Annotated in this window: 200 protein-coding genes (1 of these 200 running past the window's edge); 97 read left to right on the top strand and 103 right to left on the bottom strand. The window is 37.7% G+C overall.

Going from position 1 to position 230,686, the window contains the following annotated elements; translation table 11 throughout:
• Positions 1 to 199 precede the first annotated feature (199 nt).
• The 4 genes from AC3FI7_RS09765 to mdlD form a co-directional block, all read right to left on the bottom strand.
• On the bottom strand, positions 200 to 1,243 hold the full coding sequence (locus tag AC3FI7_RS09765; RefSeq protein ID WP_491461945.1) for an anhydro-N-acetylmuramic acid kinase: 1,044 nt from the start codon (positions 1,241 to 1,243) through the stop codon (positions 200 to 202).
• 11 nt (positions 1,244 to 1,254) lie between these two features.
• The gene (lptC, locus tag AC3FI7_RS09760; RefSeq protein WP_142723246.1) at positions 1,255 to 1,845 is read right to left on the bottom strand and encodes an LPS export ABC transporter periplasmic protein LptC; all 591 of its coding nucleotides are present in this window, start codon (positions 1,843 to 1,845) and stop codon (positions 1,255 to 1,257) included.
• A gap of 1 nt (position 1,846) precedes the next feature.
• A complete protein-coding gene (gene bamG / locus AC3FI7_RS09755) occupies positions 1,847 to 3,163 on the bottom strand; it encodes a BamG family beta-barrel-assembly machinery protein (RefSeq protein WP_142723247.1) in 1,317 nt (438 codons plus the stop codon).
• A gap of 196 nt (positions 3,164 to 3,359) precedes the next feature.
• On the bottom strand, positions 3,360 to 4,679 hold the full coding sequence (gene mdlD / locus AC3FI7_RS09750; protein ID WP_491461944.1) for an NAD(P)-dependent benzaldehyde dehydrogenase MdlD: 1,320 nt from the start codon (positions 4,677 to 4,679) through the stop codon (positions 3,360 to 3,362).
• Positions 4,680 to 5,097: 418 nt separating this feature from the next.
• Here mdlD and AC3FI7_RS09745 point away from each other — a divergent pair, with 418 nt between their 5' ends.
• From AC3FI7_RS09745 to AC3FI7_RS09720, 6 genes are all read left to right on the top strand, one after another.
• On the top strand, positions 5,098 to 6,216 hold the full coding sequence (locus AC3FI7_RS09745) for a DNA polymerase III subunit (protein ID WP_142723249.1): 1,119 nt from the start codon (positions 5,098 to 5,100) through the stop codon (positions 6,214 to 6,216).
• 501 nt (positions 6,217 to 6,717) lie between these two features.
• Positions 6,718 to 7,356, top strand: coding sequence for a TetR/AcrR family transcriptional regulator (locus AC3FI7_RS09740; RefSeq protein WP_142723251.1), 639 nt, complete (start codon positions 6,718 to 6,720; stop codon positions 7,354 to 7,356).
• Positions 7,340 to 8,656 carry a TolC family protein gene (locus tag AC3FI7_RS09735; protein WP_142723252.1) on the top strand — a complete coding sequence of 439 codons (1,317 nt, stop codon included), beginning with the start codon at positions 7,340 to 7,342 and terminating at the stop codon, positions 8,654 to 8,656. Before AC3FI7_RS09740 ends, AC3FI7_RS09735 begins: the two co-directional genes overlap by 17 nt.
• Before the next feature lie 16 nt (positions 8,657 to 8,672).
• Positions 8,673 to 9,776 carry an HlyD family secretion protein gene (locus AC3FI7_RS09730; RefSeq protein WP_142723253.1) on the top strand — a complete coding sequence of 368 codons (1,104 nt, stop codon included), beginning with the start codon at positions 8,673 to 8,675 and terminating at the stop codon, positions 9,774 to 9,776.
• A 92-nt stretch (positions 9,777 to 9,868) separates the two neighbouring features.
• On the top strand, positions 9,869 to 11,446 hold the full coding sequence (locus AC3FI7_RS09725; RefSeq protein ID WP_142723254.1) for a DHA2 family efflux MFS transporter permease subunit: 1,578 nt from the start codon (positions 9,869 to 9,871) through the stop codon (positions 11,444 to 11,446).
• A gap of 263 nt (positions 11,447 to 11,709) precedes the next feature.
• Positions 11,710 to 12,306, top strand: a complete 597-nt coding sequence (locus AC3FI7_RS09720) for a hypothetical protein (RefSeq protein ID WP_142723255.1) — start codon at positions 11,710 to 11,712, stop codon at positions 12,304 to 12,306.
• Between the two features lie 325 nt (positions 12,307 to 12,631).
• On the opposite strand, the gene AC3FI7_RS09715 is transcribed toward AC3FI7_RS09720, so the two are convergent.
• The 3 genes from AC3FI7_RS09715 to AC3FI7_RS09705 are packed head-to-tail and all read right to left on the bottom strand — an operon-like array spanning position 12,632 to position 14,997.
• Positions 12,632 to 13,645, bottom strand: coding sequence for a TQO small subunit DoxD (locus AC3FI7_RS09715; RefSeq protein ID WP_491461943.1), 1,014 nt, complete (start codon positions 13,643 to 13,645; stop codon positions 12,632 to 12,634).
• Positions 13,646 to 13,693: 48 nt separating this feature from the next.
• Positions 13,694 to 14,065, bottom strand: a complete 372-nt coding sequence (locus AC3FI7_RS09710; RefSeq protein ID WP_491461942.1) for a hypothetical protein — start codon at positions 14,063 to 14,065, stop codon at positions 13,694 to 13,696.
• A 17-nt stretch (positions 14,066 to 14,082) separates the two neighbouring features.
• On the bottom strand, positions 14,083 to 14,997 hold the full coding sequence (locus AC3FI7_RS09705) for an alpha/beta hydrolase (protein ID WP_142723258.1): 915 nt from the start codon (positions 14,995 to 14,997) through the stop codon (positions 14,083 to 14,085).
• Between the two features lie 265 nt (positions 14,998 to 15,262).
• Here AC3FI7_RS09705 and AC3FI7_RS09700 point away from each other — a divergent pair, with 265 nt between their 5' ends.
• Complete coding sequence (locus AC3FI7_RS09700; RefSeq protein ID WP_491461941.1) at positions 15,263 to 15,823, top strand: DNA-3-methyladenine glycosylase I; 561 nt, start codon at positions 15,263 to 15,265, stop codon at positions 15,821 to 15,823.
• An 83-nt stretch (positions 15,824 to 15,906) separates the two neighbouring features.
• Here the strand turns inward: AC3FI7_RS09700 and AC3FI7_RS09695 are convergent, their stop codons facing one another.
• Positions 15,907 to 16,284 carry a winged helix-turn-helix transcriptional regulator gene (locus AC3FI7_RS09695; RefSeq protein WP_491461940.1) on the bottom strand — a complete coding sequence of 126 codons (378 nt, stop codon included), beginning with the start codon at positions 16,282 to 16,284 and terminating at the stop codon, positions 15,907 to 15,909.
• A gap of 91 nt (positions 16,285 to 16,375) precedes the next feature.
• On the opposite strand from AC3FI7_RS09695, the gene AC3FI7_RS09690 reads away from it, so the two are divergent.
• A complete protein-coding gene (locus AC3FI7_RS09690; protein WP_491461939.1) occupies positions 16,376 to 16,906 on the top strand; it encodes an NAD(P)H-dependent oxidoreductase in 531 nt (176 codons plus the stop codon).
• A gap of 62 nt (positions 16,907 to 16,968) precedes the next feature.
• On the opposite strand, the gene AC3FI7_RS09685 is transcribed toward AC3FI7_RS09690, so the two are convergent.
• Both AC3FI7_RS09685 and AC3FI7_RS09680 read right to left on the bottom strand, forming a co-directional pair.
• Positions 16,969 to 18,555 carry a patatin-like phospholipase family protein gene (locus AC3FI7_RS09685; protein WP_491461938.1) on the bottom strand — a complete coding sequence of 529 codons (1,587 nt, stop codon included), beginning with the start codon at positions 18,553 to 18,555 and terminating at the stop codon, positions 16,969 to 16,971.
• A gap of 116 nt (positions 18,556 to 18,671) precedes the next feature.
• A complete protein-coding gene (locus AC3FI7_RS09680; RefSeq protein WP_142723267.1) occupies positions 18,672 to 19,571 on the bottom strand; it encodes a magnesium transporter CorA family protein in 900 nt (299 codons plus the stop codon).
• Between the two features lie 73 nt (positions 19,572 to 19,644).
• Here AC3FI7_RS09680 and AC3FI7_RS09675 point away from each other — a divergent pair, with 73 nt between their 5' ends.
• Positions 19,645 to 20,667, top strand: a complete 1,023-nt coding sequence (locus tag AC3FI7_RS09675) for a 3-oxoacyl-ACP synthase III family protein (protein ID WP_142723268.1) — start codon at positions 19,645 to 19,647, stop codon at positions 20,665 to 20,667.
• Between the two features lie 160 nt (positions 20,668 to 20,827).
• Here the strand turns inward: AC3FI7_RS09675 and AC3FI7_RS09670 are convergent, their stop codons facing one another.
• Entirely contained in the window at positions 20,828 to 21,988 is a 1,161-nt protein-coding gene (locus tag AC3FI7_RS09670) for a thioredoxin family protein (protein ID WP_343659218.1), read from the bottom strand.
• Positions 21,989 to 22,288: 300 nt separating this feature from the next.
• Between AC3FI7_RS09670 and AC3FI7_RS09665 the strand changes: the two genes are divergently transcribed.
• Entirely contained in the window at positions 22,289 to 23,917 is a 1,629-nt protein-coding gene (locus AC3FI7_RS09665) for a tetratricopeptide repeat protein (RefSeq protein WP_491461937.1), read from the top strand.
• Between the two features lie 318 nt (positions 23,918 to 24,235).
• Here the strand turns inward: AC3FI7_RS09665 and AC3FI7_RS09660 are convergent, their stop codons facing one another.
• From AC3FI7_RS09660 to pruA, 3 genes are all read right to left on the bottom strand, one after another.
• Positions 24,236 to 24,445: a hypothetical protein gene (locus tag AC3FI7_RS09660; RefSeq protein WP_142723271.1), complete on the bottom strand. Its 210-nt coding sequence runs from the start codon at positions 24,443 to 24,445 to the stop codon at positions 24,236 to 24,238.
• Between the two features lie 321 nt (positions 24,446 to 24,766).
• The gene (locus AC3FI7_RS09655) at positions 24,767 to 24,988 is read right to left on the bottom strand and encodes a cytochrome C551 (RefSeq protein WP_491461936.1); all 222 of its coding nucleotides are present in this window, start codon (positions 24,986 to 24,988) and stop codon (positions 24,767 to 24,769) included.
• Between the two features lie 270 nt (positions 24,989 to 25,258).
• Positions 25,259 to 26,884, bottom strand: coding sequence for an L-glutamate gamma-semialdehyde dehydrogenase (pruA, locus tag AC3FI7_RS09650; protein WP_491461935.1), 1,626 nt, complete (start codon positions 26,882 to 26,884; stop codon positions 25,259 to 25,261).
• 406 nt (positions 26,885 to 27,290) lie between these two features.
• Between pruA and AC3FI7_RS09645 the strand changes: the two genes are divergently transcribed.
• The 13 genes from AC3FI7_RS09645 to AC3FI7_RS09585 all read left to right on the top strand — a co-directional run bounded on the left by AC3FI7_RS09645 (position 27,291) and on the right by AC3FI7_RS09585 (position 39,153).
• Positions 27,291 to 27,656 carry a hypothetical protein gene (locus tag AC3FI7_RS09645; RefSeq protein WP_491461934.1) on the top strand — a complete coding sequence of 122 codons (366 nt, stop codon included), beginning with the start codon at positions 27,291 to 27,293 and terminating at the stop codon, positions 27,654 to 27,656.
• Between the two features lie 154 nt (positions 27,657 to 27,810).
• Positions 27,811 to 28,113 carry an urease subunit gamma gene (ureA, locus tag AC3FI7_RS09640; protein ID WP_002977652.1) on the top strand — a complete coding sequence of 101 codons (303 nt, stop codon included), beginning with the start codon at positions 27,811 to 27,813 and terminating at the stop codon, positions 28,111 to 28,113.
• A gap of 11 nt (positions 28,114 to 28,124) precedes the next feature.
• Positions 28,125 to 28,493 (top strand): urease subunit beta, encoded by a 369-nt coding sequence (gene ureB, locus AC3FI7_RS09635; protein ID WP_343659214.1) that lies wholly within the window; start codon positions 28,125 to 28,127, stop codon positions 28,491 to 28,493.
• A 1-nt stretch (position 28,494) separates the two neighbouring features.
• Positions 28,495 to 30,216: an urease subunit alpha gene (gene ureC, locus AC3FI7_RS09630; RefSeq protein WP_343659212.1), complete on the top strand. Its 1,722-nt coding sequence runs from the start codon at positions 28,495 to 28,497 to the stop codon at positions 30,214 to 30,216.
• 113 nt (positions 30,217 to 30,329) lie between these two features.
• A complete protein-coding gene (locus tag AC3FI7_RS09625; RefSeq protein WP_142723275.1) occupies positions 30,330 to 30,977 on the top strand; it encodes a hypothetical protein in 648 nt (215 codons plus the stop codon).
• Positions 30,967 to 31,476, top strand: coding sequence for an urease accessory protein UreE (gene ureE, locus AC3FI7_RS09620; protein ID WP_142723276.1), 510 nt, complete (start codon positions 30,967 to 30,969; stop codon positions 31,474 to 31,476). The genes AC3FI7_RS09625 and ureE overlap by 11 nt, the downstream gene beginning before the upstream one ends.
• Positions 31,469 to 32,167, top strand: coding sequence for an urease accessory protein UreF (locus AC3FI7_RS09615; protein ID WP_491461933.1), 699 nt, complete (start codon positions 31,469 to 31,471; stop codon positions 32,165 to 32,167). The genes ureE and AC3FI7_RS09615 overlap by 8 nt, the downstream gene beginning before the upstream one ends.
• Before the next feature lie 128 nt (positions 32,168 to 32,295).
• Positions 32,296 to 32,934 (top strand): urease accessory protein UreG, encoded by a 639-nt coding sequence (gene ureG / locus AC3FI7_RS09610; RefSeq protein WP_002977658.1) that lies wholly within the window; start codon positions 32,296 to 32,298, stop codon positions 32,932 to 32,934.
• Complete coding sequence (locus AC3FI7_RS09605) at positions 32,935 to 33,723, top strand: urease accessory protein UreD (protein ID WP_491461932.1); 789 nt, start codon at positions 32,935 to 32,937, stop codon at positions 33,721 to 33,723.
• A 139-nt stretch (positions 33,724 to 33,862) separates the two neighbouring features.
• Entirely contained in the window at positions 33,863 to 34,564 is a 702-nt protein-coding gene (locus tag AC3FI7_RS09600) for a hypothetical protein (protein ID WP_131435156.1), read from the top strand.
• 151 nt (positions 34,565 to 34,715) lie between these two features.
• A complete protein-coding gene (locus AC3FI7_RS09595) occupies positions 34,716 to 35,609 on the top strand; it encodes an urea transporter (protein WP_343659205.1) in 894 nt (297 codons plus the stop codon).
• Between the two features lie 203 nt (positions 35,610 to 35,812).
• Positions 35,813 to 38,059 carry a TonB-dependent receptor gene (locus AC3FI7_RS09590; RefSeq protein WP_491461931.1) on the top strand — a complete coding sequence of 749 codons (2,247 nt, stop codon included), beginning with the start codon at positions 35,813 to 35,815 and terminating at the stop codon, positions 38,057 to 38,059.
• Positions 38,060 to 38,262: 203 nt separating this feature from the next.
• Positions 38,263 to 39,153, top strand: a complete 891-nt coding sequence (locus AC3FI7_RS09585; RefSeq protein WP_343659201.1) for a helix-turn-helix domain-containing protein — start codon at positions 38,263 to 38,265, stop codon at positions 39,151 to 39,153.
• Positions 39,154 to 39,274: 121 nt separating this feature from the next.
• Here AC3FI7_RS09585 and AC3FI7_RS09580 read toward each other — a convergent pair whose 3' ends face one another.
• Together AC3FI7_RS09580 and AC3FI7_RS09575 are read right to left on the bottom strand one after the other, a co-directional pair.
• Complete coding sequence (locus AC3FI7_RS09580; RefSeq protein WP_142723283.1) at positions 39,275 to 40,381, bottom strand: DNA topoisomerase IB; 1,107 nt, start codon at positions 40,379 to 40,381, stop codon at positions 39,275 to 39,277.
• 196 nt (positions 40,382 to 40,577) lie between these two features.
• Positions 40,578 to 41,015, bottom strand: a complete 438-nt coding sequence (locus AC3FI7_RS09575; RefSeq protein WP_491461930.1) for a DUF6526 family protein — start codon at positions 41,013 to 41,015, stop codon at positions 40,578 to 40,580.
• Positions 41,016 to 41,585: 570 nt separating this feature from the next.
• Between AC3FI7_RS09575 and AC3FI7_RS09570 the strand changes: the two genes are divergently transcribed.
• The 4 genes from AC3FI7_RS09570 (at position 41,586) to AC3FI7_RS09555 (ending at position 46,020) form a co-directional block, all read left to right on the top strand.
• Entirely contained in the window at positions 41,586 to 43,355 is a 1,770-nt protein-coding gene (locus AC3FI7_RS09570; RefSeq protein WP_343659198.1) for an aminopeptidase P family protein, read from the top strand.
• A 447-nt stretch (positions 43,356 to 43,802) separates the two neighbouring features.
• On the top strand, positions 43,803 to 44,369 hold the full coding sequence (locus AC3FI7_RS09565) for a Crp/Fnr family transcriptional regulator (protein WP_142723287.1): 567 nt from the start codon (positions 43,803 to 43,805) through the stop codon (positions 44,367 to 44,369).
• A gap of 53 nt (positions 44,370 to 44,422) precedes the next feature.
• Positions 44,423 to 45,445, top strand: a complete 1,023-nt coding sequence (locus AC3FI7_RS09560) for a saccharopine dehydrogenase family protein (RefSeq protein WP_491461929.1) — start codon at positions 44,423 to 44,425, stop codon at positions 45,443 to 45,445.
• Positions 45,442 to 46,020, top strand: coding sequence for an NAD(P)H-dependent oxidoreductase (locus AC3FI7_RS09555; protein WP_142723289.1), 579 nt, complete (start codon positions 45,442 to 45,444; stop codon positions 46,018 to 46,020). The genes AC3FI7_RS09560 and AC3FI7_RS09555 overlap by 4 nt, the downstream gene beginning before the upstream one ends.
• 88 nt (positions 46,021 to 46,108) lie before the next feature.
• On the opposite strand, the gene AC3FI7_RS09550 is transcribed toward AC3FI7_RS09555, so the two are convergent.
• The 10 genes from AC3FI7_RS09550 to AC3FI7_RS09505 all read right to left on the bottom strand — a co-directional run bounded on the left by AC3FI7_RS09550 (position 46,109) and on the right by AC3FI7_RS09505 (position 55,761).
• A complete protein-coding gene (locus tag AC3FI7_RS09550; RefSeq protein WP_142723290.1) occupies positions 46,109 to 47,125 on the bottom strand; it encodes a TerC/Alx family metal homeostasis membrane protein in 1,017 nt (338 codons plus the stop codon).
• An 8-nt stretch (positions 47,126 to 47,133) separates the two neighbouring features.
• Positions 47,134 to 48,645, bottom strand: coding sequence for a helix-hairpin-helix domain-containing protein (locus AC3FI7_RS09545; protein WP_343659196.1), 1,512 nt, complete (start codon positions 48,643 to 48,645; stop codon positions 47,134 to 47,136).
• Position 48,646: 1 nt separating this feature from the next.
• Complete coding sequence (locus AC3FI7_RS09540) at positions 48,647 to 50,131, bottom strand: protein phosphatase 2C domain-containing protein (protein WP_491461928.1); 1,485 nt, start codon at positions 50,129 to 50,131, stop codon at positions 48,647 to 48,649.
• Positions 50,132 to 50,215: 84 nt separating this feature from the next.
• Positions 50,216 to 50,854, bottom strand: a complete 639-nt coding sequence (locus AC3FI7_RS09535) for a vWA domain-containing protein (RefSeq protein ID WP_343659194.1) — start codon at positions 50,852 to 50,854, stop codon at positions 50,216 to 50,218.
• Positions 50,855 to 50,856: 2 nt separating this feature from the next.
• Complete coding sequence (locus AC3FI7_RS09530) at positions 50,857 to 51,495, bottom strand: vWA domain-containing protein (protein WP_142723293.1); 639 nt, start codon at positions 51,493 to 51,495, stop codon at positions 50,857 to 50,859.
• Positions 51,496 to 51,522: 27 nt separating this feature from the next.
• Positions 51,523 to 52,182 (bottom strand): stress protein, encoded by a 660-nt coding sequence (locus AC3FI7_RS09525; RefSeq protein ID WP_142723294.1) that lies wholly within the window; start codon positions 52,180 to 52,182, stop codon positions 51,523 to 51,525.
• Positions 52,183 to 52,187: 5 nt separating this feature from the next.
• Entirely contained in the window at positions 52,188 to 52,763 is a 576-nt protein-coding gene (locus AC3FI7_RS09520) for a TerD family protein (protein ID WP_142723295.1), read from the bottom strand.
• 511 nt (positions 52,764 to 53,274) lie between these two features.
• On the bottom strand, positions 53,275 to 53,997 hold the full coding sequence (locus AC3FI7_RS09515; protein WP_142723296.1) for a siderophore-interacting protein: 723 nt from the start codon (positions 53,995 to 53,997) through the stop codon (positions 53,275 to 53,277).
• Between the two features lie 87 nt (positions 53,998 to 54,084).
• Complete coding sequence (locus tag AC3FI7_RS09510; protein WP_343659190.1) at positions 54,085 to 54,951, bottom strand: helix-turn-helix domain-containing protein; 867 nt, start codon at positions 54,949 to 54,951, stop codon at positions 54,085 to 54,087.
• A 174-nt stretch (positions 54,952 to 55,125) separates the two neighbouring features.
• Positions 55,126 to 55,761: a LysE family translocator gene (locus tag AC3FI7_RS09505; protein WP_491461927.1), complete on the bottom strand. Its 636-nt coding sequence runs from the start codon at positions 55,759 to 55,761 to the stop codon at positions 55,126 to 55,128.
• A 205-nt stretch (positions 55,762 to 55,966) separates the two neighbouring features.
• On the opposite strand from AC3FI7_RS09505, the gene AC3FI7_RS09500 reads away from it, so the two are divergent.
• From AC3FI7_RS09500 to AC3FI7_RS09485, 4 genes are read left to right on the top strand one after another with little or no spacing between them, the layout of a single operon-like run.
• Entirely contained in the window at positions 55,967 to 56,674 is a 708-nt protein-coding gene (locus AC3FI7_RS09500) for a hypothetical protein (protein ID WP_343659186.1), read from the top strand.
• Positions 56,661 to 57,305 (top strand): hypothetical protein, encoded by a 645-nt coding sequence (locus AC3FI7_RS09495; RefSeq protein ID WP_491461926.1) that lies wholly within the window; start codon positions 56,661 to 56,663, stop codon positions 57,303 to 57,305. The genes AC3FI7_RS09500 and AC3FI7_RS09495 overlap by 14 nt, the downstream gene beginning before the upstream one ends.
• On the top strand, positions 57,275 to 58,024 hold the full coding sequence (locus AC3FI7_RS09490; protein ID WP_491461925.1) for a sensor histidine kinase: 750 nt from the start codon (positions 57,275 to 57,277) through the stop codon (positions 58,022 to 58,024). Before AC3FI7_RS09495 ends, AC3FI7_RS09490 begins: the two co-directional genes overlap by 31 nt.
• 7 nt (positions 58,025 to 58,031) lie before the next feature.
• Entirely contained in the window at positions 58,032 to 58,712 is a 681-nt protein-coding gene (locus AC3FI7_RS09485) for a response regulator (protein WP_343659182.1), read from the top strand.
• A gap of 66 nt (positions 58,713 to 58,778) precedes the next feature.
• On the opposite strand, the gene AC3FI7_RS09480 is transcribed toward AC3FI7_RS09485, so the two are convergent.
• From AC3FI7_RS09480 to AC3FI7_RS09430, 11 genes are all read right to left on the bottom strand, one after another.
• Complete coding sequence (locus AC3FI7_RS09480; protein ID WP_142723303.1) at positions 58,779 to 59,042, bottom strand: RebB family R body protein; 264 nt, start codon at positions 59,040 to 59,042, stop codon at positions 58,779 to 58,781.
• A gap of 84 nt (positions 59,043 to 59,126) precedes the next feature.
• Positions 59,127 to 59,384 carry a RebB family R body protein gene (locus AC3FI7_RS09475; RefSeq protein WP_142723304.1) on the bottom strand — a complete coding sequence of 86 codons (258 nt, stop codon included), beginning with the start codon at positions 59,382 to 59,384 and terminating at the stop codon, positions 59,127 to 59,129.
• An 84-nt stretch (positions 59,385 to 59,468) separates the two neighbouring features.
• Positions 59,469 to 59,726: a RebB family R body protein gene (locus AC3FI7_RS09470; RefSeq protein WP_228451196.1), complete on the bottom strand. Its 258-nt coding sequence runs from the start codon at positions 59,724 to 59,726 to the stop codon at positions 59,469 to 59,471.
• Positions 59,727 to 59,808: 82 nt separating this feature from the next.
• On the bottom strand, positions 59,809 to 60,066 hold the full coding sequence (locus AC3FI7_RS09465; RefSeq protein WP_228451197.1) for a RebB family R body protein: 258 nt from the start codon (positions 60,064 to 60,066) through the stop codon (positions 59,809 to 59,811).
• 77 nt (positions 60,067 to 60,143) lie between these two features.
• Positions 60,144 to 60,401 carry a RebB family R body protein gene (locus tag AC3FI7_RS09460; protein WP_142723307.1) on the bottom strand — a complete coding sequence of 86 codons (258 nt, stop codon included), beginning with the start codon at positions 60,399 to 60,401 and terminating at the stop codon, positions 60,144 to 60,146.
• A 461-nt stretch (positions 60,402 to 60,862) separates the two neighbouring features.
• Positions 60,863 to 61,090, bottom strand: a complete 228-nt coding sequence (locus AC3FI7_RS09455) for a hypothetical protein (RefSeq protein ID WP_491461924.1) — start codon at positions 61,088 to 61,090, stop codon at positions 60,863 to 60,865.
• Between the two features lie 19 nt (positions 61,091 to 61,109).
• Positions 61,110 to 61,490, bottom strand: a complete 381-nt coding sequence (locus tag AC3FI7_RS09450; RefSeq protein WP_491461923.1) for a hypothetical protein — start codon at positions 61,488 to 61,490, stop codon at positions 61,110 to 61,112.
• A gap of 28 nt (positions 61,491 to 61,518) precedes the next feature.
• Complete coding sequence (locus tag AC3FI7_RS09445; protein WP_142723310.1) at positions 61,519 to 62,334, bottom strand: hypothetical protein; 816 nt, start codon at positions 62,332 to 62,334, stop codon at positions 61,519 to 61,521.
• Entirely contained in the window at positions 62,331 to 62,519 is a 189-nt protein-coding gene (locus AC3FI7_RS09440; RefSeq protein WP_142723311.1) for a hypothetical protein, read from the bottom strand. Before AC3FI7_RS09440 ends, AC3FI7_RS09445 begins: the two co-directional genes overlap by 4 nt.
• A 38-nt stretch (positions 62,520 to 62,557) precedes the next feature.
• A complete protein-coding gene (locus tag AC3FI7_RS09435; RefSeq protein WP_142723312.1) occupies positions 62,558 to 63,073 on the bottom strand; it encodes a hypothetical protein in 516 nt (171 codons plus the stop codon).
• A gap of 17 nt (positions 63,074 to 63,090) precedes the next feature.
• On the bottom strand, positions 63,091 to 63,306 hold the full coding sequence (locus tag AC3FI7_RS09430; RefSeq protein WP_047400697.1) for a RebB family R body protein: 216 nt from the start codon (positions 63,304 to 63,306) through the stop codon (positions 63,091 to 63,093).
• A gap of 373 nt (positions 63,307 to 63,679) precedes the next feature.
• Between AC3FI7_RS09430 and AC3FI7_RS09425 the strand changes: the two genes are divergently transcribed.
• From AC3FI7_RS09425 to AC3FI7_RS09405, 5 genes are all read left to right on the top strand, one after another.
• Positions 63,680 to 65,125, top strand: a complete 1,446-nt coding sequence (locus AC3FI7_RS09425; protein WP_491461922.1) for a hypothetical protein — start codon at positions 63,680 to 63,682, stop codon at positions 65,123 to 65,125.
• Positions 65,126 to 65,385: 260 nt separating this feature from the next.
• A complete protein-coding gene (locus AC3FI7_RS09420; protein WP_491461921.1) occupies positions 65,386 to 67,134 on the top strand; it encodes an amidohydrolase in 1,749 nt (582 codons plus the stop codon).
• Between the two features lie 147 nt (positions 67,135 to 67,281).
• The gene (locus AC3FI7_RS09415) at positions 67,282 to 67,860 is read left to right on the top strand and encodes a helix-turn-helix domain-containing protein (protein ID WP_343659167.1); all 579 of its coding nucleotides are present in this window, start codon (positions 67,282 to 67,284) and stop codon (positions 67,858 to 67,860) included.
• 87 nt (positions 67,861 to 67,947) lie between these two features.
• Complete coding sequence (locus tag AC3FI7_RS09410; protein WP_491461920.1) at positions 67,948 to 69,435, top strand: serine hydrolase domain-containing protein; 1,488 nt, start codon at positions 67,948 to 67,950, stop codon at positions 69,433 to 69,435.
• 119 nt (positions 69,436 to 69,554) lie between these two features.
• Positions 69,555 to 69,959 carry a DUF3592 domain-containing protein gene (locus AC3FI7_RS09405; protein WP_228451199.1) on the top strand — a complete coding sequence of 135 codons (405 nt, stop codon included), beginning with the start codon at positions 69,555 to 69,557 and terminating at the stop codon, positions 69,957 to 69,959.
• 9 nt (positions 69,960 to 69,968) lie between these two features.
• Here the strand turns inward: AC3FI7_RS09405 and AC3FI7_RS09400 are convergent, their stop codons facing one another.
• The 7 genes from AC3FI7_RS09400 to AC3FI7_RS09370 form a co-directional block, all read right to left on the bottom strand.
• Complete coding sequence (locus tag AC3FI7_RS09400) at positions 69,969 to 70,514, bottom strand: hypothetical protein (protein ID WP_491461919.1); 546 nt, start codon at positions 70,512 to 70,514, stop codon at positions 69,969 to 69,971.
• Between the two features lie 106 nt (positions 70,515 to 70,620).
• Positions 70,621 to 72,189 (bottom strand): ABC transporter permease/substrate-binding protein, encoded by a 1,569-nt coding sequence (locus AC3FI7_RS09395; RefSeq protein ID WP_491461918.1) that lies wholly within the window; start codon positions 72,187 to 72,189, stop codon positions 70,621 to 70,623.
• Entirely contained in the window at positions 72,186 to 73,106 is a 921-nt protein-coding gene (locus AC3FI7_RS09390) for an ABC transporter ATP-binding protein (protein WP_491461917.1), read from the bottom strand. Before AC3FI7_RS09390 ends, AC3FI7_RS09395 begins: the two co-directional genes overlap by 4 nt.
• A gap of 10 nt (positions 73,107 to 73,116) precedes the next feature.
• Positions 73,117 to 74,286, bottom strand: a complete 1,170-nt coding sequence (gene egtB, locus AC3FI7_RS09385) for an ergothioneine biosynthesis protein EgtB (RefSeq protein WP_343659162.1) — start codon at positions 74,284 to 74,286, stop codon at positions 73,117 to 73,119.
• A gap of 86 nt (positions 74,287 to 74,372) precedes the next feature.
• Positions 74,373 to 75,356, bottom strand: a complete 984-nt coding sequence (egtD, locus tag AC3FI7_RS09380) for an L-histidine N(alpha)-methyltransferase (protein WP_491461916.1) — start codon at positions 75,354 to 75,356, stop codon at positions 74,373 to 74,375.
• Positions 75,357 to 75,558: 202 nt separating this feature from the next.
• Entirely contained in the window at positions 75,559 to 76,764 is a 1,206-nt protein-coding gene (locus tag AC3FI7_RS09375; RefSeq protein WP_142723322.1) for an FAD-dependent oxidoreductase, read from the bottom strand.
• A gap of 82 nt (positions 76,765 to 76,846) precedes the next feature.
• Positions 76,847 to 77,695: a helix-turn-helix domain-containing protein gene (locus tag AC3FI7_RS09370; RefSeq protein WP_172617014.1), complete on the bottom strand. Its 849-nt coding sequence runs from the start codon at positions 77,693 to 77,695 to the stop codon at positions 76,847 to 76,849.
• Positions 77,696 to 77,887: 192 nt separating this feature from the next.
• Between AC3FI7_RS09370 and AC3FI7_RS09365 the strand changes: the two genes are divergently transcribed.
• Positions 77,888 to 78,931, top strand: coding sequence for an alpha/beta fold hydrolase (locus AC3FI7_RS09365; protein ID WP_491461915.1), 1,044 nt, complete (start codon positions 77,888 to 77,890; stop codon positions 78,929 to 78,931).
• A gap of 70 nt (positions 78,932 to 79,001) precedes the next feature.
• Here AC3FI7_RS09365 and AC3FI7_RS09360 read toward each other — a convergent pair whose 3' ends face one another.
• The gene (locus AC3FI7_RS09360) at positions 79,002 to 80,144 is read right to left on the bottom strand and encodes a 1-acyl-sn-glycerol-3-phosphate acyltransferase (RefSeq protein WP_491461914.1); all 1,143 of its coding nucleotides are present in this window, start codon (positions 80,142 to 80,144) and stop codon (positions 79,002 to 79,004) included.
• Between the two features lie 219 nt (positions 80,145 to 80,363).
• Between AC3FI7_RS09360 and AC3FI7_RS09355 the strand changes: the two genes are divergently transcribed.
• Positions 80,364 to 80,936, top strand: coding sequence for a hypothetical protein (locus tag AC3FI7_RS09355; RefSeq protein ID WP_491461913.1), 573 nt, complete (start codon positions 80,364 to 80,366; stop codon positions 80,934 to 80,936).
• 131 nt (positions 80,937 to 81,067) lie between these two features.
• Here the strand turns inward: AC3FI7_RS09355 and AC3FI7_RS09350 are convergent, their stop codons facing one another.
• The 18 genes from AC3FI7_RS09350 to AC3FI7_RS09265 form a co-directional block, all read right to left on the bottom strand.
• Entirely contained in the window at positions 81,068 to 83,491 is a 2,424-nt protein-coding gene (locus AC3FI7_RS09350) for a DUF262 domain-containing protein (RefSeq protein ID WP_491461912.1), read from the bottom strand.
• Positions 83,478 to 85,367: a DUF262 domain-containing protein gene (locus AC3FI7_RS09345; protein WP_491461911.1), complete on the bottom strand. Its 1,890-nt coding sequence runs from the start codon at positions 85,365 to 85,367 to the stop codon at positions 83,478 to 83,480. The genes AC3FI7_RS09350 and AC3FI7_RS09345 overlap by 14 nt, the downstream gene beginning before the upstream one ends.
• Before the next feature lie 2 nt (positions 85,368 to 85,369).
• Positions 85,370 to 86,218, bottom strand: a complete 849-nt coding sequence (locus AC3FI7_RS09340; protein WP_491461910.1) for an HNH endonuclease — start codon at positions 86,216 to 86,218, stop codon at positions 85,370 to 85,372.
• 679 nt (positions 86,219 to 86,897) lie between these two features.
• On the bottom strand, positions 86,898 to 87,233 hold the full coding sequence (locus AC3FI7_RS09335; protein WP_491461909.1) for a hypothetical protein: 336 nt from the start codon (positions 87,231 to 87,233) through the stop codon (positions 86,898 to 86,900).
• Positions 87,234 to 87,534: 301 nt separating this feature from the next.
• A complete protein-coding gene (locus tag AC3FI7_RS09330; RefSeq protein ID WP_491461908.1) occupies positions 87,535 to 90,291 on the bottom strand; it encodes a COG1470 family protein in 2,757 nt (918 codons plus the stop codon).
• Positions 90,292 to 90,332: 41 nt separating this feature from the next.
• Positions 90,333 to 91,361: a hypothetical protein gene (locus AC3FI7_RS09325; protein WP_491461907.1), complete on the bottom strand. Its 1,029-nt coding sequence runs from the start codon at positions 91,359 to 91,361 to the stop codon at positions 90,333 to 90,335.
• The gene (locus AC3FI7_RS09320) at positions 91,354 to 92,157 is read right to left on the bottom strand and encodes a fimbrial biogenesis chaperone (RefSeq protein WP_491461906.1); all 804 of its coding nucleotides are present in this window, start codon (positions 92,155 to 92,157) and stop codon (positions 91,354 to 91,356) included. The genes AC3FI7_RS09325 and AC3FI7_RS09320 overlap by 8 nt, the downstream gene beginning before the upstream one ends.
• 72 nt (positions 92,158 to 92,229) lie before the next feature.
• Entirely contained in the window at positions 92,230 to 92,754 is a 525-nt protein-coding gene (locus AC3FI7_RS09315) for a hypothetical protein (RefSeq protein WP_142723333.1), read from the bottom strand.
• 315 nt (positions 92,755 to 93,069) lie between these two features.
• On the bottom strand, positions 93,070 to 93,486 hold the full coding sequence (locus tag AC3FI7_RS09310) for a hypothetical protein (RefSeq protein WP_142723334.1): 417 nt from the start codon (positions 93,484 to 93,486) through the stop codon (positions 93,070 to 93,072).
• Positions 93,487 to 93,532: 46 nt separating this feature from the next.
• On the bottom strand, positions 93,533 to 94,363 hold the full coding sequence (locus tag AC3FI7_RS09305; protein WP_343659146.1) for a helix-turn-helix domain-containing protein: 831 nt from the start codon (positions 94,361 to 94,363) through the stop codon (positions 93,533 to 93,535).
• 175 nt (positions 94,364 to 94,538) lie between these two features.
• Complete coding sequence (locus AC3FI7_RS09300; protein ID WP_142723336.1) at positions 94,539 to 95,090, bottom strand: hypothetical protein; 552 nt, start codon at positions 95,088 to 95,090, stop codon at positions 94,539 to 94,541.
• Positions 95,087 to 96,340, bottom strand: a complete 1,254-nt coding sequence (locus tag AC3FI7_RS09295) for a condensation domain-containing protein (protein WP_491461905.1) — start codon at positions 96,338 to 96,340, stop codon at positions 95,087 to 95,089. Before AC3FI7_RS09295 ends, AC3FI7_RS09300 begins: the two co-directional genes overlap by 4 nt.
• On the bottom strand, positions 96,337 to 97,608 hold the full coding sequence (locus AC3FI7_RS09290) for a condensation domain-containing protein (RefSeq protein WP_291895800.1): 1,272 nt from the start codon (positions 97,606 to 97,608) through the stop codon (positions 96,337 to 96,339). The genes AC3FI7_RS09295 and AC3FI7_RS09290 overlap by 4 nt, the downstream gene beginning before the upstream one ends.
• Before the next feature lie 87 nt (positions 97,609 to 97,695).
• Entirely contained in the window at positions 97,696 to 100,098 is a 2,403-nt protein-coding gene (locus AC3FI7_RS09285) for a glycosyltransferase (protein WP_491461904.1), read from the bottom strand.
• Complete coding sequence (locus tag AC3FI7_RS09280; RefSeq protein WP_142723340.1) at positions 100,091 to 100,873, bottom strand: alpha/beta fold hydrolase; 783 nt, start codon at positions 100,871 to 100,873, stop codon at positions 100,091 to 100,093. The genes AC3FI7_RS09285 and AC3FI7_RS09280 overlap by 8 nt, the downstream gene beginning before the upstream one ends.
• The gene (locus tag AC3FI7_RS09275) at positions 100,864 to 101,163 is read right to left on the bottom strand and encodes an acyl carrier protein (protein ID WP_002977699.1); all 300 of its coding nucleotides are present in this window, start codon (positions 101,161 to 101,163) and stop codon (positions 100,864 to 100,866) included. Before AC3FI7_RS09275 ends, AC3FI7_RS09280 begins: the two co-directional genes overlap by 10 nt.
• Positions 101,151 to 105,404: a beta-ketoacyl synthase N-terminal-like domain-containing protein gene (locus tag AC3FI7_RS09270; RefSeq protein WP_491461903.1), complete on the bottom strand. Its 4,254-nt coding sequence runs from the start codon at positions 105,402 to 105,404 to the stop codon at positions 101,151 to 101,153. Before AC3FI7_RS09270 ends, AC3FI7_RS09275 begins: the two co-directional genes overlap by 13 nt.
• A 19-nt stretch (positions 105,405 to 105,423) precedes the next feature.
• Complete coding sequence (locus tag AC3FI7_RS09265; protein WP_491461902.1) at positions 105,424 to 112,446, bottom strand: SDR family NAD(P)-dependent oxidoreductase; 7,023 nt, start codon at positions 112,444 to 112,446, stop codon at positions 105,424 to 105,426.
• A gap of 1,223 nt (positions 112,447 to 113,669) precedes the next feature.
• On the opposite strand from AC3FI7_RS09265, the gene AC3FI7_RS09260 reads away from it, so the two are divergent.
• Complete coding sequence (locus AC3FI7_RS09260) at positions 113,670 to 114,545, top strand: alpha/beta fold hydrolase (RefSeq protein ID WP_491461901.1); 876 nt, start codon at positions 113,670 to 113,672, stop codon at positions 114,543 to 114,545.
• A gap of 69 nt (positions 114,546 to 114,614) precedes the next feature.
• Here the strand turns inward: AC3FI7_RS09260 and glsA are convergent, their stop codons facing one another.
• Positions 114,615 to 115,628, bottom strand: a complete 1,014-nt coding sequence (glsA, locus tag AC3FI7_RS09255; RefSeq protein ID WP_142723344.1) for a glutaminase A — start codon at positions 115,626 to 115,628, stop codon at positions 114,615 to 114,617.
• Between the two features lie 513 nt (positions 115,629 to 116,141).
• Here glsA and AC3FI7_RS09250 point away from each other — a divergent pair.
• The 3 genes from AC3FI7_RS09250 to AC3FI7_RS09240 all read left to right on the top strand — a co-directional run bounded on the left by AC3FI7_RS09250 (position 116,142) and on the right by AC3FI7_RS09240 (position 123,565).
• A complete protein-coding gene (locus AC3FI7_RS09250) occupies positions 116,142 to 121,025 on the top strand; it encodes a PKD domain-containing protein (RefSeq protein WP_491461900.1) in 4,884 nt (1,627 codons plus the stop codon).
• 69 nt (positions 121,026 to 121,094) lie between these two features.
• Complete coding sequence (locus AC3FI7_RS09245; protein WP_343659135.1) at positions 121,095 to 122,957, top strand: T9SS type A sorting domain-containing protein; 1,863 nt, start codon at positions 121,095 to 121,097, stop codon at positions 122,955 to 122,957.
• 158 nt (positions 122,958 to 123,115) lie between these two features.
• The gene (locus AC3FI7_RS09240; protein ID WP_343659133.1) at positions 123,116 to 123,565 is read left to right on the top strand and encodes a YybH family protein; all 450 of its coding nucleotides are present in this window, start codon (positions 123,116 to 123,118) and stop codon (positions 123,563 to 123,565) included.
• Here AC3FI7_RS09240 and AC3FI7_RS09235 read toward each other — a convergent pair.
• Entirely contained in the window at positions 123,562 to 124,380 is an 819-nt protein-coding gene (locus AC3FI7_RS09235; RefSeq protein WP_343659132.1) for a helix-turn-helix domain-containing protein, read from the bottom strand. The genes AC3FI7_RS09240 and AC3FI7_RS09235 overlap by 4 nt on opposite strands.
• Positions 124,381 to 124,575: 195 nt before the next feature.
• Here AC3FI7_RS09235 and AC3FI7_RS09230 point away from each other — a divergent pair, with 195 nt between their 5' ends.
• From AC3FI7_RS09230 to AC3FI7_RS09220, 3 genes are all read left to right on the top strand, one after another.
• Positions 124,576 to 125,274, top strand: a complete 699-nt coding sequence (locus AC3FI7_RS09230; protein ID WP_491461899.1) for a DUF1826 domain-containing protein — start codon at positions 124,576 to 124,578, stop codon at positions 125,272 to 125,274.
• A gap of 384 nt (positions 125,275 to 125,658) precedes the next feature.
• Positions 125,659 to 126,702, top strand: coding sequence for an SDR family oxidoreductase (locus AC3FI7_RS09225; RefSeq protein ID WP_343659128.1), 1,044 nt, complete (start codon positions 125,659 to 125,661; stop codon positions 126,700 to 126,702).
• Positions 126,703 to 126,805: 103 nt separating this feature from the next.
• Positions 126,806 to 127,618: a helix-turn-helix domain-containing protein gene (locus tag AC3FI7_RS09220; protein WP_343659127.1), complete on the top strand. Its 813-nt coding sequence runs from the start codon at positions 126,806 to 126,808 to the stop codon at positions 127,616 to 127,618.
• Between the two features lie 297 nt (positions 127,619 to 127,915).
• Here the strand turns inward: AC3FI7_RS09220 and AC3FI7_RS09215 are convergent, their stop codons facing one another.
• Positions 127,916 to 129,112, bottom strand: a complete 1,197-nt coding sequence (locus AC3FI7_RS09215; RefSeq protein ID WP_142723352.1) for a phage tail-like protein — start codon at positions 129,110 to 129,112, stop codon at positions 127,916 to 127,918.
• Positions 129,113 to 129,611: 499 nt separating this feature from the next.
• Complete coding sequence (locus AC3FI7_RS09210; RefSeq protein WP_491461898.1) at positions 129,612 to 131,012, bottom strand: tetratricopeptide repeat protein; 1,401 nt, start codon at positions 131,010 to 131,012, stop codon at positions 129,612 to 129,614.
• Positions 131,013 to 131,674: 662 nt separating this feature from the next.
• Here AC3FI7_RS09210 and AC3FI7_RS09205 point away from each other — a divergent pair.
• The gene (locus tag AC3FI7_RS09205; RefSeq protein WP_142723354.1) at positions 131,675 to 132,307 is read left to right on the top strand and encodes a phage tail-like protein; all 633 of its coding nucleotides are present in this window, start codon (positions 131,675 to 131,677) and stop codon (positions 132,305 to 132,307) included.
• Between the two features lie 919 nt (positions 132,308 to 133,226).
• Here AC3FI7_RS09205 and AC3FI7_RS09200 read toward each other — a convergent pair.
• From AC3FI7_RS09200 to mnmE, 5 genes are all read right to left on the bottom strand, one after another.
• Positions 133,227 to 133,607, bottom strand: a complete 381-nt coding sequence (locus AC3FI7_RS09200; RefSeq protein WP_491461897.1) for a hypothetical protein — start codon at positions 133,605 to 133,607, stop codon at positions 133,227 to 133,229.
• 802 nt (positions 133,608 to 134,409) lie between these two features.
• Positions 134,410 to 134,763 (bottom strand): DUF4280 domain-containing protein, encoded by a 354-nt coding sequence (locus tag AC3FI7_RS09195; RefSeq protein WP_491461896.1) that lies wholly within the window; start codon positions 134,761 to 134,763, stop codon positions 134,410 to 134,412.
• Between the two features lie 5 nt (positions 134,764 to 134,768).
• Positions 134,769 to 135,482, bottom strand: a complete 714-nt coding sequence (locus tag AC3FI7_RS09190; protein ID WP_142723357.1) for a hypothetical protein — start codon at positions 135,480 to 135,482, stop codon at positions 134,769 to 134,771.
• Positions 135,483 to 135,527: 45 nt separating this feature from the next.
• Positions 135,528 to 138,776, bottom strand: a complete 3,249-nt coding sequence (locus tag AC3FI7_RS09185) for a type VI secretion system Vgr family protein (RefSeq protein WP_491461895.1) — start codon at positions 138,774 to 138,776, stop codon at positions 135,528 to 135,530.
• A 459-nt stretch (positions 138,777 to 139,235) separates the two neighbouring features.
• Positions 139,236 to 140,621, bottom strand: coding sequence for a tRNA uridine-5-carboxymethylaminomethyl(34) synthesis GTPase MnmE (gene mnmE, locus AC3FI7_RS09180; protein ID WP_491461894.1), 1,386 nt, complete (start codon positions 140,619 to 140,621; stop codon positions 139,236 to 139,238).
• Between the two features lie 394 nt (positions 140,622 to 141,015).
• Here mnmE and AC3FI7_RS09175 point away from each other — a divergent pair, with 394 nt between their 5' ends.
• Positions 141,016 to 142,068, top strand: coding sequence for a phage tail-like protein (locus AC3FI7_RS09175; protein ID WP_491461893.1), 1,053 nt, complete (start codon positions 141,016 to 141,018; stop codon positions 142,066 to 142,068).
• Between the two features lie 16 nt (positions 142,069 to 142,084).
• Positions 142,085 to 142,600, top strand: a complete 516-nt coding sequence (locus AC3FI7_RS09170; RefSeq protein ID WP_491461892.1) for a phage tail-like protein — start codon at positions 142,085 to 142,087, stop codon at positions 142,598 to 142,600.
• A gap of 67 nt (positions 142,601 to 142,667) precedes the next feature.
• Here AC3FI7_RS09170 and AC3FI7_RS09165 read toward each other — a convergent pair whose 3' ends face one another.
• On the bottom strand, positions 142,668 to 143,138 hold the full coding sequence (locus AC3FI7_RS09165; protein WP_343659101.1) for an Lrp/AsnC family transcriptional regulator: 471 nt from the start codon (positions 143,136 to 143,138) through the stop codon (positions 142,668 to 142,670).
• 143 nt (positions 143,139 to 143,281) lie between these two features.
• On the opposite strand from AC3FI7_RS09165, the gene AC3FI7_RS09160 reads away from it, so the two are divergent.
• From AC3FI7_RS09160 to AC3FI7_RS09145, 4 genes are all read left to right on the top strand, one after another.
• Positions 143,282 to 144,670, top strand: a complete 1,389-nt coding sequence (locus AC3FI7_RS09160; RefSeq protein WP_291895849.1) for an MFS transporter — start codon at positions 143,282 to 143,284, stop codon at positions 144,668 to 144,670.
• A 145-nt stretch (positions 144,671 to 144,815) separates the two neighbouring features.
• Positions 144,816 to 145,562, top strand: a complete 747-nt coding sequence (locus AC3FI7_RS09155) for a metallophosphoesterase (RefSeq protein WP_142723364.1) — start codon at positions 144,816 to 144,818, stop codon at positions 145,560 to 145,562.
• Positions 145,563 to 145,678: 116 nt separating this feature from the next.
• Positions 145,679 to 146,230: a DUF2652 domain-containing protein gene (locus tag AC3FI7_RS09150; protein WP_142723365.1), complete on the top strand. Its 552-nt coding sequence runs from the start codon at positions 145,679 to 145,681 to the stop codon at positions 146,228 to 146,230.
• A gap of 383 nt (positions 146,231 to 146,613) precedes the next feature.
• On the top strand, positions 146,614 to 148,794 hold the full coding sequence (locus tag AC3FI7_RS09145) for a TonB-dependent receptor domain-containing protein (protein ID WP_142723366.1): 2,181 nt from the start codon (positions 146,614 to 146,616) through the stop codon (positions 148,792 to 148,794).
• Between the two features lie 438 nt (positions 148,795 to 149,232).
• Here AC3FI7_RS09145 and AC3FI7_RS09140 read toward each other — a convergent pair whose 3' ends face one another.
• The 5 genes from AC3FI7_RS09140 to AC3FI7_RS09120 form a co-directional block, all read right to left on the bottom strand.
• Entirely contained in the window at positions 149,233 to 151,443 is a 2,211-nt protein-coding gene (locus tag AC3FI7_RS09140; protein WP_491462090.1) for a glycoside hydrolase family 3 C-terminal domain-containing protein, read from the bottom strand.
• A 275-nt stretch (positions 151,444 to 151,718) separates the two neighbouring features.
• The gene (gene metQ / locus AC3FI7_RS09135) at positions 151,719 to 152,528 is read right to left on the bottom strand and encodes a methionine ABC transporter substrate-binding lipoprotein MetQ (RefSeq protein WP_291895858.1); all 810 of its coding nucleotides are present in this window, start codon (positions 152,526 to 152,528) and stop codon (positions 151,719 to 151,721) included.
• Between the two features lie 109 nt (positions 152,529 to 152,637).
• Positions 152,638 to 153,294, bottom strand: coding sequence for a methionine ABC transporter permease MetI (gene metI / locus AC3FI7_RS09130; protein ID WP_002977759.1), 657 nt, complete (start codon positions 153,292 to 153,294; stop codon positions 152,638 to 152,640).
• Complete coding sequence (locus AC3FI7_RS09125; RefSeq protein WP_142723369.1) at positions 153,287 to 154,315, bottom strand: methionine ABC transporter ATP-binding protein; 1,029 nt, start codon at positions 154,313 to 154,315, stop codon at positions 153,287 to 153,289. Before AC3FI7_RS09125 ends, metI begins: the two co-directional genes overlap by 8 nt.
• Before the next feature lie 18 nt (positions 154,316 to 154,333).
• Positions 154,334 to 155,332 carry an EamA family transporter gene (locus tag AC3FI7_RS09120; RefSeq protein WP_142723370.1) on the bottom strand — a complete coding sequence of 333 codons (999 nt, stop codon included), beginning with the start codon at positions 155,330 to 155,332 and terminating at the stop codon, positions 154,334 to 154,336.
• A gap of 554 nt (positions 155,333 to 155,886) precedes the next feature.
• On the opposite strand from AC3FI7_RS09120, the gene AC3FI7_RS09115 reads away from it, so the two are divergent.
• The 11 genes from AC3FI7_RS09115 to AC3FI7_RS09065 all read left to right on the top strand — a co-directional run bounded on the left by AC3FI7_RS09115 (position 155,887) and on the right by AC3FI7_RS09065 (position 166,866).
• Complete coding sequence (locus AC3FI7_RS09115; protein ID WP_172617018.1) at positions 155,887 to 156,819, top strand: ring-cleaving dioxygenase; 933 nt, start codon at positions 155,887 to 155,889, stop codon at positions 156,817 to 156,819.
• A 59-nt stretch (positions 156,820 to 156,878) separates the two neighbouring features.
• Positions 156,879 to 157,175 carry a GNAT family N-acetyltransferase gene (locus AC3FI7_RS09110; protein ID WP_343659094.1) on the top strand — a complete coding sequence of 99 codons (297 nt, stop codon included), beginning with the start codon at positions 156,879 to 156,881 and terminating at the stop codon, positions 157,173 to 157,175.
• Positions 157,176 to 157,308: 133 nt separating this feature from the next.
• Positions 157,309 to 158,262 carry a VOC family protein gene (locus AC3FI7_RS09105; protein ID WP_343659093.1) on the top strand — a complete coding sequence of 318 codons (954 nt, stop codon included), beginning with the start codon at positions 157,309 to 157,311 and terminating at the stop codon, positions 158,260 to 158,262.
• Between the two features lie 5 nt (positions 158,263 to 158,267).
• Positions 158,268 to 158,888, top strand: coding sequence for an alpha/beta hydrolase (locus tag AC3FI7_RS09100; RefSeq protein WP_142723374.1), 621 nt, complete (start codon positions 158,268 to 158,270; stop codon positions 158,886 to 158,888).
• Positions 158,889 to 159,012: 124 nt separating this feature from the next.
• Positions 159,013 to 159,360, top strand: a complete 348-nt coding sequence (locus AC3FI7_RS09095; RefSeq protein ID WP_142723375.1) for a cupin domain-containing protein — start codon at positions 159,013 to 159,015, stop codon at positions 159,358 to 159,360.
• An 87-nt stretch (positions 159,361 to 159,447) separates the two neighbouring features.
• Positions 159,448 to 161,058: a Na+/H+ antiporter gene (locus AC3FI7_RS09090; protein WP_491461891.1), complete on the top strand. Its 1,611-nt coding sequence runs from the start codon at positions 159,448 to 159,450 to the stop codon at positions 161,056 to 161,058.
• A 262-nt stretch (positions 161,059 to 161,320) separates the two neighbouring features.
• Complete coding sequence (locus AC3FI7_RS09085; protein WP_491461890.1) at positions 161,321 to 161,632, top strand: hypothetical protein; 312 nt, start codon at positions 161,321 to 161,323, stop codon at positions 161,630 to 161,632.
• A 10-nt stretch (positions 161,633 to 161,642) separates the two neighbouring features.
• Positions 161,643 to 162,227 (top strand): Crp/Fnr family transcriptional regulator, encoded by a 585-nt coding sequence (locus AC3FI7_RS09080; protein ID WP_491461889.1) that lies wholly within the window; start codon positions 161,643 to 161,645, stop codon positions 162,225 to 162,227.
• A gap of 460 nt (positions 162,228 to 162,687) precedes the next feature.
• Positions 162,688 to 163,563 (top strand): pirin family protein, encoded by an 876-nt coding sequence (locus AC3FI7_RS09075; RefSeq protein ID WP_491461888.1) that lies wholly within the window; start codon positions 162,688 to 162,690, stop codon positions 163,561 to 163,563.
• 48 nt (positions 163,564 to 163,611) lie between these two features.
• Positions 163,612 to 164,322 (top strand): M17 family peptidase N-terminal domain-containing protein, encoded by a 711-nt coding sequence (locus tag AC3FI7_RS09070; RefSeq protein WP_491461887.1) that lies wholly within the window; start codon positions 163,612 to 163,614, stop codon positions 164,320 to 164,322.
• Between the two features lie 420 nt (positions 164,323 to 164,742).
• Positions 164,743 to 166,866, top strand: a complete 2,124-nt coding sequence (locus tag AC3FI7_RS09065; RefSeq protein ID WP_491461886.1) for a type IA DNA topoisomerase — start codon at positions 164,743 to 164,745, stop codon at positions 166,864 to 166,866.
• 387 nt (positions 166,867 to 167,253) lie between these two features.
• Here the strand turns inward: AC3FI7_RS09065 and AC3FI7_RS09060 are convergent, their stop codons facing one another.
• Both AC3FI7_RS09060 and AC3FI7_RS09055 read right to left on the bottom strand, forming a co-directional pair.
• A complete protein-coding gene (locus tag AC3FI7_RS09060) occupies positions 167,254 to 167,748 on the bottom strand; it encodes a hypothetical protein (protein ID WP_491461885.1) in 495 nt (164 codons plus the stop codon).
• A gap of 198 nt (positions 167,749 to 167,946) precedes the next feature.
• Positions 167,947 to 168,798 (bottom strand): helix-turn-helix domain-containing protein, encoded by an 852-nt coding sequence (locus AC3FI7_RS09055; RefSeq protein WP_491461884.1) that lies wholly within the window; start codon positions 168,796 to 168,798, stop codon positions 167,947 to 167,949.
• A 229-nt stretch (positions 168,799 to 169,027) separates the two neighbouring features.
• On the opposite strand from AC3FI7_RS09055, the gene AC3FI7_RS09050 reads away from it, so the two are divergent.
• Both AC3FI7_RS09050 and AC3FI7_RS09045 read left to right on the top strand, forming a co-directional pair.
• On the top strand, positions 169,028 to 169,450 hold the full coding sequence (locus AC3FI7_RS09050) for a PaaI family thioesterase (protein ID WP_142723385.1): 423 nt from the start codon (positions 169,028 to 169,030) through the stop codon (positions 169,448 to 169,450).
• A gap of 118 nt (positions 169,451 to 169,568) precedes the next feature.
• Entirely contained in the window at positions 169,569 to 169,913 is a 345-nt protein-coding gene (locus tag AC3FI7_RS09045) for a phage holin family protein (RefSeq protein ID WP_142723386.1), read from the top strand.
• A 49-nt stretch (positions 169,914 to 169,962) separates the two neighbouring features.
• On the opposite strand, the gene AC3FI7_RS09040 is transcribed toward AC3FI7_RS09045, so the two are convergent.
• On the bottom strand, positions 169,963 to 170,829 hold the full coding sequence (locus AC3FI7_RS09040; RefSeq protein ID WP_142726182.1) for an FN3 associated domain-containing protein: 867 nt from the start codon (positions 170,827 to 170,829) through the stop codon (positions 169,963 to 169,965).
• A gap of 196 nt (positions 170,830 to 171,025) precedes the next feature.
• Here AC3FI7_RS09040 and AC3FI7_RS09035 point away from each other — a divergent pair, with 196 nt between their 5' ends.
• Together AC3FI7_RS09035 and AC3FI7_RS09030 are read left to right on the top strand one after the other, a co-directional pair.
• Positions 171,026 to 173,020, top strand: coding sequence for a S9 family peptidase (locus AC3FI7_RS09035; RefSeq protein ID WP_142726183.1), 1,995 nt, complete (start codon positions 171,026 to 171,028; stop codon positions 173,018 to 173,020).
• 309 nt (positions 173,021 to 173,329) lie between these two features.
• A complete protein-coding gene (locus AC3FI7_RS09030) occupies positions 173,330 to 173,821 on the top strand; it encodes a DNA-deoxyinosine glycosylase (RefSeq protein WP_343659079.1) in 492 nt (163 codons plus the stop codon).
• A gap of 168 nt (positions 173,822 to 173,989) precedes the next feature.
• Here AC3FI7_RS09030 and AC3FI7_RS09025 read toward each other — a convergent pair whose 3' ends face one another.
• The 6 genes from AC3FI7_RS09025 to AC3FI7_RS09000 all read right to left on the bottom strand — a co-directional run bounded on the left by AC3FI7_RS09025 (position 173,990) and on the right by AC3FI7_RS09000 (position 180,241).
• Entirely contained in the window at positions 173,990 to 175,024 is a 1,035-nt protein-coding gene (locus tag AC3FI7_RS09025) for a phosphotransferase enzyme family protein (RefSeq protein ID WP_491461883.1), read from the bottom strand.
• Positions 175,015 to 175,929 carry a sugar phosphate nucleotidyltransferase gene (locus AC3FI7_RS09020; protein ID WP_142726186.1) on the bottom strand — a complete coding sequence of 305 codons (915 nt, stop codon included), beginning with the start codon at positions 175,927 to 175,929 and terminating at the stop codon, positions 175,015 to 175,017. Before AC3FI7_RS09020 ends, AC3FI7_RS09025 begins: the two co-directional genes overlap by 10 nt.
• Entirely contained in the window at positions 175,919 to 177,316 is a 1,398-nt protein-coding gene (locus AC3FI7_RS09015; RefSeq protein WP_142726187.1) for a Gfo/Idh/MocA family protein, read from the bottom strand. Before AC3FI7_RS09015 ends, AC3FI7_RS09020 begins: the two co-directional genes overlap by 11 nt.
• Before the next feature lie 134 nt (positions 177,317 to 177,450).
• On the bottom strand, positions 177,451 to 178,986 hold the full coding sequence (locus AC3FI7_RS09010) for a M61 family metallopeptidase (RefSeq protein ID WP_491461882.1): 1,536 nt from the start codon (positions 178,984 to 178,986) through the stop codon (positions 177,451 to 177,453).
• A gap of 57 nt (positions 178,987 to 179,043) precedes the next feature.
• A complete protein-coding gene (locus AC3FI7_RS09005) occupies positions 179,044 to 179,736 on the bottom strand; it encodes an AIM24 family protein (protein WP_142726189.1) in 693 nt (230 codons plus the stop codon).
• A 382-nt stretch (positions 179,737 to 180,118) separates the two neighbouring features.
• The gene (locus tag AC3FI7_RS09000; RefSeq protein WP_491461881.1) at positions 180,119 to 180,241 is read right to left on the bottom strand and encodes a hypothetical protein; all 123 of its coding nucleotides are present in this window, start codon (positions 180,239 to 180,241) and stop codon (positions 180,119 to 180,121) included.
• 176 nt (positions 180,242 to 180,417) lie between these two features.
• Here AC3FI7_RS09000 and queA point away from each other — a divergent pair, with 176 nt between their 5' ends.
• The 7 genes from queA (at position 180,418) to AC3FI7_RS08965 (ending at position 187,247) form a co-directional block, all read left to right on the top strand.
• A complete protein-coding gene (queA, locus tag AC3FI7_RS08995) occupies positions 180,418 to 181,467 on the top strand; it encodes a tRNA preQ1(34) S-adenosylmethionine ribosyltransferase-isomerase QueA (RefSeq protein WP_123872082.1) in 1,050 nt (349 codons plus the stop codon).
• Positions 181,468 to 181,508: 41 nt separating this feature from the next.
• Positions 181,509 to 181,856, top strand: coding sequence for a four helix bundle protein (locus tag AC3FI7_RS08990; protein ID WP_491461880.1), 348 nt, complete (start codon positions 181,509 to 181,511; stop codon positions 181,854 to 181,856).
• A 32-nt stretch (positions 181,857 to 181,888) separates the two neighbouring features.
• A complete protein-coding gene (rlmN, locus tag AC3FI7_RS08985) occupies positions 181,889 to 182,923 on the top strand; it encodes a dual-specificity RNA methyltransferase RlmN (protein ID WP_291895908.1) in 1,035 nt (344 codons plus the stop codon).
• A gap of 74 nt (positions 182,924 to 182,997) precedes the next feature.
• Entirely contained in the window at positions 182,998 to 183,948 is a 951-nt protein-coding gene (locus AC3FI7_RS08980; protein ID WP_142726192.1) for a sterol desaturase family protein, read from the top strand.
• A gap of 289 nt (positions 183,949 to 184,237) precedes the next feature.
• Positions 184,238 to 185,146 carry a hypothetical protein gene (locus tag AC3FI7_RS08975; RefSeq protein ID WP_491461879.1) on the top strand — a complete coding sequence of 303 codons (909 nt, stop codon included), beginning with the start codon at positions 184,238 to 184,240 and terminating at the stop codon, positions 185,144 to 185,146.
• 72 nt (positions 185,147 to 185,218) lie between these two features.
• Positions 185,219 to 186,196, top strand: coding sequence for a polyprenyl synthetase family protein (locus AC3FI7_RS08970; protein ID WP_142726194.1), 978 nt, complete (start codon positions 185,219 to 185,221; stop codon positions 186,194 to 186,196).
• 256 nt (positions 186,197 to 186,452) lie between these two features.
• Complete coding sequence (locus AC3FI7_RS08965; RefSeq protein ID WP_491461878.1) at positions 186,453 to 187,247, top strand: hypothetical protein; 795 nt, start codon at positions 186,453 to 186,455, stop codon at positions 187,245 to 187,247.
• A 268-nt stretch (positions 187,248 to 187,515) separates the two neighbouring features.
• Here AC3FI7_RS08965 and AC3FI7_RS08960 read toward each other — a convergent pair whose 3' ends face one another.
• The gene (locus tag AC3FI7_RS08960; protein WP_142726196.1) at positions 187,516 to 187,809 is read right to left on the bottom strand and encodes a hypothetical protein; all 294 of its coding nucleotides are present in this window, start codon (positions 187,807 to 187,809) and stop codon (positions 187,516 to 187,518) included.
• 137 nt (positions 187,810 to 187,946) lie between these two features.
• Between AC3FI7_RS08960 and AC3FI7_RS08955 the strand changes: the two genes are divergently transcribed.
• Both AC3FI7_RS08955 and AC3FI7_RS08950 read left to right on the top strand, forming a co-directional pair.
• Positions 187,947 to 190,379, top strand: a complete 2,433-nt coding sequence (locus AC3FI7_RS08955) for an alpha-ketoacid dehydrogenase subunit alpha/beta (protein WP_142726197.1) — start codon at positions 187,947 to 187,949, stop codon at positions 190,377 to 190,379.
• Between the two features lie 114 nt (positions 190,380 to 190,493).
• Positions 190,494 to 191,231, top strand: a complete 738-nt coding sequence (locus tag AC3FI7_RS08950) for a methyltransferase domain-containing protein (RefSeq protein ID WP_142726198.1) — start codon at positions 190,494 to 190,496, stop codon at positions 191,229 to 191,231.
• 44 nt (positions 191,232 to 191,275) lie between these two features.
• Here AC3FI7_RS08950 and AC3FI7_RS08945 read toward each other — a convergent pair whose 3' ends face one another.
• The gene (locus AC3FI7_RS08945) at positions 191,276 to 191,692 is read right to left on the bottom strand and encodes a carboxymuconolactone decarboxylase family protein (RefSeq protein ID WP_142726199.1); all 417 of its coding nucleotides are present in this window, start codon (positions 191,690 to 191,692) and stop codon (positions 191,276 to 191,278) included.
• Positions 191,693 to 191,803: 111 nt separating this feature from the next.
• On the opposite strand from AC3FI7_RS08945, the gene AC3FI7_RS08940 reads away from it, so the two are divergent.
• Positions 191,804 to 192,091 carry a hypothetical protein gene (locus AC3FI7_RS08940; protein WP_142726200.1) on the top strand — a complete coding sequence of 96 codons (288 nt, stop codon included), beginning with the start codon at positions 191,804 to 191,806 and terminating at the stop codon, positions 192,089 to 192,091.
• Between the two features lie 34 nt (positions 192,092 to 192,125).
• Here the strand turns inward: AC3FI7_RS08940 and AC3FI7_RS08935 are convergent, their stop codons facing one another.
• On the bottom strand, positions 192,126 to 192,515 hold the full coding sequence (locus tag AC3FI7_RS08935; protein WP_142726201.1) for a winged helix-turn-helix transcriptional regulator: 390 nt from the start codon (positions 192,513 to 192,515) through the stop codon (positions 192,126 to 192,128).
• Positions 192,516 to 192,679: 164 nt separating this feature from the next.
• Between AC3FI7_RS08935 and AC3FI7_RS08930 the strand changes: the two genes are divergently transcribed.
• On the top strand, positions 192,680 to 193,741 hold the full coding sequence (locus AC3FI7_RS08930) for an NADH:flavin oxidoreductase (RefSeq protein ID WP_142726202.1): 1,062 nt from the start codon (positions 192,680 to 192,682) through the stop codon (positions 193,739 to 193,741).
• Positions 193,742 to 193,935: 194 nt separating this feature from the next.
• On the opposite strand, the gene AC3FI7_RS08925 is transcribed toward AC3FI7_RS08930, so the two are convergent.
• From AC3FI7_RS08925 to AC3FI7_RS08915, 3 genes are all read right to left on the bottom strand, one after another.
• Positions 193,936 to 194,097: a bacteriocin-like protein gene (locus AC3FI7_RS08925; RefSeq protein ID WP_172617138.1), complete on the bottom strand. Its 162-nt coding sequence runs from the start codon at positions 194,095 to 194,097 to the stop codon at positions 193,936 to 193,938.
• Positions 194,098 to 194,165: 68 nt separating this feature from the next.
• Positions 194,166 to 194,324, bottom strand: coding sequence for a bacteriocin-like protein (locus AC3FI7_RS08920; protein ID WP_172617139.1), 159 nt, complete (start codon positions 194,322 to 194,324; stop codon positions 194,166 to 194,168).
• A gap of 187 nt (positions 194,325 to 194,511) precedes the next feature.
• Positions 194,512 to 195,714 carry a C1 family peptidase gene (locus AC3FI7_RS08915; protein ID WP_142726203.1) on the bottom strand — a complete coding sequence of 401 codons (1,203 nt, stop codon included), beginning with the start codon at positions 195,712 to 195,714 and terminating at the stop codon, positions 194,512 to 194,514.
• Between the two features lie 201 nt (positions 195,715 to 195,915).
• On the opposite strand from AC3FI7_RS08915, the gene AC3FI7_RS08910 reads away from it, so the two are divergent.
• The 14 genes from AC3FI7_RS08910 to AC3FI7_RS08845 all read left to right on the top strand — a co-directional run bounded on the left by AC3FI7_RS08910 (position 195,916) and on the right by AC3FI7_RS08845 (position 216,190).
• Entirely contained in the window at positions 195,916 to 196,434 is a 519-nt protein-coding gene (locus AC3FI7_RS08910; protein ID WP_142726204.1) for an RNA polymerase sigma factor, read from the top strand.
• A 12-nt stretch (positions 196,435 to 196,446) separates the two neighbouring features.
• Complete coding sequence (locus AC3FI7_RS08905) at positions 196,447 to 198,759, top strand: T9SS type A sorting domain-containing protein (protein WP_491461877.1); 2,313 nt, start codon at positions 196,447 to 196,449, stop codon at positions 198,757 to 198,759.
• 66 nt (positions 198,760 to 198,825) lie between these two features.
• Positions 198,826 to 201,594, top strand: a complete 2,769-nt coding sequence (locus AC3FI7_RS08900) for a SusC/RagA family TonB-linked outer membrane protein (RefSeq protein WP_491461876.1) — start codon at positions 198,826 to 198,828, stop codon at positions 201,592 to 201,594.
• A 3-nt stretch (positions 201,595 to 201,597) separates the two neighbouring features.
• A complete protein-coding gene (locus tag AC3FI7_RS08895) occupies positions 201,598 to 206,118 on the top strand; it encodes a TonB-dependent receptor plug domain-containing protein (protein WP_491461875.1) in 4,521 nt (1,506 codons plus the stop codon).
• 154 nt (positions 206,119 to 206,272) lie between these two features.
• On the top strand, positions 206,273 to 206,776 hold the full coding sequence (locus AC3FI7_RS08890) for a GbsR/MarR family transcriptional regulator (protein WP_142726208.1): 504 nt from the start codon (positions 206,273 to 206,275) through the stop codon (positions 206,774 to 206,776).
• A gap of 16 nt (positions 206,777 to 206,792) precedes the next feature.
• Positions 206,793 to 207,491: a hypothetical protein gene (locus tag AC3FI7_RS08885; protein WP_142726209.1), complete on the top strand. Its 699-nt coding sequence runs from the start codon at positions 206,793 to 206,795 to the stop codon at positions 207,489 to 207,491.
• A 422-nt stretch (positions 207,492 to 207,913) separates the two neighbouring features.
• A complete protein-coding gene (locus AC3FI7_RS08880; protein WP_142726211.1) occupies positions 207,914 to 208,324 on the top strand; it encodes a hypothetical protein in 411 nt (136 codons plus the stop codon).
• A 132-nt stretch (positions 208,325 to 208,456) separates the two neighbouring features.
• Positions 208,457 to 208,822 (top strand): hypothetical protein, encoded by a 366-nt coding sequence (locus tag AC3FI7_RS08875; RefSeq protein ID WP_142726212.1) that lies wholly within the window; start codon positions 208,457 to 208,459, stop codon positions 208,820 to 208,822.
• 5 nt (positions 208,823 to 208,827) lie between these two features.
• Positions 208,828 to 209,646: a DCC1-like thiol-disulfide oxidoreductase family protein gene (locus AC3FI7_RS08870; RefSeq protein ID WP_142726213.1), complete on the top strand. Its 819-nt coding sequence runs from the start codon at positions 208,828 to 208,830 to the stop codon at positions 209,644 to 209,646.
• 13 nt (positions 209,647 to 209,659) lie between these two features.
• On the top strand, positions 209,660 to 210,136 hold the full coding sequence (locus AC3FI7_RS08865) for an SRPBCC family protein (RefSeq protein ID WP_142726214.1): 477 nt from the start codon (positions 209,660 to 209,662) through the stop codon (positions 210,134 to 210,136).
• A 17-nt stretch (positions 210,137 to 210,153) separates the two neighbouring features.
• Positions 210,154 to 210,858 carry a YqjF family protein gene (locus AC3FI7_RS08860; RefSeq protein ID WP_142726215.1) on the top strand — a complete coding sequence of 235 codons (705 nt, stop codon included), beginning with the start codon at positions 210,154 to 210,156 and terminating at the stop codon, positions 210,856 to 210,858.
• 273 nt (positions 210,859 to 211,131) lie between these two features.
• A complete protein-coding gene (locus tag AC3FI7_RS08855) occupies positions 211,132 to 212,031 on the top strand; it encodes a TIGR01777 family oxidoreductase (protein WP_142726216.1) in 900 nt (299 codons plus the stop codon).
• Positions 212,032 to 212,081: 50 nt separating this feature from the next.
• Complete coding sequence (locus AC3FI7_RS08850; RefSeq protein ID WP_343659051.1) at positions 212,082 to 213,527, top strand: alpha-L-fucosidase; 1,446 nt, start codon at positions 212,082 to 212,084, stop codon at positions 213,525 to 213,527.
• Positions 213,527 to 216,190: a beta-glucosidase gene (locus tag AC3FI7_RS08845; RefSeq protein ID WP_491461874.1), complete on the top strand. Its 2,664-nt coding sequence runs from the start codon at positions 213,527 to 213,529 to the stop codon at positions 216,188 to 216,190. The genes AC3FI7_RS08850 and AC3FI7_RS08845 overlap by 1 nt, the downstream gene beginning before the upstream one ends.
• A gap of 52 nt (positions 216,191 to 216,242) precedes the next feature.
• On the opposite strand, the gene AC3FI7_RS08840 is transcribed toward AC3FI7_RS08845, so the two are convergent.
• Together AC3FI7_RS08840 and AC3FI7_RS08835 are read right to left on the bottom strand one after the other, a co-directional pair.
• Entirely contained in the window at positions 216,243 to 217,130 is an 888-nt protein-coding gene (locus tag AC3FI7_RS08840; RefSeq protein WP_142726219.1) for a hypothetical protein, read from the bottom strand.
• A 126-nt stretch (positions 217,131 to 217,256) separates the two neighbouring features.
• Entirely contained in the window at positions 217,257 to 217,640 is a 384-nt protein-coding gene (locus AC3FI7_RS08835; RefSeq protein ID WP_142726220.1) for a hypothetical protein, read from the bottom strand.
• 192 nt (positions 217,641 to 217,832) lie between these two features.
• Here AC3FI7_RS08835 and AC3FI7_RS08830 point away from each other — a divergent pair, with 192 nt between their 5' ends.
• Positions 217,833 to 218,096 (top strand): hypothetical protein, encoded by a 264-nt coding sequence (locus AC3FI7_RS08830; RefSeq protein ID WP_228451328.1) that lies wholly within the window; start codon positions 217,833 to 217,835, stop codon positions 218,094 to 218,096.
• A 228-nt stretch (positions 218,097 to 218,324) separates the two neighbouring features.
• Entirely contained in the window at positions 218,325 to 219,713 is a 1,389-nt protein-coding gene (gene lpdA / locus AC3FI7_RS08825; RefSeq protein WP_142726222.1) for a dihydrolipoyl dehydrogenase, read from the top strand.
• Positions 219,714 to 219,822: 109 nt separating this feature from the next.
• Here the strand turns inward: lpdA and AC3FI7_RS08820 are convergent, their stop codons facing one another.
• Together AC3FI7_RS08820 and AC3FI7_RS08815 are read right to left on the bottom strand one after the other, a co-directional pair.
• Positions 219,823 to 220,785, bottom strand: coding sequence for a nuclear transport factor 2 family protein (locus AC3FI7_RS08820; RefSeq protein ID WP_491461873.1), 963 nt, complete (start codon positions 220,783 to 220,785; stop codon positions 219,823 to 219,825).
• Between the two features lie 39 nt (positions 220,786 to 220,824).
• On the bottom strand, positions 220,825 to 221,403 hold the full coding sequence (locus tag AC3FI7_RS08815; RefSeq protein ID WP_491461872.1) for a TetR/AcrR family transcriptional regulator: 579 nt from the start codon (positions 221,401 to 221,403) through the stop codon (positions 220,825 to 220,827).
• Between the two features lie 181 nt (positions 221,404 to 221,584).
• Here AC3FI7_RS08815 and AC3FI7_RS08810 point away from each other — a divergent pair, with 181 nt between their 5' ends.
• The gene (locus AC3FI7_RS08810) at positions 221,585 to 222,385 is read left to right on the top strand and encodes a patatin-like phospholipase family protein (RefSeq protein WP_142726225.1); all 801 of its coding nucleotides are present in this window, start codon (positions 221,585 to 221,587) and stop codon (positions 222,383 to 222,385) included.
• A gap of 106 nt (positions 222,386 to 222,491) precedes the next feature.
• On the opposite strand, the gene AC3FI7_RS08805 is transcribed toward AC3FI7_RS08810, so the two are convergent.
• The gene (locus AC3FI7_RS08805; RefSeq protein ID WP_343659045.1) at positions 222,492 to 222,929 is read right to left on the bottom strand and encodes a hypothetical protein; all 438 of its coding nucleotides are present in this window, start codon (positions 222,927 to 222,929) and stop codon (positions 222,492 to 222,494) included.
• 445 nt (positions 222,930 to 223,374) lie between these two features.
• Between AC3FI7_RS08805 and AC3FI7_RS08800 the strand changes: the two genes are divergently transcribed.
• Entirely contained in the window at positions 223,375 to 225,318 is a 1,944-nt protein-coding gene (locus AC3FI7_RS08800) for an SPFH domain-containing protein (protein ID WP_491461871.1), read from the top strand.
• A 199-nt stretch (positions 225,319 to 225,517) separates the two neighbouring features.
• Here the strand turns inward: AC3FI7_RS08800 and AC3FI7_RS08795 are convergent, their stop codons facing one another.
• The 5 genes from AC3FI7_RS08795 to AC3FI7_RS08775 form a co-directional block, all read right to left on the bottom strand.
• A complete protein-coding gene (locus tag AC3FI7_RS08795; RefSeq protein WP_142726228.1) occupies positions 225,518 to 226,009 on the bottom strand; it encodes a hypothetical protein in 492 nt (163 codons plus the stop codon).
• Positions 226,009 to 226,728 carry an ABC transporter ATP-binding protein gene (locus AC3FI7_RS08790; protein ID WP_491461870.1) on the bottom strand — a complete coding sequence of 240 codons (720 nt, stop codon included), beginning with the start codon at positions 226,726 to 226,728 and terminating at the stop codon, positions 226,009 to 226,011. Before AC3FI7_RS08790 ends, AC3FI7_RS08795 begins: the two co-directional genes overlap by 1 nt.
• Before the next feature lie 79 nt (positions 226,729 to 226,807).
• Positions 226,808 to 227,365, bottom strand: a complete 558-nt coding sequence (locus tag AC3FI7_RS08785) for a hypothetical protein (RefSeq protein ID WP_343659041.1) — start codon at positions 227,363 to 227,365, stop codon at positions 226,808 to 226,810.
• A 376-nt stretch (positions 227,366 to 227,741) separates the two neighbouring features.
• Positions 227,742 to 228,437, bottom strand: coding sequence for a LytR/AlgR family response regulator transcription factor (locus AC3FI7_RS08780; protein WP_491461869.1), 696 nt, complete (start codon positions 228,435 to 228,437; stop codon positions 227,742 to 227,744).
• Positions 228,430 to 229,491, bottom strand: coding sequence for a sensor histidine kinase (locus AC3FI7_RS08775; protein ID WP_228451329.1), 1,062 nt, complete (start codon positions 229,489 to 229,491; stop codon positions 228,430 to 228,432). The genes AC3FI7_RS08780 and AC3FI7_RS08775 overlap by 8 nt, the downstream gene beginning before the upstream one ends.
• A 187-nt stretch (positions 229,492 to 229,678) precedes the next feature.
• On the opposite strand from AC3FI7_RS08775, the gene AC3FI7_RS08770 reads away from it, so the two are divergent.
• Positions 229,679 to 230,686, top strand: the 5' portion of a protein-coding gene (locus AC3FI7_RS08770) for an acyltransferase family protein (protein WP_491461868.1). 108 nt of this gene lie beyond the right edge of the window; the window shows 1,008 of its 1,116 coding nt (coding positions 1-1,008); its start codon is at positions 229,679 to 229,681; its stop codon lies off the right edge, out of view.

The raw sequence follows: 230,686 nt of genomic DNA, 5'->3' as shown, positions 1-230,686 counted from the left end.
TTTCTTACTGTTCAAAAGATTTTGATAAAAATACAAATTTTTGTCTGTTGGCAGTATTGATAGTACAGAATAAGCTGTTTACGTGTTGTGAACTATGAACCGGATCAAAAGGAATAATATTTTGTGAGATAGAAGCCGTATCCGGAGGTTGTTATAATTTCCATCAACATGTCTGGTATATTCATGAAAGTAATTGGCCTTACACCATTACTCCGGAGCAGTGATCAGCATAGCTTCCGGTAGCAGAAGAAAGCACATTAACCTCGTTATTCATTTTCAGAACCCCCATAAAGGCGAAGATCAGGGCTTCTTTATAATCGATAATGTCTTTTGCAGGAATGATTACTTTAGCTTTTGTTTTTGTCCTTATTTTTTCAATCAGGAATGTGTTATAGGCACCTCCTCCCGTAATCAGAATATCTTTTATATGATTGGTATTGATCACATTGGTGATTTGCTGGGCAGCGTGTTCTGTAAAGGTAGCAAGTGCATCCGGCGTCTCAGTATTGTGAAAAGCCGGAAATACATGTTCATTGCACCATTCTATTCCCAATGATTTCGGATGGGAAAGGTGATAGAAATCTAAAGCATTAAGCCTGTTCAGCAAAGTCTGATCAATTTTCCCTTTTCTTGCCAGTTCACCGTGTTCGTCAAAGTTTTTGTTGAGTTTCTGAGCCAGATGATTGAGTACAATATTAACCGGAGCAATATCGAAGGCGATTCTCTTTCCGCCTGACTGTAAAGAAATATTAGAAAATCCACCCAGATTGAGACACGCGCTGTATCCGGAAAAAAGCAGCTCATCACCTATAGGAACTAAAGGAGCTCCGTTGCCTTTCATCAGAACATCCTGGCTTCTGAAATCATATACTACCGGTAGGCCGGTCTCCAGTTTGATAGCTCTGCCATCACCGATCTGGAGTGTAAATCTTCTCTGTGGCTGATGGAATATTGTGTGACCATGAGAAGCAATAAGGCTGATATTTTCAAGCTGATATCGATTGATAAAATCCTTTACCCGTTGTCCCAGGTAAAATCCATAATCTGAATGCAGTTCTAGTAAATCTTCAGCAGAAAGGTGAATGGAATTTCGGAGCTTGTTTTCCCACTCTTCAGGGTAGGGAAGGGTCTCAGCTTTCAGGATCTGAAAGGCCCAGGTGTCTTGTTTTTCAAATTCAGCAAAACAGAGATCCAAGCCGTCAAGACTTGTTCCGGACATTAACCCAATTGCCAGAGCTTTCATCGTTTTTGGATTTATTTTTTACTTTCAGAGATTCTTTTTGAGCTGAAATCTCCTGAGTTGTTATAGAATGTATATTCGGAAAAATCATCTTTTGCAGTCATCCCATTGGCGCCTACCAGCGTAGAACCGTCTTCCATAGTGACATAAACGGTATCTTTGGTGTAGATCCTGTTCCTTTTCTGATCCCAGTAAATGCTCTGCATAGCAAATCTTTGCCCTTCATTGGTTTTTATTCTGACATCCCCTTTGGCTTCATAGAATTTTTTATACTCGAAAATACGGGCGTATTTAGCGGTAATTCTTCCCGGCACTTTAGGTTTCTTTTTGTCAAAAAATTCGATATCAATTCCTTTTCTGGCCACTACGTACGGGCTGTCTATCAGTTCGTATTTTTCAATGATAGGGGCTTTGGCTTTTAATGTAACAAAACCTGAATCACGCTGTATAATATCAGCGTTGTTGATGATCTGTGACGGGAAATTTTTACTTTGGCTGCCATTGGCTTTGGTTAAATCTTCCTCACAGGATGTCAATATAAAAAATATAGCACAACTAAAAAGGCATGCTATATTTTTATATGATATTTTTTTTGAAAAATTCATTCTAGTTATAAAGAGTCTTTCTGAACCATTTATCAGCAAAGTTAAAGCCGATTCTAAGGTTGATGAAATTCTGGTTGATCAGGTTATCTTTAAGTGTTCCTCTTTTACCTACTTCTAATCCTATTTCAAGACCACTCATCCTGGTGATACTGCTGTTTTTGAATGGAAGCATAACTCCCGCAGAAATACCGAATTTATTGATGCTGTTTCCATCCAGCTTAAGGTTTCCTCTCTCGTAGAAGGCTCCATATCGGTAGATTACTCTTGAGAAATAACTTCTGAAGTTGTTATAGTTAGGAAGATACCATCCACCGGCAGAAATTCTGTAGGTATCCTGGAAGTCAAAAGTTTTACCAAAATAAGCAATATCTTCTCCTTTTTTATAATCCACCTGTCCGGATACAAACCAATGGTTTTCACTTCCGTAACCAACTCCTAATGATGCCTGCAATGGAAGAAGGTTTTTGGATTTTGTATCCTGTTGGTCTATAATGGTTTCAGAACCTGTAACTTTGGTCGTTTCCTGAGCATCAGCATATCGGTAAGTACTGTTGATGTACTCGGTAGTCATATTACTTGTATTACCAAATGTAGCCGTTGCTCCGATCGTTAATTTCTTATCAGTACGGGGATTTAAAGTCTGGTAGCTTGTACCCAGCGTAAAGTTAAAGTTTCGGACTCTGTTTTTAGTCTGATAGCCATTAACATATTCGCCTACATAGGTCCCCAGATTACTGTTATAGGCACGGAACTCGTTCAGATCACTAAGGTCCCCGAAATAAAGATTTGCTCTTGCTCCCACAGATAGCTCCTGGTTGATCTTATAAGAAACAGCAACCTGTGCAGTATTGATGGTTCCGCTTCCTTTAAAACTATTTTTATAAAGAGGAGTTACTCCGTCTGCTGCCATTTGTTCATTGACAATATCGTAGCTTTTAGAGCTGTATGGCTGATATGAGATCCCCATTTTTACTTTTGAAGATAACGGAAAAGCCAATGAGATATTGGAAAGATACGTAGAATGCTTTGTAGATTTCATATCGTTATAGTTCGATTTGAAATAATTGTTTTCGTTGGTAGCTTCCAGTCTGATACTTGTAAGTTCAAAATTGGCATTATTTGCCGGATTGGCAAAATTGAAACTACTGGTAAAATCACTTATAAAAGCAGTAGATATACCTCCCATAGAAGTAGTTTCGATCGTATTATCATATTTCACATCTCCAATTCCATAAGTTGCATAAGGAGAGTTGCTTAGACTCTGTGCGTTCAGAAAATATCCAACTGATATGAATGATACTACAAAGATTTTTTTCATTCTTTATTTTTAAAACAATGCGCAAATATCTTAAATATTAATGAATTGTAAAAATTATATGTGGTTAAAGTTTGTTAAGGGCCTTCCTTCAAAAGAAAAATGCAAATTTTCTGCAATAAAAATATTAATTCTGTTTTTACAAAAAAGACTGTTCTATGATGAACAGTCGTGGTTTACAGGAAAAACATTCCTGTTATTATTTTACCTGAAGAACAGAGCGGCTGTGGCTGAAACATTCAAAACTGTACTTCCCATGGTATTTGCCCATTCCGGAAGTTCCTATTCCTCCAAAAGGCAAATAATGAGAGCCTACATGAATAATGGCACTGTTGATCTCAGCATCTCCGCTTGTAGTATGGCTTAAAACATAATCAGCAAATTTCTGATCTTCTGTGAAAACATATAATGCCAAAGGCTTAGGGCGGATATTGATTTCTTCCAGTGCTTCCTCAATATCATCATACGTCATAACAGGAAGAATAGGCCCGAAAATCTCTTGCTGCATAACCTGATCATCCCAGGTTATATTATCCATTAAAGTTGCTTCAAAGTGGCGGGTCTCAAGATCATAATGTCCTCCGTAGATTACTTTTTCAGAAGTCGCATCCAGATAGCCTGCGAGATGTTTGATCTGGTTCTGGCTTACAATTTTACCTATTTTTCCCAAAGAATTACCTTCATATATTGTATTTAAATGAACTTTAAATTTCTCAATAAATGCCTCTTTTATAGATTCATGAATATAAATATAGTCAGGAGCAACACAGGTTTGCCCACAGTTGATCCATTTTCCGTAAGAAATTCTTGTCACAGCTTTATCCAGATCTGCATCTTTATGGATAATCGTAGGCGATTTCCCTCCAAGTTCCAGTGTTACTGGAATTAACTGTTCTGCAGCTGCTTTCATCACTATTTTCCCGACATTAGGGCTTCCCGTAAAAAATATATAATCAAAAGGAAGACTTAATAATAATGTATTTTCTTCAATAGCCCCCTGAATAACTGATACATAGGATTCATCAAAAGATTTTTTGACAATATCTTCAAGAACCTGTGCAACATGTGGTGTGTTTTCAGAAGGTTTTATGATGGCGGTATTTCCGGAAATCAAGGCTCCGATGAGCGGACTGAAGGTCAATTGGACAGGATAGTTGAAAGGACCGATAATATAGGTCACTCCATAAGGCTGATAAGTAACCTTGCTTTCAACCTCAGCTCCGGACGGATGCGATTTTGAAGGAACAGGTGTAGGTTTTGCCCATTCATCAATATTTTCCAATAAATAATCCAGTTCGCTGATGACAATTTGAATTTCCACATATTCCGCTTCTTTTCTGCTTTTGCCCAGATCTATGTCTAAAGCTTCACAGAGTGCATCAGTATGCTGCAAAAAAACTTCCCGGAATTTTTTTAATTTTGCTTTTCTGAATTCAATGTCTTTCGTCTGGTTGTTTTTGAAAAAGGTTTTCTGTTGCTGAAATATACCTTTAATTTTTTGTTCCAGGTTTGCATCCATGAGTATAAAATTTTAATATTTGAATAAGGTGTGAAATAGTAATGAATTTACGAATAATTTTACTTTGTAAAGGCAGTATTTGATATTAAAGTTGTTTAAACCTTACCCAACCACAAAAGTCACAAAAGGTTTGATTTTAAAACACTTGATTTTACTTAAGAAGTTAAGATGATCCCGCAGAAAAGTTTACATAAGATGAAAATCAAAGATTTTCACAAAACTTACGTGTACTTATTACGCATAGGGTCTGGTCCTGAAAAACTTAAGTGGTTAAAACTTTTATGCTTAAAATAATGAATATAAAAGTTAAACAACCTCTATATAATTTTAAACAACTTCAAAATACATCACCTATATTTTTATGCATTTTAACCAGACTTAATTTATGAATTGAATTAAGATTTTTTATCTTTGAAACATGAATTGGGAGAACATCGCCGGACAGACGAATCTTAAAAAACTTCTTAGAGAAAGCATTGCTGAAAACAGAGTGAGCCATGCCCAACTTTTTGTAGGAAAAGAAGGGTACGGAACACTGCCGATTGTATTGGCTTACGCCCGTGAGATCTTACGCCTGGAAAATGAACATGCTGCAGCGAAAGTAGAGCACCTCAATCACCTGGATCTGCATTTCAGCTTTCCGGTTTTTACAGATAATAAAAACTCTTTAAGCAAGAATAAATTTGATGAGTTCAGAGAAATGATTCTTGAGTCTCCCTATGCAAGCTATGATGACTGGACCGCTTTTTTGGAGTCAGAAAATAAGCAGTTATTTATTTCTGCAGATGAAATTGATGACCAGAATCAGAAATTTTCTTTGAAAAGTTTTGAAGGAGGCACTAAGATCCTGATTGTCTGGAGAGCAGATAAAATGAACGTTGCCGCTTCAAATAAGTTTTTAAAATTCTTAGAAGAGCCGCCCGCAAAGACCATCATTCTTCTTACGGCTGAAAATACCAATGATATTCTTCCTACCATACTTTCCAGAACTCAGATTGTAGAGATTCCGAGAATTGAGGACGAGGATATTGAAAGCCATCTTAAAACAAACTTTTCTGTTTCTGAAGAGAAATTGAGGGAAATTGTTCACGAGGCCCAGGGAGATCTTAACACTGCCGTAAAACTTCTGAATTCCGGTGATAAGACCAATGAATTTGAAAAACTATTTGTACAATGGGTAAGAGATGCATTTATGGTGAAAAAGAAACCCGAATACCTCAGAAGTATTATTTTCTGGGCTAGAGAGATTGCAGGGTGGAACCGTGAAAAGCAAAAAAACTTTCTGAACTATTGTGCTGAAATTTTCAGGCTGGCATTGCTTCAGAATTACCAGTCCGAAAATCTGGTCTATAAGAAAATCAATGCGGATGGTTTCAATTGGGCAGGATTTTCAAAATTTATCAGTGGAGCTAATATTGAAAGTATTTTAGAAGAAATCAATGCTGCTGATCTGCATCTGACAAGAAACGGAAATCCTAAAATTGTATGGACCGATCTGGGAATAAAGTTATCAAGATATATTCATAAAAGTATATAAGCTGAAACTCCGGCCATGGCCGGAGTTTCAGCTTATATAAATTCAGCCTAGGCTTTTTTCACTTTTACTGTTTTTTTATCCTTGGTTTTAGGAGTGTTTTCTGCTGTTTTTGTTTTCATATCACAATCTTTATGGTGAGTATCAGCACACGCTTTTTTGTCCTTTACGGTGCATTCCTTTTTGTCCTTTCCTGCACAGCATCCCCCTTCTTTAGGCTTTTCCTGACTATAGCCTAATGTAAATAAACCTACTGCCAGAACTGAAATTATTTTTTCATGATTAAAAATTTAAAAGTGGATAAATGTAATACTTTTTCGGATCATTTAGGAATTTTAAATCAATAGGAAGATTTTTGATGTTTTTGTTGGTAATAATAGGATTTGATAAGTGAATATCGCATTATAGAAATCGTCTTTTGTTTATAATACATTAAATCTATATTAAAAAATCAATCAATCGTTTGATTTGAATGAAAACTTATGTAAATTTGCAGCCTGAAAAATGAATACTAACATGATTTCAAAAGAAGAGAATATATTATTCGCTGCCGAAGAGCTCTTTGCGGAAAAAGGTTTCGAAGGAACCTCTACCCGGGAAATTGCAAAGGCCGCTCATGTAAATATCTCTATGATCTCATATTATTTTGGCTCTAAGGAAAAACTTTATGAGAAATTAGTAGAATACAGAATGAATGAAGGTCAGTTTTTTTCAAAAGATCTTTTGGGAAGAACTGATATCAACGAATGGCAGAAAATTGAAAAAGTAATCGATCAGTTTTCTAATAAGATCCGGACTCAAAAATGCTTTTACAGGATTATGCAGAGAGAGCAGCTGCACACCAAGAATCCTCAGATTGTTGAATTTTTGAAACAGACTAAAATGGGATTTCTTTCCATGTATTCACAAATATTGGAAAGTGGTCTTAAAAATGGAATTTTTACCAAAAAACCACCTATTTATCTTCTCCATTCTACGGTAAGCGGAACTTTATTTTATGCATTCAATGCGAAAGAAATGTATAAAGAGTTCCTGAACGAAACAGAAGATGAAGAAACTTTTGATGAAAAATACTATACAGAACTTAATAAACATATTAAATATTTACTAAAAGACCTTTTAGGTTATGAAGAGAATAAATAACTCAGTGATTGCATTATCACTATTCGTAGGAATAGCAAATGCAAATGCCCAGGAGAAAAAAACACTTTCTCTTGATGAAGCCGTACAACTGGGAATCCAGAACAGCAAGAATCTCAAGATCGATGCAGCCAAGATCGAAGAGGCTACAGCTGATCTTTTGGAAGCTAAAAACAGGCAGTTACCGGAGCTGAAAGTATCAGGCAGCTATATGTACCTTCCGATAAAACCGAATATTGATATCAAGCTTCCCGGTGTTTCAGGAGGAGCAGGAGGTCCGGAAGTACATCAGGTACTTTATGGTTCTGCGAATTTGAGCGTTCCGATCTACAGCGGAGGAAGAATAAAATATGGCATTCAGTCGGCAAAATACCTGGTAGAAGCTTCCAAACTAAGCACTGAGAATGACAAAATTGCCATTGCTTATAACGTTGCTCAGGCTTACAATAATTTATTTAAAGCCAACCAGTCAATCAAAGTTTTTGAAGAAAACCTTGCCGCTTCTCAGAAAAGAGATGAAACTTTCCTTAAAATGGAAAATAACGGTTTGATTGCGAGAAATGACAGATTAAAAGCAAACCTTCAGACTTCGAATATTGAACTGCAATTGCTGGAAGCCAGAAATAATTACAATATTGCCAATATCAACATGGACCTGTTATTAGGGCTTCCTGAAACAACAGAACTTGAAGTGGATGAAAATTATATTGAAGAGGGGGCGGATGTAAAGCCTGTTGATTTTTATGTAAATGAAGCCAGGGAAAACCGTAAAGACCTGCAGGCTTTGGTACAGCAGAGAAAAGCTGCAGAATTGGGAACTAAGGCTGCAAAAGCTGAAAATCTTCCTTCCATTGCATTTACAGGTGGATATGTAGCAGCAGATATTCCTAAATTTCTAACCCTGTATAATGCAGTTAACGTAGGAATCGGGGTTTCTTATAATCTGTCTAATCTTTGGAAAGAAAATTCTTCATTGAGACAGTCAAAAGCAAGAGAAAAGCAATTGGCAGCTACCGATGAATTATTAAATGACAACATTAAGCTGGATGTCAACAGGGAATACCAGAATACAGACTACTCTAAAAAGAGAATTGCTGTTTTCGAAAAATCTGCTGAACAGGCCAATGAAAATTACAGAATTACAAAAAATAAATACGACAACGGTCTTGCTACCATGACTGAATTATTGGATGCAGACGCCGCTCAGATTGCTGCCAACGTAGGCGTGATCAATGCTAAGGCAGATGCTGCACTGGCATATAGAAAATTATTACAGACAACAGGAACTTTAACAATTAAATAATCAGATCGAAACCAAAATGGAAAATAATAATACACAGGCCGCTGAACCTAAAAAGAAAAAAAGTTTAGTTTTTCCAATCATTCTAGCAGCAGTAGTAATCGGAGGAGGAATCTACGGTTACAGAGCCTTTACTTACGGACAGTACCACGAAGAGACTGACGATGCTCAGATTGCCTCCAATATGGCACCGGTAATTTCTAAAATTTCAGGCTATGTAGCTGAAGTAAAAGTAAAAGATAACCAGTTTGTAAAGAAAGGAGATACACTGGTGATTTTGGATAACAGAGATCAGAAAATGGCTCTTGAACAGGCTCAGGCAGCATTATCCACAGCTAAAAGCAATATTTCCAATGCAGAAGCTACAACGACGGCGACTTCAAAAAATATCGGTTCTTCAGAAGCAGCAGTAGTCACTGCCAATGCTCAGATAGAAGCCGCAAAAGTAAATGTTTGGAAAACTTCACAGGACCTGAAAAGATATGCCAATCTTGTAAAAGATCATTCTATTACAGAACAGCAGTATGAGCAGGCTTTAGCAGCAAAACAATCTGCAGACAGACAATTGCAGGTTTTAGTTGATCAGAGAAATCAAATTGCTCAGCAAACTCACATTGCCTCTTCTCAGACGGCGGCAAGCTCTCAACAGATCAGTGTTGCCGGATCTGTAGCTAAACAAAGAGAAGTAGATGTAGAAAATGCAAAGTTGAATTTATCTTATACAGTAATCCTGGCACCGGAAGACGGTTATGTAGGAAAAGTACCTACGCAGGCAGGTCAGTATCTGCAGGCAGGAGCACAATTGTTTGCTTTGGTTAAAAACGACCAGAAATGGGTAGTGGCCAACTTTAAGGAAACTCAGGTAGACAAGATGGTAGAAGGTCAGAAAGTGAAAATTGAGATTGATGCTTTCCCTGATCAGGAATTTGAAGGAGTGGTAAGCTCATTCTCTCCGGCTACAGGTGCTACTTTCTCTATTCTTCCTCCAGACAATGCGAGTGGTAACTTCGTAAAAGTAGTTCAGAGACTTCCAGTAAAAATTGATTTTGTAAATCTTGACAAGAATATTGCAAAAAGATTGAGAACCGGAATGAACGTGAAGGCAGAGGTTGCTTTGAAATAGTATTGATGTATTTACGTAAAATGTATTCATGATGAATTGAAAATGATTAATATCTTACATTTTACATTAATACAAATATTCGAATAAAAATTATGCAAGATTCATTAGTAGAATATGGAGCGCGGAGAGTGATCATTACGATTACTGCTATCCTTTGTGCCCTTCTTGAAATTGTAGACTCCACGATTGTCAATGTTGCCTTGAATGAAATGAAGGGGAATCTTGGAGCTACACTTTCAGAAGTGGGTTGGGTGATTACGGCTTATGCTATTGGGAACGTTATTATTGTTCCGATGACGAGCTGGCTTTCACAGCAGTTCGGACGTAGAAATTACTTTGCGGCATCCGTCATTATATTTACCGTATTTTCATTTTTATGTGGAAACGCGACCAATATCTGGGAACTTGTGTTCTTCAGATTGATGCAGGGAATCGGAGGAGGAGCTTTACTGGTTACCTCACAGACGATTATTACGGAATCTTATCCGATTGAAAAAAGAAGTATGGCTCAGGCTATTTATGGTCTGGGAGTAATTATCGGCCCAACGTTAGGTCCGCCACTTGGAGGATATATCGTAGATAATTTCAGCTGGCCCTATATTTTCTATATCAACATTCCGATCGGAATTGCAGCGACGCTGATGACACTGCAGTTTGTAAGAAGTCCGAAATATGCTGAAAAAAGGAAGGCTTCGGATGTTGACTGGATCGGGATCGGTTTATTGGCTGTGACCGTAGGTTCATTACAGTTTATCCTGGAAAGAGGACATGAAGAGGACTGGTTTGCCAGTGGAATGATTGTAGCGTTTACTGTAGCGGCCGTTTTAGGATTTATTTTGTTCCTTTGGCGGGAACTTACCTTTAAATATCCGATTGTGGAGCTCAGGGTGCTTAAAAACAGTAATTTAAGAATCGGGACAATGATGTCATTCGTGCTTGGATTCGGACTTTATGGTTCCACATTCATTGTGCCTCTTTATACCCAGAGTATTTTAGGATGGACGGCTCTTCAGTCGGGAGCCCTGATGATTCCAGCTGCTTTAACGACCGCCTTCATGATGCCGATTATTGGTAGATTACTGGCGAAAGGAGCAAAACAGCAGATCCTGGTATCGCTGGGACTGTTTATTTTCTTTGTTTATAGCTTTTGGGGATATAAAATCCTGACACCGGATACCAGTAAAGATGCTTTCTTCTGGATGCTGATTGTAAGAGGAGCAGGATTGGGATTATTGTTTATTCCGATTACCTCTTTGTCATTAAGTACATTGAAGGGACAGGAAATTGGCCAGGGAGCAGCTTTTACAGGAATGATGAGACAGCTTGGAGGATCTTTCGGAATCGCTGCGATCACTACTTTTATTGCCAATGCCGGTCAGAAATACAGGAACAACTTAATATCCCATCTGGACGAAAACAGCTTTGATGTGCAGCAAAGACTGGCAACACTGAAAGCGAGTTTTGTAGCTAAAGGAATGACACCTGATGCAGCGATGAATGCTGCTTATAAAATGCTGGATCTGTCCGTAACCAAGCAGGCCACTGTTTTATCCTATATGGATGTATTTCTTTATCTGGGAGTAATATTTTTAGTATGTATTCCGTTTATACTATTTATAAAAGAGAGAAAGAGTAAAGAAAAAATAGATTTGAGTGAAGCCATGCACTAAATTTTAATCAAAAACCTTCAGAAATTCCGAAGGTTTTTTTTATGCCCTTTCGTCCGTAAAATGATACTATACAATACCTTATGTTTTCAAATTGTTAATTAAAAAATAATATCACTTATTGGAGAATTTATTTATATTTTTTAGCTTTACAATGTCAAACAAAGAATATGAACTCAACTTCTATCGTTTTTTTGATTTTTTTAAACGGTTGAGAAGTTAGCCACGATTTTTTAAACTAACCATGATCTCAAAATAGAGTAAATATGAATCAAATACAACTGCCGGAAACTTACATGGCATTATCCGATTTCAGAAAACATGATATTTATCTGACTGAAATGAATCAGGCGCAGATTATTGCAGATTTCTTTCCCGGAACCTTTACAGAGCTTACCCAGCGTTTGTCAGATATTACAGGAGCTTTTTATGGAGGAATACTTAAACAGGCTGGAAAATTATATGGAGCAGAAGCGATAGACCAGCTTTCCAGTACTTTTATGTATGACCTCGGATCAAGAATGACCCTGAGAAATCTTGAAACAAAATCTAATCTGCAGCCTGGGATCCCGGCAGTCGCAAAAATACTTATTGGAGCCGTTTTTACATCCAGTCCCGAATATAATTTTGAATTTAAAGAATTAAATGACCACAAAGGTGAACTGCTGATCAAAGGAATAGACCGTTATCACAAGATCACACAGAGTCTGCAGATTGCAGGCCTGTTGAAATGGCCGGTCATAAAGCCTTTTATACAGGGAGTTTGCGATACCATGGGGCTGGATGTTTTACTTGAAATAAAAGTCCTGAAACTTGACCCGGACAGCTCATGCAGTTACCATGTAATGATTTCAGAAAAATAGATTCTTATAAATCATCTCACCAATTTTAAAGATTCTGTAGATTTCACTGTAATGGATCTTTATTTCAAAATGAGGCTGTCTCCTATGCTATATTTTGATATGCAGGAGCCAACCTCTTTTTCTGTAATGGAATTGGATTTTAAGGCAAAACGTATAAATGTCCCGTCGATTTGGCCTACCTCCTGTAGATCTTATTTTAATAAAATCATAGAGGGATAGTTCAATAGAAATGGGCTTAGCTCATTTGTCAAAAAAAGATTATTACCTTCAGCTTTAGCCAAAAATAAAAACCACATATCACTTCCTGAATCCTAATCTCAAACTCCTATTCAATTTTCTCTATCCATTCAATACCACTGATGTCAATCAGCTTTAAGGCATGAATTTTACTTTTCTGAAGAACATCACGGATACTCAATGTCACATCAGCTTTTGCTCCCAAAGGAACTATCAGACTATATTTTCCCGGCTTTACTTTGGTGACATAATGATTTTGTATGCTTTTCTTTGAAATTCCGGAAAGCTGATGATGATCAAGCTCTTTTAAAATATTTCCGTTTTTGTCAAGTATGTGAATACCTATTACAAAAGAGCCGTATACATCGGCACCCTCTGTTCTGTATACTTTAAATTTCAGATCTGAGTTATTATGGGAGATATTGGAAATTTCAAGCTTCGGTTTTACTGATTTATTGTGAAGGATTCCCCACACGCCGCCATGGAAATATTGATTGGTAAAAAGGGTTAATCCAAAAATAGCCAATGAACCTGTCAACACAAAAACTTTCGGTTTTGCGATCGGAAGATTTCCTGAGCCCAACCATTGAAACCATTTTTTCTGAGTAAAGCTTATATTTCTCTTTATAATATAATAGTCGAGGGAATAAGAACCACTTCCGGTAAGGAACAGAACAAAACCACCCGCTACTCCCAAAACACCAATCTGCCATTCATCAAGGCACGTTGTTCCCAGCCATCCGGAACCCAATAAAATTCCCAATGCAAGACTGAATATTCCTATACTCATCAGTCGGGTAAAGAAGCCAAGAATGATGAGTAATCCTACGATGGCTTCAATAATGGTAAAAATCATCATGGAGCGTTGTAAAGCATCGGGATGGGTAACCAGATATTCAATAACAGGTTTTATTCCGAGTGCATTTGGTAAAAAATGATTGAATTTTTCCCCGATATATCCATTTTCATCGGGAATAAGCTTGTTTTCAAGGATAAGTCGGCGCCAGAATGCTGAAAAATAAGTCCATCCGATAACCATTCGGAAGGGTAAAGTATATAGCCCGGCCAGATCCAAAGACTGGCTGTTTATGGTATGTTTCATTGAAATTAATATTGTATTGTAAAAAACTGATGACGGATTAAAAAGTTTTTAAACCAGATTTAATTTCAGTCTTTTAAATAAGATATATTTTGGTGGACTATTTCCTGTAGCATGCCCCGAATACTCATTAAAAAAGATACTTTCTTTTCCTGTAATTTTTGAAATTACAATGGAACTCAAAAATGAGGGTTTGTACTTTACTTCAGCTTTTGAAAGAGATATTTTTGAAGAGGCGATCGAAGTATCACAGTTTAATGAAACTCCAGTTGTTGTTCTTACTTTATTTAAGCCGCTGATGTATTCAATATCAAAGAGATCAAGAACATCTCTTTTTACAGAACATGGTGATAATGAAAACACCAATATGAGCATCATAATGACGGCTTTATAAGTCTTCGTATGGGTCTTGGTGTTTGACATTAATACAAAACTACACTTTATTTTAATTTTAACTGAATAAACTGTAAAAATTCATTCTGCTGATCCACAAATAAATAATGCGAACAGTTATCTATAATCCTGAAATTTTTCTTTCCGACAGTATTTTTAAGATCATTCAGCTGTTTTTCTGAAAATATGCCATCATTTTTACCATATAGGGCAAAAATGGGAATTCCTTTTTTGCGGATGTCCTTTAAAACAGCGGTATTATCAAGATTGTTTAAAGGTTCATTTTGATAGAATTTAAGAGGGGAGCTTGGGTTTCTTATATTGTTTTTATAAAATTCTCCTGCTGCATATTCTTTTCTCAGCATTTCACTTTCGGGAGTAGGGGTCGGCATGTCAAAGAAACCAAGCTTACCAGCCATTTCATAACATCTTTTTCTGTAGGCTGCGGAATTTTTATCCAGATTTTCTATTTCAGAAATCTCTTTAAGCTGAGACGGATCATTTTTAAAATGTTCTTTTGCATTTTGAAGAATATGATCATAAGTTTCCTGCTGGGTAAATAAAGCGCCTGCAAGAGTAAGAGATTGTACTTTTTCTGGAAACTGTGCTGCGAAGAGGGTTCCTATAATTCCACCGAAGCTATGGGCAAGAATGTTGGCTTTTTTAATATGATATGTTGTGTAAATACCTTTTAAATCCTCAAAACTTTCTTTAAAAGTCATAGTCGCATTTTCATCTTTGGATCGGCCTTCACCACGCCTGTCATATACAATTACATAAAACCCTTTGTCAGCGAGTTTCTGAGCTGTGGTTCCTTCAAATAATGTTGCATTTCCACTTGGTCCGCCATGAATAAAAATGACTGGAGGATCTGTCGGATTTCCATAGGCTTTAGAATAGATAGTCTGAGCGTGTACTGAAATTAAGAATAAAGAAAATAGAAGAGAAAACAGTGATTTCATGGCTGATATTTGAGATTGCTAATCTAGTTAATATTTCTGAAGTATTGAGGGAAATTGTTGATTGAGAATGTTGTAAACCATCGTAGTTTTCAGAATAATTAAGATTAGGTATCTATTTATTAAAAGACTTTGAAAGATTTTTCATACTCAAAAAGCTCTCACCTTTCAGCCTCCATCTTCCTTTCTTCAAAAATAAATCCTACTGACTAACAGTTGTCACAACCTTGTCTTATCTTTACCCCGATAAACTAAAACATATACTTCAATGAGTTATTGCTTAGCCATAGACGGAATGCAGCCTGAAAGCAGAAAAGAATTACATAAAAACTACCATGATAATTATTATGGATTTCCTATTCATGATGATAATGAATTGTTTGGAAGACTGATTCTGGAAATCAACCAGGCAGGTTTAAGCTGGGAAACGGTTTTAAAGAAAGAAGAAAGTTTCAGAAAAGCATATGACAATTTTGATATTAAAAAAATAGCATCCTATACGGAGGAAGATCGTGAAAGGCTTTTAAGCGATAGTGGAATTATCCGAAACAGGCTAAAAGTAAATGCTGCCATTGAAAATGCAAAGACAATTATAGAACTGCAAAAGGAGTTTGGCTCATTTGAAAAGTGGCTGGAACGTCATCATCCTAAATCATTACAGGAGTGGATGAAACTCTTCAAAAAAACATTCAAATTTACAGGCGGAGAGATTGTGAACGAATTTCTCATGAGCACCGGATATCTGGAAGGAGCCCATCATGAAAGCTGCCCGATCCACTCAAAAGTATTGGCTCAAAAACCTTTGTGGCGGAAAAATTTGGAAAAATAATAAACTTAGATTCCAGTGGAATGGTATCGTGCGTGATTCATGTTAAACACTTCTATTTCTCATTCCACTGGAATCTTATTTTTTTAATCATTCTTTGATGTTTGCTTCATCAGTTCCTTATGCTCATTACCCCATTTTTCAAACTCCAGAATAATCGGTTTCAGTTTGTAGCCTATTTCTGTAAGCTCATATTCTACCCTTGGTGGCACTTCAGCATAGACTGTTCGGGTAATGATTTTATCCTCTTCCAGTCTGCGAAGTTGTAGGGTAAGCATTCGTTCAGTGATATTCTGAAGCTTTTTTTTAAGCGCTCCAAATCTCATCTTTCCATTGATCAGATAACAACATATTGCCAATGCCCATTGACCTCCGATAATATTGGAAGCGTAGATTTCCGGGCACTCATCAGCGAGTGCTTTTTTATTGGCAAAATTGGTTGAAGTTTCCTTTATTTTAGTCATTACTTACATTTTTTATAGTACCATACAATGGGTTGCTAATGTACGAAATGTAAGTTATGCATCGTAATTTTGTATCAGAAATTTAAACATAATGAAGACCTTAGTCATTGTAACACACCCTGATATTGAAAAATCAGCGATCAATAAAAAATGGATTGACGAGTTAAAAAAATATCCTGAAAAATATACGGTTCATCAATTATACGAAGCTTATCCCGATGGAAAAATCAATGTGGCAGAAGAGCAAAAACTGATGGAATCTTATGATAAGATTGTATTTCAGTTTCCATTTTACTGGTTCAGCAGCCCGCCGCTTTTAAAACAGTGGCTGGATGAGGTGGTTTTGTATGGATGGGCATATGGAAGCAATAGCGGTTTCAAGCTGGCCGGAAAGATAATGTCATTGGCTGTTACCGCAGGAATCGATGAAGAAGGTTACAGCGCATCCGGAGAGTATAAATATACCATGAAGGAACTTTTCAGACCTTATGAACTGACTTTTGATTATATAAAAGCAGATTACAAGGAACCATTCGTCTACTACGGCATTGAAAGAGATTCTTCCGATGAGTGGATTGAAAGAAGTGTTCCTATGTATCTGGAGTTTTTGGATAATCTGTAAAATTTGTTGGGAATGCATTTGGATTTTTTTCAGATGCTTCCTGTTTTTTATTATTGGAATTCTTACCCCACCGTAGGTGTATCCTCTTCTTTCAGTATTTTTTTATCCTTCATCGTAAGCATCATTCTTTCATATTTGTACTTTTCCCAGTCAAATGTATTGAGAAAATCAAGGGCAGCCTGGAAGCCCCTATTGAACAGTTCTTCTTTTTCTTCTCTCTTCATAAAAAAGTTAAGCCAGCTGCTTGTTCCGCAATTAACGCTTTGTATGCTGTATAATTTATAAAAGGTATGTTTGGTAAGAAATGTCTTGTCATTAAATCCTTTCAGGGTGCTGATGATATTTCCGGTATAGCTGAAGGGGGTTTTAAGAATTTCCTCACTGGTTTTCCCTTTTTCTGAAAGAATAGCAGAATCACTGGTCAGCTGTACTCCAAAAAGAGGCATTCTCGGATAGAAAACTTCATCCGCATGAAACAGATCAATGGGAAAATTGGAAATACTGCCCCCATCAATGAAAACGCCTGCAGGATTGATATCTTCAGGTTGGGTGTTCATCCAGTATCTCCAGGCATATTTTACAGAATCATCTTCCTTATTGATTTGTTTCTGGAAAGGCTCAAAGAAAAATGGAACGGCCATAGAAGCTCTTACAAATTCAGCAGGACTGATGTGTTTCAGTTCTTCTTCAGACCAATAGAGATTGGCCATGGTGGGAAGCTCCACTTTAATTTTGGCATTGATATCCGTGGTAATAACTACATATTCTGACTTAAGGAGGTAAAACGGATTGTTTTTATAATAATCGTTATTGGCAGAACTTTCATAGAAAATTTTGTATCGGGTCTGATCAATATGTTCCTGGTTTTTGGTTTTAATCTTTTCGATACTTTGCAGGGCCATCAGATAGTATTCCTGCCCGTTTCCATACCGGTAGTTGAGATTGAGTTCTCTTTCTTTCTGGATGAATTTTTTATTGAGATGGGCAACCGTTTTTATTCCGAATTGATCCAGGGCATTCTGCATCGTATTCTGAAATGCATTTCCGGGATTCAGTCCGCTGTTTTCTTTTCTGAAATTGTTGTAAAGCTTTTGGATGCAGAAAAACAGGATTACCGCCGGAATCAGTGGAATCAGAAACATCAGTTTGGCGTTCAGAATCGTGGTTGAAGTCGCAAGAAAAGGAATGCTGATCAGAATCATAAAAAGAATTGCGGCAATAACAGCATTGATCTTAAAGAAATCTTTGTTGTTCAGCATCGCATGGAGCGTCGTTTTTACATAACTTTTTCCATCTATAAAATCTGAAAAATCCCAGCTGAAAAGAATATCTTTGATCAGCTCGCTTTTAGATTCTTCTTTGGTTTTGCAGGCTGCAATGAGCATGGTATTAATAGCTCCGGCACTTGTTCCTGCCACTTTGAGAAAACGGATACCGAATATTTCCAGTCCGTACAGATAACCTACCAGCGCACTTCCCCAGACACCACCACCTTCCTGTACAAACTCTACATACTGATTGCCGGACTGGTCCAGCAGGTCAGAGAATTCTTTGGCTGCTATATTCCCGTGTAAGGCTAGCAGTTTATCTTTGGATGCCTGCGAAAGGGAACGATCTTCCAGGATTTTGTTGAGGTTTTCAGGAGCCATGGTATTTTGTTTTGATGGGTGTCGTTATTGTGAACTGAGGTGAAGTAATCTCTGGTATCAAATAGTCAACCAGTTTCATATTTATCGAAGATAAAATTTTACGTTCGAAAAATGAGTTACCACTGTCTTCGTCTCACATAAATAAACGTACTGATCACGACCGTGGCCATGACGCCGAGTGTTATAAAATATCCATGTTTATGATGAAGCTCTGGCATGTTTTCAAAATTCATCCCATAAACCCCGGCAATAAAAGTGATCGGTAAAAAGTATACCGAATAAATAGCCAATACCTTCATGACCTGGTTGGCCTTTTGATCTGAAAGTGCCAGGAACATGGAAATAAGGTTGGTAATCTGAATATTCAGATGGTCAAAGTCAGCCACTACATCTTTATGCTTATCCTTTAAATCGACAATTTCGGAGTCCTGTAAATTCAGCAATTTAAATTTATCAATAGCGTCTGTAGAAATAACCAAAACCCGTGAATTGAGCCCCGACTTTCTTTTCAGCTTGTAAAGGCGGCGGATCTGGCTGGTATGATTGGTATTTTTAAGAAAAATCTCATTCTCTATATTGTCCATTGTTTCGAACAGGCTTAAAGATTCATCATCAAAGCTTTTCATGATCAATAAAGTGATCATCAGCGTGATCTGCTGAGGAGTAACATCCTCCTGGATCAGAGAAACTTTTTTCTTGGTCTCGGAAATACTCCTGGTTTTCATCCTGTGGATGGTAATAATGGTGTTTTCTACCAGGAAAATTCCAATTTTGGTGCTGATATCACTGATGGTATTCAGATTCTTTCTTTCCAGCTCTGTACTTTCACGGAGTAAGAAGAATTTTACATTTCCATCTTCTTCATATTTCGGAAGGTGGTTAGGATCCATTGTATCTTCCAGGAGAAGATTATTGATTTCATATCTTTCATGAAGGAATTTCAGGTCTTCTACAGTAGGAGCCTCTACATCTACCCATTCGCACTGGGAGGTTCTGTATATCGTATCAATTGGCATAAAGTAAAAATACTAATATTTTGAAAAACTATGTGTTAAATAAGTTTTATCTTTGCCAAAATTAAAAAACTATATGATTAAAAGTACAATAAAAGGTGTGGGATTTTATGTTCCAGATAACGTTGTTACAAATGATGATTTAGCCAAACTAATGACTACCAATGACGAGTGGATTACGGAAAGAACAGGTATCAAAGAAAGAAGGCACAGAAAAAACAGAAATGACTCTCAGGAAACCAGTGCTTATTTAGGTTTTAAAGCCGCAGAAAAAGCGATTCAGAATGCTGGTCTTACCTCAAAAGATATCGATTATATTGTTTTTGCAACCCTTTCACCGGATTATTACTTTCCCGGGTGTGGGGTATTGCTTCAGGAGATGTTGGGATGCGATACAATCGGGGCGCTGGATGTAAGAAATCAGTGTTCGGGATTTGTATATTCTATGAGTGTGGCCAATGCATTTATCAAATCCGGAACGTATAAAAATATCCTTGTGGTAGGTGCTGAGATTCATTCTTTCGGATTAGATTTCTCTGATGAAGGAAGAGGGGTTTCGGTTATTTTCGGTGACGGAGCAGGAGCGATTGTGCTTTCTGCTACAGAAGATGAAAATGCGGGAGATATCTTAGCCGTGAATATGCATTCTGAAGGGAAATATGCAGATGAGCTTTGTACCCAGTTCCCGGGTTCAAAATTCGGATGGAGTGACAGAATGAGAAAAGAACCCGAAAATGTAACGAACAAAGAAGTATATCCTATCATGAACGGTAACTTCGTGTTCAAGCATGCGGTGACAAGATTCCCGGAAACCATGATGGAAGCATTGAACAAAGCAGGAAAAACCATTGAAGATCTGGATATGTTCATTCCACATCAGGCCAACCTTAGAATTGCTCAGTTTGTACAGGAAAAATTCGGGTTGCCGAACGAGAAAGTCTTCAATAATATTCAGAGATACGGAAATACAACAGCGGCTTCTATTCCAATTGCTTTAAGTGAAGCGATTGAGCAGGGAAAAATCAAAAGAGGAGACCTTGTTCTTCTTTCTGCTTTCGGAAGTGGATTTACATGGGGTAGTGTTCTTTTTGAATACTAAGAGAAGCTTTATTTTCATTTATACCACAACTGAAGAGCTCAATTCCCATCCTTTGGAGGGGTGGCAGAAATTCAAAGAATTTATGACGGGTAGTTTTATACATCATAAAAAAACGCAGAACAGAGTTCTGCGTTTTTTTATTTTAGACCTTAATAATCAATTAAAGGCTTTTCAATAATTTTTCTGTATCGGAAGAATCCTGTCCTGTGCTTTTGGCCAGTTCAATAGATTTCTCTGCCCATATCTTTGCATTTTTCTTATCACCTACTTTATTATAAAGATTGGCTAAAGTATCAGTATTGGCAAAGTTCTGATCTTTCTTTACAGATTCCTGTGCCCATGCGATAGCTTTTTCCAGAGAAGCTTTGTTATTTACATTTTCAAAGAAATTCCATGCCAGAGAATTCAGTTCTTCGGAACCTGCTGCAGAATAATCTTTGTAAAGGTCAAGAATTAATTTTTCATACTCAGGAATATCTTTATTCTTCAAAGCCCTGTTGGCTTTCATTCTTTTTAAGATCTTATCAGCCTCTTCTTTGCTCAGGAATTTCTGAGCTTCAGCCATAAAATAGCTGTCATCCCATGTTTTTGTATCCGGATTATAGGCCTTTTTAGAAACGGTATTCAGCTTGATATTTTTATTGAACTTCTCATATTTGTCTTCAGGGAAAAATTTAATGATATCTGCTTTTTTGTCCTGGAAAATTTTGTACAGAGGACTGTCTGTAGTCTGAACACCTGAAAGAAGCATTTGAATATCTTCCTGATCTAAGCTTGATTTTTGCTGAAAGTAACGGTTCATCACTTTACCGGCAAATTCAGTATCATTATACATAGTAAGCCCGGCCAGGTTCTTTAAAAATTCAGGATCTTTTTCCCCGTTTTCAAACTGCTGTTTCAGAGAAGTCAGCCTTTTGCTTGGATCTTCAGCATCTTTTGCAAACTGGATAAAGTCTTTTTCTTCCACATATCCTAAAGTTCTGTGAACTGCCTCACCATTTCCATCAATAAACAGATAAGTAGGGAATGCTTTTACATTATATTTTTTGGCAAGCTCAATTCCTTCTCCTTTTTCCATATCAATTTTAGCATTGATAAAGTGAGAATTATAATAGTCCCCCACAGACTGAAGCGGAAAAATATTTTTCACCATTAGTTTACAAGGTCCGCACCATGAAGCATATGCGTCTATAAAGACCAGTTTTTTTTCTTTTTTTGCTTTCGCAAGGATAGAGGCAAAATTGCCCTCTTCAAATTTAATTCCCTGTGCCCATGCAAGGACTCCTATGAAAATTGAGGAAAGTATTGCTATTTTTTTCATAAAACTTTTTATTCCGTACAAATGTAATAAATATGAAGACACTGAAGCCGTTCATATTGAAAATAATTATAAGGGAATATTAGTTTTAAAACAGATATCAGTTTATATGTAAGATAATCGTTTATTATTTTGGTCTTATTATTAAAATTAATGTAAATGCATGTTTTAAGTTAAATGATTAAATTTCAATATAATATTTTAATAAAAAATAAAATATCACTAGTTTTGTAAAAAACAAAAAGACACCCAGTGAAAATAATGATGAATTATTATAAAATAAAAATAATAATTTGTTTTTTTATGTCTAAAAATCTTCTGAAATTTTTGTTTTTGCTGGTAACAGCAGTCCCCATATTTGCCCAGAAAAAAAACAGCTTTGATCTTATCTGTGAGAGAACGTCTTCTGTCATGGCCTACAAAGACTTACCCAAAGCGATCAAAACTGCTGATTCACTTTATATGTCAGCACAGACGCCGCTGGAGAAAATAAAATGTCTTATGCTTTCTTCTGAGCTTTATCATCACGCAGGTGAATTTAAAAAAGCAATATGTTACAGTGAAAATGCCCATTCAATAGCCTGCCAGATTAATAATCCGGAATGGATGGCTGCCGTGACCCGATTGCTAGCCAGGCAATATCGTCAGGTAGGACTTTATGAGAGATCAAAAAAATATATCCTAAAAGGGCTGGAAGCTTCAGCTAAGATTACTGATTTTAAGAAAAGCAATGAGACTGCCGGACTTTTAAATCAGGAAATGGCTTTCTACGAAATGGAAATGGGCAATTATTCCAATGCCATACAGTACATTGAATCTTCTCTGAAATATTTTGAAAAAATAAACACTGACAATGAAAACAGAACTACAGCAGCTTCTTATCAGTTATTGGGAGATGTTTATTTCAGGCTTAATGATTTTACTCTTTCTGAAAACTACTACCGAAAAGCTGAAGGTCTGCTTAAAAATGGAAGTTGCACGCTGGGATTAGTTTATAACGGACTTGGAGGTATCCGTCTGAAGCAGAAAAACTGGAAAGATGCTGAAATATACCTTAAAAAAGCAGAAAAAATAGCAGATACTTCCAAAAGTCTTAAATTAAAAAAGGCAGTATATTCCAATATTAATGATTATTATGAAGGAATGGGAGATAATGATAAAGCTTCTTTATATGCCGTGAAATATGTGCATGCTTATGACAGTATCGCTGCCCGTAACCAAAGTTTTGCGATGAAAGACTATGATCATCTGAAAACTAAAGTGAATAAAAAAGGAGGACAGATGAACCTGGTAAAAAATACTGCGATTATTGTCCTGTTTACTTCATTGGTGGGTTTAGTTGCTTTCTTCAGAATAAAACAAAAAAGACAGCGCTCAAAGTTCAGAAATATCATAAGAGCTCAGCTGAATATGATCAGTAATAAAACTCATTATCCCTTTAAAAAATCTGATGATTCTGAATTTTCCAATATTTCTGTAGAAGAAATTGATGAAAAAGATCCGGAGTCAGGCCGAAGGCGAAATGATTCTTTAATGACTTCTGAAACAGAATCAAAACTGCTGGAACTTCTTGAAGATTTTGAAAAAGGGGACCTTTATAATAATAAGGGAATGTCACTTTCTTTTCTTGCTGGTGAATTGAATACCAATACAAAATACCTGTCTTATGTCATCAATCAGCATAAAAGTGCTGATTTCAAAACATATATTAACCGTTTAAGGATCAACTATATCGTGGACAAGCTGATTAATGATGAAAAGTACAGACAGTATAAAATAAGTATCCTTGCTGATGAATGCGGATTCTCTTCACACAGTAAATTTGCAGCTGTTTTCAAAGCCGTTACTGATTATTCTCCCTCGGCATATATTAAATATCTTGATTCAGAGAATCCGTCAGATAAAGATGTCCGTTTTCCGGAAAATGATTAAAAAGACGTGTTTTCTTAAACTCTATCTTACCATTTTCATGAAAATGAACAACCAATTATTTTACAGGTAACGTTTGCAGCCATATCTTTGCGACAGTTTCACGGGTTCTGACACAATCCTGCCATAGCTTATCTCTTTTATTTCGTCTTCTGAACTAAGATCATTGTAAGAGAAACTGCAATTCCCATTTTTTTAATTTTAAGGAAATATTCTCATAGGGAATATAAACCATACCTCATAATCGGGGTTGATTGCCCGGTTTTTTTTCAGTCAAGTTTTTTTAAGTGCAAATCCACAGATGTCTGTGGATTTGTGATTTTATTTGACTCTTGTACTGTCGGTTTTTGTTTTTGAGGTATCAGCTGTTGATGATGAAGGTATAGAATTGGCTACTGCAGAATCACCCATTCTGTTTCTTAAAGAATCTTTATTATGAGCCTCTTTATATTCCTCTCTTTTCTCTTTGTTTTGAGCACAGCTTCCAAGGAAAAGAAATCCAAGAACGGCTCCCATGCATAATTTTCTCATAGTAATATATTTTAATGTTTGGTGTAATCAAATATAATGATTTAATAAAAGATAAAAGATAAAAGATAAAAGATAAAAGATAAAAGATAAAAGATAAAAGATAAAAGATAAAAGATAAAAGATGTTCCTTTAAATATCTGGATTCAATAGGGGGGTAGCCCGCTATTAGAAATTATATGTAATCATCGGCTTTAGCCAAAACCTAGAACAAGAATCTTTTCAAATTTCATGTATGTTCATAATTTCTGTTTATTGAATAAAAAAATCTGCAGCACTTTCATCTGCAGATTTTCCATTTTTAGATTGAACGTTTTATAACTACTATTTGACAGGAGACGTTGCCATAGAATCCCTTTTTATCTTGATCGTGTCAGGATTCGTCATTTTTGTAGTCATTGTATCAGTAGTGGTAGGCGGAATACTTTTTTTGGTATTTCCTACTGTTGCTGAATCACGACTACTTGTTGACATTGTCGATTCTTTGGTTCCACAGCTCACTGCAAATATTCCTATTCCAACGGCTGCTAGCAATAACTTTTTCATATTATTTTATTTTGGGGTGTGTAATAATGAAAAATCAACAATTATTCCTAATAGAGGTTTGGAAATCGTAAAATATAGGTAAAGTTTGTTAAAAGATGTTAGGTAGCAAGTAGCAGATTAGGAGTTTAAGTTTATAATTATAATCCGGAAAATACTTTATTGTCGCGATACATTACTCTCAAACTCTCAAACTCCCAAGTGCAACAAAAAAGCCCCGAAACCGAAATTCCGAGGCTGTTAAATCATTTATCAATGATCATTTATTGTTTACTACCCTAGATATGGATATTTATAGTTTTTCGGAGAAACAAAAGTTTCTTTTACGCTTCTTACAGAAACCCATCTCAGAAGATTCATTTTAGAACCTGCTTTATCATTGGTTCCTGAAGCTCTACCGCCACCAAAAGGCTGTTGTCCTACCACAGCACCGGTTGGTTTATCATTGATGTAGAAGTTACCGGAAGCATTTTCCAAAGCTTTGTAAGCTTCAGCGATTGCGTAACGGTCTTGTGAGAATACAGAACCGGTCAATGAATAAGGAGAAGTAGAATCTACCAACTTAAGCGTTTCTTTCCAGTCTTTATCTTCATATACGTAGATCGATAAGATCGGGCCAAAGATTTCTTCTACCATACTTTCATAGTGAGGATTTGTAGTTTCGATTACCGTTGGGTGTACAAACCATCCTTTAGAATCATCATATTTTCCGCCGATAGCTACAGTAGCTTCACCGGAAGCATTGGCTCTGTCGATATATCCTTTACATTTTTCGAAAGAATTTTTGTCGATTACAGCGTTGACGAAGTTAGAAGTATCTTCAGGGGAACCGATTTTGATTGTGCTCATCTGATCTTCCATTACTTTTTTCACATCAGCCCAAAGAGATTTAGGAATATAAGCTCTTGAAGCTGCAGAACATTTTTGCCCCTGATATTCGAAAGCTCCTCTTACCAATGCAGTAGCTACAGCCTCTACGTTCGCAGACGGGTGAGCAATAACAAAGTCTTTACCTCCAGTTTCTCCAACGATTCTTGGATATGTTCTGTAGTTGTGGATATTGTCACCGATCATTTTCCACATTCCCTGGAACACTTTGGTAGAACCTGTGAAGTGAAGACCTGCAAAATCCGGGTGAGCCAATACTTTTTCAGCAGTTTCTTTACCATCAGTAAAGATCATGTTGATAACCCCTGCAGGAAGACCCGCTTCTGTTAATACATCCATGATTACTTTTGCAGAATATACCTGCTTGTCAGACGGTTTCCAAACCACTACGTTACCTAACATAGCCATACAAGTAGGAAGGTTTCCTGAGATCGCTGTAAAGTTGAACGGAGTGACTGCAAAACAGAATCCTTCTAATGGTCTGTACTCAACACGGTTCCAGATTCCATTATCAGAAACCGGCTGCTCAGCATACATTTCTGTCATGAACTCTACGTTGAATCTTAAGAAGTCGATAAACTCACAAGCAGAATCAATTTCAGCCTGGTGTACGTTTTTAGACTGCCCGATCATTGTTGCCGCATTGATCACATCTCTGTAAGGACCCGCCAAAAGATCAGCTGCCTTTAAGAAAATTGCTGCACGCTGTTCCCAGCCCAGTTCATTCCATTCTTTTTTAGCTGCCAATGCCGCATTGATAGCGTCATCCACATGCTGCATACCACCCTGATAGTAGAATCCGAAGTCATGAGCATGATCCTGTGGAGACTGAAGCTGTACTTTTGTATCAGTTTTTACTTCCTTTCCATTGATGATCATTGGGATTTCTACCTTTTCAGCCCACATTTTTTTATAGGTGTCGATAAGGCTTTTAACTTCCGGAGACCCCGGTTCATATGAATTTACCGGCTCGTTTACCGCTAATGGTACTTGCGAAATTGCTTTTGACATATTACGTTTTATTATTTTATTAAATTAAATAAGATGCGTATACAAATTTACAATAATTATAAGGAAAGAAAAAATACTGCATATTTTTACGAAATAAGCTTTATTTGTTGATAATCATTAATAAATAACATTTTTTCAAATTGTATAATTAAGAATAAAATAGGCGTTGATTCGATTTTTTTAATAGAATGAAAAGAGGATGTTAACGATTATAATTATATGAATAAGGACAAAAAAATATTTGTCATAGTTCGTAGAGAGTGCTTAAGTATTGTAAATAAAGGATTTGTGGTTGAATGTTAAAAATACACAAAATTACATTTGTTGTGATTTTGAACATTTTAAATAAATTTTTTGATAGCCGGGAGATTAAGATTGTTCTAATTTTACAACATTATTAGCAGGTATGAAAAAAAGAGTCTTATTTTTCTCTTTTGTGATATTTTTCTCAGCGTTGTGTGCAGGTCTTTTTGCACATAAAGGGAAGACTCAATCATACTCTGATATCCTTTCAAACATTCATCTTCTTCAGCAGAAATCCGATCAGCAGACCCATCCTGAAATGTACAGTTTTTCAGATGTGCAGGATGTTCAGGATTCCAATGACTGGGAGAAAGTGAAATTTGATTACTCAGTGCTTGCGCAGCAGTGGTTATACTATTTCTTTGCCGGCTACACTTACAGTACAAAGGTTGCGGCCGTTCAAAACCGTATTTATATTACAGCACCAAGGTACATCCTGTATCATTCCCTGCAGATTGCGGGCTGCTAATTCCTTTTTTAAATCGTAATGACTTTTATGGTTTGTATTGATGTGAATACAGATCCGTAAAAATCGTTTTTCCACTTTACATTTTTGAATATTTCTATTTGCCTTACAAAAGGTGAACAGGATTCTCATTGTCCAATTTTAAATAAAAAATACTATGCACTTAACACCGAGAGAAACGGAAAAGCTTATGCTGTTTCTGGCAGGCGAACTCGCTCTGAAAAGAAAGGCAAGAGGCCTTAAATTAAACTACCCTGAATCCATAGCACTCATCAGCCACTTCCTGCTTGAAGGTGCAAGAGACGGGAAAAAAGTAGCCGAACTGATGCAGGAAGGCGCTAATCTTCTTACTAAAGAGGATGTAATGCCCGGAGTGGCAGAAATGATCCACGATGTTCAGATTGAAGCCACGTTCCCGGACGGGACGAAGCTGGTAACCGTACACAATCCCATCCGTTAATACCTATTCATATGATACCAGGAGAAATTTTTGTAAAAGAAGGGACCATTATCTGCAATGAAGGCAGAGAAACGGTAAAAATAAAAGTAACCAATACAGGAGACCGTCCTATTCAGGTAGGTTCACACTTTCATTTTTTTGAAGTTAATAAAGCGATGAGATTTGACCGCGAAAAAGCCTTCGGAAAAAGGCTGAATATTGTAGCAAGTACTGCAGTACGTTTTGAACCGGGAGAAGAAAAAGAAGTGGAATTGGTAGAAATAGGAGGGACCAAAAAAGCAATGGGCTTCAATAATCTTGTGGACGGACAGGTAGATTCCGACGAACAGAAAAGAGCGAGCCTTGCAAAAGTTGAAGAATTAAACTTTAAAAATCATTAAAATGAGCTTACACGTAGACAGAAAACAATACGCTAATATATTAGGTCCTACAGCCGGAGATAAAATCAGGCTGGGTGATACTGAAATTATCATTGAAATCGAAAAAGATTTCACCCACTACGGAGACGAAGCCGTTTTCGGAGGCGGAAAAACCGTTCGTGACGGGATGGGACAGAATGTTACGGCGAAAAGAGATGAAGGTGTTTTGGACCTTTGTATCACAGGTGCAGTAATCATTGACCACTGGGGAATTGTAAAAGGAGATATCGGAATCAAAGATGGAAAAATCGTAGGAATCGGAAAAGCAGGAAATCCTGATACAATGGATGGTGTATCACCCAATATGATTATCGGGGCATCAACGGAAGTTCATGGAGGAAAGGGTTATATCGTAACGGCTGGAGGCATTGATACTCACATTCACTACATCTGCCCTCAGCAGATCGAAACATCTCTTTACAGCGGAATTACCACAATGATTGGTGGTGGTACAGGCCCAAATGACGGAACCAATGCTACCACAGTAACTCCCGGGAGATTCAACATGCAGAAAATGCTTGAAGCAGCAGAAGAATATCCTATGAATCTTGGTTTCTTCGGAAAAGGAAACTGCTCGGCAGAAGAACCTATTGAAGAACAGGTAGAAGCAGGTGCTTTGGGAGTAAAAATTCACGAAGACTGGGGAGCGACTCCTGCCACCATTGATGCCGCACTGAAAGTTGCAGATAAATATGACGTTCAGGTGGCCATCCACACTGATACTCTGAATGAAGGAGGATTTCTTGAAGATACGATGAGAGCAATCAACGGAAGAGTAATCCACACCTTCCACACCGAAGGGGCAGGTGGAGGTCACGCACCGGATATCATTAAAGCAGCCATGTATCCCAATGTATTGCCGGCTTCTACAAATCCTACACGTCCTTACACGGTCAATACAATTGATGAACACCTGGATATGCTGATGGTTTGTCACCACCTAAGTAAGAACATTCCTGAAGATGTGGCGTTTGCAGACTCACGTATCCGTCCGGAAACCATTGCAGCAGAAGATATTCTTCATGACATGGGAGTTTTCAGTATTATGAGTTCAGACTCTCAGGCGATGGGAAGACCGGGAGAAGTGATCACCAGAACATGGCAGACTGCAAGCAAAATGAAAGAGCAGAGAGGTGCCTTGGATGAAGATCAGAATGCAGATAATGATAATTACCGTGTCAAAAGATACGTGGCCAAATATACCATCAACCCGGCCATTGCCCATGGTATTTCAGAATATGTGGGATCTGTTGAAAAAGGAAAACTGGCGGATCTGGTAATCTGGAAGCCTGCATTATTTGGAGCAAAACCGGAAATGATCGTAAAAGGCGGATTTGTAATCGCTGCTAAAATGGGAGATCCAAACGCGTCCATACCAACACCTCAACCGATTATTTACAGAAATATGTTCGGAGCCCACGGAAAAGCTAAGTTCGGGACTTGTGCCAACTTCGTTTCCCAAATCTCTATTGATAACGGAACAATTGCTTCTTACAAGCTGGAAAAAATGATTCTTCCGGTGAAAAACTGTAGAAATATTTCCAAAAAAGACCTTATTCATAATGATAAGACACCTTTAATTGAAGTGAATCCTGAAAACTATAAAGTAACGGTAGATGGAGAATACATCACTTGTGAACCTGCGGAAACACTTCCTTTAACACAGTTGTATTACTTGTTCTAAGATAAATTTTAGGAATAAAACCTAACAGGTTTCAAAAACCTGTTAGGTTTATTTAACAACAAAAAAAGATTTATCAGTCCATATTTTAAAACAATTATAGAACTAAGTATAGAATGAAATATTTAAATAAAACAGTTTTTTCTCTTGCCATAGCCGGTATATCTATGCTGTCAGGAAATCTGAATGCTCAGTTTCTGGGCGGGCACAGGCTTAAAAGTGATGAAGACGGACCAAAAGGTCAATTCATGGTTTACGGCTCGTTGGATTACTCAAAAATCACTACACCATCAAGCAGCAGCAGTACCGTTTCCAGTGCACCGCTTGGATTGGGTTATTTTATAAATAATAATGATCTTGTCGGGGTTAATTATGCCTACTCGCAGAATACGGTTGATCACAATGTAGTTTACAAACAGAATGAAGCGGGAATCTGGTATAGTCCTTCATTAATGCTTGGAAAATACTTTGTATTGATAGGGCAGGTAGATGCTCATTATGTTTGGGGACAGCAATTGTCAACAGCGGCTGATGCGATGCAGAACTTTAACGGATTTCGCCTTCGTGCTTATCCCTTGATCGGAATATTACTTGGAGGAGGCTGGGCACTGAAATTCAAATTTGCAGAACTGTCTATGCTTCAAACTAAAACAAAAGAAGAAGGCTGGACGAAAAGCTATATAGCAGGAATCAGTGGTTCAACATTCGGGGTAGGAATCTCCAAAAACTTAGACTTCAGAAAAAAATCCAACAATGATCATTAATCAAATCATAGGCAATCTTGCTGAAAATCCTACGGACAAAACCATAGATTATCTTGATCTGGAATGGTTTGAAACCACCAAAAGAATCCAGCGCAAAAAAACCAGACAGGGAACTGATGTTGCCATCAAATTTCTCAGAGAAGGACAGCGCTTACGTGAAGGAGATATTCTTTTTGAGGATGCAGAAAAAATAATTGCAATCAATGTTCTGGAAACAGAAGCTATTGTTATGTCGCCCACTTCACTGCTTGAAATGGGTACCGTATGTTATGAGATCGGAAATAAACATATTCCGCTTTTCATTCAGAATGATCAAGTATTGCTTCCTTTTGAAATGCCGATGTTCAGATGGCTGGAGGCAAGCGGTTTCAAACCGGAAAAGCAATCTGTGAAGCTGCTGAATCTTCTTAAATCCAATGTAGAGCCCCACGGACATGGCAGTCTTGGATCCACAATCTTTACCAAAATCTTAAAAATGGCAGCCCCGAAAGATGAATAACAGCAACATAAACTTCCTGTCAGGACTGCTTCATCTTGCAGATCCTACACTTCCCATTGGGGGCTATACCCATTCCAACGGACTTGAAACCTATGTGCAGGAAAGGATTGTACATAATTTAGCGACCGCGAAAGAATTTGTACAGAATATGCTTCAGTACAACCTTAAATTCAATGATGGAGCTTTTGTAAAACTGGCTTATGAAGCAGCTGGAAAAGGAGATCTACAGGAATTGTTACTTCTTGATAATGAGTGCAACGCTATAAAATGTCCGAAAGAAATCCGCCAGGCCAGTCAGAAATTGGGCCTCAGACTGATTAAAATTTTTAAGAGAAGAGAGAATTTTCCCCTTATGGAAGCATTTGAAAAGGCAGTCCGGCATAAAGAAGCGAACTCCCATTACTGTATTGTGTTCGGGGTGTATGCTTATCTGATGAAAATTCCTTTATACGAAGCACTTTTGGGATTCTATTACACTTCAGTAGCGGGAATGATCACCAATGCTGTAAAACTGGTTCCTCTTGGGCAGCTGGACGGACAGGATGTTCTTTTTTCTCTTTACCCTGTGATGGAAAAAACAGCTTTAGAAACGATAGAACTGGACAGAGACATGGTAGGGCTTTGTAATACAGCCTTTGACATCCGATGTATGCAGCATGAGAGATTGTATTCAAGGCTTTATATGTCCTAAAAAGGTAAAAGGTAAAAGAGCAAATTGGCGAATTGCTCTCTGCTGAGTGAAACGCCCTTGCGATCGAAAAATATTCACAATCAAAAAAACTTAGCGCACATAGCGTTAAAAAATAAAATTTAAATAAAATGGAAAACAGAAAATATATAAAAGTAGGAGTAGCAGGACCTGTAGGGTCAGGAAAAACTGCATTACTGGAACGTTTAAGCAGAAAATTATTCGGGACTTATGATCTTGGAGTGATTACCAATGATATTTATACCAAAGAAGACGCTGAATTTATGGCAAAAAACAGTCTTCTTCCTCACGACAGAATTATCGGAGTGGAAACAGGAGGGTGCCCGCACACAGCCATCCGTGAAGATGCAAGTATGAATCTTGAAGCAGTGGATGAACTGGCAGCGCGTTTCCCTGAGATAGAGCTGGTTCTTATTGAGAGTGGAGGGGACAATCTTTCAGCGACATTCAGTCCGGACCTTGCAGACGTTACCATTTTCATTATCGATGTAGCAGAGGGAGAGAAGATTCCAAGAAAAGGAGGTCCTGGTATTACAAGATCTGATCTGTTGATTATCAATAAGATTGATCTTGCCCCTTATGTAGGAGCCAGCCTTGAGGTGATGGAAAATGACGCCAGAAGAATGAGAAAAGGAAACCCTTTTGTCTTTACCAACCTGAAAACAGATGAAGGGCTGGATAAAGTAATAGGTTGGATCAAAAAATATGCTCTTTTAGAAGAAGTTGAAGAACCGAACCTGGTAAGATAAATGGACAGTCATTTAAAAATTGTTGCAGGATTCAAGGGAGGAGAATCCTATGTAAAAGATCTCTATGTCTCGCTTCCTTTCAGGGTAGTTTCTGTAGGGCAGAGAAAAAATGACAAAAAGCTCTATCAGATGGTGATGAGCTCCTCCCCGGGAATTCTGGATGGAGACCACTATCATTTGGATGTTACGCTTGAAAAAGGAGCCGCGCTTCAGCTGCAGTCACAATCTTATCAAAGGCTTTTCAATATGCAGGACAAAGCGCTTCAGGAACTCAATGTCTCTATGGAAGATGAAACTTCTTTTGCTTACGTTCCTCATCCTATCGTTCCTCACGAAGATTCCAATTTTAAGAGTAAAGCGAAGATTCATATCGGGAACAACAGCCAGATCATCATCAGTGAGATCATTACCTGCGGAAGAAAACATTATGGGGAAGTCTTTAAACTGAAGCGTTTTCAGAATGTAATGGAAATCTATCACAACAATAAGCTGGTTGTAAAAGATAATGTCTTGATTCAACCTGATATGATCCCGATCAGCAGCATCGGAAATCTGGAACAGTATACTCATCAGGGAACTCTGATCTTCTGCAGTACGAAGGAAAATGTAGACAAAAACGGATTGGTTGAAAAAATAGTTGAAGCATCCGCGCAGCATCATGAACAAATGGAAGTAGGGGTTTCTGCAATGGATGACAATGGTTTTGTAGTAAGAGCTCTGGGACATGGAGGAGAATTGATGTACAACTTCTTCCTGCATATTCAGGAAATCCTTTGGTCTTTAGAATAAAAATTAAAATGATTCTTTATTTAAGTTACAGAGAAAATATTCAATAGAGGCGGGCTTTAGCCCGCAATACTAAAGATATGCTTCCATTGGCTTTAGCCAAAACTTAATAGAGAACAGAACAGCAATAGATAAATAGAAAATGGACAGTACAGTTTGGGCACTTCTTTTAAGCGCCGTTTCAATAAGTTTTATACACACCGCTTCAGGGCCGGATCATTACCTGCCATTCATAGTGATCTCAAAATCTAAAAAATGGAGTGGAATGAAAACCGCAGTATTAACGGTTGTTTGTGGACTCGGTCATGTATTGAGCTCACTGATTTTAGGTTTTATCGGGGTGTTTCTAGGGTGGCAGCTGAATAAGATTTCATGGTTTCAGGATATCAGGGGAAATTTTTCTGGATGGGCACTGCTGATTTTCGGAGGCGTTTATCTGATATATGGTCTCATTCAGGCAATCAGAAACAAACCTCACAAACATTTTGATGTGATGGGTGATGATGTCTATGTATATGAACATAATCACAGTGAAGTGGTAATGCCTCAGAAAAGAATAAAAGTAACCCCGCTTGTATTGTTCATGATTTTCGTGATGGGGCCCAGTGAACCTTTGATTCCCTTGTTATTTTATTCAGGAGTAAAACACTCAATGTCTGAAATTGCCGTACTGGTAATTTCTTTTACTGCAACTACAGTATTAACTATGCTTGGAATGGTTCTTCTGGGACGTTATGGATATTCAACATTATTCAATACCGAAAGACTGGAAAGATATATGGGAGTGGTAAGCGGAGCTGTAGTTACTGTTTGTGGTGTCGGAATGGTCTTTCTTGGATGGTAAAAGGGTTTCAGGATGCGGGATACGAGGTGCGTGGTAGAGTTTGAGGGTAAAAGAGTTTGAGAGAAAAGTTTTATTTCCTTCTAACCTCTACTACCTAATCCAAATCATCAATACATTTTACATCATACAAAATACATTATACAAAAAAACTATGGACGAATTTTTCAAAAAACTACCTTTTTTAGACAATATATTAAAAGGAATCGGGCAGATTATGCTCCAGGAAAACAGATGGACCGGGCTTCTGTTTCTCATAGGAATCTTCATGGGAAGCTGGCAGTGCGGAGTTGCGGTATTGCTTTCAACAGCAGCCGGAACTTTTACTGCAACGAGGCTTAAATACGATCAATCTGAAATCAATGCGGGACTGTACGGTTTCAGTGCAGCGCTGGTGGGAGTAGCATTGGCATTTCTTTTCCAAACTACGGTATTGATCTGGATTTTGATCCTATTAGGTGGAGCATTGGCTGCCGTTATCCAGCATTTCTTTATCCAGAAGAAAATTCCGGTGTTTACTTTTCCTTTCATCATTATTACATGGGTATTGGTTTTTGCATTGCGTCATTTTACCCACATTCCACCTTCTGCCATGTTAAGCAGTGAAGTAGTTCCTACAGAATATGATGACTTTCTAACATGTACCAATGGGTTTGGTGAAGTAATCTTTCAGGGAGGGGTACTTTCAGGAATGATTTTCTTCCTGGCTGTTTTCATCAGTTCTCCGGTAGCAGCGTTATATGGATTAGTCGCATCCATTCTTGGTGCAGGATTATCACAACTGAATGGAGAACCCATCAAAGAAATCCACATGGGATTATTTGGATTCAACGCGGTGCTTTCCGCTATCGTTTTTTCCGGAGTCAGAAAAACAGACGGCTTATGGGTGCTTATTGCAGTTCTTATTACCATTGCCATTGATGATTTCTTAATAGACAATCATTGTCTGGATATCGTTGGCGGAGTATTTACTTTCCCGTTTGTAGCCGGAACCTGGATTACACTTTTAATTCAGAAGGCATTTCTTAAAGTGAAATCTAATGGTTAGAGAGTGGGAGAGTTTGAGGATATGAGAGTTTTAGAGTGGAAGATTGTTTAAAGTTCAAGATTTAAAGTTCTTTTACGATGATTGACGATTCACTTGCGGAGCAAAATTCACTATTGCTATTCCTCTGACTCCTAACCTCTGGTTTCTAACTTCTAAAATCATTAATACATTATACATTTTACATTGTACAAAAAAAATAAAAAATGAAAATAACAAAAATAGCAGCTGCATTTCTGGTCATGGCATTCAGTGGAAAAATGATGGCTCAGGAAGCAGAAAAACAGTTGCTGATAAAAGATGCAGATGACAAATTTCCCATTGCGGATGCTTTGGTAAAATATGACAACGGAAACAGCCATACCCATACAGGACCGGACGGCACATTTGCCATTCCTGTAAAATCCCTTCCTGATACCCTTGTGATCAGCCGTCAGGGGTATGATGAGGTAAAATGGGTGGTAACCAATGATGAAGATAAAAATAAAGTTATTTTTTTACAGCATAAGCCTTTTCAGATTTCCGAAGTAGCTATCAACCACAGTTCATTTCTATCAGCCATTACCAAGGTTGATCTGAATAAATTTCCGGTAAACTCAGCGCAGGATCTGTTGAGAAAAGTTCCGGGACTTTTTATTGCACAACACGCCGGAGGAGGAAAAGCAGAACAGCTTTTTTTAAGAGGATTTGATGCTGATCATGGTACCGATGTAAGTGTAAATGTAGACGGAATGCCTGTGAATATCGTTTCCCATGCCCATGGACAGGGATATTCTGACCTGCATTTTGTGATTCCTGAAACGGTAAATAATATCGATTTTGGAAAAGGAGCATATTATATGGACCGTGGGGACTTTAATACGGCGGGGTATGTGGATTTTCAGACGTACAACGGTTTGAAAAACAGCATGATTAAACTGGAAGGAGGTTCTTTCAATTCAAAAAGAGTATTGGGAATGTTCAATATTCTCCATGATGATCTTGGGCGTAAAAATGCATATGTGGCGGCAGAATATAACTATACTGACGGACCTTTCGATGTAAAGCAGAATTTTAACAGAGTCAATATTTTTGGAAAGTACAATCAATGGATTACGGATAACGACTATTTTAATGTCCAGTTCTCTACATTTAATTCTTCCTGGAATGCTTCAGGACAGATCCCGGAGCGTGCCGTAGATGAAGGAATTATAGGAAGGTGGGGAAGTATAGATCCTACAGAAGGCGGAAAAACTTCAAGAACAAACCTTCAGATGAATTTTAAGCATCTTATTTCTCCTTCCGAACAGATTGATGCTATGGCATTTTATTCAAAGTATAATTTCAATCTGTATTCCGACTTCACCTTTAATTTAAAAGATAAAGATCATGGAGATGAAATCCAGCAGACCGATGGAAGGAATATCTACGGAGCCGAAGTAAAATATACCAAAACTTTTTCCTTGGCAAACAGTTCTTTAAACTGGACTTCAGGAATAGGCCTGAGAAATGATGATATTAATACTCTGCAGCTTAATCATGTATATCACAGAGATATGCTGCTTGACAGATTATCAGACGTGACGGGAACAGAAACCAATCTTCATGCTTATTCAGGGATAGTATGGAAAACCGGAAAATGGAGGATCAACCCGGCTTTGAGAGTAGATCATTTTATTTTCAATCTGCATAATCTGCTGGATGCAGAACTGCTGCCATCAGGACAGTCAAAAGAAGCAACAAGACTGAGTCCAAAACTGAATTTCTCCTATGCTCAGAATGACAATGTGATGTGGTTCCTGAAAACAGGAATGGGCTTTCATTCCAATGACCTGAGAGTGGTTGTTCCCAATAAGAATGAAAATACCCTTCCATACTCTATCGGAGCAGATTTTGGGGTGAGGTTGCATCCATTCAAATCACTGATTATTACACCAGCATTATGGTATATGGATCTGCAGCAGGAATTCGTGTATGTAGGAGATGATGCTGTGGTAGAGCCTTCAGGGAAATCAAGACGTTTCGGGGCAGATCTTGGAGTTCGTTTCCAGCCTTTGGAAAACTTTTATCTGAATGCAGATATCAATTATTCCCATGCCAGATTTACTGAAGAAGAAAAAGGACAGGATTATGTTCCGCTGGCGCCGGTAGTTACCAGCACAGGATCGGTAAACTGGGATTTCCTGAATGGCTTTTCTTTGGGGCTTCAGTACAGATATCTGGGAGCAAGGCCCGCCGTGGAAGATAACAGCATCAGAACCAAAGCCTATTTTGTGAATGATCTGATGCTTTCCTATAACCGTCAGAAATGGGGTGCCAATCTTCAGGTCAATAACCTTTTCAACGTAAAATGGAACGAAGCACAGTTTGCCACCGAAACTCAGCTGAAAGGAGAAGCAGAACCTGTTACAGATCTTACCTACACGCCCGGAAGTCCTTTTGGAGTGAGAGTAGGAGTGTATTATAAGTTCTAGCGTATAATGTATAATGTATAATGTATAATGTATAATGTATAATGTATAATGTATAATGTATAATGTAGCGACGGTAAATTGTTTTCTGGATTAAAAATAAAAACGATGGTTCAGATAATGTCATTCTCATACATTGTACATTTTACATCCGACATTGTACAATAATATAATTTCAGCATTAAATTTGTAATAATCAATTCATTATGGAAGTATTATCCAATTTTCAATACAAGAAGCTCTTTCTTCCGAATATTACGGAAAAAATATTGGCCAACAATGCTGATATACAGCTGTACCGGATAGAAAATTATCTTAAAGGAATTCTGATGCCGGTAATTCCGTACCGTACAACTTTCAATTTTATTATTTTCGTTACCAACGGTCACATCAGGCAATACCTTGAAAATAAAGAATACCATGCTGAAAAAGGGGGCGTGATCTTTATCAAACAGGGGACAATCACGGCAACTGTTGAATTATCCGATGATATTGAAGGTTTCTTTCTTGCTTATGAAAATAATATTCTGTCTGAACAGGAACTGCCCAAACATAAAAGCAGTATTTTTTTCATGACACCCTTCCTGAATCTTGACAGCCTGACATACGGAACCATTACCCAGCTTCTTCCCATCATGGAACAGGAATTATGGCTGAATAACCTTAATACCAATGATGTAGTGGTAACGATGCTTCATCTCATATTGATCAAAATGCTGATCACGGATTCTGATACTCACCATAAATCGGCAACACGCCCAATGGAGTTGTCCCTGCAGTTCCGGGATTTACTATTTAAATATCATGTAGGAGAAAAGAGAGTGGCATTTTATGCTGATAAACTGTCTGTAACGGAAAGTTATCTGAACAAATGTGTGAAAGGTGTTACCCAAAAATCCCCGAAACAGTGGATCAACGAGATTGATATCAATTACAGTAAAGCATTGCTGCACTCCAGCAAAGATATTGCAGAAATTGCCTACGAACTGAACTTTCATACTGCCTCCCACTTTACCCAGCTTTTCAAAAAGATTGCAGGCATAACCCCTAAGGAATACAGAATACAGTTTTTGAATAATAATAGGATTTCCGTTTGATATGAAAAATAATTAAATATCAATGGTCAATTTTGCTTCGCAAGTGAATAGTCAATTGGTTAATGAAGTACAGAATAAAAAATTCACTGCGAAGCAAATTCACTATTGATTGGAAAACTTCCTACATCCTCTCATTTTCCAGGATTTTCAGAACCAGCCTTTCTTCCTTTGTAAGATCAGCTTTTCCGTCATTTTCTTCAATAACTTCCAGTTCGTCAAGATACTTTTTGATCGTATTGTTTTCGTAAAGGTTGATCACTAAAGGATGAACGTAATACTTTCTGCAGACGGCCGACGTATTCCCCAGATTTTCTGCAACGATGTCCAGAGCTTCTTTTACTTTCTTTTTATACTGAGTGTCATTTTCGGCATACCCGATTTCCCTGAAGGCGATCAAAGCACTTACCGTTCCGGACCATGTCCTGAAGTCCTTAGCTGTAAAATCCTCACCACTGATCTCTTTGATATACTCATTCACCATACCGGAATCTACAGAATGGCGGTTTCCTTCATCATCAAAATATTGAAAAAGCTCTTTACCGGGAATATCCTTACATTTCTGAATGAGCCTTGCCAATCTTTTACTCCGGAGATCAACATGGTGCATGACTCCCTTCTTTCCTTTAAAAGAAAAAGTGATCTTTTGCCCTTTCACCTGTACATGTTTGTCTTTTAATGTAGTGAGCCCGAAAGAACCATACAGTTTTTCATAGACATTATTGCCGATACGGATATTGGTTCTCTGCATGAGACTGACAATTAAGGCAAGGATTTTTCGCTTTTCAAAATTTCTCAGCGCAAGATCCTGCTCTACATGCAGGCGGATATTGGGTAATGAATATCCGAACTGAAGCATGCGGTAAAATTTTGTGTGATTTCTCAGAGCGCTCCAGAGAGGATGGTAACGGTATTGTTTTCTTTTTTTGACATCAAAACCTGTTGCCTGAAGATGTCCGTTTTCCAGCGCACAGATCCATACATTTTCCCAGGCGGGCGGAATGACCAGTTTATTAATCCTGGTGATTTCCTCTTTGTCTTTTATTTTTTCACCATCCCTGTAATAGGAATATTTCTTTCCTGTTTTCTTACGGGTAATTCCGGCGGTCTCTGCATCGGTGGTATATACAAGATGTACCGCCTTTGCAGAAGCTTCCGGATCCTTCATGATCTTAACAATTTTTGAAGGTTTCAGGTGAGAAATGATTTCCAGGTCTGTATTCTTCTCCATAAAGCATGGTTAAGAGTTTTTACCCCTCGAAAAAATCAGTAAAAGAATCCCTACTATTACACAGACTAAGAGAATTCCCCACCACATTCCAGCCTTAAAAATTGTTTCTACGGCCTCACAGCTTGTCAATGTCAACAAGCTTAATATCATTATACTGTATAAGCTTAATTTTTTCATAGTAGTATATTTTGTGATGTTAAACTCTTAAATGATCAGCTCTCCATTTTTTGATAGATCTTTTAATTTCATCTCCTGAGATGTTTTCATGAAGTGCCTTGTATAAAAGCTCTTTGAACTCGTCATCATAAGCAAATCTTAAGGCAGCAATCTGGTCGAATTTCAATTTTTCAACCGTTTCATCCGATCTTATATTGAAGATTTCAAAATACCGTTGCTGAAATTCCAGAATCACTATCCGGTTTTGCAGTCCCAGTGCATAATGCTGCCGGGTCATAAATGCAAGGTAGGAAAGCAGAAAAATTACAATAGAAAACAGGAGCCAGATCAACTGATTTTCCGGGTCATTCCAGATTTTATAAATTCCGAAAATCTCCATTAGGATCAATATCGGAAGATAAATAAAGTGATGTGGCGGATAAAATTTCCTGTGGTTACTGTAGTTTTGCTGTTTCATAAGGTAGCATGCAGCAATAATCTTTCCAAAATTTATTATTTTGATAATAAATCAACATTTGTGGTATGTTTAGTTTGTCTATTTTAGCTTCTTTGTATTGATATTCTTTGTTGTAAATTTATATTGTTTGTATTTCAATATTTGAATATGCTTTAAGTGATTACGAAAGTCAAAGTTTGTATCTGATTTATTTAATATGGCATTGATGTTCAAGTGATCAATCTTCTCAATAAAGTTGTTAAACTTTACAAAACCACAAAAGTCACAAAAGGGTTTCATTTTAAACACTTGAGTTCTATTAAGTAAGTTTAAAATGAAACTGAAGAAAAGTTCACATAAGATGAAAATCAAAGATTTTACAAAACTTAAGTGCACTTATTATACATAAACCTTGACTCTAAAAAGCTTAAGTGTTTAAAACTTTTGTGGTTAAAAATAATGAATATAAAAGTTGAAACAGCTTCAATAAGAAGTCCTTTAAAAATAACAGATTATTAAGCAAAATAGCATGTTAATTTCATCTTCAGCCTTTAAATTTTTCGTAACTTTCGGTGGTTAAAAAAGAAAAGAATGACTTCAAAGGAAAAAGTTGCTGCGCTTCGTGAAGAAATGCAGAAAAATAATGCTGATGCATTTATTGTATATTCTGCAGACCCGCATATGAGCGAATACCTTCCCGAAGAATGGCAGGAAAGAGCTTGGTTGTCAGGTTTCCTTGGTTCTGCCGGTTTTGTGGTGGTTACCAAAGACAAAGCCGGACTCTGGACAGACGGAAGGTACTTTACACAAGCTGCTATCGAGCTGGAAGGTTCCGGAATTGACCTTTTCAAAGACGGTATGGAAGGAACCCCTAATTATATCGACTGGATTATTTCAGAAATTCCTTCAGGCGGTAAAGTGGCTGTAAATGCTTTGGCTGCTTCTAATGCCAACTGGGAACTGCTTTCTCAAAAATTTAATTCAAAAAATATTACCCTGATAGATCTTCCGCTTTTAAAACAAGTCTGGAAAGACAGAGGAACACCATCTGCTAACCCTATTTTTGTACATCCTGTAGAAAGAGCCGGTAAATCTGTATCGGATAAAATTGCTGCTATCCGTCAGAAAATGGAAGAGCAGGAGGCTACCGTACACATCATATCAAGTCTGGATGATGTCGCATGGACATTGAACCTCAGAGGAAGTGATGTAGACAGCAACCCTGTTTTTTTAGGATATATTGTAATCACTAAAAATGATGCTGTTTTATTTACAGGGCTGGAAAAAATGGAAGTAGCGGCTAGAAAACAAATGGATGATGCCTTTGTGAAAATGATGCCTTATGAAGAATTTTACAATTATCTGAAGAATTTCAAAAATGAAAAAGTACTGGTTTCTCCAAACAGCAACCAGCAGATTTTTGAAACATTAAAAACGGAGAACCAGTTTATTAAAGCTCCGGTTCCCGGTAACCTGATGAAAGCCCAGAAAAATGAAGCTGAGTTGGAAGGTTTCAGAAAAGTAATGGTAAGAGACGGAGTGGCTATGGTAAAATTCCTTTACTGGTTAACACACAATGCAGGAAAAGAAGCCATGAACGAATATTCTATCGGTGAGAAACTGAGAGGCTTTCGTGCAGAAGGAGAAAATTTTGTAGGAGAAAGTTTCGGTTCCATTGTAGGATATAAAGATAACGGTGCCATCATGCATTATTCTGCCAAAAAAGAAGGAAGCAAAGAAGTAACCAATGAGGATACTATTCTTGTAGATTCAGGAGGTCAGTACCTTGAAGGAACTACAGATATTACAAGAACTTTCGCTTTAGGAACCCCTTCGGAGGAATTTAAAAGAAACTCAACATTGGTATTACAGGGATTGATCCGTTTATCAATGGTGAAATTCCCGAAAGGAACAAAAGGTGTACATTTAGATGCCATCGCAAGACTTCCGTTATGGATGGAAGGAAAAGACTTTAATCACGGAACCGGACACGGAGTAGGAAGTTTCATGAATGTACACGAAGGTCCGCAGAACATCAGAAAAGATCTGAACCCTCAGGAACTTCTTCCGGGAATGGTGCTGTCCAATGAGCCTGGATACTATCTTGAAGGACATTACGGAATCCGTCATGAGAACCTTATTGCTGTAAAAGAAGCAGAAAAAACGATTCATGGAACATTCTATGAGTTTGAAACTCTGACATTCTGCCCATTCTTTAAAGATACGGTAGTAAAAGAAATCCTTTCAGAAAGCGAAATCGCGTGGTTAAATAGCTACCACAAAAGCTGTGAAGAAAAACTGGCTCCTTATCTGGAGGGAGAAGTTAAAGAATGGTTCCTGCAACTGGTAAGCCCTCTTTAAAATAAATAAAAATTAAAATCTGTTGATAATCAGTGGTTTAAATTTTTATTTTAACTGTTAAACAGAATAATTGTTAGATAAACCAAAGTCCTGTAGGGTATTTCCTGCAGGGCTTTTCTTTTTATGCAACCGTATTTTTACGGATATAATTCTAGGGATTACCCTGATGTAAAAAAAATAGGGCTGCCCTATATTTGTATCAACAAAACATCATTCATATCTTCATAAATAACTCAAGTAAATTCAAAACGGTAGATCATCTCGTCCTGAGATGATTTTTTTTTATATTAATCAAAATTTATAGTGGGTAAGCTCAAAACAATTCATGAAATTGATGCGGTCTTTACCATAATTCTGCAAAAATTAAAACTTTGTGTTGATCCGGTATGGAACCTCCGTCTTTTTATCTATTTTCGTAATTCATTAGAAACATCCTTATTTAAAAAAATGATACGTGATTACTTTCGAAGCTTTAATCTCTTTTCAGAAGATGAAATTGAAGAGTTCCTACAGCTTTTCGAAATCCGAAGGCTGAATAAAAATGACTATTTTGTGCAGGAAGGTGAAAGATGTAGGGAAGTAGCGTTTATCAACTCAGGAATCTTCCGGTCTTTCTATACTTCTGATAACGGAAAAGATATGACCTATTGTTTCAAATTTCCCAATATGATGATTGCTGCTTACTCATCATTTATTTCAGGATGTCTTAGTAAAGAAAGCATTCAGGCGATTACTGATGTAGAATTGCTGATTCTGAAAAAAGAAAAAATGGATCTCCTGGTAAAGGATGCTCTGAACTGGACTCAGTTTTTAAAAATCATTGCTGAGCAGGAATATCTCGAACTTGAAACCCGTTTTTTTCAGCTTCAAAGGGATAATGCAGTGCAACGGTATGAAGCGTTATTAAAGAATCAGCCTGATTATATTCAGAAAATCCCACTGCAATATCTGGCCTCCTATCTTGGCATCACACAGCGTCACCTTAGCCGTATCCGAAAGGAAATTTCTTTTTAGACATTTGTCCTGTCTGTTAAAACAGATGCGCTATACTTTTGTCAAAAAAAGTTATGGAGCAAAATATTTTAATTATCGGAGGAAACGGGTTGGTAGGCAAAACAATTTCCCGAATCCTGAAATCAAGAAATCCTCATCTTACTGTTTTTATCGGAGGCCGAAAAGGAGGAAAAACAGATAAAGATCTGAGAATTGATGTTACAGATCCTTCTTCTTTTAAAGTGATTTCTGACAAAAAAATAAATCTCATCATTCTTTCCGTCAATGATAAAGAGGATCATGTTCTTCGTTTCGCTATTGATCATCAGATAGATTATCTGGATATTACGAAGCCTACCCCGGCCTTGGTGAAAGCCTATAATATTGCCGGAAAAGCGGAAGTGAACAGCAGAATTGTCTTCAGTTCAGGCTGGATGGGCGGTATTGTCCCAGGGTTGGTTAATATCTTGTCTGATTCAGGGGATATTAATGAAGTAAAACTCTTTGTCTACTATTCTGTGAAAGACCTGGCAGGGGAGAGTTCTGCGCATTTTATGGCGGAAAACGTAGCGGTACCTTTTGTGCATTATAAAAATGATAAACCGGTTTCTATCAGGCATTTTTTAGATACTGAAGCTTTTAATTTTTCTTTTGGAATAGGGAGGAGAAGTGCATATAATTTTGATGTGCCTGATTTGTACATTCTCAACAAAGTGGAAAGAATTTCTGATGTTAACGTAAAAATGACCTATAATTCAAAATTCATTACCTGGCTTTTGGGGGCATTTCAATACTTAAGAATTTATAATATACTGTCTTTAAAGGAGAGAAAAATGATTTTCGGGTCGAGTGGAAACGGTGACCAGTCAGTCTTTGAAATTGTAGTTGATGATCAGGCTGGACAAAAGAAGCTGAGTTTGCAGAGCTTAAAAGGACAGGCAGAACTTACTGCTCTATCTGCTGTTCTGCATACCGAAGAACTGTTGAGAAATCCTCATGAAAATAAGGTCTATTTCAGCCATCAGCTGCATGAGCCTTTATCATTACTGGCACAGCTTAATGCCTATGATTCTATCAATATCAATGTGACATCATGAAAAAAATAGCAATTATCAACGGACATCCCCATAAAGATTCCTTCAATTTTGGAGTTGCGGAAGCTTATAAGTCGGGAGCTGTAGCATCAGGAGCCGAAGTCAGGGAAATTGTGATCCGGGATTTAGATTTCAATCCCAATCTGCAGTTTGGATACCGGAAAAGAATGGAACTTGAACCGGATTTGGTGAAAGCCTGGGAAATTATACAATGGGCAGATCATCTGGTTTGGGTACATCCTGTGTGGTGGGGAGGATTTCCAGCCATTATGAAAGGATTTATAGACCGGTTATTTTTACCCGGAATGGCTTATAAATACCGGGAAAATTCCGTGTGGTGGGATAAACTGCTAAAAGGAAAAACAGCTCACATCCTTACAACATTGGACCAGCCGGGATGGTATTACCGTTTGTTTTTCGGAAGACCCAGTGTCAATCAGCTTAAAAAGTCCATCCTGGAATATTGTGGAGTAAAACCCATTAAACTGACTTACATCGGTATCATCCGGAATTCGAAGGATGAGCAGCGAAATCAGTGGCTGAGAAAGGTGAAAGACTTGGGTAGAAATTTAAAGTGAGTTTTGATTTAGTCCATTAAACTATTGAAAAAATGTTATCCTTAATGGATACAACATTTTTTCAATAGTATTTTTATTATCTGTCAGTTTAAGTTGTTGCTTCTTTCTGGGGAAAAAGAAGAGACATAAGAACTGATAGAATGAGTATTCCGGCGACAATTCCCAAAGATATGGGCGATGGAATATGAACCCAGGGAGATATCAGCATTTTAACGCCAATGAAGCTTAAGATAACAGCCAGCCCGTAAGGCAGTTTGCTGAACATATGAATGAAATTTGCAAGTAAGAAATACAACGATCTTAAGCCCAGAATGGCAAAAATATTAGAGGTATAGAGAATAAAAGGATCTTTTGAAATAGCAAAAATAGCAGGAATGGAATCCACTGCGAATAAAACGTCAGTAAACTCAATAACAGCTACTACAATCAGGAGGGGAGTAGCCATTTTAATGCCGTTCTGAATGGTGAAAAATTGATCACCGGCATAGTTGTCAGAAACTTTCCAGCATTTTTTTATAAGTTTTGCACCAGCAGTATTACTGAAATCTTTTTCATCCTCATCATCTCCTTCTCCCCACGATTTGACTCCGGCATATATCAGAAATAGACCAAACAGCGTCATTACAATGTTGATCTGTACTGCTTTACCGAATATATGTGTCTCAGGGAGATAAGTTAACTGTATGATTCCGATACCAGCAAATATAAATAGAGCTCTGAAAATTAAAGCTCCAATAATTCCCCAGAACAATACTTTATGATGCAGATATTTGGGTACTTTAAAAAAGCTGAAAACAAGGATGAAAACAAACAGATTATCTACGGAAAGTGCTTTCTCTATCCAATAGGCAGCCTGGAACTGTGTGAATTTTTCAAAGGCCAGTGCATTGCCTCCTTCATCCTGATTGAATATCCAGTAGATAATACCTGAAAAAACCATTGATAGTGAAATCCATATGACTGACCATACTGTTGCTTCTTTAGTGGAAACTTCATGGGCTTTTCTGTTAAAAACACCCAGATCCAGCAACAGCATTATCATAATAAGTAATGCAAAGCCGATGATAAGTCCTGGATGTAAATCTATAATATTTTGTTGATCCATAATAAGAATTAATTATGAGTTAAAGTAATATACATAAGCCTTCCTCCTTCTTCGTCTGAAAGCATAATCTTCTTTCCGTCCCTGATTTCGACCATCGAATTAACGGGGATAACCTTATTCTCAGACAGATCTTTCATGGAAGGCATTCCCTGATTGACGAGCATCCATTTGTTTTGGTAAAATGTAAAATAACCTACGGGTTTTTTATCTTCCGGGGTGAGACTTTCATTCCGGATTACTTTCCTGGATGCATGCCATTTAAAAAGATATTGATTATGGTATACCATCAGTCTGTGATTCTCAGGTTTCCATACATTATCTTTAAATTTATAATACAGATCAATAACGGGTAAACTTCCTTTGTGAGGGGTGCCGCAAAAAGGGCATTTGGGAGCAGAGGTATTGTCAAAGACATACCATTTTTCATCACAATCCGGATTGCTGCAGGGTTGTATCAGGTCTACTGTTTTCAGAAGAGCTGTTTCCCATTCATTGGCAATGGGTCTTAGAATAGGATTGTGCAAACCATCGATAAACGCTTTTTTAAAGAGTTCTGTCAGATAAGGTCCCGTAATGGTAAAAGGTGATTTCTTAGGGTCTCCCCAGAATATATTCCACTTTTTGAGATGATCTGTTTTTACACGATTAATAGGATTTTCAGGATGTTCTATAAAAACAGCTTTTTCTCCCATAGCCAATATTTCATCCTTTTCAGCATCGAGATCCCAGATTTTTCCTCCCCTGAAAGGATGTCTCCTTAATAAATACATATAGATCAGCACAGGAAGGGCATGAAGATCTGTTTTTTGATTGGGAAGAATCCTGTTTGGATCTCCGATATTCAAATGTTTGGTTTTTAAAACTTCGGGAGCTATAAAATCTGCAGTCCCTATTACTTTGGCAGGAATAAGTCCCGGTACTACCAGACCATCAATATCTATGATGCATGCTGATTTTGTGACAGGATCTACAAGTACATTATTATAGGAAAGATCAGAATGGGCCAGTCCCATTTGATGCATTTTTTTTACCCCTCTGGAAATATTGATGGCAATCTGAAAATAGCTTAACCAATCTCCCAGTTCAGAACGGTCAAGGGATAAAGGATATTGTTTGTTTCTGAAGGAAGGGGTTGTAAACCATTTTCCAACTTTTTCACCATTTTTGATCGTTTCATTGGCTGTATATCCTTTTTTAAAGAAAAATTTACCATTATAGAAAGGAACGATGACTCCCCATTTTCCATTTTTTTCAACTGCATCATAGGGCCATCTGTAGATTTCATCTAAAAAATATTCAGATGAATTTCCGTTTTTGATATTGTTGTGGTATAAAGTGACAATTTTCTTGATACTTTCTTTATGGTTGAAATCTATAAAATCACGAAAGAAAGCGACTGCATATTTTTTGTCTGGTGAAAAATAGACATCTTTTACACCTCCCACTTTAGGATTACCATCATCTACGTATTCGTAAATTTTTGATGGATCAATGACTGATTTTACTTTTATAATATTCATCTCAGTAAATTATAGCAAGTGTTCTGTCGTCGTGATTCCCTTTGCTCCAAAAGTCCATCCAATGAAGGAGTTGGGATTCAATATCAGAGTCTTCTTCAAAGTCAACTTTCACCAGCTCTTCATTCTCCCCATCAAGATCTCTTAGAAATTCTTTCCAATTGTCAATGTTTTCCAATTTGCTTTCTACCAGGAATTTAGGATCATATATTCCATCTGTCATCAGGAATAATTTTGAGAAATCTTCAAAACAGTTGATGCCAAAGCGTGCTCCCATATCCGGGCTTGAAAATATTTCTGTCATGGTAATAAAACGGGTGGCGCCTCCTACGTCACCTACATCAAGAAAGTTTAAAAGTTGTACTTTTTCATGCTGATCAGTCATGATATTGATAGGACAGTCACCCACTCCAAAACTAAGTATCACATAGCCGAAATCAAATTTTTTTATCAGGGCAAAGATGATGGTAGTATTGAGGTCTTTGATAGGTATATTCTCCTGGCCGGCAAAATTTTTAAGCTCATGATGAAGATTTCTTACATTTTTGTAAAGAATATTGATGATGGCTGATTTTTTTTGCAGTCTGTAGTCCTCATCCAAATTTTCGTTTTTATCTTTATTCTCTTGCGGAATATCATCAATGGTATTTTGGGGTTCTGTTTTTTCTGGATCTTTTACTGAGTGCTCACTGAAAAAATCAATGATGTGTTCAGAAAGCTGCTGCAGCACTTCAGTATCATCAAAACTTCTTGTGATATATTCGGTTGCTATTTTTGAACCCATTCGTGCATATTGGGCAGATCCCGCCCCATCAGCTACGGCAATGACAGCCCAGTTGTCAGGTAATTCAAGCAGATGAAAATCATCATCTCTGAATGTCCCTGCATGGGCGTGTGAACGGCCTCTTTTTGAAGCAATCACAATTTTTTTATCCAGAAATTTTGCAGACAGGGTAGAAGTATCTGATTTGGCAAATCTACTGCCTTTATCACTGGGTTTATCTATCCAAAGATCTTTTGGATCTGCATTGACTACAAATGGAATGATTTTAATGTCATCTGTTTCATTTTTGTCATTTCTGTTATAAAATACAATTTGAATATCAATAGTATTAGCCATCATGGGAGTTCCTGTAATACAAGATTTTTCATGATCAAACTGCAGTCCTGCGATATCCAGATTTTTAATTTCACGGATAACTATATTCGGAAATTCACCTGTATTGAATGAATACTGATATTCTTTTTTTGCATTGGCATTGGGAATAGCAATATATTTTTCTTTAAACTCCTCTTTATCTCTGTACATATTGAAGATTTCTAAAACCTGTTTTTTTATTGAATGCATTGACTTTTCAAGGTCGCTTACTTTTGCATTTTGCATGAGCTTGGAGATCGTGGTTTCTACAATCTTATTTTCTTCAATCTCAAAATCTTTTAAAATGTCTTTTAAAAATGTTTCCATATTATTCTCATGTTCTGTTTCCATCAAATCCATCTTTTGAAATTCAATTCCGGATTTTTTCTGTTTTTTTCAATGATGCTGAAATGTCAGTAAGACCATCGCTATATTTTATACAATAATATTGAGCTCTGCTGGTGGTGGAGGCAATACCATCGTTTCTCCGGTTCCCTGAGATTTCCCACCCATTTCAATGGAAGTGCTTACCCACTTAAAGAAAGTAGCCAGTGTACCGGCATCCGTAGATTCAAGCTTAACAACATGACTGGTAAGTTCCTGTAAAAAACTTATTTCTGCTTCAGGGCCGGCAGCACAACCTACAATAACTCCGAAATCAAGTTTTTTAACGCTGGGAATTATTTCTCTGTACTTTTGAATATCAGATGGTTTCCCATCCGTAAAAACAAAGAGTAAAGGCTTCCAGTCCCCTTTACGGATCAGGGAGCCTTTTACAATTTCTTTACTGACAAGATCACACATCATGGCAAGAGCTTCCCCTGTATGTGTGGGTCCGCTGTCCGGACATGTTATTTCTACAGGCTGATAACTTGCAAGATCAACAAGAGGCACCATATTGTTCACTTCACGATTGTAAGTGATAACACTGATATGAAGAGATTCCATTGCTTGCGGATCTGAACGAAGCATACTGATAAGCCCGTTGAAACCATTATTAAGTGCCTGTATCGGTTCTCCTCTCATTGAGCCGGAAGTATCCAACAGGAAGTAAGCCAATAATCTTCTGTTCATATCTAAGCCACAATTACCAGTTCAGATGGGGGTGGAGGAAGCTGATCTATTCCTGCCAGTTCTACTCCTGTTGTTTCCACTTTGGTTGAAGTGGTTGAAATAGACGCTGTTACCCACTGAAAGAATTTTGAAATACTTTCAGAATCTGCATTATCTAATCTTACTGTAGCTTCGGTAATCTGTTTCAACACAGCATCGTCTGCTCCCTGTCCGGCAGCACATCCTACAATCAGCCCTTTATTGACGGATTTCAGTTTCTGATATCCGGTTTGCCAGTTATCAGTAGGTACACCATCTGTCATGATAAAAGTTAAAGGTTTCCAGTCTCCTTTTTGTTCCGTTGTCGTCTTAATGATTTCTGACTGCATTTTATCTGCTAACAGGCTTAGGGCGGCCCCTAATGAAGTTGTACCGGAAGCTTTTAAGTCAAGCATTTGAAAAGAAGCAAGGTCAGTTAAAGGGATAATTTGGTTGGCCTGGCTGTCAAAAGTAATGATACTTACATAAGCGGTTTCTATAGCCTGAGGATTCTGACGGAGCGAATGAAGCATCATCTGAACTCCATTTTTAACGGCTTCAATGGGCTCACCGGTCATTGAGCCCGAGGTATCCAGAAGTAAATATACGGGAAGTCTTCTCATGGTAGTTTTTTTATTGTTTTTTGATTATTATTTAGATCCCGGAGCCCATTTCATTCCCCAGCGGTACGTTTTATCACAGTCTGCGTGAGAATTATGAAAAGTTACCAGTTTTTTTACCTGCATAGAATGAGGAGAAAAAAGGATTTCAGCAATAGCACAAAACTTTCTTGAGTCATTTTGCTTACCCATTTCAACCTCTATATCGGGATTCCCTGAAACTTTTATATTGATGATCCCATTCGTTTCATTCCATCTGGCAACACCGTCATAAATAAAACAGTAGATCACAATTCTTTTAAGACTGTTGATGCCAACGGGGTTTACAAGTATGTTTTCACCTGATCCTGAATTGGCACCACGGTCATCTCCGGTATGCCAGATAAAAGGGGCATCGCTGTATCTTCCCTGCCTGGTAAGTTTGTCTCTTGAACCTCCTTTGCCATTGGCAAACTGTAATCCATCGATACAGTCTTTCTGTCCATTGTTCAGTTCATAAAAACATCCCAGATCCAGATCAATGCTGCTGTTCCCTCCTAATAGACTTGAGAAAAAGCCTTTTTTTTGTTGAGGTTGGGACCAGTTGAGATTAATGATAATTTCCTTTTTAGAAATTTCAGGTTTGGTAAGGTCAATAGAATGGATATCTCCCTTTTTTTCAATGGTGATTTTTTGTAGATTAATAGACATGGTTTTTATTTTATAATGTTTCCTTTATAGTACTTTGATAGAAAAAAGGCAAGATCTTCTCTGTATCCGATGCCGGAAGCTTCAAATTTCCACTGCTCATTCTTTTTGTAAAGACGTCCGAATTCGACAGCCGTCTCAATAGAAAAGTCTTCACCCAGCTCGTATTTGGCTATTTCCTGTCCGGTAGAATTGTCGACAATTCTGATGTATGAGTTGCGTACCTGTCCGTAGTTCTGTTTTCTTATATCAGCTTCATGAATCGTTACAACAAATAATATCTCAGTAATACGAGGATCAATTTTTGATAGATCAACCATGATAGATTCATCATCATCCCCATCACTTGATTTTCCATCAGGATCATCACCTGTATGCACCAATGCTCCGTCCGGGGATTCTGTGTTTCCATAAAAAATGAAAAAAGGGTCAGAAGGGATAAGCCTCTCTTCATTGATCATAAAAGCGGATGCGTCCAGATCAAATTCATAACCGGTTCCTTCATTAGGATCCCAGCCCAGGCCAATGGTCATATTATTTAATCCGATATTAATTTTCTGACCTTTTTGTAAATTAATTGCCATACAATCTGTTTAAGTTTTATATATTCAAAAGTTTGTCTTTATTGAAAATGTTTTAACTTTCTGATGTGGTAAAAGTAAATACATCATATTGACAATCATTACGGAAAACCGTAAAGGCATACTGAATTGGAAATTCAGTTAGTTAATGGGGAATCTTCTGACTGCTTTAAATAAAAAAAACATAACAGTATACACTATTATGTTTTTATTCTTAAAATGTTTAAACTTTACCTAACCACAAAAGTCACAAAAGGTTTCATATTAAAACACTTGAATTCACTTAAGTAAGTTTGAAATGATTCCGCAGAAAAGTTTACATAATATAAAAATCAAAGATTTTCACAAAACTTAGGGGGACTTATTACGCATAAGACCTGGTTCTGAAAAGCTTAAGTGTTTAAAACTTTTATGTCTAAAATCTGAAATAATGATTATAAAAATTTAAACAGACTCTTTGATAAAATAGTAAAGGGTCAGTTCCATCGCATCTGTAAGATTGCTTTAGATATTACTATAATCCCTTTTTTCCCTCAATCCAATACGCCTGTGATTTTATGCATTTCGGAGATACACCTCTGGCTTTAAGGAATTTTCTGATCAGCGACATTCGTCCTCCGTTTCCGGTGAGATAAAAAACAACATCATCATCACTGATGGTTTCCTTTTCTTCTCTCAGAAAATCGTTGAGTGCTTCAATCATTCTCATGGTATTGTTTTTAGGAATGTGATAACCGTATAGATTGAGATTTTCAAGCGCTGAGGCTTCTTCCAGTTCATGCAGGCATATAAACTGTAATCCATTTTCTTCAACAGCTTCTTTAATGGAAAGGGAGCTTCCGAGTGAAGTTTCATCTCCTACAGAAAAATGAATTTTTGCATGGGGTTCAAAAAATCGTTTTCCTCTTGGTATTAAAATTCTTACAGAATCTCCGGTAGATAAGCGGCTGATAAACTGGCTCCCTACAGCTTTGTCATCATGTACATGAAATATCACTTCAAAAGTTCCTGTTTCACTGTTAAAATTAAATGGTGAATAATTACGGAAATCTCTATCACTGACCCTGATCCCTATCGCATAGGCAGGTTCAAACTGAACATCCTGTAAATCACCTTCAAAATATATCCGGCGAAGATCAGAAGTGATGGATTCTATATCGGTTACAGTACAATCTTTAAATTTTGAGGACCAGACATTTTCTACAGTATCATTGATCCATTTCGGTAGGCTTGGCATAAGTCATTTTTTATTGCAAAGGACGTTGCAAAATCAGAAAATACCGATAGCTGTTTCGGGGGATTAATTGGACTATTCGTGGTGATCTTATTGGTGTTGATTCCGGAACTCTGAAGGTGACTGGTTTTCCAATTTGGAAAATAAGCGGCTGAAGTAGGTGTGGTCACTGTATCCCAGCTCATAAGCCACTTCTTTTACACTCAGATTGGTAAAAACCAGTAATCTTTTGGCTTCAATTAAAATCTCCTGATGGATCCAGTGCTGTGCAGGCTTTCCTGTTACTTCACGAACAGTCTCTGTTAAATATCCTCTTGTAATATTTAAAAGTTCCGCATACTCAGATGGACTTTTCAAGGTTTTGAATTGCTGTCGAATCAGAATTCGGAATGCTCGCGACAGCTGTAAAGCACGGCTTTCGTTAGAACCATGAGAAATATTATTTTGAGAATAGAGCATGGTAAACATTCCCAGAAAAGCATTAAGTAAAGACTGTGCAACCAGAAAACCTTCTTTAGAGGAAAGCATTTCGTGAGTATATGAAGAATGAAGAATATCTGCTGTTGTGCTGATTCTTTCGATAAGGTTTTTATCAATGAAAAGAGGCTGTATTTCAACCAGGGATTCATCAAAAAAAGAACGGACGGTATCAGGAACAAGTTCAGCTTTAACAGCAACAAACCATCCGGAAATATTATTCATTAAAAGTCCCTGATGTACCTGGCCGGGCAGTACACAGAAAAGAGCAGGACCTTTTGCTTCAACTGTTTTAAAGTCTACCATCATTTTTACATGTCCGCTTTCCATACAGGTAAAAATATAATGGCTGTCCCGATGTATTCCTTTATCCATAAGAATATTATCCTCCGCGATCTGGGTATGCTGATCCATTCTTTTGACGTGGAATTGGTGATGGGAAATCCCATTTAAATCATAGGTGGGAATTGTCTGTTTCATTACCGGAGCTGTTGTGATAAGGATAATACGCAACCACAAAATTACGTATTTTCACGGTTTCATATCCCGGATATTAATCTCAAATTCGCGGTGCATCATAATGATGCTGTCTTCAAGTCAGATTTTATATGATATACACAGGAATTCGGGACAGAAAGAAAGCTGTTCCGGATTTTATCTGGCCTTTGAAAATGCCATTTTTACAGCCAAAAAAGTCAATACACTGGCCATAAACCATTTCTGAACTTTAATCCATACCGGATTATGAGAGAAAAACAAGGCAACTCTTGCAGCGGTTAATACAATGATAAAGTTGACGCTGAAGCTGATGAGAACCTGAATTACCCCAAGTTCAAGACTCTGGGTGAATACAGAACCATAGGCAGGCTTGATGAACTGAGGGAAAAATGACAGGTAAAAGATCGCAACTTTTGGATTCAATACATTCGTTAGAAAACCAATGGTAAATAGCTTTTTAGGACTGTCATGTACTCCGTTTTTATCAACCTCAAAAATATTCCTGCTCTTGGGTTTTACAGCCTGATAAGCCAGGTATAAAAGATATACAGTTCCCAGTGTTTTAAGAATGGTATAAGCCAATGGGACGGCAAGTAAAACAGCAGTAAGACCAAAAGAAACCATAATAATATGGAATAAAAAACCACACACGACTCCGCCCAATGAGATAAATCCGGACTTTTTCCCCTGCGTTATGGATTTTGAGATCAGATAAATCATATTAGGACCGGGACTGATGACTAAAATGAGTGCCGCCAGAATGAAAAATATAAGTTCGTGAAGTGGAATCATAAAGAGTATTTATTTAATTAACGTTGTTCCCGGCGCAAAGATACAAGGTGTTTGTGATTTAATTTTATGAAAACTGACGAAACATTGATTTTTATTCAATTGTATTTTATTTTCCACTTCGATGTGATTTAAAAATGAATATCAGTCTGTTTTTTTTGTAAATTTCAACACATAAAATAATTATCATTCACAAATATATATTATCATGACTACTGAAAACATCTTTGCAGCCATCAGGAAATGGAAAAATCTTATTGATTCTTACCAAAATGGAATTGATGCGAATGGGGCAGAAATTTTGAATTATTTGAATCAGGGAACTCACTTCAGCGTTTCAGGTGAAGAAATTGAGCAATGGAAAATAAATCTTGCATCAGAAGAGCTGAAAACGATTCATGCCTACGTAGGTATTCATGAAAACCGGCTGAAATTTTTTCTGATTGATTCCAGGAGTGATAAAGATGCCGATTTCAATACCATTCTTACCAAGGAATTTTCCCGTGAGTTTACAGAAGAAAAGATGGAAAGTAATGATCTTGAGGTAACACCTCCCCCCATTACCGCAGAATCAGCCATTAACCGCAGCTTCAGGTGGAATATGTTTGGGACTGCATGGATGCAGGCCCAGAAAACCGCAGATCTTTTTCAGCTGATTTCCATTCCGTTTTCAGATTATGAAAAAATGGGTATTGAAGGAGGACAGACCTGCACCAGTTTCTTTGGACTTACTGATGATCTGGTAAAAAAAGGGTCAGATTTTTCTTATCATATTGAGATTATCACGGTGAAAAGCTTGGCAGTCAATCATATGAGTGAGACCGCAGAAAATTATTCTACTCCGAGACCTCCTTTTACCATTGATACTCTTAATGATTATCAACTTTTGAAGCAAAGCAACAGTGTTTTCGTATAACAGTTTATCCCTGTATCTGCAAATTGTTATTAATCTTGTCCTGTTTTCAGGGCTGATTGTTCTGGTGAAAGAAGGAGTAAAAACAAAACTTTCTTTAGTGGTGCTTCTTTCAGGAGAACTGATGCTGGAGCTGACGGATCTAACGGACCGGCTGATGAAATTAAATACGCTTAATACCTGCAATTATGCATTGAGTCAATTTTTTGGGTTGATTGTTCTTACCGTGATTTACAGCCGTTATTATATCCGGATTTCCCGTGGGGTACAATGGATGATCTATTGTTATGCAGTATTGACCTTGTTTACGAATATATTTTCAGCACAAAATGAAAGACTGGTTACTTTTTACTCCAATATTATCACAAGTATTATTATTTGCAGCTATGCAGCGTCTTATTTTTTGAAGATCATCAGGGAAGGCAGAGCAGAAAAGAATATGTTCATTGTGAACATCATTGTTTTTCTCTTTTTTTCTGTTGAATGCCTGATTTCTACTGCATTTAATTTTCTAATCAGCAACCATTTGAACTGGGTCGCCCCTATCTGGCTTTTCAGGGGTTTTTTACTGTTGTTTTTATATCTTGCTTTTATTAATCTGGGATGTGGCGTTGGGAAGATCAGGACCAGATAGTTGTTTGGATATGGATTGGTATAGGGCTGTTTCTTTTAACAACAGTATTAATTACAGCATTGGTGATTAATTATTTAAAAAGTATAAAAAAGAATAAACAGAAAGTCTCTCAGCTGGTCCGGAATACCCAAAAAGAATATCAGGAGAACATACTGCATTTACAGGACCGGGACAGGGAACGTCTGGCAGAAGAACTTCATGATAATATTATCTCGCAGCTGAATCTCATTCGTTTGAGTCTTCATGATAAAAATACTGAACAGCTTAACTGGGATTTAAAAAGATCTATGCAGCTGATACGGGAATTTTCCCACAATCTTACCCCACCTGATCTTGATGAGATTGAACTTGAAGATCTGATTGCAGATTATTTGGATCAGATCAGCAAAAATATAGAGGTTATTTTCCGGCATATCACCATAAAAATACCGATCAGCAATCCTGTAAAACTGAATCTTTTCAGAATTGTTCAGGAACTGATCACCAATATATTGAAACATGCTGCGGCGACAAGGGTTGATGTATCTCTCAGAATATCATTCGGTTATCTTGTTTTGATCATAGAAGATAACGGGTGCGGATTTATTATGGAATCTCAATCGGGAGGTATCGGACTGAGAAATATCCAGTCCAGGGCACAGAAAATTAAAGCCATTTATAAAATTAAAACACAGCCTGAAAAAGGAACAAAATTTATAGCCTGTATGGCAATACAATAATATAAACATGGAATATTCAACAATTAAAATCGGCATTGTAGATGATGACCTGCTGTTTGTGCAGCTTTTGAAAAACTATATTGAAAATAATGGCAGTTATCAGGTGGTTCTGACCTCAACGGGAGGCCATCAGTTTCTTAAAGAACGGGGCTCTGTTTCTTTAGATATCCTGATTCTTGATCTGAGGATGGCCAACGGAGATGGCCTTGAGGTTCTGGGTGAATTGGCCCAAAGCGAAACTGAAACAAAAATTATCGTTCTTTCAAGCTTTTATCGGCGTTCGTTTATGGGGCAGATGCTGAAAATGGGAGCTCACGCTTTCTTACCCAAAGAAATTGAACTTGAGGAATTGTTGGCTGTCATGAACACGGTATATCAAACAGGTCATTATTTTTCCAATGATCAGATCAATGTGATGAGAACCCAGCTTTCGAATAAGCTGCCGGAGTTTCATGCCTTCTCAAAAAATGAACTGACAGACAGAGAAATAGAGGTATTACGGTTGGTTTGCCAGCAGTTCAATACTAAAGAAATTGCAGATTCACTGTTTATTTCTCCCAAAACGGTAGAAACACATAAGACCAATCTGATGATCAAAACCGGAGTGAAAAATATGGCGGGGCTTGTTATCTATGCAGTACAGAATAAAGTGATAGATGCTGATGAAATTGTATTGTTTGATAAATAACTGTATCACCAAAAAAATATCCGGAAGCTCATACATGGGCTTCCGGATAGGAAATCTAAAAAAACACTATAATTTAGGATGTAATATTTTAGCAATAGAAACTGCATCTGCAACAGTATCCATGCTGTAGATCTGGATCACACCCTGCGTAGTGGCTGCCTGGCCTAAAATGTTCTGCTGATTTTGTGCATTCACTGCATTTTCAAACATAATTCCTGTAGAATGGGCAGCGGATTGGTAGACATTAGCTAAGGCCATTGCGGGAGATTCTCCCACTACTTTTACATTCGATTGCGTTACCGCGTCTGTGATTTGTTCGTTGACTGGCATAATGATTATTGTTTATTGGGGTTAGAAAACAACCGGAATTTCCGGTTGTCGGATAATGGAATTTAAATGATTCGTAAAAACGAATTATGGATTAAGGATTTTAGCAATTGAAACTGCATCGGCTACAGTGTCAAGGCTATAGATTTGTGCAATTCCCTGCGTAGTTGCAGCCTGGGTTACAATATTTTGCTGATTCTGTGTATTCACTGCATTTTCAAACAGGATTCCTGTAGAATGGGCAGCTGACTGATACACGTTGCTTAAAGCCATTGCAGGAGATTCTGCTACTACTTTTACATTCGATTGCGTTACTGCGTCTGTGATTTGTTCGTTGACTGGCATAATGATTATTGTTTATTTTGATTTAGAGAACAACCGGAGTTTCCGGTTGTTCGGATAATAGGATGTAAGCTGTTCGTAAAGGGTTTACGGATTAAGGATCTTAGCAATAGATACGGCATCGGCTATTGTATCCAGACTGTAGATTTGAGTTACTCCTTGCGTTGTGGCAGCCTGAGTAACAATGTTTTGCTGATTTTGAGTGTTGATAGCATTTTCAAACATAATTCCTGTAGAATGTGCTGCTGATTGATATACATTGCTTAAAGCCATTGCAGGAGATTCTGCCACTACTTTTACGTTGGATTGTGTTACTGCGTCTGTGATTTTTTCGTTTACTGGCATAATGATTATTGTTTATTTTGGTTAAAAGCACCGGGTTTTCAGGCTCTATAAAATGGTTTTATTCTGCGGACTGCAAAATCAATTAAGGTTTAAGGGTTTTAGCAATTGAGATAGCATCGGCGATGGTATCTTTGCTGTAAATTTGAGTAACCCCCTGTGTCGTAGCTGCCTGGGTCACAATATTATGTTGGTTTTGCGCGTTTATTGCATTTTCAAACATAATTCCTGTAGAATGGGCAGCAGATTGATACACATTACTTAACGCCATTGCAGGAGATTCTGCTACTACTTTTACATTAGACTGCGTTACCGCGTCTGTGATTTGTTCATTAACTGGCATAATGATTATGGTTTATTGGGTTAAAAACAACCGGACTTTCCGGTTGAGGTATTTACTTTTATCAAAAAGTTTAAAAATTAAGGCTTAAGAATCTTCGCAATAGAAACCGCATCTGATACGGTGTCCAGGCTATAGATCTGCAGGATTCCCTGAGTGGTGGCTGCCTGACCTAAAATGTTCTGTTGATTTTGCGTATTTACCGCATTTTCAAACATGATTCCTGTTGAGTGTGCTGCAGATTGGTACACATTGGCCAGGGCCATTGCAGGAGATTCTGCGACTACTTTTACGTTGGATTGTGTTACTGCGTCTGTGATTTGTTCGTTGACTGGCATAATTGTAATTGTTTTTTTTGAGATCTGATCTCGGTTAATAATTATTGAGGTAAACTAGTTTGATATTTGGATTTTAAACTCACCACAGATCCTTCAGATAAAAAGATTTCAAAGTATTGGTATATACAGATTGGTGGATGATGATTGGATCTGAAAGGCGGCTCTGAATACAATCGTTGAAACTGTCTGTAAAATCTGTGCGAGTTTAAGCTTGTTTTTTATAAAAGGATGCGGTTTTTATTTTTACGATCTGTCTTAAAAATAAATTTCTGCTGCAGGTATACTGTCAATGGCGGATTCCTTTGGGCTAAAAATGGATTCTGAATAATTGCTTTTGTACATTGGCAGTATCTGAAACACGGTGCGAAATAAATGTTGACCTGATTGTATATATGCTGAGGGCACTGGATTTCATCTTTGCAGAGAATGTATACCGCATCCGTAGTTTTTAGAGAGTTCGATTAAAAACGATCTTTTTTTAATGTCCCTAATTCCTTGATTTTTATATTTTGGGGACTCATTTTTTTTAAGCTCATAACATAGTTGCTGATGCCGGTCATGGCATTTCGCTGCTGGTTCAATGCTGAATTGATCTGCATAGATCCTGTAGAATGTGCATTTACCTGGGTTGAAATTGCCTGAGGTACAGCGGTAGACATTCCCATGATGATGGTGTCAATTTCGTTCATAATATTTTATTTATTGTTTTTAAGGACGGATATTGTTCAGTCTGGTATTCAGCTTATTCATCCGCTCCATAATTTTAAGTTCTTTCTCCTTTACCTTGGCCCTGGAGGCTTCCTGAAGTTTTTTCAGCTGCTCTTCATAATCCATTACAGGGGTCTCAGGTGGTGGTGGGGGTTCAGGGACTGGAGGAACCTGCTGTTGTTTGACGGCTTCTTCCAGTTTTTCCAGCAGCGGAGCCAGTGACTTCATGGTCTCTTTGACCGCTTTATCCTTGATATAAGCAATGATTTCATCTTCATGTCTCAGAACAAAAGGCATGATTTCATTTTCGATGACTTCAGGCTCTGCTACAGGCACCGGAGGTTTTGTAGCAGGAGCTTTTTTTCGGATTCTTCTGCGCATAAAGATTCTGATTAAAGATTAAAAGATATTACAGCAGATAATTGATAAATGCAGCAGCAGCCCTCCAGTCGGGATTGATCTCTTTAACTACATTGTAGCCTGTAATCTCCAAAGCGATGCATGCTGAAATAGCACTGGCAGACAACATTTCTTTCAGCTGATTGAGGGGAAGGGTAAGGATATAGTCATCCGGAATCACGGGAGGAGTTCCATGGTTCGGAGGTATTTCATTCACAACAATACTCAGGATCTCCTGAAAGTAATGGGCAATCAGTTTGGAGGCCTGGAATTCCAGCTCTCTTTTTAATTCTACCAATTCATCCTGGGTCACCAGTTCTGCAATAGCTGCAACATCTACATCATGTACAGAATACTGAGCCTCACCCGTATTGGATGGTGTGATTGTAATATCAGTTTTGAGTATCCATTTTGATTTCTCAAGATTGATGGTGAGAAGCTTTGAATCAAGATCCGGAACGGCAATTTCACTTAAATTGGAAAAAGGTAAAATTCTCACATTGCAGTAAAATGCTTTTGGATCATCCAGTTTGATCATAATCACGGCTATTCCTGTAGATTTATCCTTGGGTTCTACTACAAAAGACTGAAAATGATTGTATCTTTTATTGCCTCTGTTGAGGCAGTTGACCAGCCTTATAGAGGGCTGTACATTCATATTGGAGGTCTGAAGATTAAATACAGAGCGGTCTGCATTACGATCGGCCTTTTTAGGATCCAGATAAAGAGTATCGTTGCTTCTGGTCAGGTAAAGTCGTTCATTTAAATCGGTTAAGCTTTCCAGATTTAAAATTTTGGCGGGTTTGGTTACTGAAGAATAGTTCATCTTTTATTTATTTTAATTTTTTCAAAGAGTTGGGTTATTATTGTTTTTTTCTTGGGATTGACTTCAATTTCCACTGAAGGAATTACTGCTTCTTTAATCTCTGGTTTTACGAGTGGCTGTGTCAGTTTTACTGACTTTAATACTAATTTTCCCCCATGATCAGCCGTGATAAAGCTTTTTCTCATACTGTCTTTTTCGGGTAAGTCCTTTTCCGGAGCCGGATCTACCCGTTTTTTTTTTCAGAGTCTTCATTCCCAGGAGAAACTTCCGTAAATAAGGGAGAAGAGGGAAGTACATCCGGAACCGGAAGTGCATTGACATTATAAATAGTATTGGAAATTTTCGCTTTTACTTCAGCATAGTCACTCACCATTTTGAATAAGTCTTTCATCATTTCATTTCCCTTTCCTGCATCCTGGCTCTGCAGATGCTCTGAGATCTGGTTTGAGGTTTCTTTACTGCCCGGTGCCGGCCCGAAAGTCGTTCCATAGGTCAGTAGATTATTGGCCAGTCGGCTTAATGCGATCAGGCCCACCTGTTCAAATCCTTTCAAAAAAGACTGTAAATCCTGAACCATCATTCCCGTGGACTGTTCTATCATTACTTTGGTCACTCCGGTCATTGGAGAAGCTTTAGGCGGAGCCAGTACCTCACTGTTCACAAATACTACAGCTTTCTCCGCCGGAGTGCCGGCATCTGCCGCCTGGGTTTGTTGGGTTTCACTGTTGTGTTCACTCATGATCGTAAGGTTTTATATTATCCTTTTAAAATTTTAATGGCATCAGCAACAATTGCAGGGTTAAGCTGGTTCAAATTCTGCTGATTGGTTACCGAATTCTGGATGGAAATTCCGCTGGCGTGGGTAGCCATCTGGTAAAGCATACTCATGGCCTGTGCGGGAGATTCACCAAGCACGGTAACATTGGTCTGCGTTACTGCATCTGTAGTCTGGTTATTTACGGTGTCTGCCATATTCTGGGTTTAATGGGTTATTATTGTTTTAATGTTTTGAAGATCTTTTCTCAAAGATTTTTTCTTTCAACTCATCCTCTTTATTTTTTCAGTTGAGCCATCATCTATGAAATTGCTGATCTCTTTTGTCTGATACAAATTTCATCAAACAAAATAAATCTTCATTAAGGGAAAAAACGGAATTTTAAAAAATAAGGGAATTCTCTTACACGTGAAATTTAAACTTAAAACCATTTGTTTATGCGTGAATACATCAATACATTTTCCAATTCATACGGGTAAACCCTTATTTTTTGAAAATGGGGTGATCCCCTCTGTGCTCTCAGGTTTTTTACCTTGAAATTTGTTGTATAACATATAAACCGTAAAAAATATGATAAGAAACAGACATATTACAGAACAGAGAAATACAGTACCTGTACCTAATACAACTCGTATTATTAACCGGCATCAACCGATTCATGAACCCAGACCCGTAATTATCCGTGAACGAGAACCAGATCCTGATCTGCGAGTACTTATCCAACCCGGATACGCCACAGGTGATATGTTTGGAATCGCTGCTGCTTTAATTGATGATGAAGAACTTCATGTTGTTATTTCAAAAGGCAATGGTACTTTTATAGACCATACGGATAAAGCTGATTCTATACAAAAGTTTTATAAAGATTCAGGAATAGATGAAAAAAGAATACATGTTATAAACGTAAAAAAACTACGGGGAGCGGTTACCAAAGAAAAATTAAAACAGAGGGCGGCTAAGTTTCGGGGGGGAAGGCGTATTGGAGGAGTAAACTATGGAACCGACTATATTGCCAGAAAATATTCAGAAAACCTGAAGAATAAGTTAAAAGACAGATGGGATATTAATCATCGTGAAGATGATGCTATAAAAAGATGGCTGGAACAGCAGAGAATACCGACAAGTGGAGACCGATTACTTATTTTATGGTCACGATTCAGTGGAAAAGGGGGGGACATTCACATAGAGCACGATACAAGTTATACCGGTATTAAGCAGATTGTTTACAGAGTAGCGGAGATGTATGATACAATCATTATAACAGGGGATAAGGGATATATAAAAGAGAGAGGATCTAAATTTGATGATATAGCCAGAGAGGTTAATACAGATGTTCAATCTTCCAGAGTTTTCAATATCACCGAATTTTGGGATGGGGAGCCGGAATTTTTATCATGGATGGGTACCACCCGGTTCGGTCAGTTTAAGCTGTATGATTATTTTGAAAGACATTTTAATGAAGTAAAACACTTAGGATTCAGAAGTGGAAATCTTGAAGTGATGGCGATGTTGGGGTATAAAGTCAGGTACCTGGAAGAAGTGGGAAGTGAAAGTGGTGCCAGAATGTTTGCCTGGAGGGCTGTAGAAGGCGGTAAAACTGAAAAGAAAGGTGATGCGACCGGATATGAGCGTTTACAACTTACTGAGCCTCCAACGCGATCAGGGAAATATCTTCAGAAGAAAATAAGAGAAATAAATACGGAAGCAGCAGAAGAAAAGGCTAAGATAAATGATGAAAAAGAAAAAGAAGAAATAGAGAAAGAGGCAGGAAGGAGAAAAAGCAAATACACGGGAGCCTATTTTGCTCCACGTAAAAAAGATGGTACAATTCCTATTCCTATTTCTAAAGATGAAAAAAGCCGTTTTTCAGAAGGATTTAATGATGGTGACATGAATATTATTCTGGGATTTTTGCGACCTGAGCGTTGGATAGACAGACAAGTTACTTATAATCCTGTCATCCCACAAAAAAGGAAAGTTTACGAAAAACTGTTAGAGAGTTCCGGGAATATTTGATCAGAATATCTGTCAGTGAACATACCGATGGATCAAAATATATGTTTTCACTATTGATACCATGAGTACTAAGCCGAAATTTCTGGCACAACCGTTACCCATCCGATACAGATTAGGTTAAGTTTTTTTTATATGAATATTTATTGAAATTCGGGACAGGACAAAAAAATACTGTCCCGAATCTTGTTTTTAACGCTTTAAATCACTATATTTAGAATTAAAATAAGTGACTGTACTTACATTTTAAAAAACAATAAAATATGTTGAAAATCCCTCACTTAATCAGAAAATTATGGACATCATTTGCTGCTACAGCAGCCATTTATACTCTAACAGTAGGGTGTACGGCAAAAACAGATGTTGATCAGATCTTTGTTAATGGAGATATTCTGACCATGACAGGCCCTAAAGCTTCTTATGTAGAAGCTCTTGCCATAAAGGACGGAAAAATTGTATTTGCAGGAACCCAAAAGCAGGCAATGACTCTTAAAGGAGACAAAACAAAGTTAACAGACCTGTCCGGCCGTACACTGATGCCTGGATTTATAGATGCCCACGGTCATATTTCTCAATATGCTGTTGCATCACAGATGATTGACCTCCAGCCGGAACCTTATGGGAAAGTAATGTCTATTCCCGAACTGCAGAAGGTTCTCAAAGATTATATTGTCAACAATAAAATTCCGCCCGGGACACTTATCATTGGAAACGGATATGACGATGCCATTATGAAAGAACACCGACACCCTACTGCACAGGAACTGGATCAGGTATCATCTGTCAATCCGATTTATATACTACATGCTTCAGGGCATATGGGAGTGGCCAATTCTTTACTGATGAAAAATATGAATATTACCTATGATACTCCCAATCCCACAGGCGGCATTATTGGTAAAGATCCTGCCACCAGACAGCTTACAGGAAAAATGCAGGAAAATGCGAATATCAATACCCTGCAATATGCGGTTACCCAACTTCCCAGACCTGCAGAAAGTGATCAGTATAAGTCTTTGCAGGCAGCAGAGCAGGCATGGTTTGCCAATGGCCAGACTACAATCTGTGAAGGACGTTCAGCACCGGACAATATTGATCATATTATAGAAGCCGATAAAAAAGGATTACTCAAAGGAGATTATGTCATATTGCCGGACTATGATTTGAATGCCAATAAACTTGCCCATTGGAAGCAATTTTATAAAAAATACAATGGGCATGTAAAAATTGGAGGAATAAAAATGACATTTGACGGATCCCCACAAGGAAAATCAGCATGGCTTACAGAACCGTATCTGATACCTCCGGATGGAGAAAAACAAGATTTTAAAGGACAGCCTATTTATTCAAGAGAGGCGGCCTATAAAGGACTTAAAGCAATCTTCGCACAAGGAATGCAGGTTCATATTCACTGTAATGGTGATGCTGCCATCGATGAAGGTCTTGATCTGCTGGAGCGTCTGAAAAAAGAAAAAAAGCTTACCGAGGATATGCGATGCGTTCTTATCCACAGTCAGGTATGCCGTAAAGATCAGGTTCCGCGTTATAAGCAAATAGGAGTTATGCCAAGCTGGTTCCCTACTCATGTTTACCTTTGGGGAGACTGGCACCGTACCAATGTGCTGGGAGAAAAAAGGGCCGAAAGAATCAGCCCGCTGAAGGAAGGTCTGGATCAGGGGATCCGCTTTACGATTCACCATGATTCACCTGTAACACCGCCAGATCTGATGACAGCAGTATATGCTGCGGTTAACCGGAAAACACGTTCAGGGTATTTACTGGGACCCGAGCAGCGTATCAGTCCTTACGAAGCCCTTAAGGCAATTACAATCAATGCGGCATGGCAGTGGGGAGAAGAAAAAGAAAAAGGAACCCTTGAAAAAAATAAAAGAGCAGATCTTGTTATTTTGGATAAAAATCCGATTAAAGTAAATTCTGCTGATATCAAAGATATTGTTGTGATGGAAACGTATAAAGACGGGAAGCAGGTATTCAGAAAAGAAAAAATATAAAAAAGCTGACATTTAGTATCAACAGCGCCATACCGAAAGGGATGGCGCTGTTGCAGTTATAATGGTTGAAAAAAGTAAATTACAGATACGTTGAAAAGATGTAAATTAGCCAGTAAATTAATTGAAATAGACCTTTTTGAATATTGTATGTCTAAGCTAAAAGCCATAAGAGAACAAAAAAATCTGACTCAGGAGGAGCTGTCAGAACAGTCAAAGATTTCTGTAAGAACGATTCAGAGGATAGAATCCGGCACGGAACCTAAGGGACATACGCTGAGAATTCTGGCGCAGACTTTGGGAATAGAAGAGTCTGCATTACTGGAGGATAAGGCACCGTCAAAGGTCATAACAGAAACAGTTGAGATTGAAACAGGAGCAGAAGAACAGGAAGCATCAATCAATTATTCTTATATCAAGATCATTAATCTTTCATCACTCATCTTTACACTTTTACCTCCGCTGAACATTTTCGCTCCGCTGATCCTGATGTTTACCCTGAAGCAGAAAAACGCTCTGGCCAGACAGATCATTTCAGTACAGATGATCTGGACAGTGATCGCACCCATTATCTTCATGCTTGGAATCTTTTTAAAGTTCGGAAAACAGTTCACCCTGGTTCTTATGATCCTGATTGTACTTTCCAATGTATTTATTATCCTCCGCAATGCAGCCGAAATTGACCGTCGTAAAAAATTATATATTAAATTGAAATTCAATATGATATAAATTCTGTCAGGGTTTTGTCGGGTCTTTGTCAGGTTTATTTTTAATGAAAAATTGGTTAAAAATCTAACCTTTGTCAAAAAAATAACAATGACAAAGTCTTCACAGTTTATCCTCCCATTTCTTATGCTGTTCATCAGTGTATTGCATGCACAGGTAAAAAAAACAGATTCACTTTATAAAAAAATTATGTCTGAAGACAGCCTGCTCTTTTCTGCAGGGTACAACCGATGCAACATTGGGCAGATAGAAAGTGTCTTAGACGACAGGTTTGAATTTTATCACGATAAAGGTGGTTTTGCAGACAAAAAGAAATTTATCAGTGATTTTAAAACCGGATTGTGCAAATCTCCGGAAACTTATCAGGTAAAGAGAGTTCTGATTGATAAGAGCACAGAGATTTATCCCATGTATAAAGACGGAAAGCTCTATGCGGCCATTCAGAATGGGGATCACCTATTTTATGAAAGAGTTGGGAATCAGGCTGAGAAATTGGTGGGGGAAGCCAAGTTTACCCATCTGTGGATATTGGAGAATGCTGAGTGGAAACTTAGGAATTCATTAAGTTTTAATCACCATCCGAAACAGACGACCGATAATGAAGCGATGTTTGATAACGACCAGTCGATGCAAAGCTGGCTGAAAGAAAATAATATTCCTGCTCTGGGATTAGGTATTATTGAAGGCGGAAAACTACAGCAGGTCAAAGTTTTTGGCGATGTTAAAAAAGGAATTTCAGCACCCCGCAATGCTTTTTTTAATGTAGCTTCTCTTACCAAACCTGTTACAGCAATGGTCGCCTTACGCCTTGTAAGTCTGGGAAAATGGAAGCTGGATGAACCTCTTGATACTTACTGGACAGATCCGGATATTGTAAATGATGCGAGACATCAAAAATTGACAACCAGAATTATTCTCACCCATCAGACTGGCTTTCCGAACTGGAGATGGATGAATGCAGACAAAAAGCTGAACTTTCAGTTTGATCCCGGCACAAAATATCAGTATTCAGGAGAAGGGTTTGAATACCTTCGCAAAGCGCTGGAAAAGAAATTTGGAAAATCATTGGATCAGCTGGCCACAGAGCTCATCTTTCAGCCTCTCAGAATGAATGATACCAACTATATCTGGGATAAGAATACTGATACATCAAGATTTATAACGGGGTATAATGAAAAAGGAGAGGCCTATCCGATAGAGAAAATTACAAAGGCTAATGCTGCCGATGACCTGCATACTACAATAGAAGATTACGGAAATTTTATGGTGAGTATCATGAAAGGAAAAAATCTGAAGTCTGAAATTTTCCGGGAAATGACAACAAGACAGGTAAAGGTTAAAGAAAATAAATATTTCGGGTTAGGTTTTGAAATTTATGACCTGGGAAATAATGAGTATGCTTTATCCCATAGCGGGGCAGACCAGGGTACCCGGTGTATTGCTATTATACTGCCGGAAACGGGTAAGGGGATCGTTATTTTTACCAATGTTGATGACGGGTATAAGGTCTACGAAAAGCTGGTTCTTCATTATCTGGGAGAAGAAGGCAAAAAGATTGTAGATATAGAAACCAGGTAACTGCCTATACAATAAAAATCTTTTTGTATATTCGGATATCAATCTGGAAATAAGCTGGATAGCAATAAATCTGTTTTTCAGGAGATGAAATGGGTATGGGCAGTAATAAAAAGAAAACTATGTGGCAATATTATATCATTCTCGGTGCAGGAATAGCGCTGTTTATTTTTGCACTCTTAAGTTTAAGAAGTACTCTTGCATTCTTAAAAAAAGCAGAAAAGGCAACAGCTACTGTTACCTCACTGCGGATAGATGATTCGGATGGAGAAGTGTATATCCCCCTTTTTACTTTCAGGACCCGGAATAATACAGAATATAGCTATGAACTTCCGGAAGGTACGAATCCTTCAGCCTGGTCGGTAGGGGAGACTGAGACTGTTATCTATGATCCGGATGATCCTTCTTCTGTAAGCTTATATACCTATTTCAGAATCTTTGCCTGGCCTTTAATACTGCTCTCAATAGCACTGCCATTACTGGTAGTGGGTGGAGGATATTTTATTGCAGAAAGGTTTTTACAATAGTCTGAATTTCTATTTTACCTTTTCCAGAAGATACAACTTAGCACCGGAAAATCCTAATTTGGGCATCAGGTTACCTTCCAGAACCATTGTTTTACTGTTGACATCAATGACAGAAATATAGTTGTTGGAATTGTATTCTATATAATTTTCCTTTTCTTTTGTTGAAGGATTTTTTCCGAACTCCATAGAATATTTTACCCAATCTTCATCCTGGGTGCTGCAGTGTACCAGCTTGAATTTAGACTTTTTAGCCTTGAAAACGATCTGATCAAAACCTTCTGTACATTCTGAAGTAAATGAGCCGTCAGGATTCTGGTCTTTAGAAAAATCTTCAAAAGAACCACGGTAAACACCCACTACTTTCCAGGTGCCGTCCAAGCGGTCTTCATCTATTTTTCCTTTCGCCTTACTCACTGCCCAGCTGATTCCGTTGACAGTTCCTTTGACAGCTTTATATCCTAAGTTTACAGCTCCGGATACTACTTTTGTAGCTGTTCTTACTACACATGAATTGAGAACCAGTACAGCCGAAGCCAGAAATAGTATTTTTTTCATTTTGTCAGATTTTTTTATCTCCTGCGAAGATAGCATTTAAAAAAAGACTGTCTGTAATTTTATATCAGGAAAGAACAGAAGGGTTGATGATGGTGAATGATCACCATTATTTCCCGTTAAAATATTGTTTAAGATCAGATATATTTTTGATTTGAAGTTCTTCAGCCTGGCTTCTCCGCATCATTAGGGCATAGGCATTATTGAATCCTAAAGGCTGCAGCCATCGGATTCCATAGTGTTTTTCAAATTCTGAATTCACATATCTGTACGTTTTATCGGGACTTTGGGAAATATTTCTTATTGTTTCTGCCGAAGGCTTTAAAAGAACCAGAAGTCCGGTTCCCGTATATTCAGGATAAAAATCAATCGCATCATTCATCAGCGCATCAAAACAGATTTTCGTTCCTCCTAAACCGGTTTTGGTTTCCACTTTATAGTCAGTGTAGCCTTCAATAAGCATGGTATACATTTCTGCAAGGATATATTGCTCTCCAAAGATTTTTGAGCCAATCCGGACGGTTCCTGAATTTCCTTTTCGGGGACTTTTATAAAGATTGTTGCTGATCAGAAAATCCTTTGCAATCCTCTCCGGAGTCTGGTGGAGATGATCAGCCCTGTAATTCAGATCCGTCATGAGAGAATCATTGAACTTTCCGGCCAGTAGATTCAAGGTTTTTTCCAGTTCCGGAAATTTATTCAGTGTTTGGTTTTTGATAATAGGCGCTGCATAATAAGGCGGAAATATTTTTTTGTCATCATTCAGCACATACAGATCATAAGCTTTGATTCTGCCATCTGTAGAATATCCGCTGATCAGATCCAGCTCTTTCCCATACGCTGCTTTATACATAATTGCATCACTTACAATAAGAGGATTCACATTGAGCCCATATACCGAACGCAGCCCGATATCTCCATCCTGCCTCCCCATAAATTCCGGTGTAAAACCTGCTTTAATGGTCCGGTGGGACACAAAAGTCAGAAGATAACCTGTTCCTAAAATGATAAGAACAACCGGAAGAATATATTTCAGTTTTTGAAAAAAACGGTAACCTGATCTCTGGATCACTGCAATAACCTGATCCAGTATAACAGCCAGCAATGCTGCCGGAATGGCTCCTGCGAGGATCATATTCGTATTGTTGAGTGAAATCCCTCCAAAGATAAACTCTCCCAGACCTCCTGCTGCCACAAAAGAGGCAAGGGTAGCCACTCCTACATTAATAACTGCCGCAGTTCTGATACCGGCAATAATCACCGGCATTGCCAAAGGGAGCTTCACTTTAAAAAGAAGCTGGTTTCTGTTCATTCCCATTGCTTTGGCAGCCTCAATCACTGCCGGATCCACGCCCGTAATTCCGGTATAGGTATTCCTGATAATGGGAAGTAGCGCATAGATGAGTAAAGCCGCAATTGCCGGTTTGGGGCCAATGCCAAAAACAGGAATCATAAAACCCAACAGGGCAATACTCGGAATGGTCTGTAAAATACCGGCGATGCCCAGCACCGGGCTGGAAAGTTTCTTTTTTCTGGAGATCAGTATACCTAAAGGTACACCGACTATGATGGCGAGGAGCAGGGACAAAAAGGTAAGCCCAAGATGCTGGATAATCTGGGCAGTCAGCTTTTCATGCTGTTCAGCAATAAATTGCCATAGACTCTGCTGCTGTATCATACCCTCTGTGATTTTTTATAATGGTTAAAAGCTCTCACCACTTCTTCATACACCTCAGCATTTTGATGATCAGAACTTAATTGCTGTAAAATATTCCAGACACTTGTATTGTCTGTACTGTCCGGTCTGTAATATGAGCTTTCCGGAGTGAGAAACGGACTGATGTGATGTAGAGCGGCTATTTTATATTCTAACAAAAGCCGGTTTTCAGCAAAAAAATCACGGACAAAATGAGTGGCAGGATGGTATAGCATTTCCTTGGGAGTACCGGTCTGTATAATTTTCCCATGATCCATCAGGCATATCCGGTGGCCTAGTTCAAAAGCTTCCTGCACATCATGGGTAACCAATATGATGGTTTTACTTTTAAGTTCTTCCAGCGATTTAAATTCCGAATGAATATTAGCCTTGGTGATGGTATCCAATGCCCCGAAAGGTTCATCCATCAGCAAAACCGGACTGTCTGCAATCAGTGCCCTTGCGATACCCACACGCTGTTGCTGTCCGCCGCTGAGCTCGTGGGGAAACCGGGAAAGAATCTCTTCCGGAAGATGCAGTTTAGCCAGAAGCTCATGCATTCTTCTTTCTGTTTTCTTTGTATCCCATTTCAAAAGTTCAGGAACTACCGCAATATTCTGCTGAATCGTATAGTGAGGAAATAATCCGGCATGCTGCATGACAAAGCCAATTCCCATTCTCAGCTCCTCGGGTTTCTGATCCCGGATGTTCTTTCCGTTAATGAGGATATTTCCTGAATCTGCTTCTATGAGACGGTTGATCATCTTAAGGGTTGTCGTCTTTCCGCAACCGCTCGTGCCCAGGAGGACAAGGATCTCCTGATCAGATGCCTGAAAAGAAATATGATCCACTGCTTTTTTTCCGTTAAAACTTTTTGAGACTGATTCTACTGTGATCATCGGCAAAAAATTACTGGGCGAGCCTGATTCCTGTGAACTGCCATTTTAAATTGGGCTGAAAAAAATTCCGGTAGGTCTTTCTGCTGTGTCCGGGAGGAGTAGCTTCAGACGCTCCTCTTAATACCATTTGATTTACCATGAATTTTCCATTGTATTCACCTACGGCTCCTTCTTCCTTCTTAAAATGAGGATAGGGAAGATAAGCAGAATTAGTCCATTCCCAGCGTGTTCCCCAGTCAAAATAGTCGGAGGCGGTTTCCCATTCTGCTTCAGTAGGGAGACGCATTCCTTTCCAGGAAGCAAAAGCGGAGGCTTCATAGAAATTGATGTGGCATAGCGGAGCATCAGGATCTATTTCCTGTAATCCGTTCAGCGCATAATGCATCCATTTCCCTTCAATATAATGCCAGTACAGAGGAGATTTCGCAGAATTTTGTTTCACCCAGTCCCATCCTTCCGCATGCCAGTGTCTGAAATCTTCATACCCTCCGGCTTTCATAAATTCTAAATACTCTTTATTGGTGACCAGCTGACTGGCAATCTCAAAATCGGTAAGATAAACTTTATGCCTTCCCAATTCGTTATCAAAACAGAATCCTTCCCCCTTAAAACCAATTTCATAGACTCCTTCAGAAAAGCTGAGCATTTCGGGATCTTTTGAGCTGTTATGTACAGGTTTTTCTTCTGTGTAAACAGGGAAAAGCGGATTATGGCCTAAAATATATTTAATATCAGTAATTAACAGCTCCTGATGCTGCTGTTCATGGTTGAGCCCCAGCTCCAGAAGAGGCTCAACTGCTTCTGTAAGGAAAGAACTTTCAAGAAAAGCTTTCATGTGTTCATCCACATACCTTCTGTATTCATATACTTCTGAAACAGAAGGGCGGCTGAGATTGCCGCGGTCGGTTCGGATAACCCTTGCACCAACGGTCTCATAGTAACTGTTAAAAACAAAATTATACTGAGGGTCAAAAACTTTGTAATCAGGGAAATGGGGAATGAGAATGAACGTCTCAAAAAACCAGGTGGTATGACCAAGGTGCCATTTCGGAGGGCTTACATCTACAATAGGCTGTACTACATAATCTTCGGTTTCCAGCGGTGCACAGATTTCTTCAGAACGCCTGCGGATGTCCATATACTTTTTTGTACTGTCTTTTATGGTGATCTCTGGTGTCATGTCTTTTAGTTTTAATGATTGATTTTTAATGAAAAAGCATGATTTTATTTTTTCACTTTTAAAGAAGTGATGTGCTGTTTATCTTTCTATTTTGCCTGCCAGATCGTATCTAAAAACCATTTTTTAGAATCTCTGATCTCTCCGGTGATGGAAAAACCTGATTTTTCGCCAAGTTCCCTGCTTCTTTCAGGAGAGAATTTCTGTGAAATCTCCATATCGATAAGTTCATTTTCTTCAAATGAAATCACGATATCGCCAATGGTTACCTGCTGACCGGTAAGGCTTACCAGAAAACTTCGGCAGGCTCCTGTAACCGGATCATAAGTCTGGTAATGCTGAAATTGTGTCAGGTCAAAATTACCTCCCAGTTCATGGTTGATACGGGTCAGAAGATTAAGATTAAAGGCAGCGGTAATTCCTTCTTTATCATTATAAGCATCCAGGATAATATGTGGATTTTTCTTCAGGTCAAATCCTATCAGTACACGGTCTTTAGGTGATAGATTTTTATTCAGGTGAAGGCAGAAAACTTCAGCTTCTTCCGGAGTCATATTCCCGATATTACTGCCCAGGAACATGACCACTTTTCTCCTGTCTGATAATGAAGCGGCCTTTTGAAGCATTTCAAAATAATCCCCTTCCAGACAGGTGATTTTCATTTCCGGAAACCGGCTGCTTAGTTTTTCATGAAGTATCGAAAGAATATTTCCTGAGATATCAATTGGCATATAAGTAAAATTAAACCCTTTTTTGATCAGCTGTTCCAGCAGATAGCTTGATTTCATTGCATCTCCTGCACCCAGCTCGATCAGGTCAAAAGGTTCATTTCCCGGAATGAGAAGCTCAATAAGTTCGTCTGTTTTATTCTTGAAAATATCCAGTTCACAACGGGTCAGATAATAGGAAGGCATGGCCATAATCTTCTGAAAAAGATGATCACCGGTTTTATCGTAAAAATATTTTGAAGATAGCTTTTTAGGCATATTCTGTAGTCCATTCAAAATATCTGAACGAAATTGGTCAACAGTATTTTTTTCAGTCTTAGCATATGGATCTAACTGTACATTCATAAATCTTATTTTGTGTGGTTTTGTAGATCATTGCAATTATCCTGCCTTTTTACAACATGAAAATCTTTGCTTTTATCTAATTAAATATAAACAATTTTACTTTTAATAAAATGATTTTCACCATGTTTTTGCCAGATGTGGTACTTTTTTGATTCATGATCGCATCGGGCATACCAGGCTTATCACACAAAATAAAGCCGCTTTACAATGATTCTTTATTTCCGTGATCTTCAGTGATCCCATGCAGGATCTCGCCGCCCTTCAGAGATATTTCAATCGCGTGGTTACTATACATAATCATCTGTTTTTCATACTCTTCGACAGCTTCCGGAATACTGCTTTTACTGATTATATAACGGGTCAGAAGGGCAGCATCTGTAAAGGCTGTATTGGCTCCGACTCCTCCTGCAGGGCTCATCGTATGGACGGCGTCACCCAATGCTGTAATATTTCCGGATGTCCATGGTTCCTTTGGCAAAGAAGACCGGATAGGGGTTACGGATAATGAAGGCTGATCAGCATACTGAAATAATGCTTTAAGCTTAGGGTGCCACTGATAGGTCACTTTATTGATTGCCTGTAAAATCTCTTCTGTTGAATGGCTGTAAAAATCAGACTTTGCCATTCCAAAAGCCTGTGGATTTCCGATGAATGCCCAGTAAAAATAATCGGAAATCGGACTGAGCTGATTCCAGGATGTATCTTTCCGGGAAAAATCAAAACTCATAAAATCTGTAATTAAAGAAAACCGGTCACCAATAATCACTGATGTACCTTCCTGCAATTCCTGAGCAATAGCGTTCTGAGCTTCGGGAGAACAGAAAGTTCTTCCATAGATGGTTATATTCCCGGTATTGATTTTATGGTCTTTGCAATACTCTTTTCCGATTCGGGAATGAACCCCGTCGGCAGCTATTACCAGATCTGCGGTATAGGTTGAGCCGTCTGAAAATGCGAGTTCCACTTCACCGTTTTCTGATTCTTTCCAGGCTGTGAGCTCCTTTCCAAAGCAGATATGGTCCTGTATCCCCTGAAGTAAAATTTCACGTAATGTCAGGCGGTTGGGTTTCAGGTCCGGCATTTCTTTTACTCCGTCACTCCAGGATTCTACCAGGGCATTTCGGGAACTTTCAAGGGTTGTGGTCAAAACTTTCATTCCACTGTAGCTTGCCGCACAGGTGTCCAGGAACAGCCTGTACAGATTTCCGGGAAGGCACTCCTCTAAAGCTTTTCTGCCAGGCTCATTCACCCTTATTCTGTACCCTTGTGACCGGGTGTTTATAGCAGTATCTTTTTCAAATATCGTGAAGGGGATTCCATTCTTTTTTAATCCCTGAGCAAGACACAGACCTCCCAATCCGGCTCCTATAACTGCAATACGTTTGTTTTTTAATTGTTGTACCATCATAATTGCTGATCAATCCTGTTATTTGTTTTTGATGATTGACGGGACAAAATTAGAATCTGAGGTCCGGGAGTCCGAGAGCTATTTAATGGTGATAATGGGACAAATCATGGTTTTTAGCTCTGAACTGTAAAGCAGTCATCCCTGTTCCTTTTTTAAAGAAGCGTGAAAAGTAAACAGGATCATCATAGCCCAGTTCAAAGGCGATCTGTTTTACATCCATACTGGTATAAAACAGCAGGCGGCGGGCTTCCCATAAGACTTTCTGCTGTATCCAGAAACTGGCAGGATATCCGGTAACATCTTTTACAGCTTCATTCAGATAAAGCGGAGTAATATTGAGAAATTCTGCATACTGCTGTACCTGTTTGACAGTTATGAAGTGTTCTGTGATCAGCTTTTTAAACTGTCTTGTAATCGAATACCTTTGGCCCTGCTGATGAAAACCTTCTGTTTCTGTTCCTGAAATTCTTGAAATAATGATTCCAACTGCAGATTCTGCCAGTGATCTCATGATGGAAGGTATATGCAGTACCGGATCTTTTTCAGCTTTTTCAAACAGGGGTGGCAGATCGAAAATAATGTCATTTTCCGTAACAGCTGAGGACTGACGGAGCCATTGGTGGAGGTCCAGTGCTTCACGGTAAGCCTCAGGAACAAGTTCAGCCTCTACGAAAAAAAAACATCCCTCGTTGTCTTTCTGATGAATATACTGATGAATCTGTCCGGGACCGGTAAAACATAAGGAAGGGCCTTTCAATACAATCCTGTTAAAATCTATTTCCATCACAAAGTCTCCTTTCTGCTGAAGGATAAACATATAATGGTCGTCCCTGTGAACTTCTGCCTGTTTTTCATGAAAAATGGATAACGGCATTAGCCGTACAGCTGAATTTTCCAGTTGATTGTGGTGGGATGGAATTACTTGTTTCATACGATTTACGAAGATACGTGATAAATGATAAATGATGAACGATGATTGATGTTGAGGCATTTTATTTATTGGATTGTCTGCTTTAACGGCTGAAAATCCGGATTCACCGTTTAATATGACCTGTTTAGAGTATTTGTTCTTATTGTAAGGACCGCTTTACCATAATTTTACCATCACAAAAACATTATTATTATGAATACTGCATTGAATTTGAGCAAAAAAATAAGATCCGTTTTATCCCTGATTATTTTTATGGGAACAGGATTATGGTCTCTAAAAGCACAGACTTATACCACGGTTGAAAAAGATACGGAAAGCACCAGAACAGCTTTTCAGAATACAAAGAAGATCAGGGCCGGACTGCTGGATGTGGGGTATGCAGAGGTAGGTCCCTCCAATGGAAAACCTGTTATTCTTCTTCACGGATGGCCTTATGATATCCATAGTTTTGAACAGTCTTCCGCCATACTTGCTGAGAAAGGCTACCATGTTTTGGTCCCTTATTTAAGGGGTTATGGCACTACTACCTTCGTATCACCCGATACAAAACGAAACGGTCAGCAAAGTGCCGTGGCATTGGATATCATTGCTTTTATGGATGCCCTGAAAATAGATAAGGCAGTCATTGGCGGTTTCGACTGGGGAGCCAGAACAGCTGATATCATTGCTGCACTGTGGCCTGAGCGTTGTTCCGGACTGGTGGCAGTAAGCGGATATTTAATAGGAAGTCCGAAGGCAAACGAAAAACCTTTATCCCCCAATGCTGAATTTTTATGGTGGTACCAATATTACTTTTCAACCGAAAGAGGATATAAGGGGTATCAGGCGAATACCATGGCATTTAATAAACTCATCTGGAAAACGGCTTCACCAAAATGGGCTTTTGATGACCAGACCTATGAACGCTCTGCAGCAGCATTCAATAATCCTGATCATGTTGATATCGTGATCCACAATTACCGCTGGCGTCTTGGATTGGCGAAAGGAGAAAAACAATATGATGCGCTTGAAACCAGGCTGGCAAAATCCCCGTCCATTACAGTTCCTACAGTTACCCTGGAGGGTGATGCCAACGGAGCGGCATTTCCTGCTCCGGAAAGTTATGCTTCGAAATATATCGGCAAATATATACACCATACTTTAACAGGAGGAATTGGGCATAATTTACCGCAGGAAGCTCCAAAAGCATTTGCAGACGCAGTCATAGAAGCAGATTTTATGTCGCAGTCCAGATAAAAACTGAAGAATTTAAAGTAGCATAACCACTGCTCAGCAGCAGTGGTTTTTACGTTTATTGAATGGTAACCTATTTTTCAGATCTCTCTTCAGATTTTAGCTTATTAACCAAAGGAGTGGCATACATCGATAAGAAATACTCTCTGGAAACAGGATCAGACGGATCAATACGCATTTCAAGTCTGCGGACAAATAACTGTTTTTCCTGCTCTGTATATTCAGAGGTATAGGTATGGGTATTGTGCAAGAGATCATAGGCAATATACTTGGTTGGCCAAAGCTTATAATTGCTGATGATAGAGTGGTCAATAACCTGTGTAATCGCCTGCAGCTGTTTGTTTTTATTATCGGTGGCAGCAGCAATTTCATCCAGTTCTGGACCTATAACGTCTCCTGCATGCAGATGAATGCGTTTCTTTTGCCCCAGAATTCCGCTCAGGATATTGGTGAAATCTTCATTTTTCCCTTTAATATATTCCTCATCCCTGTGCTGGGCCAGCAGTTGGGGCATCTTTAAGGAATCTGTAGGGTCATATTCATAGGAGATGGAGATGGGAACAATCTTTAAGGATTTAAAATACTCCGTCAGTGGCTGATCTCCGGCTGCCATAGCCAGCATTTTCAAAACACCCTGCTGGGTAGCGTCGTTACCGTTTTTGGTACGGCCTTCACGCTGGGCAATCCATACGGAACGGTTTTCCTGATGCAGCTGCATTTTAATGTATTCGGACATCGTTTGTGAACTTGTCAGCTGTTCACGAAGCGAAAGGCCTCTCTGTACAAGAAAGTTGCGGTTCAGTTTGGCCAGTACATGTAGAAATTTTTTACGGACAAGATTATCTCCGATCGCCGAGGCAGTCATAATATAGCCACCTTCCAGCAAAACGAGGTTAAGCAGGGAAGTATCCAATACAATATCCCTGTGATTGGAGATGAAAAGGTAAGGGGTATTTTTGTCCAGCTTATCAAAGCCTGAAGTCGTCAAACCTTCCGAACTTTTCGCAAGGATCTGCCGAACGGCATAGGCTACAAACTGATGCTGAAAATCGCTGATGGAATGAACATTTTTAAACTGTTCCAGCCAGACCTGCTCATCCGTATCCGGAAAAGTAAAATTCATCAGTGCTTTCATCATAGGATCACGGGCTATGCTCTGTAATCTCTCGTTCACTTCCTGATCATAGAAATACCGGATTGCATCAAACTTCGACATGCGGATATAAAAATTATAATTTTTGCAAAAGAACGAAAATTTATTGGGGGATAGGGTATAATGGGTGTTAAAGTATTATGAGGGGCGTAGGAGTTCGGGAAATTATCTGTTTACTGAAAACCATAATACAACCGTAATTTTTATTGATATTTTAGGTGCTTTATTTTTTTTAGATCATTTTATCTTGTATTATAAGTACTGAATTTAAATACCAAATATATGATTAACGAAGCATTTAATTTATTATTCAAAATTGCTGACAAATTTTTTGAACCTAAATCCAGCTTAAAAAAAACGGAAGAATTGGAAAAAGTATTTACCATCATCAGAGAAAACCATCTGGAAAATCAAAAAGAAATTGCTGAAGAGAAACTTTTTGAGTTACAGACTGGTATAAAGACTAACGTCGCCTTTGCTCAGAAACTGAAGTCTTTTAAAGAATACGTAGGGGGAAAATATGACTGGAGTGTCTACCGGAAAATCTTTTTGTATTTACAGGAAAATGAACAGGGGAAAATTATTGTAAACATTAGAAAATATCAGGAATATACTGCAAATGCACTAATGTACCTAACTCTTTTTGTTTTTTGTGGAGGTTTTATAACCATTCTATTGATAGAATCATTTATTCCAAAGAATATCTATCATATTATTATTTTCCTATATATCGTGGTTTCTCTATTTTTCTTTTTTCTTATTTATCTGATAAGCAATGATTATCTGGCCATGCAAGTAAAAAAACAAGTAAAAAAAATTGAGGAGAATAGGGAAAGTCAGAATGGTCAAATATAAAGCATAAAGCAATCTGCGGGAAAATTTAAATATAACCAGCTGAAAAAGTCTTTTTCAGCTGGTTTTTATTTAAAAATAGAAATCAGGAGATTTAATTATTCTGCATTCTGATCAGTCGTTACATATTCTGCTTACAGTTCCTGTAAAAATGAGCTGTTATCTGCTAAGCGGTTTTTAATTTCTTCTATAAACAAACTTATTCCTGAAGGACTTATTATGGATGAATAATCAAACTCAATTTTTTTTATCCATATCCTGTCAGCATCTTCATGAATGTCAGTATCTTCATAGGATAAATGGGAATTAAGGTCCTTTTTAAGGCCTATATGAAGAATTTTCTCACTGTCAAAATAAAAACTTATGTTATAATTTTCAGTGTGCTTATTGATTTCCAGGTTTTCACCCCAAAAATAGGCAGAATCGCCGCATCGGTGATTGTTGAGGGTATTAATTCCAAAAGTATGGATCAATTGTTCAATAAGTTCATTACGGTAATTATCAATCATTACTTTACTGTACCATGCACTTGGTCTGATAGCAAAGAAGTGGGTCCATAACCATTTGATTTTATTTACTCCATCTTTCTGCATCCATATGTGAAATGCGTTATCATGGTAAAGATGAGCGTGGCTTATTCTAAGCTTTTCATCTGCAGTATCAATACGGGACTGCCCTTTTATAGCTTTAAGAATATGATCCTGTATAGAATTTTTGTCAAGCAGGAGTAATTGCCTTATAGCCTCTATAACCTCATTATTTCTACGGAGATAGGTTTTCCAGTTCAGTACTGTGTCGGAAAAATTGAATGCCTGTAGCTTTCCCCAATCCGTAAAGGATGCCAGAATATAGCGCATGATACTATAGTCTTCATTTTCAATTAACTGGTTGGGACTGGTTTCTGAAAATAAATATTTAAACTTCTCAAATTTATCATGAAGTATTTCAGGAGAACTTGTTTCGCTTAAGAGCAAAGAAATATTACCCTGCAGCATGCCAAAGCCTTCCGCATTAAATATAGCTTCGTTCCAGCTTTCATTATCTGACAGAAGCAGCGCTTTCTGTTTTTCTTCTTTAAGCTGAATACTGTGAATATTTTTATGGTCATCTAACCAGGTATCCAAAGTGCCTCTGGTGAGACTTCCCAGTATATCAGAAGAGAATCCTGCAATCATGCGGATAAATTGCATTGCTGTTTTATTGGCTCCTATACTTCTGATATCAGGATCTGCTATGAGATTCCATACTATTCTGATCCACTCTTTAAAACATGCAAGATCGAAAGTATTATTGTTTTCTGCATAAGCATTTACAGCATCAAACAGCATTCTGTCATCCATCGTAAACCTGTTATTCTCATCTCCTTTAAAAATATCCCATTTATAATCAGTATTCCATAGAGGCTGTACATGATCAAATATTTCAAAACCATGATCTGAATAAAAATCCAGAAGTTTTTCCAGTTTTAATACAAATTCTTTTGAAATCAGTGGTCTGTAAAAATCAAAACTGGCAAAATACAGTTCTTTTTCTCTTGAGAGAAGTGAAGTATATGTTTCATCAGTCAGAAGATCTATTGCTGTACCTTTATAATTTACAATATAGTCATTAATCAGAATACGATGGATGAACCTGAAAAAATAAGGGTCTACAGTTTTTTTAGAGATTCGGTTGGTTTTTGTCTGTTTCCAGAAAAAGCGGGACCATTGGTTATCAAATTTTAGGGCAATGCTGTCAAAGTGGGGAAGTATGAGACTGCCATTTTCTACCTCTTTGTCAAAATGACTACAGTTCTTAATCCATCCTATGAGATCAGCTTTCAGATTCTCAAAGGAAGACAGCAGTTTACCCCTTGCATTCAGCTTTATATATAAATCATCCGTAAGTTTAAACTGATCCATCGGGAGGACGTAGAATACAATTTTATCGAGATTGAGATAAAGAGTACCTTTTTCCTGAAGTTTGCTATAGAAGGTATGGATTGTTTCAAGGGTGTTGAGTACCGCATCAATGGTAGGATCCAGACGGTACTGGTCACTGAACCAATAGGCATTTTTTATGTCTTCTTTTGGATTGTCTTTCAGACAAAATCCTGAGAGTTTTTCAAAGAATCTTCTTGATGTATCTCTGGTTTCATAGGAAAACTTTGTAAATATCTCTTCATAATCTGAGCCCGGGCCACATTCTTTTTTAATAATATACCAATGAAGAAGAAACAGGGTGGTAAGCCTCTGCTGGCCATCCAGAGGAAGAAACACTGTTCTACTGTTCCGGTCTACAGATCCGTATATAAAATCTAATTTCAGTTCTTCCCCAGATTCAAGATGCTGAAACAGTTTGGCAATAAAACCTTCTCTCAGATCAGTATTGGATTCTCTGCCCTGGGCATAATCTCTCTGTATCAAAGGAATCTTTAATGATGAAAGAATATTTCCGCTTTCGTGACTCTGGTTTCTTTGAGAATCATAACTGATCGTTTCATAGCAGTAATCCTCCTCATTTTCTATTACGGAAGTAATGGGAGCTGTTAAGAAGTCTTTTAGATTATATGTTCTCATCTTGCATAAATTTGTTTAAGCAGTTTTCCAATTCTTTTGTGTATTCACTCACATCTGAGGCAGTCCATCTGGAATATTTCTGCGGGTATTTGGAATAGTATTTCAGGAATATATTTTTGGAAGTAATGGGAATATAGGTTCCAGCCTGATCTTCCTCAATGATCCGCCTTCTTTTTGTTTTGTAAAAAGAATTACCATAGCTTCTGTTGATGGTACTGTTTAAAGCGGTCAGATTACCAATACAGTTTTTATCAGGCAGCTGGTCTCCTTCTACGGACAGTTTTTTGTCAAGTTCATCCAATACTTCCTCCAGAATTACATCCAGTTTAGGTAAGTTTGTAAGAATGTTTTCTTCAACCCAATGCTGCGAAAACTTTCCTTCTGCAAAGGCCTCCGGATGTAGTTCCTGTATTTTCGAATAAAGTTCAGTTTCATAATCAAGATAAAGATCTCTCAGATATTCTGCCTTTTCTTCATTATTCATTTCTGAAGGCTCCCGTTCCGTTTTGGAGTCTATATGCTCTATATCATAGTTGTTATCTTTATTCAGTTTAAAAGGGAGGCGGTAGGTTTCTTCTCCGTCTCCTGAAAGAGATATTTTTATGCAGGTTTCTACGTTGAAGAGAAAAAACAGATTCCTGAGTTTCTGGAGGTTTTTTTGTTCGTAGATCAGTGTAATCTTCTTATTACTAAACCAGGAGGCAGAAGTGGTTTTAATTTTTCCGATCAGATAGTCTGTTAGATCATTTTTGCTTTTGAAATACTCCTCATCATCTTCGGAAAGCTTCATGATATCAAATACAATATCACCTGTTTCCTTGGGACTTTCGTAGTTCTGTAGGTATCCAATATAATGATAGTGCTCAGGATGATTATACCACTGCTCAATCTGTTCAAAAACCAGCACTATTTCATCCCATACAGGCTGCAGATTATTTCCTGCTTTGCTGATCTTTTCCTGAAAAAATCTGAATACAGAACTCTTGTCCGTACCGAATTTTTTATCAAATTCGATTTGGCGGTTTTTGTTTTTCAGCTTCTCTTTTCTGAACAGGAGATCAAACAGATATTCTATTCTGGAAGTATAGTTCTTCTTTGGGTTCAGGAATCCCCACAGATAAGGATCTTGCAGCTGATTTTCTATCATCTGCCATTCTTTGGCAATAGAAAATATCAGTGATGGGCTTACATCAGTATTATTTTTGAGCAGAAGAGCTTTGATAAGTTCTGCATTTGATAATGGAATTTTACCTATATTAAATCTTCTGAATACTTCTATACTGTTTTCTTTTGCCCCCACTTCATACCAGATGACCCGTACATTATTGATCTTATAGGATGTAAGTAACTTTAAAAAAGGAATATGCAGATAGGTTTTCTCTTCAAACCATTTTACAACTGTATCGTACACTATTTTCATATGATAGAAGTCTATATCATCTTCAAGCTCCTTTTGTTTTTCATCATCCATCATATAATTGTTGAAAGAGGCCAGTATTTTTTTGCTTTCAGGTCTTACCTCATAAGCAATGGTAGGCAGTCTGAGTCTGATCTCACCGGATAATGCGTGGAGTAGGTAATGCAGTACAATAACAATAGTGGTGATCCTCTGCTGCCCGTCTATGACTTCATAAACAGGTTCCCCGGAAAAATCTGTTTTCATTTTTTCAGATGACGGCATCTTCCGTACAACGACAGGCTGAAGGCAGTAGAATTCATCCTCGTGCTTATTTTCCTGTTTTATAAAACCGTTAAAATCATTAAGAAGGTCATTTACCTGATCTTCATCCCAGCGATAGCCTCTTTGGTAAGACCTGATAAAAAACTGTTTCTGCAGAAGACTGGCAATGGGTTCCAGCTTTACACCTGTATTCATTTTTAAAAATTTGGATATTGATTTTTAGTTAAGGGCAATATAATTGTTTTACCATTGTATTCCCTGTATTCTGTATCTGCCAGTGATTCGTGCAGTTCAATAGTATAAGAGGTGGTAATATGCAGGAGCCGCTTACCATTTTTATCTCTTTGATCAAACAGATCGTGAATATCAGATCGTAATACAATACCATTGCTGATAACCCCTGCGCCTCCTTCACTATGTGGTTTGATATGGGCTGCTTCCAGAACATGTTCTGTTTTGCATCCTGTGACGGCACAGGTTTTACTATATGCCTCAAGAAGGTCTTTTCTGAATTTCGTCTGGCGAAGTCTTTTTTTTACTCTCTGAAGAATATATTCCAGTTCTGCTTCAGAATTATGATCAATACTTTCAAACTCTTTTTTGAAATTTTCATCTGTATTTTCCAAAAGCCTTTTCCAGCCGTCAGGGTTGAGTTCTGAGGTAATTAGCAGCCTCTTGTGGATAGATCCGTTAGGACTGTCCGGGTTAAGTTTTCCTTTTTGTTTTATTTGCTTATTTGCTGCTTTTACAAATTCGTAGAGATCTATATTTGATAAGTTTAGAAGGGTTTTTCCATTGAATTTGATTTTTCTATATTCATTATCCGGATAATAATTTACTCTTGTAGGGTGCGCTGCTACATAGATTGTAATATTCTTTGCATTCATGCCCTTAAGTCTGTGAAGGATATCTTTGAATACTTTGGAGTGATGAGAATTTCTTCTTTTCACGCCACCTCCTGATTCCAGGATTAATCCCTGCAGACCTGTAACGTTATCATCTCCAAACACCAAATCAGCATCAAAATCTGTCTGAATTTTTATCATGGTTAAGTTTTTCTCAATGATAGTAAAAATTTCCAATTCCATTCTTATGGGAATCCATAATTTTGGGATAATCTGTCAAAATATGACAGAAATAATTTTAGTCCCTTCCAAAGCCCATCCAATCCCTTCACCAAGCCTCTGAAGGTACTTCATAAACGGTCTCCAACCCTTCATGAAGAGGCTGTACCCCCTTGGGTAAGGGGGTAGACGGACTTGGATAAGGGGCTCCACCTACCTATATTAAGATGATAGAGACGGTTGCTATACTACCTGGAGGGTGTTAGGAAGGAGGTAAGAAGGGGAATGGATTATTGTAAGAATCATTAGCATTATTCATATGGCTTCATCAGTGGCGTAGCTACCATTCCTTCGCTTCCTCTAATCATTAATTCTGACTAATAAAACCTTTGCATTTTAAATATCCTATTTCTTCAGATACAATGGCTTATTATTGTGTTTTAAACGTAAGATCGCAAAGTTTTCAATATTGATATGTTTTGTAAGGCACAAGAAAATCAAAAATTTTCAATAGGTAAGGATATCAGGATATAGAAATTTTATCGGAGATAAAATCCTTGCGCCTTAAATAGCGTCCCTATGATAAGATCTTGCGTCTTTGCGATTTCCAACCAAAAATCAGCAAATGGGCGAGCACAAAAAAGCACGTTTTCACGTGCTTTCAAAAGTGTTTATTCTTACTGATTGTTGTTAGAACCGATGGAGGGGGTGTTTCAGTGGGGCCTGAAGTTTGTCCCGTCACAAAAAACTGCTTCATATCATCATAAATAACATTGGTACCCGGTACATTCTCTTCGGAAAGATATCTGATGCTTCGGTAGAAACTGATGGCGTTATGATAGTTATCGTGATCCAGTAATACTTTGGTGTCTGAAAGCTGTTCTGTTAAAGAATCCAGCTGCTGCAGCTTTTGTTCGATCTGTTCTCTGGCGATATAATCTTTATCGAATTCTGCTTTATCAAGGAAGTTAGGAACATATTGGGCATATTGTTCCATATAGATTTTGGCTTTATTGACGAAAAGTTTGTTCTGTTCTCCAGATTTTAATAAAATACCCTGTTCAACTCCTGAAGTTCTGCATATAGTCTTTTCTGCTGAACGTATTTTGTTTTACTTTTTCTTTAAATAAGAAAATTCTGTCTTCAGTATACAATGTTTATTTTGAGATTGTAAAAGTATAGGGAGGTTTCATCTCTTTAATAGTATCAATGATAGAGATTTATATGAGAACCGGATAGATATTTTGAAAATAAACTAGTTATTGAAGCCTATAACTAATGATTTTTATTCTATCATTCTAACTCCCAAACTTCTTCACCCTGATCACCTTTTCCCTTACCTTAATCACAAAAGGCTCAAGATGTACGATCTTTCCGGCTTCCACTTTGAAATTATCACTGGAGCGTTCACAATAGGTATTGGAAGGCAGAGAGTTTTTGTTCAGTTCAATCCTGTAATTTCCGGAGGGTAGGAAAGAGGCAAATTCTCCGTTGTCATCTGTAATGATATGCTGAACTAATTGATCATTGCGATAAATATTAAATAGAACACCTCCGGTTTTGGGAGAGAAATCCACTGCTGTTTTCGCATCAAAATCGTAGGTTACCTTTCCCTGGGTGGTTCCGTTTTGATGAAGAGGGATTTCGAGAGCGTAGTGGTGCCTGTCTACGGTAAATTCCGTTTCATCATAATACCAGCCCTGCTGGATGATCTGTTTCAGAGTATACTTTCCGTACGGGATGGAACGGTAGCTGATAGAGCCTGACGGGTCGGTTTTAAATGAAATGTTGTTGAGCATAATGAGGTAGCCTGCCGCTTCTCTGTCACCTTCGTCGTAGATATTGTTTTCGTTCAGGTCATAATAGACAAACGCTTTGATGTCGCCTTTTTTCCCCGGATCCAGGGTGCTGTTTCTCAGGTTGAGGGTAACGCCGGCTTCAATGGTAAACAGATTATTGGTAAAATTTCCTGAAGAATAATTGAAGTAAGATGAATTCAGGTAGAGGGCATATCTCTCCCGTGAGTACTTCAGATTCATAAAAGCTGATGGTGATTTCCCGTACAGAACATCATCCGTATAAGAGAGTCCTGAGGTTACGTTCAGCTTATGGTCGAAAAAGTTTTTATTGACAAACGCAGAAAGGGAAAGCTTTTCGTAGGTGCTGGCTGTGTTCATCAGCCTGGAAAAGGCATATTCAGAAAGGAAATAACTTCCATGCTGGTAGATACCGTTCAGGGTAAGCCATTTGTAGCTGTAGGTTCCGCTTACTTTCATCTGGTATTGCTGTTTGTTGTTGTCCGGATATTGAACCAATCCGTTTTCCATGCTGAGGATCGAGGTATGCTGTTTGTCAGGACTCAGCCAGGTAAGGTATTCTGTAAAACGCTGTGCTTTCAGCTGTTTGGTATTCTCGTAGGGCTGTGCATTGAAGAAATTATTGTAAGAGTTGGAATTCTCTTCCTGGTACTGGTAGCCCAATCCCATCCCGAAATTGCCTTTTTTAGGAAAGTTAATTCCTGTGTCCAGTCTTAAGTTGCTTGAATTCAGGGTATTGTTGTAAAAGTAAAATTTAGGCGAAAAATGAGAAGCCATAATGTTGGCATACACATAATGGTCTTTGAAAATCATGGTGGAAAAATTCTGCTGGATCTGCAGGATTCCCCTTCTGTTTCCGGGATAGTAATCAGTACTGTAAAAATAATTTCCGTTCATGCTGATCTTCCTGATCATCCCTGAATACTGTGATTCCAAAGCCAGAGAGGGTTTGGTAGGCTGGTTGCCTTCATAAAAACTCAGACCGCCATACATCTTTGTATTCATTTTCCAGTCTTTGCCGAAAGCATACTGAAGGTCTGTTCCGGCTACATGATGCCTGGCTTTTTCATAAGGATCGTCCCTGAAAATATAAGTTCCGGAGATATTACGTGAAGCGTTTTGAGCTCCCAGAGTTCCCCTGGTGTAGAATCCGTAGCCGTACTTCAGAAATGAATTTCTTTCGATCAGGCTGTAGGTCTGGTCAACGAAGCCTGCTTCAATTTTCTTGTCCTTATCCGGAGAGGTATAGGCATATTCCAGCCCTCTTCCAAATAAAGAAAGTTCCAGCAGCTTATTGATGTTTCCGACAGTGAATTCGCTGTTTTCCCGGTGATAGGTCAGGTAGGTATTGTTGACAATAGGATCGCTCTGATGATTGATCGTATAGATATTCCCCCGCATAAAAACATAGCCGGAAGGCAGGTTGAAGCCCCCGGAACCTGTCAGCTGATACATATCCAGGTTTTCCCCGGCACGCCTGTAGCTGGCAGTTATGGTATTCTTGGTAAAATTTGAAAATGCTGTGGATTCAAGATCTTCATAACGCTGTACGGAAGAAACATTCTGTATGGATACACTGGTGTTGCCGAATATTTCTCTGTCCGGTTCCCTGAAGCCTGCAATATTGACAGAAAGCTGTGAGCTTCGGGATCTGACCCTGGAAGGCATAAAGCGGAATACAAAAACTGAATCTTTCTGAACACCGATGCTTCCTTTTTTCTCTATAAAGGCATTGCCCTGTTCGGCTTCGGGAATTTTAAATACAATGGTAACATCCTGCTTTCTGTTGCCCAGATTGGAAACCCGCGCTCTGACCTCTACGGAGTCGGTGGCTTTATTCACATAGATCATCGGATTTTCTGCCGTGATGCGCATTGCGTTATTTTCAGCAACGGTATAAAGTATTTCTTTTTCAGCAGCTGTTTTATTCTGCTGGTCCGAAAGCCGGAAAGCAATTCTGGATGCTCCCGAAACAGCATTGTTGCTGACGATGATTTTTACCGGTAAGAACAGCTTTTCTCCGGATTTCATTTCGACCTGAAGATTGTTTCCTGAAATATTTCTGAATCCGTCAGGAACTGTAATGCTTACCTTTCCTTTGAAATCATTGGGGCCTTGATTTTCAAGTACGGCTATAAGGTCCAGGATACCTGCTTTATCTGTTCTGGATTCATTACGGATATCAAGACTTACCCCGGAACTGCTTTGTGCCGGAATCCATATCTGAAACAAAATCAAAAAAATGAAAAAGATTTTTTTGAACAGGTCTTGAAGCATGGTTATTGGGGGATAATCTCGTATTGAAGGGTCGTGGAGTATTCTTCTGACTTGGCATTAATTACCCTTTCGTCATTCGCTTTGGTTGAATATCGGATATCGTAATTGACACTGGAGTTTCCGGTAGACCCTCCTGTTGCAATAAGCTGTGGAGATGCGCTCAGTAAGATAGGATATACATTACCCGTATTTCCCGAAACGGGAGTGAGATTCAGTTTTACGGTGTCTAGAGGAATGAAATTCCCGGCAGGAGAGCTGAACTGCCCCTGAAGAGAACGTAATTTGATCTGGTAATTGGTATTGCTTTTTACGATCAGTCCATTGGAATAGATGACACTGACTCCGTTTACGTAATCTGACATGCTTTTGAATTCCAGTGATCCGTTGACCGCTTTTGCGGAAAACTGAAGCGACATTTCGGGTACATCGGTCGGAGTTCCGCTGAGGGGTCCGATGTGAATCTGAAAATTATGATCAGCTCTGCCAATAATATTGTTGTACTGGTCATACGCCGTAAACTGCACCGGAACGTTAAATCTGGTCCAGGAAGGGTAGCTTCCCAGATAAGATCCTCCCATAACGGTCAGGCTGTATTTTACCTGCAGATTATAATAGCCGTTGGGCTGTGGCGGCTGATTGTACAACGCTGCATTGGACTGTGGAATTAAAAAGACTTCCTGGTTTGCCTGAAGAAAAATATTTAACGGCATTCCGATCTGAGGAATCGTGGGTACAGGTCCCGGATAAGCCTGTCCTGAAGTGGAAACCGGCTGAAATGATATTTTGTTGGCAGGCATCGTATAATTTCCGTCAGTAGAAGTGATAGGCTGTTTCAGCCTGATGGATATTTTCCAGTAAGGAATATTAAACGTTCCATTACCAGCCAGGGTAAAGGTATAAGCATCAGGATTGGTATTTCCGCTGTAGGAATTAATCTGCAGATAGCTGTTCACCCATGAGTTATAATTGACCTGTGAGAAGCAGTTCAGAGAAACCAACAGAAAGAAACAGAAGAGTTTTTTACTATTCATAGCTGAAACTTAATTCTCCCAATTCCAGATTATTGTTGTCTCCATAATCAATCATTACCGAAGCGGTATACTTTCCTTTTTCAAGGCCTGCCGGAAGTGGAATATCCATTTCCCTTTTATTTCCGGGCATGGTATAAAAGATGACAGGATCAAGTGATACTTTTTTTCCGGTTTGTGTATTGACAAAATCGGTATATATTTTCCCATCTGCCCATACGTCTCCATGATTTTCAAAAAAGAGGTTGATTGTGTTGGTCGGTTTTCCGTATACCAGATTCTGGATTTCAAGTTTTTTTGTTTTGGCAGCAGGAAGCTTATGAAACAGCTTGATCCCTGAGCGGATGCTTACTTTGATATTGGCTCCTTTGTGATCTACATCATCCACAGGATTCATCTGGCTTACATAAAGGACTGCTGTGTGGGCCGCCAGTTGGTCTGAAAGGACATTCGGAACCGTAATGGTAACCTCAATGTCTTTCTTTTCTCCCGGAGCCAGCGTAAAGTAATTATCTTCTTTTTTTACAGAAACCCAGCTTGCACAGGATGCAGGAAGGGTGTTGGCGGGATACGTTACATTTTCACCTTTACCGTCATATTCCCAGTCTCCCAGACTTACAGCCAGATCCAGAGAATTCTTTGCGCTTACATTCGTTACCATTATTTTCTGGGTGTTACTGTTTCCGTTTGCCGACTCAAAATATAGTCTTGGAGGCGAAACCGAAACTCCTGTCTGTGCGTACCCCTGAAAAGAAAATAAGAAAAGAATGCTGAAAAGGAGGAAAGAGAATCTGCTCATGACGGATATTAGTTTTAAGTGAGGATAAAGTGCTGCGGTAGGTACAACACTTTATCATTACATAATGATATATTATTGAGAAATAATCGTATACGTCAGCTCAGTGGTATATACAGTAGGATCCTGTCCTGCGATATAATTGTCCAGATAAGCGTTAGCACCGGCTCCTTTATATTCAATGTTGATTTTTTTATCTACTCCTCCGTTAGAAGAACTTACCAAAGTGGTTTCGTTAGCAGATAACTGTACATTTTGTGCATATTGAGCGCCGTTTACAGCTTCAGAACCGGCACTTGCCTTAATCTGTATCGTGTTGGCCTGGATGTTTTTACCTCCGTTCTGTAATGCAGCGTTAGCACTCTTTACTTTCACCTGGAATCCTCCTGTGCTGTAAATGCTCAAATGATCTGCATTCACAGAAGATACACCGTTTGCGTAATCGTCTTTAGTTACGTAGTCTAGGTTAACAATTTTCTGAGCATTGTTGACTACAAGAGTCTGGATAGGCTTAAGTCTTACATTCAGTGTTACATTTTGTTGTGCTTTTAATGTTGCGAATCCCAAGAGAGCAAAAGATGCCAAAATAAAATTTTTCATTGGTTTAATGACGTTTTTTTGTATTAATAAATTTTTAAAATTGCGGTGGCAAAGGTAAATACAAAGAACGTCAGTGCCTTTGTGAAAAAACACTTATTATTTGTGAATTTTTACTGCTCAATTCGTCGTAAACAGGAACGTCTTTTTATGAAAAAGGACATAAAAAGTGTTATTTAAGTACCAATAAAATTGCCATAAAATAAAATAAATGCTTTTTTATCTTAAACATTTGCTTTTATTTAGCATATCAGGAATGGGTAAATTGTAAAATTATTATTCGGTGCATAATAATTTTTTAACCTCCTGTTCATTTTTTTACTGAGAAATTAGAGTTAATATTAAAGAATCCGGTCCGTCGCTGCCGCCGGCACCTAAATTATTTATTGCATTTTCTATCTCATTACCGATGGCATATCGCTGTTCAACCACTCCTTTCTGGTGGGTGATGAGCAGATATTCATCAGATCTTTCTCTGTTGCTTTTGGGATTGTCTGCTGTATCATAATATTTATCATATCCTGCATTCAGCTGAAATCCTGACGGGCTTGAGATCATGACAGACCGAGCCTCCTGGTAGGAAGATTCGGTTTCGCCTTCCGAAAATCCTGTCCCATAAGCCAGCATCTGTACCGGATAAAGCCTTACATTAAGACTTAACCCGTCTGTTGCCTGTGCAAATGATTTTGTAAAAGCAAAATATAATAAAATGATTAAAATGTACTTTGCAAACATATAACCTGTATTTTTCCCCAAAAGGTTACTTATGTAAATATACAAATTATTTCATTTCTGAGGGACTTTTTCCGGTATGTTTTTTTATGAAATTTGTAAAGTTTCCTTCGTTGCTGAATCCAAGTTCGTAAGATATTTCAGAAATCGTTGAATTTGAAAAACTTAATGATTTTTTACATTCTGTGATTAGTTTTTCGATAATGATCTGTTTGGCTGTTTTTCCCAATACATATTCTGTCATCTCGGTCAGTTTTCTTGAAGAGATATTGAGTTCCCCGGCATAATAGGCAACCTTTTTAGCTTTTTTGTAATCTCTTTGTAACAGGATTTTGAACCGGTTGACATAATACATATAGTCAAATTTGATATCTTTCCTGATTTCTTCGGTGGGAATATGTAAAAAAGCATCCAGCATCAGCCTTTCTATGGCGTTATGGGCAGCAGAGATATACAGGCTTTCATCCTTATTCCTGAAACTTTCCATCCGTTCCAGAAATATGATCCTCATCTGTTCTATATTAATGAACGGAGCGATAAATATTTCAGAATTATAATTGTAAAAAAGCTGTGAATTGATAAAAAGACTGTCTTTGGTTGACCGTTCATAAAAGCTGGATGAAAAAGCAATTGAATAAACATCAGACCTTTTGGTCTCCCCGAAAACTATTTTCTTTTGTGGCCCTACAAAAGCAATATTTCCTCCTTTCAATGAATACGGGACATCTTCTACCGTCAACAGGATGTCTTCAAGAATGATGTAAATACAGAAATATTCCAGGGTATTGAATTCTCTTTTGTTATTATTTCTATTAATAAGGAAGTCTAAACGATTGATACTGAAGCCTATATTTTTTAACTGATCCGTGATTCTGTACATACATTACTGATAACTCTGCCCAAGAAAATTCTTGTAATTATTTATATAAATATAAAAAAATTACTAAATATTGTGTTTTAAAGAAAAAAATTAATTTGAGCTGCAAAAATAATGAAGCTATTCTTTGGCCATATCATGTAATGCTGTCAGAGATAAAAGTTGATATTAAAATAGGCTATTGATGTAAATCCACAGCCATCGTCTGCGTTCGTTTACACATCCACCTTTTCAGCCTCCACACCGGAAGATATACAAAAATTACAGACAAAATACCTGCCAGTGTTCCTACTACCACAGCCATTGCCGTAGCATCCAGCCTGTAATCTTTTGACAAATTGTACTGTCCTAAAAAGAGCAGGCATAATACCAGTGAACCCGTAATCAGTCCGTGTAAAATACTCAATCTGGTCATCAGTTTTTTAATATTGAGCTGCTCGTCTACCGTAAATTCTATGGCCTCCTGGTTAGCTGCATCTGTCACTCTTTTGATAATATCAATGGTAAGGACAACCGGAAGGAAAATGGCCATAGGCAGAGTAAGACGGGCCAGATTTTGAGTGCCCGAAAAGAAATGGGTGTAACCTAATTCTTTAAAACTGGCATAGGCAATGATGAAATTAAAAAATACATTCGGAAGGACATAATAAATCGTACGCCTTATGAGGAAGCGTCTTAAAGTGGTTTTCTTTATTGGTTTAGGCTTTGGAGGCTTTATTTTAAATTTCATAGAAAGGTGGTCAATAGCTCAAGGGCTTTATCTTTTATTTGTTTCGCTTCTTCTTTCGGAAGAAAATGCTCATTGGACATAAATGCAAAGTCCATCTGTTGATTGTATGTGGTGGTCACCAAGGTGTTGGAATTTAACCATGGGAAAGCTACCGTAGGGCTGAAGATGGTTTCAATCCTAAAATTTTTGTAATCATTGGAGATATTGATCTTCCCCATATTGGAGAAGGTTACATCGTGACCGCCTTCAGTGGATTTCAGCATAGAGATCATTCTGTCGACAATAGGATGCATTCTTTCACCCATCCAAAGGAGTTCCCGGGTTTCCATATTTCCTATTTTCTGAACAATATCTTTTTTGATCTCTTTCGCATTGTCCAGCAGATCTTTACTTCCTTTTTTCAGTGTCAGTTCAATAGTAGGGGCAAAGGCAAACAGATGATCCTGTTTGATTTCCGGAATAAAATGACGCACATCCACCGGACTGATCACCTTTCCCTTAGCCCGCTCCCTTTTGATCTCCTGAAAAGCCTGCATAAAAGTAGAGCATAGAAGTGCATGAACAGAAATCCCGTGGGCCTTACATTTTGCAACGGTTTCGGCGGTGATTTCCGGACTCATTTTCCAGTGAATGGCATAATTTTCTCCGAGATTTCTTTTTTTACTCTTTCGCTGCATCATAAAGAAGACTTTTGCAAACAGTAAATAAAGGCCGGCTTTGTATTTCCTGATACCTGCATTAAAATCAGAAGGCAGAAAATCATTGACAGATTCAAAAGCTTCATAAGATTCAAGCTTCACGGAAGGATCATCTACCAGGGAAAGAAGCTCCTGCATCAGAGTGACTCCCGTAGTTCCGTCAGAAATACAGTGAGGCATTACCCAAAGGATCTCTGAGGTATGCTGTCCTTTAATCCAAACCAGGCGTGCCAGAGGTTGCTTTTCCCCCTCAAATAAACGGTACCATTCTTTTTGGGATTCCAGAAGCCAGTCTTCATCCGTTTTCCTTTCTACAATGCGGAGCGGGATAGGAGTGATATCCTTTTCTTCGACGAAAAAAGGATATTTTTCACTTTTGTAATCAATAACGGTTCTGAGCATAGGGTGTTTCTGCTGGATTTTTTCCAGGGCTGTTTTGAAGTTTTGCTCAGGAAGCATCCCGTCGATTTTTACGGTGAATATACAGTTGACTGGAGTTTCAGGATCTACATACATGATCCTTTCCACCATCATTAAAGGTCTCTTGATCATGATAGCACGGCTTGTTTTAGTTGTGAATGAATGGTCTGCATGACCTCATCGCGGACGGCCAGTGCATCGGTATATGGCAGATAGCCTTCACTTCCCATGAATGAAAAATCCATTTTTCCACGATAGGTGGAAACTACCAGTGTAGTAGTATTTCCTAACGGACCAATGACTGATGGACTGAAAATTGTGTCCACCGTAAATTCTTTATATTCATGCGGGATCTGAATACGTCCCAGGTTGGAAAACATACAGTCGTTGGATGACTTTCCGTTTTTTAACAGCTTTGTGAAATTATTCAGCGCATTGTGTCCGGATTCCATCACCATCATGGTGAGATAAGGATTCAGCTTTGAGGTCTTTTGTTCCACAGATTTCTGCATCACACGGAGATTGTCTGTGAAGCTTAGCTTTTCATCAGCAGACACCACGATCATCAGTCCGAAAGCAAAGATATGATCTTCTTTGATCTGAGTGGCAAAACGTCTGATATCTACCGGACAGGAAACTTTATTGAAGGATTTTTCCCCTCTTACTTTTTTAAATGCATGCAATACTGCTGCACTCAAAAATGTATTCACGGTCACTCCCTGGGATTTGCAATACGCGATCAGTTCTTTGCTTACTGTTTCATCCAGTTTCCAGTTGATCAGGTAGTCATTCTGCCTTTCCACAGCTTTTTTACCTACCGGAATCCATTTGATTGCAGTGGCAGCAAGCTTTCCGATAAATTTTGCTTTCAGTTTCTGTCTGCGGCTGTTGAGAATGTTGGCAGGAACTACATCCTGGATTCCCAATATCGGGTTTTCAGTTCCAATATCAGCGGCCGGATTGTCCAGAACCTTGAGAAACTCGTAGAGAAAAGCCATTGCAGAACCACCATCGCACAGGCAGTGGTGGAAGGCAAACAGCATGTCGGAAACGTCTTCCCCCTTGATCCAGACAAACCGTATCAGGGGCAATTTTTCGTAATGAAAGGTGGTGTTCCATTCTCTTCTGGATTCTTCCTGCCACTGATCTTCACCTTGTCTGGTGATGATTCTTACAGGAATAGAAACCGTTTTTTCAGGAACGTTAAACCATGGTGTATTTTTTTCATCATGGCTGATCAATGCTCTCAGCCATGGATGTTTATTCTGAATCTGTGCCAGCGCCTGCTGGATTTCCTTTAAGGTAAAAGTACCTCTCAGCCTGAACGGGATGACCGCGTTAAAAGGTTCTGTACCGTCACCTAATAACATACGTTCCCCAAATAACAATCTTCTTTTCATAGGTAGATGTCTTTTTTAATTAGGTCATATGTAATCAAATCGTTTTCATCATCATGTGGAGTCTGCAAATCGTAAGAATTTTACAGGCTATACAGACGCTAATGCTGAATGTTCCTGTACAAAATTTTCTAACAGTTCTACCGCTTTATCATTTCCTCCGGCAAGAGTGAATGTATTCTGAACTTCTCTGGCAGCTTCCCTGTATTTAGGATTTTCCAGTAATTCAAAAACGGTTTCACGAAGAGCATTTACACGCAGTCTTTTATATCGGATACTGATTCCGCAGCCTGCCTGCTCAATTAATTTTGCAATATGAAAATGATCATAAGCAATGGGCGTGATCAGCATAGGTAATCCGTTTCGGAAGGTATCATTAACCGTATTAAAACCACCGTGACAGATGACCATATCCATTTGCTGCATCACTGCAGACTGGGGTACGAAGCTGTTCACGATAAAATTATCCGGCCATTCTTCAAATATTTCCGGTGGAGTAGCAGCAATTACCGTAACCGGCTGGTCTTTAAATGCAGCAATGATCTTTTCAAAAAATGCTTTTCTGATGTCAACCAGGAGTGTTCCCAATGATACGAATATCTTCGGAGTTGTGGAAGCGTTTAATTTATCCCAGTCAAATGGGGCGTCATTCGGGCGGCCTTTCACGGGACCTACGAATTTCATATGAGGTGGGACTGTTTCAAAACCGGCAAATGCCTGTGAAGTAAACACCATGTTCAGTTTGTGAGAATGGATGTAAATTCCTTCTTCATGAATGCCTACTTCTTTCTGCAGGTCTTTGATGAGGTTTTGCTGCCATTCCCATATTTTAGGGGCGCTTTTTTCAGTATCTCCCATGACATCTGGCGGAACAGGAGTCGTCGTTACACAAGGGATATTGTTTTTATGGGCAAAAAGAGCTCCTCCGAAAGTGATACAGTCATTCACAATAACATCAGGCATCCAGCTTTCTGTTAAACGGGTTAATCCCGGCATCATCATTTTGGCGAAAGGAACATACGTTTCTTCAAGTGCTAATTTCATTACTTCAGGTCCTGAACATGCCGGTCCGTCATCCTGTCTTTTTAAAATGCGGGCAATTTCCTCCTGGTATGGAATAAGATCTTCTTCAGGATAGAAATAAGAGCCTCCTTCTGGAATATGTTTACGGTCTAGGGGGGTAATCCCAAACCATTTTACTTCGTGTCCACGGGCAATCAGGCTGGCTCCTACACTTAAAGTAGGACTTACATGTCCGAAAAACGGTGGGACAACGAATAGAAATTTAGAGGGCTTTTCAGGTTTTGAAGCCTTTGAAATAGTCTGTTCCAATAGGCTCGCTGCTGTTGCTGCACCTCCTGCCTCCGCAAAAGACTGTCCCACTTTCTGAGCTGCTTCACGGTAGCCCGGGTTATTTAAAATCTGTTGTACGGCTTCTCTCAGGTGATTGGCTTTAAATCGGTTAAAATTAAGACGTTCACCCGCTTCTGTGCGCACCACACGCCCTGCAACATGAGACTGGTCATACGCAATCGGAATCACTACCAGAGGAATACCGTTGGATAATGTTTCGGAAACCGTATTATGACCGCCATGGCAAACCACACCGTCAAGATGAGGAAGCAGATCCAGCTGAGGAATCTGCTGATAGACCATAAAGTTGTCCGGCCATTGCCCGAAAAGCTGTGGATCGGAAACCACTACGACGGTTAAATCTTCATCTTTAAAGGCATCAATCACCTTCTGGAAAAAGGCTTTTTTATGGTCGTGATCGAAGGTAGTACCGATACTTACCAGGATCTTTTTGTTGGTTTTGTTTTTTAATTTATCCCAGTCAAATTCACATGAGATACGTCTTTCGGTAAGAACCGGGCCTGTAAACTGATATTGAGAAGGCAGATCATCCATTTCGCCAAAGAAATAATTGGAAGTCAGAACCAGTGTCAGCAGATCTGAGGTTGCCAGAGAACGTTCCTCATGAAAACCAAGTTCTTTCTGTAAATCGATAATCTGATTGACCTGCCATTCGTGTACTTTTGGCAATTCATTCATGATTTTGATGGCAGCCGGAGCGGTAACAGAAGTGGCATAAGGAATTCCAAGAATTTTCGCGGCAACAGGAACTGCAAACAGCTGATGATCCCCGATAATTAAATCAGGCTGCTCTATTTTTAATAAAGTGATAACTCCCTTATAGCAATGCCTGTTCAGTGGGATAAGTACATCTTCATACAGGAACTTAACGCTGTCTATACCATACACTACTTTTTTTGAAATAATATCGAGATACTGTTCGCTTTCTTTCTTTTCTTCATCGGTCTGATCATATTGGATCAGTAATAATTTTCCTCCTTCAGGAAGTTTGGCCTCTAACATAGGGTCAAGGCTGATCCAGGCTACTTCATGTCCTCTTTCCAGCAACGTAGCACCGATGCTTAAGGTAGGATTGACATGGCCTGTCAGTGGTGGAACTATAAATGCAAATTTAGCCATGGTTTTGTGTTAAGATTTTAGATAAAAATTGAGCAATCGTTTCAGCAATGAGCTGAGGTTCCTGGATCGGAATGTTGTGATCACCCGGGATTAATTCAAGTTCAGAGCCGCTGATTTGAGATTGCAGCCACTCACCGGTAGGTCTGCAGTTGGAATCAGCACCATAAAGCAACAGAGTAGCAGCCGTCAATTCATTGAAACGGGCTTCGCCAAGGAAATTTTTTTCCTTAATCATATCTGCTTTAATGCTGGTCTGATTAAACAGAAATTCATACATACGGTGGTTCTTTTCCATCTGTCTTTTGCCCATCTGTACCTTGGTGGTATCTGTAAAATTGGCGACATAGTGCTCAAGAAATTCTTTGCTGTATTCATCAATGATGTTACGGGCTTTTTCGTCCTGAGGGTCCGGAGCTTCCATCACTACCAATTGACTGATACGTTCAGGATTCTCTAAAGCTGTTTTTAAGGCAATAAGACCTCCGAAGCTATAGCCTACAAGGTGTACTTTTTCCAGTTGAAGATGATCTATTAAACCTATCAGGTCGGAAGACATATTGTCGAGGTCATACCCATCCGGAAAGCGCTCACTCATACCGTGGCTTTTCAGATCGTACATCACCACATGGAAATGTTTTGCCAGCACCGGGGCAATATTGAAATAATAAATGGACAGGTTACTGAACATACCGTGGATGAGTACCACGGTTTGTTCGGCTCCTTTGTTGAGTTCCTGTATATGAACTTGTCTGTTATTGACAGTTATTATTGGCATTCGTAGATATAATTGATGATCATACTAAGGTCAAGATTGATCAGCTGGTCAAGATCCATAGAAGACAGCCAGCCTGTAAAGTCGATCTGATCGCCAAAATGCGCTTTGATCTTTTCTGAGAAAGAGACAATCTCGATGCTGTCCATTTCAAGATCTTTGGTGAATGAACTTTCAGGAGTAATGTCCATCTCTTCTACAAATTCAGCACCTATCACTTCAGTAATGAAACCTTTTAATAAAGTAAAAAGTTCTTCGTGGTTCATTTTTAATGTTGCGTTTACAGTGTCCATCCGATAATATAATTTTTATGTTTAATAGTTTTGATTTCAATGTTATCGATCCACAGGTGATCGTCTTTTATCATTTCGACTTCGAAGGCTTTAGGATTTCCTTTGAGTCCTGTTCCCAGGAATTTTCCGTAGGCTTCCTTGGCTACCCAGAAACGGGTGGTCCATTCTGCCTGGTCTCTGTCTTTTAATAAGGTTAATTCGTTGTCAGTAAATACCATGTCATAGAATCCGGAGCTGCGTTCTTCTATCAGTTCCATGTCGATTCCTACAGATTTTCCATATCTGGCGATCCCAACAGCTTCTTTGCCTTTATGGGCTAAGGAAATATGGATATCCTCTGTGAAATCACTGATGAGGTAAGGTTTCCCCACTTCATCGGAACGGATTTCAAATGTGATCGGGAAGCAGGCGTGATTTTTTTCTTTGCGGAGAAGGTTTCTTACAGCATCTTTTACCGCTACGCGGCTTACCATCCAGTTTTTCTTCTTGTTCGGTAACAGTTGCTGGTGATGTTGTTTTTCCGTCTGGTTGAAATATCTTTTCAGGATAAAATCCCATGAAGCCACTCTGGTATATGCCTGATGGAAGAAAAATATTTCAGGAGCAATCTCTTCCGAAAGTCTGTTGTGCAGGGGTGACATAGAGACATTCCATAATGCTGCATCGATTTCCAGTCTTCTGTTTTGCCATCCGGTAATCGCGCACCATACTTTTCCGTCTCTTGTCAGAATGATATCTGCAATGGCAAATTCATCATTCAGTTCGGTCAGCATACAGGTGCATTCAAAAATACCTTCCTGATCATGCATATCTCCGAAGAATTCAATATCTCTGATTTTCACAGGGAATGCAATACGGTCTTTCACCAAAGTAAGCTGAAGCCAAAGCCCGAACAGCTGTCCTGCATTATCAAGCAAGGAGCCTTTACCTCCGTTTCCTTTTATCTTACCAATGATTCCTTTGTCTCCAACGGCTGAAACTTCAGTAATTCCCTGATATTTATCTCCATGGAACATGTGCATGTCATAGATCTCTTCAGGGGTTCTTTCAATAGGTAAAAGATTACCGATGGAAAGATTGAAGGCCGGTTTCGGAACGGGAGTAGATTTTAAGACTACTTCCGCATTGGCAAAGTTTTCGATATCGAGATAAGCGTGATTCGGTGAGCGCCATTCTCCTTTTACGGTTTTTTCAAAAGGTTGGGCAACGTTCATCCATTGGAAGACACTTACGTTCATGATTTTATGAACCTGTGTTCCCGGAATTTCTGCTTCTGCGATTTCTGCCAACTGTTCAAAGATCATTGTCATTGGAATGACCGGTTCCATATCCGCTAAATGAGCCCATCCTTTTGGCTGTCTCAATAAACTGTGATCGATCAGGTAAGGGTGGCTTTCCAGAGTTACATGCAGGTCTTTTGAGAAAGTTGTACTCCTTGGCGCCGGTTGGGCAGCGTGTGCTACAGGTGCTGGTCTTGAGATTGTGATTTCCGGACGGTTCTGGAATAAAGTTAATACTTCTTCCTGCATACGGATCATCTCAGCTACGTTATCCTGGAATGCCTGTACCAGTGGATGACCACTTTTGGTGGCAATAGCTGAAGCTTTTGCGGTATATTGTTTTGGCGTGTCAAAAGACAGAGCCAACGCTTTCACTTCTTTAAAATTACGGATAATAGGGGAGCCTAATTCCAGCTTAATGCCTTTTCCTGATGATTTTTTTGACTGATGCTGAATCTCCAGAAAATCAAGGGCAACTGTTTTACCTTCTACAAATAATGAAGCCACTACACGCTGCAGCTGAGCCAGAGCAGAACGGGTAGGAACGCTGGAAGGAATGGTACTGAAGGATTTCCCTTTCAAGGTATCATCAATAAATCCAATAAGACCTCCGGTACCCACCTGAATAAACACTCTTGCGCCTTCTTCGTATAATTTATCGGTCAGTTCACGAAAGCGGACAGGTTCAACCAAATGCTCGGCACTCAGTTTTCTGATCGCTACCTGATCTGCAGGATAAGGTTCTAATGTTGTGGCAGACCACAATGGAATTTTTGTTTGCTGAAACTGTGCTTTTTCCATTCCTGCAAGGATTACATCCAGCTTATCGGCGATAAAAGGAGAGTGGAATCCTGATTGGAAAGGCAGAATTTGATGAAATACCTGCTTTGCTTTTAACAAAGGTACCAATTCATCCAATGCCGTATTACTTCCGCAGAGAATCACCTGATTAGGGCAGTTGTCATTGGAAATATATAAGTCTGAAATTTCTGAAATAAAAGGCTGTACTACCTCAACTCCGGCTCCTATGGCAATGAATCTGGAATCTTTTAATTCAAAAGTTTCAGGATTCAGTACGTCAATTAAGGCTTTTACAGAATTGGCTTCTGCCAGTTCAGACGAATATCCTGCCAGCCATTCTCCTAAACTGTGTCCGGCGTTCATATCCGGAATAATTCCCAGTTTTTTCAGTGAATTATCGAGAATACTGCAGTTGTTGAAGATGTTTAAAGCATCAGTTAGAAGGCCTTCGCCTTCCGTTTCAATAGGTGCTTTCAGTCCGAAATAACGGCTTACCGTTTCTACCTCACCTTTTGCCAGTCCATCTAAGCCAGGAAATACAAAGGCTACTTTACCGCCATCTTTTAATAAAGGAGCAGAGGTGTACCAGATATCCTGTTTGTTTTTCCAGGTGATATTTTTGGAAACAATTTTAATGGCTTTTTCTACTCTGGCAGGTGTCGGATCGAATATCGCAATCCTGAAATCCCCTTCACCAATGGTGGTTTCATTATTTTGTAAGGCCGAAAGCAGTTCTTCATGCGTAGGTCTGGCCAATATCAATACCTGATCTTTTTTGGGCATATCATACCCTTCCAAAACAACATGGGCATTGATTCCTCCAAATCCGAAAGCATTCACTGCAGCCACTTTAGGAAGTCCGGTTTTTGACCAGTTTTTAGCTTCCTGTACCGGTTCAAATCTGGTGTTCTGCATCTCGGTAGTTGGGTTTTCACAATATAAGGTTGGAGGCAAGGTATCGTGATGTAATGCTAAACAGGTCTTAATTAATCCTGCAATTCCGGCGGCCGGCATAGCGTGCCCGATATTGGACTTTACAGATCCGATACCTGCAGCCTGAGCAGTTTCTTCTTTTCCGAAGAACTGGGCTAAGGTCTGAAGTTCTGTTTTATCTCCAAGGGGTGTTCCTGTGCCGTGAGCCTCAAGATATCCCACTTTATTTTTATCTAAATCAGCATTGATCCATGCCTGTTCCAAAGCTTTCAGCTGACCTTTTACAGAAGGGCTCATCACGCTGGTTCCGGTACCGTCGCTGCTGACTCCTACACCTTTGATCACTGCATAGATCTTATCCTGATCCCTAACGGCATCTTCCAGTCTTTTTAGCACGACGAAACCACAACCTTCACCAATCAGTAAGCCGTCAGCATCACTACTGAACGGTTTGATCTGCTGTTGGCGGGACATGGCTCCCAGCTGGGCAAAAATACTCCAGAAAGCAGCGTTCTGTCCCGTGTGGACACCTCCTGCAATCATGATATCGGAACGGCCTCTCTGCAATTCCTGTACAGCATGGTCTACGGCAATTAAGGCAGAGGCACAGGCAGCGTCTACGGTAAATGCAGCACCTCCTAAATTGAAGCGGTTCGCTACAAGAGACGCTACAAGATTAGGAATTAATCCCATCGCGGTATCTGCGGCAAAACGTCCCTTGCGTTCCTGAAATGCATGTTTTACCTTTTCAATATCAGAAGAGGAAACATTAGGCAGCAGTTCCTGCAGTAACGAAGAAATCTGTTCTCCGGTTCTTACGATTTCAATAGCGCGGGTAGCGCCCGGACCTGTATAGTTTCCTTTACCAATGATGATGCCTGTTTTTTCAAGGGAAATATTTTTCTGAAATACGCCTGCATCTTCCAGTGCTTTCTGTACCAGATCAAGGGTAAGCAAATGGTCAGGTTCCGTTCCTTCCACAGCCAATGGCAGAATGCCAAAGGCGGTAGGATCGAAAGTATAATCAGGGATAAATCCTCCGCGCTGACAGTAAAAACGGTCAACGGGACTTGTGGTATCACTGAAATGAACCGGATCTATCCGATCCGCCGGAGCGAGCTCGGTAGAATCAACTTTATTGACAATATTCTGCCAAAAAGTGTTGGCATCCTGTGCCCCGGGAAAGACACAGGATAGGCCAATTACAGCAACATCTGTTTTTTTCATACTTTGTTTATACAGTGTTTTACCAATTATTTCCTGACATGATCAGCACCTGGCTTTCCGTTCCGTATTTGATCTCGTTAAGGAATATTTCTTTTCCCTCATCCAACGGAATCATAGAAATACCTCTTCGTTCGTATTCTGATTCAAGGGTGGACGAAACCATTCCGGCACCTTTCCATGGTCCCCAGTTGATGGAAATTACTTTCCCCTTTAATCTTTTGTTTAAAGCATTGGCATAATCATCCAGTACACTGTTGGCGGCAGCATAATCTGTCTGGCCTTTGTTACCATACACGGAAGCAATACTTGAGAACAATACCACAAACTGACAGTCTGAACGAAGCTGTTCTGCCAATACACGAAGTGGTTTCACTTTGGTATCAAATACACGTCCAAAAGAGCTTGTTGTCTTTTGCTTGAATAATTTATCTTCTAAAAGACCGGCTCCATGAATGACTCCGTCAAGACGGTTGTATTTTTCATAGATATGACTGATCAGATGACTCAAGCCTTCTTCGTCACAAAGATCCAGTGATTGATAAATAATCGTATTTCCAAGTTCTTCCATATCGCGTATTGTGCGTAGGATCTGGTTATTTTTGAAAATCTTCGTCGTTTCTTTTTCTATTTCTGCAGGGGATGTAAATTGACCTGACTTGATCAGGAAGCCTCTGATTTCTTCTTTGGTTTTCATGCCTTCAAAGTCTTTCGCAGAAAGTTCATTTCTGGGATCAGCGGATCTACCTACCAGAATGTAAGTACAAGGATAAGCCTGAGACATATGTTTCACCAGTTCGGCAGTAATTCCCTGTGCACCTCCCAGTACCAGGACTACAGATTTCTGATCTAACTGGATATGAGCTTCATTCAGACTTGTTGATAATGGAGAGGGAATGATATCTACTTTATGTCGTTGGTCATTTTTATAAATGATTTCAACAGGTTTATCGTTGGTAAGGATTTCCTTTAAAGTAATCTCAGCAATCTGGTCTACTTCCTGAGGGGTGTTCAGGCTGATTAATCTACAAGTTGTATTATCAAATTCTCTTGCCAAACTTTTGAAAAGTCCAGGATATCCCTGATGATGACGTAATATGCTTGTATCTGTAATTTCCTGAAGGTGTGCCGGAATGTCTGAGATCAGGTATACCCATTTCGCCCTATCAAAATCCAGTTTTTTGATCAGATCTACATGATCAATAATGCTCGGTTTATCAGTTGCTGAGAACAGATCCAGCATAATTAATCCGTCAATATCGGAAAGATCTCTTTCTGTATCTGCCAATTCTACGATAGCTCCGTGTTTCTCCAAAGCTTCTTTGATTGCAGAAGTTTGTTTGCTGTCATCCTGAGTGATGGCAAAACGTTTTCCATTCAATACTTCTGTATTCTGTACTAAAGAAGCATCTGTAGGAGTGATGTCAAAACGGAGACGTGAAAGTATGTTTTGAGTTGGTTCTGTAGTATTTTTTTCTTTCACTTTCTGAGCTGCATCGTTGGTTTCACCATTCATCTCACTGATCCAGCTCGCCAGACCTCGAAGGGTTTTAATAGCAGCCAGTTTTTCCATGACATCATCGGCCTGTTCAAGGTTTTGACCAAATCCGATCTTGGTTTTAAGATCACCGATGATTTCCATACGTTTGATGGAGTCTATACTTAAATCTGCTTCCAGGTCAAGATCAAGACCTAACATTTCTTTTGGATATCCTGTTTTTTCACTTACAATATTCAGAATGGCATTTTGAAGATCTTCCAGAGAGAATGCCGGTTGAGATTGTGATTTTGAAACTGTTGATTCAGTCGCAGATCCTTTTTTTTCAGGAGTAGCAGATGTTTCTGTTCCTGAAAATTCTGTAAGCCATGAAACCAGTCCGCTTAAGGTCTTTATTCCTGCAAGCTGTTCCATAACAGTATCTTCACTGGTATTTCCGTTACCCAGCGTCCCCAGTTCATTGCGAAGTGTTCCGATAATTTCTACTCTTTTAATAGAATCGATGCTTAAATCGGCTTCAAGATCCATTTCCATACCCAGCATTTCCTGAGGATATCCGGTTTTGTCACTTACCACCTGTAGTAATAAGGATTTGATATCTCTTGATGGTGCCTGTTGTATTGAGGCAACTGCTGGTTTTTCCTGTTGAACAGGCTGAACCGGAATAGCAGATACGGGCTGATGGGCAGGAGCGGGTACCGGAGAATTATAGACAGGAGCGGGGAATGCCTGAGGGTTCTGTCCCATAAAGGAAAGCATTACATCACGCTGCGCCTGTATCATTAATTTCATACTGTTTAAATATTCCTGCAGCATACGTTCGGCAGTAGATTGTGCTTCGGCTGCTGGTGCCTGATGAGTTGTAGTAAAATTGTTCATGGGAATAGGGTTTATGAGTGGTGGTGCACCATTAGATGGCAGATTACCAGTAGTTGGGTGGGCAGTTTGCCCGTTAACACGCCAGATAGCAGGGCTTTTCTTATAAAGTTCAGGTTGATTAAGATCAATAACCTTCACGTTTCTGCCATCAAACAGTTTGTCAATATTAAAGCTTCTGCCCGTTCCTAAATATTGTGCCAGCATGCAAAGCAGATGACTGAATTTATTGTGGCTGTTGTCTTCAACATATAGGGTCAGCTGATCTTTTTCCAGGCAGGATTTGGTCAGTCCGGTAAGTACTTTTCCTGGTCCTACCTCGATGAATATTCTTGCACCGTCATTATACATGGCCTGCAGCTGTTCTACAAATCTTACAGGCTGTACCAGATGATCGGTAAGTCTTTCTTTTATTTCATATGGATTCTCTGGATATACCTGTGCTGTAGTATTAGACCATACAGGTATCTGCATTTCCCCGAAAGGAATATCTTTCAACACTTCAGCATATAGTTCCTTGGATTTTGCCAATAAAGGACTGTGGAATGCACAGGCAACTTCCAGTTTTTTAGCAGAAATACCCTCCTGTTTAAGCATCTCAAGCAGTTTATTGATGGCTTCCGTACTTCCGGCAATAACACATTGTGTAGGAGCGTTGAAGTTCACCGGATAACATCCTTCTACTTTAGCAATAACAGGCTGAAGACGTTCCGGAGTAGCACTTGCAGCCAGCATTGAACCAGGGTCTCCGCCTTCTACTGAATCTAAAATAGACTGAGCTCTCTTAACACTTAAATCCACCAGCTTGTCTTCTCCGAATACTCCTGCAAAACATAAAGCCGGTAATTCACCATAGCTATGACCTGCCAGCATATCCGGGATAATGCCTAATGATTCAAGGAATTTAGCCAATGCAAGATCAACAATTCCTAAAAGCGGCTGAGCCAAACGGGTATCTCTGATCGTTTCTTTCTGTTGCTTTAAATCAGCTTCGTTAAAGGTTTTAGAAGGAAAAATTACTTTTTCAAGATCAGGGTATTCATCAAGAAGTTTACGCATGGCAGGGAAAACTACAAACAGGTCACGGGCCATATTAATTCTCTGACTGCCCTGTCCAGGAAATGTAAATGCGACTTTACCTTCTTTTTTATTTACAGTAAAGGTGTCTTTTGTCTCAATCCCTAGCAATACCAGCTCAAGCTTCATCATCAGATCTTCCACTGTATCTGCTACGATGCTGAACTGGATAGGCTTTTCTGAACTGATGCTTAAGCTGTACGCAATATCCTGTAACGGAATACCATCATTAATTTCTAATAAAGTTTTAATCTGACCGGACTGTTCTTTTGCCTCTTCATAAGTGTCTCCACGGAAAACAAATAATTCTGAAGGCCATGACTGCATGGCAATTGAATTATCCTGTTTAGGATGGTTGGCAATGACCGTATGAAAGTTGGTTCCCCCAAATCCAAAAGCACTGATTCCTGCATAACGGTTTTTTTCTGACCATAATCCACTTTCTGAATGGAATGCAAATGGGCTGGTTCCAGCATTGTAATAGGCATTAGGCTGCTGAAGATGAAGGGTAGGTGGTTTTACACCATGATATACCGCAAGGGAAGCTTTGATTAATCCTGCTAATCCGGCGGCGCATTTCGTATGTCCGATCTGTGTTTTCACTGAACCTAGATGGGTTTGCCCAGGTAGCGCCCCTGAACGGCTGAACAGATTTGTCAGGGCACTCAATTCTGTTTTATCTCCCACGGCAGTTCCGGTACCGTGAGCTTCCACTAACCCTACGGAAGCAGGGCTGATGCCTGCCTGGGTGTAAGCACGTTCTAATGCCCTTACCTGGCCTATTTTTCTAGGGGCAGTCAATCCCAGAGCTTTGCCGTCACTGGATCCGCCTACTCCTTTAATTACAGAATAGATACGGTCACCATCATTGATAGCATCTTCATATCGTTTCAGGACAAGGATAGCAATTCCTTCTCCAAGAGCGATGCCGTCTGCATCACTGTCGAACGTAGCACATCTTCCTTTTCTGGAAAGCGCATGGGTACTGGAGAACATCAGGTAATCGTTGATGCCGTTGTGTAAATCTGCTCCTCCTGCAAGAACCATATCGGATTTTCCTAAGACAAGTTCCTGGCAGGCAAGATCAATAGCGGCTAGTGAAGAGGCACAGGCTGCATCTACGGTGAAGTTTCTGCCTCCCAGATCCAGTCGGTTTGTAATTCTACCCGCGATTACATTCGCCAGGATACCTGGGAAAGAATCTTCTGTGGTGTGCGGAAATGCTTCTTTTACTTCTTCGTGAATTTCTCCGAAAACCTGCTTATAATATCCTCTGAAACTATAGCTGTTGGCAAGATCATTTCCCCCTTCAGCTCCTATAATGACAGAAATGTTTTCTCTGTTGATGTGTTTTTCACCATATCCGGCATCTTCCATGGCACGTTTTGCTACCAATAAGGTCAGTAATTGTGTAGGTTCAATGGCTGCCAATGATTGTGGCGGAATTCCAAATGCCAATGGATCAAAATCGATTTTAGGAATGAAGCCTCCCCATTTTGAATGGGATACATCCGGACCGTCAGAATCCGGGTGATAATACAGTTCTTTATTCCATCTTTCATCCGGTACTTCGGTAACACTGTCTTTTCCTAAAATGATATTTCTCCAGTATTCATCAAGGTTTTTAGCACCGGGGAAGATACATTCCATCCCTACAATTGCAATATCCAGCGGTTTTTCTTTAGAAACCGGCTTTTCCGGTAATGCTGCATTCTGAATATATTCGTAATTATCTGTAATGTTTTGGTGAAGAGCTGCCAGTGAAATTACACGGTTGTGCATGGTAGCCACCTGGCCGATCATATACATTCCTAGATCCAGCTGGTCGTCTTTAGGGATATTGACAAGTTTATCACCCTGACGCTCTATACCTTTAGCAGCAATACGTAAACGGCCTACGTTTAATTTTTCAAGCTGTTCCCATACCTCTTTTTTATCCATTCCTGCAGCTAAAAGCTTTGCTTTTTCAGTATTGAAATGATGTGCAAATGCCGTATTCAGGCAGCGTGTCTCATGTCCGGGAGCTGTTTCCAGAAGGACTGTATCTTTCGCCTGCATAGCCTGCGACTGGAATTCTTCCTGAATAGCTCCGGTCTCTACCGCTTCATGGGTGTAGAGATAGGCTGTTCCCATCAGTACACCTACTTTTACACCTCTTGCGGCTAAAGGTGCGGCCATAATGGATACAAAAGCGGTTGAAAATGCGTTATGAATTCCTCCTGCAAAAAAGACACTGATATTTTCAGGATGGTCTTCTTTCAAGATACGTTCGATCTGTTTTTCCCAAAGAACCATACTGGACAGAGGGCCTACGTGACCTCCACATTCGCGTCCTTCAAAAATGAAGTTTTTAGCGCCTTCTTTCAGGAAAATATCCAGAAGGGCAGGGGACGGAACGTGTAGGAATGATTTTATTCCTGCTTTTTCAAATATTTTGGCCTGGGCGGGTCTTCCTCCTGCAATCAAAACTACAGGCGGTTTCGCTTCTAATATGTAGGAAGTCTGTTCATCTCTTAATTCCTGTGGTGCAAAACCTAAAATTCCCACTCCCCAGGTTTTCTCCCCAGCCAGCTTTTTGGTATCCATTACCAGAGACTTTGCAGACTCTCCTTTCAATAAGGATAAAGCGACAAATGGTAAAGCTCCGGCATCAGCAACTGCATTGGCAAATAAAGGAACATCACTTACGCGGGTCATAGGACCTTGGGCGATAGGATAATCTAAACCCAGTTCCTGAGCCATCGGATTACCTTTATCAATTACCTTCAGTGCCTTTGCCTGCTTCAAATGTCCATACATGGCTTCTTTGAATCCGAAAATCATTTTTTTCAGCGTCCTGAAGTCTTCATACAGGTCTGTTGCAAGTGAAATATCCTGTCCCATAGGAATGTAGCATGTACTCAGGTTCAGTCCTTTAAAGTACTGTTTCAGATCTTCAGCGGTAACATTTTCTGGCAACAAAGGAGAGTTTGGTCTTACCAGCACCCGATGGTTGGCGATTATCTTAGTTTCTGTACCATTCAGTTTTGAGCATACATCCTTCAGTTCCTGGGGAACTGAGCTTTCAGGGAACAAAGCCAGCTGGCTGTCCAGTACTACTCCTGTAGCACCTAATGCTTTAGATGCGGCGGCAGTATGGAGACCTATTCCTCCCTGTACCCACACCGGAATACTCTGTATTTCTTTGATCACACGCTGAAATAATACAAACGTGGATTCATAACCTACCCATCCGCCAGCTTCATTCCCCTTAATAATAATTCCTTCTGCTCCGGATTGTTCAGCCTGTCTGGCTTCTTCCACATTGCTTACCTGATAAACAGCAGGCAGATGAGAAGGCCCGGAAATTCCGCATGGAAGAATCGCAAACCTGACTTTTTCAGGAATTTGCAGGGTAGTGAAATTGTTGTTAGAAAAATAAATACCATAGGATGGTACGTCTATCTGATCAAGTTGATGTAACGCTTCCTGGGCAGTTGTCAGCTCGTCACCTAGACTCAGGACGGGAAATGCACCCGCCTGATGTAGTTTAAGCATAAGGTTAACGTCAGGTTTTTCGAATGGCGTTAGTCCAATAATGGTTAAGTTTTTCATGGCGTGATAATTATTGAATGATGGCAAGAGATTCATAACAAAGTGCTGGGCCTTTCGGTAATAAGACCCCATGCTTTTCATTATGATATAATAAAATTGGTTTTTGTTAAATCGTTAACGAAATGTATCGTTTTGTGATAACTCATCAATAATTTGTTATTCTTCAATAACTTATTAGATGTAAGTTTAATGTCCGGCTTTTCAAAGGGCATTAGCCTGATTTTACTCAAGTTTTTCATAGCATTTACGGTATTGAATAGTTGGTAATATATCATAACAAAATATCAATTCAGATAGTTTTAACTGCAGATTTCTTGTTATGGTGAATAAAAATAATAAAAATATAATATATATTCAATCATAAATGAAATTTGATAATGATTTTTTAATATAAAAAATTCAATTGTTCAAATTTTATTAAAGTATATTTATTGTTTTATTATTCTTAGAAACAGGTCGATACAATCTTATTAGCCATAACTATAAATAATTATAGTTAAAGAAATGTTAAGCAAATATAGTAATAAAAAATAAAATATTTCAAAAAAGAGAGATTTGTTTTTGATATATTACAAAAAGATAATATACAGTGAATAATGTTCAGAAATGCTAGAATAGTCTTTATCAATCTGATAAAACGATAATGCGAATATAAATAAAATTAATCAATATATTGTGATTTAATTTAAATTATTTGTGAATTTTTCATATCTTTTTGATAAATAAACATATAGGTATTTTTAAGAATAATTAATATATCTTTTCGAAATTCATAAAAAAAAGTAAATATCTCATATCAGTATTTTTTTTATTTTTTAGAGTAAATAATCTGTTTGTTAATGAGTTATATTGGCGTATAACCTCTTTGGGGATTTCGAAAAACATCTGTCCTGCATTTACAATTTATGATAATACCAGTGTTTTGTAAAAACTTTTGTATTTTTGCACTGTTACAAACTAAATCATAATTTGATATCTGATGAAATTATGATTGATATATGCCTGTACTTTATAATATGAAGCTCATTTTCTGATATTGATCAATGATGGTGATCAAGAATGAGTTTCAATATTATCCATCCATTACTCATTCGTGTAAACCTGCCTTTTTTGAAATTGACCGGTTTCTGGTTGATCTTGAATAACTGCATTCAGATTCCGGAGATCTGACTTTTTGGGGGTATCATACAGAAATTTGTTTTGGATTTAAAAAAATACTACAAATGAAAACAGGTATATATATGAAACAGACAACAATTTTCAAATCAGATGCTCACAGAGAAAAGGTATTGGAGCAGTATGATACTGTGCTGGCAAATTTTAAAGGAAATATCCGTCAGCAAATGGTCCCAACAAATTTTGGAGAAACCCATGTTCTGAGTTATGGAAATGAAGATCATCCTAAACTTATATTACTTCATGGGGCTAATTCTAATGCTGCGTCCTGGATAAAAGATCTTGTTTTGTACGGCAAAGAATACAAAGTATATGTTATTGATATTATTGGGGAACCAGGTAAAAGTGAGCAAAACAGACTTCCTTACAAAGGGGATCATTACAGTGACTGGCTGAATGAGATTTTCCAACAGCTGAAAATAGCAGAAGCATCTTTGGTGGGATTGTCTCAAGGCGGATGGCTTGCAATAAAGTTTGCAGCCAGATATCCTGAAAAGGTCAGCCAGCTCATTCTTCTTTCTCCGGGAGGAATTGTAAAAACGAAGCGCAGTTTTGTTTTGAAAGCGATACTCTTTTCTTTTCTCGGGAATGCCGGGAAGAGAAAAATCAATAAACTGATTATGGGTTCACAGAAAATAGATCAGCCGATTCTGGACTTTATGAATCTCATGCAGTCTTCTGTTAATGCAAGGATGGATAAGGAATATATTTTTTCTGATGAAGAATTGAAAAATATCACCATGCCTGTCTTCTTTATAGGAGGAGCAGATGATGTGATCCGGGATTCTCAACAGATAAAAGAAAGACTTGAAAGATTACTTCCTGATTTTGAATCTTATATTGATTCGGAAAAAGGGCATGTACTTGTTGGTCTTGCAGATAAAATAAATACATTTTTAATAAAGAGAAGAGATCATCATTAAGCCTTTATGCAAGGGGCTCCAAAATATTTTGTTTTGGAGCCCTCTATGATACTTTATGTGCTTTAATCTTTAAAAAATACTTAATCCGTACTGTTTGGCCAGATCTAAAATCATGTGGTAACCTGCCAGCGAATTTCCATGCTGATCTAAGGCAGGGCTGAACACCCCGATTCCTATTTTTCCGGGAACACTTACCGTAATTCCTCCTCCGACACCGGATTTACTTGGCAGACCTACCATTCTGGAATATTCTCCGCTGAACTCATACATTCCGGCAGTCAGCATCTGTGATTCTATCAGTTTGGCCATGTCAGCATTTTTATATGTAGAATCTCCGTCAAATCTTACACACTGATTGGCAAAGAAATACCCGATTTTTGCAAGGTCTTCCGCGGTAAGTTCAATAGAACACTGTTTGAAATAATTGTCCAGCTGGTCTTCGTTTCCTGAAATAAGACCACTGTTTTTCATGATGTAAAACATGCCACGGTTGCGATGTCCCGTTGATTTTTCGGATTCATAAACGGATTTGTTATACTCTATTGAAGGATTTTTGGTAATGTACCTCACCATGTCCAGTATTTTAAGGAAAGGTTTTTCACCATCTCCTGATATTAATGAAGTGGTAAGAATAGCTCCTGCATTCATCATTGGATTGAGCGGTTTTCCTGTGGTTTCAAGATTTGAAAAATGATTAAAAGGTTTGTCTGAACCGTAGTACCCCATTTTATCAAAAATATGGGTTTCTCCTTTTTCGTTAACTGCAACCATCAGTGAAATGATTTTAGAAATACTCTGCATTGTGAATTTCTTGCTTACATCACCAGTATTGAATACCTTTCCGTTCTTATCCACCACTGAGAAAGCAATGGCTTTAGCATCCATTTTTCCCAGTTCAGGAATATAATCAGCTACTTTTCCCTGGGTATAATATGCTCTGTTTTTCTCAAGAATGGTATTTAAAGTTTTCTCTGATATGGTTGAAATATCTGCTGCTTTCTGAGCATAAACAATGGTGTTTAAGGATAAAAAAGCCGCGGTGCAAATTCCTTTTGCAGAAAATAAAAAGCTGTTGTTTTTCATAGGGAAGATCTTCAAATATATATTTATGATAAGCCTCGAGAAACAAAGATAAAATATTTTAATCGTGCCGGCAATTCTATCCTGTATATGCCTTCGGTGATCAGTATTATTTAAGGTAATAAATATGGTTATACAGATCTATATGTGGAGAGTAAGTTCATGGCAAAATTAAAGGATAGGGAATTGATATGAATTGCATGTTTTGTATGTGTAATGATTTAAGTATTAATTTATTTTAACTATAAAAAAATAACATTAATTTATATTTTAGTTATTATTTTATTTTTAATATGGTATAAATGTAGAATTTTATTTTATTTATACTCAAGAACCCGCGAGAATGCTGACTTTTCCTGCATGATTAATAGGTTTGTGAAATAGCATATACTTATGAATTTCTTTATATTGTTGAAATTCAGTAGTGAAATAATGTTATTTTTTCACTATAAAATGATTTTTATATTATTTTTTTTATTAATTTGACAAAAAATTAATAACACTTTTTTAATAACTATGAAAAACAACACCTATTTTGGTAGGCAGTACATCTTCAGGTGGCTACTACTATGTTGGCTTTTGGTACCATGGGTACTGCAGGCACAAGCTCGAATTACATGGACTGAACAGGTCGGATGCCAGGAATTCCGTGGCGAAAAAGAAGGTCAGGTCCCTGATAATGGGATCGCCAGTTCTTACATCAACTCATCCCAATGCCTCCGTGTCTGTGAGAAATCAGTCACTCCTGTTAAATATGAGATTCAGGGATCAAATGTTTCCAATGTACAGTGGACTGTTTCCGGAGGAACTGCAGCCATTTCCGGACCAGGAAATACGGTTGCGAACGTTATTTGGGGAGCGGCAGGCAGCGGTTCTTTACAGGCAGTTATCACCTACAGTGACGGAACTATTGAAACCCAGACGATCTGTATTGAAAAGATCAACAGGCCCATCGCCAAATTTGAATTGTTAAATCTGGATTATACCGTATGTAAAAATACAACGGTCTATTTTGATAATCTTTCTGATCAAAACGGAGGATCGGATATTATCAATTATTTCTGGGAGTTTGGAGATGGAGCTACTTCCACATCCACAGCTTTTGAACCTTCCCATACGTATACCAATCCCGGTAATTATGTTGTTCAGCTGACGGTAACGAACAAGTGCGGCTGCCAGAGCAAATATAAAAAAGAGATCAAGGTAATAAAAACGGATCCTGTACAGATCAACTGTGCTTCTGTAGTATGTGAAAACAGTTTGGAAAAATACAATGTGCAGGATAACTGTAAAGGAGAATGGAAAGTTATCGGAGGCTCAATTGTCAGCAATAATGGTAACGAAATTGAAGTGAAGTGGGATCAGGTAGATCCGCTTGATGGCTTCGGTTACGTGATGTATCGGTCTGAATGCGGCTGCCCTGAGTGGACTACTATTAAAATTCCTGTAGTGCTAAAAAATGCGAAAGTTAATGGCCAGGCAGTAATATGTGCAGGAAAACAGTATACTTATTCAATTCCTCAATGGCCTACAACCAGTGTTCAATGGAATGTATCAGGTCCTGCAGGAGGTATGCTGGTCAATACCCAGCAGAGAAATGAAATTGTTTTTTCAGCTACGCAACCGGGGACATATCATCTTACGGCTAATTATCTGAATACCTTATTAAAATGTGGGGGGAGTGCCTCTATCGATATCGTAGTGGAAGCACCTGTGGTGATAAGCGGAGGAACAGATGAGATCTGTGCAGGAACAAGCCAGGCATTTACAGCTACACCAAACGTACCTGTTATCTGGAAAGTAACGACAGGAGGATCTACTTATACATCTCCACCAACAACAGGTACATTTACCTACAACTTTGCAACAGCAGGTACTTATACCATTACAGCTACCAAACAAGGGGGAGGCTGCGAGAGTAATTCAAGAATCATTAAGGTACTCCCAATTCCACAGTCACCTTCCGGAACAATCTATGGAGAAACAAAAGTGTGTCCGGGAAAACCTTATGTATATACCATCAGTTCTGTAGATGCAGGAATGATACCGGTTTGGAGTGTTACGAACGGAACAATTCAGGGCAGTAATGCCGGTTCTTCTGTAACAGTGATCTTTAACTCTGGCGCTTCATCATACACCGTTTCAGCGCAGAACAAATCAATCAGTAATGCAGGTTGCCTTTCGGCTCCTATTTCATTCAATGTTACGGCGCTGGATCTTAACACGATTACGATCACACCTAATTCAGGACCTTTCTGTCCGAGCAGTACCCAGACTTTCAGTGCCAATCTGAACGGTATTGTTCCCGACTTTATGGAATGGACATTCGGAAGTGCCAACTTTGGAAGTGTTATAGGAGGTCAGGGCACCGCTAATATTACGGTAAACTTCAACGAAATTTCTTCAACAAGCAACACCATGCTGAACTTAAGAGTGGTAAAATGTGGAGTAACGAAAATTATCAGCATGCCGGTATCTTTAATACCGCTTCCGGTAGTAAGCTTTACTAATATTGGAGGAGTCTGTTTAGGCTCAAACCTTTCTTTCACCGTGAATCAGGGAACAATCACTTCAGCAACAAATGTGATATTCACTTTTGCTAATGGAACTCAGTTTCCTGCAACCTTTAACCCGGCCGGAGTTTACAGCTTCCCAAATAACGGATATATCCAGAACAATTCAGGAAGCAATGTTTCCCAAACGGTTACTGTAACATATGAAGGAACTAACGGATGTAACTATAAGCCTACTGCAAGCGCAAACTTTACGATATATCCTGAAACCATTATAACAATTTCTCCGGTATATAATATCCTGGTATGTGATCCTGCAACTATGACACCATATACCCTTACGGCAAACAGTTCTACCGGGCTTACCAATATTACTTCATGGCAGTGGTTTAAAGATAATACATCTATACCAGGTGCTACTACCAACTCTTACACGATAGCTGGAGCAGGTGCTTTTGGAACCTATAAAGTACGGGCTATAGATGTTAATGGGTGTGTGGTTTATTCACAGGACGTTAATGTGGCTCAGTTATGCCCAAGCAGCGGGACATGTACAGCAGATCCTCAGATCAGTTTTGCTGCTTCGTGGTCAGGTTGTAATACGATTTCTGTTTCAGGTTTAACCTATAACGGAACTCCTGATGAGATTCAATGGTCATCAGACAATGTTCTTACTTTAACTTCTCCTCAGGGACAGCCTACAGCTACTTACCAGACTGGTCTTGCAGGGGCACATATTGTTTTTGTACGTTTGAGATACGGTGCATGCTGGTACAGCAAAGCCGTAGAAGTAAGAAAAAATTATGAGCCTAAATTCAATATCAGTACAGTGTGTAATGGAAACGGGTATAATGTGACTCTTTTCAACACTTCTACAATATTTGAGATCAATCCGGCATCTGTTACCTACACATTCACCAGTCCCGGACAGCCAACTCAGACAGGTCAGACGGCTACATATAATAATCTGGCGCCAGGTACTTATACCTTCACAATGACAATGTCTGCGCCAGGGAAACCAGTGTGTACCACTACACAGACCATCACATTAGCTCCGGTTCCTAGTACCAGCTTCCTGGTTCCGGCATGGATATGTGTGCGTGAACCTATTACATTTACTGCGCCAGGATACACCCCGGCTAATACATACACATGGCTTTTTGATGGTACAGCGTATGTAGCTACCGGAGCAGGCGCTACGGTTACGTATAATACAAGTGGTGCCAAAACAGTACAGCTAAAAATCACGACCCCTAACGGATGTGTGTATACTTCACCAATTGCAAACATTAGCGTGAATGAAGCTTTCATTGATGGTAATATCTCACCTGTTAACGTAGTTGCCTGTGCAGGATCTGTTCCTACACTTGTATTTAATGGTTCAGTAGGAACGGCCAGCCAGTATATCTGGATGAACGGTTCCCAGCCAGTGCCGGGAGCACCAAATTCAATGACGTTCACACCTACTCAGTCGGGAACTTACTGGCCGGTACTGGTATCATCTGATGGTTGTAGAACAAGCATCATGAGTACTAAAGCAGCAACAGTGACAGTTAAAAATGTTCCCTATGTAAATATCTCAGGTAAAGCGAATATCTGTGCAGGATCTTCTGCAACACTCAGTGGTCTTGTAACTGACAATACATTAGAATACCAATGGAAAAAAGCCGGTTCAGTGGTTGTTCCATGGACTTCTGCTCCTTATCCTATCACTTATAATACAGGAGCATTAACGGCAGGAACCTATGTTTATACACTGGAGGTAAGAACTCCAGGAACATCAGGGTGCATAAGTTCTAAAAACTTTACCCTTACAGTAAGTAATCCGCCATCATCTATTACTGCAACGTATAGTTTGGTGAGTTGCCAGCCTTACAAAATTCAGTTAACTGCATCAGGACCATCTTCAGGAGATTATAACTGGAGCAATGGAATGTCAGGCCAGACAATCACCGTAAATGAAGGTGGTGCGTACCAGGTTATTTATACAGCGCCAAGCGGTTGTAAAGTATCTAATTATGTAGAAGTGCCATTAAGTCTTGAAAGCCTGATGTGGGTATTCCCTACAGGATGCTATGACGAATGTATCAGAGAGAATAACTATATCTTAGGGCCTAAAGGAGTATTTGACCACCATGACTGGCAGCTGTTCGGAAACAATATCCAGAGCGGAAACAATGACTTCATCTTTCCGCTGTACATCATTAATGCAGGAACTTACCAGTTACAGGTTAACCATTTAGGATGCCAGTACACATCCGGAACTATGAATTACTATCCGGGTAAAGAATGTGGATCCGAAGACTGTAAGATCAAAGGAGAAATTAAAGGAATGAAGTGGGTTGGAGATCATTATGCTGTTTATGGTTTTATTTACAACACAGGAACCCAGCCGATAAGTCTTACGGTATCAAGTGTTAATGGATTCGGAATCTATGTTCCATCTATTATTACAATTCCGGCAGGAGGAATGTATGACATGAACGCAAATCCTTTGGCATTCTATCCAAACTCAAGCTTCCAGGGAGCAGATGAGATATTATTCTCTAACGAAACCTGTAAGTTTACCATTAAGGCAGTAGATCCGGACTGGATGGGGATGAAAAATGCAGGAAGAGGTGTAAGCTCAGCTTCAGTTTCTTCTCTGAAAATGATCCCAAATCCTGCAAAGGAAAAAGTGAAAATCTCGTATAATACGGGCGATGAAAAATTACTGGCAAAACAGATTACAGTTTTTGATGCTATGGGCAATATCAAATTCCGTAAGGAACTGAAAACGGCTTCAGGAGAACTGGACGTGGAAGTTTCCAGCTGGCTGCAAGGTGTTTATATCGTTATTGTACAAACGGGAGATACATCATTACAAGGAAAACTAATTAAAAATTAGTAGCTTATAAAGCAGTGTTCTCTTCGGAGAGCACTGTTTTTTATAGTATGTTATAATTAAATGATTTTTATGATACAATTAAAAAACAAACTCTGGGGATTGCTTCTTATGATGCCGGTATTATCTTTTAGTCAGACTTACCAATGGCAATGGGCAAAACAGGCTGGTGGACAATCTGGTTCTGCCGATCCGGGATTTAATTACCAATTTGATGAATCTATCCGGGATATTGTTGTTGATAATAATAACAACACCTATTATCTCGCAAGTGTATGGAATGGTGATCAAAATTTGAACGGTGTATCTGTTCCTAATTATGGACTTCGTGATCTTATTTTGTTTGCCACAGACTGTCAGGGTAATACATTATGGTCTACCGTTATCGGAGGGTCAGAAGATGGAGAAAATGCCTGGCATATTGAAGTGGATAATAATGGTGGATTATATGTAATGGCTACTCTTTATAATAATTCATATAGTGGAGATCCAACTGCTGTTCCTATGCATTTTGATGCTGCTCATACACTGCCTTTGTATACCTATTATGATCAGACGGTAGAACCCGCACATAAAGCAGGTTATCTGCTTAAATATAAAACGGCTGATGGAACACTGGATTGGAGTAAGGCTTTACAGGGAGATGTCAGTTATCTTAGCAGACGTTGTGATGTACAGATGATGTATATGGATTCATCCAAAAATATTCATGCTATTATGGGTTTCAGAGCAGGTACTCATTTAAATGGTTTGATTACAGTGCCTTCAACATTCACTACATCGTTGCAGTATTATCTGGTCAAATTTAACTATGACAATGGGAATATGACACCTGCAACACCTTTGTTACTTCCTATTACAGGAGGATTAACAGCGGGAGGAACAGATGGTAAAGTGAATCTGCTGTATGATGAAACTTTAAACAGGTATTATCTGGCTGGTAAAAGAATGGTTGGAAACTATAGCAGTAATATGGAGAGCTTTTCATACAATAACGTTCCGTTTACAAAAAATGCCTATCTGCTTGCGTTTAATGGCAGTACCGGGGCAGAATTATGGAGAAAAGAATTTGATAACAGCTTACCTGGGTTTATGGATGATGAAATTCATTCTGTTATCAAAGCTGCAGGTTCTTCAGATATTTATATTTCAGGACGTTATTTTTCAGGAACGGTTCCTACAACTTTCGGAAGTTACTCTTTTCCTGTCCAAATATATCAGGGGCAAACTCCTTTTGTGATGAAGCTTAATGCTGATGGGATAGTACAATGGGCGAAGGTTCCCGACGGGCTTACCAGTTTTTCTGCTTACCGCTTTATGAAAGGCAAAATTGCACTTAACGGGAATGAATTAGCATTTGCTAAAGGAAGCTGGAATGAAATTTGGGGAGCTTTTTCAATGACACGTCCAAATTCGGATTTGTCTGATCCTTTGTTAGTGCGTTTTAATAAAGATACAGGAATGGTAATAGGTACCGGGGAGATTCACAGTAACTTTCAGATTCAGGATGAATTTACAGCGATTGCTGTAGACAAGAACGGGAATTATGTTTTAGGGGGTCTTTTTCATGACCAGCTGTTTACAGAATCCAATGATAATGTCAATACGATGACAGTCAATGTAACGGGAGGGAAGTCCCAGTCTTTTATTACAAAATATTCCAAATCGGCATGCAGTCAGATGTCGGTAGAGGAAACGGCTGTCCAGGCAGGAATACAATTATATCCGAATCCGGTTCAGGATGTGCTTAGCATCCGGAGTAAGGAGCCTTTGATTTCCTATGAAATTTTTGGACCGACAGGACAGCTGGTACAACAGGGAGCTCTGAATATGATGCAGGAGCAGGTGGTAGTATCTTCTCTTCAGACAGGAGTATTTTACATTAAACTCAAAACCAAATCTTCTACAGTAACAGAGAAAATATTGAAGAAGTAAACTCAAAACTGAAAATCACTAACTTTATATATAAGCAGTGTTCTCCGAAAGAGGATACTGTTTTTTTATGACTCGGTCTGTCGGTTCAGAGTATATATTTGTTCGCAATTTTACAATTTTTTACCTGTAGGAAAGATTTGCTTTGTAAAAAAAATAAAATGAAAAAATTACTTATTCTAAGCGGATTACTCATGTTCACACTCTGGTGTAATGCTCAGGCTAAAGGCCCTGTGAACGCTGTAAGAAAAACTATTGAAGCCAGTAACGCAGTTTATGCTGATCTGGCTAATAAAGATGACGGATCAATCCTCACCAGGTATACCAGCGATGCCTGTCTGTTTCCTCCCAATGCAGCACCGGTATGCGGAAGAGAAGCTATACTTGGTTTCTTTAAGAACGGACCAAAGGTACATGTTAAGTTCACGATTCAGAATTTATATGGAGATGGAAAAACGGCAGTTACTGAAGAAAGTTATTATGAGATGACAGATTTAGAAGGTAAAAAAATGGATGACGGAAAGGTGATTGTGATCTGGAAGAATACAAAAGACGGCTGGAAGATGCACAGGGATATGTTCAGCAGTAATCATCCTGTGAAACCGAATTAAAAACCAATATTGAGAGCCTGCTGGAGATCTGTATCGTTTTTGATCAGCGACAGCCTGGTTGCAGAAGGGGGAATGCCGGTGAACTTTTTAAACTCTTTGATAAAATGGGCCTGATCGTAATACCCGCATTCATAAGCTATGGCTGTAAGAGATTCCGAAGTATTGAGCACGTTCTGCAGGCTTTTGTTAAACCGGATTACGGCTGCAAAAGCTGACGGACTTATCCCTATGTTCATAAGGTAAAGCTTTTGGATATATCGTTCTGATAATCCTGAACTTTTTGCGAGAGCAGGTAAATTCAGCTGATAATGGTCCATGATAAGCTGTTGGCTGAGGGTTTGAACTGTTGTTGCTTTCTTTAGTCTGGATTCATTTTTTTTCAGTTGCTGAAGAAAATAAATTTCTAAAATATTGATTTTGGAGGAGAGGTTTTCAGCCTGCATTATGCGGTCATACAAATCTCTGCTTTCGCTTTTTGCAATGTCATACATATCAGTAGCATAGTTTGTGAATTCTGATAGGGGATCAGAAAAAAATAAAGTGCTGGCATAAGGATAAATCCTTGCGATAAGCACCGAAGTTCCCTTTGCAGCTGTAAGCCGTGTGGGAAGGGTAAGATGTCCCAGCAGTTCTATATCCGGGGTGTCCTTTTGCTTTCCATTGATGATAGTTGCTGCAAAACCTCCGGAAATGTTAATGATCAGATCAACATATCCGCTCGGGTAAAATACTTCATCTTTGAGGGCCTTTTCAATCGTAATAACGGTGTAACTTTTTATATAAGGCGCTAAGCGGGGAGAAGGGAGAATCTGCATAGCTGTTTTTGGGGTTAATTGACTGATGGATCATTAATTCGAAGTTAGGAATAAATACAATACGAATAAAAAAAGAGTATATTAAAATAAAAATAACCATTTAAAAATCTATCAGAATTTTTTATAGTCAAGATTTTAAATAACCTATTCCGTATTTTTGTAAAAAAATAAGCCGCTGAAAGGTTTCTCAAAATTATGAACAATACATTTTCCGGGCATCATCAAATTGATGTGGTCTCTTCTTTTTCTGAACTTGTAAATACTCAATTTCATGGAACCATGAATGCAATTTGCTGGCATAGAAATTTAGCCGGAGATTTCAAAGAAATTGTCTCCAATCTTCAGTTAAAAGATAATATTACAGTAGTTTCCGCTAAAGATCTGCTGGCATTGCAATTATCAGATGAAGGAAATCTGGCAAGAGAAACCATCTTAAAGGATTTGGAATTATTGACCGATTTGGGAGCTTCTCCAGTTCTTAATTTACTTAAATGTTATGAGCGGGATGAAGAACTCGGTTTTATATCAACGGATGTATATTCCTATCATGTAGATCGTTCACCCATTGGTACAGATACTTTCCTTTGTACGTATCACGGAGCAGCCAGTGATATTATTCCCAATGATCAGGCTGAACAGAAAATTTTAGTTCCTGAAATACGTGAACAGCTCAAACAGTTACACGGAGGTCCTGAAGAAGAATTTGAAGATTTCCTGAAAGATTATTTCTTTGATCTTCATTACCAGCCTAAGCCTGGTGCAGAGCCGGTCAATTTAGAGACGGGTCATCTCTGGCGAATTGCAGTAGATCATCCTGAGCAGCAGGTATTGCCCTGTGTACACAGAGCTCCTGTGGAAAATGATGGTGAATACCGGCTGTTACTGATTTGCTGATGATTTATTTTTAAAATACTTGAGTTCACTTAATAAGTTTAAGATGATACTGCAGAAAAGCTCACATAAGATGAAAATCAAAGATTTTCACAAAACTTAGGGATGCTTTATTACTTAAAAGGTCTGGTTCTGAAAAACTTAAGTGTTTAAAACCTGATTGAAGAACACAGAAAAAAATAACCATGCACAAAATATTTTCCAGATAACAATATCAAAATACAAATGTTTTTAATGAACTGGTGGCTAACCGGGGTGCATAATCAGCGATAGAAAAACATCGCGGATACCTTTCGTGATGAACTTTCCAGCACAATGAATTTGGACTTTTCAGCAAAACATGCTACTGACTTTTCCAGCGATCTTTGCATTATAAATTCAAAGAATATGACAAATTCAAATAATGGGATAACCGTTCTGGTAACAGGCGGATCCGGTTTCATCGCTGTTCATTGTATTATAAAGTTACTTGAGCAAGGTTATAAGGTCAGAACAACGCTTCGGACTCTTAACAGGCAGCATGAAGTGAGGGAAATGCTGAGGAAAGGAGGCATCAGCTCTTTTGAAGAACTCTCCTTTATTGAGGCTGACCTTTCGAAAGATAAGAATTGGGATAAGGCAGTGCAGGGCTGTACTTATGTTCTGCATGTAGCATCTCCAACACCTGTTGTTAACTATAAACATGAGGATGAAATGATCATCCCTGCAAAAGAAGGTGTATTAAGAATTCTGAAAGCGGCAAGAGCTGCCCGTGTGAAGCGGATTGTATTAACATCTGCCTATGGAGCGATAGGGATGGGAAATAAAAACCGCACAACACCATATACGGAAAAAGACTGGTCTAATCTTAATGGAAATCTTCATCCCTACCAAAAATCAAAAACAATTGCTGAAAAAGCGGCATGGGAATTTATCAAAAGTGAAGGGGGAGGACTTGAACTGTCTACGGTCAATCCTGTTGCTGTAATGGGGCCCGTACTCGGAACAGATTATTCCCATTCCAATCAGGTGGTGAAAAAAATGCTGGAAGGTGAGATAAAAGCATGCCCGAAAGTGTACTGCTGCTATGTGGATGTCCGTGATGTTGCTGATTTGCATCTGCTTGCCATGATACATCCGGAAGCCAGCGGTGAAAGATTTCTGGCTACCACAGGGAATGCACTGTCAATGCTTGATATAGCTCAGATACTGAAGAAAAATTTAGGAGAAACAGCAGCAAAGGCTCCCGCTAAAGAACTGCCCAATTGGTTCGTAAGGGCAGCTGCTATTTTCAATCCATCATTAAGAATGCTGGCTACTTTACTTGGTCAATATGCAGAAACAAGTGGCGAGAAAGCAAGACAATTATTACGCTGGTCACCCCGTTCCAGTGAAGAGGCGATTATGGCAACGGCAGAAACTATGTTACAGCTGGGGTTAATTAAAAAGTAAAAGATATTATAAGAGGTGCTGTATTAGGAGGCTGGTCTTAGTTTTTTATTGAAAAGTAGTTATATTAGGCATCTGACAAAGCAATATTTATTAAATTTATCCTATGAAAGAATCAGCTATTGCTTCCTGTTATATGACTCCGTCCCCTCATACGGAGCAGTTTATACCGGACCATTGCTTTATGTATCTGGTTTCAGGAGCTATGCTTGTTTATGATGGACACAAGGAATATAAAATCAGTTCCGGAGATTATGGAATAGGCAGAAGGAATCATCTTGCAAAATATACCAAAAAGCCTGACAATGAGGCCTTCAAAAAGATATTCATTTTATTTGAACAGGATTTTTTAAAGACCTTTAATGATACTTACAAATTCAGTGCTGAAGGGAGTAAAACAACTGATGCAATCATTCCGATGGCAAAACATAAACTGGTCAAAAATTTTATGGAATCCATTATTCCTTATTTTAATGAAAACGGGATCATAGAAGAACAGTTTTTAAATGTTAAACGGACCGAACTTTTATTGGTACTGCTGAAGGTAAATCCGAAGCTTGCGAATGTTTTTTTTGACTTCACTAACCCTGAAAAAATAGATCTTGAGGAATTTATGAACCGTAATTACAGATTCAATGTGAGTCTACAGCGGTTTGCTTATCTCACTGGCAGAAGTCTGTCCGCTTTCAAACGTGATTTTGAAAAGATATTCTGTGCAACTCCCAAGCATTGGCTTGTACAGAAACGACTGGAAGAAGCTTATTACCTTATCGATAAGAAAGGTAAAAAGCCTTCTGAAATTTATCTTGATCTGGGCTTTGAGAATTTTTCTCATTTCTCTTTTGCATTTAGAAAATTGTTCGGGCATCCTCCGACACAATTGATTGATAAGAGAAATAAGGATGTGAAGAGTCCATAAATTATGCTGATTTAAAAGATAATTCAAATAAAATCCCGATAAAATAGCAGATCTGTTTTCTGAAGGTTTTAAATTAATTAAGGATAGTAACCTATGGTTTCTGTCCTTTTTTATGTACGTTTGTATCCAAAGAATAAGAACCTGTAAGATTTAATTCAGTAATAAGAAAGAAGCTGTTTCAAAGTATAAAAACTTTCAATACAGCCTCTTCTTTCGTTTGTGCTATCAGAATTAAATCATTGAATAAAAAAAATATTCAAAAGCGTTCAATATAGGTATTCGTATAGATACATCTCATTATTGAGCTTTCACTTGTTCCAGCTTTATAAATATTTTTGAAAGGTTAGGCTGAGCACTGCCTGTAGTAGGAGCTCCCACCATAATGGTTGCAGTATAAGCTGTTTTTGAAGAAGGATTGCTGTCTATCCAGGTATATCTCCTGTGTTCAGGTCCCCCACCGGATCCATCTATAATCCCTACATTCCCCCAGTACGCACTTCCCACTGCTCCTGTGCCTTGTGGATACCATGTAGCTGATGCATCTCCCATACCTCCCCATACTCCTGAAGTAATATTGTTTGTCGTTACAGCAGCACCAATATATCCGCCATATTCAGTATTATAATTCCAGTATAGATTAACTGTAGAACCGGTATTATTATATAATTGAACATTAGGGATTGCAGGAGTTGTTCCGCTTGTGGTATCAAATATAACCCTAATCGAATATTTACCATCCGGGGTAGGTAGCGCTAAGGTGTAAGCCTGCTTTCCGTTAGCATCAGTCGTTAAGGAAGGATAACCCATTACAGCGACAGGGGTAATATCCGCATGACTGTTGTTTCCCACGGTAGCCGTACAGTTTTGTGCTGCGGTTAAGAAAGGAATTGCTGCGGTGGTCATAGGAAGGAGCATGTTGTTATCATTAGTAGGAGTTCCCGTCACAGAAAATACCAATTCCCCATCTCCGAACTCAAGAGTCCCCGGCCTTAATTGGAAAGTTAATCCATTTACTGTAAATGGAGCTCCTGAGTTATATCGCCCTCCGTTTCCCTGGCTATAGGTAATTCTTAAGTTACCATTGAAAGGAGTCCCAGCGGTATAAGTAGAAGGATTCAGATAAGCAGAGTTGCATTGTAAAGCACTAATTGCAGGAGCGATGGTATTGGTAGCTTCTAAAAGTTTTTGCCATACCGTTCCATCGAAATAATAGTAGCCCATCGAAGTTATATTTACACGTTGTCCCGCATTATCTCCACCGGTAACATCTGTAATATAAATTAAAGCTCCTCTCTGATCACTATTATAGGTAGCTGTGTTTACTGTTAACTCGGCTCTGGTAAGTCTTGGGGCCTGCAATCCAAAAGTTTGTGTATTGTCTGTAATCTGTCCGGAATTATCTCTTTTAGCAGATATATCCATTGTTGCTTTAGGTAATGCTGTATTAATCCCTACTTGTGCAATAGAGAATCCGGAAATAAGTACTATACTCAATTGTGTAAATTTTGCTTTCATACGATTATTGGTGTTATGTGATTGTCGTTCAGTCAAATTTACTATTATTTTTTCACAAAAAAAATAAAACATTCACATTTTAGTGAATTTTTGTCATTAAAAATCTTTTTAAAAATAAAATAGTCTATTAAGAAGTATAGCAAAGGCTTTTGCAAAACATATATTTATTTTGAACACTTCTAATTTTCCTGGTTGAAGAGTACAAAAGATGTGCATAATATAAAATAGAAAAACAAGCAAGGGTGAATAGAGGTAAGGAATATTTTAATAAAATAAAACAAAGGTTATTTCCCGATACAAAACGTAAAATCCTTAATAATAAAAGTTTTATCTAAATCGTGGGAAATAAGGTTTACCTTTTTTCAACTATTAATAATTATCACAAAATATAAATAATTTTAAAAGAAAGAATTACTACTACATCACACTAATGATAAAATCCAAAAATTACAATCAATGACTAGCCTTAATTAGAAAATTAGAATTTTGATAAATAAGTGTATAATTCTTCTTCTGGGTTAAGATTTATTTTCTTTCTAAGGCGATATTTCTTTGCGTCCACAGATCGTATGGTAGAATTAGTAAAAACAGCAATTTGTTTGGTGTCAAAATTCATTTTTAAATATGCACATAATCTAATGTCAGCTGTGGATAGTTTTGGAAATTTTTCAGTTATATTTATTATAAAGTGGGGATATATTTCTTGGAATTTTGTATAAAATGCCTGTTCATTTTTTGTAGCAAGATCTGTAAGTTGATTCAACTGTTCTATGGTGGCATATGATAAAATATTTTGTTTATGATTTTCTTTCTCAGTCGTTAGCGTTATTTCTGATCTGGGCGTTTCTACTATATCTTGCTTAGGTATAATCATAAGAATAATAAGCAATAAACATACTCCAAGTATACTGTAGTCAAAGAAATCAAAGCTTTGGTAATCTTTATTCTCAAGATTTTTTATTTTATTTATTACTTTTTTTGTTTCAAAATTCAAGCTGTCATTGATTTTCTTGTAATTATTATGTTGATTAAGAGCTTTTTGATAATCCTTTAATGCCTCATAAGCTTCTGATAGCATTGGATAGATATTTTTTAACTCGTCATTCTGATTATATTTTTTTGCAAGAAAAATAGACTTATTAAAATAATCTATGGCCAGTTCATGTTGATTTTCCTTCATTGAAATTATTCCTAATGCTTTGTATATTTTTACCAGAGTCGCTTTATCTGGACTATTAATAAGATTTTTTTCAGCATTAAGAATATATTTTTTAGCATCTTTTACATTTCCTTTATATAATAAAATATGACCTATTACAGTGGCTGTTGCTGAGAGGTATCCTTTTTTATCTGGATTCGAACTTTTGATATGGAAAGCGTATTGATATGCTTTTTTTGCGTGCGATAGCATTGAATCAGTATCTGATCTATAAGCTTCGTAATAAGAGGCCATAGTAGAACTAATGTTCATTAAAGATTTGTATTTTTGATCATTGTCAATAATATTTGAAGCAATTTCTGCAGCTTTTTTTAATTCATTTTTTGCTAGATTATATTTGCCTATTTTAATATACATCCATGCTCTATATCTGAGCGCTCTGCTTAGAATATAATTATTATCCAACTCTGTAGCCAGTCTAATTGTTTCATTAGATTTTTCATATATACCATTGATATTGTTTGTGTTATAATATATTTCCAGAAACTTAATTAATGATGCTAAACGGCCTCCATCATAGCCCCGGTCCTTTGAAAGATAATAAGCTTCAGTGATTAACCTTAGCATTTCTTTATCTCCTAAATTTGAATATGCATTTTTATTGTTTGCTACATTGATGAGGCTATCAATTTGACGTTGGGATGGATCTTTAGCATTCACGATTAATATCATGAATGAAAACATTAAGCAAAAAAATTTCATAATCTAATTTATTGTATAAATTATTTGTGTTTATAGCATGGAACTGCTGAATTGTAGGTGCAAAATTATATATAAATTATTAAAAAATAAATCTATACTGTATTCTGTACAAGCTTATACTAAAAAAATAAGGGTTTAGGCAATCTAAACCCTTGTTTTAATAATGTACAGACATCATTTAAACATCCAAAATGACTATCAGATATTAAACATTAATCCTACAAGCTTTTGACAACATGTGAATTCATAGTACTAAGATACTCTTATGTTGCGAGCTACTGGCATTTTAGTGTAAATAAGAGTTTTTATGACGGGTAATAAGTTATTTCAATTTTTTTTTAAAACTCCGTCAATTGTTTTATTGGTAATATGGTTTAAAGCAGGTATAAATGAGTATTTGTGGATAGTATATTTTTTTTAGAGGAAAGATGTTTTTTTCAATTTTGCGATGCAAAACGAATCCATTTGTATTTGCGAAAGCTTAGTAATGACCTGTCAGACAGATAACTTTTGTAAAGGTGGAGTACAATAACCAGACAGGGGCTTTTAAAGTATTAAGTCCAGATATGTTTTAGAGATTACATTTTAAATTCAATTTATAATTAAAATTATATGTACTTATGAAAAAGGTTACTTTTATGGTAAGTTTTTGTTTATCAGCTAGTTTTTTTAGTCAGGTAGGGATAAATACTACTAATCCTAATGCAAGCTTAGATGTCGTAGGTAAGCCCGAAAATCCCGCTTTTTATGATGGTATTATTGCTCCAAGAATTACAGGAAATCAGCTTTCTGAAAAAAACTATACTTCAAGTCAGAAAGGGGCAATTGTATATGTTACCTCAGCAGCTAATAATTCCACAGGGCAAACTAAAAACGTTAAAGAAGAAGGTTATTATTACTTTGATGGTAGTATCTGGGTGCGATTTAGTTCTGGCCTGGATTCCACAACCTATTCAGGAAGTGGCATATATGCCAAGATCAGAGAAGGAAGTGGTTCTGTACTTGATGATGATTATACTATCATTCTTAAAGGAAATATAACTTTACCTCCGCCAGGTGGCAAAAATATTAATAGAATTCTGGTTTTGTGTACAGCAAATTCTGGAGGGAAGTTAATATCTTCTTCCTCCGGGTCACAAATATACTTGCCATTACATGGACCAACTCCAAGCACAATAGTCAATCCAAATACTAATAAATGTTTAACATTTCATTCGAAAGGAAATTATTGGTATATAACAAGCTCTTACTAAAAATTAATTCTTTTTAGCTTTAGAAAAGCTACGAAAAGTATTCATTTTACTTGAAAGTAGTTAGCTGTTTTCCCTCACTCAATGTTGACTGCAGTTTAAGAATATTAGCCAATTTCATTCGTAGATTCTAAAGACATAAATGACTAGGATAAAATAAATTATTGTGAAGAAAATTGAATATCCGGAATATAATAAAATCGATATCTCCAAAAAGTATTCTGATAAATTAGGTCTAGGATTTTTATTAAAGAACTAGTAATCAGTATTATTATCTTCAAAATGTACCGGAAAGACAAAGTGATTGGTATGATGCTGTATACTTTTGGAAAAGTTTTTTTTCATTTAAAAATATTTTTTAGTCTTTTCGGTTATCCTGTCTCTTTTTTGGAGACAGGATTTATTTATAATAAGAAATAAATTCTGAAAACTTTCCCTTTTTCAAACAGTTAACAGCTTAAAACTTCTTTACATAGTCAAAGGTTAAGTTCATTTAAGGATTTATGGACTTGATTTGACTACTTGATTGTCTATAAAAACGAAATTTATCTTGCATTCCTAAATCGTAAATGTATAGTTTTTTTCCTCTAAAGTATGCTAGAATCTACACATTATAAATAAGCTAGATGATACATTTTCATGCTTCGCTACAAAATTTGTGTTGGTCTGCTAGCACTTAATCTGACAGGTTAATATAGATTAATTAAGTATTATTATGAAAACAAAACAGTCATAATTAATATAAATAATTCACTTTCAAAATAGTACCTAAATTATTTTGATAATGATATACTTAAATGTACCAAATGTTTAGTCGTATAAAATAGGACGTTAATTAACTTAAAATATTTGATCTGCCAATCTATAAAATTCTATTATTTAAAAAATAAATTTTGGTACATTCAAGTATATTGTCACCTTTTTAAAGAGCGAATTTTACAGTAAAACCAATATTTCCTTGCCAACCAGTGCCAGGAGAATACGATACGTTACCAGTGACTTCCCCTGTAGTGGATCTTGCCTTTTTTTGTTCAGTAGTAGCATTAACGGGTACATCTCCAAATTCAACATAATCTCTGCATAGAATAGAAGTTGCAGTCTGCCAGCCAAGCACCAGCCTAAAACCCTCTTCCATACCTTCATAATATTCCTGCTGGGATTGGGTTACTACAAAATTGGCTAAAACCCAAGATTTTAAATCAGTTGCCATTTCGATGGCAACCTGTTGCAATTCGTTGTCTGAAAGCTGAAACAATTCAGCCTGCTTTTGTTTTACACCAACAGGTGTTAATGGATAACTCATGTTTTAATGATTTTATGGTTAATAAAAAGTATTTAATAATCTGAATGTCTAATAAAACAATGTGATTAAAATATGATTCGAAAGTTGAATATCACAAATGTTATTGCACTATGCACTATCTTGGCGATTTGTATTCAATGACTAGTGAATAATATGTTGTAAATGTAATTTTTACTTATTGTAAATCAGGTAATTATCGATAGATTTTATATATGTGTTAAATTTGAAAACCTAATTGTCTAAAGTCATTTGTATTATCAAGCAATCTATGTAGAGCTGTGGTTTACTTTCTCAGTGACTTCATTTTTTAGAAATGAATTTTTACTATTATATATTTTGGACTCAGGCTAATTTATTTGTTTTCCTCACTCAAATTCTCTCAAAGTGGATGATATAGAATGTTGAGAGAACTTTAAAAATCAGCTTTTTGAAAATTGTTAATCAATTTATTAAGTATAGTAAATTAACCTTTTAATGGGCGTAATAAATTATTCAAAGTGAAGAAATAGGCCAACTATCCAAACTAAACTAATGATATGTTCTTAATCGATTATTTGAAAAACTGGTGAAAATTCTGAAAAATTCTGTTGAAATAAAATAGTAATTGATTATTTATAAAGTGATAGTGTCTGTTAAGTGCAGTGAGTTAACCTATAAAATCTTGAATTTTTTACTTTAGAATTGGGACAAAACTGGAGACAAATTCAAATGATTCACAATGTTAATTTTTTTATTTAAAAAACATAGGTTTATGAGTGGAGTAGATGCTTTTTAAATTATGTCATCAGTGAAACCAAATTATTCACCGCGCCTCATGGTCTTCTTTATGCCCTTTGTTTTTTATACTTATTTTACCTCCTATACTACACATACAAAATGAATCTTCTGTAAGGATTTTATAGCTATTGATGGTATCTTTTTCTGTTGTTTTCTGCCAAGCCGTTGGTGCTGGCATACATGGTAAATATCCAGCTGAAGTAGGTTTTAATTTACATTGTCCAAAAGGTTTTATATTTACATTCGCCTGCTCATCCTGTTCTGTAGCAATATATTTTCCTTCAGCCGTAGAGAAGTTCTGGCTGGTAACACTTAGAATACTTGGTGTTGTTCCTTGGTTACAGGATAATTGGGCGGTATCAGTAATTTTTTGTGGCATAAAGTTTATTTTTTTTCATATAGAATTTCAACAGAATCATTATGTTTGCCATTGATGCAAGTTACCTTTTGAATCTCACCGGTATTACCTTCAAGCTCAATTATTATACTTGAACCATATTTACCGTCATATTTTCCTCTATATTCTATTTCCCAAGTACTTTTTTTAGTTATGTCATCAACTCCTCGGCTTATTGAAGTATATTCATTATGCAAATCAATATTATTTTTGTTGCAATAATTGATAATATCGTCAGGTGTTATTTTAAAATCTTTGTCTGTGTCTGTTTGTTTGATAAGTTTTCCTGAATCGTCAAACTCATATTTGATACCGATAGCTCCAATACCATTTTTGAAATTTACCCATTTTTGATGAATAACTCCCTTGTGATTATATTCTTTATGAATTGTAAATAAAGAATTTTTAGGAGTCGTGTCATTAAAGTAGCCACTTTCTTTATCTCCAAATATTTTTATTTCTGAACCGAAGTTGTCTGTGTAAATTAAATTTTCTGCCTCATCTTTATGATTATCAAAATATTTTATGTCAAAATATTCTACTTTATCATTAATAAGATTTTTATAATTGTTTTGTGTATGCATAGCTGAATGTTTTATAGAGGTCGGTATATTTGGTTTATCTGCGGTACTTTGTTTTTTATTTTGTCCTTCGCAAGAAAGAAATAAGAATATAAAGGTTATATAAATTAAGTTTTTCATTTTATTTTTTTTATAATATTATTACTCTTTAAAAAATCAGGCAAATTATTCTTTTTCACATCTTTTTTGTGCTTTTGTCCATTGCCAATGATAAATGCTAATAACAGGGACAGGAGGAGTTGCCATATCAGAATAGTCCATTATATTATCAGTAATATTTTGTTCAAGAGTAAATTCTCCATCATTATCAAAGCTATGATACAAACCTAAAGAATGTAAAGTTTCATGAGCCACAGTGCTGTCATTGAATCCCTTTGCGTAAACTATAATTGTTCTCAAATCTTTATCTACACTTCGTCCAATACCATATAAACCACCAGCTGATTCATTTATAAAATAAATTTTATAATAATCCCTATAATTCTTTGTTTTATCATATTTTTTATAAAGCTCATTATTTAAAAAATTGTAAATGTTATCAGACCATCCGTTTTCAATTCTCTTTTTTGCATTTGAGCCAACAATGAAAAGCGTATTATTAAAATTAGTTTTGCGATTATGTTTTTGTTTCGTTATTGAATCAACATCTTCATGGAATTTTAATGTTAATTTATTTTCAAAATGTGGATTTATTAATGCTTGGTTCATGTATTGTGTAAGCTCAATACTTCGACCTACTGGTTGCGCTTTTTTTATACCATTGCCAATATTTGTCCATACTTCAATAAAAACAATTTTGGCTTTATATCTATTTTTATTTTTCGCAACTTTTAATTTACCTGCCAAAGATAGCTCTTCTTTACCTTGAGAGTCTTTATAAGTTGCGATAACCTTAATAGGCTGGTCTGTTGCAAATTCTTTCAGACAAGTAATGTTCATTTCTAATTCATGTTTTCCTATAGTTAAAGGAAAAGGTGCATGGGTTATGTTGAAAAACTTATTTTCATATTCTAATGTTAATTTTTCAGGTTTCTTTTTTATATCAACTATTACTCTTAATGTAGCTAAAGTATTTTTATATGTGGTTGCAAGTTCTTTAGGTATAACTTTTCCATTACTCTGTTTAATATTTTTGATTATTATTTTAGGATATAAGCTTAACCAAGGAACACAATAGTTTATCTTTATTTTTTTACCTTTTTTATTTTTTACAGTATAGACATGAGGATTGAATAATGACATTAATTTAACAAACTCAGTTTTATCACTAACAAAAAAACTTACAGGAGGAAGATTAGGATCATTATCATATACTTGTCGTAATGCTCCATTACTATCTCGATATTTTCCTATTCTATTTCCATAGTAAACATCTCCTGGGATTTTCGTATCACCAACTCTTATCCAGTCAAAACCATATCCTTTGCCACCCCAATCATCTTTTGGTCTAAAACTTACGAGACATCTTTCATCCACATAAACAGGAGCATATTTATAGTTTTGAGGTTTGTTAGTTTGATTATTTCCCTGTTTACCATGCATATCTACAATTCCCTTACTGTTTACAATTGTATTTTGATCAGAATGCATAAACAGTTTTTGGGTTCCAGCTACATTGGTTTCCTTTGCTTCAATTTTGATCTCATTTTCAGAATTAAATACAGCTTTACCTGCTTGTGTATGGAAAAATTCTGTTATATTTTGCAATAAAGTCGGAGAGTTAACCATCATTTTTTGAAAAATGTTGAGCATTGCATTATTCACAACATTGAATGTCATATTGTTTCCAATATTCATATCCAAATTATTTCCAGCCTCAAGTATAATATTGTTAGGAGCATTTATTCTGATATTCCCTTCACCATCTAAATAAATAAAGTTGGTACTTCCATCCTCTGTTCGTATACTTCCCTGTCCTTCATTATCATTAAAAAGAATTTTATTTCCGCTACGTGTTTGTATGGATTTAAGATGATTATCAGCCCCTCCGCCTAAACCAATTTTACCATGAAACATTCCACCCATTGCAAAAGGGAAATCTGGATTGTGATATTCAAAACCAACCATTACCTGATCTCCGATTTCAGGGACTGCGACAAATCCTCTGTTTTGGCTTATTGCATCTGTTCCGCCCGCATCAGGGCTCATCATTCTGATAAAATGGGTGGTATCATTCAACTGCCAATCAAATCTTACCTGTATTCTTCCTTGGTTTAAAGGATCAACGTTGGAGATTACAGTTGCAATTTGTGGTTCAGCTTTTGGTATTAGAAAATCAGGTTTAGGTATAAAACCAGTTCCTTCGGCAATAGCTTCAAAATCTCCAGTATAATATCCTCTTGCATCCACCTCATGATTTACTTCAGTGATCATCAATCTAGTGAAGTGTGAAGTTTGGTTGCTATCTGGTTTTCTCATGGCTAGATCTGCTACACAGCCTGTATATAGAAATGGTACAGTTGTTTTTCCTGAAACTTTAAAAACATCTACCGCTTTACTTCCTCTTGCACTTTTCTGTGAATCATCTATATCTAGAAACATATTAGGATTTACAGGAGCAGGAGTCAATGAGCGGGTTTTAAATATATTGTTGTTAAGTTCATAAGTTTCAGATGATAGTTCACCAAGATGCTTGATCTGATTATCAACACCAATCATCTTTGCGTGATTACTGCTATTGTATCCAAAATATTCAGGCTTTATATGTATCGCATTTAACTCTATCTGTATCCCATTGATATTACTGCCATCAATAAGCTTTATAGACTTTTCATGAGGTGGTAACTTTCCGAAGTGTAACGTTTCTCCATCATAATAGAATTGTTCCCCATAAGCTTCTGCAATTCTGGCAAGGTAATTATAATGGGTTTCGCAATATTGTGAACTGTAGTTGATATAACTATTGTTTTGCGTATCTATTCTAATATCAAAATCATTGTTACTAAATGCTTCTTTGATCACTCTATCAGCAATAATGGAAGTATTGACTGGTTGGCTGCCTCCAAAACTTTGAGTATGCGGAGCAGAATCCATCAGAATGGTAGGACTATTTCCTTTCAATACAATATTTCCCAGACGCATCTTTTCCTGACTAAATGCTACCTTCATAATAACTCCTACAAATGTGCGTTCTGGACTTTCGTTTTCAGGGTCTTTATACTTGAAAATAACTGTTAATCTTTTTCCCAAAAACTGTTTTGTCTGCTCTAAATTATGGCTTTGTGTTTTACCTAATGAATCGTGTGCTAGAGTAAGTTCAAAGTAATGATGTGTTTTGGCGCTTTGTTGTAAACGGAAGTGCTTAAAGTGGCTAATAGGTTTTCCATCAATCACAATGTCAAGCTTCACCACACGGTTAATGCCTGCAATATGATTATCCGAAATTTTCTCGGCATTAGATCTATTTTTTTTCATTATGATTTGTGTGTTTTATATCACTAAATGTAGATAAAAACAATGCCAAAACTGAACTTTTTTGATTTTATTTCAAAAATTGTAGTAAAACTACGATTCAAATAGCACAACGCAATTTTGACATTAAAACAATCGAAATAGCCTATTCTTTAACTATATGTCTAAAGATTGACCAGGTGTTTGTATACCTTTATTCTTTAGTACCTTGGCACTTTACCGCTTTTATATTTTTAAAACCTAATGCTTTTATTGCCTTAAGTAAAAGAGGGCGTAAATAAATTTTGAAAATACTTATATTAAACTCTTACCAATGATCAAAATCGTATATTCTCGCCCCCTCGCTGGCACAAGCGTTACGTTCGTCACCCATTATTTCATAAAATATAAAAACAAAAAAAGCAAGCTAACAGCTTGCTCTGATTTTTTATAAAAAACTCAATTATATAATCTTAAAAACATCTACTTTCCGATACAAAACTTAGAAAAAATATTCCCCAGTACCTCATCATTGGTGACTTCACCAGAAATTTCTCCAAGATGTTCCAGTGCGTTTCTGAGCTCATAAGCAAGCAACTCAGTAGAGATTCGGAAAGAAATGGCTTCTTTCACCTTATGAACGGCATCCAGAGATTTTTTTAATGCTTCGAAATGACGCTGGTTGGTGATCACAACATTGTTTTCTTCGGATTTTAAATGTTCAACATACGATGAAAGCTCATTTTTCAGATCCTGAATATTTTGATTTTCAACGGCAGAAATCTTTATGAAATCAAACTCGTGAGCAATGGCGTTTCTGAAAATGTCTTCTACTGTTTCGTATTTTGTAGGAGTGACTTCATCAATTTTTGTAGCACAGATAATCAGTTTCAGGTCTTCTCTCAGTAGAGACTGGATCATTTCAATATCCTCAGAAAAATCTTCGGTGGCAGCATCAGCCAGATAGACAAGAATGTTGGCATTTTCAACCTTTTCCTTTGCCTTTTTAACACCGATAGCTTCAATTTCATCTACTGTTTCACGGAGCCCGGCAGTGTCAATTAATCGGAAAGCATGTCCTTTAATATGGAGGACTTCCTCAATGGTATCTCTCGTGGTTCCCGCAATATTACTCACAATGGCTCTTTCTTCTTTCAGAAGGGAATTTAGCAGGGTAGACTTTCCTGCGTTGGGTTTTCCGATGATGGCAACGGCTGTTCCGTTCTTAATGGCATTTCCGTATTGGAAACTTTCGATCAGGGAATTTAATTTTAATTCAATTTTATCGAGTAATCCGCTTAAGGCGCTTCTGTCTGCAAATTCAACATCTTCTTCAGCAAAATCCAGCTCCAGTTCGATTAGGGATACAAAATTTAAAAGATCGGTTCTTAACAGGGAAATCTCATTGGTAATTCCTCCTTTCAACTGATTAATGGCCACTTTTCTGGAAGCTTCATTTTCAGATGCAATGACATCAGCAATAGCTTCTGCTTGGGAAAGATCAATTCTACCATTGATAAAGGCGCGGAGTGTAAACTCTCCGGCTTTGGCCATTCTCGCGCCGTTTTTTATAAGGGTTTCAAGAATACGTTTTCCGATATGCGGCGAGCCGTGAAAAGCAATCTCCACAGAGTTTTCAGTGGTGAAACTTTTTGGGGCCAGGAAAATGGAAAGCATTACTTCATCAATAGCTTCTGCCTCGTCCATAAAATAACCGTAATGAATGGTATGGGATTTCTGTTTTTCCAGATTTTTAGCCGGAAAACTTTTCTGAACTACAGATAAAGCTTCATTTCCTGAAACTCTGATGATGCCTAAAGCACCTATTCCATTGGCCGTAGCCAGTGCACATATCGTATCGTTATTCATAATGCAAATTTACGATTTTTAATATGAATTTTTGCTGAGGTCTTTTATTCACATTATCTATTGTTTTATTCGGGATAAAACAGAAAAGACCTGTAAAATTATTACGATTTTGAGTTAAACTATAACCTCATCAGGTGGAAAAAACAACATTTAAAAATTAAATAATAGAATATATTTTGATGTTTTTAGAGTGGTTCAGTGTTTTGTTTTTCAATGATTTATGTTTGTTTTGAATGATGGGTAAGAATATAAATTCTGATGAAGTATTCTGTAAGGATAGAAAAATTAAACACCTGTTTGGTATGTTAATTGTTTCTTAATGCGCCAATGATGTTGAAAATTTAAATATTTTTTATTTAAACGGTAATAATTCGTTAAAATATTATAAATGTATATGGATAGATTATTTTTCTTAAATATTAATAAGAAATTTATTTTTTTATTAATGTTTGCTTTCAGTGCTTTTGCCTATGCTCAGTGTATTCCTTATACGGGACAGTCAATGACAGGTGGAAATACCTATTGTCTTAGTGGAAACCTTAGTGTAAGTACAAATATCAGTATTCCGAATGGGACGACTCTTATGATACAGTCTGGACAGCTTCAATCCAACAGTATTCAGGTGGATGGAACATTGGAAATTGGTGACGGGGCAAGTGTTCAGTCTACAGGAACCGTGAAAGTAGGTACTTTCGGATCTCAGAAAAATTCAAAGATTAAATTAGGAACGAAATCTTTCCTCTCTCTTGTTGGATCAGTAATTCAGGAAGATCCAACCTTTGGAGGCTTCTATCCCGGAACGACTTCAGTGATCGAGATGGGAACAAACAGTGTAGTGGAAATTTGTGGAACATTTACCCAGCAGTCTACTACATATCCCTCTGTTGAATACATGGGTATTCCTACCGGTAAAGCGTACTGTATCGCAAAAGCAGATGTAAGTGGAGGGGGAGGGGCTTCCATAATCAGTGATGATGCCCAGATTGTAACTATTGCGATGGGATCTGTTATAGGGTTAGGAATGGGGAACTCAAGCTTCTGTGGACCAAATGCCACGAAGGCCATGTGTCCTGCTCTTTGGCCCGAAGGATTATCAGAAGATAAAGCCAGCTGTGGGAATGCTCCAATTATTATTGATGATATCGACGGATTCTGTACTAAGCCTGGAGCTTCCGGTACACCTGACGGATACACCAGATTCGGAATTACTGTGCAGCAGAAAAGCGGTGCGTGGCCTGAAAATATCCCTAACGGATTTTTAGCCATGGAATCAAAAAACAAAGGATTTGTTATTACCAGGGTTCAGCATGTAAGTCAGGTGCCACAGTCCGGAGATGCGATCGCAGAGCCGAAAGAAGGAATGCTTCTGTATGACATTCAGGACAAATGTGTAAAGCTTTATAACGGAACAGAATGGAAATGTATACAAAAAAGCTGTAATGATTAACCCCAATGATAACAATATGAAAAATATAAAAAACATAAGTATGGCAGTTGCTTTGGTTGCCTTTAATTCATTTTTTGCACAGGTTGCAATTGGTAAGCAATCGGTGGATGGGATCAGTACTGTCCTGGATTTTGATAATGGGTCCGGAAATACAAGAGGTTTGATTCTTCCTGCAACATCAGGTTTTCCCACAGGGAGCATTGCTAATGGAACATTTATCTTTGATGTTACAGATAAAAAGGTAAAAGTATATGAGAATAATACCTGGAAATCCTTGTCAGATACAGGGAGCTCAGGCGCGGTTGCTGTCAACAATTCAGCAGAATCCGGGAAGGGGGTTATTATAGGCAGTGATGAAAGTAGCGCTGATGGAGTATTGGTATTGGAATCCCGGAATAAAGCAATGGTGCTGCCAAAAATAGCAACGCCGCATCTCATTGTAAAAAATCCTTATCCAGGAATGATGTGTTATGATACAGCCAGTAAAACGCTTGCCGTATTTGACGGATCAGTCTGGAATTACTGGAAATAACAAGAAAATATCATATTTTAATAACAAAAGCAGCTGTGAATTAATATACAGCTGCTTTTCTTTTGACTTAAACAATCTGAACACTTTCCTTGATGCTGTTCATCACAAAAATACTTTTGGTCTGGCCAATTCCTTCGATTTCGGATAATTTATTCACAAAAAACTCATGAAATTCATCCATATTCGGAGCCAGGATTTTGAGCATAAAATCAAAATCTCCACTGATGTTGTAAAACTCTACCACTTCTTTCAGTCTGCCGACTTCTTCAATAAATTTTCCTGCCGTTTTTTTATTGTGAACATTCAGGGCAATCATACAGATGACCATCATTCCTTTATTGACTTTCTTGCGGTCTACAACGGTGGTATATTCTTTAATGATGCCCTGTTTTTCCATACGTTTGATACGCTCGTGAGTGGGTGTAGGGCTCAGGTTGATTCTTGCTGAAATGTCCCGTACACTCATTTTAGCGTCTTTCTGAAGCAGACGGAGGATCGACAGATCTTTTTCATCGGGAATATAATTTTCAGTTGCCATTTTGTTCTGTTTTTATAGGGGGTTGTTAGCTGTATTAGGTAATTTGTTCTTTTAATTTTTTGTAATAAATGATTTCGTTCCAAATTTATGATTAAATTTTTATATACGTTCTGTTAATTTTAATTTTGCAGGAAATTTGAAATATGGATACAAGGAAAAACTTAATATTAATTTTAGCATCGGTAGGAACATTTGTGGAGGCTTTGGATATCGCCATTATTAATTTAACAATTCCTTCTATTCAGCAGCAGTTTCAGATCGGAGCAGAAACGGTTCAATGGCTGCAGACCCTTTATGTACTGTTTTTTGGAGGATTTCTGATTATTGGAGGTAAGCTTTCTGATCAGATCGGAAGAAAAAAGATGTTTTTACTCGGAGCTTTGATCTTTATGCTCACTTCATTGGGGGCAGGAGTATCTCAAAACTTTGAAATACTGGCAATATTCCGTGCTTTACAGGGGTTGGGAGCTGCTTTGGTGATGCCTTCAGCATTATCTATCGTAACGAATACCTTCAGGGAGGAGCAGGAGAGAAACCGTGCGATCGGAATTTTCAGTTCATTTGCTGCTATCGGTTCCGGCAGCGGCCTTTCGGTAGGAGGAATTATCAGTACTTACCTTAGCTGGCATTGGGTTTTCCTGATCAATGTTCCGATTCTCTTAATCACATTGGTACTTTCGTACTACTATCTTCCATCAGATGAAAAAAGTGAAACCGCTAAGAAAACAGATGTGGTATCCGGAATATTGATGGTGATGGGACTTTTAAGTTTAACATACGGAACTCATGAACTGGTTCATATTAAAGAACAGCCTTACCTGATAACAGGTTCTTTGGTTCTGGCATTGCTGCTTATTGTCATGGTTTATTACCGGTTGAGATCTGTTACAGAGCCATTGGTTGATCTGAAATTGTTTAAACATAGGTCTTTAGTCGTTTCCAATGCTGCATTCTTTATGCTGGGCGCATTTTTTATCGGGTTCTTATTCCTGATTTCACTGATGCTTCAGAAAGACATGGGATACAGTGCTGCAGCAGCAGGGTTAATGCTTGTTCCGTTCAGTATTATATCTGCCCTGACTGCCAAGTTCATTCTGCCTCATGTCTCAAAACGTCTGATTTCCTCTCAAATGGGCGTTTTAGGATGGCTGTTTATGTTGATTGGAGGTTTATTATTACTGATCTCTGTTTACACAGGACATCCGCTAACTTTGGTTTTATTGGGAGCGGCATGTATTTCGGGAGTAGGAATGACGTTCTGCTTTACTGCACTTTCAGTAATGGGAATTCAGGATGTTGAACCTTCCAATTATGGTCTGGCATCAAGTTTGAGCTCTACCAGTTACTTTTTGGGTGCCGGGATAGGGCTGTCTTTCATGACTTTGATGGGGCAGATCTTTCCGTCAGAATTTTCAGTGGGAAGCCTCAACCTGATGATATTGACAGGTTACGCTCTTTTGGCGCTTGGAATGTTATCTTATTTTATCTTGAAAAGCTTAAAAGTGAAGCGGGCAGAAGTAGCTGTTTCATAATGAGCGGCCTTAAAAATACACAAACTATATGAGGAAAGAATCGGCGCCCAGGTGTCGGTTCTTTTTTTGCAAATTTGCTTATCATTTTTACCCAATAGTTTCTTCCTCTTGCTATTTCGCTATCTTTGCTTCTTTACTATTTGTCATGAAAATACAGGTTATTAGCGATCTTCATCGGGAATTTGGGAGTACGGAATTATATTTTGATCATTCGGATATTGTTGTGCTGGCAGGGGATGTCAATCTCGGAACCAAAGGTATTGAATGGATTAAAGATGTCATTCCTGACAAACCTGTCATCTATGTTTTGGGTAATCATGAATACTATAAAGGCTCATACCCGAAAACCCTTAACAAGATCAAAGAAGCGGCTCTGGATTCCAATGTTCATGTGCTTGAAAATTCATGTGTAGATATTGAAGGAGTGCGTTTTCATGGGGCCACCTTATGGACGGATTTTTCTATCTTTGGAAATCCTGTTCAGTACGGAATGCTTTGTCAGTCCAAAATGAATGATTATAAAATGATCAGGAGAGATCCTTCCTATTCGAAAATGAGAACACTGGATACCTTTAAAATCCATCAGTTCTCAAAACAATGGCTGCAGGAAAGCCTGAAAGATTCAAGAGGACTTAAAAATATTGTCATTACGCATCATGCGCCCAGCATCAGATCAGTGCCGGAACAATATCAAGAAGATGAACTAACGGCTGCCTATGCTTCTGATCTGGAGGATGTAATAAAAGAATATCAGCCATTATACTGGATTCACGGCCACATTCACACTCCATGCAGATATAAAATTGATGAAACGGAAGTGATCTGCAACCCTCACGGTTATATTGATGAGAAGTACAACGGATATGATAAGGAATTGATTATTGTTGTTTAACAAAAATGTACTCAGCAGATGTTTCCTTAGATTTTCTTTTTTGCTTTAGAATGATAAAGTAAAATTGAATCTGCTTCGTCTGTATTGATGAAGCAGATTTTTAATCCATTATCATTATGAAGACAAATATACAGGAGGGGATCATTCTTATTCCGGATTTCAGCGGATTTACCGAGTTTGTGTTCAGTACAAAACTGTATACAGGTGAGTATATTGTACGACAGTTACTGTCTACGCTGATTGATGTAAATAATCAGTACTTTGAAATTTCCGAGATTGAGGGTGATGCCATTTTATTTTACCGTTATGATGAAAATCCATCTTACAAAAGTATATCAAAGATGCTGTGGAAGATGAGAAGTGCTTTCAACAGGAAAATAGAGGAACTGAGCAGGAGCTTAGGGACTACTATTGATCTGGCTCTCAAGTTCATTGTTCATTATGGCTCCTTTTCCCAATATAGTATTGGAAATTTCAGAAAATTATATGGAAAAACAATTGTGGAAGCTCATCAGCTTTTAAAAAACGGAATAGCAGAGCAGCCTTCATATGCTCTTTTCAGTAATTCTTTCCTGGAAAACAGCAGAAAACAGAAATCTGATTTTAACGGGGACCCGCTTCGCCTGCCTGAAGTAGGAGTTATCCATTATTTTGAAAGTTTAAACTAACGTATATTTTAATAGTATTCCTTGTAAATTTACTATTGCTGGAGGTCCGGGTGAGATCCGGACCTTTTTTGTCAGGTCTTTGAAGATCTGCTGATGAAGAAATTTTTTCCTGTTTTAATACAAATATTCATGTGCTCGTCATTAATTTAGAAATTTTTTATGCTATACTGAAATTACATATAAAATACTTTTTTAAGAGTATTTATTATTGAGGTAATTTATATTGTATTGATTTTTTGAATAGTTTATATTTTTTTTGAATTTATGTTCTTGTTTTCAGTTGGTATCTTATTGGAAATTAAATGCTTATTTTAATTTTTTTTACTTTTTGATGTAACAAATACATGAAGATAGTGGTCTTATAGAAAAAACTATAATTTCACATGAAAATACTCATATTTCCAATCGCAATATTAACGGGTTCATTAGCAATGGCCCAGCAGGCCACAGCTGCAAAGGATACTGTAAAAGGAAATGCAAAAGAAATAGAAGCGGTCACTCTGGTTGCCAGAAAACCAACCGTAGAATCTAAAGTGGACAGAACTGTATTCAATGTAGCTAACAGTGCAATTCTGGCCGGAAATACAACATGGGATGTTCTTAGAATGACTCCTTTGGTAAGTATTAATAATAATGATGAGGTAAAAGCTGAAGGACAGCTGGTAACAGTTTATATTAATGACAGGAAATCAGTGTTTACAGGAAAAGAACTGAAAGAGTATCTTAAGACCATTCCCGCTGATAACCTGATGAAAATTGAAGTTATTACCAGCCCGTCTTCCCGTTATGAAACCTCAGGATCCGTGATTAATATTGTCCTTAAAAAAAGGGATGACGAAGGGTTAAAAGGGAGTATCTCTCTCAATAACAGGCAGAGTACCAAAAACTCACAGTACACGAATTTTAATCTGAACTACCATAAGAAAAAGTTTACACAGACCCTTATAGGAAGTTACAGCAGCGGAAATTATGTACAGAAGACTCAGACGTGGGACAACCGGTATGAGGGAAATAAGCTCACCCAGTTCAGTCTGGAAAACCTCATGCGAAATGAAAGCCCTTCTATTTCCTCTACTTCTGAATTTGAAATCAATGACAAAAATAATTTTGGGCTTGTACTGGAATACTCACAGAACAGGAATTTATCTTCGGCAGAATCCGACGGGATGACTTCCAAAGACGGAGATCCCGGTGAATCTTTTCACCAGACTCAGAATAACTGGGGCTTCAGCCGTAATCTGGGAACCAATGCTTTCTATAAGTATTATGATAAAGAAAAGAACAGAATTTTAGATGTTAATATAGGAACCAACTACTCCAGTAATAATGATGATAATTTAATTGATAAACAGATTAACAAGCAGGGAGTAATAACAAACCAGCAGTTGGGAGTGATCAGTAAAAATCAGATGCGTAATTATTATCTGAAGGTTGATTATACACAGCCTTTTGGTAAATCAGGCGGTACTATGGAAGTGGGAGGGAAAACGGAATTGAATAATCATGTTATTCCCAACAGTCTTTACGGATTCAGTATGGATAATCCAACACCTGAATTTTCTAATTTATCAAGAAATGACAGGTTTCATTATGAGGATAATCTGAGCTCTTTATATGCTAACTACAGCAAGACATTTTTTGAAAAACTGGAAACCAGGATCGGGCTGCGGTATGAGTATATCGATTATAAAGTAAGACAGGATGTGGCAGGTACGGAGAGGAGAGATTCTTACGGGACTTTTCTTCCCAATTTATTATTGAAATACAGCTTTTCAGAGAAATTTGATCTGAGCCTTACGTATAACCGGAGTATTTGGAGACCATGGTATTCAGAATTTAATCCTTTTCTGGTACCCGAAATTAACGGAACTTATTCCAGGGGGAATCTTTATCTGAATCCAAACCCTAATGACCGGCTTTATCTGAAGTTTGGAATTCTGAAAAAATACTTTATTTCTGCAAGGTATATGCATACCAATCAGGATTACTGGACGACTTATGTAACGGAGAACGGAAGAACAGTCTCTTTACCCGGGAACTTCGATGGAAAGGTTGAAAAGTATTATCTTTTTGCCAATACCAATCAGAATTTCCTGAAAAATAAGCTGAACGTAAATGCCGGATTTGGGTGGTACTATATTAACAATAAAGATTTCAATCAAAAAAATGATTTAAGAGGGAAAGATTATATCAGCTATTGGGGGGCTTCCGCGAATGTTTCTTATACCAACCTTTTCAATAAAAATATTAACCTCAGCGCATGGGTAGAATTGGCCAATCAGAATAACGGAAACTCTTATGCAAACAATACCAATGTTTTCCATAATATTTCAGTGACCAAAATATTCCCGAAAACCCAGATGGAGCTGAGCATGCAGCTGATGAATATCTTTAAAAGGCCTTATGGGGATAATACGACTTATAGCCCTGACGGAACTTTCAGAGAATATTCAAAATGGGACTGGTACGGTGTTTCGCTTACTTTTGTAAAACGCTTTGGAAATCAGAAGGTAAAAGAAAATACCAAAACAGATGTAGAGAAAAATGGCGGAGGCGGAAAATAATTCAGGCCTTGTCAGATACAATAAAAGCAGGTTTCCCATTGGAATCTGCTTTTTATTTTTGGCTGAAAGCTCGAAGAGAGAATCTACTCTTGATGATCTCCAAAAACTGTGGAATCTCTGTGATCTGTGAGAAAAAAATTAACGCAAAGTTTCATTTGAGTTTCTTATTATTTTAAGGCAGCAAAGTTTTGAATCAATGAAATTGATTCTTTCTAAGCAAACGTACAGTCATGATCCTTCGTAAACAACAGTGTTGCTTTCTTAGCCCCCTTAAAAGTATTACTTTTTTCATTTAAAACTTTGCGTTAAAAAACTTTCGTAGATCTGACAGCTTTCAAAAACCTTGGATAAAAAAACAGATCCCGATCTGGAATCTGTTTAGCATTCAATCAAATAATTATCAAACAGAGTTTTATACTCTTAACGCTCAGTTTTTATTTACTTAAGGATAAACTTCACCTTCGTTTTAATCGCATCTGACGAATTTCCAATCAGTGCTTCAAAGTCTCCCGGTTCAGCAACCCAATCGTGCTTTTGAGGATCAAAATAGCTTAAAGCCGTTTTGTCAATCGTGAAAGTAACTTCTTTCTGTTCTCCCGGATTCAGATATACTTTTTCAAAGCCTTTCAGTTCTTTTGCAGGACGGGGAACAGATGATTTTAAATCACTGATGTAAAGCTGGGCAACTTCGGCACCTGCTTTTTTACCCGTATTTTTAACCGTTACTGTAAAGGTAATCTTACCATCCTGTGATATTGTGGTCTGATCTGCTTTTGCTTTCCCGAATTCAAAAGTGGTATAGCTCAAACCATGTCCGAAACTGAACAATGGTTTTATGTTTTTGGTGTCATGCCAGCGATACCCTACAAAAATGCCTTCGTTGTATGTGATATTGATTGGGTTTTTCTGGTCTTTACCTTTTCCTGCAGCGAATTCATCCTTTTGGCCAGGGTATTCCCCGAGCTGGTGGGCCGAATTGTCTTCAAGTTTTACCGGGAATGTAAACGGAAGTTTTCCTGATGGGTTGGCATCGCCCGCTAAAATTGCAGCAATGGAATTTCCAGCCTCAGAACCCAGATACCAGGCCTGTACAACGGTAGGAACTTCTTTAATCCATGGCATGGCCACAGCATTTCCTGAAACTAAAACTACCGCAAGGTTTTTATTGGCTTTTGCCAGAGCAGAGATGATCTGATCCTGATTGTAAGGCAGTCCATAGCTTTTTCTGTCATTTCCTTCACTGTCCTGGAAATCTGCCTTATTAAGGCCGCCTACAAAAATGACATAATCTGATTTTTTGGCCAGTTCTACAGCTTCATTCAATAATTCTGCTTCAGAACGGGTATCTTTCAGATCCTGTCCGGATTTTACGCCATTATACTCACCTCCGATATCTCCTACATACCCTCTTGCATACTGTACGTCAGACTGTTTTCCAAATCTGGATCTGATCCCATCTAAAGGCAACGTTTCATATTTCACTTTTAATGATGAAGAACCGCCGCCTACCGTCATGATTTTGATGGCATTTTCTCCGATAACTGCTATTTTTTTAGCCTTATTAATATCAATTGGAAGAATATTTCCCTGGTTTTTTAATAAAACGATTCCTTCTTCACCTATTTCTTTGGCAACCGCTTTGTGTTCTTCAGAAGCAATATTTCCGAAAGGTTTATTACGGTTCATTGTTGTTTTATAGGCGAGACGAAGCAGTCTTGTGACTTTATCATCAAGTTCTTTGGTTCCTACTTTTCCTGCTTTAATCAAATCGAGATAAGGCTTTGCCAGATAATAATTGTCATAGGCATTTTTTGTTCCTGCAGAAAGTCCGTTGGTCCATGATCCGAATTCAAGGTCAAGACCATTGTGAATAGCCTGTTCCGTATTGTTGACAGCACCCCAGTCGGATACCACAACGCCTTTATAGTTCCATTCTTTCTTCAAAATATCATTTAAAAGATACTGATTCTGGCTGGCATACTGGCCTTTGTACATATCATAAGCTCCCATGATCGTCCATGAATCACCCTCTGTTACCGCTGCTTTAAATGCAGGAAGGTAAATTTCATAAAGCGCTCTGTCATCTACATTCACATTACTTGTATGGCGGAACATTTCCTGGTTGTTCAGCGCAAAATGTTTTACAGAAGTTGCAACACCGTTAGACTGCACTCCTTTGATATAAGGAACCACCATCTTTGAAGTCAGATAGGGATCTTCACCCATATATTCGAAATTTCTTCCGTTCAGCGGTGTTCTGTAGATGTTTACTCCAGGCCCCAGAAGAATATCTTTTTTTCTGTAACGGGCTTCCTCACCCAGAGCTTTTCCATAATTCCATGCCATTTTTTTATTCCATGTTGCAGATAAAGCAGTCAGGGCAGGGTAAGCAATAATGGAGTCGTTGGTCCATCCTGCCTGGTCCCATTCATCCCACATGACTTCAGGACGAACCCCGTGAGGTCCATCTGTAGTCCAGAATTCCGGGATTCCCAATCTTGGTACACCCGGTGAACTGAATTTAGACTGTGCATGCAGCATAGCCACTTTTTCTTCCAGAGTCATTTTTGATAATGCATCCTGAATACGCTGTTCTACAGGTTTGGATTCATCCAGATAAACGGGAATGGGAGTATTGATCTGAGCCATATAAGATGCAGAAATAAAAGTGAGTAAACTTATAATGACGGTTTTTTTTAACATAATGCCTTTCAGTTTGATTAAAAACAAAAGTAAAGAAAATTTTTATTATCTCAAATTGAGAAAATAAAAAATAATGAATAAAAAACTGCCTGCTTGTTTGCAGACAGCATATTCTTAAATATTTTATTTTTTGGAGCTGAAAAAGAAAGAGAAAAAGAGAAATGTCAAATCTGAAAAGAAATTATGTCTAATACTCTCAGTCACTCAAACCCTCCAACTCATCAGTCCCATCCTTTCACAGCACCTCCTTTGAAAATTTCTTTGGCTTTCTTTTCCACTTCAGGAGACTCATAGGCTTTTACAAAATTTTTTACTTTCTGACTGTTTTTATTATCCTGTCTTGCCACGACTACATTCACATAAGGAGAGTCTTTATCTTCGACAAGGATGCCTTGCTTTTCCTGATCCAAACCGGCCTGTGCAGCAAAATTATTATTGATCACCCCTACAACAACATCTCTGTCATCCAGAACCCTTGGAATCTGGGCTCCTTCAATTTCCATAATTTTCAGCTGCTTCGGATTTTCTGTAATATCAGTTACCTTTGGAAGAAGTCCAACGCCTGCTTTTAATTTCAATAACCCGTTTTTCTGCAGCAGAAGCAAAGAACGCCCTCCGTTGGTAGGATCATTGGGAATAACAATCGTGCTGCCGTTCTGGAGCTCGCTAATATTTTTAATCTTTTTTGAATAGGCCACAATAGGGTACACAAATGTATTTCCCACAGGAACAAGGTTATAACCTCTCTGCTTGGACTGTTCCGTTAAGTAAGGAATATGCTGGAATGCATTGGCGTCAATATCTCCGTTGGTCAAAGCTTCATTGGGAACTACATAATCATTAAAAGGAATAAGTTCCACTTCCAGGTTGTATTTATCTTTTGCTACTTTTTTTGCCACTTCAGCAATTTCCTGCTCAGGACCATAAGTGATTCCCACACGAATAAAATTCGGGTCATCTTTTCTTCCCGAACAGGCACTGAACAGTAATATCCCCGCAGCCAATAAACCAAAAATCTTTATTTTTTTCATTCTATTTTTTATTTAAAATTAAGATGAGAGTCGTTAAATTACGAAAGGCAAATTAGAAAGGTGCCCAATCCCATCCTCCCAAACTATCCGACCTATAACCGGGACTCAACTACCTGTGGTCAAATCTTTTGGACAGCCTGTCACCCATAAACTGAATGATGAATACCAGGAGTACCAGTAATATCAGTACTGTATTCATAATAACAATATCATACCCGATATATCCGTACTGGTAGCCCACCTGCCCAAGTCCTCCGGCACCTACGGCTCCCCCCATTGCTGAGTATCCTACAAGGGTAATCAAAGTGATGGTGGCATTGTTGATTAATGAAGGAAGTGCTTCAGGAAGCAAAACTTTTCTGATAATCTGTAACGGAGAAGCTCCCAGCGCTCTCGCAGTCTCTATAAGCCCGTGAGGAACTTCAATAAGACTGTTCTCCACAAGTCGTGCAATAAAAGGAGCGGCTCCCACACTTAGCGGAACCAAAGCTGCATTCACTCCGATAGATGTTCCTGCCAGAACTCTGGTAAAAGGAATCATCCAGACGATTAGAATAATAAAAGGGATGGCACGGAAGATATTAACGATGATGGAAAGTCCTCTATGATAGAAAGTGTTTTCCAGCAACTGGCCTTTTCTGGTTAAAAATAGCAGAATTCCTACCGGAAGTCCCAGTACAAAACCAAAAAAGCCGGACAAAAATGTCATATAAACCGTTTCCCAGGTTCCTTTTGCCAAAAGGGCAATTACCGCGTCACTAAGCATATCCTTTTACTGTATTTTGAATTTTATTTTGATTGAAATAATAGATCGCCTGCTGGTTTTCTTCTGTTCCTCCCTGGAGCTGCAGCAGAAGTTTACCGAAATTGGAATTTCCGAAGTATTCTACGTCGGCTTTTAAAAGTTTATAAGGGATTTTAAATTGATTATATAGCGCCGAAAGAATTTGTTCAACGCTGATATTTTCGTTAAGTTCTATCTCTACCAGCGGAAATAGACCGTCTTTCGGTTCTTTCTGCAGTCTGGTAATGAGTTCCTGCGGCAGGGTCATGATATCTGAATTTATAAATTGGCGGATAATCGGGTTTTCTCTGTCCGAGATAATCTCGCTTAATGTACCTTTTGTTAATAATTTTCCTTTGTCGATCACTGCAACGTGGTTGCATACCGATTTGATCACTTCCATTTCGTGGGTAATTAAAAGGATGGTAATTCCCAATCTCTGATTGATATCTCTTAAAAGCTGGAGAATAGACTGTGTAGTTGCCGGATCCAAAGCACTGGTGGCTTCGTCACAAAGAAGAAGATAAGGATCATTGGCCAGGGCCCTTGCAATAGCTACCCTTTGTTTTTGTCCCCCGGATAGGCTCTTGGGATAATCGTTGGCTTTATCTTCAAGTCCTACAATCTTCAGTAATTCATTGACCTTTTTGTTAATCTGATCTTTATTGTTGTGATCCAGCTCCAAAGGAAGCGCTACATTATCAAAAACAGTTCTTGAAGAAAGAAGGTTGAAATGCTGGAAGATCATTCCTATTTTTTTACGTTCCTCAGCCAGTTGCTGGGAACTGAGTGTAGTAAAATCTTTTCCGTTAATAATGATCTGTCCCTCATCCGGTCTTTCCAATAGATTCACGGTACGGATCAGGGTACTTTTTCCTGCACCCGAAAACCCGATAATTCCCACAATATCTCCTTTTTCTATAGTAAGACTCACCTTATCCAATGCCTTAAAAGACTGTTTTTTCTGGTGGAATGTTTTTGATATGTTTCTGATTTCTATCATTCTGATTTTATATACTGTTTAAATAGGCTGATAGGGTCTGCCTGTTCTGTTTAAAAATCTTCTTATTCTTCTGATTTTGACCTTCGACCGTTTTGAAAGTTTGAAATACTTGGTCACATTTGTTAGAAGTACTCCCAGCAATATGATGAACAAACCATACAGCTGACCTCCATTGATGCTTTGATGGGCAACAACCCAGCCTGCAATCACTGTTACGATAGGATTGATATAGGTGTGAGTGCTTACCAAAGCAGCGGGTTTTACGGACAAGAGCCAAATGTACGACAAATAAGCGACTATCGATCCAAAGAAGATCAAAAATAGAACCCCGGACCATGCAGATAACGGAACTGAAGAAACTGAAAAACCTGTCCATTCTTTTCTGAAAAAAGCGATCAAAAAAGATGCTAATCCTGCTACTATAAGCTGTTGGGCAATATTCATAAAGGTAGATTGTGACGCCGGATTTTTCTTTGAATATAAAGAACCAAGCACCCATGCAATAGAACTTAATCCCAAAACCACAAATGCAGTAATGCGAAGATTTCCGTCAACGGCTGCATGGGCTTCATTAGCGTGTACGCTGCCTTTTAAAAAGAGTACCAGCCCTACAAAACCAATAACCAATCCTATAGGAATAAACTTATCTGAAAAATAATACTTCCAGTTCTTTCTGTCGATGGCAATAAACCAGAACGGTCCGGTTGCAATAGAAATTGCAGCTTCAGAAGCCGTTACATATTGTTCTCCCCAGGCAACAAGACCTGTTCCTCCGGTAAGGATAAGAATCCCGGTAATTGCATTTTTCTTCCAGTTGATCAGAGAATTTGGTTTTTCCCCCTTAGAAAGAAGATATCCGATCATTAGAATTCCGGCCACCAGAAATCTTAATCCCGAAAGAATGAATGGCGGAAAACCTTTCAAGCCAAATGAAATAGCTAAAAACGTAATTCCCCATATCACATAGATGTTTGTAAACGCCAATGGAATCAACCATTTGTTTTTAGAATTGCTCATTTTTATGTTTTTAATGTTGTTGTGTTCAATGAAAAAAGGCTCTACCATGTGGTAAAGCCTTTGAAAATATGTCTAAATAAAAGTAAGGTCAACCACAGTATTCTTGATGTATAGGCATACACATATCCTTCATCATATTTTTGATGGTATGTTTTTTTATTGAATTATTTAATTCTGCCTTCATTTTGCTTTATTTCCTGAATACGGTTGCAAATATATAATATAATTTTTATTAGTCCACTAAAAAAGTAGACAATTTAGATATTAATTTATTGTTAACGATTTAGTTTATTTAAAATCAGATTGTTATGTATTTTGTGTTTTAGTGTTTTAGAATGCTTTACCTGGTGTTTTCTGATAGTTAACCGAAACTTTACTGAAATTATACTGTTATTGATCTTATGAAAAATATAAAATAAGTCAAGATTTTTGGGAATTGTACAAATTTTATTCTAGACTGAAATATTTTGAGAAAATGGAGAATCTGCATTTATTAAACTAGTTAAATGCACAGGATTTTTGTTCACTGTAATTTAGCATCAAAATTAAAAGACATGGACAATAGAATATTAGGTCTGCATCATATTACAGCAATAGCAGACAATGCGAAAAGAAATTTAGATTTTTATACAAAAGTTTTAGGAGTAAGACTGGTAAAGAAAACAGTAAATTTCGATGATCCGGGAACATATCATTTCTATTTCGGAAATGAAAACGGAACTCCGGGAACCATTCTTACTTTCTTTCCATGGGAAGGAATCGGTAAGGGAACCAATGGAAGCGGAATGGCTACCCATATCGGTTATTCTGTGCCTAAAGGAAGTCTTGAATTCTGGAAAAGCCGTTTGCAGGATTTTAATGTCAATGTAGAAGAAGGCGAAGTATTTGGTGAAAAGATGATCTCTTTTACGGATCCGGACGGACTTCAGTTGCAGTTTATAGAACCTTCGGGTGATGATAACAGAAAAGTATGGACAACTGATGATATTAAGGAAGAAAATGCACTGAAAGGATTTCACAATGTTACTTTAACCCTAAAAAAAGCAGATCCTACGATCAAAGTTCTGACTGATATTTTAGGATATGATCTTAAAAAACAGGAGGGGGGAAGATACAGATTGGCTACTGATGCCATTGATACCGCTAATCTGGTAGATATTATTGAAAACGATACCATTTCTGCAGGAAGAAATGCTGCCGGAACCAATCACCACATTGCATTCAGAGTAAAAGATGATAATGTTCTGATGGAATATCGTGAAAAGGCTTTATCTGCGGGATTGAGCATCACTCCGAAAATCAACAGGGATTATTTCTATTCACTGTATTTCCGTGAACCGGGTGGTGTTTTATTTGAAATCGCTACTGATAATCCGGGATTCACAGTGGATGAACCTCTGAATGAACTGGGAACCAACCTGAAGCTTCCTGTACAATACGAGGGAATACGCGAGAAAATAGAAGGAGTGCTTCCGAAATTATCATAGATCATCGGCAGGCTCTGATAAAGATGCTAATTTTGAATTAAGAATTAAAAACAAACAAAATGGAAAGAACAGAAGTAGTGTTAGAAGGAAGAAAAGGAGAAATCCAGCTCTTCTCAGACGATCATAAAGCAGGTAAAATGGATATTTCAGTCATTGGACAAAAGCTGACTGTTTATCATACCGAAGTGGATCCGGAATATGAAGGAAAAGGCTTTGCCAAAATTTTATTGGAGAGGCTGGTGTCTTATGCAAGAGAAAATGATTTAAAGATTCTGCCGCTGTGTCCGTATGTTCACGCTCAGTTCAAACGCCATCCGGAAGAATATAATGATGTCTGGCTGAAGGATGAACTGTAATGAGTTTGAGAGTCGGGTTTCGGGATTCGAGTTTGAGTTTGAGAGTAAGAGGGTTTGAGAGTCTCGACCTTATCAACCCGAATCCCCGAATCTCGAATCCCATCATAATAACCATTTAATAATTATCAATACTATGAACCTTATCACAGGACTGCATCATGTTACGGCAATTACCGGCAATGCACAGGAAAATATAGACTTTTACACAGGAGTATTAGGACTTCGTTTAGTCAAAAAAACAGTCAATTTCGATTACTCAGATGTTTATCATTTTTATTTTGGTGACGAATACGGAACACCGGGAACAATTATGACTACTTTTCCGTATGGTAAAGATCTGATCAATGGTAGGCATGGTAAAGGAATGCTCAATACCACTGCTTTTTCCGTTTCCATAGATGCTCTGGATTATTGGATGAACCGTCTGGAGCAGTTTAATATTCCTTTTAAGCAGCCACAGCAAAGATTTTCAGATGAAGTTTTTATTTATCTTGAAGATTTTGACGGGCTGGGACTGGAATTGGTTTTTAATAATAAGGATGAAAGAAAAGGATATTATAATGGTTATATTCCTAAAGATTACGCGATCAGGGGAATTCATCATGTAGAAATCTGGCAGGATGCCTATGAAAGAACGGCTGCTCTGCTTACGACACAGATGGATCATAAAGTGATCAAAGAAAGTCCTGACAGACTGAGACTGGGAACAGAAAATATGCCGGGGAAATATGTAGATCTGCTTTCCACTCCTAATGCCTTAAAAGGATTGGCAGGAAGAGGAACCGTTCACCACGTGGCTTTTGCTACTCCGGATGCGGCATCTCAGCTTGAAATGGTAAAGAGATTAAATGCATACGGATTGGAACATACAGAAGTGAAGGACAGAAAATATTTTACCTCTGTCTATTTTAAAGAGCCGGGAGGTGTATTGTTTGAAATTGCCACTTCAGGCCCCGGATTCGATGTCGATGAAGAAGCAGAGTTTTTAGGACAGGATCTGATGTTACCGCAGCAATTTGAAAAAAGAAGAGAACGTCTTAGTGAAGTGCTTCCTGTAGTCGATTATCCAACAGAAAAATTCAGATAAAAATAATGAGTCATATTATCAATATAAAAACAGCAGGAATACCATTGAATCAGGCAGAAAAAGCCTTGATCATGATTCATGGACGTGGAGGAACTGCTCAGGATATTTTAAGTTTATCCCAGCATTTGAACGTGAAAGATTATGCACTGCTGGCACCACAAGCTTTGAATCATACGTGGTATCCCTATTCATTTATGGCACCGGCAGAACAAAATGAGCCCTGGCTTTCATCAGCTCTGGAAATGGTTGGCGAAACAGTAAAAGCAGCGGTGGATGCAGGAATTAAACCAGAAAATATATACTTTTTCGGGTTTTCACAGGGAGCCTGTCTTACCCTTGAGTTTCTGGCCCGCAATGCTCAGAAGTTTGGAGGAGCAGCAGCTATTATCGGAGGAGTGATAGGAGATAAGATCAATCGTGAAAATTATAAAGGTGACTTTGCCGGAACTCCTGTTTTTCTGGGAACCAGCAATCCTGATTTTCATGTTCCTGTAGAAAGAGTATATGCTACCGCAAATATTTTAAGAGAAATGAATGCTGAGGTAACCGAAAAAGTATATGCCAATTTCGGACATTCCATCAATACAGAGGAAATTGAATTGACTAACTCAATACTATTTAAATAAGTACTTTAACAGCAAAAGCCGCAAAGATCTTATTAACTGCGTTTAAAATACCGGATAATAGTTTTGCGACTTTCGCGGTTAACTTTAATTGAATTTAAAAAAATCTTATTCTAAATCAGACACAATGAATATCACACGTATTTTTAGTGATGAAAGAGGTGAAACTCATTTTGAGGAGATAGAAATTCCTCTTGTTGATCAGGGAGATATCGGTTTCCTTTCAGAAGCTATTGATGTTAAAAAATTACAGTTCAGAAAAGTATCGGCAGATTATGATTTCGATTTTCATTGTGCACCGCAGAAGCAATATATTGCCCTTTTGGATGGAGGTGTGGAAATAGAAACCTCCCTGGGAGATAAAAGAAAATTCCTAACGGGTGAAATTCTTCTGGTAGAAGATACTGCCGGAAAAGGACACAGAACGAAAAATCTCGAAAAAAAGGAAAGAACTTCATTGTTTATTTATATTTAAAAGACTAAATTTCAATAGAAATGGGTTTGAGCCCGCCTGAAAAATATATTTCACCGGCTTTGGCTAAAATTTGTAACCTTCGGAGAAATGCATGAACAACTACTTTTAATACTGGGGCTTTTATTACTCGTTATGATGCTGGTAATGCTGGCGCAACGGATTAAAATTGCTTATCCTATTTTTCTGGTGCTCGCCGGATTAGGGATCAGTATGATTCCCGGCGTACCCATTTTAAAACTGGATCCGGATATTATATTTTTAATTTTCCTGCCACCTCTTTTATATGAAGCGGCCTGGTATACCTCATGGAATGATTTCTGGAAATGGAAACGCACCATCAGCCTGCTGGCTTTTGGTCTCGTATTTCTGACTTCCCTGGTGGTTGCCTATACTTCACAGATGCTGATTCCAGGCTTCACTCTGGCATTAGGATTTTTATTGGGCGGAATTGTTTCGCCGCCGGATGCGGTTGCTGCGACTACCGTTTTAAAAGGACTGAAGGTTCCCAAACGTACCATCGCCATACTGGAAGGGGAAAGCCTGATTAATGATGCTTCATCATTGATTGTTTTCAGGTTTGCACTGGCTGCTGTCATGACAGGTGCTTTTTCCATGCATGAAGCAACAGGACAGTTTTTTCTGGTAGCAGGAATGGGAGTCGTGGTAGGAATTGCCGGGGCTCATATTTTCTATGCCATCCACCGCTTTTTACCTACAACACCGGCGATTGATGCTGCTATTACGGTGATTACTCCCTATATTCTGTTTCTTTCTGCGGAGCATTTTCATTTTTCAGGAGTAATGGCTGTGGTGAGCGGAGGGCTGTTTATGTCTTTCCGTGCACATGAAATTTTCAAAACAGGAACCACAAGAATCAATATGACGGGAGTCTGGAATACCCTGATCTTCGTCATGAATGCTTTGGTTTTTGTATTGATAGGGCTTGAACTTCCAGATATTATTAATGGACTGGGTGAAACCTCATTAATGGAAGGAATAAAATATGGTTTAATCATAAGCCTGATCGTTATTGCAGTACGTTTGTTGTGGATCTATCCCGTAGCCCATCTTCCGAGATGGTTCAGCGAAAAGGTCCGACGTGATCCAAGTCCGGGATGGAAAAATCCTTTAATTATAGGGTGGGCAGGGATGAGAGGAGTGGTTTCGCTGGCTACAGCACTCTCAATTCCGGTCATGATGAACAGCCAGGAAGAATTCCCCATGAGAAACCTGATTATTTTTATCACATTTGTCGTCATTTTTGTGACCCTGGTGTTCCAGGGATTGACATTACCTCTGATTATTAAACTGACCAAAATCAGGGAGATAGATCCTATTCTTCCTTCTCACGAGCAGCAGGCAGGGATTCAGATCAGATTGGATAAACTGGCCGCAGACCAACTTGACAAAAAGTATGCTGAATTGCTAAATAATAATACTTTGCTGATCAACTTGAAAAGAACGCTGGAAAATGATATTAAGGCACATCAGAATCATTTAAATTCCATTGAGATGTGTACCAACAGACAGAACGATATGGCAGAATATCATCAGGTAATGCTGGATATATTTGCACTGCAGAGAAAAGAACTGTTTAAAATGAAACGCGAAAAACTCTTCAGTGATGATGAAATAAGAAAAGCTGAATCACAGCTGGATCTGAATGAGCTGAAGATTACGGGAAACAGACATTTGTAGAGGTACGGGATTCCGGGATTTGAGTTAGAGGGTTAGAGGATTTGAGGGTTTGAGGGTTTGAGGGTTAGAGGATTTGAGGGTTAGAGGATTTGAGGGTTAGAGGATTTGAGGGTTTGAGGGTTAGAGGATTTGAGGGTTTGAGGGTTTGAGGGTTTGAGGGTTTGAGGGTTTGGAGAGATTGGGAGTATAAATTCTATTTTTTAGCAAATTTATCTTTTTGTTATTTTGCCTTTTTAAGCAACAACCATAAACATTGAACAAAATGAAAACATTACATTTTTTAGTGATTGGAAAGAATCAGGAGATTCTTGATACTTTAAAAAGAGTTATAGAGAATAATGAAGGTTGGACAGCAGAAATACAAAGTGATGAAGATTTCTGCTATGACTATATAAAAAATAATACGGTAGATATTGTCCTTTTGAGCTCCGGCTTGGAAGATGATTTTGAGAAAGATATAAAAATATTCTGTGCCGGTTTAGATAAAGATGTGAAAGTAATTGACCATTATGGAGGAGGAAGTGGACTTTTAAAGAACGAAGTTTACAGTCTTTTTCCTAATTTGCAGGGGTAAACTCTGCGCTATGTTTGAAAATATCATCAAAAATATTACCCGGTTCATCTCTATCACTACGGAAGAAGAGAAAATTTTTACAGATTTGCTGATTTGTCAGTCATTTCCCAAGAAAACAGTTTTGTTGAGAGAAGGTGAGGTATGCCAGTTTGAAGGGTATATTCAGAAAGGATGTTTGCGAATGTATTGCCTGGATGATGATGGTACGGAAGTGACTCTTCTGTTTGCTATTGAAGACTGGTGGATCAGTGATATTGCTTCATTTCAGGAACAGAAGCCTTCTAAAGTTTTTATTGAAACGCTTGAAGATTCTGAAATTTACATGCTGAACCCGGCAACAAAAGAAAAACTGCTGCAGGAAGTTCCCAAATTCGAAAGAGTTTTCAGGATGTTGGTTCAAAGGAATCTGGCTAACCTTCAAGGCAGATTGGTAGACACCATTTCTAAAACAGCATCAGACAGATATCTCGAATTTATCAAATTATATCCTTCCATCCCGCAAAGAGTGGCACAATATTATATCGCTTCCTATCTTGGTGTTTCAAAAGAATTTGTGAGCACCATCAGAAAACGTCTTGCCTCAAAAGAGAAATAGATCTTTGAAAAATGTTTTATCCGCAGATTTACCATGACTTTACCTTTGAAACCACCCCGTCAAAAATTCTTTGAATTTTCGCCGCCTCTCCGGAGGAAGGGAATTTTTTACATCTTATTTGTTGAATTTGTGAATAGGGTAAAGATCGTGATTAAATAGGAAATTGTAAGACTGGATTCCTACGGAATGACAAATAAGACGCTTTAGTTTATCCGTATAGCTTGTCATTCCGTAGGAATCTAAATAAAGTTACTCTTTAAAATATCTATAAAATTAAATAGGTTTAAGAGTAAAACATACTTGTGTTTTCCAAAAAAACAGCAATCCACTATAGTTACAATGCCGAATACAAAAATATCCGGCATTTTTTTTTTGCAAAGTCATTTATTAAACTAGTTAAATGTGCAGAATTTCCGGTATCCCTAAATTTGTCTCATCAAAAACGAAAAAACAATCTGATATGGACAGAAAAGATTTTTTAAAGAAAGGATTATTGGGAACAGGAATGTTTGTAGCATCAGGCTCTCTGGCAAGTGCTATGAAAAATGACATCGATGAGATCGAACCATTAGAACCGATCGGATACAATCATCTTCCTAATACAGAATCAAAAATAAAAGAAAACTCTGTGATCCACAGAGCAGACTCAAGAGGAAAAGCAGATCATGGATGGCTGTTGAGTAACCATACTTTCAGTTTTGCCAATTATTATAATCCTGAAAGAATGCATTTTGGAGTCCTGAGAGTTCTGAATGACGATAAAGTGGAAGCGGGAAGAGGTTTCGGAACGCATCCTCACGACAATATGGAGATCATCAGCATTCCTTTGGAAGGCGACCTTGAACACAAAGACAGCATGGGAAATACAGCGGTGATCAGAAGCGGAGATATCCAGGTAATGAGTGCTGGTACCGGAATTATGCACAGCGAGTTCAATAAAAACAGCGATAGGCTGGTAAAATTTCTTCAGATCTGGATTTATCCGAAAAAGAGAAATTTGACACCGAGATATGATCAGATTACTTTAGACAAAACGAAAAGCCACAATCAGTTTCAGCAGATCCTTTCCCCCAATGCAGACGATGAAGGGGTATGGATTCATCAGGATGCATGGTTTCAGCTGGGAACTTTTGACCAGGGCAAAGAAACATTGTATCAGATCAGAAAAAAAGGAAACGGAGTCTATGCTTTCATTCTTAAGGGAAGTGCGGAAATAGGAGGAGAGACTTTGGAAGAACGTGATGGATTCGGGGTATGGGATATTCAGGATCTCAATATCAAACCCCTTAAAGAAGGTACGGAAATTCTTTTAATGGAAGTGCCGATGACGCTCTAAGATGATGTAAAAGCAAACGTACACCCACATCAAAAACAATAGAAAATCATGAAAAATAACTTAAAAAAACTATATATTACCGCAGGACTGCTGCTCTTTACACTGAGCTTTGCACAGACCACAACAACTGCCATCGGAACTTCCAAAACCTGGGGAACCGTAGACGGAATATCTTTGGTTGGACTGGTACAGGGTCCCTCGTCTGCTGATGCCCAGCTTCAGGTAGCCTGTGTTTTTGAATATACAGAAAGGGATATCTTTAATGCTCAGGCTTTACCCGCAAAACTAAATGGATTAGTTCATTTGGATGAAGCTTTAAAAGGAGAACTGACCAATATCAGAAAAACAGGGCAGTTTCAGGGACATTCTTTGGAAACTATTTTAATAACACCACCTGCGGGAACGATGTCTGCAAAGAAATTGTTATTAATCGGTTTAGGTGACCGTAACAAATTTACACCCGGTTTAATGACTTCCGTAGGTGAAGTGGCAGCCCGCGAAGCCATGAGACTAGGCGTTACCAATTTTGCCTTTGCCAGCGATCTGAAAGATGCCGGGATAGATTCTCCAACGGCTTTGGTAGCTGGAAATGTAGTAAGAGGAATCGTACATGCCAACCGTTCTGAAAATTACCTGAAAGAACATCAGCTATCCACTACAAAAAAATTAGAAAAAGTATACCTTCTGGCTGGCCCTGCCTTCTTTGAAACCGCAGGCGGAGGAATTGCCGATGCCATTTCAGAAGCTCAAAAGAAATAATGAACTGGTTTCATTACATTGTTGATTTAGCCTCCTTTTTATAAGGGGGCTTTTTTATAAAAAATAGGATCACGATTGCATATCTGACAAGTAATTTATTGAAACGCAAAGTTTAATGTACCTTTTTAAAATTCTAAGGGAGCAAAGAAAGAATCAATGAAATTGATTCTTTCTTTGCTTGTGGATTATCCTGTCGTTTCATCAGCGACTTAAGTCACAATTTTTTACCTCCTTAAATAAACAATAGCATCCAATCTCCTTTGCGTTTAAATAATTAAAAATAAATTTTGTTAAGCTTTATATCTTTAGAACAACCCAATCTAATTTCCTCTCTTTCAACTCTAAGACCTCAATCCTCAGCGAAATTTGAAAAGTCAAAAAAAATCCCGATTTTTGCACTCCTTCAATAAACCCGAGTTCATGAAATTATGTATTGCCGAGAAACCCAGTGTTGCCAGAGATATCGCCAAAGTATTGGGTGCTACCACGCCTAAACAGGGTTATATGGAAGGAAACGGCTATTGTGTAACATGGACGTTCGGGCATCTTTGTACTTTGAAAGAACCTCATGATTACGGTCCACAGTTCAAATCCTGGAATCTTTTTTCACTACCCATTATTCCCAACAGTTTTGGAATCAAATTGATCCCGAATAAAGGCGTCGAAAATCAGTTTAAAGTCATTGAAAAATTGGTCGAAGAATGTGATGAGGTCATCAACTGCGGGGATGCCGGGCAGGAGGGAGAGCTCATTCAGCGTTGGGTATTGCAGAAAGCAAAATGCAATAAACCGGTTCAGCGTTTATGGATTTCTTCCCTGACGGAAGATGCGATCAAAGAAGGTTTTGCCAGTTTAAAACCTGCAGAAGATTACAAGAATCTATATCTGGCGGGAAATGCAAGAGCCATAGGAGATTGGTTATTAGGAATCAATGCTACGAGGCTTTTTACAAAGAAATTCGGAGGAAATAAAGCCGTTCTTTCCATTGGAAGGGTGCAGACTCCCACACTAGCTATGCTTGTGCAGCGTCAGAAAGAAATTGATGCCTTTACCACTGAAGAATATTGGGAACTGAAGACCAAATACCGAGATGTTCTTTTCAGTGCAGCGATTGATCGTTTAAAGACTTTGGAACGTGCAGAAAAAGGATTGGAATATCTTAAAGTAAATCCATTTGAGATCGTCTCTTTCGAAATTAAAGAAGGAAAAGAAAAAAATCCACGGCTTTTTGATCTGACCGGACTTCAGGTGGAAGCCAATAAAAAATACGGATACTCTGCAGAAAATACATTGAATTATGTGCAGAGTCTTTATGAAAAGAAGCACGTAACCTATCCGCGTGTTGATACCACTTATTTATCAGATAGTTTATATCCGAAAATAGCAGGCATTCTTCAGAAAATGTATCCTTATCAGGATCTGATTGCCCCGTTGCTGGAAGCTCCAATTCCAAAATCAAAAGCTGTTTTTGACGATACCAAAGTAACCGATCACCATGCGATCATTCCTACGGAAATTCCGCCTTCTCAGAATCTGAGCAGGGAAGAAAAACTGATCTATGACCTGATTGCAAAACGTTTTATCGCTGTATTTTACCCGGAATGTAAAATTTCAAACACATTGGTGGAGGGAAAAGTAGGAACCATTCCTTTCAAAACCAGCGGAAGACAGGTTCTTGAAGCAGGATGGAGAGCCGTTTACGCTAAAGAACCGAAAGAAGAAACCTCCGATAAGGAAAAAGAAAAAGAGGAAGAACAGACCATTCCTGAATTCATTGTAGGAGAAACAGGCCCTCACGATCCGATGATCCATCAGGGAAAAACGACTCCTCCAAAACCCTATACCGAAGCAACACTGCTGAGAGCTATGGAAACAGCGGGAAAACAGGTGGAAGATGAAGAGCTGCGTGAGATGCTGAAGAATAATGGTATCGGAAGACCATCTACCCGTGCGAATATTATCGAAACTCTTTTCAAAAGAAAATACATTGAGAAGAAAAGGAAAAACCTCATCGCTACCCAAACCGGCATCCAGCTGATCGATACCATCGAAGATGAGCTGTTAAAAAGCCCGGAACTGACCGGAGAATGGGAATCCAAACTTCGTAAAATTGAAAAAGGCGAGTATGAAGCCAATCTCTTCAAAGAAGAACTGATCCAGATGGTGACAGAACTGACTGAAAAAGTGGTATACGGAAAAGGAAAAGTGATCACCCTTCAGGAAAAACAAGAAGAAGTAAAAGAGAAGAAAAAAAGAGAACCTGCACAGAAAAAAGAACTTCAGTCCTGGGAAGAAACGAAATGTCCGAAATGTAAGGAACACAACCTGATCAAGGGAAAAACCGCAGTCGGATGCTCCGATTTCAAAAACTGCGGCTTTAAAATTACGTTCGAAATCTTTGGTAAAAAATTATCAGATAAACAGCTTTTAGACCTTGTTTTAAAAGGAAAAACTTCAAAATTAAAAGGCTTTACCATCCATCCGGAAGGCATCGCAGAAGGTGTCCTGACTTTAAGTGATGATTTTCAGGTACAACTTAGCTAGTTGTATATCTTATCCGTGATTCAGAACAAATAAATTAACCAGAATTATTGAGTGGAGAATACGGGATTCGGACCCGTGATCTTTTGACTGACAGTCAAACGTGATCGTTTTGTATACGCTACCCCTATAGCTTAGAAAAAAACTCTAGCACCTCTGCGTTTTTCAACCAATCTATAGAGAGATTCCTACGGAATGACGAGGAGTACGGATAAACGAAGCTTCGTATTGGTCATTCCGCAGGAATCCCGCCTTGTTTTCTATACTTTCACAATATTTATACTGTTCACAAATACAGTAACTGAAGATGTAAAAATTCCCCTCATCCGGAGGGGTAGCAAAAATTCAGAGAATTTTGACGGGTGGTTTTACAATTTTTTGAATACCTTATCATCGTGAAATTTCAAGATTCTCTTTCTTCTGCTTCATAAACTGAAAAACAGATCCCATGATAAAGAGCAGGAAAATGATAAGAAGAGTCTGCCCGATTACGGGATCTTTGATATCTTTAGCCAAAGGATGCCCAATCGGAACCCTTGTGAAAGTCTCATTAATGGTAGGAACTAAAGAGAGGAAAAAGCTGAATGACAGCAAGAAATTCTCAAAATATCTGGCTTTCGTGACTTCCTGTTTTCTTGAGAAAAGAAAGTACGCAACAGAGATTAAAGCAATGATAAACAATGAGAATACATGTCCTGCGTTGAAACCTCCGTTTTTTGAGATGCCCAACGCAGTAAGGGATGTAATGGCAGTGGCATAAAAATAGACTTTTCCTGATCGTTGTGCCAGATTGATTTTACCATATCTGATAAAACCTGTAATGCCCCCAATAAGGGCAGCGATACCGATAACGGTATGAAAAATTCCTAAACCTGATAGATTCATATTGATAGTATTTAAATTGATACATTCAGCTTCAGCAGCAGATGTATTTCTGTTCCCTGAAACCGATGGTACAAAGTTGCGACGGAAACGGCGGAATGATTTTGGGATTTAGTTCAAGTATTTGAGAGTTTGGTTCAACAGAAAAGGTATCTCTTATTGTAAAAAGGAACGCTCTGTAATCACATAAAATAGAGTCTGCTATTTTCTGTGTTTCTGACGATATGCAGATGGGGAAATATGATATTTATCGCTGAAGTTTTTTGTAAAAGTGGCAAGATCATTAAACCCGCATTCAAATGCAATATCGGTAATCCGTTCATATGATATCAACAACAGCTCAGCGGCTTTTTCCAGTTTTTTGTTTCTGATATAGTTGGCAGGGGTATCATCATAGAGTTTTGCAAATTCCCTTTTGAAAGATGATACACTGAGATTGCTCTGCTCTGCAAGCTGTTCGATCGTGAGCTGTGAAAATAAATTGGCTTCAATGATCTGCTTAAAAGAATAAGTGGTAGGAGAGAAAAGCTGTGACAGAATCAACTGAACCGAGTCCGCATTCTGTGACTGAGCCAGCAATAACATGATCTCCTTTAGCTTAAGAATTAATATATCTTCATTAATGAGTGAAGGATTTTCAAAATAAAAAAGGAGCCCTTCAACATATTTTTGAATCAGAAAATCATTACTTATTTTCTCGCTTGATTGGTTTGAAACGATATTGACAGGTTTTTGCAGCAATAAAGGAAGCTCTCTGTCATAGATTTTTTTAAGGATATCCGGGTAGAAAGTAACAACGACGATCTGACAGTTGTCCTCAGATTTTGAATGCTGAATATGTTTCCCAGAGCTGATACAGTTCAGAAACAGAGAATAATTTGCAGAAATATCAAACTCCTGCTCGTCCGTTTTATAATGAAATTCACCGTTAATAACATAGAGAAAACAGGCCTGCTCTGAAACCGGAAAATCATATCTGAATGGAGCTTTCAAATCAATTTTCTGGATCAGGGTTTTTCCGAATAATTCATGTTTTTTGTAGTCATTCAGCATAATGAAAAGAATTTGTTTTTGGCTTCAATGATTTGAAAGTTAAATAAATTTTCATTTTGATTTTAAGAGGTAAACAAAGCTTATCTTAATAGTCGTAACGTGTAAATTAAATTTAAACAATAAAGTTTAAACCGTCTAAATATAAAACGTTATCATGCCGGATATTTTTTGCTTTTTTGACTTTACCTGTTTAAATGAATGTTTAAATTTACAGATAAATTCAAATTTCATGACACCAGAAAAAAAGAAACTTATTACAGACAGCTTCAACCGTTCGGAAACCTTACAGTTCTACAAAGCTGAACTGCTGGAAGTAGATACCGACTTTATATCGATGAAAATTCCTAAAATGGAAATGATGACCAGAAAGGCAGGAATGTTCAATGGAGCAATGATAGCCTCTCTGGTAGATGTTTCTTCAGGATACGCAGCCGTGAGCCATTATCCTGAGGACTGCTATGTAGTGACCGTTGAACTGAAAGTGAATTATCTTCGGCCTGCAATGGGAGATGCTCTGGTGTCGAAATCTTATGTCATCAAAGGTGGAGGCAAAATCGTTGTGGTGAGGACAGAAATTTATGTTCAGACTGAAGGTTCTGATTCAGAAAGTCACGTAGCGACCTCATTAGTGACCATGATGAAAATAAAATAATTGACAAAGGGAAATATATAATAAAATATTCCTTTAATAAAGGGTTTGGTAGAATTATTTATTCCAAAATGGAATGGCTTTTGCTCCTTACACCCCATAAATATTAAAAAATAACTCAATGAACTTAATTATCCGATTATTTGTAACAGCGATTGTAGCTTATCTTTTAACCAAAATTTTACCGGGAGTACATTTTGAAGGATTTTCTTCAGCCATTATCTTTGCTATTGTGCTTGGGGTTCTTAACATATTTGTAAAACCTATCTTAAGCCTTTTCGGCCTTCCGTTAACAATCCTTACTTTAGGATTCTTTGCCTTGGTGATCAATGCCGGAATCATCCTGATTGCAGACTATTTCATAGACAGCATGGTTGTAGATGGCTTCTGGTGGGCATTTATCTTCAGTATACTATTGTCCGTTGTAACTTCTCTTGCGAACTCGATGTTCTCAGATGGAGATTAATGAAAACGTACCATATGGAAATAAAAATCCGCTCATCGAGCGGATTTTTTTATTTTTTGATAAATTTCAGTAAAACAATATCTTCCTTTGAATCCTTAAGCTTTAGAAAATAATTTCCGGAAATAAGCTGATTGATTGCAATGTCTTTCACAAATTTATCTTTTAAAACAATCCTTCCATTCACATCTATGATCTCATATTCATGAAAATTCAGGTCAGTATTTATTTTTAAAATATCCGAAACAGGATTCGGATATACCTTGATCAGGACAGTGTTTTTTTTAGGGTTTGTTTCATTCGTTGTTAAAAACAGGCATGAAGGTGGAGTTGTTATTACGCCGTCAGTAAAATCATAATACAAAGTGCTTCCCATCGGAATCAGATTGGTACTGATGGTTGCCGGAATATTCTCAAAAGGAGTGCAGTTATTAAAGCGTACATTGGCACTTTCAAAATCTCTTGTAGTCTTATACCAGGATTCACATCCTGCAGACTGCATCACAACGCCCGGCCAGAAGGTATCGATGGCAAATCCATCAATTGAATTGGGGTTTACCATATCAACCATTACACAGCTGCCAGCAGTCCATGTAGAAGGCATTTTAAAGTAAATGGTAGCCGTAGGAACACTTCCTGTGTAATACTTTTTACTGATTACTGCCGAAGAACCTCCTTGTCCGTTAACAAGAAATGCCTTGATTTCTTTATTCTGATCAATAAGAATCTGCACATTGTTAACTGCTGAGGGAGAGCTTAGGGTAGGTGTGCTTCCGTCAGTCGTATAATAAATGGTTCCGTTTCCGGAAATGGTGGCCTGATAAGTATTATAGTAATGATTCGGAAAAGGACTTATCGTCAGCTGTGAAAAAAAGAATGAGGATATAAGAAATGACGAAATAAGCAGAAACTTTTTCATAAAAGATGGGTATTAGTTTATTTTTTTTAAAATTAATGAAATTTACCTATTTATAAATCACTTACTTTAAATTTTAATGTTAATTCTTTCGTCCGTTTTTATTTTAAATATTAACTTTGGCAATCTTTGAATGTAATAAAAGGACAGTAGGAAATCAGCTGATTTTTATACATCCGCTAAAAATGAATATCAACATATGAAACTTAAGTACAGTCTGCTGGCCTTGGCAGCTCCGCTTTTAATGAATGCACAACAAGTAATGACGCCTGAAATTCTTTGGACTTTGAAAAAAGTTGGGGTACAGGCAGTTTCACCGGATCAGGGTTCCCTTATCTATAAAGTAGGACAGGTTGATCTGAAAACAGAGAAAACAAAAAATGAGAACTATTTTCTGAATGTTCTTAATCATCAGTCTTCCAAAATTGATTTCGGTAAAAAAGCGCTTATTCAGTGGGATAAAAACGGAATTTATGCTCAGGAAGGTGATAAAATCTATCTTTCTAAGGATGCTGGAAAAACCTGGGCAGAATTTTATACCATCGGGGAAGTTGATAATATTGTCATTTCTCCTGACGGAAAGAAAATCGCTTTCAGCAAACAGGTATTGGTAGAAAAAGTAATGGGGAAAGACAAATTCAGCGATACTCCCAAAACTACTGCTCAGGTATACACAGATCTGAACCACAGACACTGGGATTATTTTAATGAAGGAAAATACAACCATGTTTTTGTTGTAAATGTCTCTGAAAAAGCAGAGGGAGCAAAAGACCTTTTGGAAGGAAAGACCTGGGATTCTCCTCAGAGACCTTTCGGTGGGGCTGAAGACTTTATCTGGAGTCCTGATTCTGCACAGCTTTTATACGTGACAAAACCTAAAAGCGGTAAAGAATATGCTACAAGCACCAATACCGATATTTTTGCTTACGATCTGGCATCAGGTACCACCAAAAATCTTACGGAATCAAACAAAGGATATGATGTAAATCCAAAATTCAGTCCGGACGGAAAATCTCTGATCTGGCAGAGTATGGCCAGAGACGGGTATGAAGCAGATAAAAATGATGTGAAAATCCTGGACTGGAAGACAGGCAAGACGACAAATCTTACTTCTGGTTGGGATGAGAGTGTTTCAGGGGATGTATTATGGGGAGCAGATTCAAAAACGATCTACTTTACTGCAGCGTTCAGAGGAACAAAACAGCTTTTTGCCCTGGATTCAAAATCAGCAAAAGTACAGCAGATTACCAAAGGAGATTTTGATGTCAACGAAATCTTTACAGACAATAAAACTTCACTTTTAGTAGGAAGAACAGATATAAACCATGCCACAGAACTGTTCTCTGTAAACGTTAAAAACGGAGAAATGAAGCAGGTGACTGAAGCGAATAAAGATACTTATGCTAAGTTGGCGCAAGGGAAATCTGAACTTAAAATGGTGAAAACTTCAGACGGTAAGGAAATGGGGGTTTGGTTTCATTATCCACCCAACTTTGATCCGAACAAAAAATACCCGACTTTAGTATACTGCCAGGGTGGCCCACAGTCTGCTCTTACTCAGTTTTTCAGTGTAAGATGGAATTTTGCCCTGATGGCAGCCAATGATTATATTGTGGTAGCACCAAACAGAAGAGGGATGCCAGGCTGGGGAACAAAATGGAATGAAGAAATTTCAAGAGACTGGGGAGGGCAGCCAATGAGAGATTATCTGGCGGCAACAGACTTTGCGAAAACTTTACCTTATGTAGACAGCGACAGAGTAGCAGCAGTAGGAGCAAGCTACGGAGGATACAGCGTATTTATGCTGGCAGGAATTCATGAAAACAGATTCAAAACATTCATTGCCCATGACGGACTGTTTGATATGAAATCATGGTATCTGACTACTGAAGAGCTTTGGTTTGCGAACTGGGATCTTGGTTCACCATGGGAAAAACCGCTTCCAAAGGCATATACAGAGTTCAATCCAAGCAATTTTGTAGATAAATGGAATAAGCCGATCATGATTGTTCAGGGAGGAATTGATTACCGTGTTCCTTACGAACAGGGACAGGAAGCTTTCCAGGCTGCAAAATTGAGAGGATTAAAATCTAAGCTGGTGTATTTTCCGAACGAAAATCACTGGGTACTTCACCCACAAAACGGCCTTGTATGGCAGAGAGAATTTTTCGATTGGCTGAAGGAAACTTTATAAGAATAGTATAAAATATCAATAGGAGCGGGCTTTAGCCCGCTTTTTTTATGCCCAAAAATTCAATGGCTTTAGCCAAAACTTAAATAAATTGAGTTGGGTTAAGAAATTAAATTCAGACTATTAGAAGCTGGAAGAGAGGCTGGAAGTTGCTGTTAATCTTAACATATATAGAGGTTGCCGTAAATTAATGATATCACTGTTTAAAAAGATAAAATATGGACAACCCGTTTTTGATAACCTCAATAACTTCTCTCTTCAAGCTCCAAGCTTCCAGCCTGATGAAAATAAATTAAATCTCTATATTTGAATATGCAAAACCGTATTTCTTCATTTTTACCCATTATTGATGCCCAATCTGAAATTTTAATTTTAGGCTCAATTCCGGGAGTGAAATCACTGGAAAAACAGCAGTATTATGCTCATCCGCAAAATAAATTCTGGAAAATCATTTTTGAATTACTGCACGAAGAATTTACTGAAGATTATAATCAAAGAATTGAAATATTAAAGAACCATCATATTGCCCTCTGGGATGTCATCGATTCCTGTGAGAGAAAAGGAAGTCTGGATTCTGAAATCAGAAATGAAGAAGCCAACCAGATCGCTGAACTGCTGGAAGAACACCCGAATGTCAGAGCTATTTTCTGCAATGGAGGAAAATCCTATAAAAATTTACAAAAACTGTTAGGGAAAAATTATAAACTGCCCATTTTTCTATTGCCTTCTACGAGCCCGCTTCATACAGTTTCCTTTGAAAAGAAATTGGAAGAGTGGAAGAGGATACTGGAATTTTTGAGATGAGTTTCGGATCGGGTTCGTGAGTTTGAGGGTTTGAGAGTCTTTTAGAGAGTTTGAGTAAAAGCATAGATTCCTATGGAATGACAAACAGAGCGCTTTATTTATCCGTATACTTTGTCATTCCGTAGGAATCTAAATTTTGTATGTAATTCTAGAATTATAAAGGTAAAATCATTCACTTCCCAAATATGCTCTCAGTCCTTTCAGCAGCTCCAGCTGGTTTTTTGTTCTGTCTAAATTATGCTGTGGATATTTCGTAGAATAGTAGGTGCTTCCATTCAGGTAATCGGTTAAAAAACGAAGTTCCTGGATATAAATGGCGACCTGTGCTGCATAATCAAGATTTTCAGTTTCTTGCGGAGACAGTTTTTCCTTTAAATGGAACAGAAATCCTTCTTTTACAGCCTTATACATTTCAGGGTTGAAATTGTTTACAGCATTTCCGTCATCCTCATGGGTTGTATTGGTATAGGATTGGATCATCGTTCCAAAATCATACAGAATAGTAGAAATCATCATGGTATCAAGATCAATCACGGCTAGCGGATGATGATTCTGATCAAAAAGAATATTGCTGATTTTTACATCTGCATGAATAATTCTTTTGGGAATCTGCTGAGTTTTCTCCATTTCGATCCATTGATCCGGCAGAGACAGGAACTGATTGGTGACTTCTATTTCAACCTTTGCGCTTTCTTTTAAATGAACATCAGCATTTTTTAGAGCGTTTTTATAATCTGCGATTCTCTTCTCAAAATTAAGAAAATTGGGAATTGGATCTTTAACAGCCGGCAGTTTATCAGTATTGATGGTAGCAAGGAAATAACTGAAGGCTTTTGCTGCTTCAAATGCCGTATGTAACGATGGAGCAGTGAGAAAAGTAACACTGTTTTCTACAAAATTGAGCATACGCCATGGAGAGCCATTTATATCTTCTATCAGAATCTTACCGGTACGCGAGGGAACAGGCTCAATGATTTGGAACTGATAAGTATTTGACCTTAGAATTTCATTAATCATTAATTGATTATTGACAATAACCTCCGGCTGTTTGAAAACATGATGGTTAATTTTCTGCAGAATATATTTTTTCTTCTGATCTTTGTTCTCCAGAAGATAGGTTGTATTGATCAGTCCTCCAGTAACAGGAGTAAGATTATAATGATCCTGACCGATAAACTGAATGACAATTTCGTTTAGCTCCATAAATCTTCAGGGTATCTGTTATTGATCATCTCTGAAATCAGAAAATCTTTAATCTCTTTTTTATCATCAGCATAGGTAACTCCCATCCATTGGGAAGGAGATGCTTTTACCTTTACTTTTACCCTGCCTTCATCTATCATTTGCTGTACAGCAGCAGGAATATAAAATTCCTGTTTAGGCAGTGGATCAGACTCAATAAAATCATAGAAATAAGCCTCCAGATAGCAGAAAATGTGAGGATGAAAAATAAAAAAATTCATCGATACCAAAGCGTCGGGATCTAATTTTATATTTTTTCCGTTTTCAATATAAATAATTGAGCCGTTTATTCTTTGAATAGAAGTCTGTTCTTCTACCTTGATCAGATAATTTTCTGAATCCAGTGTACATATACCTCTGGCTACCGCTCCGTTTCCGCTTAGTGTGGTACCCACGGGATAAGCAATCATTCCCAGCTGTGTATCTGAAATATGATGATGGTCAATTTCATGGGCAGCCAGCAGATATGCTTCTTTTCCGTAAAAATCATCTGCATTGATCATGACAAAAGGCTCCTGTATCGAATATTTGGCACAAAGAACAGCATGAGCGGTTCCCCATGGTTTTTCACGGTCAGGATAATCAAAACCTTCCAATGATATAGGAATGCTGTCCATCTCCTGATAGACCCAATGCAGTTCAAAGTTTTTATTTTCTGAAATCCTGTTGAGCCTTTCAATATAACTGTCAGGGATCAGTTTATTGACAATAATAACCACTTTCCGGAAGCCGGCTTCCAATGCATCAAAGATAGAATATTCAAGAATTGGCGAACCGTTATCAAGTATTCCATCTACCTGTTTAAGACCTTTGTACCGGCTGCCTAATCCGCCAGCCAATATAAGTAGTGTCTTCTTAGAACTCATCGGTCATTCCAAATACAGGTTTACGGGTTTTCCATTTTCCATTGGTGAAATCAGGGATATCCACTGCCTGACCTCCTTTGGCAATAGACTCTTCACTTAATGGCGTAATAGAATACCATAAAGCAAGGTCATACACATCCATCGGGAATTCTATATTTCGTTTGATACACTCAATAAAAGTATTCATCACAAAGAAATCCATTCCGCCGTGTCCGGCACCTGCAGCAGTATTTTCAAACTTCTTCCACATTGGATGATCATATTCTTTCATCCATTTTTCTGTATTATCCCAGCGATGGGTATGGTTCATTGTTTTTTCAAAATAAATATGTCCCTGATCGAAATCCCCCCATCCGAAATCCTGCCACAATCCTTCAGTTCCCTGAACCCGGAAACCAAGATCATAAGGTCTCTGCAAACTTGTATCATGAGTCAGAAGGATGGTTTCCCCGTTGGCACAGGCAATCTGTGTGGTGACCACATCTCCCTGGTTGAATTTTACTTTGGCACTTGGATGATTTTCTCCACCTTTTGGATGTTCTACGATATATTTATGAAGTCCTGCAGCTTTTGAAGAGAATGAAGAAAGCCTCGTCAAACGGTTTCCTCTGTTGATGTCCATCATCACGGCAACCGGACCTAATCCATGCGTAGGATAAAGCTCTCCGTTACGCTTTACATAATGTTCGGTTCTCCATTTTGCCTCGCTGAAGCCTTTATCTCCAAACTCAACACCGGAATTATATGGAGTGGTTCCGTCATTGAAAAGTACACCCCTCAGGTCATGCTGATAGCCGCCTCTTCCGTGCACCAACTCTCCGAACATTCCTTTACGAACCATATTCATGATGGCCATGATATCTCTTCGATAACATACATTCTCCATCATAAAGATAGGAACTTTTGTTTCCTCGTACACCTTTACAAACTCCCAGCAGTCCTGAAGTTTTATCGCTCCGGAAACTTCCATGCCTACAATTTTTTTTGCACGCATTGCTTCCACACCTTGAGTAAGATGCCATTCCCATGGAGTAGCAATCACAACAGCATCTATTGTTTTTAATTTTAAAAGATTTCGATAGTCATATTCCCCGTTGGAAAACTCCTGAGCTGCCGGTTTATTGTTGTCTTTTAAGATTTTTTGAGAAGCGGCAAGCATTCTTTTTTCCGGATCGGCAAATGCTACAATCTCTACATCATTACGTTTTGCCAGTAATTTTACATGTTCCTGTCCCCGAAGACCTACACCGATAAAACCTACGCGGACTTTTTTATCTGTTTTAAAATCATTGGAATAGGCAAATAAAGAATTGGGTAAAACCAGTGCCCCAAAGCCTGCCAAAGCAGCTGTCTTAAGAAAGTTCCTGCGGGAGTTGCTGTTGTCCATCTATTTTTTTCCTAAATATATTAAAACTTTTGTAAATCCCGATGGCGTGAGAGATATTAAGTAGGAGGTATGAGAGTTTGGGGTTCCAGGGTTAAAGGAATGAGAGTTCGGGACCGGTCCTTTTGTGTAGAAATCTATTGATTAATCCAGGCTTTTCTTAATGCCAGTTGTTTTGCATCGGGATGGGGTAGAGAGGTTACCTTTCCGGTAGCTTCCTCATAGTTGAAGCCTGCTTTTTCCAGATAATCTTTCAGAGGGATAGGTTGGGAGCCTTCCACATAATCCCTGAAAAATGTACGTATTTCAGGATAAGTCATTTGGGTGATCTCATCAAACAGGTCATCATCATTGAAATATTTACCTTCTCCATACTTTTTCATGAGCATCTGCATCAGATCCTGGGTTCCTATTTTACCCGCTGAGAGTTCTCTTAATCTTATATCCAGGCATAGCCCGATTAATGCCCCTTTCTGATAAAAGTTCATGTACTGATCCTGTCTTTCCATAGAATGTTTGCTCATTTCCGTCAAAGGCAGCGTATTGTCAAACTCTTTCATACCATGGATCTTTTCTTCCAGACTTTTTTCAAAATCTTCCAGACTGATCATTTTTTGCTTGATAGGCATATGGATGGTGGCATATTCGGTCATCCCTTCATACAGCCACAGATGTTTGGACATCACAGGATTCAGAAAATCATAATGCTGAATTTCTCCTGAATGAATGTTGAGTGGTGTAATGACATGAAAAAACTCATGGGAAGCCACTCTGTTCAAAGCATTGGGAAGAAATTTCATACTCCCGGAACGGTACAGACAGACTGTAGAGTGGGAGTGTTCCAGCCCGTCTCCCAAAAAACCATTCTCATGGGAAGATTCGTAATAAATCAGGAATGCATATTTGTTGACCGGTAATGTTCCGCCAAGGTAAGCCTGTTGATTTTTCAGAATGTTCTCTATTTCATGGGCTATTGTTTTGGAATAATGTTTTTCCTTTTTATTATAGAATGATACAAGTACTTTGGTGTGGCCTATTTTAAGCCATGTAGTGTCCGGAACAGAATATAAGACAGGAGAATCTACCAATTCCCGGTAATTTTTTGCCCAAACCATATCCGTCGTTTTATTTTTCTGTTGATAATCTAAAGCGGAGGAAGCATAGAAATCCTTATTTTTTGTTATGGTAATCTGATAAGGGATATCTTTCATTTCTTCAAAGTATCCCACTAAAGAATTATAATTGATAACAGAAACACTGTCTTTTATAAACATGCTGCCGGCAGATCTGGCTTCATGGGATTCCTTTTCCAGGGAGTCCCATCCGTCAGCTACCTGATAAGATATTTTCTTTACACGGTTAAGATCATGTACCATCCAGCTGTTTTTATCAAGCCGCTCAGTGAAGACTTTTTTGCCGTTTTTATCAGTGGCTGTGAAGTGAGAAACATATTGGCCGAAGTTCATCGCCTGATAAAATCCGGGAACCAGTTTGGGAATAATAAATTTACCTTGCTTAAGGTTATTTTTTGGAGGAGAAAAAGAAACCCTGACTTCATCATTGGACATATGAAGCAGATCTATAGTGTATTCGTAATTTTTCTTTGATGTTTGGGCCATCATCACGTTGGGCAGTATAATGATCACGAAAAATAGCCTTATAAGAATGTTCATCAGCTGTCATTTTAATTATTACGAAAACACATTAAGTCACTTCTAAATCCGTATATTCTATTTTTCCATATAGTATACCTCCTCATATGGCTGAATCAGTACCCATCCGTGCCCTGAAAATTTCATCTGAAACTCTTCCCCGCTTCCTCTGCCGATAAGACTTTTAAAAGAAACATTGGTTTTAAGTTCCGGACTTAGGTTGCCAGACCATGCAACGGTTGCATTAGGATCTGTGAATACCGGAGTCTCCGGAGTTACAAGTAAAGTCAATGGGTCTCCGTGGGTAGTAATGGCAATATGGCCTGTTCCGGAAAGTTTCACCTGAAAAAGTCCGCCGGACATCATTCCTGCAATACTTTTCAGCATGGTAATATCACTTTTTACGCTTTGTTCGTGGGCCAGAACATCATTTCCGTTTACACAAACCGATTCATTATTCAGATAAAGAATACGGACCTTTTTCCCGGAATCTGCCACATATAATTTTCCGGTTCCTTCCGCTTTCATTAATCTGGCTCCTTCACCACTGATGGCTTTTTTCAGAAGATTGCCAATTCCTCCGGCCAGCATTCCCTGCCTTTCAAAATTGATATTCCCCACATAGCTTACCATACTTCCTCTTTTGGTCCATACCGCCTGATGATTAAGATTGATTTCCAGAAGGTGTTTGGTTTCCAGTTCAAAATAATCCCTTTGCTGTGGATTTTCTTTGGTTTCGCTGATAAATGCTTCTATTGAATATTTACTCATAATTATTTTGTTAAAGGTGTTTTTATAAAGTTAGTGTTTCGATTTGTCGAACTTATACTCTCTTTTGTTACTTTTAGGATTCAAATCCACAAATTCATAGTCTTCAAAATTGGCAAGTCTGGCTTTGAACATTTCTGTTGCTTTTTCTACTGACCAGGTTTTAGGATAGTGAAAACCTTCGAATTCGACATTGAAAATCTCTGCTTTGAAATCAAATTTTTAATCAAGATTGCTCATTCCGATTCCTCTTTGTTCACCCCAGTAGCTGGAAGATAGTGTACAGTTATGATAATTTCTCTACACTATTTTGGGGTTCCAGTCAGACAGGTTTCGTCTTCTTCCTCGTTATTTTCATCATCATTGGCATAGTAATTTTCGGTTTTCAAATAAAATCCAACCAGATATATCCATACTCATCAATGCGCCCACTCCAGTTGAATATTTCAATTTTATGACCGTTAGGATACGGATTATCAGTGAAATATATTTTACTTGTATTTTCCATACTGTTTATTTTAATTTCCTGAAAATACTCTTTTTAAGCTTTGAAAAGGCCGATAAAACCATGGTTTTATATTTGATTGTAAATAATACTTGACAAAGGGGTATTCAATGTCGTATATTTGCACTCCGAAAATTACACCTTGTAATTTCAGTAATTTTTAAACCGTAATTTAAAAAATGAAAACATCAGATTTTAATTTTGACCTTCCTGCGGAATTATTGGCAGAACACCCATCAGAGCACAGAGACGAAGCGAGACTAATGGTACTTGATAGAAAAACAGAAACTATCGAGCATAAATTATTCAAGGATGTAGTGGATTATTTTGATGAAGATGATTTGTTTATCTTCAACAATACTAAAGTTTTCCCTGCACGTCTTTACGGAAACAAAGAAAAAACCGGTGCTAAAATTGAAGTTTTCTTATTAAGAGAGCTTGATAAAGAAACCAGAGTTTGGGATGTTTTGGTAGATCCTGCAAGAAAAATCAGAATTGGTAACAAATTATTCTTCACTGAAGATGAGTCTTTGGTAGCGGAAGTTATCGACAATACCACTTCAAGAGGAAGAACATTAAGATTCCTGTTCGACGGGTCTTACGAAGAATTCAGAGCGAAATTAAAAGAATTGGGAGAAACTCCACTTCCGAAATATATCAAAAGAGCGGTAGAGCCAGAAGATGCAGAAAGATATCAGACAATCTATGCAAAAGTAGAAGGAGCGGTAGCTGCCCCTACAGCAGGTCTTCACTTCTCTAAGCATTTGATGAAGAGACTGGAGATCAAAGGGATCAACTTTGCTGAAGTTACCCTTCACGTAGGATTGGGAACATTCAATCCGATTGAAGTAGAAGATCTTTCCAAGCATAAAATGGAATCTGAGGAGATCATCATTGATGAGAAGAACGCTGCCATTATCAATAAAGCAGTAGAATCTCACAGAAGAGTTTGTGCAGTAGGTACCACTACCATGAGAGCATTGGAAACGTCTGTTTCTTCAAACAAAAAAATCTCTGCTTTCAACGGATGGACTAACAAATTCATTTATCCGCCTCACGATTTCGGAGTTGCCAACTCAATGATCACCAACTTCCATACACCAAAGTCTACTTTGATCATGATGATTGCTGCGTTTGCCGGAAGAGATTTCGTAATGCATGCCTATGAAGAAGCCGTAAAAGAAAAGTATAAATTCTATTCTTACGGTGACGCAATGTTAATTCTATAAAAAAAGTAAAAAGAGCCAAGTTAAAGGTAATACAAGTAGAAATGAGACAAAATGATTTGCTTATAAGAACTTTTACATTTGGAGTTGATTGTCTTAAATTTTTAAGAACGCTTCCCAATGATTCTGAAAGTAAATTAATTAGATTTCAGCTCGGAAAATCAGCTACTTCAATAGGCGCTAATTATGAAGAATCCCAGGCAGGATCTTCTAAAGCAGATTTTAAAAATAAAGTAAAAATTGCTTTAAGAGAAGCTAGAGAAAGTCATTTCTGGCTTCGGGTTTTAGAAGAATTAGATGGTTATGATTCTGAGGAATTTAAAGCTTTATTGAATGAAAGTAACGAATTTAAAAACATTTTGGCTGCAATAGTTAACAATACTAAACTTTAAACCTTTTACTTTTAACTTGGCTCTTTAATATTATGAAAGATATCCGTACATTATCATTAGACCAGCTTAAAGACTACTTTCTGTCTTTAGGAGAAAAGCCGTTCCGTGCGAAGCAGGTCTATGACTGGCTGTGGAGCAAAAACCTCCATTCGATTGACGAAATGACGAATCTTTCCAAATCACTTCGGGAGAAAATTTCGGAAGAATACACCATTAATCCTGTTTCCGTAGATCTTCTTCAGAAAAGCTCTGACGGAACCATCAAAAACGGCGTGAAACTTCATGACGGACTGCTGGTGGAATCGGTTCTTATTCCTACAGAAACAAGAACTACAGCCTGTGTCTCTTCACAGGTAGGATGCTCATTAAACTGCGAATTCTGTGCTACAGCCAAACTGAAAAGAATGAGAAATCTTGAAGTTGCTGAAATTGTAGATCAGGTTGCCCTGATTGACAGCCAGAGCAGAATGTATTTCGAAAGACCGCTTTCCAATATTGTATTTATGGGAATGGGGGAGCCGATGATGAATTACAAAAATGTGGTGGAGGCCATCAGAAAAATTACCCAGCCGGAAGGATTGGGAATGTCTCCGAGAAGAATTACTGTCTCTACATCAGGTATTCCTAAGATGATCAAAATGCTGGCAGATGATGAGCTGCGGGTGAAACTGGCTTTATCCCTTCACTCAGCCATCGAATCCAAACGTAATGAGATTATGCCTTTCTCTGATAAATTCCCGCTGACAGATATTATGGAGGCTCTTCAGTACTGGTATCAGAAGACAGGTTCTGTTATCACTTTTGAATACTGTGTATGGAAAGGGATCAACGATGGCGATGAAGATATCAAAGCTTTAATCAGATACTGTAAACAGGTTCCTTCCAAAGTAAACCTGATTCAATATAACCCGATAGGGGATGGAAAGTATGACCAATGCAATAAACAGGCGGAAGAAAATTATATCCGTCAGCTTGAAAATGCAGGGATTACCGTAATGGTCAGAAGAAGCCGTGGAGGGGATATTGATGCGGCCTGCGGACAGCTGGCCAACAAAACAGCAGATTAAAATTTCCTTAAAAAAAACCAAAAATTTCCTTAAAACATAGGTTAAAACCCTACCTTTGCACAAATTATTTTGTGATGATGGATTTTCTTATGAGCGAGGACGGGCTGGAAAATGTGTATGCATGGGCTATCCCTTTGCATGCTACTGTTATCTTAGCTGAAATGATTTACAGCCACGTTTCAGAAGCTAAATTGTATAGTGGAAAAGATCTTGCTACCAATATTTATCTGGCATTGATGAACTTTGGACTGGACCTTATCATGAAGGCGTTTGCCATGGGGGTGATGTTTTTCTTTTATCACCACAGGATTTTCTCATGGGATCTTAGTATCTGGTATCTGCTGGCCTGTTTTGTAATCACAGACTTTGCTTATTATGTGCTGCACTATGTGGACCATCGTTCCAGAGCATTCTGGGCAGTTCATATTACGCATCACAGTTCAGAATATTTTAACCTGACAACAGGATTCAGAAGTCCTGTATTGCAGCCGCTCTACAGGTACTTATATTTCTCACCGCTTGCATTTTTAGGATTCAATCCGTGGCATATTATGGTTGCTTACGCGATCGGACAAGTGTATGGAACGTGGGTACACACGCAGACTGTGAAGAGTATGGGATTTTTGGAACATATTCTGGTCACTCCTTCCCATCACCGTGTACACCATGCATGTAATGTAAAATATCTGGATAAGAATATGGGAATGTGCCTGATTATCTGGGATAAAATATTTGGAACCTTTCAAAAAGAAGACCCCAATGTTCCTGTGAAATATGGGATCTATCCCAAAATGCCGGATAACAGACCAGACACCGTTCTTTTTTATGAATGGAGAAAAATCTGGAAAGACCTTAAGCAGCCTGGTTTAAAATTCACAGACAGGATCAATTATATTTTCAATTCACCGGGATGGAGACACGATGGGACAGGAAAAACAGTAAGACAATACCAGAAAGAGTATTTTGCAAGACAGGCGAAAAAGAAAGAACAACAGCAAAATCAGAAAGAGCAGAAAACGGCTTAACTTCTGATTTAAAATCAATAGAAATCTAAGGGAAAAACGGGCTATTTTGGTCCGTTTTTCTATTTTTAGAATAGAGAGTAAAACAGTAACACAGAAAAATTAAGATATAATAAGTAAAGACCTTGGCTAAGTGAAACTCCTTTGTGATCATAAAATCTTCACGAGTAATTAAAAATCCTTACGTCATTAGCATTAAAAAATAACCTCTCCTAATCCCAGAATATCAAACCTGTATCCCGTAATTCAAAACTTCGCACCCAACTCGCAATAAAAAACCTATTTTTGTCTTATGAAAAAACTTTTTCTGATTATTGCTTTTTTCGTTGTTCAATCTGCCTTTTCCCAACGGACAGAATTTCTGAAAATAAAAAAATACAGAGTAGGTTATCTTGGCGATAAAATTGAAGAGACTTCCGGACTGAATATTTTAAACGGAAAGCTGTATACATTCAACGACAGCGGAAATCCGGCTGAGCTTTTTGAAATTGATAAAAAGAGTGGTGAAATCATCAGAACACTGAAAACCAATTTAGTCAATACAGATTGGGAAGCCTTAACCAACGATGGTGAAAATTTTTATATCGGAGATTTCGGAAACAATACAGGAACAAGAAAGGATCTGATGATTTACAAAGTTCCTTACGAACGTCTTGATGAATCTAATGCCATTAAAATTCCAGGTTTAGAAAGGGCTTTCGATGGAACGAAAATTCTGTTTTATTATCCCGAACAGACTGAGTTTATTTCTAAAAATACAAAGAACGACTTCGATGCGGAAGCCATGATTTATCTGAATGGAAAGCTGCACATATTTACCAAAGAATGGGCCTCAAAAGCAACCTCTCATTATATCGTAGATCCTGAAATTTCAGAATTACAGAAAGCAGAAAAAATAGAGACTTATAAAACAGGCTTTGTCGTAACAGATGCTTCTTATTTTGATAAAAAGCTTTATTTGGTGGGCTATACCAAAAAAACAGAGGTCTTTTTAGATATCTTTACAGAAACCGGACCGGGAGTATTCTTCAAAGAGAAGCCTAAGGATTATTATCTGGGAACGGCACTTTCACTAAGCCAGATTGAGGGAATAAGCGTAGATGAATCGGGAATTTATATATCAGGAGAAAGATTCAGATCTCCATTGGGAACTGCAAAACCTTCATTTTATTTTATTCCGAAAGATCAACTCAAAGATTAATTTTACCTTAAAATTGAGCGAAAAAAATTATCTTTGTGAGAATTAATAATTATTCACCCAGCATCGCAGATTGTGGCAAACATTGTAGAAGAGATTAAACGACCGATCAATGATGAAATGAAACTTTTTGAACAGAAGTTTTATGAATCAATGCAGAGTAAAGTAGCTTTATTGGATAAAGTAACCCGTTTTATTGTAACCACCAAAGGAAAACAGATGCGTCCTATGTTTGTGTTTCTTTGTGCCAAACTTGTGGGTGAAGTAACGGAAAAGACATACCGTGGAGCTTCTATGATTGAGCTGATTCATACCGCCACGCTGGTACATGATGATGTGGTGGATGAAAGTTTTAAGCGTCGCAATTTCTTTTCAATCAATGCTTTGTGGAAAAATAAAATTGCAGTTTTGGTAGGTGATTACCTGTTGTCAAAATCTGTATTATTATCTACTGACCATAAAGATTATGATTTGCTGGGAGTGATTTCCAGAACCATCCGCGAAATGTCCGAAGGAGAGCTCCTTCAGTTGGAAAAAGCCAGAAAACTTGATATTACCGAAGATGTTTACTATGAAATTATCCGTCAGAAAACAGCCACACTGATTGCAGCATGCTGTGAGATAGGCGTTCTTTCCAACAATGCGGATGAAGCTTTAGCCAAAAAGATGATGGATTTTGGCACCTTTACAGGAATGGCATTCCAGATCAAAGATGACCTTTTCGACTATTTAAGTTCAAATGTGATCGGGAAGCCGGTAGGAATTGATATTAAAGAACAGAAAATGACGCTGCCTTTAATTCATACTCTGAAGACAGCGAACGAAAAGGATAGAAAGTATTATTTTGATACGATAAAACGCTATAATAATAATCCAAAAAGGGTAAAAGAGCTTATTGAATTTGTTAAAAGCTCCGGAGGATTAGAATATGCCGTTACGGTCATGAAAGATTTCCAACAGAAAGCAAAAAATATCCTGAATGAATTTCCGGATTCTGAGGCAAGAAAATCATTGCATATTATGCTGGATTATGTCATTGAAAGAAAATTCTGACATAAATATTCTTTTGTTATTCCCAGTTTTTTTCTCTTATTTCTTTTTAAGCCTGCATAAATATGGTGTACTTATGGTTGGGAAGAAAATCATCTTAACTTTCAATAATTCAATGAGTTGTGATTAGTTGATTTTTTTTATCCGGTAAATTGCTGTGAACTAATATTTTGCATAATTCAAATAAAGTGCTTGTTAATAATTTATTGGTTTTCAATATAATTTTTGTTTATTTGTCATAACAAAAAAACAACAAATAATGGAAAAAATCAAAACAATGATGATAGCATGTGCTATCAATTCAAGCTTTATTATGTATGCACAAGTGGGAATAGGTACTCAGAATCCCCAAACAACATTTCATATTGATGGATCCAAAGACAACCCTGCTACGGGAACTCCTTCTGCTGCTCAACAGGATAATGATTTTAGTGTCACTTCGGGTGCTAAAGTAGGGATAGGAACAATTTTCCCAACTGAAAAATTGGATGTAGCATCTGGAAATGCCCGTATCCGCAATATTAATTCGAATGTAGGTATCGGAGGAACTGACAGAGTTGTTGTAGCTGACGCTACCGGAGTGCTGAAGACTATAGACTTTACTGCTTATTCGCTGTTTCATGCTCGTTTAGCAGCTAACCAGAACATTAATTCTTCTACTATTACCACTTTATTATTCGCTACACCATTAGCAACTTCTCCCTTCTACTCTTATAATACAGGAACCGGAGTATTGACCTTTAATCAGGCCGGGAATTATCTGGTAACTTTACAGGCAAGCTTTACCAATATGCCTGCTGATACCCAGCTGCTCATCGGCATTAGGCCTGTACCGGATGCCAATTACCTGGGAAGGGGAAGCCATTATAATGCGGTTGCTTCTTCAGGAACGGTAGGTGAACTGATGAATTATACAACTGTAATTGTAGCTCCTACTGCGGGGTATCAGATCCGTTTTACAGCAGCTCCCAATCAAAATGCTACGATTATTGCCACAGAAACAGGATCTACAGGAAGTGGAAATGTTACCAATGTAACCGTTCAGAAGATATAATTATATCTTTACAATACAATTAAAAAATAAAGTGTTTTGTACATGGTTTCGGGAAACTGAAATTATATACAGAACACTTTCTCTTTTATATTAAGAATGTGATTTGTCTGCTATACTATCTTTTATTCAGAAATATAAATAACCTGAATACGACTATAAAAGTTCAGAGAATAAGATAAGTAATATTAATACCATAAAATTTCTAAATTTTGATATCTGATATCATTATATATTACTCTGGATTGTACAATTGGGCGAAAATTTTAAGTTAAATAATTTTCAGGGTTACAATAATAACAGCCAGGACTATACAAAATAAAGCGATTAAAAATAAATAATCCGCAATGTTCTCAAACGTGTGTTCCCGCTTTATGTTCCGTGTTCTGATGGCCAGGAAAGAAAAAAAGCAGCTGCATGCAAAAAGAATACAGGCAAATCCTGCAAATTCGTCTAAATACGTATTCTGACTGATTCTGGCGATTTTCAGGGAGGTAATGATAATCAGTGAAAAACCTAAAAGATTGCTGGATGCATTCAGAATATGAGGTGACTTTTTTTCCATCTTTTACAATTTTTTTCAAAGTAAAGCACAATTTTTTTTATTATCAAATTTTTAAAAAAGATTATTAAAAATTAAAATTAATTTAAAAAGTGTATATTAGCAGAATACTTGAAGATTAAAAACTTTTTTACTTAGCTATGCAAACAACCTATATTGAAACACAGCAAATATCCTTTCAAGATTTTAAAAATCAGATACTTGAAGATTACAGGTTAGGAAGGATCTCTCGTGAAATGTCTTATCTTGGAAGAAGAGAAGTACTCACAGGAAAAGCTAAATTCGGAATTTTTGGGGACGGAAAAGAACTTCCTCAGCTTGCAATGGCGAAAGTTTTCAGAAATGGAGACTTCCGTTCAGGATATTACAGGGATCAGACTTTTGCATTGGCAATAGGTGCCTTGACAGTAGAAAGTTTCTTTGCTCAGATGTATGCGGATACCAGTGTAGAAAGAGAACCTGCTTCAGCCGGAAGACAGATGAACGGGCATTTCGCAACAAGAAGTTTAAATGAAGACGGGAGCTGGAAAGATTTGACAGCTCAGAAAAATATTTCTTCTGATATTTCTCCTACAGCCGGACAGATGCCAAGATTATTGGGATTGGCTCAGGCTTCTACAATCTATAAAAGTGTACAATTTGACGGATCTGAAAAATTCTCAAAAGAAGGTAATGAAATTGCTTTCGGAACTATCGGGGATGCTTCTACTGCAGAGGGACACTTCTGGGAAACGCTGAACGCAGCATGTGCGCTTCAGGTTCCTATGATTGTTTCTATCTGGGATGACGGATATGGAATTTCAGTTCCTACCAAAAACCAGAGAGCAAAAGCTGATATCAGTGAAATGCTTAGCGGTTTCCAGAGAAAAGAAGGAGAAAATCAGGGATGTGAGATTATTCAGGTGAAAGCCTGGGATTATCCTGCACTATTGGATGCATATGCCAAGGCAGAACATTTTGCAAGAACAGAAAGTGTACCGGTAGTAGTACATGTGGTAGATGTGACTCAACCTCAGGGACATTCTACTTCCGGATCTCATGAAAGATATAAAAACGAAGAACGTCTGGCTTGGGAGGCTGAGTTTGACGGATTAGTAAAATTCAAAGAGTGGATTCTGGATTATTCTATCGAAATTGATGGGAAAGAGGAAGTCATTGCTACTTCCGAAGAACTGGATACCATTGATGAAGAAGCTAAAAAAGCTGCAAAAGCGGGACAGAAAACTGCATGGGAAAACTATCAGAAGGCTATTTCAGAACTTACCCTGTCTATTTTACCTTTAGTGGAAAATCTGAAAGGGCAGAATGCTGAAGTGGAAGCTTATATTGCTCAGTTCAGTAAATTGGTCTCCAAAGCTAAAAAAGATATCTTCCACCTGGTAAGAAAAACATTACTGGCAACAAGAGGAACAAATTCTGCAGAAAGAGCTCAGCTGATACAGAAATACAATGAAGTGACAGCTGTTGAAAAAGATAATTATTCTTCTCACTTATACTCTCAGTCCGAATGGAAAGCTGAAAATGTGCAGGAAATCAAGCCTGTATATTCCGACAGTTCTGAAGAAGTGGACGGAAGAGTGGTGATCAGAAATAACTTTGATAAAATTTTTGAAAAATATCCTGAAACGCTGATCTTTGGAGAAGATACCGGAAACATCGGTGACGTTAACCAGGGATTGGAAGGAATGCAGGAGAAATATGGGGCTTTGCGTATTGCTGATACAGGAATCCGTGAGGCAACCATCCTTGGACAGGGCATTGGTATGGCCATGAGAGGATTGAGACCTATCGCTGAAATCCAATACTTAGACTATGTTCTTTATTGTTTACAGGGAATGAGTGATGACCTGGCAACCGTGCATTACAGAACCAAAGGAGGACAGAAAGCTCCATTAATTATCAGAACGAGAGGTCACAGATTAGAAGGAATCTGGCACTCTGGTTCTCCAATGGCGGGTATTCTGAATCTTTCAAAAGGTATTTTAGTATTGGTGCCTAGAAACCTTACGAAAGCAGCAGGATTCTACAACACTATGCTTCAGGCTGACGAACCTGCAATCATCGTAGAATGTCTGAACGGTTACAGATTAAAGGAAAAGCAACCGGATAACTTAGGTGAGTTCACTGTTCCTGTAGGGAAAATTGAAGTTACCAAAGAAGGAAAAGATGTTACTTTGGTGACTTACGGTTCTACATGGAGAATTGTAACGGAAGCCGCTAACGAATTGGAAAAACTGGGTATTTCTGCAGAAGTTATCGATATTCAGTCGTTGATTCCTTTCGATTTATCTCATGAAATTGCTGAAAGTGTTAAGAAAACTAACAGATTAGTAGTAATTGACGAAGATGTGGAAGGTGGAACTACAGGATATATCCTACAGCAGATCCTAGAAAAGCAGAAAGCATTCAGATATCTGGATTCAGATCCGTTGACGATCTCTGCCAATGATCACAGACCTGCTTACGCAAGTGATGGTGACTACTTTAGCAAGCCATCTACAGACGATATGGTAGAAAAAATCTACGCAATGTTTAATGAAACAAATCCTCAGAAATATCCAGCGATATTCTAATTGGGATTTCAGATAAATTGTAAAACCGCTTCCTTTTGGGAGCGGTTTTGTTTTTTAGAAATAGACATAAAATTGTAAATTTGAGAATCAACCATTTGTTCAAAAACTAATTAAATGAAAATAACTCAGCTTGTCATTTTATTCAATTATAAAAAAATAGTACTTGGGATTTTAATCTCATTATTTCTTTTTATACTTTCTTTTCAGATCAATTCAAGTTTATGGATCATATTACTAAGAAGTTTGGGGTGTCTTATTATTTTAAACATATTGGCTTCTATTACAGCTTCTTATATACTTTATGATAAATCTGATTTGTATGAACTGAATAATTTACAGGAGTTTGTAGATTGGGAAAAAATTGAAAATGTGGTTGTTATTCATGCAAGCTTTGATCCTTTGTCAGCTAAGATGGAAAAAAGATATCCCCATATAAATTTTACGGTTTGTGATATTTATGGGAACAGACATGAAGATGAAAGTGGAATTGAGGTTTCTAAAAAAATGTTTCCTCCCAATCCTAAAGAAATAAGAATTTCACCTGATATTTTACCTTTTGAAAATGAATCCCAGGATATCATTCTGGCAGTCACTGCACTTCATGAAATTCTTGATCATCAGAAAAGAGTCTTGTTTTTTAAAGAATCTAAAAGGATTTTGAAAAAAGGAGGTTTGATCATTATATCTGAACAGTTTAGAGATGTTACCAATTTTATATTCTTTAATATCGGAGCTTTTCATTTTTTAAGTCAGAAACAATGGAAAGAATCAATTTCACCGGCAGAAATGGAAATAATAGAAAATATGAAACTCACTCCTTTTGCTAATATGTTGATTTTAAAGAAAAATTAGAATCAAAATTTCTTTATTGTCGTTTTCTGCCGGCACTGTATATTTTAATCTTCTTCAGCCAGAGTAATCCTCAATTTATTCAACGTATTCATTAAAGTAATGCTTGCAGTAAGCTCCACAATTTCTCTTTCTGTAAAATGCTTTATAAGTTTTGCCTTAGTGTTTTCCCAATCATCTTTGCTGTAAGTGACAGCTTCTGCCCATTCTAAAATCAACTTTTGCTGATCATTGAAGGCATTGGTATGTTTCCAGCCCGGAAACCTGTTAATAATATCCTGTTCAATGCCGAAATCAGAAAGTTCTTTCGCATGATAGCTGCAGCAATAGGCACAGCCATTGATTTGAGACACCCTTAGCTCCACTAAAGCAATAAGTTTTTCATCAATCCCGGATTTTCTGATGCTGTTGTGTGCTTTATACAGGTTTCCAATGGTTTCTTTTGCAATGTCTTTGTAATTCATAATGAAATTTTTTCTGCAAATTTGCATCAGAAATGGTTTTGAACCTATATACTTACTTTTTCGTAATACACTTACCTCTTTGAAAGTACTCAATCATATTAAACAAGACAAATGAAAGCCATCACTTCATTTTTGAAATCCCGGAAATGGGCACTCATTATTTCAATAGTATATGTAGGAACCGGAACATTGGCAGTATGTTCAGCTTATGGTAATGATCCATTATACGGTGAATGGACTTCATATGCTATATTAGTAACATTTCCTGTATCAATTTTGAGTTTTATATGGAGATATGCTGACCCAGGTATATGGCCAGTTTTATTGATTCAGCTTACTATGTTTTTAATTATATTTTTTATTTTATCCTTATTTATAAAAAGTAAGCCAGATAATTAATAAATGATTTTCAGTATTGTTTTAAAAGTAACCGTCAAACATTCACAGCCTTTTTATTTTTCTTATCATCATTCAAAAAAGTACAGTCTTTATCTGCATGCCCTTTCACCTGGTATTTTGCTTCCCATTCTTCCAGCAAATAGAGAATAGGTAACAAAGCCAATCCTTTTTCTGTAAGAGAATATTCTACTCTTGGAGGAAGTTCTTTAAACTCCTCACGGATCACAAGCCCATCGGTTTCCATTTCTCTAAGCTGATCTGTCAGTACTTTTCTGGAAATAACATTAATGCGTACAGCCAGTTCTCCAAAACGTAACTTTCTGTCTTTAATGACCAGAACAATAATGGGTTTCCATTTGCTTCCCAAAGCAGCCATTGCCTTGCCCAGAGGACAGCTGTATTGCATTAATTCATTCTTTTTCATAGAGAGATCTTTATTTTAATATCATCTGAACCGTCGTTTCATATGTTACTTTGATGTTACTAATGTAAGTTACTGCGAAGTTACCACTATTTTTTCAATAAAAGATACAAAAATGAACTATTATTAGTTACTTTGTGTAACAATTATAAAATATAAATTTAAATATGAGCACTTCATCATTATTTAAACCGTTTCAATACAAAAATTTACAGCTTAAAAATAGAATCGTAATGGCTCCTATGACCAGAGCACAGTCTGACAATGGAGTTCCTACTCAGAATATTGCAGATTATTACGGAAGAAGAGCCGCTTCGGAGGTAGGATTGATTCTTTCTGAAGGAACTGTGATCAACAGACCGGGATCAAAAAATCTACAGAATATTCCGGATTTCTATGGAACAGAAGCTTTAAACGGCTGGAAAAATGTAATTGATACTGTACATCATAATGGAGGTAAAATGGGACCTCAGATCTGGCATGTTGGAGATACAAGAATGTCAGAGGACTATCCTCTTGTTCCTATGGAAAAAGCTTCTACGATGACCATTGAAGATATCCAGGATACCATTTCTCAGTTTGCAGCCTCTGCAAAAGCAGCAAAAGATCTTGGTTTCGACTGTATTGAAATTCATGGTGCACACGGATATCTTATCGACCAGTTTTTCTGGGAAGTAACCAATACCAGAACTGACGAATACGGTGGTAAAACTTTAAAAGAAAGAAGTCGGTTTGCTGTAGAGGTCGTAAAAGCGATCAGAGCAGCAGTAGGAGAGGATTTTACCATTATTATCCGCCTTTCACAATGGAAACAGCAGGACTATAAAACCAGACTGGCGTTCACCCCTAATGAAATGGAAGAATGGTTATTACCATTAAAAGAAGCAGGAGTAGATATTTTCCACTGTTCACAGCGTCGTTTCTGGGAGGCTGAATTTGAAGGTTCAGACTTAAATTTCGCAGGATGGGCTAAAAAGATTACCGGACAGCCAACTATTACAGTAGGTTCCGTAGGATTGAACGGAGATTTCCTTAATGCTTTTGCAGGGCAGGGAACAGAAAAATCAGATCTTACAGAGCTGATCAGAAGACTGGATAATGAAGAATTTGATCTTGTTGCTGTAGGTAGGGCTATTCTTCAGGATTACCAATGGGTACAGAAGATCAAAGACGGAAATACTGAAGCTCTTCTGGATTTTTCAGCAGAAAGTATGAGCGTTTTATTTTAATATCAGGTATGATAAGTATAGGCTTCGCAGTCAATTTTTTACCAGCATATTTTATTCACTGGCGAAGCTGAATTGCCAATCTACTGGTGTTAAATCAGCATAATTCACTTTATTTTATATTTAATTTTCACCTATTTATTAAAAAACCCGATTTCAGAAATCCTGAAATCGGGTTTTTGTTTGTTTCTACTTCCTTAGAATCTGCATCCTGTTTCTGAAGGTTCACATGTCCAGTAAGCAGGAATACCATTTTCAGCTCTGTGGCGACATGCAATAAAACCAGGTTCACATACAGGAGCATTTCCTCCTTTAATTTTCTTTAAATCAGTTTTTGTCAGTTTTCTTAGATTTTTCATGTTTAATAATTTATTGATTGTACGTGTTATTATTCAGATTGATATTTGATTGAATCTGTCAATCAATTTTAAGGACATTCCATTGTATCAGGAACACATCTCCAACGAGGTGGGATACCATTGCTGCCAGGAATATAGCAGGCTGTCGTACCTTGTGGGCAATCAGGAGCATTTCCTCCATTGATTTTCTTTAAATCAGTTTTTGTTAATTTTCTTAGATTTTTCATGTTTAATAATTTGTTGATTCATACAAATATAATATTTTTTGAAAACGAAACAATACTTTACACATGAATGTGAAATATATTCTTAAAAAGTATGTTCTGAAAATAAACCCGCTTCCGGAATTTCCGGAAGCGGGTTTTAACAGATTTAAATATCTAAAACTGTCACTAAGGTGACAGAAATGATTTCTTATAAACCAATATTCTTAGTAGGTTTCAGCTGCTTTAAGATACTTTTAGGAATAGCATTCTTGTGAACAAGAATCGCTGTTGATTTGTATTCAACATAAGGTCTTGTTACATAAATATATCCGGCAAAATCATTGGTTACTCCCCATGAGTTTTTGACCATATAATATTCTTTACCCGTCTGGTCTTTTGCCAATCCTACGATATGCATTCCGTGATCATCCGTTGTAGAAAGGTTGTTAAGGGCTTTCTGACGCATATCTTCGGTGATTGTTTTATCCTTTTTAGGCTCTGTAAACAAAGTCAGTTTGTTCTCTGCAGTAATCTGATCAAGATCCATGTCCGGAACGTAAGCTACCCCGTTTTTGTAAGAAAAATAAGGTTCAGTAACGTCCGTTGCCCAGCCTACTGAATATCCTTTAGCCACAGCATTGTCAATAATTGCAGTAAGGTCTTTCATAGGAACATTCCAATCGGAATCATGGCTCCAGTTATCAGGAATCGGAACTACAAATTTTTGAAAATAAGGATAATCTTTATAAGAAGACAGCTCTACATAATCTTCAGGATTGATTCCTACTACTTCTTTGGCAAATGTTTTCGGAGTGTAGTTTTTCCCTTCATAGGTGAAGCTGGAAGGTACTTTTCCTAAATATTCATCAAGAATAGCATCTACAGGATCCATCCAGTTATCCGTAAGTTTTCCTTTTGAGGAACTCTGAACAAGGCTGTCAAGAACCGATTTCAGTTTTCCCTGCATTTCCTTGAAGTTGTTCGTGGTTTGCCCGGCTTTTAGCCCGGTGTAAACTTCCTGAGGAACGGCTCCATACTTTTTATACATGTTAATTACGTCGTGAAGTTCTCCTCCGTCACCCCAGCTGATGGCTCCATTGTTAAGCACATATAACTTCGCCTTATCATGATAAGAGTTTCTTGCGGTAAAGATTTCAGCAAGATCTACAGGTTTTTTGCCCATTCTCTGCATTTCAGATTCAAGGAAAGAGTTTCCTGAGTAGCTCCAGCAGGTTCCTGATGACCCCTGATTCTTTACAGAAGTTGCGCCAACGTCTTTTAACGTTGTGAACTGGAAATTAGTATTTTGTGAGTGGTTGTTTTTTAACTTATTGATTAAGTCATCCTGGGCAAACATCATACTTCCTGCAGACAAAACAAAAAGTAATGATGCAATTTTAGCATTCTTCATTACTGTAAAAAGATTATTTGTATTAATAGTCGTTGATAATAGAGATTTGTTACCGAAGGAAAAGTTAAATTTGAAATGAAAAAAAGATGAAAAAAGTATAAACTCATTTATAAATTTACTTTTTACCCTTTTTACAAAAAGTTGATGATGTTTCCAACCTCCGCAAAAATTTCTGCATCTATATTCATATAACTCCTGACTATGGAACAAGAATTATTATTGGAATGCCAGCGTAACAACCGCAATGCACAGCGGAGAGTGTACGAGAAGATGGCAGGCAGGCTTTACGCAGTCTGCAGACGCTATTTAAAAAATGACGAAGATATAGAAGAAGTATTGGCCGATACATTCTACAAAATCTTTACAAAAATTACCCAGCTTCAGAATGCTGAAACTTTTGAAGCATGGGCGAGAAAAATTGCAGTGAATGAGTGTCTGCAAAAGTTAAGAGCCCATAAAGGAATATTTATTTCTCTGGAAGAAAGTTCCATGAATCATTCTGAAGGAACTACGGAAAATCTTTCGCTGGAAAAAGATATCTTAAGTTTATTAAACTTCCTGCCGGAGGGCTGCAGGGCAATTTTCAACCTTTTTGCCATTGAAGGATACCCTCATAAAGAAATAGCAGCTATGCTTTCCATCAGCGAAGGGACTTCAAAATCTCAGCTCAATTTTGCAAGGAAAAAGCTGCAGGAACTTTTAGGGAATCAAAACATTTAAACTTTTACAACAATGGAAAATAATCATATAGATCAACAATTCAATGAAGCGTCCAGGCTTTCTGAAGAACCAACTGTTTTTCCCGGTTTTGAGAAAGTATGGGGGAAGATTGAAGAGAAATTAGATAAAAAAGAAGAGAAAAAGAGAACTATTCCTCTCTGGCTGCCCTATAGCATTGCTGCAAGTCTGGTAATTGGTTTAGGTGCATTTTATTTTATGAATAAGAAAGAAGCTGCAGAACCTTTAAAACCAGTAATAGCAGAGAATACAGCTTCAAGAGGTCCAATTAACCCAACAGATATTGCAAAAATAGACCGTACAATAAAAGATAATATCAGAAAAGAAGAGCTGCCTGTAACAAAATCGGTTCCTTTGGTGCATCATGTTTTACCGGGTATAGGAACAGGTCAATACAAATCTCCACATATCTCCAATATCCCACCTGTAGAAGCTCCTGATAAAATAATACCATCTTTACCCCAAATCTACAGGGATACCTTAAAGACAAAAAGTATTGATGAAGTTGTTGTAATGGGGTATTCAAAAACAGTTAAGAGCGAGATCATGTCATCTTCAACGGCTATGATTGCTTCTGCAGATAAAATTCCTGTGCATGCTCCAGCAGCCGTATCTGCATTGGCTGGAAGGGTTGCTGGAATAGAAGTAGCAGGGGGTATTAAAAGGCGTGATGAAGTAATAATCAGAGGAGCAAAAAGTATAGATAGTCGTTCTACAAAACCTTTATATATTGTAGACGGAACTGTATTAGGTAAGGAATCTGAGTTTTTAAACACTCTGGATTCTAAAAAAATAAAAAAAATAAAAGTACTGAAAGGTTTAGAAGCTGCTGCTCTTTATGGAAGCAAAGCTAATAACGGAGTTGTTGTAATTACGACAATAGGGCTATCTGAAGAAGAAATGGAAAAACTCAAAAAAGTTTCCTCAGACAGTGCAGAAAAAATATTAAAAGAACCTGAAGAGCCCAAAAAAGAATTCCCGAAAGCAGGACAGCTGACAGCAGGAGAAGTTAATGATTTTTCTAAATGGGATTATTGGAAAGATATTGCTGTTCCTACTTTGGACCAGTATAAAAATACATGGAAATTCTTTCCAGATAAAAGAGTCTCTGTTCAATTGGTCAATAGAGACAGAAGACCTGTTACAGGTGAAAGAGTAAAGCTGTTGGATGATAAGAAAAATATTATTTGGGAAGCAGTTTCCGATAATCTGGGGAATGTAGAATTATGGATATCTCCCATGACTGATGAAAGCCCAGATTCAGGCAAATATTATTTATCCGATGCTTCAGGGCAGATAATCAGCAGTAATCTCAGAACCTTTAAAAATGGACAAAATCTGATTATCCTGGATAAGTCTTGCCAGCAAAAACGGGTATTGGATCTTGCTTTTGTAGTGGATGCTACAGGTTCTATGGGTGATGAGATTTCCTATCTTCAGTCTGAACTTTTGGATGTGTTGAAAAAAGTGGAAGGAAAGTTAAAAAATACAACGGTAAGGTATGGATCAGTTTTTTACAGAGATCAGGGAGATGAATATGTGACCCGGAAATTCGATTTTTCAGAAAAAGCAGAAAATCTTATTGGATTTATTAAAAAACAAAATGCCAGCGGTGGTGGAGATACACCGGAAGCAGTTGTTGAAGCCTTGAAAGTTTCAGTTGATGATCTGAAATGGAGCCATGAAAACTCTGCCAAAATAATGTTTTTAATTCTGGATGCCCCACCACACCATTCGGAACAGAATATAAAGGATTTATATAATACAATAAAGACTGCAGCCAAGAAAGGAATTACAATTATTCCCCTGGCTGCCAGTGGTACTGATAAGCAGACAGAATACCTGATGCGGACATTTGCCTTACTTACGAATGGTACATATACATTCCTTACGGATGACAGCGGAATAGGAAACAGCCACATCAAACCCACTATAGATTCTTACGAGGTTGAAAAACTCAATGATTTATTATTAAGATTAATTCTTCAGAGAGCACTTTTACCGGAATGCGGGACAGGAATTTCAAACGATCATATCAATAAAAAAATGGAGAAAGAAATTGACAGTAATATTGATAGTAAGACGGTGATATTCCCGAACCCGACAAAAGGACTGATGCACATAAAAACAAAGAAATCAATTGAAGAACTTTTTGTGTATGATCTTGCCGGAAAAATTATTATGAGAAAAGAAAAACTGCCGGAAGGTAAGAATACAATTGATTTAACTTCTTATCCTCAGGGAATTTACCTTGTGCGTGTTTTTACTAACGATCAATGGGAAACATTTAAGGTCATTAAAAATTAATTGTTATGAAAAAAGAAATTTCCCCGGAAATTTCTTTTTTCATATTTTTAAGCATACTAATAACTGATGAAAAAGAATTATTTGCTGTTATTGCCATTTACCATTACCCTTTTACAGGCACAAAACTCACAACTCTATTACTCCGGAAAGTTTTTAACGGTTAAAAATAAAGAACAGAATTTTCTAAAGGTTTATAATAAAAATAGCGGGATTTATGAACTGACCGATGAAAAAGGGTTTGCCATTATTGCTGCCCAACCTTCTGATACTCTTGTCTGGAATCAGGGTAAAAGTACCCATGTTATTTTTGCCTATGAACTCAGGGAATTAAAAACTATTTTAGAAAGTCAGACAGAAAAGAAAAGTGTTGGAAATATTTATAGCAAAGATTATGACAGCCTGGTTTCAAAGGAAGCAAGAGATGATTTCAGTATTGAAAAGACGAAGACTCATTTAAGTAAGAAATCCCACTCTTATTTTGTACAGATAAGAAAATTACGGCAAAGAAATGACAGTATTTACACGTTAAAACGGCTTAATAACAGGACATTGCTTTTTAATGGAAGCTTTACAACATCTTTTGACATTAAAAGCAGAAATGCTGTTCCGGTCACTCAAAGCAGATATGTACAGGGAAGATCAGAGAGCGGAAGCCTTGTATGGAAAGGTCCTGAGACGAACGAAATGTTCAGCTTTGGCCCTGATATTTCTACTTTGGGTTTTAATGGATTAGCTTATGAATACGATCAGAACGGAAGACTGATCCCGTGGATTGACGGATTGCAACATGCAAAAAGATATGATAACAGCCTCTTTAAAACAACGGTAGGATACAACAACCAGCTGAATGTAAACGCTTTTATAAAAGAAGAATATAACGAGAAAATCAGACTTTCACTGAATTTGGGCCAACAGAAAAATCAGATGTATTTTATAGATCAGTTTGATGTTGCGAATACCTTTAAAGCAAAACTAAATACAGAAATGGGGGGATACTCCATCAATCTTGCATTTAATTACGAAGAAGATAAGGCAACCAATACCAATAGAATAGGGCTGTTCAATCGGGCGTATCAGAATTCATTGCTGACTCCCATTTCTTTTTCAAATGAGCAAAATACTTTTCTGAATAACGGTTTACAGAGAAGTTACAGTAAATATGCAGACAACCCTTCATTTCTTTTTGAGCAGGACAGTAAATATCGTTATCAGAAACTTGAAAGACAGTTCAGCCTTAATGCTATGAAAAACTGGGATGATTTTAAACTGAGTATCAGTCAGTCCTATGATACTAACAATATCCGGAACCTGGATCAGTATAAGCCTTCTGCTTATGGCTTCAGCAATGGTATACTGAATGAAAGGACTCAAAACAGCAGTTCATACTATTCCAATATACTGGGCTCATATACTCTGGGAAACTATGATTTTAAAAATACTTTCACTCTGAACTTTATTCTAAATGATAAAAAATCTGATGTCTATAACAGCCTGACCAATCACCAGGATCTCTATCAGAGAACCTCACAGGATCATATTTTTAATTATAATATGGAAATTCATGATTATGACTTTGAAGCAGGTTTTAATTTTGGAAATTCATTTTATATATCCAATACTTCCCTTAAAAATAATTTTTGGCTTCCAAAGGCTAACTTTTATTTAAAATTCAGTGATATCTTCAATTGGAATAATTACAGTTTCAAATTACTGGGAAGTTACACACAGCTAAGCTCCGAACCGGAAATTACCAGATCATACGCCTCTTACGCGACCACATTGCTGAATGCAGAAAATTATAATCAGTATTTCCCGGTACTGGAAGCGGAAAGTTTCAGAGGTTTATCCAATATCAACACCAAAGAATGGAAAGTAGGAGGCAGGCTGAATATTGGGTATTATATAAGCCTGGAGGGTGAATATTTCAACAGAAAAAATACTGACGACATATTTCCTGTTTTTGAAAACAACCTGTTGAAATTGAAAAATGCAGCAGACCATACGTACAGTGGATATGAATTCAATTTTGCCTATGACAGGCTGCGCCTTGGATATGATATGTATACAACCCATAAAGTTTCATTTTTCAAATATAAAGATATCGTAGACCGTATCGCTCCCGGATATCAGAATCTGGCCGTTTCTGGATTTAAAGATATCTACAAAACATTGACAGAAGGGCAGGCTTTAGGATCTGTCATTGGAAGTTATTTTGAGAGAAATGCAGCCGGTCAGCTGATCATTGATGAGTTCGGATACCCTAAAAAAGCAGAAGGAATGAAAATGATTGCGGATCCTACACCAGATTTTGTGATGAAGTTCAATCATAGTCTGGTTTATAAAAATCTGTCTCTGGATATCAATTGGGAATGGAAAAAAGGAGGACAGCTCTGGAACGGAACACAGGCTGTTCTCGATTATTACGGACGGTCTTATGATTCAGGAGAAGAAAGAAATACTAAGAATTATGTTTTTCAGGGGGTGCATTCCAATGGAAGTGTTAATCAGATTCCCGTAGATTTTTATGACCCAAACCGGAATGTTCTGGAAAACAGATGGTCGAGGTATGGCTATCTGGGGGTAGCGGAAAGTTATATTCAAAAGGCAGATTATATAAGAATCAACAATATTTCACTTTCATCCACTTTTCCGGTTAATTATGGGAAACAGAATCTTAAACTGACTTTTTATGTGAATAATATAATGCTTTGGCAGGCTAATAAAGGAGCAGATCCCAATCAGAATTTTTATGATATGGATAACGGGAGGGGACTGGATTTTTTCAACCTTCCTTCCTTTAAAACATTCGGATGTATTGTTTCACTTAAATTTTAACTCATGAATCTCAAGTTTATCTCAATATATATCATTTTGCTGTATTTATTATTGTTATCCTTTTCTGTGAAAGGGCAGCAGTCATTTCAGGATTTTGAAAAAGAAAAAACGTATGTTCAGACCAACCATGTTTTTTATAAACCCGGTGAGGAAATGTATTTTAAAATATATGTTGTAAAAGGAAATAATAATCTTCCGGCAGAAAACAGCAAGGTGGTTAATTTTGAAATCATTGATCCGGCGGGAAGTGCTGTAAAAAAAATGAAATATGAAATTACCAATGGATATGCCGAAGGGTATTTTTATTTTTCTGAAGATATGAAAGGTGGAATCTATAAGATCAGAGCTTTTACCAACTGGATGCAGAATGAAGAAGGTAAAAATGCCTTTGAAAAAGAAATTACCCTCCAGAAAATAGTATCACCAAGAATTCTTATGAAACTGGACTTCCCTAAAAAAGGATATGGCCCTGGAGATGAGGTGACTGCCGATTTCTCGATGAGAAGCCTCAGCAATCTTCCTATTCCTTTCTATGAAGCAGATTTCACAGTAATGCATAATGGAGAAACCGTTTCAAAAGGAAAATTTATTACCGATAAAGAAGGGAAAAAACAATTGATCTTTAAGCTTCCTGAGAGGTTAAAATCTTCTGATGCCCTTTTGAACATCAAAGTGAATTTTGATGGATTTACAGAATCTGTTTCCAGAAATATCCCAGTTGTCCTGAACAATCTGGATGTGAGATTTCTGCCTGAAGGCGGAACTTTTATCAATGGAATAGAACAGAATATCGCGTTTAAAATTCTGGATGAATTTGAAAAACCTGTAGATGCTGTTCTGGCGGTTTATAACCAGAGGAATGAAAAAATAAAGGAAATTTCAGCTTATAATTTCGGAATGGGAAGTTTTCGGTTTACCCCTGAAAAAGGAGAAAGTTATTATGCAAAAATTGTGAAGCCGGAAAATATTGCCCGGACTTATACTTTTCCGGTGGCAAAAGACAACGGGCTGATTTTCAATATTCAGAATGAAAATAAAAAGCTGACTGTTACCATCATTTCAACCCAGGAAAAAGCAATTATTCTGAAAGGAAGTTTTCGTGAGAAAGAAGTCTATACTAAAGCTCTTTCTTTAAAAATTGGAAGCACCACACTCGAAATTCCTGAAAAAGATTTTCCGATGGGAATCTGCAGGTTTACAGTGCTGGAAGATAATATTCCTCTTGCAGAGCGTATTGTTTTTACCAATAAGGTAAATCAGCTGAATGTGAAAGTTAAGCCCGTAAAACAGTATTATCTGCCAAGAGAAAAAGTAATCCTGGATATTGAAACTACCAATGAAAATAATAAACCTGTTCCTGCTAATCTTGGAGTAAGTGTGGTAGATGATAAGCTATGGACCTATGCTGATGACAAACAGAATCATATCATTTCCTGGCTTCTGATGGACTCTGAATTGAAAGGGAAAATTGAAAAGCCACAGTTTTATTTTGATAAAAAAGAAGAAAAAGCAGATAAAAGCTTAGACCTTGTGATGCTGACAAATGGCTATCGCTATTTTGAGCTTATCCCGGAGGTTCTGAAAACTGATAAATACAAATACCTTCCCGAGAAGAAAAATACGATCTATGGAGTGGTAGAAGATGAAAACAAAAAACCGGTAAAAGCTGATGTTTTTCTTTTGAATACAGACAACAGAAAAATTCTCAAACAGACTGTTGCAGAAAACGGGAAGTTCTATTTTTCAGATTTAAATGCGGATGATTCCTATAAAATCATTGCCAAATCTTTTCAGCCCAGGCATCAGGTTAAAATCCATATTTTATCTTATAATCTGGATATTAATCCTTTAATAAAACAGAATCTGTCTCATATAGATGTGGAAGAAATCGTACAGGAAGCTGAAAGAAAAGAGGAAATAAAGACAGAAAACAGGAATAATACCCAAACGCTGAATAAGCCAGGGCGTTCAAGATCTGATACGATTCAGAATAAAAGAATTGAAGAAGTTATAGTATTGGGCTACAGTATGAGAAAGGATAAATCAGCCATGGCTTCTTCAACAATTGCTTCTTCTATGGAAATTCAGAATGCCAGTGTAACTTCTCTGTTGAATGGGAAAGTCGCAGGATTAGTAATTACAGGGACGGGCCAGGCAGGAGCCGGTGAGCAGATCAATATCAGAGGAAATTCTTCTATTACTAATAAAAGCCCCTTATTTATTGTAGACGGTGTTCCGGTAGAAAATTTCAATACTACTATTAATCCGAATGATATCAGCAGTGTTACTGTTCTCAAAGATGCTGCCGCTACAGCTATTTATGGAAGCCGTGCTGCCAATGGGGTAGTCATTGTAAATTCAGGTAAAAATAACAGCTCAAAAATCAATGTTGACATTACCCCGAAATCCTATCTTGCCGTAAAAGCCGTGCCATACGGAAAGCTTACTTCATACACCGGATCAAGAAAATTTGCTTATCCTGAGTATAAAACCACCAATACTTCTTATCGTTTTGATTACAGGGAAGCCCTGTACTGGAACCCAGTGGTGGAAACCGATAAGAATGGGAAGGCAACCGTGGAATTCTATAACTCAGATGCCAATACTACTTTTAGAATTATTACAGAAGGGATTGCGGCATCAGGACTTGTAGGAAGGGATGAAACAGCCTATGCGGCGCAGAGCCTTATTTCAATAGATGCCAAAATTCCTCAGTATCTGACAAGAACCGATCAGATGATGATTCCTGTTGTCCTTAAAAATAATTCCTCAGAAATCAGGAAAATGACCATGGATGTTATCGTACCCAATCATGTAAAACTGATTCATTCTGACAGCCTGATCACCTTAAAACCATTGGAATCAGGAAGATTATTTGTCAAAATACAGACTGATGAAATTGTGGATTCCAATATCCAGTTCAGCATAAGATCCGGAGATTTCAGGGAAACAATGATCCTTCCTTTTAAAGTAGAAGAGAAGGGATTCCCACATAAGTTTTCTATAATCAATAATAAAACTGAAGATATAAAAATCAATATTCCTGAATATATCAACGGGAGTCTTTATTCCTCATATTATGTGTTTGAAAACAGTGCTTTACAGCTGTTTGACAATCTGGAACAACTAAAGAAGGAACCTTATGGATGCTTTGAACAGCTTTCTTCAACAGTGTATCCTAATTTTTTTATTCTGGATTATTTAAAGTCCGGTAAAAAGATCGATACATCTACGGAGAATCTGGTGATTAAAAATATGAAAAAAGGCTTCCAGAAAATGCTGAGCTATAAAAATAGAGACGGAGGTTTCGGGTATTTCAACAGTGAAGAATCTGATGTGGCGGTATCAGCATTTGCCTTGTTGGAGTTTACGGATTTAAAGAAATATGTCAATCCGGATACCAAGCTTATTCAGGGACTTTCATCATTTATTTTATCCAGAAAAAATAGAAATGGACTGTTTGAAGTGAGAAAAGGCTATGAGTTAAAAAGGGAATATTCTGAATATTTCTGGGCCAGAAATATGTACGTTGTATATGCATTATCCAAAGTAGGCTTTAAAAATGAGATTGAAGACTCTTTTAATATAATGATGAAAAGAGCTCTGGCTACAAAGGATTCCTATCAGCTGGCTTTGCTGGCCAATGCTGCTGCTTATCTCGGAAAACAGAAAGAATATGATGAGCTGATGAAAATTATGGATAAGCAATATGAAACAAAGAATTTGAAATGCGACATCACTTTTACAGGCTCATGGTGGGGAAGGTCTGCAGAAGCGGAAACACTTTCACTATACATTATGGCACTTCAGAAAGATGAAAGCCTGAATCAGCTGAAAATAGCAGAGGCAGTAGATCAGCTTATTAATTTAAACGGATATTATGGTTTTGGTTCCACCCAGGCAACAACACTGGCAGTACAGGCACTGTCTGACTTTTTATCAAAAAATGAAAAGCTGTATGGAACAGAGAAACCTGTAATCAAGATTAATAAGGCAAATACCTCTCCCTACATCAGCCTTTCATCAGCCTATAAAGCAGGAGAAAATAATATCAGCATCTATTATCCGGCTAAAAACGGATTACCTTATAAACTGGATTATCAGTATCATACCCTTCAGGCTCCGGAAAGCAAAGACATTCCTCTTACTCTGGAAATAAAATTAAAATCAGGATTATCAAAAGTAGGAGAGACCAACAGACTGACTGTCATCGTTAAAAATAAAATAAACGGCCAGTTACCCATGACCATAGCGAAGATCGGTATTCCTGCAGGCCTGACCCTCCAGAATGCTTTGCTGAAAGACCTGATTGATAAAAAACAGATTTCCTATTATGAAATTTTTGATAATTATCTGGTGCTGTACTGGGAACATTTTAGTGCAGGAGAAATAAAAACCATCAATCTTGATCTTAAAGTGGAATTTGCGGGAACCTATACCGGGAAATCAAGTAACGTGTACCTCTATTATATGCCGGAAGCAAAATATTGGAATCAAGGGATTACAACCAGTATTGAGCCTTAATTTTATAAACTGAAACAGACATCCATTTATCCTTGTCAAGGTTTAAAACCTTGACAAGGATAAAAAAAAATCTTTTTAAATTAATTTTCAAAAATTATTGAAAGTTCAAAAAATATAATTATATTTGTTACAGGAAATTTAAAAGAAAAACAAGATGCAACTTTCAGAAGCAAAAGAAAAATACATTCAGACCTGGGGAACCTTTGCTACCAATTGGGGAATCAACCGTACCATGGCACAGGTGCATGCACTGCTTCTGGCAAGTGACAGACCACTTTCTACCGATGAAGTGATGGAACAGCTGGAGATTTCAAGAGGAAATGCCAATATGAATCTTCGCGGCCTGATCGACTGGGGGATTGTGAAAAAAGAGCTGATAAAAGGAGACAGAAAAGAATATTTCGTTGCAGAAAAAGATGTCTGGTACCTTTTCAAGCAAATTACCAAAGAACGCAGAAAAAGAGAAATTGAACCTGTCATTTCTTTTCTGGAAGAATTAAAGAATATTGACGATAAGGATTCAGAAGAAGCCAGGGAATTTATCAAGCTGATGAATGACTTCAGTTCGGTAACCGGAAAAATCAACAATATCATGGATCTGGCCATCAAAAGTGATGACCACTGGCTGGTAGGGAAGATTACCAATCTGTTGAAATAAACGAATGATTCCACACATGAAAAATCTTCTTTTATTATTTATTTCAGGCTTTTTAATAATCAGTTGCCAGAAAAATGTGAATGCCGGTTTTGACATTTATAAAGAAAATTCTGATCCTTATAATCATAAGATAAATGATTTGTATAAGATTGAAATTTACAAGGATGAAAAGATATTCAAAATTTTAGAACCTGAAAAGTGGGCCTTGTCTTTAAATTCTAATATAAAACTGGACAGCATAAAAGAAGGAAAATACTCATTTGTTTACGAAAATAATTTTGGAGAAACTATCAGAAAAGAAATAAAAGTAGATGAATCTAAAACGTACAGAATAAGAATCGCTCTTGACAGCTTGGTAAAAAAAAATAACAAATCAGTTTTTGAAAACCTAAAAGATTCAGAAGCAAAATTGGTCTTTAAATCTACAGGTTGCTTTCATCAGGAAAAAGACTCAATAACTGTTATAAATAAAAATAATCATTATTTTATCCGCCAGGAAGGTGGAAATCTAAAAGCGATAGATAGAACAACATGGGCTTATTTTGTAAAAACTGAAAATGAAATAAGGGAAATTCCGAAAGATGGTGATTGTACTACCAGAGATGTATATATTTTCTATAATAAAGGAAAATCAGACACGATTAGAGATAGCACCTGCAAGTTTTCTATCTGGTCTGCTATAAAAGAGTATCTTAAGAAAAATAAACTGCAATAATCAAAGGATGAAAATCCTTTTTTATTTCAAATAAACTTTCAGAAATTACTGAAAATATAAAATTTATAAAATGTTCAATATTGTTTCATATATACTGTTTTTAACCATCAGTTCATACATAACGATTGATGTAGGAAGAAGGTGTTACCATGAAGGAAAAGCGTATTTAAAATATCTGCTCCATGATGAAGGTCTCTGCCTGACAATTAACAGGATACTTCTTGGATGTTATTACTTGTTGAATTTAGGATATATCGCTATCAATCTTACAACCTGGAACAAAATAAACAGCCTGGAGGAAATGATAAGTATTACAGCAATGAGAGTAGGAAGTATCGTTTTAATCCTCTGTGTATTACATTATATGAACATTTTCGCGCTTTACTTTTTAAGAAATAAATTAACATTAAAATAATACTATTATGGCAGCTACAGTTTTAACCGCAACGTATAATTTTTCAGCGTACATGATCTATTTACCGATCGTAATTACCCTTACCGTATTGGTCTCCCAGTTTTTATTTAAAAATTCAAAAACATTCATGATTGATATTTTTCACCAGAAAAAAGATATTGCCATGGCAACCAATTCTCTTTTTAAAATAGGTTTTTATCTTTTAAATATTGGCTTTGCTTTATGCATCATAGAATTCTTTCAAATTGAAACCGTGGAAAGGCTGGTGGTAGCGCTGAGTAAAAAAATCGGAGGATTTTCAATATATCTGGGAATAATGATGCTTCTGAATCTGTTACTATTCCTGAAAGGACGGAGACATGCTTTGAACAAAGAAAACATAGAAAGTAATCAGACTACTGATTTTGAAAGAAACTGATTTTTTATTTGAATCCATATTTCAAAAATTACTGAAAATATAAAACAAACCATAATTATGAAAAATTTAATCATTCACTTATTCCTGATTATTTATTTCAGACGAAAAGGATCACTTTAAATAATAACTACCATGAAAACATTTACGAAATACGATTACTTTATCCAATTGATTATTCTAATAATCAGTATTGTGGGTGCTGTGATGCATTATAAAGACTGGAAATTTATAGAATTCTATTATGTGGTTGGAGGAGTGCAATTGATAAGTTATCTGATCAGGCTATTTTTAAAACTAAAACAAACATCTGAGTTCAGAGTATATGGATTAACCATCATGCCTGTCTGGATATGTCTGCTTTTGATTGACCAAAAAATCTATACTGAATTTACAATGGCTCTCATGGGTGTCTTCCTGATTCTGGCTTTGTTTTATACGCCTATAATGGCCATCCTTTATGTATATGATTGTTACAACAGTTATGAACCTTATAAATAATTACGATGAAAACACTCAAAAACCAGACCCTGATATACGACAATGAATGTCCGATGTGTAATTTCTATTCCAAAGGTTTCATAAAATGCGGAATGCTGGACGAAGACGGAAGGGAAGCATTTACGGAAATCTCAATGAGAAATAAGATCTTAATAGACTTCAACCGGGCGAAAAATGAAATTGCTTTGGTAGATCACAACAAAAATGAAGTCGTTTACGGATTAGACAGTCTGCTTGTCATCATTGGAAACTCTTTTCCATTGTTGGCAAAAATTGCTCGAAAAGGACCTCTCTATTGGTTTTTTCAAAAATTGTATTCCTTCGTTTCTTATAATAGAAAACAGATTATTCCTTCCTCAAAAGATTATACAGAACAATCTTGTGTTCCGGATTTTAACCTGAAATATAGAATAGCATACATCAGTTTTGTTGTTATTTTTTCGGCATATATCTTAAGTGAATTTTCCTTGAAGCTGGATTTTAATTTAGAACGAAATTTCTCGAGAGAATTTGCTGTTTGCCTCGGTCAGATCGCTTGGCAGAGCCTCTTTTTAAAAAGCTATCTCAAAGATAAAATCTGGGATTATCTCGGAAATATGATGACCGTTTCTTTAATCGGGACTTTACTGTTAATTCCTGCTCTGATGACCGATTTTCACCCTGTCTTTTATCTGATATACTTTGGAGCTGTAGTCTTGGTTATGTTTCTGGAACACCTGAGAAGATGCAGAATACTAAAGCTGAATCTTCTTCCTACCATCTCATGGATATTGTTCAGAATAATAGCGTTGATGATCATTATTCTTACAAACATTAAAATTTAAAATCTTAAAAAAAATGTCAACCATCTATTTAAATACTGTAATTAATGCAGACATTCACTATGTTTTTGATGTGGCAAGAAATATTGATCTGCATCAGCAGTCAACATCAAAATCACATGAAAAAGCCATTGCAGGACGTACTTCGGGACTGATTGAAGAAAATGAAACGGTAACATGGAGAGCAAAACATCTGGGCGTTTATCAAAACCTCACTACAAAAATTGTCAGCATGGAAAAGCCGTTTCAATTCGTTGATGTCATGCAGAAAGGAGCTTTCAGATCTATGCGTCACAGACATATTTTTAAATCTGTAAACGGGAAAACATTGATGACCGATATTTTTCAGTTCGAATCTCCGCTAGGCATCATTGGAGAATTATTCAATGCCATTTTTCTCAAGGGCTATCTTACAAGCTTTCTGATCAAAAGAAATGAAATGATCAAAACCTTTGCAGAATCTTCTACCCGTGACGGGATTGCAGTTTTTTAACCTAAAAACATACAGTTATGAACTTTTTAAAAGCAGAATGGAGAAAGCTGGCCATCATCAATTACGAAATTAATCCCGATATTTTATTACCATACCTGCCCAAAGGTACAGAGCTCGATTTTTATAATAGCAAATGCTATGTAAGTCTTGTGGGATTTATGTTTTTAAATACTACCCTGTTGGGGGTGTCCATTCCTTTTCACCGCAATTTTGAAGAAGTAAACCTGAGATTTTATGTAAAGAAAAAAGAAAAAGGAGTATGGAAAAGAGGTGTGGTTTTTATTAAGGAAATCGTTCCCAAACCTGCACTAAGTTTTGTTGCGAATACCATTTATAAAGAAAATTATCACACGATGCCTATGAAGAACCTCATCCATGAAAAAGAAGACGAACTGCTGATCCGGTACTCATGGAAAGATAAAAGCTGGTATTCTATTCAGATTATGGCTGAGAACAGAGCTAAACCGATGGAAGAAAATTCAGAATTTGCGTTTATCACAGAGCATTATTTTGGCTTTACAAAAAAAGAAAATACCACTTCAGAATATGAAGTATGCCACCCGAAATGGAATAGCTACACCGTAAATGACTATCAACTGAAAATTGATTTTCAAAAGATCTACGGAAATGATTTTGAAGGTTTGAATCATCAGCAGCCTGTTTCTGTAATGCTTGCCGATGGCTCAGAAATTCAAGTCAAAACCAAGAAATATATCAGCTAATAATCCATTGAGGAAAAGAGCCCTATCCTCAATCATCTGTGAAAATCTGTTACATCTGCGGGAAAAAACTAACCACAAATGCCGCAAAAGCTTTTTAGATACTTAAGTAAATGAAGATGATATCATTGCATTAAATAAAGTTCACATGAGTTTTTAAAAATATTTGATTTTTTTTTAAAATTGTTAAAATAAAATGAAATATCAGCTACAGCCATCTGTGAAAATCTACGGTTAAAACCTTAAATCTTACCCCGAAACTTAAACTTTAAAACAATGAAAATAATCATAGCCGGAGGAACCGGGTTTCTTGGCGAAAACTTAGAAAAATACTTTACAGAAAAAGGAAATCAGGTCTGCATCCTCACCCGCAAACCTGTGCGTAAAAACGAAATCTATTGGGATGCCCAAACCATAGGTGAATGGAAAAGCAGTTTGGAAAAAGCAGATGTACTGATTAATCTTACAGGGAAATCTGTGGATTGCCGGTATCATGAGAAAAATAAAAAAGAAATCTACTCCTCAAGAATTGACAGTACAAGAATATTACAGAAAGCGGTAGATGAATGTTCTGAAAAACCCAAAATATGGTTGAATGCGAGCTCTGCAACTATTTATATTCATTCTGAACAACACCTGAACACGGAGCAAAACGGGATTATCGGAGATGACTTTTCAATGAATATCTGCAAAAGCTGGGAGAAAGAATTCTTTGCAGTTCAAAATGAAGGAATACGGAAAGTTGCCCTTCGCACATCCATTGTTCTGGGCAATAATGGTGGAGCATTTCCTAAGCTAAAAATGCTTACAAAGCTGGGGCTAGGAGGAAAACAGGGCAGAGGGAATCAGATGGTAAGCTGGATTCATATTGAAGATTTCTGTAAAGCCATAGAATGGATAATTCAGCATGAAGATATTTCAGGAGCTTTTAATATCACTGCACCCGCTTCGCTATCTAATGAAAATATGATGAAAAAACTGAGAAAAGAACTGAAAATGCCTTTTGGACTCAATGCTCCGGTGTGGCAACTGGAAATAGTCTCTGTCTTTCTGAAAACCGAAACGGAACTGCTTCTGAAAAGCCGTAATGTGTATCCTGAGAGACTCCTGAAAAGCGGATTTCAGTTTTCATATCCCGGATTTGATGAAGCAATTCTTAATCTCTTGAGATCCTAATGTTTGTGGGTTTCCCAGAGGATAATTAAATTAGCGGAAAACTATTCCATATGTTGGTGATATCCAAAATAAAACCTTTTTTCCTTTCCTCTTTTTTAATAAGTTCAGTAGTATTTTCACAGGCTCATAATGTGTCTGACGGATATCAGAAACCCACAGATCCTCTTGTTATTCAGAACCTGGACCAATGGCAGGATATGAAATTCGGACTGTTTATGCATTGGGGAACCTACAGCCAGTGGGGAATTGTTGAAAGCTGGAGCTTATGTCCTGAAGACGAATCCTGGACCCAGAGAAAGTCTGAACATGGGAAATCTTACTGTGAATATGTAAAGAATTATGAAAACCTTCAGACCACTTTCAACCCTACTCAGTTTAACCCTCAAAAATGGGCTGATGCCGTAAAAAAAGCAGGAATGAAATACGTGGTTTTTACCACCAAGCATCATGATGGTTTTGCCATGTTTGATACCCGGCAGTCAGATTATAAAATTACCTCAGCCAAAACACCATTTTCAAAAAATCCAAAATCAGATGTGACAAAGGAAATTTTTGACACTTTCCGACAGGAAGGGTTTAAAATAGGAGCTTATTTTTCAAAGCCTGACTGGCATTCCGATGATTACTGGTGGTCCTACTTTCCGCCAAAAGACAGAAATGTCAATTATGATCCCAAGAAATACCCGGAAAGATGGGAGAGCTTTAAAAAATTTACATTCAATCAATTAAATGAAATTACTTCCAATTACGGAAAAATTGATATTCTTTGGCTGGATGGGGGCTGGGTCCGTCCTTTCAACACCATAGATCCGAAAGTAGAATGGCAGCGTACCATCAAAGTAGAGCAGGATATTGACATGGACAAAATAGGAAGTATGGCCAGAAAAAATCAGCCTGGGATTATCATTGTCGACCGTACCGTTCCCGGCAAATGGGAAAACTATGTGACCCCTGAACAGGCGGTTCCGGAACAAGCTCTTTCCATTCCCTGGGAAAGCTGTATCACTATGGGGGATTCCTTTTCTTACGTTCCGGATGACCACTATAAATCTTCTCAAAAGATCATTGAAACCCTGGTTAAAATTATTTCAAGAGGAGGAAATTACCTGATGAATATTGCTCCCGGACCTAATGGTGATTATGATGCCATTGTCTATGAAAGATTACATCAGATTTCGGGATGGATGGACAAAAACGGGTCTGCTGTTTTTGCAACCAGAAGTATTGCTCCCTATCACGAAGGAAACTACTATTATACCCAAAGTAAAGACCATAAAACGGTGAATGTTTTCCATCTTAATGAACAGTCAGAATATAAGGCCCCGGCAGTGCTTACTTTCTCCGTTCCGGAAAATTTTAAACCTAAATCTTTGAAAGTACTGGGGATTTCATCAAAAATTCAATGGAAAAAAACAGAAGGAAATATCATGGAAATCAAATTACCTGAAGAAAGGAAAGCTCTGAAATATGCAACCGTCATTCAAATTATACAATAATGAGATTGTTTCGTTTTAAACTTACAGGAGCTGCATTATGGTTGAGTGTTATCTCTGTTTCCGCTCAGAAGCCTCTATATAAAGACCCCAAACAACCTGTTGAAACCCGGGTTCAGGACCTGTTGAAGAGAATGACGCCCGAAGAAAAATTCTGGCAGTGCTTTATGATTCCCGGGGATTTGGATAATGTACCGAAAGGACAATATTTTCATGGGATTTTTGGATTGCAGGTGAGTGCCGAAAATCAGGGAGGTGGAGCTGCGGGGCAGTTACTGAAATACAATGCCGGTGAAGATGCGGAAAGACTGGTAAAAAAGATCAATGCGATCCAGAAATATTTCGTTGAAGAATCGAGGTTAGGGATTCCGATTATTCCTTTTGATGAGGCTTTGCATGGGTTGGTAAGGGAAGGTACTACCGCTTTTCCACAGGCAATAGGTCTGGCTGCTACTTTCAATCCGGAACTGATGGCTCAGGTTTCAGCCGCCATTGCAAAAGAATCAAAATTAAGAGGAATCCGCCAGATTCTGACACCGGTAGTGAATCTGGCCAGTGATGTGAGGTGGGGAAGAACGGAAGAAACATATGGAGAAGATCCTTTTTTGACATCTGTAATGGGAGTCAGTTTTATCAGTTCCTTTGAAAATATGGGAATTATTACGACACCCAAACACTTTTTAGCCAATGTAGGCGAAGGAGGAAGAGATTCTTATCCCATTCACTGGAGTAGAAGATATCTGGAAGAGACTCATTTAATCCCTTTTTATACTGCATTTACAAAAGGAAAAAGCCGGGCGGTGATGACTTCCTACAATCTGCTTGACGGAAGACCTTCAACGGCCAATCACTGGCTGCTGACAGAAAAATTAAAAAAAGACTGGAGTTTCAAAGGTTTTGTAATCAGTGATGCAAGTGCAGTGGGAGGCGCAAATGTCCTGCATTTTACGGCAAAAGATTATGATGATGCATCTGCACAGGCTATTAATGCAGGGCTTGACGTGATCTTTCAGACAGAATATAAACATTATAAGCTCTTTATCCCTCCGTTTCTGGATGGCAGAATCTCAAAAGAAAGAATTGATGATGCTGTATCAAGAGTGCTGAGAGCCAAGTTTGAACTCGGATTGTTTGAAAACCCCTATGTCTCACCTAAAGAAGTTGAAGAATTAAAAAAGCTGAATTATAAGCCGTTGGCGGAAGAGGTAGCTGCAGAATCCTTTGTATTGCTTCAGAACAATAATCATACACTTCCTGTTCCCGAAAATATAAAAAAGATTCTTATGGTGGGAACAGATGCGGTGGATGCAAGGTTAGGCGGTTATTCAGGACCGGGCAATAAAAAAGTAAATATCCTGGAAGGTCTTAAAAATTATGTAAAAAATAAAGATATTGAAATCATTTATTCAAAAGGTATCGATTGGAATATAAAAGATTTTACCACAATTTCTGATAAATATCTCTCGTCTGAAAATAAAAAAGGGTTAAAAGGAATGTATTTTTCCAACACTGATTTAAAAGGTAATCCTGCTTTTGAAAAGCAGGATGAGCAGTTCAATTTCAAATGGACTTTATACTCTCCCAACCCTGAAAAGCTTCAGCCGGATCAATATAGCATCCGCTGGACCGGAAAATTGGAAGCCCCGGATTCCGGTAAATACCAACTGGGATTACGGGGGAATGATGGTTTCAGGCTATATCTTGACGGGAAGCTGGTTATTGGCCAATGGGAAAAACTGAGTTATTCCACAAAAACGATCGATGTAGATTTTATAAAAGGAAAGAAATACAGCATTACAATTGAATTTCATGAAAACCGTGGTGAAGCCAATCTGGAACTGATCTGGAATTATGGGTTGCATGATTATCAGAAAGATTTTAATGAGGCTTTGAATCTCGCCCACAATGCAGATTACATCATTGTTACAGCCGGAATTCATGAAGGAGAATTTCAGGACCGTTCATCTTTAAGCCTGCCGGGAAATCAGGAAGCGTTTATTCATGAAGTTTCAAAATTAAATAAGCCAACTGCAGTTGTTTTGGTAGGAGGTTCAGCCATAAAAACAACAGCATGGAAAGATAAGGTTGGAGCGATCATGGATATTTGGTATCCGGGAGAAGAAGGTGGAAATGTAGTGGCAAAAACACTCTTCGGTGCTGAGAATCCATCCGGAAAATTGCCTCTTACTTTTCCTGTGGAAGAGGGGCAGCTGCCATTGACCTACAATCATCATCCGACGGGAAGAGGAAATGACTATTACGACCTGAGTGGTGAGCCGCTATATCCCTTTGGTTTCGGATTAAGTTATACTACTTTTGAAATCTCTGATTTACAGTTGAACAAAAGCCAGTATTCGGAGAATGAAACCATTACTGCTAAAGTAAATGTGAAAAATACAGGTTCGAAAGCAGGAAGTGAAGTTGTTCAGCTGTATGTGAAAGACCTGCTGGCTTCGGTTTCAAGGCCGGTCATTGAGCTTAAGGGATTTCAGAAAATAGAATTAAAGCCCGGAGAATCAAAATCCGTTACTATCGAAGTTCCTGTGAAACAGTTGCAGTTTCTGAATGAAAAGATGGAATGGATTGTAGAAAAAGGAACGTACAGAATTATGGTGGGAAATTCATCAAAAAATCTTCCTTTAAAACAGAATATTGAAGTTTTATAGTCATAAAAAGAGCAGAAATTTCTGCTCTTTTTGTATATATTCTGGAGATGGTCTAGTATTTTCTGGCCAGTAAAACGTTCAATAAGAATGTTCCTGCCCAGTTACTGTTATTGGTAGTGGCACCGTTCGTACCGATAAAGTCTACACGGGCCACTGAAACGGTAAGACGGGTTCTCCCAGCAGTTCCGTTATTGGCAAGACTCACAAAGGATGCTGTAAATACATCCGGGAAACTTGAGTTGTTTCCTGCAGTAAGAATAGGATACATATTGGTAACATTGAAAGGAGTACCCTGATATTCATAAACAAGGGTCATTCTGCTGGCATTGGAGTAAGCAGCTGTTTGGGCTCTGTCCACAGATGTTTTACTCACGATCCACCACCTGTCTGTTGCAGCACCTGAATCATAGCCTGCATTAGCATGATTGGTCCAGTCGGCAAGAGCTGCGGTTCCAAGTGCATGAGGAGGAATGAAGAGCTGTGTACCATAAATTTCCACGTTGCTTGGCTTGGGAAGAACCGTAAAAGATAAATCCCATGTCCCTCCGGAAGTATTGCTGTTGTTCACCACTTCGGCATAAGCGCCGGTAGGGATTACAAAAGAAGAGACAGGAGTGTTGTCAATCCTTAAGGTATTACCGCTTGATGCCTGAAGCGTAATATTATTAGGAGAAATGTTTTTAATCTTATAAATTCTCCCTGTAAAACTCGTTGTACCGGTTCCGATGACCGGGAGTGTAAAAGTGGCATCGGCTGTTCCATTATATGTGATGTAATGGTCAGTAGCCAGAATAGAATAGTTTGTGGCAGTGACCTGAGTGTAGCCTGCCCTTAATGAACCATTTACAGCGAGTGTACTGTTGGGGGTGGTAGTATTAATACCTACTTGTGCAGTTAAGGGAACTGCTCCAAAAAAGAGGATCAAGATGTATTTTTTCATATTTCTAAATTTTGGTTTCTAACAAAAATATTAAAAAAAAATGCTAAAAAATCTACTGAAACACAATAATTTGAATGTTTTTAGATAAATCACTTTTTTAGTGATAGGAGTTATTTGCAGAGTTTATTAAATAAGCCTGCATGGCACCTCCAGATCTTCTGTAAGATAATAACTGCAGCATAAGCGGTGATAGCCATCTGCAATGATCAGTTCATGCTCTCCCCGTACCAGCAGTATAGGTGAAAGCTTTTTATTTTTCTCCACTTTTTTCAGGTTTTCTTTTACATGAATATTGGTTTCCGGAAGAAGGGAAAGCTTACTGGCTCTTAAAATATCTTTCGATTTTTTTATGATAGTGGGAGCGGCCTTTAATTTTTTAACCATTTTTTGTACTTCATCGGGTTGGAAAAGTAGTTCCAGATAGTCTTGTGCTGCAGGAAAATCATGGTCTTCAGGTTCCTTCAGCCAGATACTGTCTTTGGTCAGTTGAGTTTTTTTCACAGTCTTCATAAGTGCTTATTTAAAAGATGAATAAATGTATGAAAATAGCAGGGTCCCAGCAGTATTTATTTTTTTTATTTTGATGCCTGTTTTATTTTCAACAGAAATATTGGTACGATATATGTAATATTTATAACGAACCATGATGGATTAATTAATAAAAAGATGAATTAATTAAATCCATTCAAAAATATGAACATTATGAAAAAGTTATTAATTTCAACAGTATTGTTACTAGGTTTATCAATGAACGTTTCAGCACAAAAACATCCGCCGGCTCCACCACATCCTTCAAAAAACGAGTTGGTAAATATTAAAATGCAGGAGCTTACCAAAAAATATAACACAGAAAAAAAACTGATCCTTAATCATCCGTTAGCCACTAAACAAATGAAAAGAGATCAGATGAAAGCTTTAAATGCAAGATATGCGACTGAGAAACGATTGCTTAGACAGGCAAAATAATACAGAACCTCTGCAGTTATTAAAATGAGAAAAGCAGTTTTTTATATTTTTTAAATTTGAAAAGTTTTCAGTATAAAATAAAAATTATTGAAAGAGAATGCGTTTTGTGTTCTCTTTCTTTGTGTAAAATTGAATAAAAATGGCTTGTAGATGCATTTTAAGATCAATTTGCAGAAACATGAAACATCCAATATTTTTCCTTAAATTCGCATAAAAATTTTTAAAGTAATGAATTACGATATTATTGTCATTGGAAGTGGTCCTGGTGGATATGTTACTGCGATCAGAGCAGCACAATTGGGTTTCAAAACCGCAATTATCGAAAAAGAAAATTTAGGAGGAATCTGCCTTAACTGGGGATGTATTCCAACTAAAGCTTTATTGAAATCTGCTCAGGTTTTTCATTATATCAACCATGCTGAAGATTATGGTTTGAATAAAGTGGAAGCAAGCTTTGAATTTCCGAATGTGATCCAGAGAAGCCGTGGTGTTGCCAATAAAATGAGCAAAGGAATCGAATTCTTGATGAAAAAGAATAAGATTGACGTAATTCTTGGTACTGCAAAAGTACAGAAAGGTAAAAAAGTTTCTGTGACAGATAAAGATGGTAAAGTCACTGAATATTCAGGAAATCATATTATCATCGCTACGGGAGCTCGTTCAAGAGAATTACCCAACTTACCGCAGGATGGTAAGAAAGTAATCGGATACAGACAGGCATTATCTCTTCCTGAGCAGCCAAAATCTATGATCGTTGTAGGTTCTGGAGCAATCGGAGTAGAATTTGCTGATTTCTATAACACAATGGGAACGAAGGTTACTATTGTTGAATTTATGCCAAACATCGTACCTGTGGAAGATGAAGAAATCTCTAAGCACTTGGAGAAATCTCTGAAAAAATCAGGAATCGAAATTATGACAAACGCTTCTGTAGAAAGTGTTGATACAAGCGGTGAAGGCGTAAAAGCTAATGTAAAAACAGCTAACGGAAATATTACGCTTGAAGCTGATATCCTTTTATCAGCTGTAGGTATTGCTGCAAATATTGAGAACATCGGATTGGAAGAAGTGGGAATCCAGACAGATAAAGGAAGAGTATTGGTAAACGAATGGTATGAAACATCAGTCCCGGGTTACTATGCGATCGGAGACCTTATCCCAACTCAGGCATTGGCTCACGTTGCTTCTGCAGAAGGGATTACTTGTGTGGAAAAAATCAAAGGTCTGCACGTTGAAAAAATCGACTATGGCAATATCCCTGGATGTACATACTGCCACCCTGAAGTAGCTTCTGTAGGTCTTACTGAAAAGCAGGCTAAAGAAAAAGGATATGAAATCAAAGTAGGTAAATTCCCTCTTTCTGCCAGCGGTAAAGCTACTGCAAACGGAAATACAGACGGATTTATCAAAGTGATTTTTGATGCCAAATACGGTGAGTGGTTAGGATGCCACATGATCGGTGACGGAGTAACTGATATGGTTGCTGAAGCTGTTGTAGCGAGAAAACTTGAAACTACAGGTCACGAAATCATCAAGTCTATCCACCCGCACCCAACAGTTTCTGAAGCTATTATGGAGGCTGCTGCTGCTGCTTACGGTGAGGTGATTCACATCTAATATATTATTGATCGTCATTCATCAGGTTGACATTAAATAATAAAGAGCCGGAGAAACAGATAGTTTCTCCGGCTTTTTTAGTTAATGTTTATTACTTCCGATGGAGTTCCTATTGAATGGTAGACTGCATTTCTTCATCGAGTTTATAACTGTCTTCCATAAAATGATATTTTACAATCTTACCATCTAGCACTTTAAAAATTATGACAAACTCGGTCTTAAATACCTTGTTGTAAGCAAGAATTTTAGAAGACAGATGCCCGGTAACAGTTGCATTCTCGCCATTAACAGCGATAAAGTCAATTTCAAACTTTTCCGGTTTGACATTTGAGTATAATTCTTTAAAAAACTCTTCTATCTCTTTCTTTGTCTGCCTTTTACCCGCCCATGAAAATTTGTCTTTATTTCCAGGGAGGTCCCAGTCTACGTTTTCCGAAAATAAATCTAAAATATTTCCTTTCTTTTCACCGAATTGTAAAGCAAAGAATTCATCTATAACTTCTCGTGTTGATGCTCTATATTTTTCACCCATATCTTTCAGTAAGTTTTTGAAAATATGTACCCTGTCGGTATCTTCAGATGCAAAATCAGGATCTACATAGACATGAACCCTTTTAATAAATTCTCCTTCAAATTCAAATACATTGCAGAATTTACCGTGTGAAATCTTATAATCAGGCCATTTTTTTCCGGATCGTGTAGTTCCACTTTCTGTTCCTTCTACCACAATAGTATGATCAGAGATTACATATTTGAAATTATCAATATCATGACTGAGGTTTTGCAGATGACTACCCATTACCTTTCCAAAATTCCTGATTCCATTTTTTCCCTTTTCAAACCCGAATTTAGGATAATATATTTCTACATCCTCTGTATAGAGGTTGAAATATTCCTCGTCAAATTGCCCGTCATCCACCTTTTTAAAATAAATTTTCACTTTGTTTTTCCGAAGAGCTGCCAAGTCTGTATTGTTCATATGCTTTTGTTGTTTTATTGATACTCTTTGTTGAGCATTGATCTTTGTTGTCAATACGAAAAGAGTCGTAATTATTGTAATTTTGCTTTTCATTTATTTTAAACCAATCGTTCCAAAATAAGACAAAAAAATTTATTTTTTGATTTGTTCTATTAAAAAATCGACCATTTCCATCATTTCTTTTTTGTTCTGGGTCAAGTTATAATGACTCCAAAAACTGCTGAAAGAAGACAGGATATACCGGGCAATAATCGGAGATGGGCTTTCACTTTTAAGATCACCATTCTGCTGAGCCTGTACGATTGCTTTTTCTAAAATAGCGTGTAAGGATTTGCCACTTTTCAAGAGGAACTGCCTTACTTCCTGATCTTCCGGAACAATTTCAAAAATGGTCTTTACCGTAAGACAAGCCTTATTATCTGTTATGGTTTGTTCAACAACATCGCGAATGATATTTTCAAGTGCGCTTATACCTTTATTTTTTGCCTGTAACGCTTGGGAATATTGCTCCTCTTTAAAATCAGCATAATTTGACAGGCATTTTAAAAATAAGTCATGCTTATTGCCGTAGGTATCATAAATACTGCTTCTGTTCAGCTTCATTGCATCAACTATATCATGCATAGAAGTCGCATGATATCCCTTTTTCCAAAAGAGATTACGGGCTGATTCCAGCTTTTCTGTATAGTCAAATTCTTTATTTCTTGGCATACTGCAAATATACAATTTAAACCGATCGTTCCAAATTAAATATGTTGTTAATGATTTCTTTAATTATTCTTAAGGGGGCAGAATCTAATTTTTTAATGGCTTTTTATTAAAATAATTTTAAAATCGTCATATTTATAAAAATTAACTTAATTATTTCAGCCTGTTTTCATACATTTATTCTATGAATTTTGAAAGAGTAGGACTTGTTTTATCAGGAGGCGGTACCAAAGGAATCGCTCACGCAGGCGTAATAAAATTCTTACAGGAAAAAAGCATTGAGGTTGACATCCTTTCCTGCTGCAGCGCAGGATCTATTGTAGGATGTCTGCATGCGATAGGAAAAACCCCGGAAGAAATTCTGGAATTTTTCAATTCTGTCTATTTTTTCAACTGGAAACATTTTACGTTTAATCAGCCAGGGTTGGTTTCTTCAGTGATTTTCAGAAACTATCTGAAACCTATTTTTCATGAAATGAAACTGGGAGATCTGGACATCGAAGTGAAAATTGTAGCAACAGAGCTGGTTGCCGGAACCCAGAAAATTTTTGACAAAGATTTTGAGATCGTTGATGCGATCATTGCGTCGTGTTCCATCCCGGGAATAACAACTCCTTACATCATTGGTGACGAAATGTACTGTGATGGTGGGGTATTGAACAATTTTCCGGCAGATATCATCAGAGATGACTGTGATAAGCTGATTGGGGTATTTGTATCTCCACCCAATGAAGCCAAGATCAAAGATCTGAATTCAATCAAAGCAATTGTTTCCCGTTCTTATGACCTTCTTTCCTATAGAATAGAAAGAATAAAATTTGATTATTGTGACTGGTTCATTTCTTCACAGAAGCTCGCATCTTATGGAACTTTTGAGCGTAGAAAAGACAGGTTGGAAGAGATTTTTAATATCGGTTACAAAGCAGCCAAAGAGAGTTATGAATCCAGCGGTTTTTTTACAGAACTAAAACAATCCGGAACATAAAAAATCCCGCAGCAATGCAGGATTTCTGTTTTATAAAAGGTGAATCTGAATAGACAGGCTATATAACTTCCAGCTTCTATCCTCCAGCTTTCAGCCTTTAGGTCTCTTAATTTTTAACCACATATCCGTCCTGACGCACAATTTCACGGTCATTCGCATCATTTACAACCAATGTATAAGGGGCTTTTTTCGGAGAGTCTGTAAGATAATTTCTCCAGATCTGATAGCTGTGTCCTTCATTATTGAAGTTAATATAGTAGTTTCCTCCTGTACCGTCAGGAATCAGCTCTCCGTCGCTGATGATCATGCTGGGCTTTGAAGTGATCTTTGCATTGGCATTCCACGACTGGTAAAGGTACTTACCATTCGGCTGTTTGTCGATTCTGACCTTAAACTTTTTGGTTTTAATAATTACCGTTTTGGGTACCTGCTGGGTTACAGAAGTGGTTATAAAACGATCTGTTTTCAGATTCGGAACTTCTTTGGCAAACGCGAAAGAAAACTGAGTGAAGCACAAGGTTCCTAATAAAATATGCTTTATCATATTGAGTGGTTATTGGTTAACATTTTAGATTCTATCAAATATAAAGCCATTTTTAATTTAGAATATAAATATATCGTGCTGAAAATTAGATTTTTACAACTGCCGGATGCGTGTTTTTAGAAAATAATAATACTGATTTTCAATTTGTTATTGTTGTATTGGTAAAATATTGTCAGTTTCTAAAACAACGGATTACTTTTCTTATGTACATTTGTACCATCAAAGGATCTCGTTCCTTTATTATCAAAATGAAACTAATTAACTTTAAGTTTTTTCTATTAAAAGTATCAGAAATCATCTTCACGATTTTTAATACATCTCCTCCTGTAATTTCTTAATTTTTTTCGAAAGAATTATCACATAATTCGTACTCTGTTTTTTCGTATTCTGAAGAATCAGAGCACAATCCCTGTTTTAAAATTTAATTAAAAAACAAAAACAAACTATGGAATTAGGTTTTCATGGCTGGATGATTCCGGCCGTAATGGCGCTTTTATGCGTACTTTTTTACAAATTCATTTTGAGAATTTTCTTTGGGTTAATCATTGTTCCTCAGGACAAAATCGGTTTGGTGACCAAGAAATTCGTACTGGTCGGTAAGCAGGAACTTCCGGAAGGTAGAATCATTGCAACTAATGGAGAAGCAGGCTTTCAGGCACAGACATTAGCACCCGGCGTTTATTTCGGAAAATGGATATGGCAATATTCTATTGATTTTCAGTCTTTCACCGTGATTCCTACCGGAAAAATAGGTCTTTTATTGGCAAAAGACGGTATAGAGCTGGAAACCGGAAGGATTTTAGGCAGAAAAGTAGATTGTGATTCTTTTCAGGATGCTGAAGCTTTTTTAAAAAACGGGGGAAGAAAAGGCCGCCAGACTGCAATTATAGCACCGGGATCTTACAGAATCAATACATTATTGTTTGAGATAGAACTGACGGATATGACTCAGATACCTGATAATGCAGTGGGAATCATCACAACAATGGAAGGAAGTCCTTTGGAAGAAGGTCAGATTGCGGGTAAAATTATCAATGATCATAATAAGTTTCAGGATGTTGATACTTTTTTGAATAACGGTGGGTATAAAGGCCTTCAGGAGCAGGTAATTCTTGCAGGATCATACTTTCTGAATCCCTGGTTTACAAAAGTAGAAATGGTGAAAATGACAGAGATTCCGATTGGCCATGTTGGAGTAATTATCAGCTATGTAGGAGAAGAAGGAAAAGATTTAAGCGGAGTTGATTTTAAACATGGAAATATTGTAGAGAAGGGGCATAAGGGAGTTTGGGCAGAACCTATTGGTCCAGGAAAATATCCAATTAATCCTTACATTATGAAAGTTGAGCTTGTTCCTACCACCAATCTGGTATTGAACTGGGCTTATGAAAGAAGTGAATCTCATCAGCTTGATAAAAATCTTTCAACGATTACGGTGCGAAGTAAAGATGGTTTCCCTTTCAATCTGGATGTTTCTCAGATCATTCATATTCCCACTTATGAAGCTCCGAAAGTGATTGCCCGTTTTGGAAATATGATCAATCTTGTAAGCCAGGTTTTGGAACCTACTATTGGTAACTATTTCAGAAACTCGGCACAAGACAGTGATGTAATTGCATTTTTGGGAACCCGAAAAGAAAGACAGCAATCAGCAAAAGATCACATCAGCAGTGTTTTGGAACAATACAACGTCAATGCTGTTGATACTTTAATAGGAGCCATTGTTCCACCGGAAAGCCTGATGAAAACTTTAACAGACAGAAAACTGGCGGAAGAACAGAAAATTACTTATGAAACCGAAATGCTGGCTCAGGAAACCCGTCAGGCTTTGGAAAAGGAGACGGCAGTAGCTGATATGCAGAAGGAAATCGTAAAAGCAGATCAGGGGGTAGTGATTGCGGAAAGAATTGCTGATGCATCCGTTAAAAAAGCAACAGGAGATGCCAATTCTGTAAGATTGCAGGCTAATGCGGAAGGAGACAGACTGAAACTTCTGGCAACAGGTGAAGCAGAAAAAACGAGACTTTTGGCAAAAGCTGAAGCAGAAAAAATAGAATTGCTGGCAAAAGCAAGTGCTGAACAGATTTCATTAACAGGTAATGCTGAAGCAGAAAAGATATTGGCCATCGGTAAGTCTAATGCTGAAGCTTACAAATTATCTGTAGAAGCAATGGGTGGAAATAACTTTACCCAATTGAAAATTATGGAAAATATAGCCAGCCAGAATGTAAGAATAATGCCTGAAGTATTAATAGGGGGTAACGGAGATTCAGCGAATGGAGGCATAAGCGGACTTTTGGGACTTCAGCTTTTGGAACAGATTCAGAGGAAAAGTGTAGAAACGGAAGATGACATTGACGCAAAAACGGATAGTAATCCCAAGCCTTAAGGTGAAATAATCCCAAGTCAATTTTTAATAATAAAATAAAGGCTTTCATTTTTAAAAGTGAAAGCCTTTATTTTATTAAGAAATTCTTTTTTTGCAATTATCAAACTGGATTTGCGTAGTGTGCATCCCAATGGAACTGAATATAAGATAAAGTTCCTAGTAATAATTTGTTTTGGTTAAAAATAGATTATGAAAAAAATTATTTAAATATTTCTTTGAACTCATCAATATAAGATAGCTTTTCATAGCCCAAATACTTGAAATTTCTTTGGATGTGATTTTTTACCTTAAAATAATTTTTATGGTAGAATTGTGATATTTTTAAAACTTTCGTTCCTGCTTTGTATAAATAAAGATATTCATAGGTTCCTCCTTTGCCTGTCAAATGGCTATATTTCCAACCCTCTATTTCAGAAATTTTATGAGTTTTAGTTAGAAGTCCGAAAAATTTTTTTACAAAAATATCATTTTGGTTTATTGTTATACTGATACATTTAGTTCTTAGTTCTCCAAAAAAAAGTAATACAAACGAAAAGATAAGTATAGTCGGTATAAATATTCTTGGAAATAAAGGTGTACTAAAATTTTTTGTAATAAAAATTTCAGGAATAATTAAGATAATGAGATATAAAATAAGAATTAAGAGTAATGGTATTAACAATGCTTTAAAAGTAAATTTTGTCTTCATCATTAATCTTCAAGCCTAACCTCAAAACTCTGCGTATAACTCGCAAACGCATCTTCCAGACTTTCAAATTTACCTTTGAACTCATCAATAGGACAGTCCTGAAGAATATTTCCTTTATGAATAAGAATTACCCTGGAGCAAAGCGCTTCCACTTCCTGCATGATGTGAGTGGATAACAAAACAGTCTTTTGTTGTCCGATTTCTTTTACTACATTACGGATTTCGATGATCTGATTAGGATCCAGACCATTCGTAGGTTCATCTAAAATCAGTAAGTCTGGTTGATGAATAATAGCCTGTGCCAGCCCTACTCGCTGTTTATATCCTTTTGACAGCTGTCCGATCTTCTTAGATTTTTCAGGGGTAATTCCTACCAGTTCAATGACCTCATCAACTCTGGAATCAGGGATCTTATGGATATTGGCAACAAACTGAAGGTATTCTTTTACGTACATTTCCAGATAAAGCGGATTGTTTTCAGGAAGAAAGCCTATTTTCTTTTTGCTTTCAATCTCATGATCGGAAATATTTAAGCCGTTAAAAATGATTTCTCCCTGGTCAATTTTCAGTGCACCGACAATAGATTTCATCAGGGTAGATTTTCCGGCACCGTTCGGGCCGAGAAGACCAATGATTTCGTTTTTATCAATAGAAATGTTGATGTTGTCAAGGGCAGTCTGTTCACCAAATTTTTTGGTTAAATTGATTATCTGAAGCGGCATATGTTTAATGTCTTTGTGCAAAAATAAAATAAAAAAACTCATTCGTTGGAATGAGTTTCGCAATATTTATAAAATATCATTATTTTTTTGATTTTTTCTTGGCTCCCCCTGTTGCAGGTGCTGCACTAGAGGCTGTATTTACCGTTCCTTTAGCGGGAGTAATAATAGTGGCAGGTTTATCATATAAAGCATATTTTCCATTGGTTCTGCCAAAAATTTTCTCCACCTGTTTTTGTGTTAAAAACTGTGACTTTCCAATATATTTTCTGTTTTTGTTGATCACCTGAATAAACTGTACCGTCTGCTGACCGTAGTTCTTTTCGTAATGAAGCTCGATGATATCATTAGGAAGTTCCAGTACAATATTCTCATCAGGAACAGAGATAAATCCATCCATGATCAGCTTAAACAATCCGGCAACATCTCCATTAATATTCTGGAAAGAAAATGACCGGATCGTATTCAGATTACTGGTATTCAGATCCTGGTAATTGACAGTAAATTTATCTTCCTTTTTATACAGACCAACGGAATTATCTTTACCAATTTCCACCAAACTTTCACTTTTCAACACTTTAATCTGGGAGAAAACTGAAATACCGAACATACATGTAATAAGTAGAATTATTTTTCTCATGGAGTGAATTTTAATGTTTTATAAATTGGTGCACATAAACTTACTAATAAAAAAGCTAAAACGCAATTTTATTCGTTCAAGCAAAAGTAACATTTTTTTTTAATATTCATATGGAATGATCTGTTGCTGCTATAGATTGTATTGTTTGTTTAATGGGTTGTTAATCATTGGATTATTTATTTTTTTTAAACAGCTGCTTTTTTCAGATTCACACAAATGTACAGTATTGATTTAATGTAATGTATTGAAAAACAGATTGAAAATTAATCAAATAAAGTTGAATTAAAAATTAATTTAAAATAAATGTTAAAAATAAGGTTTTCCCAATCAAAATGCAGAAAATAGCTATGCATTCCATGCTAAATTCTTTATGAGCTTACAACAGTTTGTTTTTGGAAATAGCAGCTATGCACGCATCATACTCCTGCTTATAACTTCTTCCCACAGGAATATAATGACTGCTGACAAGAACTTCATGATTATTGAAACCTGTGATAAAGGCCGAATTGATGATAAAAGACCTGTGTATTCTTACAAAGCCTTTACCGGATACTATTTTTTCCAGATCGGTAATTTTACTTTTTGAAACAAAACTTTCTTTGGTAGCCAGTACCGCTTTGATGTCATTTCCCTGGCTCTCAAAATATACGATCTCGGAAAGGGAAAGTTTCCGATGGATGCCTTCTGTTTTGATCAGGATAAAGTCTTCTTTGTGGGGAGATGTATTTCTCAGTATCCTTTCCACAGCTTTGAAAAAGCGTTCGAAAGTAATTGGTTTCAGGAGATAATCTACCGCTTCCAGTTCAAAGCCTTCGAGAGCAAAATCGCGGTAAGCTGTAGTAAAAATAGTTCCCGGTTTATGAGGTAATGATTTTAAAAAATCAATTCCGTTCAGATGGGGCATTTGGATATCCAGAAACATCAGGTCGATGGTCTGTTTTTGTAATAATTTATAAGCCTGCATAGCATTTTGAGCTGTTCCGAGCAGCTTCAGGTCATGGATTTTTGAAATATGGTTTTGCAGTAATGACGCAGCCAAAGGTTCGTCCTCTACAATGATGCAGTTAATCATAATGAGCAGGCGTTGTTATTTCAACTTTAAAAATATTGTTTTTATTTGAAACCCGGAAGGTGAAATTGCCCTGATAATGATATTGTAATTGCCTTTCTATATTTTGCAGTCCGATTCCTTTTTCATGATCTTTCAGATGATCTGTGAATGTATTTTCAATGGAAAAAACAGAATACTGCTGATCTGTTTTCAGGTTAATTTTTATTTCTGTTGTTTCCGGATTTTTTCCGGCACCATGTTTAAAGGTATTCTCAACCAAAGTAAGATAAAGCAGGGGAGGAATAGTATTTGTTGAGGGTAAAGCAATATGCATTGTAATTTTTAATCTTTCATCAGGATACCTTAGTTTTTCCAGGGCAATATAATGCTTGATAATATCCATTTCATCGGAAATTCGGACCCACTTCTTCTGTCCATTGTATAAAATATAATCCAGCATATCCGAAAGCTGGCTGATGGATTGGGAAGTTTTATCAGAATGGCTTATTGACAGCGAATAAATATTATTCAGGGTATTAAACAGGAAATGTGGATTGAGCTGGGATTTGAGGGATTGGAGTTCCAGCTCTGTTTTTTCCTTCTGCAGCTGGACAGTATGTTCTTTTTCGTCCTTATACCGTATAATAAACATAACCGAGATAAAGATAAATGCTCCGCTGATAATAGGAAAGGTATAGTGAAGAAGAAGGTAAGGAATATCTGTAAAAATATCGAGTAAGCTGTCTTTGTCTTCACTGGTGAACAGGGGTTCAGCTATATAGACAATAAAAAAACGGTTGATGACAGAAATTGTATAAAGGCATAAAATAAGATAGACTGAAAATTCAAGATACTTTTTCCTGTCAAAAAAACAGCGAATCAGAAAAAAATAAATGAAGTTGGCACCCACAATCTGGAAAATCCAGTGGCAAAAATTATAAATGATCATCTCTTTGGAAATTTCACCATCATATTCACCATATATTCTTACCGTTCCGAATACAAAAAGAGCCGTCCAGAAGAGCAGCTGGAAAGAGAGTGTTTGTCTGGTCTGATTTTCTGATTTGATTTTCATCACTGTCAAAAATATAAAATCTGAAACCAGATCAGAGAAAAGATATGCCAAATGATTTAAAATAATGGCGGATGACCCTATTCATAATGCAGACTGCAAATTTTGCTGTCGGAATTAAATAATGCTGTATATGAAACGGATGCTGGAAAACAGATTGAAATTTATCAATATTTGCCTTAAAAAAATAATGAAAGAAAATTCTGAAAGGCTATACGGATTGGATCATCTGAGAACTGTTGCTATTATACTGGTTTTGCTGTATCATTACCGGGCATTTAAACATCCCGGCTGGATTGACAGTATAGGAAGATTCGGATGGACGGGAGTGGATCTTTTTTTTGTGTTAAGCGGTTTTCTGATTTCCAGCCAGCTGTTTAAAGAAAATGAGGGCAACAGAAAAATCAGTCTGAAAACATTTTATATCAAACGGTTTTTCAGGATTTTTCCTGCTTACTTTTTTACGGTTTTTCTGTATTTTACATTTCCCTTTTTCAGAGAAAGAGAAGCTTTATCTCCCATATGGAAGTTTGTTACTTTTACCCAGAATTATGGTCTGGATGTGATCAGCAGAGGGACATTCTCCCATGCATGGTCATTGTGTATCGAAGAACAGTTTTATCTTATTCTTCCTTTGCTGCTTTTAATATTAATCCCCACAAGACTGTTCAGATATTTTGTGGTTTTTATAATTGCTGTTATAGGCTTTTCTATGACGGCCAGAGTAATCGCATGGAATGAATTTATCATAGGAACGGACACTGCTTCCCCGGATTTCTGGAAACTATGGTATATGAAAATATATTATCCTACTCATACGAGGCTTGATGGGCTTGGGATAGGTGTTTTGACCGGATATTTGATGCAGTATTCTTCAGGGTTCAAAAAAACGGTTGAAGCCAATGGAAACAGACTTTTCTTTTTGGGAATTGTACTGTTGGGAATATCTTTCTGGGTATGTAATGAACAGGCTTCAAAAACAGCTTCCATATTCGGGTTTACGTTGGTAGCTGTAAGTTTTGGATTTATTCTGATGGCAGCAGTTTCTCCATCATCTTTCCTGTATCGGACAAAATCTTATATTACTGCTCAGCTGGCAGCTTTATCTTATGCTGTTTATCTTTCGCATAAAGGAATTATTCATCTCGTACAGGAAGGATTTGATTATTTTAAACTTGAGACATCAGACAATATAAGT

The sequence above is a fragment of the Chryseobacterium sp. TQ-BC-N36 genome (genome assembly GCF_058382295.1).
The sequence above is the reverse complement of the archived record's forward strand: the minus strand, read 5'-3'. Positions and strand labels throughout refer to the sequence as shown.

Coding starts and splice junctions, on each gene's coding strand:
- AC3FI7_RS09765 (WP_491461945.1), bottom strand. CDS start 1,243: ATGAAAGCTCTGGCAATTGGGTTAATGTCCGGAACAAGTCTTGACGGC.
- lptC (WP_142723246.1), bottom strand. CDS start 1,845: ATGAATTTTTCAAAAAAAATATCATATAAAAATATAGCATGCCTTTTT.
- bamG (WP_142723247.1), bottom strand. CDS start 3,163: ATGAAAAAAATCTTTGTAGTATCATTCATATCAGTTGGATATTTTCTG.
- mdlD (WP_491461944.1), bottom strand. CDS start 4,679: ATGGATGCAAACCTGGAACAAAAAATTAAAGGTATATTTCAGCAACAG.
- AC3FI7_RS09745 (WP_142723249.1), top strand. CDS start 5,098: ATGAATTGGGAGAACATCGCCGGACAGACGAATCTTAAAAAACTTCTT.
- AC3FI7_RS09740 (WP_142723251.1), top strand. CDS start 6,718: ATGAATACTAACATGATTTCAAAAGAAGAGAATATATTATTCGCTGCC.
- AC3FI7_RS09735 (WP_142723252.1), top strand. CDS start 7,340: ATGAAGAGAATAAATAACTCAGTGATTGCATTATCACTATTCGTAGGA.
- AC3FI7_RS09730 (WP_142723253.1), top strand. CDS start 8,673: ATGGAAAATAATAATACACAGGCCGCTGAACCTAAAAAGAAAAAAAGT.
- AC3FI7_RS09725 (WP_142723254.1), top strand. CDS start 9,869: ATGCAAGATTCATTAGTAGAATATGGAGCGCGGAGAGTGATCATTACG.
- AC3FI7_RS09720 (WP_142723255.1), top strand. CDS start 11,710: ATGAATCAAATACAACTGCCGGAAACTTACATGGCATTATCCGATTTC.
- AC3FI7_RS09715 (WP_491461943.1), bottom strand. CDS start 13,645: ATGAAACATACCATAAACAGCCAGTCTTTGGATCTGGCCGGGCTATAT.
- AC3FI7_RS09710 (WP_491461942.1), bottom strand. CDS start 14,065: ATGTCAAACACCAAGACCCATACGAAGACTTATAAAGCCGTCATTATG.
- AC3FI7_RS09705 (WP_142723258.1), bottom strand. CDS start 14,997: ATGAAATCACTGTTTTCTCTTCTATTTTCTTTATTCTTAATTTCAGTA.
- AC3FI7_RS09700 (WP_491461941.1), top strand. CDS start 15,263: ATGAGTTATTGCTTAGCCATAGACGGAATGCAGCCTGAAAGCAGAAAA.
- AC3FI7_RS09695 (WP_491461940.1), bottom strand. CDS start 16,284: ATGACTAAAATAAAGGAAACTTCAACCAATTTTGCCAATAAAAAAGCA.
- AC3FI7_RS09690 (WP_491461939.1), top strand. CDS start 16,376: ATGAAGACCTTAGTCATTGTAACACACCCTGATATTGAAAAATCAGCG.
- AC3FI7_RS09685 (WP_491461938.1), bottom strand. CDS start 18,555: ATGGCTCCTGAAAACCTCAACAAAATCCTGGAAGATCGTTCCCTTTCG.
- AC3FI7_RS09680 (WP_142723267.1), bottom strand. CDS start 19,571: ATGCCAATTGATACGATATACAGAACCTCCCAGTGCGAATGGGTAGAT.
- AC3FI7_RS09675 (WP_142723268.1), top strand. CDS start 19,645: ATGATTAAAAGTACAATAAAAGGTGTGGGATTTTATGTTCCAGATAAC.
- AC3FI7_RS09670 (WP_343659218.1), bottom strand. CDS start 21,988: ATGAAAAAAATAGCAATACTTTCCTCAATTTTCATAGGAGTCCTTGCA.
- AC3FI7_RS09665 (WP_491461937.1), top strand. CDS start 22,289: ATGTCTAAAAATCTTCTGAAATTTTTGTTTTTGCTGGTAACAGCAGTC.
- AC3FI7_RS09660 (WP_142723271.1), bottom strand. CDS start 24,445: ATGAGAAAATTATGCATGGGAGCCGTTCTTGGATTTCTTTTCCTTGGA.
- AC3FI7_RS09655 (WP_491461936.1), bottom strand. CDS start 24,988: ATGAAAAAGTTATTGCTAGCAGCCGTTGGAATAGGAATATTTGCAGTG.
- pruA (WP_491461935.1), bottom strand. CDS start 26,884: ATGTCAAAAGCAATTTCGCAAGTACCATTAGCGGTAAACGAGCCGGTA.
- AC3FI7_RS09645 (WP_491461934.1), top strand. CDS start 27,291: ATGAAAAAAAGAGTCTTATTTTTCTCTTTTGTGATATTTTTCTCAGCG.
- ureA (WP_002977652.1), top strand. CDS start 27,811: ATGCACTTAACACCGAGAGAAACGGAAAAGCTTATGCTGTTTCTGGCA.
- ureB (WP_343659214.1), top strand. CDS start 28,125: ATGATACCAGGAGAAATTTTTGTAAAAGAAGGGACCATTATCTGCAAT.
- ureC (WP_343659212.1), top strand. CDS start 28,495: ATGAGCTTACACGTAGACAGAAAACAATACGCTAATATATTAGGTCCT.
- AC3FI7_RS09625 (WP_142723275.1), top strand. CDS start 30,330: ATGAAATATTTAAATAAAACAGTTTTTTCTCTTGCCATAGCCGGTATA.
- ureE (WP_142723276.1), top strand. CDS start 30,967: ATGATCATTAATCAAATCATAGGCAATCTTGCTGAAAATCCTACGGAC.
- AC3FI7_RS09615 (WP_491461933.1), top strand. CDS start 31,469: ATGAATAACAGCAACATAAACTTCCTGTCAGGACTGCTTCATCTTGCA.
- ureG (WP_002977658.1), top strand. CDS start 32,296: ATGGAAAACAGAAAATATATAAAAGTAGGAGTAGCAGGACCTGTAGGG.
- AC3FI7_RS09605 (WP_491461932.1), top strand. CDS start 32,935: ATGGACAGTCATTTAAAAATTGTTGCAGGATTCAAGGGAGGAGAATCC.
- AC3FI7_RS09600 (WP_131435156.1), top strand. CDS start 33,863: ATGGACAGTACAGTTTGGGCACTTCTTTTAAGCGCCGTTTCAATAAGT.
- AC3FI7_RS09595 (WP_343659205.1), top strand. CDS start 34,716: ATGGACGAATTTTTCAAAAAACTACCTTTTTTAGACAATATATTAAAA.
- AC3FI7_RS09590 (WP_491461931.1), top strand. CDS start 35,813: ATGAAAATAACAAAAATAGCAGCTGCATTTCTGGTCATGGCATTCAGT.
- AC3FI7_RS09585 (WP_343659201.1), top strand. CDS start 38,263: ATGGAAGTATTATCCAATTTTCAATACAAGAAGCTCTTTCTTCCGAAT.
- AC3FI7_RS09580 (WP_142723283.1), bottom strand. CDS start 40,381: ATGGAGAAGAATACAGACCTGGAAATCATTTCTCACCTGAAACCTTCA.
- AC3FI7_RS09575 (WP_491461930.1), bottom strand. CDS start 41,015: ATGAAACAGCAAAACTACAGTAACCACAGGAAATTTTATCCGCCACAT.
- AC3FI7_RS09570 (WP_343659198.1), top strand. CDS start 41,586: ATGACTTCAAAGGAAAAAGTTGCTGCGCTTCGTGAAGAAATGCAGAAA.
- AC3FI7_RS09565 (WP_142723287.1), top strand. CDS start 43,803: ATGATACGTGATTACTTTCGAAGCTTTAATCTCTTTTCAGAAGATGAA.
- AC3FI7_RS09560 (WP_491461929.1), top strand. CDS start 44,423: ATGGAGCAAAATATTTTAATTATCGGAGGAAACGGGTTGGTAGGCAAA.
- AC3FI7_RS09555 (WP_142723289.1), top strand. CDS start 45,442: ATGAAAAAAATAGCAATTATCAACGGACATCCCCATAAAGATTCCTTC.
- AC3FI7_RS09550 (WP_142723290.1), bottom strand. CDS start 47,125: ATGGATCAACAAAATATTATAGATTTACATCCAGGACTTATCATCGGC.
- AC3FI7_RS09545 (WP_343659196.1), bottom strand. CDS start 48,645: ATGAATATTATAAAAGTAAAATCAGTCATTGATCCATCAAAAATTTAC.
- AC3FI7_RS09540 (WP_491461928.1), bottom strand. CDS start 50,131: ATGGAAACAGAACATGAGAATAATATGGAAACATTTTTAAAAGACATT.
- AC3FI7_RS09535 (WP_343659194.1), bottom strand. CDS start 50,854: ATGAACAGAAGATTATTGGCTTACTTCCTGTTGGATACTTCCGGCTCA.
- AC3FI7_RS09530 (WP_142723293.1), bottom strand. CDS start 51,495: ATGAGAAGACTTCCCGTATATTTACTTCTGGATACCTCGGGCTCAATG.
- AC3FI7_RS09525 (WP_142723294.1), bottom strand. CDS start 52,182: ATGTCTATTAATCTACAAAAAATCACCATTGAAAAAAAGGGAGATATC.
- AC3FI7_RS09520 (WP_142723295.1), bottom strand. CDS start 52,763: ATGGCAATTAATTTACAAAAAGGTCAGAAAATTAATATCGGATTAAAT.
- AC3FI7_RS09515 (WP_142723296.1), bottom strand. CDS start 53,997: ATGCCAAGCCTACCGAAATGGATCAATGATACTGTAGAAAATGTCTGG.
- AC3FI7_RS09510 (WP_343659190.1), bottom strand. CDS start 54,951: ATGAAACAGACAATTCCCACCTATGATTTAAATGGGATTTCCCATCAC.
- AC3FI7_RS09505 (WP_491461927.1), bottom strand. CDS start 55,761: ATGATTCCACTTCACGAACTTATATTTTTCATTCTGGCGGCACTCATT.
- AC3FI7_RS09500 (WP_343659186.1), top strand. CDS start 55,967: ATGACTACTGAAAACATCTTTGCAGCCATCAGGAAATGGAAAAATCTT.
- AC3FI7_RS09490 (WP_491461925.1), top strand. CDS start 57,275: ATGTGGCGTTGGGAAGATCAGGACCAGATAGTTGTTTGGATATGGATT.
- AC3FI7_RS09485 (WP_343659182.1), top strand. CDS start 58,032: ATGGAATATTCAACAATTAAAATCGGCATTGTAGATGATGACCTGCTG.
- AC3FI7_RS09480 (WP_142723303.1), bottom strand. CDS start 59,042: ATGCCAGTCAACGAACAAATCACAGACGCGGTAACGCAATCGAATGTA.
- AC3FI7_RS09475 (WP_142723304.1), bottom strand. CDS start 59,384: ATGCCAGTCAACGAACAAATCACAGACGCAGTAACGCAATCGAATGTA.
- AC3FI7_RS09470 (WP_228451196.1), bottom strand. CDS start 59,726: ATGCCAGTAAACGAAAAAATCACAGACGCAGTAACACAATCCAACGTA.
- AC3FI7_RS09465 (WP_228451197.1), bottom strand. CDS start 60,066: ATGCCAGTTAATGAACAAATCACAGACGCGGTAACGCAGTCTAATGTA.
- AC3FI7_RS09460 (WP_142723307.1), bottom strand. CDS start 60,401: ATGCCAGTCAACGAACAAATCACAGACGCAGTAACACAATCCAACGTA.
- AC3FI7_RS09455 (WP_491461924.1), bottom strand. CDS start 61,090: ATGAACGAAATTGACACCATCATCATGGGAATGTCTACCGCTGTACCT.
- AC3FI7_RS09450 (WP_491461923.1), bottom strand. CDS start 61,490: ATGCGCAGAAGAATCCGAAAAAAAGCTCCTGCTACAAAACCTCCGGTG.
- AC3FI7_RS09445 (WP_142723310.1), bottom strand. CDS start 62,334: ATGAACTATTCTTCAGTAACCAAACCCGCCAAAATTTTAAATCTGGAA.
- AC3FI7_RS09440 (WP_142723311.1), bottom strand. CDS start 62,519: ATGAGAAAAAGCTTTATCACGGCTGATCATGGGGGAAAATTAGTATTA.
- AC3FI7_RS09435 (WP_142723312.1), bottom strand. CDS start 63,073: ATGAGTGAACACAACAGTGAAACCCAACAAACCCAGGCGGCAGATGCC.
- AC3FI7_RS09430 (WP_047400697.1), bottom strand. CDS start 63,306: ATGGCAGACACCGTAAATAACCAGACTACAGATGCAGTAACGCAGACC.
- AC3FI7_RS09425 (WP_491461922.1), top strand. CDS start 63,680: ATGATAAGAAACAGACATATTACAGAACAGAGAAATACAGTACCTGTA.
- AC3FI7_RS09420 (WP_491461921.1), top strand. CDS start 65,386: ATGTTGAAAATCCCTCACTTAATCAGAAAATTATGGACATCATTTGCT.
- AC3FI7_RS09415 (WP_343659167.1), top strand. CDS start 67,282: ATGTCTAAGCTAAAAGCCATAAGAGAACAAAAAAATCTGACTCAGGAG.
- AC3FI7_RS09410 (WP_491461920.1), top strand. CDS start 67,948: ATGACAAAGTCTTCACAGTTTATCCTCCCATTTCTTATGCTGTTCATC.
- AC3FI7_RS09405 (WP_228451199.1), top strand. CDS start 69,555: ATGTGGCAATATTATATCATTCTCGGTGCAGGAATAGCGCTGTTTATT.
- AC3FI7_RS09400 (WP_491461919.1), bottom strand. CDS start 70,514: ATGAAAAAAATACTATTTCTGGCTTCGGCTGTACTGGTTCTCAATTCA.
- AC3FI7_RS09395 (WP_491461918.1), bottom strand. CDS start 72,189: ATGATACAGCAGCAGAGTCTATGGCAATTTATTGCTGAACAGCATGAA.
- AC3FI7_RS09390 (WP_491461917.1), bottom strand. CDS start 73,106: ATGATCACAGTAGAATCAGTCTCAAAAAGTTTTAACGGAAAAAAAGCA.
- egtB (WP_343659162.1), bottom strand. CDS start 74,286: ATGACACCAGAGATCACCATAAAAGACAGTACAAAAAAGTATATGGAC.
- egtD (WP_491461916.1), bottom strand. CDS start 75,356: ATGAATGTACAGTTAGATCCATATGCTAAGACTGAAAAAAATACTGTT.
- AC3FI7_RS09375 (WP_142723322.1), bottom strand. CDS start 76,764: ATGATGGTACAACAATTAAAAAACAAACGTATTGCAGTTATAGGAGCC.
- AC3FI7_RS09370 (WP_172617014.1), bottom strand. CDS start 77,695: ATGAAACAAGTAATTCCATCCCACCACAATCAACTGGAAAATTCAGCT.
- AC3FI7_RS09365 (WP_491461915.1), top strand. CDS start 77,888: ATGAATACTGCATTGAATTTGAGCAAAAAAATAAGATCCGTTTTATCC.
- AC3FI7_RS09360 (WP_491461914.1), bottom strand. CDS start 80,144: ATGTCGAAGTTTGATGCAATCCGGTATTTCTATGATCAGGAAGTGAAC.
- AC3FI7_RS09355 (WP_491461913.1), top strand. CDS start 80,364: ATGATTAACGAAGCATTTAATTTATTATTCAAAATTGCTGACAAATTT.
- AC3FI7_RS09350 (WP_491461912.1), bottom strand. CDS start 83,491: ATGAGAACATATAATCTAAAAGACTTCTTAACAGCTCCCATTACTTCC.
- AC3FI7_RS09345 (WP_491461911.1), bottom strand. CDS start 85,367: ATGAATACAGGTGTAAAGCTGGAACCCATTGCCAGTCTTCTGCAGAAA.
- AC3FI7_RS09340 (WP_491461910.1), bottom strand. CDS start 86,218: ATGATAAAAATTCAGACAGATTTTGATGCTGATTTGGTGTTTGGAGAT.
- AC3FI7_RS09335 (WP_491461909.1), bottom strand. CDS start 87,233: ATGGAACAATATGCCCAATATGTTCCTAACTTCCTTGATAAAGCAGAA.
- AC3FI7_RS09325 (WP_491461907.1), bottom strand. CDS start 91,361: ATGAATAGTAAAAAACTCTTCTGTTTCTTTCTGTTGGTTTCTCTGAAC.
- AC3FI7_RS09320 (WP_491461906.1), bottom strand. CDS start 92,157: ATGAGCAGATTCTCTTTCCTCCTTTTCAGCATTCTTTTCTTATTTTCT.
- AC3FI7_RS09315 (WP_142723333.1), bottom strand. CDS start 92,754: ATGAAAAATTTTATTTTGGCATCTTTTGCTCTCTTGGGATTCGCAACA.
- AC3FI7_RS09310 (WP_142723334.1), bottom strand. CDS start 93,486: ATGTTTGCAAAGTACATTTTAATCATTTTATTATATTTTGCTTTTACA.
- AC3FI7_RS09305 (WP_343659146.1), bottom strand. CDS start 94,363: ATGTACAGAATCACGGATCAGTTAAAAAATATAGGCTTCAGTATCAAT.
- AC3FI7_RS09300 (WP_142723336.1), bottom strand. CDS start 95,090: ATGAAATTTAAAATAAAGCCTCCAAAGCCTAAACCAATAAAGAAAACC.
- AC3FI7_RS09295 (WP_491461905.1), bottom strand. CDS start 96,340: ATGATCAAGAGACCTTTAATGATGGTGGAAAGGATCATGTATGTAGAT.
- AC3FI7_RS09290 (WP_291895800.1), bottom strand. CDS start 97,608: ATGAAAAGAAGATTGTTATTTGGGGAACGTATGTTATTAGGTGACGGT.
- AC3FI7_RS09285 (WP_491461904.1), bottom strand. CDS start 100,098: ATGGCTAAATTTGCATTTATAGTTCCACCACTGACAGGCCATGTCAAT.
- AC3FI7_RS09280 (WP_142723340.1), bottom strand. CDS start 100,873: ATGCCAATAATAACTGTCAATAACAGACAAGTTCATATACAGGAACTC.
- AC3FI7_RS09275 (WP_002977699.1), bottom strand. CDS start 101,163: ATGGACACTGTAAACGCAACATTAAAAATGAACCACGAAGAACTTTTT.
- AC3FI7_RS09270 (WP_491461903.1), bottom strand. CDS start 105,404: ATGAAAAAAACAGATGTTGCTGTAATTGGCCTATCCTGTGTCTTTCCC.
- AC3FI7_RS09265 (WP_491461902.1), bottom strand. CDS start 112,446: ATGAAAAACTTAACCATTATTGGACTAACGCCATTCGAAAAACCTGAC.
- AC3FI7_RS09260 (WP_491461901.1), top strand. CDS start 113,670: ATGAAAACAGGTATATATATGAAACAGACAACAATTTTCAAATCAGAT.
- glsA (WP_142723344.1), bottom strand. CDS start 115,628: ATGAAAAACAACAGCTTTTTATTTTCTGCAAAAGGAATTTGCACCGCG.
- AC3FI7_RS09250 (WP_491461900.1), top strand. CDS start 116,142: ATGAAAAACAACACCTATTTTGGTAGGCAGTACATCTTCAGGTGGCTA.
- AC3FI7_RS09245 (WP_343659135.1), top strand. CDS start 121,095: ATGATACAATTAAAAAACAAACTCTGGGGATTGCTTCTTATGATGCCG.
- AC3FI7_RS09240 (WP_343659133.1), top strand. CDS start 123,116: ATGAAAAAATTACTTATTCTAAGCGGATTACTCATGTTCACACTCTGG.
- AC3FI7_RS09235 (WP_343659132.1), bottom strand. CDS start 124,380: ATGCAGATTCTCCCTTCTCCCCGCTTAGCGCCTTATATAAAAAGTTAC.
- AC3FI7_RS09230 (WP_491461899.1), top strand. CDS start 124,576: ATGAACAATACATTTTCCGGGCATCATCAAATTGATGTGGTCTCTTCT.
- AC3FI7_RS09225 (WP_343659128.1), top strand. CDS start 125,659: ATGACAAATTCAAATAATGGGATAACCGTTCTGGTAACAGGCGGATCC.
- AC3FI7_RS09220 (WP_343659127.1), top strand. CDS start 126,806: ATGAAAGAATCAGCTATTGCTTCCTGTTATATGACTCCGTCCCCTCAT.
- AC3FI7_RS09205 (WP_142723354.1), top strand. CDS start 131,675: ATGAAAAAGGTTACTTTTATGGTAAGTTTTTGTTTATCAGCTAGTTTT.
- AC3FI7_RS09200 (WP_491461897.1), bottom strand. CDS start 133,607: ATGAGTTATCCATTAACACCTGTTGGTGTAAAACAAAAGCAGGCTGAA.
- AC3FI7_RS09195 (WP_491461896.1), bottom strand. CDS start 134,763: ATGCCACAAAAAATTACTGATACCGCCCAATTATCCTGTAACCAAGGA.
- AC3FI7_RS09190 (WP_142723357.1), bottom strand. CDS start 135,482: ATGAAAAACTTAATTTATATAACCTTTATATTCTTATTTCTTTCTTGC.
- AC3FI7_RS09185 (WP_491461895.1), bottom strand. CDS start 138,776: ATGAAAAAAAATAGATCTAATGCCGAGAAAATTTCGGATAATCATATT.
- mnmE (WP_491461894.1), bottom strand. CDS start 140,621: ATGAATAACGATACGATATGTGCACTGGCTACGGCCAATGGAATAGGT.
- AC3FI7_RS09175 (WP_491461893.1), top strand. CDS start 141,016: ATGGATAGATTATTTTTCTTAAATATTAATAAGAAATTTATTTTTTTA.
- AC3FI7_RS09170 (WP_491461892.1), top strand. CDS start 142,085: ATGAAAAATATAAAAAACATAAGTATGGCAGTTGCTTTGGTTGCCTTT.
- AC3FI7_RS09165 (WP_343659101.1), bottom strand. CDS start 143,138: ATGGCAACTGAAAATTATATTCCCGATGAAAAAGATCTGTCGATCCTC.
- AC3FI7_RS09160 (WP_291895849.1), top strand. CDS start 143,282: ATGGATACAAGGAAAAACTTAATATTAATTTTAGCATCGGTAGGAACA.
- AC3FI7_RS09155 (WP_142723364.1), top strand. CDS start 144,816: ATGAAAATACAGGTTATTAGCGATCTTCATCGGGAATTTGGGAGTACG.
- AC3FI7_RS09150 (WP_142723365.1), top strand. CDS start 145,679: ATGAAGACAAATATACAGGAGGGGATCATTCTTATTCCGGATTTCAGC.
- AC3FI7_RS09145 (WP_142723366.1), top strand. CDS start 146,614: ATGAAAATACTCATATTTCCAATCGCAATATTAACGGGTTCATTAGCA.
- AC3FI7_RS09140 (WP_491462090.1), bottom strand. CDS start 151,443: ATGGCTCAGATCAATACTCCCATTCCCGTTTATCTGGATGAATCCAAA.
- metQ (WP_291895858.1), bottom strand. CDS start 152,528: ATGAAAAAAATAAAGATTTTTGGTTTATTGGCTGCGGGGATATTACTG.
- metI (WP_002977759.1), bottom strand. CDS start 153,294: ATGCTTAGTGACGCGGTAATTGCCCTTTTGGCAAAAGGAACCTGGGAA.
- AC3FI7_RS09125 (WP_142723369.1), bottom strand. CDS start 154,315: ATGATAGAAATCAGAAACATATCAAAAACATTCCACCAGAAAAAACAG.
- AC3FI7_RS09120 (WP_142723370.1), bottom strand. CDS start 155,332: ATGAGCAATTCTAAAAACAAATGGTTGATTCCATTGGCGTTTACAAAC.
- AC3FI7_RS09115 (WP_172617018.1), top strand. CDS start 155,887: ATGGACAATAGAATATTAGGTCTGCATCATATTACAGCAATAGCAGAC.
- AC3FI7_RS09110 (WP_343659094.1), top strand. CDS start 156,879: ATGGAAAGAACAGAAGTAGTGTTAGAAGGAAGAAAAGGAGAAATCCAG.
- AC3FI7_RS09105 (WP_343659093.1), top strand. CDS start 157,309: ATGAACCTTATCACAGGACTGCATCATGTTACGGCAATTACCGGCAAT.
- AC3FI7_RS09100 (WP_142723374.1), top strand. CDS start 158,268: ATGAGTCATATTATCAATATAAAAACAGCAGGAATACCATTGAATCAG.
- AC3FI7_RS09095 (WP_142723375.1), top strand. CDS start 159,013: ATGAATATCACACGTATTTTTAGTGATGAAAGAGGTGAAACTCATTTT.
- AC3FI7_RS09090 (WP_491461891.1), top strand. CDS start 159,448: ATGCATGAACAACTACTTTTAATACTGGGGCTTTTATTACTCGTTATG.
- AC3FI7_RS09085 (WP_491461890.1), top strand. CDS start 161,321: ATGAAAACATTACATTTTTTAGTGATTGGAAAGAATCAGGAGATTCTT.
- AC3FI7_RS09080 (WP_491461889.1), top strand. CDS start 161,643: ATGTTTGAAAATATCATCAAAAATATTACCCGGTTCATCTCTATCACT.
- AC3FI7_RS09075 (WP_491461888.1), top strand. CDS start 162,688: ATGGACAGAAAAGATTTTTTAAAGAAAGGATTATTGGGAACAGGAATG.
- AC3FI7_RS09070 (WP_491461887.1), top strand. CDS start 163,612: ATGAAAAATAACTTAAAAAAACTATATATTACCGCAGGACTGCTGCTC.
- AC3FI7_RS09065 (WP_491461886.1), top strand. CDS start 164,743: ATGAAATTATGTATTGCCGAGAAACCCAGTGTTGCCAGAGATATCGCC.
- AC3FI7_RS09060 (WP_491461885.1), bottom strand. CDS start 167,748: ATGAATCTATCAGGTTTAGGAATTTTTCATACCGTTATCGGTATCGCT.
- AC3FI7_RS09055 (WP_491461884.1), bottom strand. CDS start 168,798: ATGCTGAATGACTACAAAAAACATGAATTATTCGGAAAAACCCTGATC.
- AC3FI7_RS09050 (WP_142723385.1), top strand. CDS start 169,028: ATGACACCAGAAAAAAAGAAACTTATTACAGACAGCTTCAACCGTTCG.
- AC3FI7_RS09045 (WP_142723386.1), top strand. CDS start 169,569: ATGAACTTAATTATCCGATTATTTGTAACAGCGATTGTAGCTTATCTT.
- AC3FI7_RS09040 (WP_142726182.1), bottom strand. CDS start 170,829: ATGAAAAAGTTTCTGCTTATTTCGTCATTTCTTATATCCTCATTCTTT.
- AC3FI7_RS09035 (WP_142726183.1), top strand. CDS start 171,026: ATGAAACTTAAGTACAGTCTGCTGGCCTTGGCAGCTCCGCTTTTAATG.
- AC3FI7_RS09030 (WP_343659079.1), top strand. CDS start 173,330: ATGCAAAACCGTATTTCTTCATTTTTACCCATTATTGATGCCCAATCT.
- AC3FI7_RS09025 (WP_491461883.1), bottom strand. CDS start 175,024: ATGGAGCTAAACGAAATTGTCATTCAGTTTATCGGTCAGGATCATTAT.
- AC3FI7_RS09020 (WP_142726186.1), bottom strand. CDS start 175,929: ATGAGTTCTAAGAAGACACTACTTATATTGGCTGGCGGATTAGGCAGC.
- AC3FI7_RS09015 (WP_142726187.1), bottom strand. CDS start 177,316: ATGGACAACAGCAACTCCCGCAGGAACTTTCTTAAGACAGCTGCTTTG.
- AC3FI7_RS09010 (WP_491461882.1), bottom strand. CDS start 178,986: ATGAACATTCTTATAAGGCTATTTTTCGTGATCATTATACTGCCCAAC.
- AC3FI7_RS09005 (WP_142726189.1), bottom strand. CDS start 179,736: ATGAGTAAATATTCAATAGAAGCATTTATCAGCGAAACCAAAGAAAAT.
- AC3FI7_RS09000 (WP_491461881.1), bottom strand. CDS start 180,241: ATGGAAAATACAAGTAAAATATATTTCACTGATAATCCGTATCCTAAC.
- queA (WP_123872082.1), top strand. CDS start 180,418: ATGAAAACATCAGATTTTAATTTTGACCTTCCTGCGGAATTATTGGCA.
- AC3FI7_RS08990 (WP_491461880.1), top strand. CDS start 181,509: ATGAGACAAAATGATTTGCTTATAAGAACTTTTACATTTGGAGTTGAT.
- rlmN (WP_291895908.1), top strand. CDS start 181,889: ATGAAAGATATCCGTACATTATCATTAGACCAGCTTAAAGACTACTTT.
- AC3FI7_RS08980 (WP_142726192.1), top strand. CDS start 182,998: ATGATGGATTTTCTTATGAGCGAGGACGGGCTGGAAAATGTGTATGCA.
- AC3FI7_RS08975 (WP_491461879.1), top strand. CDS start 184,238: ATGAAAAAACTTTTTCTGATTATTGCTTTTTTCGTTGTTCAATCTGCC.
- AC3FI7_RS08965 (WP_491461878.1), top strand. CDS start 186,453: ATGGAAAAAATCAAAACAATGATGATAGCATGTGCTATCAATTCAAGC.
- AC3FI7_RS08960 (WP_142726196.1), bottom strand. CDS start 187,809: ATGGAAAAAAAGTCACCTCATATTCTGAATGCATCCAGCAATCTTTTA.
- AC3FI7_RS08955 (WP_142726197.1), top strand. CDS start 187,947: ATGCAAACAACCTATATTGAAACACAGCAAATATCCTTTCAAGATTTT.
- AC3FI7_RS08950 (WP_142726198.1), top strand. CDS start 190,494: ATGAAAATAACTCAGCTTGTCATTTTATTCAATTATAAAAAAATAGTA.
- AC3FI7_RS08945 (WP_142726199.1), bottom strand. CDS start 191,692: ATGAATTACAAAGACATTGCAAAAGAAACCATTGGAAACCTGTATAAA.
- AC3FI7_RS08940 (WP_142726200.1), top strand. CDS start 191,804: ATGAAAGCCATCACTTCATTTTTGAAATCCCGGAAATGGGCACTCATT.
- AC3FI7_RS08935 (WP_142726201.1), bottom strand. CDS start 192,515: ATGAAAAAGAATGAATTAATGCAATACAGCTGTCCTCTGGGCAAGGCA.
- AC3FI7_RS08930 (WP_142726202.1), top strand. CDS start 192,680: ATGAGCACTTCATCATTATTTAAACCGTTTCAATACAAAAATTTACAG.
- AC3FI7_RS08925 (WP_172617138.1), bottom strand. CDS start 194,097: ATGAAAAATCTAAGAAAACTGACAAAAACTGATTTAAAGAAAATTAAA.
- AC3FI7_RS08920 (WP_172617139.1), bottom strand. CDS start 194,324: ATGAAAAATCTAAGAAAATTAACAAAAACTGATTTAAAGAAAATCAAT.
- AC3FI7_RS08915 (WP_142726203.1), bottom strand. CDS start 195,714: ATGAAGAATGCTAAAATTGCATCATTACTTTTTGTTTTGTCTGCAGGA.
- AC3FI7_RS08910 (WP_142726204.1), top strand. CDS start 195,916: ATGGAACAAGAATTATTATTGGAATGCCAGCGTAACAACCGCAATGCA.
- AC3FI7_RS08905 (WP_491461877.1), top strand. CDS start 196,447: ATGGAAAATAATCATATAGATCAACAATTCAATGAAGCGTCCAGGCTT.
- AC3FI7_RS08900 (WP_491461876.1), top strand. CDS start 198,826: ATGAAAAAGAATTATTTGCTGTTATTGCCATTTACCATTACCCTTTTA.
- AC3FI7_RS08895 (WP_491461875.1), top strand. CDS start 201,598: ATGAATCTCAAGTTTATCTCAATATATATCATTTTGCTGTATTTATTA.
- AC3FI7_RS08890 (WP_142726208.1), top strand. CDS start 206,273: ATGCAACTTTCAGAAGCAAAAGAAAAATACATTCAGACCTGGGGAACC.
- AC3FI7_RS08885 (WP_142726209.1), top strand. CDS start 206,793: ATGAAAAATCTTCTTTTATTATTTATTTCAGGCTTTTTAATAATCAGT.
- AC3FI7_RS08880 (WP_142726211.1), top strand. CDS start 207,914: ATGGCAGCTACAGTTTTAACCGCAACGTATAATTTTTCAGCGTACATG.
- AC3FI7_RS08875 (WP_142726212.1), top strand. CDS start 208,457: ATGAAAACATTTACGAAATACGATTACTTTATCCAATTGATTATTCTA.
- AC3FI7_RS08870 (WP_142726213.1), top strand. CDS start 208,828: ATGAAAACACTCAAAAACCAGACCCTGATATACGACAATGAATGTCCG.
- AC3FI7_RS08865 (WP_142726214.1), top strand. CDS start 209,660: ATGTCAACCATCTATTTAAATACTGTAATTAATGCAGACATTCACTAT.
- AC3FI7_RS08860 (WP_142726215.1), top strand. CDS start 210,154: ATGAACTTTTTAAAAGCAGAATGGAGAAAGCTGGCCATCATCAATTAC.
- AC3FI7_RS08855 (WP_142726216.1), top strand. CDS start 211,132: ATGAAAATAATCATAGCCGGAGGAACCGGGTTTCTTGGCGAAAACTTA.
- AC3FI7_RS08850 (WP_343659051.1), top strand. CDS start 212,082: ATGTTGGTGATATCCAAAATAAAACCTTTTTTCCTTTCCTCTTTTTTA.
- AC3FI7_RS08845 (WP_491461874.1), top strand. CDS start 213,527: ATGAGATTGTTTCGTTTTAAACTTACAGGAGCTGCATTATGGTTGAGT.
- AC3FI7_RS08840 (WP_142726219.1), bottom strand. CDS start 217,130: ATGAAAAAATACATCTTGATCCTCTTTTTTGGAGCAGTTCCCTTAACT.
- AC3FI7_RS08835 (WP_142726220.1), bottom strand. CDS start 217,640: ATGAAGACTGTGAAAAAAACTCAACTGACCAAAGACAGTATCTGGCTG.
- AC3FI7_RS08830 (WP_228451328.1), top strand. CDS start 217,833: ATGAAAAAGTTATTAATTTCAACAGTATTGTTACTAGGTTTATCAATG.
- lpdA (WP_142726222.1), top strand. CDS start 218,325: ATGAATTACGATATTATTGTCATTGGAAGTGGTCCTGGTGGATATGTT.
- AC3FI7_RS08820 (WP_491461873.1), bottom strand. CDS start 220,785: ATGAAAAGCAAAATTACAATAATTACGACTCTTTTCGTATTGACAACA.
- AC3FI7_RS08815 (WP_491461872.1), bottom strand. CDS start 221,403: ATGCCAAGAAATAAAGAATTTGACTATACAGAAAAGCTGGAATCAGCC.
- AC3FI7_RS08810 (WP_142726225.1), top strand. CDS start 221,585: ATGAATTTTGAAAGAGTAGGACTTGTTTTATCAGGAGGCGGTACCAAA.
- AC3FI7_RS08805 (WP_343659045.1), bottom strand. CDS start 222,929: ATGATAAAGCATATTTTATTAGGAACCTTGTGCTTCACTCAGTTTTCT.
- AC3FI7_RS08800 (WP_491461871.1), top strand. CDS start 223,375: ATGGAATTAGGTTTTCATGGCTGGATGATTCCGGCCGTAATGGCGCTT.
- AC3FI7_RS08795 (WP_142726228.1), bottom strand. CDS start 226,009: ATGATGAAGACAAAATTTACTTTTAAAGCATTGTTAATACCATTACTC.
- AC3FI7_RS08790 (WP_491461870.1), bottom strand. CDS start 226,728: ATGCCGCTTCAGATAATCAATTTAACCAAAAAATTTGGTGAACAGACT.
- AC3FI7_RS08785 (WP_343659041.1), bottom strand. CDS start 227,365: ATGAGAAAAATAATTCTACTTATTACATGTATGTTCGGTATTTCAGTT.
- AC3FI7_RS08780 (WP_491461869.1), bottom strand. CDS start 228,437: ATGATTAACTGCATCATTGTAGAGGACGAACCTTTGGCTGCGTCATTA.
- AC3FI7_RS08775 (WP_228451329.1), bottom strand. CDS start 229,491: ATGAAAATCAAATCAGAAAATCAGACCAGACAAACACTCTCTTTCCAG.